The 210,539-nt window shown below is 40.2% G+C and carries 226 protein-coding genes, 1 tRNA gene and 5 pseudogenes; 99 read left to right on the top strand and 133 right to left on the bottom strand.

The window, feature by feature from the left end; all coding sequences use genetic code 11:
* Positions 1–122: 122 nt before the first annotated feature.
* Positions 123–1,085, top strand: a pseudogene (locus tag FTT78_RS04865) (MFS transporter); the annotation flags it as partial.
* 121 nt (positions 1,086–1,206) lie between these two features.
* Here the strand turns inward: FTT78_RS04865 and FTT78_RS04870 are convergent.
* The gene (locus FTT78_RS04870) at positions 1,207–2,265 is read right to left on the bottom strand and encodes a 3-deoxy-7-phosphoheptulonate synthase (RefSeq protein ID WP_104851962.1); all 1,059 of its coding nucleotides are present in this window, start codon (positions 2,263–2,265) and stop codon (positions 1,207–1,209) included.
* Between the two features lie 517 nt (positions 2,266–2,782).
* The gene (locus FTT78_RS04875) at positions 2,783–3,898 is read right to left on the bottom strand and encodes an S-(hydroxymethyl)glutathione dehydrogenase/class III alcohol dehydrogenase (protein WP_004973720.1); all 1,116 of its coding nucleotides are present in this window, start codon (positions 3,896–3,898) and stop codon (positions 2,783–2,785) included.
* A 237-nt stretch (positions 3,899–4,135) separates the two neighbouring features.
* On the opposite strand from FTT78_RS04875, the pseudogene FTT78_RS04880 reads away from it, so the two are divergent.
* Positions 4,136–5,659, top strand: a pseudogene (locus tag FTT78_RS04880) (phospholipase D family protein).
* Between the two features lie 77 nt (positions 5,660–5,736).
* On the opposite strand, the gene FTT78_RS04885 reads toward FTT78_RS04880, so the two are convergent.
* Positions 5,737–6,321: a uracil-DNA glycosylase family protein gene (locus FTT78_RS04885; RefSeq protein WP_180043776.1), complete on the bottom strand. Its 585-nt coding sequence runs from the start codon at positions 6,319–6,321 to the stop codon at positions 5,737–5,739.
* Between the two features lie 398 nt (positions 6,322–6,719).
* Positions 6,720–7,547, bottom strand: a complete 828-nt coding sequence (locus FTT78_RS04890) for a BRO family protein (protein ID WP_180043774.1) — start codon at positions 7,545–7,547, stop codon at positions 6,720–6,722.
* Between the two features lie 170 nt (positions 7,548–7,717).
* Between FTT78_RS04890 and FTT78_RS13550 the strand changes: the two are divergent.
* The 5 genes and pseudogenes from FTT78_RS13550 to FTT78_RS04915 all read left to right on the top strand — a co-directional run.
* A pseudogene (locus tag FTT78_RS13550) lies at positions 7,718–7,849 on the top strand (Arc family DNA-binding protein); the annotation flags it as partial.
* Positions 7,850–8,288: 439 nt separating this feature from the next.
* Positions 8,289–8,966 (top strand): hypothetical protein, encoded by a 678-nt coding sequence (locus tag FTT78_RS04900; protein ID WP_180043771.1) that lies wholly within the window; start codon positions 8,289–8,291, stop codon positions 8,964–8,966.
* Positions 8,967–8,968: 2 nt separating this feature from the next.
* Entirely contained in the window at positions 8,969–9,898 is a 930-nt protein-coding gene (locus FTT78_RS04905) for a hypothetical protein (protein ID WP_180043769.1), read from the top strand.
* Positions 9,899–10,099: 201 nt separating this feature from the next.
* Positions 10,100–10,354, top strand: a complete 255-nt coding sequence (locus FTT78_RS04910; protein ID WP_180043768.1) for a metal/formaldehyde-sensitive transcriptional repressor — start codon at positions 10,100–10,102, stop codon at positions 10,352–10,354.
* A 55-nt stretch (positions 10,355–10,409) separates the two neighbouring features.
* A complete protein-coding gene (locus tag FTT78_RS04915) occupies positions 10,410–10,844 on the top strand; it encodes a DNA breaking-rejoining protein (RefSeq protein ID WP_180043766.1) in 435 nt (144 codons plus the stop codon).
* A 91-nt stretch (positions 10,845–10,935) separates the two neighbouring features.
* Here the strand turns inward: FTT78_RS04915 and FTT78_RS04920 are convergent, their stop codons facing one another.
* The 13 genes from FTT78_RS04920 to FTT78_RS04980 form a co-directional block, all read right to left on the bottom strand.
* Positions 10,936–11,691, bottom strand: coding sequence for a TIGR02594 family protein (locus FTT78_RS04920; protein ID WP_180043764.1), 756 nt, complete (start codon positions 11,689–11,691; stop codon positions 10,936–10,938).
* A complete protein-coding gene (locus FTT78_RS04925) occupies positions 11,672–12,004 on the bottom strand; it encodes a hypothetical protein (RefSeq protein ID WP_180043762.1) in 333 nt (110 codons plus the stop codon). Before FTT78_RS04925 ends, FTT78_RS04920 begins: the two co-directional genes overlap by 20 nt.
* Positions 12,005–12,136: 132 nt before the next feature.
* Positions 12,137–12,931 (bottom strand): LamG-like jellyroll fold domain-containing protein, encoded by a 795-nt coding sequence (locus tag FTT78_RS04930; protein WP_180043760.1) that lies wholly within the window; start codon positions 12,929–12,931, stop codon positions 12,137–12,139.
* The gene (locus FTT78_RS04935) at positions 12,931–15,648 is read right to left on the bottom strand and encodes a hypothetical protein (protein ID WP_180043758.1); all 2,718 of its coding nucleotides are present in this window, start codon (positions 15,646–15,648) and stop codon (positions 12,931–12,933) included. Before FTT78_RS04935 ends, FTT78_RS04930 begins: the two co-directional genes overlap by 1 nt.
* The gene (locus FTT78_RS04940) at positions 15,635–15,811 is read right to left on the bottom strand and encodes a hypothetical protein (protein ID WP_257221883.1); all 177 of its coding nucleotides are present in this window, start codon (positions 15,809–15,811) and stop codon (positions 15,635–15,637) included. The genes FTT78_RS04935 and FTT78_RS04940 overlap by 14 nt, the downstream gene beginning before the upstream one ends.
* A gap of 8 nt (positions 15,812–15,819) precedes the next feature.
* Positions 15,820–16,068, bottom strand: coding sequence for a hypothetical protein (locus FTT78_RS04945; RefSeq protein ID WP_218946608.1), 249 nt, complete (start codon positions 16,066–16,068; stop codon positions 15,820–15,822).
* 8 nt (positions 16,069–16,076) lie between these two features.
* The gene (locus FTT78_RS04950) at positions 16,077–16,994 is read right to left on the bottom strand and encodes a phage BR0599 family protein (RefSeq protein WP_180043756.1); all 918 of its coding nucleotides are present in this window, start codon (positions 16,992–16,994) and stop codon (positions 16,077–16,079) included.
* A complete protein-coding gene (locus tag FTT78_RS04955) occupies positions 16,994–18,205 on the bottom strand; it encodes a hypothetical protein (protein ID WP_180043754.1) in 1,212 nt (403 codons plus the stop codon). The genes FTT78_RS04950 and FTT78_RS04955 overlap by 1 nt, the downstream gene beginning before the upstream one ends.
* A gap of 67 nt (positions 18,206–18,272) precedes the next feature.
* A complete protein-coding gene (locus FTT78_RS04960) occupies positions 18,273–18,623 on the bottom strand; it encodes a hypothetical protein (RefSeq protein ID WP_180043752.1) in 351 nt (116 codons plus the stop codon).
* A gap of 15 nt (positions 18,624–18,638) precedes the next feature.
* Positions 18,639–22,019 carry a tape measure protein gene (locus FTT78_RS13445; protein ID WP_257221882.1) on the bottom strand — a complete coding sequence of 1,127 codons (3,381 nt, stop codon included), beginning with the start codon at positions 22,017–22,019 and terminating at the stop codon, positions 18,639–18,641.
* 65 nt (positions 22,020–22,084) lie between these two features.
* Positions 22,085–22,870: a hypothetical protein gene (locus FTT78_RS04970; RefSeq protein WP_180043750.1), complete on the bottom strand. Its 786-nt coding sequence runs from the start codon at positions 22,868–22,870 to the stop codon at positions 22,085–22,087.
* A gap of 82 nt (positions 22,871–22,952) precedes the next feature.
* Positions 22,953–23,786, bottom strand: a complete 834-nt coding sequence (locus FTT78_RS04975) for a phage antirepressor N-terminal domain-containing protein (protein WP_180043748.1) — start codon at positions 23,784–23,786, stop codon at positions 22,953–22,955.
* A gap of 82 nt (positions 23,787–23,868) precedes the next feature.
* Positions 23,869–24,027 carry an Arc family DNA-binding protein gene (locus FTT78_RS04980; RefSeq protein ID WP_005103718.1) on the bottom strand — a complete coding sequence of 53 codons (159 nt, stop codon included), beginning with the start codon at positions 24,025–24,027 and terminating at the stop codon, positions 23,869–23,871.
* A 119-nt stretch (positions 24,028–24,146) separates the two neighbouring features.
* Between FTT78_RS04980 and FTT78_RS13450 the strand changes: the two genes are divergently transcribed.
* Entirely contained in the window at positions 24,147–24,440 is a 294-nt protein-coding gene (locus tag FTT78_RS13450; protein WP_257221880.1) for an Arc family DNA-binding protein, read from the top strand.
* Positions 24,441–24,490: 50 nt separating this feature from the next.
* Here FTT78_RS13450 and FTT78_RS04990 read toward each other — a convergent pair whose 3' ends face one another.
* The 19 genes from FTT78_RS04990 to FTT78_RS05080 form a co-directional block, all read right to left on the bottom strand.
* Positions 24,491–24,898 carry a hypothetical protein gene (locus tag FTT78_RS04990; protein WP_180043746.1) on the bottom strand — a complete coding sequence of 136 codons (408 nt, stop codon included), beginning with the start codon at positions 24,896–24,898 and terminating at the stop codon, positions 24,491–24,493.
* A gap of 11 nt (positions 24,899–24,909) precedes the next feature.
* Positions 24,910–25,611: a tetratricopeptide repeat protein gene (locus tag FTT78_RS04995; protein WP_180043744.1), complete on the bottom strand. Its 702-nt coding sequence runs from the start codon at positions 25,609–25,611 to the stop codon at positions 24,910–24,912.
* A 370-nt stretch (positions 25,612–25,981) separates the two neighbouring features.
* Positions 25,982–26,491 (bottom strand): hypothetical protein, encoded by a 510-nt coding sequence (locus tag FTT78_RS05000; RefSeq protein ID WP_180043742.1) that lies wholly within the window; start codon positions 26,489–26,491, stop codon positions 25,982–25,984.
* 43 nt (positions 26,492–26,534) lie between these two features.
* A complete protein-coding gene (locus FTT78_RS05005; protein WP_180043740.1) occupies positions 26,535–27,470 on the bottom strand; it encodes a phage tail tube protein in 936 nt (311 codons plus the stop codon).
* 81 nt (positions 27,471–27,551) lie between these two features.
* The gene (locus tag FTT78_RS05010; protein WP_180043738.1) at positions 27,552–28,082 is read right to left on the bottom strand and encodes an antA/AntB antirepressor family protein; all 531 of its coding nucleotides are present in this window, start codon (positions 28,080–28,082) and stop codon (positions 27,552–27,554) included.
* A 240-nt stretch (positions 28,083–28,322) separates the two neighbouring features.
* A complete protein-coding gene (locus FTT78_RS05015; RefSeq protein ID WP_180043736.1) occupies positions 28,323–28,733 on the bottom strand; it encodes a hypothetical protein in 411 nt (136 codons plus the stop codon).
* Positions 28,730–29,125: a hypothetical protein gene (locus tag FTT78_RS05020; RefSeq protein WP_180043734.1), complete on the bottom strand. Its 396-nt coding sequence runs from the start codon at positions 29,123–29,125 to the stop codon at positions 28,730–28,732. Before FTT78_RS05020 ends, FTT78_RS05015 begins: the two co-directional genes overlap by 4 nt.
* Before the next feature lie 5 nt (positions 29,126–29,130).
* Positions 29,131–29,976: a hypothetical protein gene (locus FTT78_RS05025; protein ID WP_180043732.1), complete on the bottom strand. Its 846-nt coding sequence runs from the start codon at positions 29,974–29,976 to the stop codon at positions 29,131–29,133.
* Positions 29,927–30,298, bottom strand: coding sequence for a glutamate 5-kinase (locus FTT78_RS05030; protein WP_218946606.1), 372 nt, complete (start codon positions 30,296–30,298; stop codon positions 29,927–29,929). The genes FTT78_RS05025 and FTT78_RS05030 overlap by 50 nt, the downstream gene beginning before the upstream one ends.
* Entirely contained in the window at positions 30,291–30,671 is a 381-nt protein-coding gene (locus tag FTT78_RS05035; RefSeq protein WP_180043730.1) for a hypothetical protein, read from the bottom strand. The genes FTT78_RS05030 and FTT78_RS05035 overlap by 8 nt, the downstream gene beginning before the upstream one ends.
* Positions 30,668–31,042, bottom strand: a complete 375-nt coding sequence (locus FTT78_RS05040; protein WP_180043728.1) for a hypothetical protein — start codon at positions 31,040–31,042, stop codon at positions 30,668–30,670. Before FTT78_RS05040 ends, FTT78_RS05035 begins: the two co-directional genes overlap by 4 nt.
* Positions 31,043–31,049: 7 nt before the next feature.
* Positions 31,050–31,280, bottom strand: a complete 231-nt coding sequence (locus FTT78_RS05045; RefSeq protein WP_180043726.1) for a hypothetical protein — start codon at positions 31,278–31,280, stop codon at positions 31,050–31,052.
* A gap of 49 nt (positions 31,281–31,329) precedes the next feature.
* On the bottom strand, positions 31,330–32,283 hold the full coding sequence (locus FTT78_RS05050) for a major capsid protein (protein ID WP_180043724.1): 954 nt from the start codon (positions 32,281–32,283) through the stop codon (positions 31,330–31,332).
* 14 nt (positions 32,284–32,297) lie between these two features.
* A complete protein-coding gene (locus FTT78_RS05055; protein ID WP_180043723.1) occupies positions 32,298–33,035 on the bottom strand; it encodes a DUF6651 domain-containing protein in 738 nt (245 codons plus the stop codon).
* Between the two features lie 113 nt (positions 33,036–33,148).
* A complete protein-coding gene (locus FTT78_RS05060; RefSeq protein WP_180043721.1) occupies positions 33,149–33,451 on the bottom strand; it encodes a hypothetical protein in 303 nt (100 codons plus the stop codon).
* Positions 33,452–33,499: 48 nt separating this feature from the next.
* On the bottom strand, positions 33,500–34,120 hold the full coding sequence (locus tag FTT78_RS05065; protein ID WP_180043719.1) for a super-infection exclusion protein B: 621 nt from the start codon (positions 34,118–34,120) through the stop codon (positions 33,500–33,502).
* A 90-nt stretch (positions 34,121–34,210) separates the two neighbouring features.
* Positions 34,211–35,332, bottom strand: a complete 1,122-nt coding sequence (locus FTT78_RS05070) for a minor capsid protein (protein ID WP_180043717.1) — start codon at positions 35,330–35,332, stop codon at positions 34,211–34,213.
* A 2-nt stretch (positions 35,333–35,334) separates the two neighbouring features.
* Positions 35,335–36,759 carry a DUF4055 domain-containing protein gene (locus FTT78_RS05075; protein ID WP_180043715.1) on the bottom strand — a complete coding sequence of 475 codons (1,425 nt, stop codon included), beginning with the start codon at positions 36,757–36,759 and terminating at the stop codon, positions 35,335–35,337.
* Positions 36,756–38,015, bottom strand: a complete 1,260-nt coding sequence (locus tag FTT78_RS05080) for a terminase large subunit domain-containing protein (RefSeq protein ID WP_180043787.1) — start codon at positions 38,013–38,015, stop codon at positions 36,756–36,758. The genes FTT78_RS05075 and FTT78_RS05080 overlap by 4 nt, the downstream gene beginning before the upstream one ends.
* A 74-nt stretch (positions 38,016–38,089) precedes the next feature.
* Between FTT78_RS05080 and FTT78_RS05085 the strand changes: the two genes are divergently transcribed.
* Entirely contained in the window at positions 38,090–38,920 is an 831-nt protein-coding gene (locus FTT78_RS05085; protein WP_180043713.1) for an HNH endonuclease, read from the top strand.
* A 77-nt stretch (positions 38,921–38,997) separates the two neighbouring features.
* Here the strand turns inward: FTT78_RS05085 and FTT78_RS05090 are convergent, their stop codons facing one another.
* The 13 genes from FTT78_RS05090 to FTT78_RS05150 form a co-directional block, all read right to left on the bottom strand.
* A complete protein-coding gene (locus FTT78_RS05090; protein ID WP_180043711.1) occupies positions 38,998–39,540 on the bottom strand; it encodes a DUF2280 domain-containing protein in 543 nt (180 codons plus the stop codon).
* A gap of 46 nt (positions 39,541–39,586) precedes the next feature.
* The gene (locus FTT78_RS05095; protein ID WP_257234746.1) at positions 39,587–40,216 is read right to left on the bottom strand and encodes a putative metallopeptidase; all 630 of its coding nucleotides are present in this window, start codon (positions 40,214–40,216) and stop codon (positions 39,587–39,589) included.
* 508 nt (positions 40,217–40,724) lie between these two features.
* Positions 40,725–40,801 (bottom strand) — tRNA-Arg (locus FTT78_RS05100).
* Between the two features lie 385 nt (positions 40,802–41,186).
* A complete protein-coding gene (locus tag FTT78_RS05105; protein WP_180043709.1) occupies positions 41,187–42,083 on the bottom strand; it encodes a hypothetical protein in 897 nt (298 codons plus the stop codon).
* 65 nt (positions 42,084–42,148) lie between these two features.
* Complete coding sequence (locus tag FTT78_RS05110; RefSeq protein ID WP_180043707.1) at positions 42,149–42,652, bottom strand: hypothetical protein; 504 nt, start codon at positions 42,650–42,652, stop codon at positions 42,149–42,151.
* A complete protein-coding gene (locus FTT78_RS05115) occupies positions 42,649–43,053 on the bottom strand; it encodes a DUF559 domain-containing protein (RefSeq protein ID WP_180043705.1) in 405 nt (134 codons plus the stop codon). The genes FTT78_RS05110 and FTT78_RS05115 overlap by 4 nt, the downstream gene beginning before the upstream one ends.
* On the bottom strand, positions 43,050–43,325 hold the full coding sequence (locus FTT78_RS05120; RefSeq protein WP_225543377.1) for a hypothetical protein: 276 nt from the start codon (positions 43,323–43,325) through the stop codon (positions 43,050–43,052). The genes FTT78_RS05115 and FTT78_RS05120 overlap by 4 nt, the downstream gene beginning before the upstream one ends.
* The gene (locus tag FTT78_RS05125; RefSeq protein WP_180043703.1) at positions 43,309–44,076 is read right to left on the bottom strand and encodes an ATP-binding protein; all 768 of its coding nucleotides are present in this window, start codon (positions 44,074–44,076) and stop codon (positions 43,309–43,311) included. Before FTT78_RS05125 ends, FTT78_RS05120 begins: the two co-directional genes overlap by 17 nt.
* Positions 44,073–44,966, bottom strand: coding sequence for a YdaU family protein (locus tag FTT78_RS05130; protein ID WP_180043701.1), 894 nt, complete (start codon positions 44,964–44,966; stop codon positions 44,073–44,075). Before FTT78_RS05130 ends, FTT78_RS05125 begins: the two co-directional genes overlap by 4 nt.
* Positions 44,963–45,286, bottom strand: a complete 324-nt coding sequence (locus FTT78_RS05135) for a hypothetical protein (RefSeq protein ID WP_180043699.1) — start codon at positions 45,284–45,286, stop codon at positions 44,963–44,965. The genes FTT78_RS05130 and FTT78_RS05135 overlap by 4 nt, the downstream gene beginning before the upstream one ends.
* Positions 45,283–45,549, bottom strand: a complete 267-nt coding sequence (locus FTT78_RS05140; RefSeq protein WP_180043697.1) for a hypothetical protein — start codon at positions 45,547–45,549, stop codon at positions 45,283–45,285. Before FTT78_RS05140 ends, FTT78_RS05135 begins: the two co-directional genes overlap by 4 nt.
* Before the next feature lie 56 nt (positions 45,550–45,605).
* Entirely contained in the window at positions 45,606–46,052 is a 447-nt protein-coding gene (locus tag FTT78_RS05145; RefSeq protein WP_180043695.1) for a phage regulatory CII family protein, read from the bottom strand.
* A 23-nt stretch (positions 46,053–46,075) separates the two neighbouring features.
* A complete protein-coding gene (locus FTT78_RS05150; protein ID WP_004973626.1) occupies positions 46,076–46,321 on the bottom strand; it encodes a helix-turn-helix domain-containing protein in 246 nt (81 codons plus the stop codon).
* A gap of 1 nt (position 46,322) precedes the next feature.
* Between FTT78_RS05150 and FTT78_RS05155 the strand changes: the two genes are divergently transcribed.
* The 4 genes from FTT78_RS05155 to FTT78_RS05170 are packed head-to-tail and all read left to right on the top strand — an operon-like array spanning position 46,323 to position 49,308.
* Complete coding sequence (locus tag FTT78_RS05155; RefSeq protein WP_180043693.1) at positions 46,323–47,102, top strand: LexA family transcriptional regulator; 780 nt, start codon at positions 46,323–46,325, stop codon at positions 47,100–47,102.
* A gap of 55 nt (positions 47,103–47,157) precedes the next feature.
* The gene (locus tag FTT78_RS05160; protein ID WP_180043691.1) at positions 47,158–48,210 is read left to right on the top strand and encodes a hypothetical protein; all 1,053 of its coding nucleotides are present in this window, start codon (positions 47,158–47,160) and stop codon (positions 48,208–48,210) included.
* Between the two features lie 17 nt (positions 48,211–48,227).
* Entirely contained in the window at positions 48,228–48,695 is a 468-nt protein-coding gene (locus FTT78_RS05165) for a hypothetical protein (protein ID WP_180043689.1), read from the top strand.
* Positions 48,688–49,308, top strand: coding sequence for a hypothetical protein (locus FTT78_RS05170; RefSeq protein WP_180043687.1), 621 nt, complete (start codon positions 48,688–48,690; stop codon positions 49,306–49,308). Before FTT78_RS05165 ends, FTT78_RS05170 begins: the two co-directional genes overlap by 8 nt.
* 193 nt (positions 49,309–49,501) lie before the next feature.
* Here FTT78_RS05170 and FTT78_RS05175 read toward each other — a convergent pair whose 3' ends face one another.
* Positions 49,502–50,077 (bottom strand): hypothetical protein, encoded by a 576-nt coding sequence (locus FTT78_RS05175; protein ID WP_253104503.1) that lies wholly within the window; start codon positions 50,075–50,077, stop codon positions 49,502–49,504.
* 249 nt (positions 50,078–50,326) lie between these two features.
* On the opposite strand from FTT78_RS05175, the gene FTT78_RS05180 reads away from it, so the two are divergent.
* Genes FTT78_RS05180 through FTT78_RS05210 form a run of 7 tightly spaced genes read left to right on the top strand, consistent with a single transcriptional unit; the run spans position 50,327 to position 54,611 of the window.
* On the top strand, positions 50,327–50,551 hold the full coding sequence (locus FTT78_RS05180; protein ID WP_004973600.1) for a hypothetical protein: 225 nt from the start codon (positions 50,327–50,329) through the stop codon (positions 50,549–50,551).
* The gene (locus FTT78_RS05185) at positions 50,551–51,528 is read left to right on the top strand and encodes a YqaJ viral recombinase family protein (protein WP_004973599.1); all 978 of its coding nucleotides are present in this window, start codon (positions 50,551–50,553) and stop codon (positions 51,526–51,528) included. The genes FTT78_RS05180 and FTT78_RS05185 overlap by 1 nt, the downstream gene beginning before the upstream one ends.
* A gap of 29 nt (positions 51,529–51,557) precedes the next feature.
* Positions 51,558–52,550: a recombinase RecT gene (locus FTT78_RS05190; protein WP_180043684.1), complete on the top strand. Its 993-nt coding sequence runs from the start codon at positions 51,558–51,560 to the stop codon at positions 52,548–52,550.
* A 45-nt stretch (positions 52,551–52,595) separates the two neighbouring features.
* The gene (locus FTT78_RS05195) at positions 52,596–52,937 is read left to right on the top strand and encodes a hypothetical protein (RefSeq protein ID WP_004973591.1); all 342 of its coding nucleotides are present in this window, start codon (positions 52,596–52,598) and stop codon (positions 52,935–52,937) included.
* Complete coding sequence (locus FTT78_RS05200; protein WP_180043683.1) at positions 52,937–53,263, top strand: hypothetical protein; 327 nt, start codon at positions 52,937–52,939, stop codon at positions 53,261–53,263. Before FTT78_RS05195 ends, FTT78_RS05200 begins: the two co-directional genes overlap by 1 nt.
* A 6-nt stretch (positions 53,264–53,269) precedes the next feature.
* Positions 53,270–53,476: a hypothetical protein gene (locus FTT78_RS05205; RefSeq protein WP_004973589.1), complete on the top strand. Its 207-nt coding sequence runs from the start codon at positions 53,270–53,272 to the stop codon at positions 53,474–53,476.
* Positions 53,477–53,480: 4 nt separating this feature from the next.
* Positions 53,481–54,611 (top strand): phage integrase Arm DNA-binding domain-containing protein, encoded by a 1,131-nt coding sequence (locus tag FTT78_RS05210; RefSeq protein WP_180043681.1) that lies wholly within the window; start codon positions 53,481–53,483, stop codon positions 54,609–54,611.
* Between the two features lie 136 nt (positions 54,612–54,747).
* Here FTT78_RS05210 and FTT78_RS05215 read toward each other — a convergent pair.
* The 8 genes and pseudogenes from FTT78_RS05215 to FTT78_RS05250 form a co-directional block, all read right to left on the bottom strand.
* Positions 54,748–54,882, bottom strand: a pseudogene (locus tag FTT78_RS05215) (uracil-DNA glycosylase family protein); the annotation flags it as partial.
* A gap of 32 nt (positions 54,883–54,914) precedes the next feature.
* The gene (locus FTT78_RS05220) at positions 54,915–55,367 is read right to left on the bottom strand and encodes an XRE family transcriptional regulator (RefSeq protein WP_154320746.1); all 453 of its coding nucleotides are present in this window, start codon (positions 55,365–55,367) and stop codon (positions 54,915–54,917) included.
* Positions 55,364–55,507, bottom strand: coding sequence for a hypothetical protein (locus tag FTT78_RS05225; RefSeq protein ID WP_179988972.1), 144 nt, complete (start codon positions 55,505–55,507; stop codon positions 55,364–55,366). The genes FTT78_RS05220 and FTT78_RS05225 overlap by 4 nt, the downstream gene beginning before the upstream one ends.
* Before the next feature lie 80 nt (positions 55,508–55,587).
* Positions 55,588–56,298 (bottom strand): SGNH/GDSL hydrolase family protein, encoded by a 711-nt coding sequence (locus FTT78_RS05230; protein ID WP_180043780.1) that lies wholly within the window; start codon positions 56,296–56,298, stop codon positions 55,588–55,590.
* Between the two features lie 162 nt (positions 56,299–56,460).
* Entirely contained in the window at positions 56,461–57,204 is a 744-nt protein-coding gene (locus tag FTT78_RS05235) for an SDR family oxidoreductase (RefSeq protein ID WP_004973576.1), read from the bottom strand.
* A 10-nt stretch (positions 57,205–57,214) separates the two neighbouring features.
* A complete protein-coding gene (locus tag FTT78_RS05240; RefSeq protein WP_004973573.1) occupies positions 57,215–57,913 on the bottom strand; it encodes a histidine phosphatase family protein in 699 nt (232 codons plus the stop codon).
* Positions 57,910–59,031 carry a phosphotransferase family protein gene (locus FTT78_RS05245; protein ID WP_136144165.1) on the bottom strand — a complete coding sequence of 374 codons (1,122 nt, stop codon included), beginning with the start codon at positions 59,029–59,031 and terminating at the stop codon, positions 57,910–57,912. Before FTT78_RS05245 ends, FTT78_RS05240 begins: the two co-directional genes overlap by 4 nt.
* A gap of 130 nt (positions 59,032–59,161) precedes the next feature.
* The gene (locus tag FTT78_RS05250) at positions 59,162–60,403 is read right to left on the bottom strand and encodes an acyl-CoA dehydrogenase family protein (RefSeq protein ID WP_004973568.1); all 1,242 of its coding nucleotides are present in this window, start codon (positions 60,401–60,403) and stop codon (positions 59,162–59,164) included.
* Positions 60,404–60,495: 92 nt separating this feature from the next.
* Here FTT78_RS05250 and FTT78_RS05255 point away from each other — a divergent pair, with 92 nt between their 5' ends.
* Positions 60,496–61,413, top strand: coding sequence for a LysR family transcriptional regulator (locus FTT78_RS05255; RefSeq protein ID WP_104851971.1), 918 nt, complete (start codon positions 60,496–60,498; stop codon positions 61,411–61,413).
* 104 nt (positions 61,414–61,517) lie between these two features.
* Here FTT78_RS05255 and FTT78_RS05260 read toward each other — a convergent pair whose 3' ends face one another.
* The 5 genes from FTT78_RS05260 to FTT78_RS05280 all read right to left on the bottom strand — a co-directional run bounded on the left by FTT78_RS05260 (position 61,518) and on the right by FTT78_RS05280 (position 65,664).
* A complete protein-coding gene (locus tag FTT78_RS05260) occupies positions 61,518–62,009 on the bottom strand; it encodes a hypothetical protein (RefSeq protein ID WP_004973565.1) in 492 nt (163 codons plus the stop codon).
* A 375-nt stretch (positions 62,010–62,384) separates the two neighbouring features.
* Positions 62,385–62,768, bottom strand: coding sequence for a type II toxin-antitoxin system HicB family antitoxin (locus FTT78_RS05265; RefSeq protein ID WP_004973564.1), 384 nt, complete (start codon positions 62,766–62,768; stop codon positions 62,385–62,387).
* A 2-nt stretch (positions 62,769–62,770) separates the two neighbouring features.
* Positions 62,771–62,959, bottom strand: a complete 189-nt coding sequence (locus FTT78_RS05270; RefSeq protein WP_004973562.1) for a type II toxin-antitoxin system HicA family toxin — start codon at positions 62,957–62,959, stop codon at positions 62,771–62,773.
* Between the two features lie 132 nt (positions 62,960–63,091).
* The gene (fumC, locus tag FTT78_RS05275) at positions 63,092–64,486 is read right to left on the bottom strand and encodes a class II fumarate hydratase (protein WP_179995488.1); all 1,395 of its coding nucleotides are present in this window, start codon (positions 64,484–64,486) and stop codon (positions 63,092–63,094) included.
* Positions 64,487–64,659: 173 nt separating this feature from the next.
* The gene (locus FTT78_RS05280; protein ID WP_096902815.1) at positions 64,660–65,664 is read right to left on the bottom strand and encodes an SDR family NAD(P)-dependent oxidoreductase; all 1,005 of its coding nucleotides are present in this window, start codon (positions 65,662–65,664) and stop codon (positions 64,660–64,662) included.
* Positions 65,665–65,725: 61 nt separating this feature from the next.
* Here FTT78_RS05280 and tusD point away from each other — a divergent pair, with 61 nt between their 5' ends.
* The 4 genes from tusD (at position 65,726) to FTT78_RS05300 (ending at position 67,208) form a co-directional block, all read left to right on the top strand.
* The gene (gene tusD, locus FTT78_RS05285) at positions 65,726–66,094 is read left to right on the top strand and encodes a sulfurtransferase complex subunit TusD (RefSeq protein ID WP_104851975.1); all 369 of its coding nucleotides are present in this window, start codon (positions 65,726–65,728) and stop codon (positions 66,092–66,094) included.
* A 43-nt stretch (positions 66,095–66,137) separates the two neighbouring features.
* A complete protein-coding gene (locus FTT78_RS05290) occupies positions 66,138–66,488 on the top strand; it encodes a hypothetical protein (protein ID WP_004973555.1) in 351 nt (116 codons plus the stop codon).
* Between the two features lie 65 nt (positions 66,489–66,553).
* The gene (locus FTT78_RS05295; protein ID WP_004973553.1) at positions 66,554–66,838 is read left to right on the top strand and encodes a DsrH/TusB family sulfur metabolism protein; all 285 of its coding nucleotides are present in this window, start codon (positions 66,554–66,556) and stop codon (positions 66,836–66,838) included.
* A 58-nt stretch (positions 66,839–66,896) separates the two neighbouring features.
* Positions 66,897–67,208, top strand: a complete 312-nt coding sequence (locus tag FTT78_RS05300; protein ID WP_026438386.1) for a TusE/DsrC/DsvC family sulfur relay protein — start codon at positions 66,897–66,899, stop codon at positions 67,206–67,208.
* A 31-nt stretch (positions 67,209–67,239) separates the two neighbouring features.
* On the opposite strand, the gene FTT78_RS05305 is transcribed toward FTT78_RS05300, so the two are convergent.
* From FTT78_RS05305 to FTT78_RS05325, 5 genes are all read right to left on the bottom strand, one after another.
* The gene (locus FTT78_RS05305; RefSeq protein WP_004973550.1) at positions 67,240–67,728 is read right to left on the bottom strand and encodes a helix-turn-helix domain-containing protein; all 489 of its coding nucleotides are present in this window, start codon (positions 67,726–67,728) and stop codon (positions 67,240–67,242) included.
* 197 nt (positions 67,729–67,925) lie between these two features.
* Entirely contained in the window at positions 67,926–68,384 is a 459-nt protein-coding gene (locus tag FTT78_RS05310; RefSeq protein WP_225530225.1) for a hypothetical protein, read from the bottom strand.
* Complete coding sequence (locus FTT78_RS05315) at positions 68,374–68,751, bottom strand: hypothetical protein (RefSeq protein WP_180043678.1); 378 nt, start codon at positions 68,749–68,751, stop codon at positions 68,374–68,376. Before FTT78_RS05315 ends, FTT78_RS05310 begins: the two co-directional genes overlap by 11 nt.
* Positions 68,752–68,892: 141 nt before the next feature.
* On the bottom strand, positions 68,893–69,780 hold the full coding sequence (locus FTT78_RS05320; RefSeq protein ID WP_167846019.1) for a DMT family transporter: 888 nt from the start codon (positions 69,778–69,780) through the stop codon (positions 68,893–68,895).
* Positions 69,781–69,967: 187 nt separating this feature from the next.
* The gene (locus FTT78_RS05325) at positions 69,968–70,117 is read right to left on the bottom strand and encodes a hypothetical protein (RefSeq protein ID WP_004973540.1); all 150 of its coding nucleotides are present in this window, start codon (positions 70,115–70,117) and stop codon (positions 69,968–69,970) included.
* Between the two features lie 207 nt (positions 70,118–70,324).
* Between FTT78_RS05325 and FTT78_RS05330 the strand changes: the two genes are divergently transcribed.
* Positions 70,325–71,749, top strand: coding sequence for a PLP-dependent aminotransferase family protein (locus tag FTT78_RS05330; protein WP_096901620.1), 1,425 nt, complete (start codon positions 70,325–70,327; stop codon positions 71,747–71,749).
* 76 nt (positions 71,750–71,825) lie between these two features.
* Here FTT78_RS05330 and FTT78_RS05335 read toward each other — a convergent pair whose 3' ends face one another.
* The 3 genes from FTT78_RS05335 to FTT78_RS05345 form a co-directional block, all read right to left on the bottom strand.
* Complete coding sequence (locus tag FTT78_RS05335; protein ID WP_225530761.1) at positions 71,826–73,175, bottom strand: DcaP family trimeric outer membrane transporter; 1,350 nt, start codon at positions 73,173–73,175, stop codon at positions 71,826–71,828.
* A 108-nt stretch (positions 73,176–73,283) separates the two neighbouring features.
* Positions 73,284–74,657 (bottom strand): MFS transporter, encoded by a 1,374-nt coding sequence (locus tag FTT78_RS05340; RefSeq protein ID WP_163145796.1) that lies wholly within the window; start codon positions 74,655–74,657, stop codon positions 73,284–73,286.
* 288 nt (positions 74,658–74,945) lie between these two features.
* Positions 74,946–75,860, bottom strand: a complete 915-nt coding sequence (locus tag FTT78_RS05345; protein WP_179988978.1) for a LysR family transcriptional regulator — start codon at positions 75,858–75,860, stop codon at positions 74,946–74,948.
* A 116-nt stretch (positions 75,861–75,976) separates the two neighbouring features.
* On the opposite strand from FTT78_RS05345, the gene FTT78_RS05350 reads away from it, so the two are divergent.
* The 12 genes from FTT78_RS05350 (at position 75,977) to pcaD (ending at position 87,209) form a co-directional block, all read left to right on the top strand.
* Positions 75,977–77,086: a muconate/chloromuconate family cycloisomerase gene (locus FTT78_RS05350; protein WP_004973532.1), complete on the top strand. Its 1,110-nt coding sequence runs from the start codon at positions 75,977–75,979 to the stop codon at positions 77,084–77,086.
* A gap of 13 nt (positions 77,087–77,099) precedes the next feature.
* Positions 77,100–77,390, top strand: a complete 291-nt coding sequence (gene catC, locus FTT78_RS05355) for a muconolactone Delta-isomerase (RefSeq protein ID WP_096901615.1) — start codon at positions 77,100–77,102, stop codon at positions 77,388–77,390.
* Between the two features lie 147 nt (positions 77,391–77,537).
* On the top strand, positions 77,538–78,458 hold the full coding sequence (catA, locus tag FTT78_RS05360; protein WP_004973528.1) for a catechol 1,2-dioxygenase: 921 nt from the start codon (positions 77,538–77,540) through the stop codon (positions 78,456–78,458).
* 73 nt (positions 78,459–78,531) lie between these two features.
* Entirely contained in the window at positions 78,532–79,920 is a 1,389-nt protein-coding gene (gene benA, locus FTT78_RS05365) for a benzoate 1,2-dioxygenase large subunit (protein ID WP_180009198.1), read from the top strand.
* Entirely contained in the window at positions 79,917–80,408 is a 492-nt protein-coding gene (gene benB, locus FTT78_RS05370) for a benzoate 1,2-dioxygenase small subunit (RefSeq protein WP_096901612.1), read from the top strand. Before benA ends, benB begins: the two co-directional genes overlap by 4 nt.
* Positions 80,409–80,503: 95 nt before the next feature.
* Positions 80,504–81,520 carry a benzoate 1,2-dioxygenase electron transfer component BenC gene (gene benC, locus FTT78_RS05375; RefSeq protein ID WP_180043676.1) on the top strand — a complete coding sequence of 339 codons (1,017 nt, stop codon included), beginning with the start codon at positions 80,504–80,506 and terminating at the stop codon, positions 81,518–81,520.
* Between the two features lie 38 nt (positions 81,521–81,558).
* Positions 81,559–82,344: a benzoate diol dehydrogenase BenD gene (gene benD, locus FTT78_RS05380; RefSeq protein ID WP_004973522.1), complete on the top strand. Its 786-nt coding sequence runs from the start codon at positions 81,559–81,561 to the stop codon at positions 82,342–82,344.
* Positions 82,345–82,403: 59 nt separating this feature from the next.
* The gene (benE, locus tag FTT78_RS05385) at positions 82,404–83,624 is read left to right on the top strand and encodes a benzoate/H(+) symporter BenE (protein ID WP_004973520.1); all 1,221 of its coding nucleotides are present in this window, start codon (positions 82,404–82,406) and stop codon (positions 83,622–83,624) included.
* A 27-nt stretch (positions 83,625–83,651) separates the two neighbouring features.
* Positions 83,652–84,338 (top strand): 3-oxoacid CoA-transferase subunit A, encoded by a 687-nt coding sequence (locus FTT78_RS05390; protein ID WP_104851986.1) that lies wholly within the window; start codon positions 83,652–83,654, stop codon positions 84,336–84,338.
* 22 nt (positions 84,339–84,360) lie between these two features.
* Complete coding sequence (locus tag FTT78_RS05395) at positions 84,361–85,014, top strand: 3-oxoacid CoA-transferase subunit B (RefSeq protein ID WP_104851987.1); 654 nt, start codon at positions 84,361–84,363, stop codon at positions 85,012–85,014.
* A gap of 138 nt (positions 85,015–85,152) precedes the next feature.
* Positions 85,153–86,358 carry a 3-oxoadipyl-CoA thiolase gene (gene pcaF, locus FTT78_RS05400; protein WP_070155120.1) on the top strand — a complete coding sequence of 402 codons (1,206 nt, stop codon included), beginning with the start codon at positions 85,153–85,155 and terminating at the stop codon, positions 86,356–86,358.
* 71 nt (positions 86,359–86,429) lie between these two features.
* The gene (gene pcaD / locus FTT78_RS05405) at positions 86,430–87,209 is read left to right on the top strand and encodes a 3-oxoadipate enol-lactonase (RefSeq protein ID WP_096901607.1); all 780 of its coding nucleotides are present in this window, start codon (positions 86,430–86,432) and stop codon (positions 87,207–87,209) included.
* A 99-nt stretch (positions 87,210–87,308) separates the two neighbouring features.
* On the opposite strand, the gene FTT78_RS05410 is transcribed toward pcaD, so the two are convergent.
* Positions 87,309–88,478: a thiolase family protein gene (locus tag FTT78_RS05410; protein WP_096901606.1), complete on the bottom strand. Its 1,170-nt coding sequence runs from the start codon at positions 88,476–88,478 to the stop codon at positions 87,309–87,311.
* 438 nt (positions 88,479–88,916) lie between these two features.
* Here FTT78_RS05410 and FTT78_RS05415 point away from each other — a divergent pair, with 438 nt between their 5' ends.
* A complete protein-coding gene (locus FTT78_RS05415) occupies positions 88,917–89,525 on the top strand; it encodes a TetR/AcrR family transcriptional regulator (protein ID WP_004973506.1) in 609 nt (202 codons plus the stop codon).
* 180 nt (positions 89,526–89,705) lie between these two features.
* On the opposite strand, the gene cysK is transcribed toward FTT78_RS05415, so the two are convergent.
* Positions 89,706–90,704, bottom strand: a complete 999-nt coding sequence (gene cysK / locus FTT78_RS05420) for a cysteine synthase A (protein ID WP_179988979.1) — start codon at positions 90,702–90,704, stop codon at positions 89,706–89,708.
* 242 nt (positions 90,705–90,946) lie between these two features.
* On the opposite strand from cysK, the gene plsB reads away from it, so the two are divergent.
* The 7 genes from plsB (at position 90,947) to FTT78_RS05455 (ending at position 100,027) form a co-directional block, all read left to right on the top strand.
* On the top strand, positions 90,947–93,451 hold the full coding sequence (plsB, locus tag FTT78_RS05425) for a glycerol-3-phosphate 1-O-acyltransferase PlsB (RefSeq protein WP_180043674.1): 2,505 nt from the start codon (positions 90,947–90,949) through the stop codon (positions 93,449–93,451).
* A gap of 191 nt (positions 93,452–93,642) precedes the next feature.
* On the top strand, positions 93,643–93,954 hold the full coding sequence (locus FTT78_RS05430; RefSeq protein WP_154320733.1) for a metalloregulator ArsR/SmtB family transcription factor: 312 nt from the start codon (positions 93,643–93,645) through the stop codon (positions 93,952–93,954).
* A 118-nt stretch (positions 93,955–94,072) separates the two neighbouring features.
* Positions 94,073–95,797 (top strand): SulP family inorganic anion transporter, encoded by a 1,725-nt coding sequence (locus tag FTT78_RS05435; protein ID WP_180043672.1) that lies wholly within the window; start codon positions 94,073–94,075, stop codon positions 95,795–95,797.
* Between the two features lie 212 nt (positions 95,798–96,009).
* Positions 96,010–97,206, top strand: coding sequence for a serine/threonine transporter SstT (gene sstT, locus FTT78_RS05440; RefSeq protein WP_179994194.1), 1,197 nt, complete (start codon positions 96,010–96,012; stop codon positions 97,204–97,206).
* Between the two features lie 37 nt (positions 97,207–97,243).
* Positions 97,244–97,918, top strand: coding sequence for a YoaK family protein (locus tag FTT78_RS05445; protein ID WP_004973496.1), 675 nt, complete (start codon positions 97,244–97,246; stop codon positions 97,916–97,918).
* 15 nt (positions 97,919–97,933) lie between these two features.
* A complete protein-coding gene (locus tag FTT78_RS05450; RefSeq protein ID WP_004973493.1) occupies positions 97,934–98,467 on the top strand; it encodes a DUF2058 domain-containing protein in 534 nt (177 codons plus the stop codon).
* Positions 98,468–98,740: 273 nt separating this feature from the next.
* Positions 98,741–100,027 carry a mechanosensitive ion channel family protein gene (locus FTT78_RS05455; protein ID WP_096901601.1) on the top strand — a complete coding sequence of 429 codons (1,287 nt, stop codon included), beginning with the start codon at positions 98,741–98,743 and terminating at the stop codon, positions 100,025–100,027.
* Between the two features lie 487 nt (positions 100,028–100,514).
* Here the strand turns inward: FTT78_RS05455 and FTT78_RS05460 are convergent, their stop codons facing one another.
* Positions 100,515–100,997 carry a hypothetical protein gene (locus FTT78_RS05460; RefSeq protein ID WP_004973490.1) on the bottom strand — a complete coding sequence of 161 codons (483 nt, stop codon included), beginning with the start codon at positions 100,995–100,997 and terminating at the stop codon, positions 100,515–100,517.
* Between the two features lie 230 nt (positions 100,998–101,227).
* Here FTT78_RS05460 and FTT78_RS05465 point away from each other — a divergent pair, with 230 nt between their 5' ends.
* Positions 101,228–102,661 (top strand): GGDEF domain-containing protein, encoded by a 1,434-nt coding sequence (locus tag FTT78_RS05465; RefSeq protein ID WP_207973578.1) that lies wholly within the window; start codon positions 101,228–101,230, stop codon positions 102,659–102,661.
* Between the two features lie 51 nt (positions 102,662–102,712).
* On the top strand, positions 102,713–104,203 hold the full coding sequence (locus FTT78_RS05470) for an amidase (RefSeq protein WP_180043670.1): 1,491 nt from the start codon (positions 102,713–102,715) through the stop codon (positions 104,201–104,203).
* Positions 104,204–104,290: 87 nt separating this feature from the next.
* Here FTT78_RS05470 and FTT78_RS05475 read toward each other — a convergent pair whose 3' ends face one another.
* The 3 genes and pseudogenes from FTT78_RS05475 to FTT78_RS05485 all read right to left on the bottom strand — a co-directional run bounded on the left by FTT78_RS05475 (position 104,291) and on the right by FTT78_RS05485 (position 106,404).
* Positions 104,291–105,472, bottom strand: coding sequence for an MFS transporter (locus tag FTT78_RS05475; protein WP_180005958.1), 1,182 nt, complete (start codon positions 105,470–105,472; stop codon positions 104,291–104,293).
* A 189-nt stretch (positions 105,473–105,661) separates the two neighbouring features.
* Positions 105,662–105,862: pseudogene (locus tag FTT78_RS05480) on the bottom strand (I78 family peptidase inhibitor); the annotation flags it as partial.
* Positions 105,863–106,098: 236 nt separating this feature from the next.
* Positions 106,099–106,404 carry a DUF4298 domain-containing protein gene (locus FTT78_RS05485; RefSeq protein WP_180043666.1) on the bottom strand — a complete coding sequence of 102 codons (306 nt, stop codon included), beginning with the start codon at positions 106,402–106,404 and terminating at the stop codon, positions 106,099–106,101.
* Positions 106,405–106,669: 265 nt separating this feature from the next.
* Here FTT78_RS05485 and FTT78_RS05490 point away from each other — a divergent pair, with 265 nt between their 5' ends.
* Together FTT78_RS05490 and FTT78_RS05495 are read left to right on the top strand one after the other, a co-directional pair.
* Positions 106,670–107,023: a hypothetical protein gene (locus tag FTT78_RS05490; RefSeq protein ID WP_180043664.1), complete on the top strand. Its 354-nt coding sequence runs from the start codon at positions 106,670–106,672 to the stop codon at positions 107,021–107,023.
* A gap of 117 nt (positions 107,024–107,140) precedes the next feature.
* Complete coding sequence (locus tag FTT78_RS05495; protein ID WP_104852498.1) at positions 107,141–108,073, top strand: IS5-like element IS17 family transposase; 933 nt, start codon at positions 107,141–107,143, stop codon at positions 108,071–108,073.
* A 478-nt stretch (positions 108,074–108,551) separates the two neighbouring features.
* Here FTT78_RS05495 and FTT78_RS05500 read toward each other — a convergent pair whose 3' ends face one another.
* Positions 108,552–108,782, bottom strand: a complete 231-nt coding sequence (locus tag FTT78_RS05500) for a hypothetical protein (protein WP_026438431.1) — start codon at positions 108,780–108,782, stop codon at positions 108,552–108,554.
* A 212-nt stretch (positions 108,783–108,994) separates the two neighbouring features.
* Between FTT78_RS05500 and FTT78_RS05505 the strand changes: the two genes are divergently transcribed.
* Positions 108,995–109,489, top strand: coding sequence for a CinA family protein (locus tag FTT78_RS05505; protein ID WP_096901591.1), 495 nt, complete (start codon positions 108,995–108,997; stop codon positions 109,487–109,489).
* A gap of 7 nt (positions 109,490–109,496) precedes the next feature.
* Here the strand turns inward: FTT78_RS05505 and FTT78_RS05510 are convergent, their stop codons facing one another.
* The 4 genes from FTT78_RS05510 to prpB all read right to left on the bottom strand — a co-directional run bounded on the left by FTT78_RS05510 (position 109,497) and on the right by prpB (position 112,323).
* The gene (locus FTT78_RS05510; protein WP_004973465.1) at positions 109,497–109,772 is read right to left on the bottom strand and encodes a type II toxin-antitoxin system RelE/ParE family toxin; all 276 of its coding nucleotides are present in this window, start codon (positions 109,770–109,772) and stop codon (positions 109,497–109,499) included.
* Between the two features lie 5 nt (positions 109,773–109,777).
* Complete coding sequence (locus FTT78_RS05515; RefSeq protein ID WP_004973462.1) at positions 109,778–109,999, bottom strand: hypothetical protein; 222 nt, start codon at positions 109,997–109,999, stop codon at positions 109,778–109,780.
* Positions 110,000–110,297: 298 nt separating this feature from the next.
* Complete coding sequence (prpC, locus tag FTT78_RS05520) at positions 110,298–111,434, bottom strand: 2-methylcitrate synthase (protein WP_004973461.1); 1,137 nt, start codon at positions 111,432–111,434, stop codon at positions 110,298–110,300.
* 4 nt (positions 111,435–111,438) lie between these two features.
* The gene (prpB, locus tag FTT78_RS05525; protein WP_180043662.1) at positions 111,439–112,323 is read right to left on the bottom strand and encodes a methylisocitrate lyase; all 885 of its coding nucleotides are present in this window, start codon (positions 112,321–112,323) and stop codon (positions 111,439–111,441) included.
* A gap of 336 nt (positions 112,324–112,659) precedes the next feature.
* Between prpB and FTT78_RS05530 the strand changes: the two genes are divergently transcribed.
* The 3 genes from FTT78_RS05530 (at position 112,660) to FTT78_RS05540 (ending at position 114,979) form a co-directional block, all read left to right on the top strand.
* Positions 112,660–113,310: a TetR/AcrR family transcriptional regulator gene (locus tag FTT78_RS05530; protein WP_180043660.1), complete on the top strand. Its 651-nt coding sequence runs from the start codon at positions 112,660–112,662 to the stop codon at positions 113,308–113,310.
* Between the two features lie 111 nt (positions 113,311–113,421).
* Positions 113,422–114,342: an ornithine carbamoyltransferase gene (argF, locus tag FTT78_RS05535; RefSeq protein WP_179989471.1), complete on the top strand. Its 921-nt coding sequence runs from the start codon at positions 113,422–113,424 to the stop codon at positions 114,340–114,342.
* A gap of 148 nt (positions 114,343–114,490) precedes the next feature.
* The gene (locus FTT78_RS05540) at positions 114,491–114,979 is read left to right on the top strand and encodes a hypothetical protein (RefSeq protein WP_004973445.1); all 489 of its coding nucleotides are present in this window, start codon (positions 114,491–114,493) and stop codon (positions 114,977–114,979) included.
* 75 nt (positions 114,980–115,054) lie between these two features.
* Here the strand turns inward: FTT78_RS05540 and FTT78_RS05545 are convergent, their stop codons facing one another.
* The 7 genes from FTT78_RS05545 to rpiA form a co-directional block, all read right to left on the bottom strand.
* Positions 115,055–115,408 carry a YnfA family protein gene (locus FTT78_RS05545; RefSeq protein ID WP_004973443.1) on the bottom strand — a complete coding sequence of 118 codons (354 nt, stop codon included), beginning with the start codon at positions 115,406–115,408 and terminating at the stop codon, positions 115,055–115,057.
* A 115-nt stretch (positions 115,409–115,523) separates the two neighbouring features.
* Positions 115,524–117,800: an ATP-dependent Clp protease ATP-binding subunit ClpA gene (gene clpA / locus FTT78_RS05550; RefSeq protein ID WP_180043658.1), complete on the bottom strand. Its 2,277-nt coding sequence runs from the start codon at positions 117,798–117,800 to the stop codon at positions 115,524–115,526.
* 9 nt (positions 117,801–117,809) lie between these two features.
* On the bottom strand, positions 117,810–118,226 hold the full coding sequence (gene clpS, locus FTT78_RS05555; RefSeq protein WP_180005665.1) for an ATP-dependent Clp protease adapter ClpS: 417 nt from the start codon (positions 118,224–118,226) through the stop codon (positions 117,810–117,812).
* A 19-nt stretch (positions 118,227–118,245) separates the two neighbouring features.
* Entirely contained in the window at positions 118,246–119,019 is a 774-nt protein-coding gene (locus FTT78_RS05560) for a DUF6776 family protein (protein ID WP_096901621.1), read from the bottom strand.
* Positions 119,020–119,098: 79 nt separating this feature from the next.
* Complete coding sequence (gene argC, locus FTT78_RS05565) at positions 119,099–120,154, bottom strand: N-acetyl-gamma-glutamyl-phosphate reductase (RefSeq protein ID WP_171287379.1); 1,056 nt, start codon at positions 120,152–120,154, stop codon at positions 119,099–119,101.
* A 187-nt stretch (positions 120,155–120,341) separates the two neighbouring features.
* On the bottom strand, positions 120,342–121,022 hold the full coding sequence (locus FTT78_RS05570) for a M48 family metallopeptidase (RefSeq protein ID WP_154320723.1): 681 nt from the start codon (positions 121,020–121,022) through the stop codon (positions 120,342–120,344).
* 91 nt (positions 121,023–121,113) lie between these two features.
* Complete coding sequence (gene rpiA / locus FTT78_RS05575; RefSeq protein ID WP_004973429.1) at positions 121,114–121,785, bottom strand: ribose-5-phosphate isomerase RpiA; 672 nt, start codon at positions 121,783–121,785, stop codon at positions 121,114–121,116.
* A 106-nt stretch (positions 121,786–121,891) separates the two neighbouring features.
* Between rpiA and ilvA the strand changes: the two genes are divergently transcribed.
* From ilvA to FTT78_RS05590, 3 genes are all read left to right on the top strand, one after another.
* Positions 121,892–123,430, top strand: coding sequence for a threonine ammonia-lyase, biosynthetic (ilvA, locus tag FTT78_RS05580; RefSeq protein ID WP_019837302.1), 1,539 nt, complete (start codon positions 121,892–121,894; stop codon positions 123,428–123,430).
* Positions 123,431–123,559: 129 nt separating this feature from the next.
* Positions 123,560–124,216 carry a TrkA family potassium uptake protein gene (locus tag FTT78_RS05585; RefSeq protein ID WP_004973425.1) on the top strand — a complete coding sequence of 219 codons (657 nt, stop codon included), beginning with the start codon at positions 123,560–123,562 and terminating at the stop codon, positions 124,214–124,216.
* Positions 124,213–125,553 (top strand): TrkH family potassium uptake protein, encoded by a 1,341-nt coding sequence (locus FTT78_RS05590; protein WP_004973423.1) that lies wholly within the window; start codon positions 124,213–124,215, stop codon positions 125,551–125,553. Before FTT78_RS05585 ends, FTT78_RS05590 begins: the two co-directional genes overlap by 4 nt.
* A 96-nt stretch (positions 125,554–125,649) precedes the next feature.
* On the opposite strand, the gene FTT78_RS05595 is transcribed toward FTT78_RS05590, so the two are convergent.
* From FTT78_RS05595 to FTT78_RS05605, 3 genes are all read right to left on the bottom strand, one after another.
* A complete protein-coding gene (locus FTT78_RS05595; RefSeq protein ID WP_180043656.1) occupies positions 125,650–126,798 on the bottom strand; it encodes a phospholipase A in 1,149 nt (382 codons plus the stop codon).
* A gap of 34 nt (positions 126,799–126,832) precedes the next feature.
* Positions 126,833–129,772 carry an insulinase family protein gene (locus FTT78_RS05600; protein WP_180043654.1) on the bottom strand — a complete coding sequence of 980 codons (2,940 nt, stop codon included), beginning with the start codon at positions 129,770–129,772 and terminating at the stop codon, positions 126,833–126,835.
* 149 nt (positions 129,773–129,921) lie between these two features.
* On the bottom strand, positions 129,922–130,371 hold the full coding sequence (locus FTT78_RS05605) for a GNAT family N-acetyltransferase (protein WP_004973417.1): 450 nt from the start codon (positions 130,369–130,371) through the stop codon (positions 129,922–129,924).
* 139 nt (positions 130,372–130,510) lie between these two features.
* Between FTT78_RS05605 and FTT78_RS05610 the strand changes: the two genes are divergently transcribed.
* From FTT78_RS05610 to FTT78_RS05645, 8 genes are all read left to right on the top strand, one after another.
* Positions 130,511–131,515 carry an adenosine kinase gene (locus tag FTT78_RS05610; RefSeq protein WP_004973415.1) on the top strand — a complete coding sequence of 335 codons (1,005 nt, stop codon included), beginning with the start codon at positions 130,511–130,513 and terminating at the stop codon, positions 131,513–131,515.
* Positions 131,516–131,529: 14 nt separating this feature from the next.
* Positions 131,530–131,841, top strand: a complete 312-nt coding sequence (locus FTT78_RS05615; RefSeq protein ID WP_179988655.1) for a Rieske 2Fe-2S domain-containing protein — start codon at positions 131,530–131,532, stop codon at positions 131,839–131,841.
* 153 nt (positions 131,842–131,994) lie between these two features.
* Positions 131,995–132,603: an OB-fold-containig protein gene (locus tag FTT78_RS05620; protein WP_096900848.1), complete on the top strand. Its 609-nt coding sequence runs from the start codon at positions 131,995–131,997 to the stop codon at positions 132,601–132,603.
* 551 nt (positions 132,604–133,154) lie between these two features.
* Positions 133,155–133,346, top strand: coding sequence for a cytochrome oxidase putative small subunit CydP (cydP, locus tag FTT78_RS05625; protein WP_070155611.1), 192 nt, complete (start codon positions 133,155–133,157; stop codon positions 133,344–133,346).
* On the top strand, positions 133,346–134,926 hold the full coding sequence (locus FTT78_RS05630; protein ID WP_096900849.1) for a cytochrome ubiquinol oxidase subunit I: 1,581 nt from the start codon (positions 133,346–133,348) through the stop codon (positions 134,924–134,926). The genes cydP and FTT78_RS05630 overlap by 1 nt, the downstream gene beginning before the upstream one ends.
* Positions 134,927–134,928: 2 nt before the next feature.
* Positions 134,929–136,074 carry a cytochrome d ubiquinol oxidase subunit II gene (cydB, locus tag FTT78_RS05635; RefSeq protein ID WP_004973405.1) on the top strand — a complete coding sequence of 382 codons (1,146 nt, stop codon included), beginning with the start codon at positions 134,929–134,931 and terminating at the stop codon, positions 136,072–136,074.
* A gap of 24 nt (positions 136,075–136,098) precedes the next feature.
* On the top strand, positions 136,099–136,200 hold the full coding sequence (gene cydX, locus FTT78_RS05640) for a cytochrome bd-I oxidase subunit CydX (RefSeq protein ID WP_180008827.1): 102 nt from the start codon (positions 136,099–136,101) through the stop codon (positions 136,198–136,200).
* A 4-nt stretch (positions 136,201–136,204) separates the two neighbouring features.
* On the top strand, positions 136,205–136,504 hold the full coding sequence (locus FTT78_RS05645) for a cyd operon YbgE family protein (RefSeq protein WP_004973403.1): 300 nt from the start codon (positions 136,205–136,207) through the stop codon (positions 136,502–136,504).
* Positions 136,505–136,756: 252 nt separating this feature from the next.
* Here the strand turns inward: FTT78_RS05645 and aroC are convergent, their stop codons facing one another.
* From aroC to FTT78_RS05660, 3 genes are all read right to left on the bottom strand, one after another.
* A complete protein-coding gene (aroC, locus tag FTT78_RS05650; protein ID WP_004973401.1) occupies positions 136,757–137,851 on the bottom strand; it encodes a chorismate synthase in 1,095 nt (364 codons plus the stop codon).
* A gap of 13 nt (positions 137,852–137,864) precedes the next feature.
* Positions 137,865–138,875: a 50S ribosomal protein L3 N(5)-glutamine methyltransferase gene (gene prmB, locus FTT78_RS05655; protein ID WP_004973398.1), complete on the bottom strand. Its 1,011-nt coding sequence runs from the start codon at positions 138,873–138,875 to the stop codon at positions 137,865–137,867.
* Positions 138,876–138,981: 106 nt separating this feature from the next.
* Positions 138,982–139,362, bottom strand: coding sequence for a DUF1311 domain-containing protein (locus tag FTT78_RS05660; protein ID WP_180008829.1), 381 nt, complete (start codon positions 139,360–139,362; stop codon positions 138,982–138,984).
* A gap of 230 nt (positions 139,363–139,592) precedes the next feature.
* On the opposite strand from FTT78_RS05660, the gene FTT78_RS05665 reads away from it, so the two are divergent.
* The 4 genes from FTT78_RS05665 to FTT78_RS05680 all read left to right on the top strand — a co-directional run bounded on the left by FTT78_RS05665 (position 139,593) and on the right by FTT78_RS05680 (position 144,246).
* Positions 139,593–139,898, top strand: coding sequence for a hypothetical protein (locus FTT78_RS05665; RefSeq protein ID WP_154320717.1), 306 nt, complete (start codon positions 139,593–139,595; stop codon positions 139,896–139,898).
* A gap of 143 nt (positions 139,899–140,041) precedes the next feature.
* On the top strand, positions 140,042–141,415 hold the full coding sequence (locus FTT78_RS05670) for an AarF/ABC1/UbiB kinase family protein (RefSeq protein WP_004973390.1): 1,374 nt from the start codon (positions 140,042–140,044) through the stop codon (positions 141,413–141,415).
* 269 nt (positions 141,416–141,684) lie between these two features.
* Positions 141,685–142,995 carry an acyl-CoA dehydrogenase family protein gene (locus FTT78_RS05675; RefSeq protein ID WP_004973388.1) on the top strand — a complete coding sequence of 437 codons (1,311 nt, stop codon included), beginning with the start codon at positions 141,685–141,687 and terminating at the stop codon, positions 142,993–142,995.
* Between the two features lie 51 nt (positions 142,996–143,046).
* Positions 143,047–144,246, top strand: coding sequence for an acyl-CoA dehydrogenase family protein (locus tag FTT78_RS05680; RefSeq protein ID WP_179991099.1), 1,200 nt, complete (start codon positions 143,047–143,049; stop codon positions 144,244–144,246).
* An 89-nt stretch (positions 144,247–144,335) separates the two neighbouring features.
* Here FTT78_RS05680 and FTT78_RS05685 read toward each other — a convergent pair whose 3' ends face one another.
* The 3 genes from FTT78_RS05685 to FTT78_RS05695 all read right to left on the bottom strand — a co-directional run bounded on the left by FTT78_RS05685 (position 144,336) and on the right by FTT78_RS05695 (position 146,301).
* A complete protein-coding gene (locus FTT78_RS05685; RefSeq protein ID WP_096900853.1) occupies positions 144,336–144,671 on the bottom strand; it encodes a type II toxin-antitoxin system PemK/MazF family toxin in 336 nt (111 codons plus the stop codon).
* Positions 144,671–144,919 carry an AbrB/MazE/SpoVT family DNA-binding domain-containing protein gene (locus tag FTT78_RS05690; protein ID WP_004973383.1) on the bottom strand — a complete coding sequence of 83 codons (249 nt, stop codon included), beginning with the start codon at positions 144,917–144,919 and terminating at the stop codon, positions 144,671–144,673. The genes FTT78_RS05685 and FTT78_RS05690 overlap by 1 nt, the downstream gene beginning before the upstream one ends.
* Positions 144,920–145,095: 176 nt before the next feature.
* The gene (locus FTT78_RS05695; RefSeq protein WP_004973378.1) at positions 145,096–146,301 is read right to left on the bottom strand and encodes an alkane 1-monooxygenase; all 1,206 of its coding nucleotides are present in this window, start codon (positions 146,299–146,301) and stop codon (positions 145,096–145,098) included.
* A 166-nt stretch (positions 146,302–146,467) separates the two neighbouring features.
* On the opposite strand from FTT78_RS05695, the gene FTT78_RS05700 reads away from it, so the two are divergent.
* Positions 146,468–147,421: an AraC family transcriptional regulator gene (locus FTT78_RS05700; protein WP_096900855.1), complete on the top strand. Its 954-nt coding sequence runs from the start codon at positions 146,468–146,470 to the stop codon at positions 147,419–147,421.
* 5 nt (positions 147,422–147,426) lie between these two features.
* Here the strand turns inward: FTT78_RS05700 and lpxB are convergent, their stop codons facing one another.
* Positions 147,427–148,602, bottom strand: a complete 1,176-nt coding sequence (gene lpxB / locus FTT78_RS05705; protein ID WP_004973375.1) for a lipid-A-disaccharide synthase — start codon at positions 148,600–148,602, stop codon at positions 147,427–147,429.
* A 226-nt stretch (positions 148,603–148,828) separates the two neighbouring features.
* Between lpxB and FTT78_RS05710 the strand changes: the two genes are divergently transcribed.
* The 3 genes from FTT78_RS05710 to FTT78_RS05720 all read left to right on the top strand — a co-directional run bounded on the left by FTT78_RS05710 (position 148,829) and on the right by FTT78_RS05720 (position 151,561).
* Positions 148,829–149,716 carry a sulfite exporter TauE/SafE family protein gene (locus tag FTT78_RS05710; RefSeq protein WP_004973373.1) on the top strand — a complete coding sequence of 296 codons (888 nt, stop codon included), beginning with the start codon at positions 148,829–148,831 and terminating at the stop codon, positions 149,714–149,716.
* 170 nt (positions 149,717–149,886) lie between these two features.
* On the top strand, positions 149,887–150,978 hold the full coding sequence (locus FTT78_RS05715) for a 3-deoxy-7-phosphoheptulonate synthase (RefSeq protein ID WP_042068745.1): 1,092 nt from the start codon (positions 149,887–149,889) through the stop codon (positions 150,976–150,978).
* Between the two features lie 61 nt (positions 150,979–151,039).
* On the top strand, positions 151,040–151,561 hold the full coding sequence (locus FTT78_RS05720; protein ID WP_004973370.1) for a protein tyrosine phosphatase family protein: 522 nt from the start codon (positions 151,040–151,042) through the stop codon (positions 151,559–151,561).
* Between the two features lie 34 nt (positions 151,562–151,595).
* Here the strand turns inward: FTT78_RS05720 and ispF are convergent, their stop codons facing one another.
* Positions 151,596–152,084 carry a 2-C-methyl-D-erythritol 2,4-cyclodiphosphate synthase gene (gene ispF, locus FTT78_RS05725; RefSeq protein WP_004973369.1) on the bottom strand — a complete coding sequence of 163 codons (489 nt, stop codon included), beginning with the start codon at positions 152,082–152,084 and terminating at the stop codon, positions 151,596–151,598.
* Positions 152,085–152,182: 98 nt separating this feature from the next.
* Here ispF and FTT78_RS05730 point away from each other — a divergent pair, with 98 nt between their 5' ends.
* Positions 152,183–152,833, top strand: coding sequence for a hypothetical protein (locus tag FTT78_RS05730; protein ID WP_004973366.1), 651 nt, complete (start codon positions 152,183–152,185; stop codon positions 152,831–152,833).
* 28 nt (positions 152,834–152,861) lie between these two features.
* Here FTT78_RS05730 and FTT78_RS05735 read toward each other — a convergent pair whose 3' ends face one another.
* The 7 genes from FTT78_RS05735 to FTT78_RS05765 form a co-directional block, all read right to left on the bottom strand.
* On the bottom strand, positions 152,862–153,770 hold the full coding sequence (locus tag FTT78_RS05735; protein WP_180043652.1) for an AEC family transporter: 909 nt from the start codon (positions 153,768–153,770) through the stop codon (positions 152,862–152,864).
* Positions 153,771–153,963: 193 nt separating this feature from the next.
* Complete coding sequence (rodA, locus tag FTT78_RS05740; protein WP_167846041.1) at positions 153,964–155,100, bottom strand: rod shape-determining protein RodA; 1,137 nt, start codon at positions 155,098–155,100, stop codon at positions 153,964–153,966.
* Between the two features lie 127 nt (positions 155,101–155,227).
* On the bottom strand, positions 155,228–155,959 hold the full coding sequence (gene ispD / locus FTT78_RS05745; RefSeq protein WP_167846042.1) for a 2-C-methyl-D-erythritol 4-phosphate cytidylyltransferase: 732 nt from the start codon (positions 155,957–155,959) through the stop codon (positions 155,228–155,230).
* Positions 155,916–156,320 (bottom strand): septum formation initiator family protein, encoded by a 405-nt coding sequence (locus tag FTT78_RS05750; protein WP_167846043.1) that lies wholly within the window; start codon positions 156,318–156,320, stop codon positions 155,916–155,918. The genes ispD and FTT78_RS05750 overlap by 44 nt, the downstream gene beginning before the upstream one ends.
* A gap of 13 nt (positions 156,321–156,333) precedes the next feature.
* Positions 156,334–157,623 carry a phosphopyruvate hydratase gene (gene eno / locus FTT78_RS05755; RefSeq protein ID WP_004973347.1) on the bottom strand — a complete coding sequence of 430 codons (1,290 nt, stop codon included), beginning with the start codon at positions 157,621–157,623 and terminating at the stop codon, positions 156,334–156,336.
* Between the two features lie 73 nt (positions 157,624–157,696).
* Positions 157,697–158,554 (bottom strand): 3-deoxy-8-phosphooctulonate synthase, encoded by an 858-nt coding sequence (kdsA, locus tag FTT78_RS05760; protein WP_004973345.1) that lies wholly within the window; start codon positions 158,552–158,554, stop codon positions 157,697–157,699.
* 31 nt (positions 158,555–158,585) lie between these two features.
* Entirely contained in the window at positions 158,586–160,226 is a 1,641-nt protein-coding gene (locus FTT78_RS05765) for a CTP synthase (RefSeq protein WP_004973343.1), read from the bottom strand.
* Positions 160,227–160,452: 226 nt separating this feature from the next.
* Here FTT78_RS05765 and FTT78_RS05770 point away from each other — a divergent pair, with 226 nt between their 5' ends.
* Positions 160,453–160,872: an internalin gene (locus tag FTT78_RS05770; RefSeq protein ID WP_096900861.1), complete on the top strand. Its 420-nt coding sequence runs from the start codon at positions 160,453–160,455 to the stop codon at positions 160,870–160,872.
* A gap of 197 nt (positions 160,873–161,069) precedes the next feature.
* On the opposite strand, the gene FTT78_RS05775 is transcribed toward FTT78_RS05770, so the two are convergent.
* The 3 genes from FTT78_RS05775 to FTT78_RS05785 all read right to left on the bottom strand — a co-directional run bounded on the left by FTT78_RS05775 (position 161,070) and on the right by FTT78_RS05785 (position 164,845).
* Positions 161,070–162,176 (bottom strand): YheT family hydrolase, encoded by a 1,107-nt coding sequence (locus FTT78_RS05775; protein ID WP_026438425.1) that lies wholly within the window; start codon positions 162,174–162,176, stop codon positions 161,070–161,072.
* A 90-nt stretch (positions 162,177–162,266) separates the two neighbouring features.
* Positions 162,267–162,680, bottom strand: coding sequence for a nuclear transport factor 2 family protein (locus tag FTT78_RS05780; protein WP_004973337.1), 414 nt, complete (start codon positions 162,678–162,680; stop codon positions 162,267–162,269).
* A gap of 140 nt (positions 162,681–162,820) precedes the next feature.
* A complete protein-coding gene (locus FTT78_RS05785) occupies positions 162,821–164,845 on the bottom strand; it encodes an NADPH-dependent 2,4-dienoyl-CoA reductase (protein ID WP_004973335.1) in 2,025 nt (674 codons plus the stop codon).
* A gap of 134 nt (positions 164,846–164,979) precedes the next feature.
* On the opposite strand from FTT78_RS05785, the gene FTT78_RS05790 reads away from it, so the two are divergent.
* Both FTT78_RS05790 and FTT78_RS05795 read left to right on the top strand, forming a co-directional pair.
* The gene (locus tag FTT78_RS05790) at positions 164,980–165,531 is read left to right on the top strand and encodes a PadR family transcriptional regulator (RefSeq protein ID WP_180043650.1); all 552 of its coding nucleotides are present in this window, start codon (positions 164,980–164,982) and stop codon (positions 165,529–165,531) included.
* Between the two features lie 125 nt (positions 165,532–165,656).
* Positions 165,657–166,565 (top strand): alpha/beta fold hydrolase, encoded by a 909-nt coding sequence (locus tag FTT78_RS05795; RefSeq protein WP_096900864.1) that lies wholly within the window; start codon positions 165,657–165,659, stop codon positions 166,563–166,565.
* Between the two features lie 78 nt (positions 166,566–166,643).
* On the opposite strand, the gene FTT78_RS05800 is transcribed toward FTT78_RS05795, so the two are convergent.
* Entirely contained in the window at positions 166,644–167,885 is a 1,242-nt protein-coding gene (locus tag FTT78_RS05800; protein WP_096900865.1) for an acyl-CoA dehydrogenase, read from the bottom strand.
* A gap of 264 nt (positions 167,886–168,149) precedes the next feature.
* Between FTT78_RS05800 and FTT78_RS05805 the strand changes: the two genes are divergently transcribed.
* The 4 genes from FTT78_RS05805 (at position 168,150) to FTT78_RS05820 (ending at position 171,035) form a co-directional block, all read left to right on the top strand.
* Complete coding sequence (locus FTT78_RS05805) at positions 168,150–168,851, top strand: NAD-dependent deacylase (protein ID WP_004973326.1); 702 nt, start codon at positions 168,150–168,152, stop codon at positions 168,849–168,851.
* Between the two features lie 162 nt (positions 168,852–169,013).
* Positions 169,014–170,096 carry a tRNA (uridine(54)-C5)-methyltransferase TrmA gene (gene trmA / locus FTT78_RS05810; RefSeq protein ID WP_180043648.1) on the top strand — a complete coding sequence of 361 codons (1,083 nt, stop codon included), beginning with the start codon at positions 169,014–169,016 and terminating at the stop codon, positions 170,094–170,096.
* A 241-nt stretch (positions 170,097–170,337) separates the two neighbouring features.
* Entirely contained in the window at positions 170,338–170,562 is a 225-nt protein-coding gene (locus tag FTT78_RS05815; RefSeq protein WP_004973321.1) for a hypothetical protein, read from the top strand.
* A gap of 224 nt (positions 170,563–170,786) precedes the next feature.
* Entirely contained in the window at positions 170,787–171,035 is a 249-nt protein-coding gene (locus FTT78_RS05820; RefSeq protein WP_004973320.1) for a hypothetical protein, read from the top strand.
* Between the two features lie 30 nt (positions 171,036–171,065).
* Here the strand turns inward: FTT78_RS05820 and FTT78_RS05825 are convergent, their stop codons facing one another.
* Complete coding sequence (locus FTT78_RS05825) at positions 171,066–171,818, bottom strand: phosphodiester glycosidase family protein (protein ID WP_225530198.1); 753 nt, start codon at positions 171,816–171,818, stop codon at positions 171,066–171,068.
* A 135-nt stretch (positions 171,819–171,953) separates the two neighbouring features.
* Here FTT78_RS05825 and FTT78_RS05830 point away from each other — a divergent pair, with 135 nt between their 5' ends.
* Complete coding sequence (locus FTT78_RS05830) at positions 171,954–172,487, top strand: lecithin retinol acyltransferase family protein (protein WP_096900868.1); 534 nt, start codon at positions 171,954–171,956, stop codon at positions 172,485–172,487.
* Positions 172,488–172,617: 130 nt separating this feature from the next.
* Here FTT78_RS05830 and FTT78_RS05835 read toward each other — a convergent pair whose 3' ends face one another.
* Entirely contained in the window at positions 172,618–174,342 is a 1,725-nt protein-coding gene (locus tag FTT78_RS05835; RefSeq protein WP_154320707.1) for a glutamine--tRNA ligase/YqeY domain fusion protein, read from the bottom strand.
* 206 nt (positions 174,343–174,548) lie between these two features.
* Here FTT78_RS05835 and FTT78_RS05840 point away from each other — a divergent pair, with 206 nt between their 5' ends.
* A complete protein-coding gene (locus FTT78_RS05840; protein ID WP_004973310.1) occupies positions 174,549–175,058 on the top strand; it encodes a peptidylprolyl isomerase in 510 nt (169 codons plus the stop codon).
* A gap of 117 nt (positions 175,059–175,175) precedes the next feature.
* Positions 175,176–175,895, top strand: a complete 720-nt coding sequence (locus FTT78_RS05845; protein ID WP_180043646.1) for a UDP-2,3-diacylglucosamine diphosphatase — start codon at positions 175,176–175,178, stop codon at positions 175,893–175,895.
* Between the two features lie 102 nt (positions 175,896–175,997).
* Here the strand turns inward: FTT78_RS05845 and hpaI are convergent, their stop codons facing one another.
* The gene (gene hpaI, locus FTT78_RS05850; RefSeq protein ID WP_096900940.1) at positions 175,998–176,792 is read right to left on the bottom strand and encodes a 4-hydroxy-2-oxoheptanedioate aldolase; all 795 of its coding nucleotides are present in this window, start codon (positions 176,790–176,792) and stop codon (positions 175,998–176,000) included.
* 241 nt (positions 176,793–177,033) lie between these two features.
* Between hpaI and nfsB the strand changes: the two genes are divergently transcribed.
* Complete coding sequence (gene nfsB / locus FTT78_RS05855) at positions 177,034–177,687, top strand: oxygen-insensitive NAD(P)H nitroreductase (RefSeq protein ID WP_004973304.1); 654 nt, start codon at positions 177,034–177,036, stop codon at positions 177,685–177,687.
* A 115-nt stretch (positions 177,688–177,802) separates the two neighbouring features.
* On the top strand, positions 177,803–178,024 hold the full coding sequence (locus FTT78_RS05860; RefSeq protein WP_180043644.1) for a hypothetical protein: 222 nt from the start codon (positions 177,803–177,805) through the stop codon (positions 178,022–178,024).
* On the opposite strand, the gene FTT78_RS05865 is transcribed toward FTT78_RS05860, so the two are convergent.
* From FTT78_RS05865 to FTT78_RS05880, 4 genes are all read right to left on the bottom strand, one after another.
* Positions 177,987–178,847 (bottom strand): DMT family transporter, encoded by an 861-nt coding sequence (locus tag FTT78_RS05865; RefSeq protein ID WP_154320705.1) that lies wholly within the window; start codon positions 178,845–178,847, stop codon positions 177,987–177,989. The two genes, FTT78_RS05860 and FTT78_RS05865, sit on opposite strands and share 38 nt — an antisense overlap.
* A 103-nt stretch (positions 178,848–178,950) precedes the next feature.
* Positions 178,951–179,988 carry a class II fructose-bisphosphate aldolase gene (gene fba, locus FTT78_RS05870; RefSeq protein ID WP_004973298.1) on the bottom strand — a complete coding sequence of 346 codons (1,038 nt, stop codon included), beginning with the start codon at positions 179,986–179,988 and terminating at the stop codon, positions 178,951–178,953.
* Between the two features lie 138 nt (positions 179,989–180,126).
* Positions 180,127–180,399, bottom strand: coding sequence for a hypothetical protein (locus FTT78_RS05875; RefSeq protein WP_131260911.1), 273 nt, complete (start codon positions 180,397–180,399; stop codon positions 180,127–180,129).
* A gap of 140 nt (positions 180,400–180,539) precedes the next feature.
* Positions 180,540–181,727, bottom strand: a complete 1,188-nt coding sequence (locus FTT78_RS05880) for a phosphoglycerate kinase (protein ID WP_004973295.1) — start codon at positions 181,725–181,727, stop codon at positions 180,540–180,542.
* Between the two features lie 139 nt (positions 181,728–181,866).
* Between FTT78_RS05880 and FTT78_RS05885 the strand changes: the two genes are divergently transcribed.
* The 3 genes from FTT78_RS05885 to FTT78_RS05895 all read left to right on the top strand — a co-directional run bounded on the left by FTT78_RS05885 (position 181,867) and on the right by FTT78_RS05895 (position 184,138).
* A complete protein-coding gene (locus FTT78_RS05885; protein WP_004973294.1) occupies positions 181,867–182,250 on the top strand; it encodes a DUF2237 family protein in 384 nt (127 codons plus the stop codon).
* Positions 182,251–182,257: 7 nt separating this feature from the next.
* Positions 182,258–182,851: a nucleoside triphosphate pyrophosphatase gene (locus FTT78_RS05890; RefSeq protein ID WP_026438423.1), complete on the top strand. Its 594-nt coding sequence runs from the start codon at positions 182,258–182,260 to the stop codon at positions 182,849–182,851.
* Positions 182,852–182,971: 120 nt separating this feature from the next.
* On the top strand, positions 182,972–184,138 hold the full coding sequence (locus FTT78_RS05895) for a cupin domain-containing protein (RefSeq protein WP_178865734.1): 1,167 nt from the start codon (positions 182,972–182,974) through the stop codon (positions 184,136–184,138).
* A gap of 33 nt (positions 184,139–184,171) precedes the next feature.
* Here FTT78_RS05895 and FTT78_RS05900 read toward each other — a convergent pair whose 3' ends face one another.
* The 6 genes from FTT78_RS05900 to FTT78_RS05925 form a co-directional block, all read right to left on the bottom strand.
* Complete coding sequence (locus FTT78_RS05900; protein WP_167846047.1) at positions 184,172–186,082, bottom strand: ATP-binding protein; 1,911 nt, start codon at positions 186,080–186,082, stop codon at positions 184,172–184,174.
* A complete protein-coding gene (locus tag FTT78_RS05905; protein WP_004973283.1) occupies positions 186,079–186,783 on the bottom strand; it encodes a response regulator transcription factor in 705 nt (234 codons plus the stop codon). Before FTT78_RS05905 ends, FTT78_RS05900 begins: the two co-directional genes overlap by 4 nt.
* 276 nt (positions 186,784–187,059) lie before the next feature.
* Positions 187,060–188,103: an alpha/beta hydrolase gene (locus FTT78_RS05910; protein WP_096900878.1), complete on the bottom strand. Its 1,044-nt coding sequence runs from the start codon at positions 188,101–188,103 to the stop codon at positions 187,060–187,062.
* Positions 188,103–189,230: a YdcF family protein gene (locus FTT78_RS05915; RefSeq protein ID WP_180043642.1), complete on the bottom strand. Its 1,128-nt coding sequence runs from the start codon at positions 189,228–189,230 to the stop codon at positions 188,103–188,105. Before FTT78_RS05915 ends, FTT78_RS05910 begins: the two co-directional genes overlap by 1 nt.
* Positions 189,231–189,236: 6 nt before the next feature.
* Positions 189,237–190,277, bottom strand: a complete 1,041-nt coding sequence (murB, locus tag FTT78_RS05920) for a UDP-N-acetylmuramate dehydrogenase (RefSeq protein WP_180043640.1) — start codon at positions 190,275–190,277, stop codon at positions 189,237–189,239.
* 3 nt (positions 190,278–190,280) lie between these two features.
* Positions 190,281–190,790, bottom strand: a complete 510-nt coding sequence (locus tag FTT78_RS05925) for a low molecular weight protein-tyrosine-phosphatase (protein WP_004973278.1) — start codon at positions 190,788–190,790, stop codon at positions 190,281–190,283.
* 119 nt (positions 190,791–190,909) lie between these two features.
* Between FTT78_RS05925 and FTT78_RS05930 the strand changes: the two genes are divergently transcribed.
* Entirely contained in the window at positions 190,910–192,070 is a 1,161-nt protein-coding gene (locus FTT78_RS05930) for an iron-containing alcohol dehydrogenase (protein ID WP_004973276.1), read from the top strand.
* Between the two features lie 101 nt (positions 192,071–192,171).
* Positions 192,172–192,621, top strand: a complete 450-nt coding sequence (locus FTT78_RS05935; protein ID WP_004973275.1) for a thioesterase family protein — start codon at positions 192,172–192,174, stop codon at positions 192,619–192,621.
* Between the two features lie 60 nt (positions 192,622–192,681).
* Here FTT78_RS05935 and dnaX read toward each other — a convergent pair whose 3' ends face one another.
* From dnaX to FTT78_RS05955, 4 genes are all read right to left on the bottom strand, one after another.
* Positions 192,682–194,937, bottom strand: coding sequence for a DNA polymerase III subunit gamma/tau (gene dnaX, locus FTT78_RS05940; RefSeq protein ID WP_004973273.1), 2,256 nt, complete (start codon positions 194,935–194,937; stop codon positions 192,682–192,684).
* Positions 194,938–195,002: 65 nt separating this feature from the next.
* Entirely contained in the window at positions 195,003–196,289 is a 1,287-nt protein-coding gene (locus FTT78_RS05945; RefSeq protein ID WP_180043638.1) for a serine hydrolase, read from the bottom strand.
* Positions 196,290–196,378: 89 nt separating this feature from the next.
* The gene (locus FTT78_RS05950; protein WP_179988634.1) at positions 196,379–197,233 is read right to left on the bottom strand and encodes a MaoC/PaaZ C-terminal domain-containing protein; all 855 of its coding nucleotides are present in this window, start codon (positions 197,231–197,233) and stop codon (positions 196,379–196,381) included.
* Between the two features lie 142 nt (positions 197,234–197,375).
* Entirely contained in the window at positions 197,376–198,767 is a 1,392-nt protein-coding gene (locus FTT78_RS05955) for a 3-oxoacyl-ACP reductase (protein ID WP_096900884.1), read from the bottom strand.
* A 239-nt stretch (positions 198,768–199,006) separates the two neighbouring features.
* On the opposite strand from FTT78_RS05955, the gene FTT78_RS05960 reads away from it, so the two are divergent.
* Complete coding sequence (locus FTT78_RS05960; RefSeq protein ID WP_104852102.1) at positions 199,007–200,518, top strand: acetyl-CoA C-acetyltransferase; 1,512 nt, start codon at positions 199,007–199,009, stop codon at positions 200,516–200,518.
* 109 nt (positions 200,519–200,627) lie between these two features.
* Here the strand turns inward: FTT78_RS05960 and aceI are convergent, their stop codons facing one another.
* Entirely contained in the window at positions 200,628–201,059 is a 432-nt protein-coding gene (gene aceI, locus FTT78_RS05965; protein WP_179988635.1) for a chlorhexidine efflux PACE transporter AceI, read from the bottom strand.
* A 107-nt stretch (positions 201,060–201,166) separates the two neighbouring features.
* Between aceI and FTT78_RS05970 the strand changes: the two genes are divergently transcribed.
* The 4 genes from FTT78_RS05970 (at position 201,167) to FTT78_RS05985 (ending at position 205,151) form a co-directional block, all read left to right on the top strand.
* Positions 201,167–202,057 carry a LysR family transcriptional regulator gene (locus FTT78_RS05970; RefSeq protein WP_180043637.1) on the top strand — a complete coding sequence of 297 codons (891 nt, stop codon included), beginning with the start codon at positions 201,167–201,169 and terminating at the stop codon, positions 202,055–202,057.
* Positions 202,058–202,146: 89 nt separating this feature from the next.
* Positions 202,147–203,133: a transaldolase gene (gene tal / locus FTT78_RS05975; protein WP_136144603.1), complete on the top strand. Its 987-nt coding sequence runs from the start codon at positions 202,147–202,149 to the stop codon at positions 203,131–203,133.
* 96 nt (positions 203,134–203,229) lie between these two features.
* Positions 203,230–203,892, top strand: coding sequence for a leucine efflux protein LeuE (gene leuE, locus FTT78_RS05980; RefSeq protein ID WP_004973255.1), 663 nt, complete (start codon positions 203,230–203,232; stop codon positions 203,890–203,892).
* 83 nt (positions 203,893–203,975) lie between these two features.
* A complete protein-coding gene (locus tag FTT78_RS05985; protein ID WP_180043636.1) occupies positions 203,976–205,151 on the top strand; it encodes a benzoate/H(+) symporter BenE family transporter in 1,176 nt (391 codons plus the stop codon).
* Positions 205,152–205,195: 44 nt separating this feature from the next.
* Here FTT78_RS05985 and FTT78_RS05990 read toward each other — a convergent pair whose 3' ends face one another.
* Entirely contained in the window at positions 205,196–206,164 is a 969-nt protein-coding gene (locus tag FTT78_RS05990; RefSeq protein WP_180043778.1) for an alpha/beta hydrolase, read from the bottom strand.
* Positions 206,165–206,479: 315 nt separating this feature from the next.
* Here FTT78_RS05990 and FTT78_RS05995 point away from each other — a divergent pair, with 315 nt between their 5' ends.
* Together FTT78_RS05995 and FTT78_RS06000 are read left to right on the top strand one after the other, a co-directional pair.
* Positions 206,480–206,929, top strand: a complete 450-nt coding sequence (locus FTT78_RS05995) for a universal stress protein (protein ID WP_004973248.1) — start codon at positions 206,480–206,482, stop codon at positions 206,927–206,929.
* Positions 206,930–206,979: 50 nt separating this feature from the next.
* Entirely contained in the window at positions 206,980–207,426 is a 447-nt protein-coding gene (locus FTT78_RS06000) for a universal stress protein (RefSeq protein ID WP_004973247.1), read from the top strand.
* Positions 207,427–207,585: 159 nt separating this feature from the next.
* On the opposite strand, the gene FTT78_RS06005 is transcribed toward FTT78_RS06000, so the two are convergent.
* Both FTT78_RS06005 and gorA read right to left on the bottom strand, forming a co-directional pair.
* Entirely contained in the window at positions 207,586–207,804 is a 219-nt protein-coding gene (locus tag FTT78_RS06005) for a hypothetical protein (protein WP_004973244.1), read from the bottom strand.
* Positions 207,805–208,294: 490 nt separating this feature from the next.
* On the bottom strand, positions 208,295–209,647 hold the full coding sequence (gene gorA / locus FTT78_RS06010; protein ID WP_096900890.1) for a glutathione-disulfide reductase: 1,353 nt from the start codon (positions 209,645–209,647) through the stop codon (positions 208,295–208,297).
* Between the two features lie 329 nt (positions 209,648–209,976).
* Here gorA and FTT78_RS06015 point away from each other — a divergent pair, with 329 nt between their 5' ends.
* Positions 209,977–210,231 carry a hypothetical protein gene (locus FTT78_RS06015; RefSeq protein WP_004973239.1) on the top strand — a complete coding sequence of 85 codons (255 nt, stop codon included), beginning with the start codon at positions 209,977–209,979 and terminating at the stop codon, positions 210,229–210,231.
* Positions 210,232–210,242: 11 nt separating this feature from the next.
* Here the strand turns inward: FTT78_RS06015 and FTT78_RS06020 are convergent.
* Positions 210,243–210,539 (bottom strand): transposase (locus tag FTT78_RS06020; RefSeq protein WP_306669875.1); only part of this gene is annotated, 297 nt, incomplete at its 5' end.

Here is a 210,539-nt window from a genome sequence, read left to right on the forward strand (position 1 = left end):
TTGTTCCATTTTAGAGATTTGTTTAAGATAAGATATAACTCATTGAGATGTGTCATAGTATTCGTCGTTAGAAAACAATTATTGTGACATTATTTCAATGAGTTATCTATTTTTGTCGTGTACAGAGGAAAACCTTATATGTTTCTGAAATCATGTTTTGTCTGTGTAGCGTGGCATACATTTTTGTAGATAGTTTACTGTTTCTACTCGTACTGCGTTTTTTACATGGGATTTGGTTCAGCATTGTCACCACAGTTACCGTCCCTATTGCCAATAACTTTATTCCAGACAGTCGCAAAGGTGAAGGTATGGGCTATTTTTTGGTGTCAGTAAATTTAGGGATTGTATTGGGACCTTTAATTGGTTTAAGTCTGATTCAAAGTGTTTCTTATGCCAGTATTTCTACCTTACTATCCGTCAGTGTTTGGGTAGGTTTCGCCTTCTGTTTAATGATTCCAATTGCGACCCAAAAAGTAAAAACTGAAACAACACCTAAACGTAAATTAGGGCTTCAAGATTTTGTAGAGAAAAAAGCAATTCCTGTATCACTCATGGCGATGATGGTTTCTTTCGCGTATGCCAGTATTATGTCATTTATTTCCACCTTTGCAGAATCACGCAATATGCTGTCTTATGCGAGTTTATTCTTCGTGATATTTGCAGTTTCGATGATGATTTTGCGCCCAATTACAGGCAAAATTTATGATCGTAAAGGGGCGAGTTATGTGATTTATCCTGCAATTATATTATTTGCTTTAGGATTAATTGTCTTGAGTCAGGTACACAGTGTATTCGGTTTTATGTTGGCTGCTGCATTAATTGGTGTAGGGTTCGGGTCTGCCCAACCTTGCCTGCAAACCATTTCAATTCAACGCTCCCCTAAAGATCGTATTGGTCATGCCACATCTACGTATTTTTGTTGTTACGATATTGGTATCGCCTTAGGCGCGTTAATTCTAGGTTGGATTATTGCGGGTTATGACTATACCGCAGCGTATTTGCTCTGTGCTGTTGTGACCTTAATCAGTTTAATTTTCTATAAATTTGTTGTGGCTAAACAACCTAATGCAGATATTCAGGCTTAGTTTTTAATAGCAGCAAAAGAATTGTTATTTTAAAAACTAATCTAAGAAGATTAGATTTTTAAATACTCTCCCACCCAAAAAACCTGAAATTTCAGGTTTTTTGGTTTATGGAGTTTTATTTTTATGCAGTTTTAGCCAAAACCTGACGATTTAAGCTTTCAGCGACCTCAATGAGCAGTTGCTCAGTCTTATCCCAACCTAAGCAGCCATCGGTAACAGATTGACCATAGGTCATCTCGCAAGAAATCTTTTGATTCCCATCCACTAAATGACTTTCTAACATAATGCCACGGACTTGCGTCTGTTCACGTTCTGCCACAATGGTACGCAAGACTTGCGGTTGTTGTTGTGGGTCTTTATGGCTGTTACCGTGACTACAGTCAATAATCAATGCAGGCAACTGCCCTTTGGCTTTGTGCTGAATTTTCTCAATTTCTGCCAATTGATAATTTGGCCCTGAATTTGCGCCACGTAAAATTAAATGCGCGTGTGGATTACCTTGTGATGACAAAATAGCAGGTAAACCCGACTGGCTCATTCCCATGAATTGATGTGGATGACTTGCCGATTGAATTGCATCTAATGCAATTTGAATTGAGCCATCAGTTCCGTTTTTGAAACCAATGCTATACGGCATGGCGCTAGAAATTTCACGGTGAATTTGTGATTCACTGGTACGTGCGCCAATTGCACCCCAAGCCAGTACATCATCAAAATATCCCGTTGCCATTGGGCTTAAAATTTCAGAAGCAATTGGTAAACCCATTTCTATAATTTGTAGATACAGTTCACGTGATTTTTCTAAGCCTAATTGCATGTTTGCAGAGCCATCTAAGTCTGGGTCATACAAAAAGCCTTTCCAGCCTACCGTAGTACGTGGCTTTTCGATATAGGCGCGCATCACCAAGAAAATTTGATCTGAAACTTGGCTTTGTAATTGTTTTAATTTTTCTGCGTATTCGAGTGCTGCTTGCGGATCATGAATTGAACAAGGTCCTGTAATGACCAATAAGCGAGGGTCTGTGCCCGCTAAAATGTTCTGAATAATCTGTCGATGTTGTGCGATTTGTTGTTTTAGCGCAGATGAAAGTGGGAGTTGCGCTTTGAGTTGATGCGGTAAACTTAAACTAATTTCAGTATTGTTGGTCTGTTGTTGTAAAGCAGTATTTAAAGCATTCATTGGTCTGTTCCTTTGGACTGTTTCTCTTTTTTACAGTCCGATCATTTATTTCAGCGTTATGGGTCTAATGGATTGCAAGGTTTGAGTCATAGATTGACTAAAGTAAAACCAATAAAAGTTGCTAAAGTATGAATAATTAACGTTGTACATGATTAAATCTCCGAAAAACCTATAAAATTCAAAACACCAGACATAAAAAAACCTGATCAGGGTTGCCGATCAGGTATCAACTGGTGGGCAACCTTTTGCCCGAACGCGACTCAGGCAATCATTGAAACTGCCAAAAGTAATAGTAAGCGTTTGCGATTAAAGGTTGCTTTAACATCTTGTTTTCATCAAAAAATGAGCTGTTAAAATTAAAATACGCTGTATTGTTCCGTTTGGCAATCCTTTTTGTAAAATAATTTTTATTGGATGTATTTATTAAAATTAAGCTGCTGTTTTAGCGAATCCAGGGGTTAAAAAAACCAAGCCGAAGCTTGGTTTTTGTTGGGTCTTTATTTAAGCGCGTTACTCATCATTGATCAAAATGAATCACACTACGAATAGATTTACCCTCATGCATTAAATCAAAGGCTTCATTAATTTGGTCTAGCCCCATGGTGTGCGTTACAAATGGTTCGAGTTGAATATCACCCTTCATGGCTTCTTCAACCATGCCTGGCAATTGCGAACGACCTTTTACACCACCAAACGCAGTTCCTTTCCAAGTACGACCTGTCACCAATTGGAATGGACGAGTTGAAATTTCCTGACCTGCACCTGCAACACCAATAATAATGGATTGTCCCCAACCACGATGCGCACATTCCAAAGCGGAACGCATCACATTGGTATTTCCAATACATTCAAAAGAATGATCTACGCCCCAACCTGTTTTTTCCACAATGACTTCCTGAATTGGGCGGTCATAATCTTTTGGATTTAAGAATTCGGTTGCACCAAATTGTTCTGCCAATTTGAATTTCTCTGGGTTGGTATCAATGGCGATAATACGGCTGGCTTTGGCTTTATGCGCACCTTGCACAACTGCTAAACCAATACCACCTAAGCCAAATACCGCAACGGTATCGCCTTCTTGGACTTTTGCAGTATTTTTAACTGCACCTAAACCAGTTGTAACACCGCAACCTAATAAGCAAACTTGCTCATGATTGGCTTCAGGATTAATTTTTGCTAAAGATACTTCAGCAACTACCGTATATTCACTAAAGGTTGAACAGCCCATGTAGTGATAAATCGGTTGTCCATTATAAGAAAAACGTGTCGTGCCATCAGGCATTAAACCTTTACCTTGTGTCGCACGTACGGAAACGCATAGGTTGGTTTTACCAGATTTACAGAATAAACATTCGCCACATTCTGCTGTGTAAAGCGGAATCACATGATCGCCTGGTTGAACACTGGTCACACCCTCACCAACTTCAACCACAATACCTGCACCTTCATGGCCAAGAACTGCAGGGAAAACACCTTCAGGATCTTCACCCGATAAGGTAAATGCATCGGTATGGCATACCCCTGTGTGGGTAATTTTGACCAAGACTTCTCCAGCCTGCGGCGGTGCAACATCAATTTCAACAATTTCAAGCGGCTGACCTGGGCCGAATGCGACGGCTGCACGTGATTTCATGAGCAAATTATCCCTAAAAAATACATTAACAGATGATAAGGGGCTGCTGACAATTCGTCTATGTTTGCGATGTGAGAGAGATATCTCGCAAGCTATTTATAAAATATCAACAGACTCTCACAATACCCTCTTTCTATTCAGAGTTTCAAGCATTAACATGAGGATAATCTCCATGTATAAATACAGAATGACTTAAGAATAATCATGAAGATCCAAAGACCTTGTTACTGGCTTGGAATGTTGGCTTTTTTCGCTATTTTACTGACAGGATGCAGTTTACCGATGAATCAAGCGAGCAAAGATAGCCCTGTTGAGCATTATGTAGATCATTGGCTGAATGGTCAGGAAATTGATGCACATTTATCCCAAAATTTAACAGCGTATCTTTCTCTAAATGATGCCTTTAGTAGCATCGCCTCGCGTTTATATTTGATTCAAAAAGCACAGCACCATTTAGATTTACAATATTACATTTGGGAAGATGATTTAATTGGTCAGTTGATGTTGGCTGAACTGCTCAAAGCAGCAGATCGTGGTGTAAAAGTTCGTTTATTAATTGATGATCAAAATGGTACGCAACTTGTTCCAACCTTAAAACGGCTTGCTCAGCATCCTAATTTTGAAATAAAAATTTTCAATCCGTACAAATATCGGCATTTTCGTGTGATGGATTATTTGTTTCGTTTTAAACAAATCAATCGCCGTATGCACAATAAACTAATTATTGCCGATGGGGCGATTGCCGTGACAGGTGGGCGTAATATTAGCCGTGAATATTTTGATGCCAGTGAAAATTTTCAATTTACTGATATGGATATTCTATTCTATGGCAGTGCTGTCCCCCAAGCCAATGCCGTGTTTTTAGAGTTTTGGAATGACGAACTAAGCTATTCAGTAAAGCAATTATTAGGCACAGGCAACGCGTTGCAATTGAGAGAATTGCGTAATCGCTATGAATTAAATGCCAAATATAAAGATAAAATTCGTGAACGTGTGGCTAACGCGCAAGAAGAAGTCAGCATCAAATTAGAACAACATCCTGTACAGTGGGTATGTGCGCATTTTGTGGCAGATTCTCCGAATAAAATTCGGGGTACAGCTCAAGGCGAGCAACTGATTTACAAACAAATGTTAAAGTTAATGGGTGAGCCCAAACAACATTTAGAACTGGTTTCTGCCTATTTTGTCCCAACAGAAGATGGTCTTAAAACACTCACTCAACTGGCTGAAAAAGGAATACAGATACGTGTATTGACCAATTCATTTTTAGCCAATGATGTGCCTTTGGTACATGCATTTTATCAGCAGTATCGCGTAGATTTACTTAAATCAGGTATTCGTTTATATGAATTTAAGCCTTATATTGAACGAAAAAAGCGTACTTGGTATGAAGTTGCAACGGGTAACGTAATTCCTGCCAAAGGCAAAAACGCCTCGAGTTTACATGCCAAATTCTTTGATATAGATGGCATGGTCTTTGTAGGTTCTTTTAACCTTGATCCTCGTTCTGCAAAATTAAATACCGAAGTTGGCTTGGTGTTAGAGTCTGAACAATTGCAAAACGATGTTTCTCAATCTTTAGACCGCTATTTGCCACAAATTGCGTATGAACTGCAATTAGACGAAAACGGTCAAATTATTTAGTTAGATCATCAGGCAGATGGCAGTATTCAAACGTATCATCATGATCCTGAAACCACACAGTTTCAGCGTTTTATGATGAAAACAGTTTCATTATTCCCTATTGAATGGATGATGTAATGACAATAGATAGACATTAATTATGGAAGCGTATTTTTCTTTCTCTGCCATCACTGTCTACAATTATTTAAAGTTACTTATAGTAAGCCTATTTCTTTAAATAAGTTAAAATACGCTTCTGCCTTTTTCTCTAAAGCTAAAGGATAGGCTCGTGAAGATGAAGGCATCCGATATAAATGCAGCTCACGCTTGGCAAAATAGCAATGTGTCGCCTGCCCAATTTGAGGTTTTTCGGCAGATTCAGGCATAGATAACATGAGTGTATCAGTCGCTTTATCGCCTGTGGTCATAATGCTTTGACATAAAGGTATCTTGCTTAAAAGTGCTGCAATATCCATTGGTTTTTCAATCTGTAAAAATTTGTCTGATGCATTGCCTTTTAAGCGAATCACCTGCTGCGCCGTATCTGAAATAGCAATGCCAGTGGTGTTTAAAAAATCAATAATTTTATGAAGATGATAATTTTTAGCTTCTAAATCTAAAAAGTAGTTTTTATCTTGAAAAAAGCATAAGCCCAAAATTCGCCACATATCATTTTGATAATTCGGATAATAAAAATCCATTTTCCAACGGCTTTTAGGTGGTGGAAAACTCCCAAGAATTAACAGCTTGGCATTGGCTGGTAAAAAGGGTTCGAGTGGATGGGTTTCTATTTCTGACATTGTTTAAAATCAATAAGTTATAATGCGATTTAAAAAATAATTTTGACTAAATATCAAAAGACTGTTTCTTAAATTTTAGCATAATTACAGTTTTTTCAACGATACAATCCATTCCATTAAATGCTTTTTTAATTAATGCCTGCAAAATTCCTGCAAAACTTTTGCAAAACCATTATGGAAAATATAGAACGCATTGACCATTATGACAAAATAAAATTATAAAAATTTGGTACTAAAATGGGTGAATTTTCATAAAAAAATAGCGAAAAGTAAGTCACTACTGACTTAAAAACATCGTCTAATACGCTGTTCTCTGGAATGAAAAAGGCACCACAAGATTAATGCCAATCAATCTCTTAACTGACTGGCATTAACCCAAAGGTGGCTAATAAATGTAACTAAATGACAGGGGTTAAACTGCGGCATTCTGACAGTGCTTTGTAGCCTATCCCGCCCTTATGCCAATCATGTCTTTGCGCCAACTCATAAATCGGCATATAGATTTCCCTACCTACAATTTGCCGTGCATCTTCTGCAGCAAATTTAAAATGGTCATGGATGCCATGTCCCATTGTCGGGCTGATCTTACGGATCACGTCTCCAAACTCTGTCCACCAGTGACTGAGCCATAGCGCATGCAGTGCCATTGAACGTGAGCAATCTGAAACAGCAGTATGGCTTTTCTCTGCTTGAGAAAATAACGCTATTAAGTGATGCACGTATTCTACTGCCACTGGTATAGCTTCGTATGGGATGTCTTCTATGTGCTCTACATTGAAGCGTTGATGCACAAGTTTATAGGCTTCTGAGTAATTTAAGTGTTTGGTTTTAGCCACAAGCATATTCACAGCATTGGTTAGTGGTTCACGCTCTGATTTGTGGGTTTTGGCTACTGGTGCATCTACCTCTTTGTCCAAAATATCTAAAACCCATTTTCGGAATTGCTTAGCGATAACTGTTTTGGAAAACATAGCAATTAGGTGAGCACCACGAAGCGAGAAAATACGGTTTTCCATTTCCACTTTACCCGTCTTTCTAACGACACTCATTTTGAGGGTCGTTGTCATTGATGCAGTAAACTCATCTTTATTACGCTCATACACCTGAGTAACTGCATCAGATTTTACATAACCTAGTGCCCCAGCCAATTCGCTCGCAGTTAACCAAACTTGCCCATCTTGCTGCATGGGATTAAATTTAACTTCATTAAATGTTAGACTAATCATGTCTTTTCTCCTGGTAGAGAATTAGATAGAGCCCCTTGTTTGATGTGAGAGTCGCAAGGGGTTTTTTTATCCCCATTGGGGATGCATTAAACTGTATTCTTCAAAATATATGTTGTCAATCCCCATTGGGGATATTATTATGAAAATAATTTGGACAGAACTAACTAAAAATGGCTAGAAATTTAGACGTCGAATACAAAATGCGTATGACGCAAGAGCTAAAAGACAAAATTGTCGAATCGGCTAAAGAACTAAATCGCTCAATGAATGCGGATATTGTGGCTCGACTTGAAGAAAGCTTTTTGAGAAATGAGAGTTCTGCTCCTGCCAGTTCTGATGTAAAAATCATTCATTTAAAAAATGGAAAAAAACGTGTGGTTTATGGAAAGTTGCTCAATACGCTTGATTTAGACTACACACAAGAACTCTCTGACCTACAAAATGACATTCACCTTTCTCTTGAAGTATTAAGTGGCTCTTCTTTTTGGAATTCATTAAAGTTTTTCAATAAAGATGTTTTAGTTTTTAAGGGCGACAATCATATTGATGTTGTAGATAACGGTAAAAGAAGTCTTGGTTGGTTGGTTGTAGAAGATCATTGTCTCTAATGACAAATAAGTTTATAAATCTTAGTATTTTGATCTTTATTAGGATTGAAATTCTATGCCAAATCTAGTTAAAGTAACTCACTCTCTTTTCTTACTACTAGTTTGTAAAAGTCTTTAAAGTATGGAACACAAAATGACCATTTCAGATCTGCAATTTGCCTTTTTTTTTGCAAATCCACCTGTAAACCTTAAATTTGATGAGTTTTCAGTTTCCTTAAGAAAAAATACAGTTTTCTCAACTAACAATTTAGACTTACAAACTTTCATATTTCCAATTCCGAATGATGTGCCAGCAGAAATTCCGCGATGCCAAATTTCTTCATCAGACCAAAGCTTCAACTTAAATATATCAGGTGCTAGATGCGATGTTAATTTCAAATACGGTCATCAAAATTCAGTACAGATATTCAATGATATATTAAAAGCAACTATGGAGATTTTTCAGCAGGAAAGAATAGAAATAATTCGTGTTGGCTATGTAACTAGACATATACTTAAGCACCCAAATCCTGATGTGATAATTAGAGAGAAGTTCTTAAAATTTGATGAAACAAATTTATGTGAACCGCTAATTCGCTTTGTTATTAAAACTGAACTTGGACAAAGTATATATAATGATGTTTACCAAATAGAAGTTGCTAAACAAAGAAATTTCGTTACAGGAAATGAAGATAATATTATTTTAATTACTCAAGATTTCAATACTTTACCTGAAGAAACTGATGTTATAACGCTTAGTGATTTGAAGAGCTTTGTGCAGAATATTCCTAATAGCAATATTCAACATTACATTAAATTACTTAGTGAATAATAATGTCTGATAAAGAATCAAAAAAATTAGAAGATGGAGAGGTTATATATCCTTCTCCTAAATCTTCAATTACTTCAATAGGCTCTAACAATACAATCACGTTCTCAAGCACGGCGATTGAAAAGTTAAATAGTGAAAAAAATTCCACAAAAACAACCGAACAACAATCTATACCTCAAACTATTTCTACTGCCAGAGTACAAGGCTCCTTATTTACAGGAGCAATTAAAAATAATACAAAATCGTCTACAGTAAACTCACAAAAAGCCTCAGAAATACCAATAAGACATTTTGATTTTCAAAATAATGAGTTTGAAAAACTAAAAAATTTAGAATTAATTCTAGAAAGCAAGGCTGATGGGATAGAGAAAGCCCTGCTAGAAAAGCAAAATACAGCTCTGAAGTCACTCAATACATCTTTAAATAAAGCCTTAAAAGATATTGATGCGCATAAAATTGAAACTAAAGAAGAATTAAAAGAAACTCGGAACTCAGTTCTAGGCACTATTGCGTTGTTTGCTGCTTTTTTTACGTTTGTTTCAGTGAATGTTAATATTTTTACCAAAGCTGAAAATGTTATGCAGTCTATTATTTTTATGCTCTCATTTTGGCTATGCATAATTGGTTTTATATCTTTATTTTTTCTATTTTTAAATAAAAGTAAAGATATAGCCATGCATAAAACGATTGAGTTTGGAACAACTTTAGGTTGTATTCTACTCTCAGTAATTCTGATGTTTTTATTATTCAATCACACCGATTCGGAGTCTTATAAAAAAATTAACGATAAGTTAGCAGAAATTCAAAAAGAAAATGATAATTTAAAGAAAGAAAACACCGCATTAAATGAAAAAATACATAAAAATCTAAAAGTACTTGATGAGCAGATTATTGAATTGCGTAAGAATCAATATCAATTGAATCATCAATGATCCTAAAAATGAAGTGCCTCCAGAGTATTAATTTTTCACTTAGTTCTGAATTTATCTCACTATTCTCCTTAAGTCATATACATTGTAATTTATATATATTTAAAATCACTCAACACAAATTGAACAAATTTCAATATTTCTTTTAGGTATTTTTATATATCTTAAAGGTTGGTTTATTGAAACTTAAGTTTATAAATTAGGATGAAATCTAAAAGCACTTTAACCAGAGTGAGAAGAATTGAGGGGCAAATTAATGCGATTCAAAGTCGCCTAGCGGATAGTGATGCTACTTGTACTGAAATTCTACAGCAGGTTGCAGCGGTTGACGGCGCAGTAAATGGGCTTATGCGCCATTTGATTGAGAGCTATCTGAAAGAGCGTGTATTCGCAAATACGGAAGAATCTGACCCTGAAAAGTTGGAAGAGTTTCTGACTCTATGTAAGCGGTATTTATAAATTACTCATTAAACCGATCTAGAAGTTGATATCTTTAAATATACTGGACATTGTTATGAAAAAAATATTGAAAGTTGCTGTGTTGGTGTTGGTTGCCTGTTCCTTTGGTGCAATTCATGCATTTGCAAAACCTGTTGAAACGCCTGTGGTCTTTAAAAAAGGCACTTATGGCACAGAAGTTAAGGGAAATTTTAAAGGGTATGATGATGCACGATACACTGTACGTGCCCAGCGTGGACAAATTTTAAAATTTAATATTTTGAGCACAAGGGATTTGGCTTACGTTAATGTCTATGCACCCGGAGATAAACCAGGTAAAGCAGAAGCAATCTATATTGGTTCAACATCACCAGACTCTACAGGTGAAATTATTTTGCCTGAAACTGGTGTTTATACTATTCAAATTTATCAAATGAGAAATTCTGCACGCTTAGGTAAAGCAGTAAACTTCAAATTAGATTTAAAAATTTTAAACAATATTAAAAAGTAAGCGGTTTAATTCAGAAAGAAAAGCCCCTTTAGTTGGTCTAAATAATGTCCAACTTTCGGGGGCAGTTCACTTAGCGGGCTTTTTTATACGCTTAAGCTTCTGATACCTGTGTTGCTGTCACACCTTGCATAATTGGCAAGTTATAGCGATGAGATGCTGGCTGTGAAGTCATTCCATACCAGCGGAATTCCTGAAATTCAGATTCAGCATACAGTGCATACGACACAGCATTACCTTGGTTTCCACCTAAACACACCAATTTACCAGTTTTGCTATCTCGACCCACCACAAAACAAACATGACCACCGCCCTTGCGTGTTTTGATCGCTACACAACCATAAGCGGGCTTTGTTAGCTTAGTACCATAATTCACATAGTCCAATGCTCGATACCAGTGTTTTGGATACTTTACACCTGCAATCCGCAGGCAATGCGCCGCAAATACACCACACCATGGTGTTTCATCTTCTGCCCACCATGCACCCAATGATTTAAGCCATTTCAAAATAACAGGGTTATGTGCTGTTTTACTGGTGTTTTCACGCAAACCAATATGCTTCTTGGCTTCCACCATCCACGCCAAATCATTTGTTGGTATTTTTGCCAAAGGTTGAATGGAGAATTCATCAAGCAATGGCTCGTGTAATTCAGGCTGAGGAATGCGTTTACCGATCTCTCGCAAAACTGGCAGAACCAGAGACAAGATCAGCGCATGATATTCGATTGGGATCCATTGTTTATCCAATCCTAATTGAATCAAAATTGGCAATGCCCCTAATAAAAAAAGCCCCCATGTTGGGAGCTTGACCTGAAGAAAGTTCCAGGGATTAATTCGATTTTGTTCCACTTTTCATATCCTCTCGCTGACTTTTAACAATAGCTACATCTTGTTTGAGTTGATTAATTGAATTGATTGTCCAGCTGCCGCCTGAAATGGCGATACTGATAACAATCCCTAAGCCCCACTTAAGCATTGAAATAGCACCCTGATCTCTGTGATTTTGCACTTCTAATGCTTCCACTTTGATCCGTTGTTGTTCCAAGGCTTGGTGGTAACTTCTATTAATTGCGTTTGCTTCAATCAGTTGTTCAGATACTCGCTGTAGCTTATCTGTAACTTCATTCAATTTTTTCCAAAGTGATGCACTTGGTTCATTCACTTGCGCCCCCTATTTTTTCGCAATAAAAAACGCCCTTTTGGGCGCTTGCTTCAATTTAAATTTTTACACTTCAATCTGTACTACATCACCGCCAACCCCTAAATTTTGGTAATAAAAAGCACCCGAAGGTACTTATACATAAATTCCTTTGTACACATTGACTTTGTGAACACGCCCCCTATACCCAGCCGTCCCTGACCAGTTGATGCCAAATAAGCGACCGCCACCGACATTCAAGTTGACATTTTTACCTGCAATGTTAATTGTGCCCGCAACAACATTGTTCACTCTAAAACTAAGCACATCACCGTTTCTTGATAACTTGATGTTATACAGAGTATTAACTACAAAAACATGCGGGCAGTTAAGCGACACACCATTGTACTGATCGTTGAAATATAACTGACTACCATTAAAGCCGTACTGTACATATGGTGTATGTTGCTTTGCGCCAAACAGCATACGATAAGATGTTAAATTTGTTGGATATATCTCCATTTCAAGCGTAAAGTCCTTGCTACCGAAATTCAACGCATCGCTAAGTGTATCAACATACTGAGAACCATCGAATATCGCATAATCATTCTCGAATGTTGGCAGTGTTGCACTCCATGTCCAGACTGGTTGTGTAATACCATTATCCTCAAACACTGAATCAAAAGATAATGCAATCACACGACGTGCAAGCAACGGATCTGCATACATTGACTGGCTCTGTGAAAATGCTAATTCAGCGCCACGAACAGCAGCAAATGCATAGTAGTAAGTATTGCCGTCTACTACAGTTGTGTCTGTATAATCACACGCTAAAAGTCCTGTTGCGATTGGTGTAGGTGGATTTTGTGGGTCGATAGCCACAGTGTCACGGTATAGATTAAAACTATCTGCACCACCATCATGCAATGCAGTTGCTCGTATACTTGGCATTATAAATACTCCAATTTTAAGTCGTATGGCGCTGTCACATCAGGCGTGTATTTAAGTTTGAGGTTGTACGGAGCTTCAAGCGCTGCTGTGCTGAAAATGTGCTCAAATTTCTGCAAGCTTTCATAGCCATCTCGAACAGAAAACAGTTCGATCCTTGTTCTTGGCGCTAAAAATTGCGCATCAATCACCATATTATTTGCTGTAATTTCAGAAACTTCATGAATAGTCAGATCTGTCTCATCATCAAAGATTTTAACCTTATATGTAACACCCGTTTCAGAAGTCACATCCTCATTAAACCAACTAAGAACCTCACCACCTGTTTGTTGCAGTCTATTACGATGTGCCCACGTCAACGCTAAATGATCATCAATAAATGATGGCCAATACTCACCGTTAATTTTTACATTAGCTGGTGGATAAGGTCGAATTGCACGCGCTTGAATTTCAACCGCTGTTCCTGTTGTTGAAAGCTCTTGAATCCCGCTCGGCGTTGTTGTTAAAACTTGCGCTTCAACAATTTCGCTCTGTGTGTATTGGGTTGAATCAAAAGCCACATCAGGTAAATCGAAAACAAATAAATTGCCAGAATTGTGTTTTTTCGGAATAGTATCTAGAACACCGCGCTTCACTGTTAAAACTTTTGTTTCACTATTAAAGCTCACAAATCCCATTAACTCATCATTCAACAAAATAAAGTTATTTGAATTTGCTGTTTGGGTTAGAGATCCTGTGACCACAAAAGCAGACGCAGTTTCATTTATCGACTGGTCCAGCTGCAAAATATCGCAGTAATCAAGTCGAGAAACCTGTTCAAATTCACCCATACCACCATCTGTAGATAGCAGCGCATTAAGTGAGTTATTTTGCGGCTTTGCTGCAATTGCTGCGACATAGCCAATATTAGGGTTGTTAGATAATTCCAAATCTGCATTTGTTTGGCCTGCGCGGAGCACAGTTAAATAATACGGAGCTTCAAATACTGCGTTCATGCTTGGCTGCGGCGGCTGCGGTGCCGCATTGATCGGAGCATCAACCACAATACTGGTGTTCATTTCGCCTGAATACGGGATCACTTCTTCAAAATCAATGGTCACAGTGTTGTCAGTACCGTTGCCTAAATTGATTTTCATAATTCGAACTAAAATTGAGCCATTCCATTTTTTAGACCATGGCAAACGAATCAAATCGTACCGATTCCATTTACGCGCTTCTTTCCAACCAGTCGTAAGGCTTCCTGACCAGGCTGGGGTGGAGAACTGTTTTAATTTCCAGTTCGCCACAATTTCAGCATTTCGCATATTCATAAAATATGGAAAATCAATAGATTCGGCATTTGCCTTGCCCATCGTTAAAATTGAGCCATTTTCATAAACTGAGAAAGTTGAGTTCTTGATGCGCTTGCGATCGTAATATGTAACATTGAGTTGATTTACAATGTCATCACTATTCATGACTTCAAGTGATAAATCCTTAATCTTGTTTTCAGCAATAGTATGAATTTCATCTTCAGCAAACCAGTCATCACGAAATAAGACCATTTCATACAAGCCAGTTTGGCGATTTACACGGATTCCAGCTTCAATGTGATAGCAAAGCTCCTCGATAGCATCAATACATGATTTTTCATCAATTGCCCAGGATATGCCTAAACATTCATCGTAAATTCTATTTGCAGCTTCAATAAAGTTTGCATCATTAATATCAGACTCAGGCTTGCCCATCGCTGTGTCGTCAGTCAGGATTTCTCGTATTTTATGTATCGGGTTAATGTCACCCCCATCCCCTGGTATTCCTGAGTATGTTGCAATGACATCTGCTTGAAATGAAATACTACAAGGTGAATACCCCCCTGGATTAGCATTCCAATATGTATTTTCTGCAATTATCGTTAGAATATCTCCACCCCCAAATACTGATACATCTAGATCAATGTGTTCTTTGCTACCAGCACCATATTTATTAATCGAGTGAATAATTGTGTTTTCCGCTTCGAATGAGAAATAACATTCATTATCAGCAGAGATTTTAATTAAATAGCGCACCATTCCTGGTAAAGCTACCTTCGCCTTATATTGTCCAGGTGCAACACCAACTCCACCCCAGCTCATACCACCAAAAAAGGGGAAATTTGGCGCTAATATTGCTGTGCTAGTATTGTCCACTGACGGAAACGTATATGTGTTGGCATTCGCTTCAATTTTTCCAGTTGATAAACCTAGAGTTTCATCTACCTTATAAGTGGGTATCTCTGCTTTTTCGTCATACCACTGCACATCCCCATTGTTTTTCACATGAATGCGCTTCACCCAGAGCAGCATCTCTTTCATGTAGCCTGAGTTGCCGAGGTAGAAACCTGGTGTTGTAAATGTGCGGCCTAAAAATGGATCTTGAAAGCTATAGCCGCGAAACAATAAATAAGACTGATATGGATAGCCTGAGACTAGTGGTAAATATTGTTGGTAGACTTCGTTTGGTTCTTGATCTGGTGTGCCGAAGTGAATGTCAATATTCCCAGATACACCACCCTCATTTTCACCAAAAAGATTTCCCTCCAATACAGGTAGTAAATTTGGCGGATGCTTTAATGGGTCATGAACAACCCACTTTCGGTTATCGAAATTAACAGCTATTAATTTCTCAATACGGTTTCCAATAAACGCAGCAAACTTCGCATAGTAACGATACCCAACTACCTGAGAACTACTTCCGCCCATTTCTAGCCACCTCAACTACTTGCAAGGCCATTGCATCTTTCGTGTTTATAAAATCCTGAGCATCACGACCATTTTTAAGAAAATCTTGCCAATCCCAACCTTGACGCAAAAAAAATGCCCGTGTTCCGCCCGAACACATTTTTGCTTTTCGAATGTCCGACATATAAATTCTCATTTCTTGCCGCCTTTCTGCTTGATTGTTGATGTGGTCTTATCCCAAATATCCGTGATGTTGGCATGCATGTGTGGACTGCCAGCAATGTCGCAAAAAGAAGTGCCTTCATCCGCAATCGTGCCATCTAGCTGATTTGGCTTAGGTCGGTTTTTCTTCTGCATTTTGCGCATTTGCAGAAATGTATAAACAGCCATTGCTGCTGTGATAGCTAGAAATGCATAAATAAGCCATGGTGCAATAACCATATAAACCTCTATTTAATTAATTGCGTTTCCAATGGATTCTCAGTCGGCATATTTGGATGCCCGCCATAGCGCAAATGATTATTAAATTTCTCGTGACAAGTTTTGTGTGACTGATCACAACCAGGTGCGACTCGCACCACGTCACCGACTTTCAATCCGATATGCTGACGATAGAGTCGAGAGCTGTTGCTCCCACTATTAATGATGAATGTATAGACACCATCTTTTTGCAGCACACCGCGATTGAGCCATCCTGCAGGATAGGTTTTAACTTCCATTACTGGATCGCCATCTGTATAGGTTGGATTACCTTGCCCGTCTAAAACAGGCTCGCCAAATTCATCCAACACAGGTACTTGCTCAAAAACAGGATCACCGCTTTCATCCACAACTTGAGTTGGATTTACTGTGTAAGAAACATTTAAGCCGTCGATTGCAGTTACAGTCACTTCAAACGACCACTCGTTAAAATCCAAACCACAAAACTTGTCGTAAATGTTATTCATGCACGTGCGCTGATATTTTCGAGTCAAAATCTTGCGACGCATAAAGCTTTCAGCAGTTGAGCAGACTAGCGTCATAGTGTTGTCGCGATCGCTAAATTTAGGCTGCGTTACACGCCCCTTGAACAACACAAGCGACTCACCTGCATCTAGCTCAATCAATGTGAAATACACCGATTCAAGATAAATCTTGTTTAAAAAAACTTGAGCAAAGCTCTGTTCTTGCTCGTTGTTTAATAAGTCAGGATGTGGAAAGGTTAGCTCGACTTCGCACTTATCAATGTCTGCATCTTCAATGTTGCCGCGACTCAAGCCGCGCACAGGGTAATAAGTCACATTGTTATGCGTCACTGCTTTACGTGCGCTAGTGAAGCGCCATTGCTTCGCACCATGTGCAAATTGATAAAGTTCTACACGTGCCATTAGTGCTCAATCTCCACGATTGGTACGGTGACTTGTGATTTGCCACCGCCTAAAAATTGGAATTCAATATGGTCAGCATCGAAGCGATAAAGGCCCAAATAATAGATAGATTCAATGTCTTTTTGCTGGGCATTAATTGCAGGCGATACTGTTATGCTGTTTGCGGTCTTAGCGGTAATTGCGTGTGCCGACCATGTGCCGTTTTTACGTTTCACAGCAATGTGTTTTCGATCCGCCTCAAGCAAATACTTTGTGTTTGTACTGAGTGAGGTTGTGATATTTGCAGTATTCAAAACATTCAAATGCTGCTCATAAAGCGGCATCCAAAATTCACGGAAACGCCCTGCTCTGCGATATAGAAAATGCTTATATGCTTGGTATTCAGACCAACTACGCAACAATGATCGAAAAGGTTTTGTGTAACGTGGCTTTGCATGATGTGAATACCACTGAAAGCCACCGACATCACCATCAATAATGTTTTGATGTTGGGTTAGCATCATTTCCAATGAATCACTATCTAGCAGTAATGGCTTCCAGTAGATGTCCTGATTTTTATATTGCTCTGGTGCTTCAGCTTCAAATTCGGGTAAATCTTCAGCCAACACTCGGAAAACCATTGATGTGTTAGACCAAAAGCCGCCTGTGTTAATCGAAGCATCACCTTCAATAATGCAGATACGCATCGGCATAATGACCGCATTGGTTGCTGTGATATTTTCAGCAAGCCTAAAGCCATCTTGGTATTCGGTAATTAACTCTTGAATAACTTCATCGGTTTCAGGATCGCGTACCTCTTCTTGCACAATGATGTAGCGACCACGTTCGGTAATCTCGACTGCTCGACCACCTTCGTTGCTCTCAATAAAAGCAAAACCGACTCTAAGGTCGGCTATGGTGTCTGTTGCATCGAGAATGATGTAGTCATCATCGGTCATATCAGGGATGCTTCGTTTTACTTGTCGAAGCGGAATACCCCACTGCTTACGCAAATTTGCATAGAGCATGTGAAACATATCGCCCATAGCTTTACGCATCTGCACATAATTAAAGCTTAAAACTTGGCGAGGTGCATCACGAAGTGGATAGCGCAATTCAGTGCCATCAAACGATTCATGCACTTCTGTCATCCACTCAAGGCGTTCAGTCGAATCAAGCAGAGGGCAATTTGCTAATACATGCACCTCACCATATTTGGTTTGTATTTTCATGTTGTCCTCATAAAATAAAACCCACCGAAGTGGGCTTATGCAAATCCTAATTCCTAACTATGTTGTCTTATGAGAAGTTCAACTCACAGAATCGCTCTAATTCACGAATATAGGTACTTTTCACCAAGTTCATTGTATGTACATGGATTCGCTCAAGTGTCTTACTTAAGACATCTTTCCACTCTTTATGTAATGGGTTTTCATCACTATCACTAATTACAGGAAATTCTAAAGGCCCAATAAATAATGCTTCAAAAATTGGCTTAAACTCGCCTTTGAATTGATTTGCGTAAGACTCAAACCCAGTGCCACGAAAGTCTTGATCAATGACATTACACATGGCTTCCCAAGCTTTTATTCCAACACTATCGATTTCTATATCGGATTCAGCCTTAATAAATTTAACTATATTACCCAAAACATTCTCCAAAATTTAAAACTTACTACGATTGCGCTTCATATGGTATAGAAAGGCTTTCTCACCTTCAGGACCATATAGCCAATCCTTCGCCTCATTCTCATCCTTAACCATAATCACGCGCAGGTTATTATCGATAGTCTGAGGCTTGCCACTACTCGCCTTTGCATTCGCCTGAGCTTGTTTCTCTGCCTGAATAGTGCTGCCATTATTAATGGCATTAAGTGTATTCACACCGACACGTTTGGTTGCTTCAGCGTTTAATACATATTCTTGACCATGCACCACACCTGCAACTTGGTTTGTACCATAGTTGCCTGTGTAGCCACCAGATTTGAATCCCGTCATATTGGTAGATTTAATGCTTGCTGCTTGGGCAACCTGTAAAGCCGCTGCTGCTGCACCCATAGCAGGTGCGATATATGGGCCAATTAAAGGAATAGCCGAAACAGCATTGACTGTATTTGAGTATGTTGCAGGAATATTCATTAATGCCTGAGCCACTGCAAAAGCTTTCTGAGCGGCAAACATTGCGGCATAAGCACTAGAGTTCTCATCAACAAGCGACATAAAACCACCAAGCATAGACTGCATATAGGACGCTGAATATTTGGTTTGCAGCATCAGTTTATCTTGCTGATATTTTTCCTCGCTAATTAAATCAAGCTCACGCATTTTGTCCAAAACTTCAAATTGCTTAACCAGTGGACTTTCTTCAAAACCCATCACGCCACGGTAATCGCTGATTGTTCGGTCACGCACTCCTGACTCATCTTTCGATTGGCTGGCAAAAGACCCGTTTAGCAGCTCCGCACGCTCGTTAGGGTCATTGACCGTCCTTGCGATTTCTTGGCGCTCCAACTCATACCGTCTTTTGATCAGCTCCATCTCGGAGTAAAGTGCTTGTTGTGCTTGAAAGATACGTTGCTCTTTAGCCAACTCCAGTAGACCAAGTTCGTGTTGATGTTGTTGGTACAGAGCTTTTGACCTGTCCGTCAGCTCTTTTGCGGAAAATTGCTCATTAAGATTTAAGCTCAATTGGTCTATTTTGTGTTTTTGCTCAAGCTTCTGTCTTTCAGTCCACTTGAATTCGTTGAGTTCATACTCAAGCTGTGCTCTATACACTTGCTTCTCAATATCAGCACGATGAATTGCTCTATCTTGGTAGTTTTTATCCACACCACCTTTGCGCATCTCCGCTAATTCTTTTTGAAGATTAAGCTCAATCTGCTTTTCATGGTCAGCATAGCGATAAGCGACATCTTCTTGAATATGTCCTATTTCTTCCGCCAAGCGCTCAGCATCACGCGCTTGTTTTCGTTCAGCCGCTGCAGCCGATCTCGAACTTGATGAGCTACCACTAGATTTCCGTGATGCTTTTGTGGAAGCGGTGTATTTTTGAGTGCTTTTATTTAGTTTTTCCTGCTGCTGATTCTTGTAGATAATCGCAGCTGCCTCTTCTCGCGTAACCTTTCCATTCTTTGCGGCAACATCAGCTAGATCACGTGCTACACCTAAGCTATAACCTTTCGATAGTAGCGTATTTGTGATCTGCGCTTGCTTCCCAGACTGTAATGCTTGCGCTGTGTACTCAGACATAGCGTTTGCAGCGCCGCGAGCCGCAGACTCAACATTATTTAATGAGTTGGCATTATCATTGTGCTTACCTGCTGCATTACTTGAAGCATTACCAGCTAGAGTTACTTCGACACCTAAAACCCTTTGCGCGTCTGCATTTTCCTGTGCTTTACGTCGCGCATCGTCGTAAATATTAAGAAAGTCTAAGCCTTGAGATTTCTGCTCGGGTGTTAGTAAGTTCAACCTGTTCAGTCTTTCAATAGCCTCCTCTTGGGATATCAACCCTTGACGCACTTGATCATAGATTTCTTTGGCTTCTATGCTTGATTGCTTGCTTTTAGCAATAGTTGCAATAAAACCATTAAACGCAATATTAGCTTTGTGCAATGCTTCGTTTTGCGCTTCAAATGAAGCTTTTAAGTCATCTTTTGCAACATCCAGTTGCACCCCGCGCAGGGCTAGAAGTTCCTCTTTTGTCTTATTGGCAACTTTCCCCTGTTCTTCAAGTTTTGCATTAGCCTCTGCTGTGCGTTTTTGCAGGTACATATAACCAGCGGTTAATGCCGCCACACCAATTGTGATTGCGCCGATTGGGCCGCCAATTAAACTGTATAAAGCTGCTGCTCGTGAGCGAGCTTTATTATTTGCCTCTTGGGCAAGAGTATCCGCAGCTGTAGCAGCTGCGTGCGCTGTAGTTGCTTGTGTTGCCTTTGCTTCTAATGGGATAACGGTTGATTGAATGTATGAGAGTCGTTGCATACCCGTCATACGCGCAGCTGTTGCTTTAGCATCCGCTAATTGCATTGTGGTGTATTGAGCAATAGCACCAGTTTTCCGCGCTTCTGAAGCTGTTAATGCGGCATTGGTGCTAATTTCACTTAAATTTGCTGCATTCTTTTTAAGCGATTCAGTAATTGATCCACGAATAGCCACAGTTTGAGTAAGAATGGTCTTGGTTAGCATTGCAACGCCACCAATCATTGCAACACCTGCAATAGCATCAAGATTATTAGCCAATACTTGAATACTACTAGCTAACATGGTTGCAGCACCCGAAGCCTTGCCTGCTTCCCCTGTAAACTTGGTGACTTCGTTGCTTAATAGCTGAATAGATTGCCCGATGGTTATATCGGTTTTAGAAAATAACTCATCTACTGATTGCTTTGACTTTGTTAAGGCATCAACAAGGACTTCACCAGTAATTTTACCCTCCGCAGCCACAGAGCGAAGTTGACCAACCGTAATACCCATACCTTGTGCAATGGCTTTTGCGAGTGCTGGCGTTTGCTCCATGACTGAGTTAAGCTCTTCACCACGTAGCACACCAGACGCCAATGCTTGACCAAATTGTGTTAATGCCGCCTCTGCTGCTTGAGTTGATGCGCCACTAATCGCCACAGCTTTTGATACTGTTTCAGTAAGCTCGGCTGTCTTAGCCATATCAATTCTGAGTGTTTTCGCATTATCACTAAAGCGCTGATACACCTGAATTACAGAATCCCAAGACTGATAAGATTTTTGCGCAATACTAAAGGTGTCACTCATTGCTAGGTTTAACTGTTCTTGCGACTCAGTGACAAGCTTTAAGCGGTTTTGCATCCCTGTATAGGCATCCATTTTGGATATAGCCGCACCAACAGTCACAACACCCGCCATGTATCCCGCAAGTTGACGAGTTGCCACAGACATCGAATCCATAGACTTACTAGCAAAATCACCCTTCTTTTCGATGCTGTCTAGTTCATTCGCCAAGGCACGCGCATTTCTCTCAGCATTTCTTGAGTCAATTACGATTCTCAATACAGATTCTTGAGCCATTTTTACTCTCCTTTAGGCATTAAAAAACCCCGCTTTTAGCGAGGTTCTGTGTGTTTATTTGTGGCTTATAAGTCAGCCCAGTTGCAAGAATTTACCTGCTCTCTCATTCCGTGCCTTAAGTCTTTCACACTAAATTCTTGCGCAGTAAACCCGCCATCTATTGTTTTGAATGCAAAAGAGACCTTATTTGCGGTTTTAATAGCTTTTGTGAGCTGCTTATTAGCTCCAAATTCTTGGTACTCTTCACGACCATCAAAAGGGATTAGATTCATCTCCCCATCATCCACATCAAGCCCAATCATCCCATTCATTTCGTAAGAAACCCTGTGCATAGAGTAAAGAGCAAAACTTGTTTCCCCTTGTTTACAGTGAACTTGAAGAACTGGGTAGATATAAATTCCATCTTTCATAACTAATTTCGATGGCGTTGCGGTTGCCCCATCGTTTTTAAAATGATATTTCGGTTGGTCGTAACTTGGTTCTGGCAACTCAAATTTTGGCGGAATGACTTTGTTGTCCTTAAAATCAAATGGTTGGTTGCAAATGCTATCCCACGCTTTTGGGAACTGTTTTGTACTAAAGTTTCTCTCATTTTCAAATATCACACTTTTTGGGCTGAGCACTATAAATCGACTAAAACCAACATATCCGCCCATTTTGTTTTTAGAATTAACTTCTCCACAAAAGCCTTTTTGATTTTTAAATTGAGCTGAGGCTGGGTCAATTAGTTCATTTTTAACAACCTCTTGTGCATAGCTATAACCAATCTCATTTAATCTTTGCAGTTTTTCTTCTTTGCTCTCACATCCAATTAAAGCTGCAATTACACCCAATACAAGTAATTTTTTCACACCCCACCCCAATATTTGTTATGGGAACAAGATACTAATTAATCAGGCAAAAAGAAACCACCCGAGGGTGGTTTTGATTTAATTAAGCATTTCTCTCTTTTAGAAAATGCCGCCCAACTCGCAGCGTATCAGTACCATAAAGAAGATCTAGTACACTATCAAAGCGTTTCGTAAACTCGGCAATATCCATTGTTGGGTAAAAGCCGTGTGGTAAAGGCCTCGCAGTTAATACACCACCTCTGGCACTCACATGCCAAGAATCATACTTAGAGTTATTGAACTCGTTACTGATCTGCTGGGCGACCTGAATAACTTCTTGAGGGTAAGGTAAAGCTTTAACTTCCTGCTTTTCCACTTTTGCTTTTAGATCCATTGTTTCCAGATAATGCACCGCCTCTGGAAAGTGGATTGCCAGTAACTCTGCATAACGCGGTATTTTGAAGTGTCGGTTATGACGCGCCCACATTTCAGCAAAGATTCTACGTTCACCTTGAGAGCGACGCGCCACAATCTCATGAAGTAATGCTTGCTGTTCTGGTGAGATAGCCTTGCGTTGGTTAATTGCCTGCCCTTTGGTCCAGTAGTCCCACAAAACATCATCACATTCATTTTGGTACGTAATGACCGTTTCACGAAGTTCAGGTTTTACCTTGTTGGGGCTGATTGATGTAAACCAGCCGAATAGCTTACGAAGTGGAATGCAGAGCATTTCTTGAATACCACTTAAAGTAGGCGTTTCGATAATCGAAACACCCCAACGAGCTTTGTTACTATTGAACTTAACTGTTTGTGATGCCCAAGTTAATCCCATACCTTCAACGACTGGCCGCATAGGGACATAAGGTTGCCCATTGTGTTCCACTAAATACAATTCAGTATTATGGAAAGGTACTGTCATTTGAGTTAAACTATTCATTGTTGATATTCCTGTAGTTTGTCGACATTCAAAGCCCCTTCGTCCGCCAAGATTGCTAGGGGTTTTTTATTGCCTATAAGTTTCATGCTTTCGCACTCTTTTGGTTTTGTTTAAGCCATTCTTCAACAATAGTATTCAACTGTGCTGTCAAAGAACGGCGGTTTTCTGCTGCTGCCTTTTTCAGCCCATCTATATTTTCATGAGCCATTCGGACATTTAGCTGCTTGTCATGTCTCGTCATTATTACTCCTTTTAAAGTGTTTTGCTTTATAGCGTTTTAATTTATAGCAAAACACTTTATTGAAGTAAAGCGTTTTGCTATATATCATTAAAATAATTTTCACACCTCACTGAACTGCTATGGCTCAAGAATATTCACAAGTAAACTTCAGAATACCCTCGAAGCTAAAAGAAGATATAGAAAAGGCAGCTTTCGCCAATAACCGTTCAATTACATCTGAACTTGTGTCTCGGCTTGAAGAAAGCTTCGAGCAAGATCAAAATAGTTTTGACCAAGGATATGAAGCCGCTCTAAATCACGCAGCACTTGCTATTGCTAAAGTTTTAAGTAAAAAAAACGTAGAGTGGCCTGAGATTCAGAAGACCGCACTCTTTATGCTTGAAGAAGCTAAGAATATAAAAAAAGCACCCTAAGGTGCTTTTCTTTTGGCATGAAAAAACCATCCCGAAGGTGGTTTGGTTTACTAAGTCAATTTTTCAATTGAATCAAATATTCTATTTGAAAGCTGAATAGATAATTCCGCTTCACCTTTACGAACAGCTTTATTGAGTTCGTAATCTGATACTCTTCTAAGGCCTCTTAAACGCTTAAAATCATTAATTATGGTCTCTAGGTTCTCAAAATCAATATGGTCTGATGTTAGAGCATCTTGCTTATTTATACAGGCATCCAGATAAGCCTTGTGTACGCTTACATTTTTGGTTTGGGCATCAACTGAATAAAATAATCTATTCTCAACTTCATTGGTTAGTTGATTAAAAGATGCATAATAAGATTGATGCATTACACTTCTATAGGTTGCTTCATTTTGTTCGCACTTACCAAGAATATCTTTAGCGCTTAACAGCCTGTCAAATGGTTTGAACTTCACTACATATACCCTTAACAAACAGTAAGCGGCATTAAAACAATGGTAACTTTACGAGCTATATGTCTTAAACCCAGGTCATTAGCGAGCTTGTCAAACTCATCCATAATTTCCATGGATTCAGCTGCCGTTCCAACAAAATCGTAATAAACGAATAAATCGCCATCTTCTATTATCCAGCTAATTGATGGAACGATGCCAAATCTAACTTTCTTTTGATACATAAGGTTATTGAAAAGAGATATATAAATCTTTACGTCTTCAAGTTCTAAATTTAAATCTTGAATAATTTGTTCAATCTTAGAAGCATAATTAATATCTACTTCTTTTAGCAACTCAAGCTCAAGTGTTGAAAGAAGGGCACGAAGAAAAGCATGTATTTGAATTGGGCTTGCAACATCTACCTTGTTGTTGAGCATCTTTTTCATTTCTTCAAAACGCCCAAAATTACCCATTGAAGCAATGAAGTTGTTTCGAATTAACTCATCTCCCGGGGCTAGTCGAAGAGCGATTTGGAAGTTCTCATACATTTTATCAAAATCATTCGAAAGGGCGTACACGACAGCTTTGCACATATAACCCTCCGCTGGATCTACGCGAATTGCTTTATCGCATTCAAACAGATATCTGCGCTGTTTAAATTCCGATAAAAGAATACTTTGATCAAAGCCGGTAAGCTCATCAAGTAATTCTGTAGTTAAAGGCTGTGCTTTCATAATTTAGATACCGTTTATCACTCTGGACAACTCATCATTAGAATTTGCTATTCAATTTATTATATCAATTACATATTCTTTTGTATTGTAAATTTGTGGTATATGGTCAGAAGCAAGAAACCAACCTAAGTCGATTTCTTTTTCATCTTCCTATAAGCCTCATCAATAAACTGGTTATCCAGATCAAAGATGACCGCATTAAAAATATAACGCTCCACTGGCAACTCATACTGCTCACAATAGGCATTCAAATCAGCAATGCTTAAAGCTAATGGTGTGCCTTGCTCATATCGACGTGACCGGGCAATAGTGTTGTAGGCTTCAATTAAGGCATTGGCTGTATATGAGTACTCTGGTGGATGTGGTACCTCTAAGCCGAGCGCCTGCCTTTGCTTTTTTTGGTGTGTGCTGAGTCCAGCGTATCGGCTAAGGTAGGTGTAGAGTTCTCGGACTTTCCCAAGGCTTCATCTCGATAGCTGTTTGCTTCAGATTGGATTTGATCGGCTTGTGCTTTTACGAATGCCCAAATTGCCACACCAATATCACCCATATTGAAAAGCTTGGTTGCATTCTCAGGTGAACATTCCGGTTCAAACTCTTTGCCATTTTCAACAAAGATAACGCCTTTCCAATCTGCTAGTAAATGACATGCGGCAGCTTCAAGTAAAAGCTCGTGATAAAGCTTATCTTCACTGCCCGCAGTCGCCACATCAAAGCCTTTTGCTGATAATTGGTTTTGCGCACGCTCAATCGCTACACGATATGCTTTGTAATCAGAACCGCGAATCTTAAATTCAGCTAAAACACTCCCTTCGCCATCCTTGTATTCCTTCCAAAGCGTAACTTCTTTGCTTTGTTGAATTGCTACTTTTAAAGCCATGTTTTGATCTTCCAAAATAAATACCGCCCGAAGGCGGCTAGATTTAAACAAGTGTACGTGTGATAGTTGGTGATACCTTAATGTGAGCAAAGTTCACATCAAGCGTGATGTCATCTTCGCCACCACCATCAGGGTGATTCGCTTCTGCAACTTCAAGTTGAGGGAAATTGAAGTCATACTTATTGCCCGCCGCATCCTCAATAGCAAACTCAAGCGGAATTGTTGCACGTGTTTTTACAAGTGGAATATAGGCTTTAGATTGGCTTGTAAACATAAACTGAGTGTTCAGCGTAATATCCACCATACCCTCATTGTATCCTTGCGCTGAGGTTTTACCTGAGCCTAAGCAGCGATATGGGTTCATGTTATTGTTAATCGCAAGTTCAAGCGATTGAACACATGCAGTCCCCACTGTTGTTGCGCCATCTACCGACATTTTGTTGACGTTTAATGCAGACACTAGGACCGCATCATCCGCAGGTGCAATGCTTGTTGCTGGATTAACTGTGACTGATTCAAAGCCTGTACCAACTAAGCCAAAGGTTGCTGTAATTTTCCCCGTTGTTGCGAGACTAAAACTCAACTCAGCAATGCGCACCCCTGTATATACGTGGTATGTGCCAATGTCTGAGAAGTGTTTTACAAAGGTGAAGGTTTTTTTGGTTTCACCACCAAACTGTAATGTGTGTTTTGTTGGGTCGACTGAATCCTCCACCCAATCATTCATTGCTACGGCTGAAATAAATTGATCAAACGTACCAATTGAAAGCTCAACCTCAAGCGAGCCTGTAATTTCCGATTCATCTACGGTTGAGCCTTGACGAAATCGAGAATCTAAAACACTGCTTGATGTGGATGTGGTGACATTTTCAGTCAAGCCATCAGTGACACGACGAACGGTAAACCATCCGCTTGTTGGCACTGTGCCGACCACCGTTTCAGGTGCGGCATATAATTTAATAGCACTGCCTTTAGACACAGCTTTCTCCTATTCTAGGCAATAAAAAACCACCTTTCGGTGGCATTGGTTTGGAAATAATTAACCCCGCATTTAGCGGGGTTATTCGTTTTCATCTTCTTTAAAATCTAAGCTTGGCTGGGCTTCTCTAACCAGCTCATCCAATTCTTTAAGCATGGCTGGCTTGGTCTGCTTGCCTTCTACTGATAAAAACCGCCCCGCTTCAGACAAGCATTGTGTAATCAGTTCAATTTGCGCTGAAAGTTTACCAATGCGTACCTGCAGCCCATCTTTAAGCTGACGAGCTAATTCTTCTTGCTCGATATAGTATTTACGGATTTCGTGACCTTTTTTATTGCGCTCCATCATTCCAAGGTGCTTCGTCATATCCACCGAGATAATGTATTCAATTAGGGTGGCGTTATTGGCTTCCATTTTTTGGTGGAGGCGAACGTAATCAAAACCCTCTTCAAATCCGCACTGGGAGATTCTGCGCTTAATCCATGTTGAAAAGTCCTGCTTGCTCTCTAGCATTTTGTGCAGGTCACGCGCATTCACACCGAGCTGAACTTTTCCATTTAATTCGACTTCGATAAATGGAGTTTGATTTTCAATTTTCACAATTGCATTCATATCGTTTACCTCGTTACCAAATAAAAAAGCCACACAGACATGCGGTAACGAGACACACCTGTATGGCAAAACGGTTAATCCAAGTTTGGATTTATCTTTAAAATTAGATATTTGAAGAAAAAACTGGCAGGCACACCGAACATGAAAAGTGCGCTTTTCGGGGATCAGCCTAGCCAGTGGTTTGCCTGAAAACAGGCAAAAAAAACCGCCCATAAAGGACGGTTTGATTAAGTGTTTAAGTTAGTTCACTCGGAACTCAGCTCTAATTATTTTTGCGTAAAAATCTTGGTCATCCATGCTTTGTGGTGCGTGGACTTTGTAGACTTCAAGATGAGATGCGCTAAAGGATTGCAGAAATGAGCGCCATGCGTCACACAGTGCGGTCATAGCAAGTGTTCCGCTGTTCTTTGGCGTGAAGCACTGGATTGAAATAATGCCGTAATCTCGGATACATGGACTATTGCCAATTGATGCCACCTGACTGTCTGCGTACTGTATAAAAACTTTACACCACGCTTTATTTGTTGGCGCTTTGAAGTGTTGCCCCTTGTCCAGTGGCTGGCTTTCAATGCGGAGATTGGCTTTCTCTACACCAGTGAATTGACCTATTTTTTTATAAATTTCAGTTTCAGCTTGGGTGAGTGTCATCATTTGTATTTGCTCGCAACTGAAAGGAATGTGAGTGAGTAAATTCCAAGTGGTGCTTGCTGTTGTGAATGTCCATTCTCAAGCCTTAGGGCGTATGGAAGATTGTTTTGTATATAGACACTATCTCCAAGCTTGGCTTGTAAAATTTGCCCCGCTCCTTCCGCAAACACTTCTTGATCTAGCGTACCTTTTGGTGATTTATTCCCATTGCCTGGTACCGTTTCATTTGTGGTTTTATTGACTGTGACTCTATGGTTGGATCGGAATGCACCATCCATGACAGGGCTGGCCATAATCACACCTTGAAGCATATCTGCACTCACTTTTCGCAAATGCTCGTCACCAGCCATCTCTACCTCAAGCGCAAAATTAGTTGGTTTGTTTTTCCATCCCATCAGCTCTACCTTAGTTTAAATTTACCAGTATCCATTAAGTACTTACCGCGCACAAAAGACTGCATCAAAGATGGTATTTCTAAAAAATCTACATAAGGAATTATTAGTCCGAATGTCTTATTGCTTAAAAACCCTTTTTTCTTTATCAGTGCGTAATTTGGTTTTTTAAAATAAATCTCAACCAACCACCCCTCAAAAAGCATTTCATAAACAATATTATTATGAGTTTTGTACATATATGGGGCAATAATGATCTTCTGCAGCCCTTGCATATCTATTATTCCCGCATTATCCCTCACTGCTCTTATGCGGACATTGTATATTTTAGGACTGATTTCCTGGTCGTTAAGAAACAGGTTTTTAAAATATTCACTAACCTCTGGGCAAATCTCTATGCCCGAATAGGCGGGATGATTTGATTCAGCAGCTCGCCACATTATTGATAAAAAATAATGCTTAACTTTTAATTGATCTATATTTGAAAAAAACACCCCATTAGTAAGAATGATCTTGGGGATTGTTGGATATTTACCTCTTAGAGCATTAAGGGAGTAATTTTCATAGTTATTATTAAACTGCTTCTCACAACCTCCACATAATTGATATGTATCCCATTGATCACTTGTATATTCAATCTTTTCCAACCTTGGAGATATGTTCAAAACTAAATTGTTTTTTGCTGGCCTCAAAACCCTACTAAATACACTTCTTCCAATTGAGTGAGATTTTTGCAACTCTCTCTCTTGGTCACACAACTTGCAGATACCTATCATAAATCCCCCTAAATTTAGAGGGATATTACTACACCTTTCTAAGCTGGCAAGTCCAGATGCTTGATGTTGGGTCTGCACCAATATTCACGACTTTGAAATCTCCTTTACTGGTTGCCCAAACATCATCAATCTGAGGCACAGCGGTTACTTCATTTTGCAGAACAATTGCCTTTGCATCTTCGGCTTGATAATCCGCAGGCTTTACTAGGTCTTTTAAATATGAGCCAAACAGGACGCCACGCCCTGAATAAGATTCACTGCCTACAATTGGATAGGTTTGTGTTTCAAAATCAAATACGCCTGAATAAATTGGCTTTTGACAAGTGAAAGTATCAACAGCATCAGCAAGTTTTTTATCAAAAGCTTTGGCAACCTTGGATTGAATTTTATTCTTAATCATCTGTTTCACTCGCCTCAAACATTGCAAAAAGATCCTGAGCAATGCGCTGTATTGAATAGGCTTCAAATTCAGTGCTAGGCTTTTTCTCACCCATCAGCTTTTTGATCCGCTGCCAGATATGAACAGCTTCATGTAATAAAAGCCCATGCACTTCAATCAGTGTTCTTTCGCTGCAATCACCCAACTGAACAATGCAATGCTTGCCACCATCGTAATAATCGACCTGAGCACCCGCACCTAAATGCATGAACTCTTGTGTGTCGTTCACATCATCAAATAGCAAATCGAATTGATCTTGGTTGCGGACTAAAGTGTATTTTGAGTGTTCAAAGGGTGATATATGCCATTCAGGCACATAACTGTTACTAATCATCTGCGATACACCTGAAATGCAAAACCTGCAGGTTTTAAGCCCACGGAATCAATCAGAGCCTTGGCGATCTGCTCAAACTCGGATAACTCCCGACTATGCTCTGAAAAGGTTTCACTTACCTGTACCGTGTCAGCCTTTACACTTTCGCTTGTAGTCTGACGTGCAACACCTGCGTAGATAACTTTGGCCAAAATGCCTTTAATGATTTCACACGATGCAGTTTTTAATTCATCTGCAACCACTTCTGGTACATAGCCGACTTCATTTTTCATCCATGTATTGGCCAAAAGAATGAGGCGAGCTTTATCACCAGCTGGCGCAAAGTCTGCCCCTAAAATTTGCTCAGCTTCTTCAAGGGAAATAAAGCTCATAAATCACCTATTCGGTTGGTTGTGTGGTTTTACGTGCAGTAGGCTTTTTCTGCTCTTGCACTTTATCTTGTGGATACCAATCAGGCACTTCACCACCGTATTCGTCAGCATCTTCAACAAAGTCACCTTTATGTGTTGCTGCACGGTTTCGCAAAATCCAACCATCAGCCTGAAGCTTTTCTACGTTTTCAGCAGAAAAGTCGGATGTGAAATACAGTTTTTTAACTTTCTTGGTCATGTGTTTTCATCCAATATTGAAAAGCCCCAATTAAGGGGCTTTTCTTTGATTACGCTGACTTAATCAAGACACCTGCTGTATCTTTGATTGAAGTTGCAATTAAGTCCCAGTTGGTGCCAGTACCGATTGCAGCATCGGTTGGTGACTTACCACCTGTAGCCATATCCCATGCATAACCTTTCACACCTACACCATAGGTCCATTCAGCTTGGTATTGGTACTGAATGTTTTCATTGCCAGTGATGGTTTCGAGTTCAGCGTTAAAGTCGTTGTTGTCATTCACGACAATACCACCTTCAACCAAGCCCAGAGTGTTATAGATCGTGCCAGTAGTTGTCACTGCTAATGCGGGCGCATCAGTTACAACGAATAAGCGGCCAAACGGATCACGAATGACGTTTACACCATCGTAACGGAATAGGTTTTCTGCGTTGGCCAAGGCGTTATCAAACAAGTTGTGCATAGTGGTTGAATGCAGCACCCAAGCACGAATTGCGCTTGAGCGGTCACCCATACGCGAAGCACCTTTGTTCAATAAGCGGAATGTTGCCGCATCGGTACCATCACCTTCAACTGCGGCAGCATTACCGCCAATAGCAGAAGAACCACCCAAAATCGCAGCATTCAGCATGTCAGCAATTTTGGCCTTACCAAGCTGCTCACCAATCGTTAAGGCAGCTAATTCAGGATTTTGCTTAATCCATAAGTATTGCTGCTTTTCGTACTGAATCGGTGGTGTACCCGCTGCAACCTTTACTGCCACGTCAAGCATCTGTTGTAGGCGTTTTGCGGCTACAGTGCCAGAACCATAAGCATTACGACGACGCACCAAACCATCAATCGCTTTGAATGAAGCTTCGATATTAAAATCACCTTCAAATGGATCAGCGATTAACTGGATTGCGCCTTGTGACGCTTCGTTAAACTTCACAATGTCCTGAGCAACATGCTCAGTCATCACCAAGTGGGTTTGTTTATTAAAAACCTGTAAATCAAAAGCCATGGGGCTTCTCCTAATTATTTAACTGTTTTGAGAAATTCAGCTTTTTCTTCACGTGTTTTGCAGTCAGACAGCGTCTTTTTGACACCACCTTGACCACCACCTTGGAATCCACCACCTGAACCTTGACCGCCTTTTAAAATGTGGTCCTTGTATTGGTATCCACCAACCAAAGTTTCCAAAGCTTCGTCAAAGTCAGCGACTTCACCTGGGCGTGTACGTGAATAGATTTTTTGACCATCTGTACCGTAGGCAACAACCTTGCCTTCTTCGATCTTAAAGCTCTGACCGAAAGTGGCTTGAATCATGTCTACTGGTACAGCAATGTTTTCTTGAATGAACTTAGAACGAGCAAATCCACCACCAATTAACTCTTTGTGTAATTGCTGCTGAACGGCATCACGCTCTTGTGTGAGTTGCTGAAGCTGTGGCTCATAGGTCTGTTTTAGTGCTTCAGTAACTTCAGCTTTCACCTTGTCTACTTCACCTGCATCCACAAGCTTTTTAGCATCCAGGTTTTGAACAATGTTTAACGCCTCTTTCACCTTTACAGGGTCTAACCCCTCAAAGGCTTTGGCTTGTGCTTCAAACTGTTCCTTTGCTTCGCGGTGCGCTTTTGCCTCACCATTTAAGCGGCTGATTGTGGCAATTGTTTGCGGTGCATCAAAAGCCACCTCTTTGCCATCCTCATGCACATAAACAGGTTTGCCATCTTGAACCACTACATGACCGTTTTCGTCTAATTTCAATTTCATAAGTCATCCGACCCTATTTCTAAAATGAGCATCCGCTCGTTACGCTGTCTGCATCCGCTTTCAGCAGGCAATAAAAAAGCACCCGTTTGGGTGCTTAAATTAATCATGGTTATTTAAAAGCTTGTTGGCTGAGCTACTGCGCGGACAAGATACATAAGTCCAGTTTGAAAATCTGTCTTAGCCATTGCAGCGAAACGCTCAGGGGTAGCAGCCTCAAGACGCTCCCATTCATCCAAATTATGGACCTGTTGCCCTGCGTCACATTTACAGTTGTAGCGTTGAGTGGAAATGTGCTTTTGAACCTTTTCAATCACCGCTTGAACTTGCGGACCGATAGTCTTGATCTCATTCATCAAGTCAATTTCTTCTTGAGATAAATCACGATAACCTTTGATTTTTTGGTGTTGGTTTTCCATTTTCTTTCTCGCATAAAAAAGACCCTTTCGGGTCGTGGATTGTCTTAATTAATAATTAAATAATTGCCTATTTTTATTTACTTCACGAATGCTATTTGGCGTAAATTTATGTAATAACTCTTGCACCAACCTTTGATCACAATCTTTTGAATAGACTTCAGGATACAGGCTGCTAAGCCTTTGCATAAGTATCATCGGTAATTTCAACATCACAGCTTGGCCTGCTATAGTAGCTCTGGCAGTATTACTAGCAAGCATCAAAATATGTGCGTTGCAAAGCTCTACTACCTCTTGACCAGTTACAGGCAACCAAATTGTTTCAGAATTTTGAATAAAATATTGAAGTAAAACCGCTTTTTCAGGATTTGTGAGACTATTCAGTTTTTGCTCAATCAATCTTTCTTTTTCCTGATTGTATTTTCTTTCAGCAATAAGTTGTCTCAAATAAGCAACTATTGATTTTATACAAAGCACCAAAATTGTGATTAGTGAAAAAAGGAATACAAGGCCAACATAGTTTTTATAATCAGGCTTGATAGCATCAAAACCTGTCAATTCCGCCAAATTAAAAACATTATATGAAAGTAAACCTGATGCAATACAAACAACATATAGCAAAATATTATGCGTTCTAAAGATATCCAGAAACGCTTTGATTAAATTTTCCACTGATCATTTTCCATTTATTTAATTTGAAACAGATTATGCAACAGAGATATTTTTAATCAAGAAAAATCGTGTGTATACAAATAGTTGAAGTTATAATATGTTTTCAAACGTCTTCTCATCCAAAGCCTTCAACTCCTCCAATGTATAACCACGCTTATTCAGCGGATCAGCAAACTTATCAATGCTGTACTCACCTTTTTTATAAAGCTCATACTTAGATTTACCCAGCCAAGTCTTTTTGAAGAACTCGTCTGATTGCTCAAAGAACTCTTTAAATGAAGTGTTGGCATCAAGTTGACCTATCAGTTGATCACGCTCATCTTTTGGAATGTCTTTAACTTTACGCTCATCCATTACAAAGGGGCGCTTACCTAAAACCTTACCATCCTTATCACAACCAACATACGTGGTGCGATTATTTGGATGTACTGGGAATCTTGGTCGCTTTGGGTCATCAATCGAATAAACATCCCCGTCTATTGAGGCGCAGTATTTACAGGTGCGACCATCAAGTGTGGCCACAACTTTTACATACTCATAGCCGAGAGCTTTGTAAGTATCAATATAGGTTGCTGTGCTGATATGGCTTCTTGCGGTACGAACATCGCGCTCAATCTCGGAAGTGGTTTTACTTAGAATCCCATCACTGTAATTTAACGACTTTCGACCTTTAATCTTTTGAATGATCTGCTGATTACTTAAGCCTTGTGAAACACCATCACGAATAGCATATTCAACTTTTTTTCGCAGCGATGAGGCAATATCACTAAAAAGATAATCCATCAGCTGACCACCCGCATAAGGGGTTTTCTTGATGGTTTTATACATCTTTTCAGCATCAATAACGGCAGCAGTACCAGCAACTAAGCTTGCTGTGTAAGTTGCCTCGTATATCGCAAGTTGCAAAGCCGACTTTTCAAAATCAAGGCTCAATTCAGTATCAATGGATTTAAACCACTCACTCAGAATTACTTTGATTTCTTCAAGGCTTCTACTGGCTTTGCTTTTGCTTGAAAAGTTAAGTCCCTGCAGTGCTTTTCGCTCTGTATCTGACAAATCATTTAACACCTCTCCAAGTCGCATTAACTGCTTGTTTGAGAGTTTGTTAAACAAGGTTGTCAGCTCATTCACGCTTTGCGATGATGCTCTGAATAAATAAGCTTGGTGCTGTGATAGTGCATCTATCAAAGCTTTATGCACTGCATTATTCATACTCATTCACCCATATTGAAAGCACCATCACGCTGACGTTCTAGTAGTACTTCAATTTCTTCCCATTTTTCTTCAGTGAACATGCCTGTTTGCTCATACTTGTACCAAACAGACCAAGGCAAATTGCCACCAGTACAAGCTTCATATAATCGCTTCGCACGTTCTTCACTGAATTTCGGCTTGTTGAAGTCTTGTGAAATGACATAGCTCAATTCATCAGTGCTTAACTCATGATTCGGTAAAGCAAACTTTGCACACCAGCGTAAAGCCATTTGTAGGGCTTCACTGATATTCGACACAGCCAACGACACCACAGAGTGTTGAATCGAATCCTCATTGTCTGCTTGTGTTGCTGTCTTATTTGCCGAACCAACCTCAATCAAGCGAGCGCCCATTTCTTTCATATGCTCCCACTTATCCGTCATGAGTTGTTTTGCTAGGTTATTTTCACTCGCTTGGGTAATTTCAACCTTAGTCGGGAATCCTGATCGACCACCGATTGCCAAGCCATCACGCTGAATAAGTTCATACTGCTGTTCTGTAATTTCAGGCATTGAAATAACGGGTTGCCCAACGATAAAACCTGATTCTTCAACATCTGCTGAGTTTCGGTAGTGCGCCAAATTTAGTTCAGCCAATTCAAGCAGTGGTGCATTATCCATTTCGTCCGTGTTGTCTACAGCACCACAGAAAGTGAATGGAATATATGACCAATGATTGCCGTGGTAGTCGGTTGGAGTATATTTCTGCCCTTCTACCCAGTTGCCTTTTGCATCCTGCTCATACACTTGAACCGAGTAAACAAATTCATTAGACCCCACATCTTCTAAACGCAAAACTCGGTATTGTTCTTTGGTTGAGCGCTCAAAGCCATCTGGACTTCGATTTGATACAGATTCACTAATTTTGACGAAGGATAACTTCTTTTGATTTCCAACAATGATGTGATCCCAGTCTTTAATGGCTGAAGCCTTGAGAACATGAATCATCGGAAATGCATTTTTAAGCTTATCCTCAGCGCGATTACGGCTTGGTTGTACTTGCGGATAATCCACATAAACACCACAGCGGTAATGCTTTAACAAATAGCGCAACATACGCTGAGAGCACTGGTAAATAGAACGTCCTGCACCATCTGCATTTCGATCAAGGTACTCTAGCTCGTCAGGACGCTTAAACTCAGGCAACTTATTAAATGCCGAACCAACATGGCTGTTTAGTGTTCTGCCTGTTACACCATAAAAGACAGCTCGATCTAGGTACTCGTCATAACGATTATCATCGCCATCACCAAAGGTATTCGGTACAGGCAAGTACGTTTTTTTAGCAGCCTTAATGGCTTTCTGCCCCTTGCATACATCGTCAACCATTTTCCATAGTGGTGCATGCTCATCATAATCTGCGTGTGTGCTTGTAATACCTGTCATTTTCTTTTTCCATAAATTGGGATGTTTAGATGTGTGACTGGCTTAATAATCGGGAACCGCTTGGCAATTGGATAACCGCCCGCATCACCAACGTGATCAAGTCCAGATTTCTTATCTGGCATACCAAAGTCGTCATAAACCTGTTGCTCAAGCGTTTCTGTAAAACGTGGGCATTTATTGGTGTTTACCCGCAATGTGCGCTCACCATCACCGTTCAAGATCAATGCATTTACTGCATTAATACGATCTTTGATTGCAGGGTTTGTCCCATCCACTTCAACCCGAAAACCTTTGTCCCTTAGAATTTGATGATCTGACTCACTGCTGTTTTTTGAGGATTTGGCTTGACCTGCAGCATCGGGTATTACTGTCATCTCATGAAGCGGGAAACGCTCAATTAAAAGTTGTGCCATAGTTGGTGTATCTCTCACTCCAACCATTTCATCCAATGCCAACGGCTTACCATCTCGAATCACATAAACCACTGCTGCCATTTTCAATACGTTAAAGTCCATACCAATAATTAATGGCTCAAGCGGCTCTATTTCTTCATCCGTATGATTTAACTTTCGGTCGAAGTCAGGATACACAGCCCCGCTAGTCAGGTTTACAAACTGGCCGCGCAAATAAGCTGAAATTAATTGTGGTGGATATGACTCATATAACGAAGAAATATAGTCATCAGGCAAGTTAGCTTCATTGTCATAAGTTGAAGCTTGAATCATCCCGTATAAAGCACGTTTTGCAGGTGTTGAATTCGCTTCTTTTACAAACTGCTCATAAGTAAACTTAAAGCCCTCTGGTGTTGTTGCAACATCAATACCATTCAACAAACCAGCTTGTTTAAAACGCATACGTGCGATAATTTTCCGCCATGCCTGCCGTGCTTTAACAGTCGGCATGACATCCAACTCATCAATCAGCGCATGACCAATCTTAAAACCAACAATCGTTTGAGGTTTTTCCATGGATCGGCAAATAATCGTGCTTCGATACTGGCGGCCATAGTAAATATCGACCTCTTTGTTTGATTCGTAAATCTTGGTTTTTAAACCCCAATCAAACGCAACTTCATCAATAGTTGGAAAGAAAATGTCTCTAATTTGCGGGTAAGTTGGTGCGAAATAACCGAGCGGAACTTTTGGAAACTCCCAAGATTTATCGCATAAGCTCGAACACCCTACCCATGTCTTACCGCTGTTGTGATGGATTGCGCCATCAATTGTCACATAGTTGTTATTATCCAAAACCTGCATATCGTAGTAAGTCTCAACTCGATCAAGTTGTGTTATACTCAATATGTCGCAGGCTTTGATTAAGGAACAATTATATGACTGATCTTGAGAAGAAAATTTGCAGTCTTGCATCACCCGATTTAACGGTTGCTCAGATTGTGAAGCTTGTTGGTTGTGAGCGAACTGCGGTGTATCGCTGCATACAAAAGTATGATTTGACTGTGAAACAACGAAAGAAGCCAACTCCTCGTACTGACACACAAACCCATCAAATTCTTTCAATGAATCATCTTGGGATGACTTCAAAAGAGATTGCAAGTGAGATTGGCTGCTCTGCAAAGCATGTGCAAAACATTCTTCGCGTAAACAATTTAGATCGCTTAAATCGTGGCGCCATGCACGGTGATTTAAATCACTCATGGCGTGGCGGTCGAATTGTTGATAATGATGGATATGTAAGCATTCCTGCCCCACCAAACCACCCAAACCCGCGCTTGGATGGTCGTATTGCTGAGCACCGCCATGTAATGGAGACGCATCTTGGGCGATACCTGAGCCAGCTAGAAGTTGTTGACCATATTGACGGGCTGCGTCTGCATAACGACCCATCAAACTTGCGTGTCTTTGAAAAGAACGCTGATCATTTGCGTGAGACGATAACGGGAATTCGCCCAAATTGGTCTGCTGAAGGTTTTGCGAAGATGCAAATACCTTCTCACCAACGGAAAGGCTTTCCACTGATCGATACGTACCGTCAGCGCAAAGCAAACGGTGATGTCCGCTTGCAACAAATTCTCCTTGCTTTGTTGAAACTCGGTAAAGACTCGCCTCACCTTTCGGGAACGCTCCACCACTTAGAGCAAGCTCAAATCGACTACTCTTGTGAGACCAAGATAAAACAAGCGTTGGAGATGTTATCTCTTTAATTTTCTTAAAGCCAAAAGCCGTAGCAACTAAAGTATCTCCGTGCATGCAGCCAAAACCCGCGACAAATGCCCTAAACTTATTCTTCAGTTGTAGAAAGTTCGCCTGAGGAACATTCAGTGTCGGATTGATGTTCGGCATCTTTCTTACTCGCATCTACAACTTGAATTGTGACTTTCACAGGGGTTGGGTCATCACCTGCACCATCCTCGCCATCACGAATACGCTGTATTTCTAATTTCTTAAGCTCAAGATCGAGTAACTGTGCATCATGGCCCTGCATCTCATCTTTAATTTGTTTGATGATGCCTTGCTTAATGATTCTGTTTTTACCCCAACTGTCATACATCTTCTGAAGTTCGTTCAAACGAACAGCTTTATTTGCTAGCGGAATGTCATAAACATTGGATTTAAATTCAGCTCTCGTTTTCTCAAAAAGGTCTTTTAGTTTCTTGCTTAGATTTCGACCTGAATATTTCGTTGGGTCATATAGAGCCACCTGTTGGCGGCTAATTTCTATTTTAAATTCCTGCTTTACAGTGTCTGCTACTTGTTGAGGCGTTTCAAAGCAAGCAAGAGACTGAACTATAAATATTTTTACAGGCTCTTTTAGTGCTGCCACAACCACCTCTCTGTAAAGCTACGTAAAGCAAAGCAGGCAAAAAAATTTAAGCCAACTTCAATAAACACGTACCACATGCATGAGCAATTTTTGCCTTGCCGATTGTTGGGCCATCATTTGCAAGCTCTACCATTTTTTGAACGTCTGGTGATGCACCATAACGCTGAACAACCCCGTGGAATTCCTCAACATCATGTGGCCTTAGGTAATACTTGTACTCACCAGTGGATTGACTCACCAAATAATTGCCATCCTCATCGCGCTTGGCACCAATGTGATAAAGCTCATGTTCAATCAACGCACAAAAGTCAGTATCACTGGCATTATGTGCAAACCAAGCATCAATTGTGATGATGAAATTCGGTACACAACCAAACCAGTCAATCATCTGTTTTTCTTGGCGCATCTTCCGCCAGCCGCCCGCCATCGGCGCAAACTTTTCAGTCTGACCCAAAACAATTTTTTCAGACTTTTTAAACCCACTTGATGCCCATAGCACCATGAATAAATCATCATCCCACGGCGATATATGCATGTGATCAGGGTTGTGTAGCTCACCACCTTCATCAATGAATGTTTTTAAAATCCATTCTTTTAGTTCGTGTGCAGGCTCAAATCCCACTGGTTCTTCAGGGTCAAGATCAAGCAGGCTTTGAGGCGGCATTGGTCGTTTCACAGCAATACATTCCGTAAGTTTCTAATGCGATCTTTCAAGCGGCGCATGATGCCGTCAATCGCTAGCATCTCTGCCCGCGTCAATCCCGATCTACTGAGATTTTGATACTTAGACAGCTCAGCACTGCAAAATTCTAAGTCTTGTTTCGCTTGTACTTTGTCTGTCATGTAATCACCAATAGAAAAAGAAAAACCCCGCCAATAATGCATATTGAGCGGAGTTTATGTGCCGTAATACGTTCGGCAAAATGCCACTGGAGTGGCGAGGGTTTATTCAACTTCTTTCAAACAAACACGGTATACTTTGATTTCTTCATCATCAATCGTGTAATCAATCTCAGTCGCACCATGCAGGCCGAATAAGCACATTAACAATCGGAGCATGTTTTTCTCCACGCATAAAAAAACCCACATTTGGGGAAATGCGGGTATAAAACTAAGAACTACAGAACGCTCTAAATAAAGTGTATGACACTGTTTAACCAAAATATATGCCGTTCATCGGAATATGGCACGCCATGCAGGACTCGAACCCGCAACCAATGCAATAGAAGTGCAATGCTCTATCCAGTTGAGCTAATGGCGCTTAAATAAGGATGCGGCGATCTGCCACACCCTGCCTTAGATTACGATATTGACCAGCTCGGCAACTGATCTACCGCTACTCACAATCACACACACCTAACATGCACGGTCTGCTTTACTTGCTTTCAATCCTCTTTAGGTCGGGGCGCCAATCCCTAGTCTGGATTCCCGAAGGAAGTTTACTCAAGGCATGTTCCACTGGTCGGCACTCCAGCAGGAATGAGTTGCCTTTTTACAGACAACAAAAAAGCCCACATTTCTGTGAGCCTTTACGGTAATTATCAGTCTTTCCTGATCGTCATTTGCTTTTCAGGTGGCTAAGTGCGTATACATAACTTCGACCACATACCATAAATATGGCACATGCCCTGATCAGGGTCAAGAGCTTAAGTAAAACTATTTGCATATTTCTCAATAATTTTTTGCTCATGTGGTTTTGTAAACAATACAGCGAATTGAATTAAGTTTTCGGGAGTGAATAAGCGATTACCTCTTTTGACATAATCCTCTAACTCCCGCAAATTTTGGTCGTGCTGCCTTAACTTTTTGGAAAGCGTCTTGATTGCCTGACCGTCCAACTGGTTAGGGTTTTTGATTTCTCTATACACACGATCAAAGTAATCCTTTAATTTATCTGCATTATGCCAGTTAGCAATCACATCATATTCAGCAATATTTCCAACTAAAACTCGCTTAATATCCGTTACATTCTTTCTGCCACTTAGAATTTCTGCATTGATTTCATCTACTGTTTTGAAATCATCAATATATATTGCACCGGTACTTGATACTTCTTGCCCAATTTTCCTACGCATCCAGTAATCCAAAGCATTTTCTTTAAAGCTCTTAAGTGATATCTTGATTTGAAAAAATGTCATTCTGCCTGTGTGATTTAATATCCGATCAAGGTTTTCTTTTAATGATGGCAGCTTTTCAAACATTTCTTTAATTTGTAGATATTGATTGGCATTATCTCTTAAATGTTTAAATTGTTTTGCTTTTTCATCAAAACTAATACCGAAGTGCTTTTTACCACAATTATGTCCAATGATAATCTCATTACCATCATGAAGTTGTGCGACATAACCTTTTTGATGTTTCTTTCCACAACTTGAAATCCCACAACTAACAAAATCCCTTAATACATAAAAACCCGCTAAATCAGAAATCGTGTTTTGAACATCCTCCCCCCTGGCAATCATCACCTTTTCAACAAAATTAGGTCTAGATGTGATTTCTTCAAAATTCGTTATTAAATTAAAATGTTGTGGATTTTCTATCATTATTACTCACCATTGCTTGATCTTTATACAATTATCTGAATTGCTTATAAAAATCAATAGTTAGATCATACTGAGCCATTTTTATATTTAATAAACTGGTACCGATTATGCAAAGCAGCTAGCCCGCAACGAACATCGTATTTTGCATCCATGGCAGTGCGTTCTGAACTAACCAACTGAGTCCATGATTTTTGATTAAAATATCTCTCTATGATTGCATCCATCCAATCAAGCATAGCCTCTGATGTGCAGCCGTCTAAAATATCAATAATCAAGCGCTGTACTGCTCTCGCCTCATCATCTGTAATTAAGCATACTTTCTGTTTTTTTGAATGTTTATCAATGAAGTTTTCATCACATAAATAATAAGCAATAATTTTTTCTCTATCACCCTTCTTGAGTCTAAGTTTTGCTTTCCTAATTGCTCCCACTAAAGGGTTTTCTGCAGATCTATCAAACCGAATCATTGCACCCTGCCAATAACCAAATTGACGCAACCATTCTGGTAAATCGTATTTAGACCAATCAACCGCCTGCAAAATATGTTTCTGTTTAACTGCTGCATTCATCTTTTCACCAACCCTTCAATCTGTTTAATTGCAAATCCGCTTGTCACTTGCTCTGTGCTGAACCGTAAAACCTGAAATCCCATCATTGTTGCTGTGTTATATTTTTCCATATCCCCTATGTAACCCTTGCCCCGTGTATGCCTGCCACCTGACCAGATGCCGCCTTCAACTTCGATCAGCAGCTTCGTATTTTTGATATGAAAATCTGCCCGCCATTTTCGTGATGTGTGAAATTGAAACTCCTGCACAAATTCGATTTTTAACGCTCTGAGCTGTTGGATCAGTGCTGCTTCTCCCTTGCTCACAATCTTTTCACCTTTGACTTTGCTCTTGCGCTTGCTCGTACTCTTACGATCACCGCAGTAGAGTTTTTTGTATTCAGCAAGTGAAATGCTTGTCATTCAGCCCCGACTCCAAACAGCTCTTTAGTTTTGTTAGTCGCCGTATATGTGTAAATTGAGGTCTTGGCCATATAGCCACTGCACACCAAATCCTTCAAGCAATTCCGAATAGTCATACGTGAACAACTCAACACACACTGCGCAATGTCCGTCACCGTGATTTCTCTTTTCGCATGTACTGCAAAAATCAAAATATCCATACGCTTTTCAAACGAACTGCAAGCACGTCCACCAACCCAATCGACAGTTTTATCATCATTCTGATCTTTCACACCCATCTCCCATACGCGCATCAGACCAATTACACTCAACCACGGTCAGACCATCATGCTGGAAGCGTGACCAGAGTCGATCACCTAAATTTTTTCTCAGTTCGTCTGTGGTGAAATTTGAAATCACGATCGTAGGTTTTTTTGCGTCATAGCGTGAATACAAAACCTTGTGGACCAACTTCAAGCGATTCTCGTGCTGGTCATGCAAACCGTATTCGTCAACGATCAATAAATCATATTCGGTGAATCGATAAATCTCAGATGCCTCACTGCAGTCTTGTCGTGTCCATGCATTTGCGATGCTATTGGCCATATCCTCACTGGTGATGTACCGGGCAAATCCGCCTAGGTGCAAGATATTCCGAATCATGGCGCATGCAAGATGGGTTTTCCCCGTGCCTGTGCGTCCAGTCATGATCATGTTGCCAGCTTGCCCTTTCACAAAATCTCCAGAGAATTTTTTGCATTGAGCAACGGCGTACTGCTGCGCTTGTGTACTCGCTGCATAATTTTTAAAACCACAGCTTGCATGCCGAGCAGGAATCATGGCTGCGTTGACTCGCTTCTTACGGGTGCTCGCAAGTAATTCTTGGGCGTGTTCAGCTTCAGATTTTTGCAGCAACTCTTGAGCACAGGATCTGCAGGTATCACGGCCTAAAACTTTCACCATCTGCTCGTTGTGAATCTGGCAAAACATCTCGGATAACTCAGAATGAATTCCTGCTGCTAGGTTGTTTGAAAATGCGTTCATACCCAATTCTCATCCCAATCTTGTTGACTCACACCTGGTGGTGGTTCGTTTGGATCGTAATCTTCTGACACGGGCTCCTGCTTTGGGATTTCACCCCATGCGTCGTTGACGTTTCGAGACACCGTCTTTTGCTGTGATTTCCCCGATTTGGTGGGTCTAGGAATTTTTTGTTTGTTGAATTCCTGAATCAACCACGTAGCAAACTTTCGAGTTTTTTGGTTTTCAGTGAGTGTGGTTTTGTTTTCCCAATGTGCATTGAAATTCCCAAGTTGAAATTCATAATCAGGTAATTCAAGAACTGATTCGGCTTGCTCACCGACACTGGTCCGTATCACGGTAAGTAAAAACTCTCGGTCTGGATTCCAAGCTTCAGGTTCCGAAAATTTTTCCTGCGCGTTAGTGTGTGTATTAATTATTGGTTCTTGGTTATTGGTTAATGGTTTATGGTTGGTTGAAGGGTCGTTTAACGGCTGTTCAACGTCCGTTGAACAGCCGTTAGATTCCTCTTGAACAGGCGTATTATTTTCCTTATTCGGACTCTTAACAGGTGATGCTTTTCTGTTGGAACGCTTTTCAGCAGATGCACGACCTGCCTTGGACTGTTGTTCCTTTTTCGCATGATATTCAGCTATTTCACGCTCACAACGTGATTGAACGTATGTGTTGTCCACTAATTCAAAGAATTCACTTAATACAAACCGCAAAGCAGTCTTTTCTTCGTCAGTGCGACACAATAAACGGCGTGCCAATCGCTCAAAATCACTCGCATCAATGGCTTTTTCGCTATCGTAGTACATCTCAATTAAGTCACGGTACAACGCCCGTTCAACGAGCGTTAAATAGCGTGTAGCATTATTGAAGTCACCAATGTGGTGTTGGTAATAGTTCATTTCATCACCTGTTCCCCAAACACGCTTAAGTGTTCAGTTAATATTGGCTTCACGTATCCACCAAATGCTTCAACTTTTTCAGCCTTCACCAAGCTCGCTACAATATCTGCAGCCAACCACTGTGTAATGCGAAAATGTCTCGCCATAGCCTCACCAAATTCATTCTTGGTGATTGCAGCGTTGTTTTCGTCATAACCTTTTGAGCGTAAGTTTTTCTGATTGCGCTCATATAGCTCCTGCAGAACTTTTAGGCTTGGTTCGTAAAATGACTGCACTTGCTGCAGCTGCTTATAATCAGGTGGATTATTAAAGTGACTCATGGCACTTCTCCCTGGGCATTCAATGCACGTGCATAATGTATTTCCACATCACTCACAAACAACGCCACGGTATGTTCTTGTTTGTCTTCCCAATAACAGTCAGCACAAATAAAACCATCATTGTTGTCTGTACGGCTGACCATGCTGTCCGATCCGCAGTAATCACATTGCGGCACTAAGATTAAGCAGCTGCTGCACTGCTCTTCTTTAAATTCCGTGCATTTGCCCTGACATGGGTGTTTTGGTAAAGTATTTGTGTTCATAAAGAATTTCCCTCTGAATTGAACGCAAAAGCCTGATTCCTAACAATCAGGCTTTTTTATTCCTCAATACATTTGTGTACCTGAGCATTTAGCTCAGCCAATATTTCGTGCAATTTATGGATGACTTTGGATAAATCGACTGCTTCACCACGTGTGATGCGTCCGTCAGCCATCATTGTTTTAAATAGCGTGTAAACATCCCCGCCCTGCATTCCAAAGCTCAGCACAAGATCAGTGAGCGCCGTATCTCGACACTCAGGGATTTGTGGCAGATCAATCGCAACCTTGCCTAGGTGCGCATTCATACTTTGCAAAATGCGGTAATCATTGGTGATGGCCATCATTTTTGTGGCTTCTAAAAGTGATAGGTGGTGTGTATCCGTATTTGGATTCACTTTGCTGTTGAGCACGGCTGGGCTTTTAATGCCGAGTCTAGGTGCTAACGCCGTTGCGCCACCTGGATAATCGTGGACAGTGTGATAAGCCGCATCGATGATGTTCATTGAAAGTCCTTTTGAACGTGTTATTAGATAACGGCTTCTTTACTATTTTGAGTAGAACGTACATACGCCCAATTAATGTCAGGACGTAGTTGCTCAGCTCGAACTTTTCCTTTCGTAAATTTCTCAATTGGAAGACAGCGATCTTCTGGGATTTTATCGAAATTCCATTTACTTAAAGCCCAAGGCGTTATATCCAAATTTCGAGCTAAAGCAGATTTACTGCCTGCGATTTTGATTGCTTTTTCAAAAGCGTCTTTTGGAGATGACATAATGCTACCAATAAAACTACTTAAAGTAGAAGATAATATACTACCAAAAATAGAATTGGTGCAACCTAAAATACGGGTTAATATTCTACCTAGCGTAGAAAATGAGAAGGTTTGTAAGGTGCAAACAGCCAAATACCAAGAATTTGCTTCACGGCTTAATGGCCTTATGCAAAAAGAAGGCTCACCAATAAAAAACGTAAACCAATTAAAAGATGCTATTCATGTCACTTATGAAATGGCACGACGCTATACGCTTGGAATTGCAAAACCTCGTGAAGAGAAAATGCAAATACTGGCTAAAAAATTTAATGTAGATATTAGTTATTTGGATCATGGCTCAGGTATCGAACCCAACGTCACTGCTCCCTTTCCCATTGCTGGTCGATTGGTACCCGTTATCTCATGGGTACAAGCTGGATCGTGGACCACAGTTGAATCTGTACCTGCAGGTACGCAGTTTGAAGAATGGCTGCCGCCTAACCCGAAATGCGGCAAAAACGGATACGGGTTGACCGTAGTTGGTGAGTCGATGCTTCCAGACTTCCGCCCTGCAGACAAAATTTATGTAAATCCTGACTTTCAAACAAATGATTTAAAAACAGGTGATTTAGTCATCGTCTCTTGTGAAGGTGATTTAGAGGCAACTTTTAAAAAGCTGATTGTTGAAAGCGGCAATATGTATTTGCAACCGCTTAACCCAGACTGGCCTGAAAAAACGATTCCATTGATAGATGGATGTAAGTTGGTGGGCAAGGTCGTTGGGTTGTATCGGGATGTTTGATTTTAAGTCTAAAACACAGTGAATAGAACTGTTATAAAAACTCAAGGGGGTATAAATGTCATTTACATTTGAAGAAAAGAAACTTTTTATTCAAAATACTATTAAATTCTATAAAAATAGAGGCTATACACTTAGAGGTAGTATAAATAGTATTTTAAAAAGTAATGGGTTTATTAATACAAAATCTTCATGGGAGGATACAGAAAAGCAGGTTACAGATTTCCCTGAATCAGTTATAAGTAATGATATTTTTGATAAAGTTATACAGGGATTCCAAAAAGATCTTTTGAAAACAATTTTATTTAGAGATAAGTTTATATCAATTTATGAAGAGCCTAAAAATTTTGATTTGATTTTTTCTAAACTTGATGAAATATCTTCGCTATTTGATGAAGATTATTATCCAGTTTTTGAAAATTCAACAGCTTTTGAATTTATTAAAACAGAACATCAGAACCTAGTATTCTTTACATTTAAATCTATTCGCTCCTTGTCTACTAAGGTTGATCTCGGGGTCTATGCTTTAAAACAAGATTATCATAATGAAGAATATGATAAGGTTTATGCATATAAAACAGTGGATTTAGCGTGTTTTAATTCAATTATTTTTGATTTAAATAATAAAAATATTATTTTGTCATCTGACTTAGCTAATCAATTTCAAGATGAACACCTTCGTGCCGAAATCGCCCGCCTTGTAAACTTAATTCGTCAGACAACAGGTTTAGGTCATACAATTGAAGATACGGGTATCAACCTTTTCCCTTGTATTGAAAAATTTTATAAAGAAGAAGAAGGTGTTATTAAAGAGTTAGCCTTCAAAACAGACGATGGGGTGGCCCATCGAGAAATTGCTCGAAGTGGCATTGATGATGTCCGAGAAGGCGAATATCATGTCGGCGGAACAGCTTCAACGAATATTGAACCATACGATATTAAAAAAATTTATGGTGGAAACAAACTTAATGAAAAGAAAGACTTGCTGCTGAAAGGTAGTTGGTATATTTTAAACACAACTGAACCAAAACTTACAAATGTAACCATAACAGTCAACTCAGAAAAGGACTTGTATGACATGATTAATAAAATAATTGCCTTCTCTAAGTGAAGATAGAATAAATTAAAATGAATACTATTGAGAGTGATATTGCTGAAAAGTACCTATCTAGACTCAAAGAAAGGTGCATGGTAAATACTTATGAGTCTGATTTAAATCAGACTTACGAGTATTCAAAAAATATTTTATTTTTCATTTTAGAATATAAAAAACCAGAGAGTTTAAAACATCTAACTTTCGCACGCCTTAAAAGCATATCGAGCTTTGATGATAATTCTAACATTGGAAAATTTAAGCTAACACTTTCCATCCTAACCGATGAGCGTGTTAATATATTACTTGAATTCTTTGAAGCGCATGATATTAACTCAGATGAAAGTGTCGTATTTAATTTTGAAGAAATCTCTGATTTTATAATTAATAAAAAGTTTATTAACCCATTTACAGAGGAAGAAATTAGTGAGTTTGAATTTTCAAAAATGATAACTACTTTTTTTTCTGTATCGGATGAGCTTTTGGGAGATCTCAATGTTTAGCGATAGTGAGAGTTATTGTTTTGATGATCCTTTAGTTAGAAGTATTATAATTCGAAAAAAAGCGCGTCTTACCCGGGATTATGAACTATACATCAAGCAATTCTATCAAGACTTTGAGGATCAAATACAAATGATGGAATTGCAATCTGCCCAATTCCATAATAAGGGTGAAGATTTAATTACTACTTTTATCGTCAATGGTTTACAGAATAGAGGTTACCCTGTAACTCATGATGGGAACTGTAACGGTCATGTTGATATAAATTTAGTGGACTCTCCATTTTCATGGTTTGGAGAGTGTAAACTGCAAAATGGTAATGAATACACTTTAGGTGGATTTCAACAATTAACTACAAGATACAGTAGAGGTAGCGATTATGGGTATCATGGTGGTGTGATTATTTACCATCAAAATACCACTAAAACAGCCTTGACTTCACTTACAGATTGGAAAGTGTTTTTGTCAAATGATCCAGAGCAGATTAACATTAATTGTGAAGATATTCCTAATAGGAAATTATATTTTAATAGTTCACATGTACATCAAGATTCTGGTTATCCTTACTTCATAAGGCACTTTTGGGTTAAATTAACCTATAATCCAAAGCAGTAATAATATTTAATTTAAACCCACCCCAGCGGTGGGCTTATTTTTTAACTATTGAAAAGATATTCCAATGCTTCTAATTTATTTTCAGCCCCTGTAAACCCAGGTAGTGCCTATGTTTTCAGTATTGGGATAGCCAATCCAATCTTTTCATTCTTGATCTCTTATGTACTCAGGTTCAATTCAGAACTCTTACTGACTATTTGTTCTGTTCTAGTAAAACTTGATTAGTTACTTGCCACCCCTCGCCCATAATCATTTTTACAGTGTATTTAAACTTATTTGCAGGGAAATTATTACCACCATCCTTTCCACCATATTTTTCGTCTGCATAATTCCAAGAGATGATTTCAAAATGATCTGGACTGATCTGCTTAACGCTATCTATAAACCGAAAATTAATATCGATGTTGTCGCCAAAAGCGTTATCAGTTTGAACAACAAATGGTCTTGAACTGGAGTATTTGCTTACTTCCGACATGAAAAAGGACATGGTACCACTGCCGCCATTACATCCTTTGTCACCACCCCACAAAACAAAATATTCTGAAAAGCCAATTTCTTTATCGGAGTTTATTAAATACACATCCTTAAGCGTCGTTTTGAGAAATTCGCTACTCTTATCAAACGAATGCCAACAAGATGTAGCTTCAACATACTTTTTCATTACATCAAAAACTTGCTTTTTTTCATATTCAACTGTTGCGCCAGTAGTTAAACAACTCGCGCCTACTAAAACTAAGCCAGCCAAGACACTTTTCAAACCGTTTTTCAATTTAAGACCCTCTAATTAATAAGTTTTTTTCAATTTTATATCTATTCAGAATCAATACAAGCAATTATCAAACTTATCAGAAATTAAATTTTCATGTGTTAGCACGACGCCGCAAAAGCAACTTTAAGTAGAAATATTTTCAACAATCTATTGACATTATTTCTACTTAAAGTAGTATTTATTTCACTAGGCACAAAAAAGCACCCCGACATTCGACCTTCTGGGTGCTCTGCATATAGCGAGATAAGTATGAAACAAAACACATCCCATAGCAAGTTAGTCGCAATGCTGATACAGCGCCAAAACAAAAAGCGACTATCACTTCGCTTTAAAAAAATCCTTTCCGATGCTGCGGCATCTGCAGTATTAGCTGCATGCATTTTCGGTTTTATGGCCATGAGTTTAAAGGCTTGTGACGCTGAATACGAAAATCAGATCAATGCAACCAAGGCACATTTGGAGGCTACACGATAATGAACGCAATCAATTTACAAAGCGCTGAAAACGCTCGCCAAGAATGGCTTGAGTCTCGTCGTTTAGGCATTGGTGGTTCTGATGTGGCGGCAATCCTTGGTTTGAGCAAATACAAATCACCGTACCAATTATGGCTTGATAAAACTTCACGGTCTGAACTTGAAGATTCTCAGTCTGAGGCTGCCTACTGGGGCAATACTTTAGAAGACATTGTTGCCAAGGAATATGCAAAACGCCACGGTGTAAAGGTTCAACGTGTCAATAAAACACTTGAGCATGAGGTTCATCACTGGGCACGCGCCAATATCGACCGCGCAATCATTAATCCTGAAATTGCAGGCAATGTACGCATCAAAAATGGAAAGCTAACCACAGACCGAATTCTTGAGTGCAAGACTGCAAACCAATACTTGGCAAAACTTTGGGGTGATGAGCAAACCGAGTCGGTACCTGATTATTACCTGACTCAATGCCAGTGGTACATGGGCATTACTGGTGCATCGTTGTGTGATCTAGGTGTGCTGATCGGTGGTCAAAAGTTCCGTACCTACCAAATTGCTTTCGACCCTGAATTGTTTGAAATGCTTATCGAGCAATGTTCTGAGTTTTGGCATGAGCATGTACTGGCAGACGTACCGCCTGCACCAACCACATTTGATGATGTCTTGCACCGCTGGTCAAAACATAATCCTGATCAGGCTGTGGAAGCTGATAGCGAGTTGGCGCAGATCATCACTGAATACAAAGAACTCAACAGCACTATCAAAGAAGCAAGTGGCGAACTTGATGCATTAAAGCTGCAGATCTGCACACGAATGGAAGATGCAGAAATGATTATTGCTGAAGAAAAGCGTTTGGCCACATTCAAATATCAGGAACGCAACACGTTGGACAGCAAAGCTTTAAAGGCTGCACATCCTGAGATTTATGAACAATTTTTAAAGACCTCTAGCACTCGTGTGCTGCGCGTGTCTTAAACCAATAACTAAAGTATAGGAATTTAAATATGACCAACATCACCACAACTCAAAATACTGCAGTGAACTTTTTAACGCCTACAACACTGCAAGAAGCAATGCAGATTGCTGACCTTTTAGCGGGTTCTGACATTGTTCCAAAGGATTATCAGCGCAAGCCAGGCAACATTCTTGTTGCTATGCAATGGGGTGCTGAAATTGGATTGCAGCCACTTCAAGCAATGCAAAACATTGCTGTAATTAATGGTCGCCCTTCTATCTGGGGTGATGCAATGCTTGCCTTGGTGCGTGGCTCAGGCTTACTTGACTTCATTCGTGAAGAACTTTCAGAAGATGGTACCAAGGCAATTTGCACAGTAAAGCGCAAAGGCGAAGAGCCAACCGTTTCTGAGTTCAGCATGGAAGATGCTAAAAAAGCAGGCTTATCAGGTAAGCAAGGACCTTGGACACAGTATCCAAAGCGCATGATGAAGTTACGCGCACGCTCTTATGCTTTGCGTGATGTCTTCCCTGACGTGCTTAAGGGTATGGCAATTGCTGAGGAAGAAAAGGACAAGGAAATTGATATTACCCCTGCTGCGGTTACACCTGAAACAAGCACAGCAAAAGCCAATAGTGGTTCGTCAGCATTAAAAGCACGCATGGCTAAGAAGCAGGCGGTTGAGTCTGTTGCTACTGAAATTGACTTAACACCATATTACCAGCGCATTGATAACGCAACGTCACTTGATGATTTGAAGCAGGTCGGTGCTGATATTGCGGCACTTAATTTGGGTGAGCCAGCCAAATCTGAAATTGGTGAGGCATACAAAGCCAAGCACAAAGAGCTTAAAGAAGCTCAGATGTTCCCTGCCGAATCTGTGAGTGCTGTCATTGATGAAATTAACAACGCAAGCGACTTGGATGCATTGAATACAGTCATGGCGACCCGTTTTGAACCATTTACAGCGAAAATGACTGAACAGCAAATTGCTCAAATTAATTCAGCGTATGAAGCGCAAGAGGCTGCTCTCACGCCTTAACCACGGGTACATGCACCCTTCGGGGTGCAGATGGAGAGCGTAAGCATGAAAATTAAATCGTTTATAAAAATGGGTGACGACATGATGACCCGAATACCACACCAATTCACCAATTTATTTTCATACTGGCTGTACTGCGATGGGTACAGACCACAACTTAAGAAAGATGCATTGGTAATGCGTCGTGGTGACAGTGTACTCAAAATCTTCTGTCACAAGGCAAAAGCACAGCAAGACTATTTAATGAATGAAGCGTGTCAGCGCAAATTTAGACAGTTTTGCAGATGCTATTTAAATGAAGCAGCTGGTTTTTTAAGTCGCTTAGAACGTGAAGCAAATGTAGAAGTCAGTCGTGCTAAAAACTTTAATTATTTGATGGTGGCGTGATGGATTTGCAGAAAGAAAGAGAAGCGTTTGAGTGCCACAAATTTAAAGATCAGTATGACGAACTCAAGGCTTACTATGATGAGCATGAGCGCGAGCATGGCTATCGATACCCGTCATATACTTATGATGACGAATGGGAGGCTTGGTTGGCAGCCAAAGCCCAAGCCGAAAAAGCCCTACTCGAACAATTTGAAATCAACAATAAACTTGTTGAACAGATTGAAAAACTGAAAGCAGATGTGCCTGGGCAAATAACTATTACCCACGAACGCCTTCAAGAGCTGATTACGATCGCTGTTAAAACTGTGCTTGAGGCTAAGGAGTAACGAGCTATGACCTGTTTAATTAAAGTTTCTGAATTTATTAAGCGCGTTTATGGTACCGAAGGTGCAACTCCACCAACGCGCCAAACTATTGCACGTCACTGTAGATTGGGCCTAATTCCTGCTGAGCAAAAAGGCAAACATTGGTATATACAGTGGCATATTTACCAGCAACAAACTGGTGATGATTTAGTGGATAAGGTGTTGCGAGGCTAAAAATATGGCTCGACCACGCAATAAAGGAAATAAGGATATTCCTGCTAATTTATATCGGGGTGATGGTAACGCTTGGCGTTACCGCCACCCCATTACGGGAAAGTTTCACTCAATGGGAACTGACAAAAATAAAGCCTTTCAAGCAGCTCGAAAATTAAATGAGATGTTAATGATTGAGACAGACTTAGTGTCTAGGGTTCTTGGTGGTGGCGTCTTATTTGGAAGCTTTGCTGATGAGTATTTACTTAATAAGCGTCGGAAAGATGGCCGACCAATATCTGAAAATACTCGGCAGACTTATCAGGTTCAGCTAAACAGACTGTGTAAGGTCTGGGGAAATAAAGAACTTGAATCGATTACTCTAAAAATGGTCAATGAATACCTTGATAGTCTCACGCCTTCAAATAGTAAATCTGTACGCAGTTTGCTGTGCAACATTTTTGATGTGGCGTTGAGTAAAGGGTTATGTCCAGATAACCCAGCACGAATTACACTTAGCCGCTATGTGCCCAAGCAAAGAAAAAGACATACCGTTGAGGGACTGCAGATTATTCGTAATCATTCCCCTTTATGGCTGCAAAATGCAATTGATCTATCGCTGTTAACAACCCAACGCCGATCGGACATTGTCAACATTCGTTGGACTGATATTCATGATGGATATATTCATATTGCCCAGCAAAAAACGACTGATGATCCAGTGGATGATTTTGAAGTTCTAGATGGCTCAGGTTATATCCGAATAAAGATTGATGATGAATTACAACAGGTACTGGATCGTTGCAAATCGGACAATGTCCCTAGCCCTTTTGTGATTCATTATGTGCCAAAACGCAAGGTAAAAAACTCAAAGAAAGAACACTGGACTCAAATCTTGCCTTTGTATTTGTCAGAGGAATTTTTACGGATCGTCAAACTTTCAAATGCCTATCCAAAATTAGAGGGTAGACAAATTCCGACCTTCCACGAAATACGTGCATTGGCTATTTTCTTGCATAAAAAAGCAGGTCGAAGCGCCCAGGCATTGGCAGGTCATAGCTCAGTTAAAATGACCGAACACTACGAGTCTGGTCATGAAATTATTTGGAACGATGTGGATGTTGGGATTAAGCTGCCATTTGCAGAAGTGACATAAAAGTTTTTTGCAAAACGTATTGCTAAGTTATTGTTTTCATTATGTTCCATTTAGTGTATTTTGCCCATTTTTTAGGGCAAAAATATACTATAAAACTATTTATATACAGTAACTTAGCATTTTATTAGTAGCTAACATTTTGATAATTCGGATAATAAAAATCCATTTTCCAACGGCTTTTAGGTGGTGGAAAACTCCCAAGCATTAACAGCTTGGCATTGGCTGGTAAAAAGGGTTCGAGTGGATGGGTTTCTATTTTAGAATCAGACATTTATAGATTGAACCTTTGGTCTTTAAATTAAGCTAAGACATTGCAGTACGAGCAACTTCATAATGATTTTTATGTAACTTCCCTTGATTGAATAACCATGTCGCAACTTCTGGCCAAAAATACATTGCAGATCTAGATGCAAGTCCATACATCGGACGTGGAAAGTTTCCGTCACCACGTTTATTTTGCGCATATAAAGATAATGCTTGACGAGTCATTCCAGCACGTTCAGCCATTACTGCCAAAGTTGAATAACCTTGCTCTTCTACTATCAGATCATGAAATCCTAATGAGCGAATATTGTCTAATGCTGAGTGAATCGCTTGTTCTGCATTTTCAGCTTCACGGTCAAACTCAAGATAAATTGTATCGTTATAACTGCAAACTAATGCATCATCACAACCCGCTTCAAAGAACTTATCTTCTAGCACAGACAGATCAGAACGTGCGTCACGTACCACAACAGTAAAGTGATAGTTATTCATAGTTCATCTCCATGACATTGCTTTACTTTACGCAAGATTTGTTTTGCATGTGCTGATTTACCTGAATCGATAACATCCCAGCCGTTTTCAATCGCATATTCAATTGCTTCGCGAATATGTTTATTGGGATGTTTCTTCATATTTTCATTCTGCTTGATGATTTAATTATAATTTAGTGTTGACGATTGTTAACACTATACCATTATTTAAGTTAATTTACCTAAAACCACTCCAAAATCCTATCCGCAACTTCTTTTCCCCAAATTTGGTAAATTTCTTTACTTGGATGAAAACCATCTTTTGCCATTTCTAAATTCATGGATTGATATTTTTGAATATCATATTCAATCCATTGCATATCTTCTTGTTGTGCAATCATTTTTTCTAATTGTAAGTTCATTTGTTTGGCGTATTGTCCAAATAGCCAAGACAATGGATTGGGCAATGCAGGAAATAAATGCATTGGTGGAACGCTCGTAGCAATGATTAATTCAGGTTGGAATTTTGCTTGAATAAGTTGATAAAAATGTTGCTGTTGTTTAATCCAAGTCTGTGCCGACATTAAGCGTGTTACATCGTTGACACCAACAGAAGTAACCACAACATCATATTTTTGATTTACCAGTTTTTTCGTTTTTTGAATGACTTGTGAGGTAGTATCTCCAGACTGCGCCTCTAAACGCCAATGTACTTGGTACTGATGCTGCAAAGCAGAAATCACCGCACCTAAAAGCGCATCATTTTGATGTGCTACCCCAACGCCTGCAGCGGCAGAATCGCCTAAAATCAATAATGACAGCGTTTGCCCTTGCCCTGTAATACCTTCTCGTGCGCCTTCGGCTTCAGGCAATCGGATCGTGTTCTTTTTAACACGACTTCCCTGAATCACCAAAGCGGGAATTAAGGCAAGGGTTGCTGTTCTAAGCCACATCACATTTCACTCTTAAATACGAAAACCGAAAATACAAATTTTAAACCCAAACAAAAGTAGAGACTCAAATATAAAAATAGCATCGTGTCATTTAAAGTGATTGCATTCATCATCAGCTTTAAATTTCAGGATGCTATTCAAATACTATGATATCGCTGCTATTTAGCCGAGTTTATTGACCAATTTTAATGGTAAAACTTTCATAGCTAAGCCCAATGGCAACCATGGCCATTTAGGTACATAGGCTTTAATTGGCGCTTTTTCAATTTCTGCAGCAAGTAAGCGTGAACCTGTTTTTTCATCAACTTCAAAAGGCAGTTTTTTTGCACCTTCGTTGATTTCGGTACGAATATAACCAGGGAAAATAGTCGTAACTTGAATAGGTGTATCAATTAATTCTGCACGAATTCCTTCTGCTAAATGTGCTACTGCAGCTTTACTTGCACCGTAAGCAGTAAGATGTTTTGGCATACCACGAATGGCACTCATAGATGAAATCATCACCAAATGCCCTGAGTTTTGCTCACGGAAAATTTCAACCGCGGCTTCACACTGCGCCAAAGCTGAAATAAAGTTGGTTTCTACTGTGGCTTTGTTGATGGCAAAATTACCTTTACCAATGCGACGTCCTTCGCCCACGCCTGCATTGACAATAATGCGGTCAATTTGTCCAAAATCTTGTTTAAATTCACGAAACACCTGAAACACCTGATCATAATTGGTGACATCCAGCGTTTTTGCAATAACACGAATACCAAACTGGCTTTCCAGTTCTTGTTTCAGCGTTTCCAAACGCTCTAAACGTCGGGCGCAAATTGCAAGGTTATAACCCATTTGAGCAAATTCACGTGCCATACCCGCACCAATACCTGAACTTGCACCTGTAATTAGAATTGTTTTTGTCATGGTTTGATCCTTAAATCCAAGTCAATAAATTTGAGTTTTCAGCTTTAATAAAATGATGTTCATTCAAGCTTAACAGTTGTGGTTCACTGCCGACCAAACGTAAAGTGGTGATACTTGAGTTAGTAATTGCCCAGTTCAATGCAAAGGTTTTATTGGGCGTTAAGCCTAAAATTTTACCTGCAGCCACAGAAATCACACCACCAGAAGTAAATACCACAGCATATCGTGGTTGTTTTTGGGCTAAGTCATCACATAAATGCTGCAATGCATCTTCGACACGCTGTTTAAAATGCGGCCAAGATTCTTCATATTCATGGTGATATTCACCGCCCGTCCAGCGTTCTATCGCACCTTCAAAAATTTTTGCCAAATATGCACGAGGATTGACCTCTTTGGCGACATCTTCTTTCATCAATTCAGGTTGATTAAAACGCGGTTCATACTGCGCGAAAACCTGTTGATGATTAAACTCGTTCCATGCACTGTCGGTATGAATTTCGACCTCAGGAAAACATTCTGCCAAAGCCAGTTGTGCAGTTTGCTGATGGCGCTGCATTGAACCAGCCACCACATAGGGTGCTTCTTTTAAAATGCGATCAAAATAACGTCCGAGCAATTTGGCTTGTAACTCACCATTAGGCGAAAGTTGATCATAACTTTCTGCCCCAAAAGATGCTTGCCCATGACGAATTAAATAAATGGTGGTCATTTCGGCATCAATTCCTTAAATTTGGCGATATATTTTTGTGCTAGTTCATTTGCTTCCAGTCTTTGTAAACCAATTAACTTTAAGGCACGAATATGCAAAGCATGAATGACAATCCAGAAATCCTTAAATGCAGGATTATTGGTTTGCTTGTGGAAATAACGATAATAAATTTGCTGGGCGATCACCGCTAAACGGAAAATTCCAAACACTTCATAGAATGTCCAGTTATCGGTGCTCAAGCCTGTTTTTTGCAAATAATAGTCCACCACTTGCTGACGTGTGAACATGCCTTTTAAGTGCGTTGGTTGACGACGGGTGGCTTTAAAAATTTGATTATCGGTATCTTCAACCCAATATGCCAAAGCCGAGCCTAAATCCATGAGTGGATCGCCCAGTGTTGCCATTTCCCAGTCCAAAACGCCAATCACTTGAGTCGGATGTTTCGGGTCTAAAATCACATTATCAAAACGCCAGTCGTTATGAATAATGCAGGTTTTTGAATCTGCAGGAATATGGTCTAACAACCATTTACGCACATATTTAAAAGATGGCACGTTGATGGTATGTGCTTTGGCATAGCGTGCATCCCAACCTTCTACCTGACGTCGGCAATAACCATCACCTTTCCCTAATTTTTCTAGCTCAGTTCCTGCATAAGGTACTTGATGCAGCTCAATCAGTTTATCAATGACATTTACACAAAGTTCATGTACTTGAGTTTCGCTAAAATCAAGCTCTGGTGGCAATTTTGCACGTGGGATAATGCCTTCAATACGTTGCATCACGTAAAAATCGCAGCCAATTACAGCTTCATCCTGACACAACGCCACCATTTCAGGTAACACAGGATAAAACGGGGCTAAATTCTTTTGCACATGATATTCACGCGCCATGTCATGTGCAGATTTAGCTTTAGTACCTTTGGGCGGACGACGCAAAATTAAATCAGCATTGCTGTACTTAAGGCGATATGTCCAGTTCGATGCACCGCCTGAATATTGTGTGACTTCTACAGGTTCTACGACATCGACATTTTGTTGTTTTAACCATGCTGTCACTGCCTGAATATCGAGTTCTTCGCCTTCGCGTACTGTGCCGCCTACATCAATAACTGACATTATTTTTCCCTAATTTTCCAATTTTTTTAATCTAACATAGATTTTCTGTGTTCTCTTGAGATGTTTCGGCAATATCAGAAATATTGCCGAATACACTACCAAGCGACACAATAAAAAATTCGCAACTGACTTATTTTTTGCGGCTGCTACGATAACCACGTTTAGCCAACTCAAGTTTGGCAATCATGCCTTTGTGTACTTCGTCTGGTCCATCGGCAAGACGTAAACTACGCGCTTGGGCAAAGAAACCTGTCAACGGTGTATCTCTAGATACGCCTGCACCACCATGAATCTGCATCGCCATATCAACTACTTTTTCCAAGACACTTGGTGCAACCACTTTAATGGCAGAAATTTCGGTAAGTGCTGCCATATTGCCTAAAGTATCCATTTTATAGGCTGCATAGAGAGTTAATAAACGTGCTTGGTCAATCGCCACACGTGCTTCCGCTACACGCTCCAAATTGCCACCGAGTTTCAGAATTTCCTTGCCAAATGCGGTACGACTCATGCCACGGTCAATCATCAACTCCAAAGATTTTTCGGCTGCACCAATACAACGCATACAATGGTGAATACGCCCCGGACCTAAACGACCTTGTGCAATTTCAAAACCTTGTCCTGCACCGCCAATAAAGTTGGCAACAGGCACACGCACGTTATCAAAACTGACTTCGCCATGACCGTGTGGCGCGTCGTAATCACCAAATACAGGTAACATGCGTTGAATTTTAACGCCCGCAGTATCCACAGGGACTAAAACCATAGAGTGTTGATGATGACGGTCTTTGGTTTCATCGGGTGTATGCGCCATAAAAATAATAATTTTGGCATTTGGATCGCCCAAACCTGAAGACCACCATTTACGACCATTCAAGACAATTTCATCGCCGTCTACGACTGCTGTTGCCTGCATATTGGTCGCATCACTTGAAGCCACTGCAGGTTCAGTCATACAAAACACAGAACGAATTTTACCTTCAAGCAGCGGTGTCAGCCATTCTGCCTTTTGTGCTTCAGAACCATAGCGCCATAAAACTTCCATGTTGCCGCTGTCGGGTGCATTACAGTTAAATACGGTTGGCGCAATCAAACTGCGTCCACTCAACTCTGCAATGTGTGCATATTCTTGTACCGACAAACCTTGTCCTAATTCTGGACAAGGTAAAAACATATTCCATAAACCTGCAGCTTTGGCTTTGGCTTTTAATTGTTCTAATTGTGCTGGCCATTGCCATTTAGTCCAGTCACCACCCTGATTTAATTCGTGAACTTCTGCCCAGAATTCAGCTTCAATCGGCTCAATTTCTTTGGCAATAAAGGCTTTGGTACGTTCTATATAGTCTTTGGCGCGTGCAGATAGCTCAAACATGGTTCAAATCCCTTAAAATTTGTATTCATTGCTTTACAACACCTTAACTTGAAAAGTAATATGAACAAAATGATTTAATTCAATAAAACACTATGAATCATGTTCATAACAATGCAAAAGTTGATCTTACCGTTTTTCATCGTTTAGACATCAATTTATACCCGATGTTTGTTGCAATTTATGAGCAGCGCAGTATTTCCAAAGCTGCACAAATTTTGTGTATTAGCCAATCTGCCGCCAGTCATGCTTTGCAGCGTTTAAGACAACATTTACAAGATGATTTACTGGTGCGAAGTGGCAATAAAATGCTGCCTACGCCTTTTGCCGAGCAAATTTATCCGACTATTAAAAATGCCTTGTTGGCGATTCAAAGTATTGCAATACAGAAACAGCAATTTGAGCCGAATATGTTGCAATCGCTCAAAATTGCTATCCATGATGAAATTGAACCGATTATTTTTCCTAAATTGGTGGCACATTTTCAAAAGTTGAACTTGGATATTCAATTTCTGAGCCACAAATTAGACCGCAAAACGGTTTTGGCAGATTTAGCAACACAACAAATTGATTTTGTAATTGATTTAGAACAAAACTTTGGCGATAAAATTCAGTTTCAATCCTTAGTTCAAGACCAATTTGTGGTCTGTAGTTCACAACAAGAAATGAATACTGCACTTTATTTATCTTCTGCACATATTGGGGTTTCATCACGGCGTACAGGTATGTTGCTAGAAGATATTTATTTGCATCAAAAGCAATTATCACGGCAGGTTTTTTTACGTTGTCAGCACTATTCTACGGCGTTACAGATTTTACAGCAGCATCCTCAAGCCATACTAACTATTCCTAAAATGATTTTAAAGCATTTGAATATGAGCCAAAAATTGAATATTTTTGATGTGCCTGTAGACTTGCCTGTAATTAATATGGGGATGTATTGGCATAAAGATTTACAGGAAAATTCAAGGCATTATTTCTTAAGAGAGGAAATTTCTAAAATCTTTGCTTAGGCTATTTTGAATTAATCTTGAATTTGCAAGTGGTTGCTAATCGTCTTGTATGATTCTATAAAAAATAAAAGCCGCCGAGACAGCTTTTTAATATGGGTTTGTTCTTAAAACTTCGCTTCCAATACTTTTGTAGATACTTTGCCTTTCCATAAATCACGCAAAATTGGCAAATAGAACTTTTCACCTACTTCTACCAATTCAGCATCAATTAAGGCATGTGTTTCATGCATAAATAAGTAATCTAGCTCCACAGTTTGTAATTGTTGTTGTGCTTTGGCGAAATCTTTACGTTTTTGTTGGGCTTGTTTCACTAACTGATCTGCAAATGTCTTGCCCTTGAACTGACTGAGCGCATTTAAACGTAATTCAATCACGCCCCACCCACTGAGCAGCAATTTAAATAACTCTAAATCTGCAGTGGTTGATTCCCACGTCATTTCTTCCAGATTTTCATTTTCAGGCAATACAGGTAGTAAAAGCTCCATTACACTTGGAAAAATCTTTTTAAAATTCAAGATAAATTTAACAGGCTGCTCACCCGGGTAATCTTTAAATTGCACGTGTTGCTGAACATCTGTTAAATAAATTGAGAGCATTGAAAATTTCCGTAGTTAAGATATTGAGTTGCTTATAAAAAAATTAAATTTTGCAAAATAAATGCAAAACTTTAGCAAAACAGTATTTTGAAGTATTGCGTATTCTAGCAATTATGGCAGCTTAATCAATGTAAGTTGAATAAGGAACGGACATAAAAGAAAGCATCTAAAAGTGGTTAATGCGACTAAATGACGGGTTTTGAACTATTACATTTAGATAGCACCTTGTAGCAGCCTATTCTGCCGTTATGCAAATTATGTCTTTACACCAACACATAAATTTAAAATCGTATTAGGATGAATTACCCCTCTACATTCAAATTAGGTGCAATAGAAAACCCAGCATTTAGGCTGGGTTTAGTATATTTTACTTGATTAATGCAACGCCATTTCCGCGCTTTTAGCTAAGAATGCCGAACGGCTTAAATGTTGTTTTTTTGCAACAGCATCAATACGTTTCACTAAAGCTTCTGGCATGCTGATATTAATACGAATAGACTTTGTATTTACTTTTGTTGTATCAATATCAACTAACAACCAAAACCCCCCCTCAAATCGCTCATCACCTAACCATTGCTCTGGGCTTGATGGTTCTGGTAACGGAATATCTTCACCATCAAAGTGAACTTCAACCGCTTCCTGTGCCATGCGCTGAATATCTTGCATCTCATCTGCTGCGCTAAAGCATCCATCAAAGTCAGGAAAGGTTAAACCGTATGCGCTATCTTCATCTTTGTGAACATATACTGGATATAACATTTTTACCTCCACTCCCAACCAGCCTGTTTATATATATTGCGTAGAGTTCCTATTGGCATATCTTTACGTGGATGTGGTACCACAACATGTCCAGGCTTTTCAGGATGCTTATACTTTTCATGGTCGCCTTTACCACCCACTTTGTACCAGCCTTCCTGCTCAAGACGCTTAATAATGTCTTTGCTGTTCATTGTGTAATTATACACAACATAATTTTAATAAGGAAGGATGCCCAAAATTTTCCCTGATTTTCATAAACAAAGTCTGTGTCTACCTCGCATCATGTGCAGACAAACACAGACCTTGAATTTGTTTAAAACTGATTACTTGGTATTCGGTGCAATCATTTGTTCAGGACGTACCACTTCATCAAACTGCTCTGCTGTGACCAAATTCAGCTCTACTGCAACTTGCTTTAAGGTTTTATTTTCCTTATAAGCTGTTTTAGCCACCTTCGCTGCATTCTCATAACCAATTACAGGATTCAAAGCGGTCACTAACATGAGTGAATCATGCAAAAAGTGATCTATTTTTTCACGGTTTGCTTGAATGCCAACGGCACAATGCTCATTAAAGCTATTGCAGGCATCACCCAAGAGTTGAATAGATTGCAATAAGTTATATGCGATCACTGGCATAAATACATTCAGCTCAAAATTGCCCGATGCACCTGCCACGTTAATCGTGGTGTCATTGCCCAATACCTGTGCAACTACCATGGTCATCGCTTCGCTTTGTGTTGGATTAACCTTACCCGGCATAATACTTGAACCAGGTTCATTTTCTGGAATACGCAACTCACCAAAACCACAACGCGGGCCACTGGCTAACCAGCGAATATCATTGGCAATTTTATTTAAACTCACCGCCAAAGTTTTTAATGCACCCGAAGCAAATACTGCAGCATCACGCCCTGCCAAAGCCTCAAACTTATTTGGTGCAGTCACAAAAGCTAAGCCTGTAAGCTGTGCCAATTGCTCCGCTGCCTGTACCGCATAATCAGGATGTGCATTTAAGCCTGTACCGACTGCTGTACCACCAAGCGGCAACTCATACAAGCCTGTTAAAGCCTGTTCCAAACGCTTTAAACTATGATCTAATTGAGATACATAGCCACTAAATTCCTGCCCTAAAGTTAATGGCGTTGCATCTTGTAAATGTGTACGTCCAATTTTGACAATTTCAGAAAATTCTTCACTTTTGGCATGCAACGTATCACGCAAACCCTTTACTGCAGGAATGAGCAGTTCATTAATTTGCAAACTCGCTGCTACATGAATTGCAGTTGGAAAAGAATCATTGGTCGATTGGGCGCGGTTGACATGATCATTCGGATGTACAGGCTTTTGTGCACCTAAAGGATTCCCCAGTTTTTGATTGGCGATATTGGCAATCACTTCATTGCAGTTCATGTTACTTTGCGTACCCGAACCTGTTTGCCACACCACCAAAGGAAATTGACTGTCCCACTGCCCTGCAATGACTTCATCTGCTGCACCGACAATGTACTGCGCCAACTCTTGCGGGATTTGCCCTAAGTTTGCATTGGTGATTGCCGCAGCTTTTTTAACCAAACCCATAGCGCGAATCATGGCGCGTGGTAAACGCTCATTGCCAATTTTGAAATTTTGTAAGCTGCGCTGAGTTTGTGCGCCCCAAAGCGCGTCATTCGGAACTTCAACCTCACCCATGGTGTCATGTTCAATACGTGTTTGCATGTTCAGCCTCATTCCTTCGTGATTTCAATGATGTCATGTGCTCTTATCTCGATCTTATAAAAAACAGACAGCCTAGTAAATGATAATTATTATCAATAATTCCGTTGCATTGTATCTGTTTCAGCTATGAGGCTTCGTGAATCGCATCTCAACGAATTTTATAGCGCTTACTTTTAATGCTTAAGCGTATTTTGATAAAAACGCCATTCATCCTCTAGCATTTTTTCCAGACTACGTTTTGGCTGCCAGTGTAAATATTGTTGTGCCTTATCTACGACTGCACCTAACTGATCTAACTCAGGATATTCATAATGAATTGCAGGAACTGTAGCAATTTCAGTGTCAGTGACTTCACTAATACGTGCAAGTAATTGTTGAATTGAAACCACTTCTCCCGCAATATTAAAAGCTTCACAGCTATGCGTTTGCTCAAATAACCAATGCAGGCTTGCAATCACAGCATCACAGGCATCGAGTACGTGCACAAAGCTACGTTCTACAGTTTGATCTGCAGTATTAGCTTGCTGACGTAATTCAATCGCTTCACGCTGCTGTACTGCGACTTGCATCGCCAAAGGAATAATATTTTTAGGTAACGGAGCAACGACTTCACCTAAAATGCCGTGTTCAAATGCACCTGCTATATTACTCAAGCGCAAAATAGCAATATTCCATTCATTATCCGTTCTAAAAGTATCGCGGATGATTTCTTCAACCATCTGCTGAGATTTCACATACGGATTGGCATAGGTGTAATTAAAACTCTGGCTTTCTTCCAGATTCAATCCTGACTTGCCATAGACCGCTATACTTGAAAGATGCACTAAACGACGCACACCTGTACGTTGCATGGAACGCAATAAACTCATAATACAACTGACGTTATCGTTATAATATTCCAGTGGTTTAAGCACCGATTCTTCTAAAGATTTAAACCCTGCACAATGCACCACCGCAATAATCGAATATTGTTCAAAAACTTTGTTCAGCGCAGGCGTATTTCTTACATCCAGTTTGGCAAAAGGCACATAACGCCCTGCAATATATTCAAGTCGCTCTAAAGTCTGCATACTTGCATTGGATAAATTATCTACAATAATGACCTCTTGCCCTTGAGCCATTAGGCTTAATGCAATGTGTGAGCCTATAAAGCCTAAACCACCAGTCACTAAAATCATTTATACTACCTTTTTTTATAAAGTCTGAATGCGCCTTGGCACATTGCATTAGTGAATTTTGATGAGCACCTTATTACTAATAACCTCCGCACCAACCTCTATTCATGCATGGCATGCACTCGGTCTTGCTCAAGCCTTACAACAGAAAAATGAGGCTTTTCGTGTGTTTTTTTATCAAGATGGCGTTGCTGTAGCGAATGAGTTGCAATGGGTACCCGATGATCAACGCAACCTCAAAACAGAATGGCAAAAATTGTCTATTCGTTTACCCGTATGTGTAAGTGCCGCACTGGCACGTGGTATTAGCGATGCAGACAATGCCAAACGCCATCAACTGAGCCAACACAATTTAGCCGCAGGCTTTGAATTGGTTGGCTTGGGCGAACTGGCCGATGCAGTGCAAAGCACAAAACGCCTGATTCAATTTTAAGCGATTCATTTTGTAAATCTGTTGCATTTAAAAGGTAAATTGTGTGAAAACTGTACTCGTGGTTTTACGTCAGGCCAATTTAAACAGCTTACAAGTGCATGAAAGCTTGTCTGCAACAATGGTACTGGCAACTTTTGGTTGTGAAGTCAAAGTGTTATTACAAGATGCGGCATTAAGCCTATTACAGTCGGAACTGGCATTTGATTCACTAAAACATGCTTTTAAAGTGGCATCCAATTTGGTCGATAGCTTTGAGTTTTATGACCTCAGCCCAATTTTGATTGAAAATAAACATGCTAACTCGCCGTTTATCAAAAATACGGTACATGAAATTGAATGGGTGGAACTGAATCGGGAGCTGATTCAAACCTTTGATCGAGTTTTATATTGGTAGGTTGATCGGTGGTTTAACAATCTGATTGATCATTTGACCATATCTAAACATCTAAAGAGAAAAGCATGTCTGACGCAAATTTATATTTAATCCAAGCGAGCTTTGATAGCACCGCAACAATTTTAGCAGAGCTAAATGCCTTGTATGCTCCGCAAGACAGCGTTGTACTTATGGGTGATGCGGTATTGCATCAGCAACATCCACTCTGTGCCCAGCTAGACAAAATATATGTACTGGAAAATGATGCAGAAATATTGAATGGTCATTTGGCGGAAAATGTACAGCCGATTAATTATGCAGCTTTTGCAACGCTGTGTTTAGCACATCAGCGCTGTATCAGCTTAAAATAGCAAGCCGTAATGATATGAAACCAATGCAAAGCATTTTTAAGGGTGAATGAAACAAGAGATGACACTAGAATTAGATCAAGATGGACATTTGCTGGATTACACTGTCTGGAATGAACAAGTGGCGCAAGAATTGGCGCAAAGTTTAGAGCTTGAACTCACAGCTTGGCATTTTGAAGTTTTGCACGCTGTACGCCAATTTTATCAGCAATTTGGACACTCACCTGCAACCCGTCCTTTAATCAAATTTTTAATGAAAACTGTAAGCCCAGAGATTAACAACGCTGTTTTGCAGGAAAAATTTAATACAGGTTTGGTGGCACGGCATTTAAGTCGTTTAGCGGGTATTCCTAAACCAGCCAACTGCTTATAGACAAACTGTTGCTGATTAATACAGCACTGATTTAGGCTTGTTTTAAATTCTGCTGTGCTTGGATGTACTGATAATACACTGGGGTAAAATGTGGTTTTACTTGCTTGGCATGCAGTTCTTCACCACATTCCGAACATACCACGACAGGTTGAAACGTCTTAGCACAATTTTTATGGATGTATTCCACAGGCTTACCTAAACCTTGATCCATCCATTTATCTGCCCAATTTGCCATAGACAGCATTAAGGGATAAAGCTCCAAGCCCTTCTCTGTCAATTTATATTCAAAACGTTCTTGGCGCTCTACATAAGGCACTTTGACTAAAATTTCATGTTCCACCAAACGCTTTAAACGATCTGACAATACATGCCGCGTTACGCCCAAATGTTGTTGAAAATCATCAAAGCGACGCATGCCCATAAAGGCATTACGAATAATCAGCATCGTCCAACGGTCACCAATCACCGACAAGGTTCGTGCAATCGAACAAGGCTGCTCGCCAATTTCATCCCATTTCATCTATGTCGCCTATCCCTCAGTTCACTACCTGCAAGTTAAAAGATTCTACAGTCTTTGCAAAGTCAGTTTTGCATGAAAATTGATAAAAAATGAAGTATGACTTCACAATCTGCTTAAAAGGGATCCCCAGTTTTGGGGTTTTATATGTCTGCATCTTCAATCTTCAGATTTGCTATTCACTTATAAGGCAGATCACACTATTTAGATGTAGCTCCTGCACAAAAAACTTGTTCAGTCATACCTGAAGCCGTGAAACTGTTGTGCTGCTGCTCTAAATAACGCCTTGCCACCATTAACATCACAGGTGCAGGATACAAGTTTGGATTGTGCTCGGAAATTTCAGCAATATTTTTATAGGCGTGATAGCGTGCACAAAATGCCTGTTTTTGTTGTTCTGCCGTTGCTTGGCTAGCTGGGTCATCCAGTATTTTTTTGCTGTCATTCACAATTTGCGTGTATTGATTTAACAAATATTGATATTGCGTTTGGGTCAATCCATCGACTGCGTGTTGGATTGTAATAGGCATCGATGATGCTTCAAGTGCCAACTGCTGCGCTTGAATACCTTGTGCCATTACGCTCAGACTTTGCAGTCCAAGCATAATGCTCACCGATATTTTTGCCATGTTCGACATGCGCATAGGCTTAAGACTCATCGCCTTCTTTCCAGACATCTTCATAGTCATCAGCATCAATCATAAAGCGGTAGCCTTGTTCTAAAGCCAAGTATGGAAGCACATCGGGCAAAATATCTTGTAGCTCGCGTACAGGCATGGTTTCAAAGTTCACGTCATCTTCACCCAATTCACCGCCATAAATGTACCACGCGACTTTTTCTTCACCTTCTGGCGCTTTACGCAAGCCCACAATTGGGTCTTTATTTAAGGTCTGGACTGCAACTGCGACAACATCATCGCCACTCACTGCAATATAGGCTGAACCAAATTCTTCACAGAGCAGTTTTTGTTCTTCTATCAATTCTGCCAAGGCTGAGTTTTTTTGCTTTTGCTGTGGTTTAGACATGACAATTCTCTAAGATAAGCTGTGAGTATTCTAACGAGATTGTACGGATAGAGAATCTTTATTTTTATATTTCTGAGATGCTCAAATGAAGTGCAACGGATATGACATGAATTTGAAATTACTTAGCTTTGAAATATGATGCTACGCCCAAATAACCAACATTGCTGCAAGCACGACCAATCCCAATCCCCAATGATCGGTACGGGCAAGTTTTTCTTTAAAGAAATACGCTGAAATAAGTAAGCTGAATAATATTTCAATTTGTCCGAGTGTTTTCACAATCGCCACAGTTTGCATACTCATGGCACTAAACCAGCCCAGTGATGCTAAAAAACTGCAGACGCTCACTTTAAAAGTTAATCCAACCCGCTGCCACATGGCATATAAGGTATGTCGTTTAAATATACCTAAAAAAGCCAATAAGATAAAACATTGTAAGCCAATGACCCACACCAAAACCCATGCAGCACGGTGAATAAACGGTAAGAAATCCAGCTCTAGACTGGCTTCACGCACCAATAAAGAAGTCACCGCAAAGCTGAGTCCACTACCGATTCCAATGGCTAAAGTCGTGAATGAAAAATCACTGCGTTGATTGCCTTTACTGAGTAGAAATACCGCAATACCGCCTATCGCAACACCTAACCAAGCCAATGCGCTTAAATGTTCTTGTAGGAAAATCACGCCTACAATTGCGGCTAAAACTGCTTCACTTTTGGCAAGTCCGACACCCACCGCATAATTTTTCTGTTGAAACAGTTTTACCATTAAAGCTGTGGCTAAAATCTGACACACTGCTGCAATAATGATATACAGCCAAAACATCGAACTAAAATGCAGTTTTGCTTGTACAGGCTGCTGCCATTGTAAAATGCTTAAATACGCCAGTGCAAAAGGCAAGGCAAAAATAAAACGTGCCAAAGTCACGCCATAAACATCTACACTTGTGCTGAGTTGTTTTTGAAAGGCATTGCGCCATGCCTGCATAAATGCAGCCATTAAGGTAAAGAGCACCCAACTCGAAATCATTGCAACCACAAATGCTTTACTGATAAAGTTATAATTTACGCCTATTCCGTTATTTTTGCGATCTTTATTGCTTTTGAGTTATGCGCTTACGATCTCTTTTATAAACAAAAAAAACATTCATTAAAATTCAAATGAATGTTTTTCATATCTTGAAGCGATTATAGGTGTGCTGTTATTCAAAAACTGTTTAGAACTTATCTAAATTCACCACAACAGCCACGCCGATACAAAATAAAGCTACATACACGGTAAACCAAATAATCATGTGCTTAAATGCTTTGTCTGAAATACTGCTATCGGCATATTTCTGTGGTTTGCGTGAGTTATCTTCTTGCATATCGACTCCAATCTAGCCAGATTATGGGGATATACAGATTATGTAAAATTCTAAAGCATTGCTGTAGATACAAAATATTCATTAAAAACTATAACAGTTGATTTTAGATACATGCCAATCTGTTATAAAAAAAGAAATTATTTAATGTTTTAAACCTAAAAATAGATCAAAATAAGTAACAGCTGCAAAAAATGCTTGAGTCATACCATGTATAAATCTGAACAATTGGCGTTGAACATTCGGCAACTCATTGAAAATGGTGCATGGAAAGCACATAGCAAATTACCTTCGTTAAGAGAACAATCACAAATCAGTGGTTATAGCTTAATGACCGTGCTAAACGCTTATCAAGAACTTGAAGCTCAGGGATTGGTTTACGCTAAACAAAAGTCGGGGTTTTATGTCGCAGAACGTCTCAATCAAACTGAACGACCTGTACCAAGCAGTTTGAGTTTAAATGCACATATTCAAATGAACTCTTTGGTCTTTGGCTATTTAAAATCAATTCAGTCTGCAGATGTCAGTCCTTTAGGCTCTGCCTTTCCCAATGCAGAATTACTGTTTAACCCAAAGTTAATGCAAATTTTAGCGCAGCACGCCAAGCGAAAAAGCAGTTATTTTAGCCACGACCACATGCCACCGGGCAATTATGAATTAAGAACTATAATTGCAAATCGCTACTGTTTACAAGGCATACCCACCCATGCAAATGACATTGTCATTACATCTGGCGCATTAGATGCGCTCAATTTGTCATTACAAGCTTTGACCAAACCTGGAGATTTTATTCTATTACAAGAAACTATTTTTTATGGTGCATGGCAAGCGGCTGAACGTCTTGGTTTACAGGTGATTACCATTCCAGAACACCCTGTTTCAGGTTTCGATTTAGACTCATTTGAACAAGCCTTAAAACAATACCCAATTAAAGTCTGCTGGTTGATGTTGAATATTCATAACCCTATTGGCTTTAGTGTCAGAGATGAAATTAAGCAACGTATTGCGAGTTTGCTTGAAGAATATCAAGTGTATTTAATTGAAGATGATGTCTATCAAGAATTGTATTACGGTACGCAAAAACCACTGCCCATGAAGTATTTTGACCGACAACAACGCGTACTGCATTGCGCTTCTTTTTCTAAAACTTTGGGTTCTGCTGTGCGGGTCGGTTGGGTTTATGCAGGTCAATTTTCCAATGCTATTCAGCATTTGCAACTCATGAGCACGGTTTCTGCAAGTCCCTTACTGCAAAATACTTTGGTGGATTTTCTTTCGCATCATCATTATGAAAAACATTTGCGTCAATTACGCAAACAATTGGAAAAACATAAAAAAGTGTTTTATCAGCAATTGAAACAGCGCTTAAACCCAGCTTGTAAAATTCACTACTATTCTAGTGGTTACTTTTTATGGATTGAACTGCCTGCATATATAGATGGCTATACGATTTATCAGCAATTGATTCAAAATAAGATTGGCATTGCGCCAAGTCAGTTGTTCCGTTCTGAACAGGTCAGCCAGAACTTTATTCGTTTAAACTGTTCTTTTGCTTGGAACAGTGATATTGCGACTGCACTGGATGTTTTGTCTGCGGTAATACAGCAACACATCACCCAATATACTCATGCCTAAAATTACAGAGCCGATCACCCGACAATAAAAAAGAGCTGAGTTTTGGCTCAGCTCTTTTGTGATTGACAGGGCTATTTTAGAAGTTATAAATTGCGACTGCATTGATTCGGTTATCTTCACCTGTTTTACTACCATTAACAGCTTCTAAAGCAGTACGTTCACCATAGACATACTCTAGACCAAAGCTTAATGGTTTACGCGGGCTATAGAAAATATTTGCCCAGCCTTGCCATAATTCTTTGTTAGCACGAGTCGCATCAGATTGCGTTGAATCTTTTGGAAAAGAGTTTTTCAAAATATTAGTATAACTTTGATTTTCATCAAAACTCATATAACCATAGCCAAGTGTGCCGTGTATTTTATCGCTGAATTTTTGAGTTATACCCACCATAATTGAATCAAATTCACTTTGAATAAGATCACCATTTGCTTGAGCAACTACGCCTCTGTTTGTAAATGACACAAAGCTGCTATCACCTTTAACATGGTAATAATCTGCTTTAAGGGTTGTGCCAGGGACAACTTCATATTTTACACCTACGCCCACACCCCATGCCATTTCTTCTTCAGAATTAACACGTTTTTCATGGCCCATAGCACGAACACTAACATTTAAATTATCTGCAAATTGATGATTTAAACGTGCTGTTAATGCAGGTAAACGCTGGCTAATTGTGGCATCTTTAGGGTCTTCAGCAGCCACCACCAAATTAGTTTGTGGACTAAATTTTGTAGTATGACGTACCTGAGGTGTACGTTTTACTGCACCACCTACAAATGCCAAAGCATCAATGGTTTCTGGCATATAGTCTGGAATGGCAAAGTTTGACCAAGTTTGACCAATTAACCAGTTGCCATAATTTAAGTAAGCATGACGAATACGTAAATTATCAAAATTTGAACCGCCCAAGAAATCGACTTCAATTTTACCTTTTACGTCTCGATCGCCCACTGGGCTTTTAAAATCCAAACCTAAACGTGTAGCAGAAAGCGTTGATCTTAAACGATCACTACTTTCATTATTGCCTTCTAACGCCACTGCATTAATGTGGTTATATGGCAAATCTCGGCTACTGCCCTCAACCTGATAAGACGCATCTAAACGCACATTACCATATAAGTTGAACTCAGCACCTTTGGCTGTTTTCAGAATTGGACTCGGGCTTGCTGAACTGCGTTGTACATTGGCAATTGCACTTGCTGTTTGCGCATTTTGTACTTTTTGCTGTTCTATCAGACCACGTAAAGCTTGAACTTCCTGTCTTAGTTGCTCAATTTCCGTTTGCTGTTGGGTCTGCGCCTGAGCTGCAACACTCATACCACCCATACTCAATGCAATCATGCTCATCATGAGCGTGCGCTGCATTGTTGGTCGAACCGTTGTAGATTGAAAATTAAAAGATTGGGTTAATGTTTTCGCGTTCATCCTAAACTCGCTTGTTATTGTGCCATCAAATTCTAGCAACAGATCACCATCGCTTACGATGGCGATCTATATCATTGATGACTGTAGATTAATGGAAAGGTAAAGAAATTATTGGGTTGCTTTTTGTGCGACTGGATTGCTTTCTACAGCAGGCTCCGCAGCGGCTTTAGCTTCTACAGACGTTTTTAAATTCACCATGAAGATTGCTAAGGCAGCAATTACACCTGGAATCGCAATAGCAAAGAAGTTCATTTGGTGCGGTAAATTCATGGTTAATAGTGCACCTGTGAGTACTGGCCCAACGATTGCACCGATGCGACCAATACCTGACGCCCAGCCCATACCTGTAGAACGTACAGTAGATGGGTAATATTGTGCGACGAAAGTATAAAGTAAGATTTGTGAACCAATGGTTGCTGCCCCAGCAACTGCAATTAAGGTGTACAACACAATTTGTGGACTGTTAAAGCCAAGCAGAATTAATGCTGCTGCACCACAGATAAACATAATGGTGAGTACTTTTTTGATATGGAAGCGGTCAGCCAATGCACCACCACCAATTGCGCCAATCATGCCACCAATATTCAGTGCGAATAAGAAGATCATACTTGCACCCAATGAATAACCCGCTTGGATCATTAATTTTGGTAACCAGCTGCCCAAAGCATAAACCATTAACAAGCACATGAAGAATGCGATCCAGAACATGAACGTACTGAACATACGGCCTTGCTGGAACAATGCTTTTACAGGTGCTTCATCGCCTTTAGTCACTTCATTCAGTACAAACTCAGTGTCACCATTTAATTGTTGGCTTGGTGAAATTTTTTGCACAATACTACGGGTTTGCTCAATTTCTTTCTTGTTGGTCAAATACATGAGTGACTCAGGCAAGAATTTCCAAATTAATGGTAAAGCCACCAATGGAATAATTGCGATGTAAAACATGATTTTCCAACCAAACTCTGGCACTAACCATGCACCCAACAATGCTGATGTCATACCACCAATCGCATAACCACTGAACATAAGTGCAACTAAAGTACTACGAATACGCTTTGGCGCATATTCAGTCATTAATGCCACTACGTTTGGCATTACACCGCCAATACCTAAGCCTGCAAGGAAACGTAAAATACCAAATTCAACAGGGTTAGTCGCAAATGCGCCAAAGAAGGTAAAGCCACTAAAAATAGCCACACAGATCATAATGGTTTTTTTACGACCCAACTTGTCCGATAACGTACCGAAGGTCATGGCACCAAACATCATGCCAAACAATGCCGTACTGGCCAGTAAACCTGCTTGTACCGCACTGAGCGCCCACTCTTGCATAAGTAATGGTAATGCAACCCCATAAATGACCAAATCGTAACCGTCAAAAATAATGATCATCAAACACCAAAACAATACGCCCCAATGGAATGGCGTGAACTTGGCCTCGTCAATCAAGGTATTAATATTAATTTTATTGCTTTGCATCTTGCTTCACCTCCTAATTGTGAAGTCCGTTACTCCAACTCAGATGCACACAATGAATAATAAGTTAAAATTTGTCCAAAACTGAATAGGCATGGATACATACCTAAAAAGTCTATAATTTGTAAGATATTGATTTTAAAATAGATAAAAATAACAAGGCGAAAAAAATACTGTAATGTGATGCTTAAAAAAGTTTTTTCAGGCAATTCACATAACAGTATTTTGTTAAAAATATCTGTGCTTTTATATAAAAAATATAGTTATAAATATTTGTTTTATATGGCTTTACTAGAATACATTGCGATCATAAGTAAATGCTTCCAAATCATAAACTTGATAAATGCAGTCAAACAAAGATCGAATGTCTTCACTTTCATCCATATTACGAATTGCCATAAACACAGGACTTACAGCCGAGTCATCTAATAAAGGTATAAAGTGCAAATGTGCCAAATGAATACTTTGTGCGCTTTCTGGCACGATACACAAGCCCTCACCTGCAGCAACAAAACCCAACGCCAATTGTAATTCACGCACTTCACGAATTTTGCGAGGTTCTAAACCATACTCAGAAAACACGCCACGAATTTGGGTAGAGAAGTTTGGCTTGTTGTGATTTGGATATAAAAATACTTGTTGATCAACAACATCCGCCAAATATACACCTTCTTTTTGTGCCGCAAATGGGTGGCTCGAATGTACTGCAACCATCAAGCGTTCTTCACGTAATAAGATACGTTTAACTGCAGGATCAGAAATTCTTAAGCGTCCAAATCCAACATCTATGCGCCCTTCTTTAAGTGCCTGAATTTGGTCATTGGTGGTCATTTCCACCATTTCTATTTTTAAATGCGGATGCTGCTGCTTAAACAAATACACAATTCTTGACAATAATCCGAACAATAAAGAACCAACGAAGCCAATAGTCACAGTACGACCAGCAATACCGACACGTTTTGTCATCGACTTGATTTCTTCCGCATTAGACAAAAGTTTAACGGCATGTTGGTAAAAGAATTGGCCTGCTTCGGTGGTCTTAAGCGGTCTACTTCCACGCTCAAATAGTTGAATTCCAAGCTCTTGTTCTAAATTTTGGATCTGTCTGCTCAAAGGTGGTTGAGCAATAAAGAGTTTTTCTGCTGCCTTGGTGAAACTTTGCTCTTCTACAACAGCAACAAAATAACGTAAATGTCTGAGTTCCATAGCTCAAAATACCTTTTAAGTATAAAAAAATGCATATTTGATCTTCGACCAATGCAATTTATTCTTTTAAGGTATATCACATAACTGTAATAAAGCAATGATATGAAGGGCAAACCATGTATAAGTCAGTAGAAACTTTGCTGGTGGAAATACCAACCATCCGTCCACACAAGATGGCGGTTGCAACCATGCAAACCCAAACCCTTGTATTAGTCAAAATCACCACTGAAGATGGTTTTGTTGGCTGGGGCGAAGCAACCACGATTGGCGGCTTGGGCTATGGTGAAGAAAGCCCAGAAAGCGTAAAAACCAATATCGAAACATATTTCGCATCATTGCTAAAAACTTTAGCTGGCTTGAATGTTGCGCAAACTTTACAGGTCATTAAAAAGAATATCAATGGCAACCGTTTCGCGAAATGTGCCATTCAAACTGCTTTATTAGATATTCAAGCGCAGCGCTTAAACCAACCTTTAAGTGAAATTTTAGGTGGTCGCCTACGCAACTCGGTTCCTGTGTTATGGGTACTTGCATCTGGCGATACAGAAAAAGACATCGCTGAAGCACAAAAAATGATTGCGGCTAAACGCCACAACACATTCAAGCTCAAAATCGGTTCACGCCCAGTAGAGCAAGATGTAGAACACGTATTGGCAATCAAACAAGCATTGGGTAAAGACGTTTCTATTCGTGTAGACGTAAACCGTGCTTGGTCAGAACTTGAAGCAATTAAAGGCATCCAGCTTTTACAAGATGGTGGTGTCGATTTAATTGAACAACCATGTGCAATTGACAACATTGATGCCATGGAGCGTTTAACACGTAAATTTGATATTGCCATCATGGCAGATGAATCATTGATGGGCCCACAAAGCGCTTATCAATTGGCAAAACGTAATGCTGCATCTGTATTTGCAGTTAAAGTTGCCCAATCTGCGGGTCTAATCGAAGGTTGTGAAGTTGCAACAATTGCACAGTTGGCAGGCATCGACCTATATGGCGGCACAATGCTTGAAGGCCCTGTCGGCACGATTGCATCTGCGCATGTGTTCTCGACCTTCCAGAATTTAGCTTATGGCACAGAATTATTTGGTCCGTTATTGCTGACCGAAGAAATTTTAAAAACTCCACTTCAGTACCAAGACTTTGAATTACACCTTCCAACAGGTGCAGGTTTAGGTATTGAGTTGGATGAAGACAAAATTGACAACTTGCGTCGTCAGTAATTAGGAGAAACCCATGCTTTTCCACGTACGTATGGATGTAAACATTCCATTGGATATGCCAGCAGAAACTGCTAACGAAATTAAAGCCGTTGAAAAAGCATATTCGCAGGAATTACAGCGTCAAGGTAAATGGCGTCATATTTGGCGTATTACTGGCCAGTATTCAAACATCAGTATTTTTGATGTTGAGAGCAATGAAGAACTGCACAACATTCTGCAAGGTCTTCCGCTCTACCCTTACATGAATATTGAAGTGATGGCATTGAACCGCCACCCTTCATCAATTCGTGAAGATGACACCTGATTTAATTCGGAAACTGGAGTAAGCACCTTACTCCAGCACCAAAGTAAACATTTAGCAAACCAAGTAAACAAGGAAAGTGGCAGCCAATTATCTCGTTTTTAGTCCAGAGATATTCGCCACCAAAGCACACCTCCAAGGAGAATGAAAATGAATCGCCAAGAAATTGATGCATTAGTTAAGCAAATGAACGTTGATACAGCGACAGGCCCTGTAGATGAACGTGTACAACAAGTTGTTGTGCGTTTATTGGGTGACCTTTTCCAAGCGATCGAAGATCTTGATATTTCTCAGTCAGAACTGTGGAAAGGTCTGGAATACTTTACTGATGCCGGTCAAGCGAACGAATTAGGTTTATTGGCTGCAGGTTTGGGTCTGGAACACTACCTAGACTTACGTGCTGATGAAGCGGATGCTAAAGCAGGCATTACTGGCGGTACGCCACGTACGATTGAAGGTCCACTTTATGTCTCTGGCGCACCTGAAACAGTAAGCTTTGCGCGTATGGACGATGGTTCTGAAGAAGGCAAAATCCCGACGCTGATCATTGAAGGTACAGTGACTGATACTGACGGCAACCGTGTTGAAGGTGCTAAAGTTGAAATCTGGCATGCCAACAGCCTGGGCAACTACTCATTCTTTGACAAGTCACAGTCTGACTTTAACCTGCGTCGCAGCATCATTACCGCTGCCGATGGTCAATATACTGCATTGACGACAATGCCAGTGGGTTATGGCTGCCCTCCAGAAGGTACAACTCAGTTTGTACTGGACAAGCTAGGCCGTCACGGTAACCGTCCATCGCACGTACATTACTTCGTATCTGCACCGGGTTACCGCAAGCTGACTACTCAATTCAATATTGAAGGCGACCAATACCTGTGGGATGACTTTGCATTCGCGACTCGTGAAGGTCTGGTGGCAACTGCGGTTGACGTGACTGATGAAGCTGAAATTGCAAAACGTGGTCTGAAAGGTCCTTTCAAACACATCCAGTTCAACATTGTTCTTCAGAAAGATCAAGCTGGCGTTCCTTCTACTGAAGTTGAACGTCGCCGCGCAAGCGCATAATTTGAAATGGAATCGGGATGTGGTCGTTGCCCCATCCCGATGACTGCCCTCCTTGGAAAGTCGGAGAAAGGACATGCCTCGTATTCCTGTTATCAATACTAGCCACTTAGACCGTATTGACGAATTATTGGTTGATGATTTTGAATCTGGTGAATTTAAATTACACCGTTCAGTATTCACAGACCAAGCCCTGTTTGACCTAGAAATGAAATACATTTTTGAAGGCAACTGGGTTTATTTGGCACATGAAAGCCAAATTCCAAACAACAATGACTACTACACCACTTACATTGGTCGTCAGCCAATCATCATTGCGCGTAACCGCAATGGCGAATTGAATGCCATGATCAACTCGTGTTCACACCGTGGTGCACAATTATGTCGTTACAAGCGTGGTAACAAAGCAACTTATACTTGCCCATTCCACGGTTGGACTTTCAACAACTCTGGTAAGTTGTTAAAAGTTAAAGACCCAGCAGATGCAGGTTATTCAGATTGCTTTAACAAAGACGGTTCACACGACTTGAAAAAAGTTGCCCGCTTTGAAAGCTATAAAGGTTTCTTGTTTGGTAGCTTAAACCCAGATGTTCCTTCTTTAGAAGAATACCTAGGCGAAGCGACTAAAATCATTGACATGATTGTGGGTCAATCTCAACAAGGTCTTGAAGTTTTACGTGGTTCTTCGACTTACACCTATGAAGGTAACTGGAAGTTAACTGCTGAAAACGGTGCCGATGGTTACCACGTGTCTGCAGTACACTGGAACTACGCTGCAACAACTCAGCAACGTAAAGAAAAAGAAGCTGGCGATAACATCCGTGCAATGAGCGCAGGTTCATGGGGCAAACAAGGCGGTGGTTCTTACGGCTTTAAAAATGGTCACATGCTCCTTTGGACTCAATGGGCTAACCCAGAAGACCGTCCTAACTTTGCCAAGAAAGATGAATACACCGAGCAATTCGGTGAAGCAATGGCGAAATGGATGATCGAGCGTTCACGTAACTTGTGTATCTATCCAAACGTGTACTTCATGGATCAGTTCGGTTCACAAATTCGTGTGTTACGTCCTCTTTCTGTCGATAAGACTGAAGTGACGATTTACTGTATCGCACCTGTAGGTGAAGAGCCAGAAGCACGCGCACGCCGTATTCGTCAGTACGAAGACTTCTTTAACGCATCAGGTATGGCTACACCAGACGATCTTGAAGAATTCCGTGCATGTCAAGTTGGCTACGCAGGTATCGCACTTGAGTGGAACGATATGTGCCGTGGTTCTAAGCATTGGATCCAAGGTCCAGACGATGCTGCAAACGAAATCGGTTTAAAACCAAAACTTTCAGGTATTAAAACTGAAGACGAAGGTTTATATCTTTCACAGCACCAACATTGGTTAGATCTAATCAAAAAAGGTATTGCGACTGAAAAAGAAATTGCTGCATCTACTGAAGGAGAAAACGCATGAGCGCGATTACTTTAGAAAATATTGCTCAATTCCTTTATCAAGAAGCTCGCTTCTTAGATGATGAGCAATGGGATGAGTGGTTACAGTGCTACGCTCCTACTGCTTCTTTCTGGATGCCAGCTTGGGATGACGATGACCGTTTAACTCAAGATCCACAGTCTGAAATCTCTTTGATTTACTATCCAGACCGTCAAGGTTTAGAAGACCGTGTGTTCCGTATCAAAACTGAGCGTTCATCTGCAACCATGCCAGATACACGCACAAGCCACAACATCAGCAACATTGAAATTGTTGAACGTGATGGCGATAAAGTCACTGTACGTTTTAACTGGAACACTTTAAGTTTCCGTTACAAAACTAACTACAGCTACTTTGGTATGTCGCGCTATGAAATTGATTTTTCTGGCGACAAACCGCAAATTTTAAGCAAGTACGTGGTGCTGAAAAACGATTACATCAACCAAGTAATCGATATCTACCACCTCTAAGACTGTATTCATTTACAGCAAGGTAAAAACCTTTCAGCCAGATGGAATCTTGGCTGAAAGGTCTAGTTTCAAAGATTTATATAGGATATTCAGCCATGTCAAACCACAATGTTGCACTTCAATTTGAAGATGGCGTTACACGTTTTATTTCTGTTACAGATGGTGAAACACTGTCAGACGCAGCTTACCGTCAAAAGATCAATATTCCTTTGGACTGCCGTGACGGTGCATGTGGAACGTGCCGTGCGTTTTGTGAATCAGGTTCGTATGACATGCCTGAAGAAACTTATATTGAAGATGCATTGACACCAGAAGAAGCTGAACAAGGCTACATTCTTGCATGCCAATGTAAACCAACTTCTGACGCAGTATTCCAAATTCAAGCAACTTCTGATGTATGTAAAACTGAAATTCATGCATTTGAAGGTACTTTGGCTCGTGTAGAAAACTTATCTGACTCGACCATTACTTTTGACATTCAGTTAGATGAAGGTCAACCAGACATTCACTTCCTTGCAGGTCAATACGTGAATGTGGGTATTCCTGGTACAACAGAAACCCGTTCATATTCTTTCAGCTCTAAACCAGGCAACCGCTTAACGAGCTTTGTTGTACGTAACGTACCAAACGGCAAAATGAGCGAATTCTTAAGCCAAAATGCCAAAGCGGGCGACAAAATGACCTTTACGGGTCCATTTGGTAGCTTCTACTTACGTAATGTAGCACGCCCTGTAGTGATGTTAGCAGGTGGTACAGGTATCGCACCATTTATGTCTATGCTGCAAGTACTTGAAGAAAAAGGTTCTGAGCACCCTGTACGTTTAGTTTTTGGTGTGACCAATGACTTTGACTTGGTTGCAATTGAAAAATTAAACGAACTACAAGAAAAATTCTCTTGGTTCGAGTACCGCACTGTAGTGGCAAATCCAGAATCTGCACACGAGCGTAAAGGTTACGTGACTGGCCATATCGAAAACGAATGGCTCAACGGTGGTGATGTAGACATCTACCTATGTGGTCCAGTACCAATGGTAGAAGCGGTACGCGGTTGGTTAGATGCTGAAGGCGTTAAACCTGCTAGCTTCTTATTTGAAAAATTCTCTGCCAACTAAGTTTGTTAGACATTCAATAAACGCAGTCGGAGAATAAAATGAATCGCACAAAAAGATTTGAAAACAAAGTTGTAATCGTGACTGGTGCCGCTCAAGGCATTGGTCGCGGTGTGGCTTTACAAGTGGCGAGTGAAGGTGCCCAAGTGGTTATGGCAGACCTTTCTCCCTATGTAGAAGAAGTGTTGGCCGAAATTGAAGAACACGGTGGCGATGCAGTAACCGTAAAAGCCAACCTTGAAACTTTTGCAGGTGCAGAATCTGTGGTTGCTAAAGCACTTGAAACCTATGGTCGTGTTGATGTGCTCATCAACAACGTAGGCGGTGCAATTTGGATGAAACCTTTTGAAGAATTTTCTGAAGAAGAAATTATCAAAGAAGTGAATCGTTCATTGTTCCCTACTATGTGGTGCTGCCGCGCAGTATTGCCTGAAATGGTGAAAAACCAGAAAGGTACCATTGTAAACGTATCTTCAATTGCAACACGTGGTATTAACCGCGTGCCATATTCGGCGTCTAAAGGTGGTGTAAACGGTTTAACCGCTTCCCTCGCCTTTGAACATGCCAAAGATGGTATTCGTGTGAATGCTATTGCAACTGGCGGTACAGAAGCGCCACCACGTAAAGTGCCACGTAATGCCAACCCACTTTCAGAATCTGAAAAAGAGTGGATGCAACAAGTGGTCGATCAAACCATTGATCGTACCTTCTTGGGTCGCTATGGCACCATTCAGGAACAAGTGAATGCGATTCTGTTCCTTGCTTCTGATGAGTCATCGTACATGACAGGTACCGTTGTACCTGTAGGTGGTGGTGATCAGGGCTAAGCCAAGATCATGACCAACTTCAACAGGATCATTGCTTGACGCAAGGAGGCAAATCGTCAATGAGTCACCTGTTCCAAACTTTAAAAAATGACTGGTCAATTTCAGCCACTGTTGCAGGATTCTTAGCAGTGCTGATCTCCTATTCAGGGCCATTGATCATCTTTTTCCAAGCGGCACAGCAAGCCCAAGTTTCCCCAGACATGATGATTTCATGGATTTGGGGAATTTCTATTGGTGCTGCTGTCGCAGGTATCTTTTTGTCCATTAAATACAAAGTGCCTGTGGTCACCGCTTGGTCTGCACCCGGTACCGCATTGCTGGTCACACTGTTTCCCGATATTACCCTGAATGAAGCAGTTGCAGCCTACATCACCTCTGCTGTGGTGATTTTTTTGATTGGAATCACAGGTTATTTTGACAAACTCCTGTCTTGGATTCCGCAAGAAGTCGCAGCAGGCATGATGGCAGGTATTTTGGTTCAATTTGGCTTAGGCTTATTTACTGCAACCGATACCCTGCCATACATTGTATTTGGGATGCTAGCGGTATTTTTATTGGCAAAGCGTTTTAGTCCACGTTATGCCATGATTTGGGTGCTTGCTGCAGGCATTATACTCAGCTTAATGCTCGGTAAAATTAACCCTGTCACCACCAATTTTAGTTTGGCAATTCCACAGTTTATTGCACCTGAATGGACGTGGAATTCAACCTTAAACTTGGCATTACCTTTAATTTTAGTCAGCTTGTCTGGGCAGTTTTTACCGGGTATGGCAATTATTAAAATTAGCGGTTATGACATGCCTGCTAAGCCTATTATTAGTGCGACCAGTATCGCTTCTCTTGCCGTTGCGTGTGTGGGAGGAATTACCATTGTACTTGCCTCTATTACTGCAGCATTATGCTTAGGTAAAGATGCGCACGAACTGAAAGAAAAGCGATATATTGCAGGTGTTGCAAACGGTATTTTCTATATTTTAGGTGGGTTATTTGCGGGTAGCATCGTCATGCTATTTAGCCTATTGCCCAAAGAACTGATTGCAGCTTTGGCTGGACTTGCACTTTTGGGTGCAATTGCCACCAATATTTCAGTTGCAATGAGTAAAGAATCACAGCGTGATGCAGCCCTCATCACCTTTTTAGCAACTGCCTCTGGCATGCAGTTTTTAGGGCTAAGTTCTGTATTTTGGGGCATCTGTATTGGTTTGATCGCACATTGGGTATTAACCAAACGCGACAACTCAGCAGCACCCCTACCTTCAACTCAAAGTTCCAAAAGTTAATGGACAGGCAATTGTCTAGGACACATTATGATTGATAAAAGTCAAACTTCTTTAACAGAAGTCCTTTCGCAAATTAAAGATGGTTCAACCATCATGATTGGTGGTTTTGGTACCGCAGGTCAGCCAGCGGAACTCATTGATGGTTTGATTGAACTTGGCATCAAAGATTTAATTATTGTAAACAACAACGCAGGTAATGGTGACTACGGTTTAGCGAAACTGCTAAAAGCTGGCGCGGTACGTAAAATTATCTGTTCATTCCCACGTCAGTCTGACTCTTGGGTATTTGATGAACTTTACCGCGCAGGCAAAATCGAGCTTGAACTGGTGCCGCAAGGTAACTTGGCATGCCGTATTCAGGCTGCAGGTATGGGTCTAGGTCCAATCTATACCCCTACAGGTTTTGGTACTTTACTTGCAGAAGGCAAACCAACCTTAAATTATGAAGGTAAAGACTACGTACTAGAAAACCCAATCCGCGCAGACTTTGCTTTAATTAAAGCACAGCAAGGCGACCGTTGGGGTAACTTGGTGTACCGTAAATCTGCACGTAACTTTGGCCCAATCATGGCGATGGCTGCCGATGTGACAATTGCACAGGTTTCTGAAGTGGTTGAGTTAGGCGCGTTAGATCCTGAACACATCATCACTCCGGGTATTTTCGTTCAGCACGTTGTTGCCGTTGGCGCAAAACAACCTGAACAATCTGCATAACTGTCACGTGAAGGAGAACATCATGAGCTATACCAAATTAACACGTGATCAAATCGCTGAACGTGTGGCACAAGACATTCCAGACGGTGCTTATGTCAACCTCGGCATTGGCTTACCAACTAAAATTTCAAACTACCTGCCTTCAGACAAAGACGTATTCTTACACTCTGAAAACGGTTTATTGGCTTTCGGTCCACCACCTCCTGCAGGTGAAGAAGACCCTGAGTTAATCAACGCAGGTAAAGAATTCGTGACCATGCTAACAGGCGGCTCATTCTTCCATCATGGTGACTCTTTTGCCATGATGCGTGGCGGTCACTTAGACATCGCAGTATTGGGTGCATTCCAAGTGGCTGAAAATGGCGACTTGGCAAACTGGCACACAGGTGCGCCAGATGCGATTCCTGCTGTTGGTGGCGCAATGGACTTAGCCGTTGGTGCGAAAAAAGTCTTTATCACAACCGATCACGTCACCAAAAAAGGTGAACCAAAAATCGTGGCTGAATTGACTTACCCAGCAACTGGCTTGAAATGTGTAGACCGCATTTACACTGACTTATGTGTGATTGACGTAACTCCTGAAGGCATGAAAGTTCTTGAAAAAGTTGAAGGCTTGAGCTTTGAAGAATTACAGTCATTGACTGGTGCAAAGCTGATTGATGCGACTCAGGCTTAATCGTCTTTAAATATAATTTTTAATCCCCCTAAATCCCCCTTTTTCAAAGGGGGACTTCCATCAAGTAATTTTAGGTGGGAATCTCCTCCCTTTTTTAAAGGGAGGTTGGGAGAGATTAAGATATTTGGAAAATAAAATATGAAAAACGCATATATCGTCGATGCCATCCGTACCCCATTTGGTCGTTATGCAGGTGGTTTAGCTCCAGTCCGTGCTGATGACTTAGGCGCATTACCGATCAAAGCACTTATGCAACGCAATCCATCTGTAAACTGGGAACAAGTTGATGACGTGATTTACGGCTGTGCCAACCAAGCAGGTGAAGACAACCGTAACGTGGGTCGTATGTCTGCACTTTTAGCAGGTTTACCGTACCAAGTGCCAGCAACCACTGTAAACCGTTTATGTGGTTCATCGCTAGACGCAATTGCAATGGCCGCACGTGCAATTAAAGCAGGTGAAGCAAACCTGATTATTGCAGGTGGTGTTGAATCAATGAGCCGCGCTCCATTTGTGATGGGTAAATCAGAATCTGCTTATGGTCGTAGTCAAAAAATTGAAGACACCACAATGGGCTGGCGTTTCATTAACCCGAAACTCAAAGAAATGTACGGCGTAGAAACTATGCCGCAAACTGCTGAAAATGTAGCGGAACAGTTCAATATTAACCGTGCCGATCAAGACTTGTTTGCTCTAACCAGCCAACAACGTACTGCTGCTGCACAAGCACGCGGTTTCTTTGACAAAGAAATTATTGCAGTGGAAATTCCACAACGTAAAGGCGAGCCTGTCGTTGTTGCTGCAGACGAACATCCACGTGCATCAACCACAGCAGAAGCATTGGCAAAATTAAAGCCAGTGGTAAAAGCAGACGGTACTGTGACTGCAGGTAACGCGTCAGGTATTAACGATGGTGCGGCTGCCCTACTGATTGCTTCTGAAGAAGCGGTTGCACAACACGGCTTAAAACCACGTGCCAAAATCATTGCTTCAACTGTTGTTGGTGTTGAACCACGTATTATGGGCTTTGGTCCTGCGCCTGCAATCAAAAAATTGTTGGCACAAACAGGTTTGACCATTGAACAAATGGACGTGATTGAACTGAACGAAGCCTTTGCTGCACAAGCATTAGCATGTACTCGTGACTTAGGCATTGAAGATGGTTCAGAGAAAGTCAATCCAAACGGTGGTGCAATTGCTTTAGGTCACCCACTTGGTGCATCTGGTGCGCGTTTAGTCACTACAGCACTGAACCAACTTGAACAAACTGGCGGTAAATACGGTTTATGTTCAATGTGTATTGGTGTTGGTCAAGGTATTGCTTTGATCATTGAACGTGTTTAATCCTCATTAAAAGTCCCCCTTTCATAAAGGGGGATTTAGGGGGATTTATAAGATTAAGGATTTAAAAAAAAATGCCAACTTTTACCTCAAATGATGCGCAAATCAATTACCAAACTTTTGGTGATGCTACAAAACCTGCACTGATTTTTTCAAACTCGCTGGGTACAAACTTCAAAATGTGGCAAGCACAGATTGATTTTTTCCAGCAAGACTTTTTTGTAATTTGCTACGACACACGTGGTCACGGTGCATCATCAGCTCCGCAAGGTCCATATAGCATTGATCAATTGGGTCAAGATGTTGTAAATCTACTCGATCACTTAAATGTTGAAAAAGCGGCATTCTGTGGTATTTCTATGGGCGGTTTAACAGGTCAATGGTTAGCGATTCATCGCCCTGAACGTTTTAATCAGGTGGTGGTGTGTAATACTGCGGCAAAAATTGGTCAAGAACAGGCTTGGAATGACCGTGCCGCATTGGTACGTGAACAAGGTTTACAACCGATTGCTTCGACTGCAGCATCACGCTGGTTTACTGAACCCTTTATCCAAAGCAACGCGACAGTGGTCAACAATCTTCAAAACGACTTGGCAGCTGGCAGCGCCGAAGGTTATGCGAGCTGTTGCGAAGCTTTGGCTAAAGCGGATGTACGTGAACAACTTAAAGACATCACTGTGCCTGTTTTAGTGGTTGCAGGTCAGCAAGACCCTGTGACAACAGTTGTCGATGGTCAATTTATGGTTGAACGTATTGCCAATAGCCAATTGTTTGAAATCAATGCATCGCACATTTCTAACGTAGAATTGCCAAATGAATTTAACCAAGCAGTGAAGCAGTTTATCCAAGCATAAAACTTCATTGTTATTGTTAATAAGTTAAAAGTTAAAAAAATAGAGTTCTTTCGAGAACTCTATTTTTTATAGATGAATCTGCAGTTAGACGAGCTGGACTTAAACTAACTCCACCGCAATCGCTGTGGCTTCACCACCGCCAATACATAAAGATGCCACGCCTTTTTTCGCGCCTATACGTTGCAATGCATGAATGAGCGTCACAATAATACGTGAACCTGAAGAACCTAGAGGATGCCCCAAAGCACATGCACCACCCTGAATATTCACTTTGGCAGGGTCTAAATCAAAAGCATCTATCGCAAGCATGGTTACCATGGCAAAGGCTTCATTAATTTCCCACAAATCTACATCGGCAACCGACCACCCTGCTTTATCTAGCACTTTTTGAATCGCCCCTACAGGAGCAAGAGTAAACTCAGAAGGATGTTGTGAATGTGTCGCGTATGCCACAACTTTTGCAAGCGGTTTTAAGCCACGCTCTGCCGCAACCACATCTGATGTAATCACCAGAGCAGATGCGCCATCTGAAATAGAGCTGGCATTGGCGGCTGTAATCGTGCCATCTTTTTTAAATGCGGGACGCAAACTGCTAATTTTATCGACTTTGGCATTTAACGGTTGTTCATCCTGATCGACAATCACATCACCTTTACGTGAATGAACAGTGACAGGCACGATTTCATTTTTAAAATAACCGTTTTGAATGGCTTCTACCGCGCGGTTTAAAGAGCGAATTGCGTATTCATCCTGCTGCTCACGGGTATAGTTTTTCTTGTCTGCCATGTCTTGCGCCAGCACGCCCATCGACAAGCCTGTTTCAGCATCTTCTAAACCTTCCTGAAACATGTGGTCTGTGACTTTGCCGTGTCCCATACGGAAACCTGCACGTGCTTTATCTAGCAAATACGGCGCATTCGACATAGATTCCATACCGCCAGCGACCACAATCTGCGCTGAACCTGCCTGAATAGCATCGGCTGCCTGCATAACAGCTTTCATGCCAGAGCCACAAATTTTATTGATGGTGGTTGCACCTGTACTATCGGGTAAACCCGCTTGACGCATCGCCTGACGTGCAGGGCCTTGCTTCAAACCTGCAGGCAATACACAACCAAAAATTACTTCATCAATGTCAGTCCCACTTAAACCTGCACGTGCAACTGCGTGTTGAATTGCAACCGCGCCTAAATCGGGTGCTGTACAACTTGCCAGTGAACCTTGAAAGCCGCCCATTGCGGTACGTACAGCATCTACAATTACAATCATTTTTAGTCCCTTATTACCGTCTTTTTAAAGTGATTACCGTAAAAGCCATGCTTTTTAAAATTACAAATAACATCCCTGTGAGTTAGCAAGTAATTCACGTTAAATGTAAATCAAAAGATGAGCATTGCAATCTCGCAAAGTGCTGAATTGCTATGCTTGATTGATCTTAGACTTTTAGGCCTTGCTTATGAAAAATAGAATAAAAGTTTTAGAAATCCAATTTTATTTCACTAAAATGACCTGTTTGGTTCAGTTTTATTGACAACCGATTTGGCTTATGGATTGTGCTATTTTTCACATGATATTTTTTAAATTCATTGGTTCACTGATGAACATACGTTAAAACTTACCTTTTCAAGACCTTGGTGCTATTTTCAAGTTGCTCAAACTGCACTAGACTCCAACATGCTTAATTGGTTGTAATTGGAATATTGATTGATGACGACTCTACGCCAAGAAAATTTCCGACGTCGTAAAGAGAAAATTTTGGCAATGGCTGAGGTTTTATTACTGGAAAATCATAATGATATTACATTAAGTGAGTTGGCTGCAGAGTTAGATATTGCCAAAGGCACAATTTATAAATATTTCAAAAGTAAAAATCAGCTCTATTTAGAGTTAATTATTTTAAATGAACAGCGTTTATTGGATATTTCCAAACAGTATCACCATAACTTTCAAACTTATGTTTCGCAGTACATGCTGTATAACATGCTTAATTCCAACCGTACGATTTTGCTGCACTCGATTGAAGAACGCTTAACCAATAATGAACGTAAACTAAATGAATTGTTTGAACAGTTATACGATATTCGTGAGCAGCGTATTTTAGAAATTAAGGACATCACCCAAGCCTATTTAGAGTCCTTTAACAGCGCGATGTCGATCCGTGATTATCTGTCTTATATTTGGACAGTAACTTATGGTGCGTCGTTATTACTCAATTCTACCCATTATCAAAAAGCTATTGGGTCACGTGAACGCTTAATCAAGCTATATATTAATCAAGCACTGATGACGCCAGATAAAGTATCTGCGATTGTTTGATTTTTACATAGTTAGCTTCGTTGGATTCATTGCTGATCCCGCTAAATATTAGCGTCTAAGTAGAAAGAAATTTGCTTTTCAGAACGTATTAACTCACCTCATAAATTTATTCTCTAAATAAAAAATCCCAAAGTTCAAACTTTGGGATTTTTCAAATTCTTTTGACTGTCTAAAGACACATCATTCTGCACTAATATCTTCAAATAATACTGAAGATAAATAACGCTCACCACTGTCAGGTAAAATCACCACAATATTTTTATCTGCATTTTCAGGACGTGCCGCCAATTTTGCAGCAGCAGCCATTGCTGCACCACTTGAAATACCGACTAAAATACCTTCTTGGGTTGCTGTTTTACGCGCCCAGTCAATTGCTTCAGCACTTTCAATCGCAATCACTTCATCCACCAAATCTAAATCTAGGTTTTTTGGAATAAAGTTAGCGCCAATCCCCTGAATTTTATGTGGTGCAGGCGTAATGGCTTCACCACGCTTGGCCTGAGCGATAATTGGAGATTCAGCAGGCTCGACTGCAACAGTATGCAATGCCTGACCTTTTACCTTTTTGAAATAACGCGAAATACCAGAAATCGTACCGCCTGTACCTACACCTGCAACAAGAATATCGACCTTGCCGCCTGTTGCTGCCCAAATTTCTGGGCCTGTGGTTTCTTCATGAATTTGCGGATTGGCAGGGTTATTAAACTGCTGCGGCAAATAATAAGTTTCAGGATGTTCGGTTGCCAAACGCTCTGCTTCATCCACCGCGCCTTTCATACCTTTTGCAGGCTCAGTCAGCACCAAATTTGCACCCAACGCTTTCAACACCTTACGGCGCTCAATACTCATGCTTGCAGGCATCGTTAGTGTAATCTCATAACCTTTTGCTGCAGCTACAAATGCCAAAGCGATTCCTGTATTACCACTGGTCGGTTCTACAATATGCATACCTGCTTTTAACACGCCACGTTTTTCAGCATCGGCAATTAAAGCAGCACCAATACGGCATTTCACAGAAAATGCAGGGTTACGGCTTTCCACTTTGGCTAAAACCGTTGCATCGCCAGAAATTAAACGGTTAATGCGTACCAATGGCGTGTTACCAATCGCTTCTGCATTATTGCTATATACGGCAATCCCTAAATTTGCTGGTGTTGAAAAAGCTGCATCTGTGGTCATGATTATTCCCTAAGTTATATCTATATAAACAAAATTTAAATTATCATACCTTTTTATAAAATTTTTGCCGATGTTTCACGAAAATTGTTTTATACAAAAATATGATTAGCTTTCAACAAAATGCGAATTAGAATAAAGAGATGACGACCTCAGTTTAATTGTCGATTTTCTCGGCACTTGGGTTTGAAATTTGCTATTTATTTTTTGACAATAGCAACACATAACAAAATGTAGGGAATGCAATGTCTAATAAACGTTACAGTCAGCTTTATCGTAATTTCACTAAAAAAATCTTAGATAAGATTGTGACGCCACAAGTATTAGGCACGACTGCAGAATTAGAACATCGTGTTGCACAAAGCTCTGAAAAAACACAATTTTGTTATGTGCTGCAAGATGCCTCTCTCAGCAATACCGTATTGATTGATCAGCAGACGCAATCTCGTGGTTTACCTTCTGTGTATGCGCCTTTAAACATTGCCGAGCATCAGGAAGACGATTCCATTTTGGTCTTGCGTGAGAAAAACCCACAGCACAGTGCTTATCACTACTCTGCTAAATTGATTCGACTCATTGAAACCTTAGAGCAACATCCTGAACATGATGTGTTGTTAGTTCCCGTAACTGTACTTTGGGGACGTTCACCCGAATACGAAGACTCTTGGTTTAAAGCATTATTTGCCGATGCATGGTCTACGCCAAACAAGCTTAAACAAACCATTAATATTTCGCTCTATTCACGTGATAACTACATCGAGTTTCATAAAGCAATTTCCTTACGTCAGCTTATTGAACAAGCCACACAACAACAACCACACTTATCGCCTGCGCACTTTATTGAGCAACATCTGGAACACAATTTTAATCAACACAAAGAAGCGATTTTAGGCCCAGACTTATCTGACCGCCGTAATTTGATTCATGCGTTGATGAAAAGTGAAGCAGTACAACAAGCTATTCGTAAAGAAAGTATCGAACAAAAAGTCAGTATGTTTGAAGCAGAAAACCGTGCTAAAAGCTATTTAACTGAAATTGTATCGGACTTTTCTTATTCGACTTTGCGTTTTGCTGAACTGGCACTGACCAAGCTTTGGACACAGCTCTATGATGGCATTGAAGTGCATCACTTTGACACGGTACGCGAACTCGCCAAAGACTATGAAATCGTCTATACCCCTTGTCATCGTAGCCACATCGACTATTTGTTGCTGTCTTATGTGATTTTTAATCGTGGCTTGATGGTGCCGCATATTGCAGCAGGTATTAATTTAAATTTACCAATTGTGGGTCAATTAGTGCGTGGTGCAGGTGCGTATTTTATTCGCCGTACTTTCAGCGGCAATGAATTATACACCTCGGTATTTAAAGAATATTTACACAGTTTATTGTCACGCAACACCCCACTCGAATACTTCATTGAAGGTGGACGCTCACGTACAGGTTTATTGTTACCGCCGAAAAAAGGCATGTTGTCGATGACCATTCAAAGCCATTTACGCGGAGCAACCAAACCAATTGCATTTATTCCAACGTATTTTGGTTATGAAAAACTGATTGAAGGCACATCTTATTTAAATGAATTAAACGGCAAACCGAAAGAAGCCGAATCTTTATGGGGTATTTTAAACTCTGCCCGTAAAATTGAAAAAGTCTTTGGTCAGGTCTATGTCAACTTTGGCGAACCTGTATTTTTAGATGATGTTTTAACTGCCAACCAAGCACGCGATGTAAAACTGAACATAAATGATGAACTACCGACCTCTGTGATTCACACGGTAGATCATACTGCGCATGCAATCTTGGAAAATATCAATAAAGCGGTGGTGATTAACCCAATCGCCCTCATCTCTCTGATTTTATTAAATGCCGATCAGCATGCATTGAAACAAGATGAGCTGCTCGCCCGAATTGAACAATATCGACGTTTGCTCAAACAATTGTGCTACGACCCACGTATGATTATTACGGGTTTAAATCCACAAGAAATTATTGAATATGCGCTAAAACTTAAACAAGTTGAGCGTTATAACCAAGATGGTGTAGAACAGATTCGAGTCGCAGAAAGCCAAAAAATCTTATTGAGCTATTTTAGCAATAATATTTTGCACTGCTTTATTTTGCCTGCGTGTGTAGCATTAATTGTGCAGCAGTTTAATGAACAAAATTTAGCATTATCATGCGCAGATTTAATGCAAAAACTGCAGGCGATTTATCCATATTTGAAGCAAGAGTTTTTCTTGGCATGGACGGCGCAAGAACTTTCTCAAGAAATCGAAAAAATTGTGGCGTACTTTATTCAGCAAAATTGGGTTACAGAAGCAAATCTGCAATTACAGCCGAACCCAGCTACACAGCATGAACTCTATGCCTTAGCTGAACTGGCAAAACCAAGTTTAAATAATTTCGTATTGATTCAAGGGCTTTTGCAGCGTTATAGCGCACACATCCCTTTAAATCTGAAAGTTTTGGAAAAAATGACCAAAACCGTATTACAACGCGCTGCAGATTCTGCACAATTTAAGTCTGCATATTATTTTGATAGTGCCACCTTAAAAAGTTTTATCAGCAGTTTAGATCAGCAAGCCTTGTTGCAACACAATGCTGCGCAGATAAGCCTAGATGATACTTTTAGTGCCAAAATGTCTGAATACTTTGCTTGGTATAACCCAGAAATTCACGAGTTATTAGCTGCATCGAGTGAATTTAGTGAGAAAGAATTAAAAAGTTTTGAACAGGTGAAAAAATAGGTTTTATTGTAACTCAGCCACTTTTTTATCAATTTTTTGATTAGAATATCAGGCCATTATTTATGATTGGCTGATATCTTTTCTTAAATGATACTTGTTCTCATATATAAATAATGATTTATGTTATATAATTTATCTTCCACTCCCGCCTAATATATATTGGGTTAGCTGTAAATTAAGAGAATAAAACAATGAACGATGGTCTTGAAATCACATCAATGCGTGAATCTGCGGATACCGTTGTTGGAATTTTAAAATCTTTGGCGAATAGTGACCGTCTTTTAATTCTTTGTCATTTATCTCAACAAGAATTAAACGTATCGCAAATTGAAGAAATAACTCAAATTCATCAGCCTACTTTATCGCAACAATTAATGATGCTGCGTAAAAGTGATGTGGTGAATACCCGCCGTGATGGCAAGCAAATTTTTTATTCAATTAAAGATGAAAAAATGGTGCAGGTACTTAATACCCTATATGCACTTTATTGCCCGCAGGACTAAATGATAATGCCTGTATTATCAGGCATCACCATAAAACTTGAATACTCTCCTGCTATTTCAAAGACTTCTTAGCATTTTTTGTTCATAATATATCTAAATTTATGATTTAGATTTCAGTATGTCAGATTTCAATTCACGTTTGGCTCGTGTACTGCCTGCTTGGCAATGGCTGCGAAAATACAATGCAGAAACATTGAAATCTGATCTGCTGTCTGCGTTTATCGTCATTGCCATGCTTGTACCTCAAGGGATGGCTTATGCCATGCTTGCAGGTTTACCTCCTGTCATGGGTTTATATGCCAGCGTGATCCCCATGATCATGTACGCCTTGGTTGGTGGCAGTCCAACCTTGTCCATTGGCCCAGTCGCCATTATTTCCATGATGACCTTTGCGACGCTCAATCCATTATTTGAAGTCGGCTCGGCAGCTTATATTCAAGCAGCCTGTTTACTTGCTGTGATGGTCGGCATTATTTCGCTACTTTTAGGGATTTTTCGCTTCGGTTTTTTAATTCAACTCATTAGCCATCCTGTTATTAAAAGCTTCATTATTGCCTCTGCATTAATGATTGCGATTGGACAGCTTAAATTTGTGTTAGACATCCCCCTTAAAGCCAATAACTTACCCGAGTTCTTATACAGCTTTTGGCAATATGTGGGACAAACCCATCTTTATAGCGTGCTCTTGGGTGTTGCTGCCATTTTATTTCTAATTTACGCCCCTAAAATCATCAACAGTAATGCCATTCGTGAACGTGTTCGAGGGAATGGTTTTATCTTAAAAGCCTTGCCATTGGTATTGGTGATCGGTTCGATTGCTTTGGTTTATTCATTGCATTTGCAACAAGTCGGAATTAAAACTGTGGGAGAAATTCCTTCAGGATTCCCGCCTATTCATCTCCCTAAATGGAATACACAACTCGTTCTGCAGCTTCTTCCGGGCGCAGCCATGATTGCCATGATCAGTTTTGTAGAATCATTGTCTATTGCACAAGCCACCGCCTTACAACAGCGCAGTCACTTAAATAGCAATCAGGAACTCATTGCACTCGGTTTAGCCAATTTTGGCGCAGGTGTCAGCTCTTCTTTTCCCGTCACAGGCAGTTTGTCGCGTACCGTCGTGAATGCCGATGCAGGTGCAAAAACACCCATGGCAGGTGTGTTTACCTCCATTGTGATTGTTATTGTCAGTTTATACTTCACGGGATTTTTCCAAGATTTACCTCTGGCTGTTTTGGCTGCAACCATTATTGTTTCAATTTGGAAACTAGTCGAGTTTCAGTCTTTTAAAGAAACTTGGCGTTATTCCAAAGCCGATGGTCTAGCCATGTGGGTGACGTTCTTTGGCGTCATATTGATTGATATTTCGACAGGTTTAATTATTGGAATTGTGTCCACCTTTATTCTAATGTTGTGGCGTATTAGCCGACCACATATTGCGGTAATTGGTTTACTTGAAGGCACACAACATTTTCGTAATATTCAGCGGCATCAAGTGCGTACCGCGCCACACGTGCTATCCATGCGAATTGATGAAAATCTAACCTTTTTAAATGCCAATACTTTAAAAGGCTTTTTTATTAATCAAGTCAGCCAAAACCCTCAGTTAAAGCATGTAGTGGTGAATTGTTCGAGTATTAGCAGTATTGATTTAAGCGCACTCGAAATGCTGGAAGATTTAAATCTTGAACTAAAAAAATTGAATATTTGTCTGCATTTTTCTGAAATTAAAGGCCCGGTAATGGACAAATTACAACACTCAAAACTTTTGCAGCATTTAAATGGAAAAGTTTTTTTTTCACATTATTTAGCCATGCAAGAGCTTGCGCCTGAACTGACTTAAAGATCAAGAAATTGATCTTTAATTTTATCTTTAAAACTGGATGTTCAACACACATACTTTTTGATCAATGAGTACTTTTATCTTGCTGAAATTTAAACAGTTTAATAAATATCACTTTTAAAAATATAGACTTAACTTTTATATCAAAATTATTTTTAAGCACATGGACATTTCAGTATAAAATAGCCGCTTTTCTTTTACCTTATTTTCGTATGTTTTCAGCTTTTTTGCGTTTGAGTTTAGTCTCCCGAATTATGATTGCAATTGTACTCGGTGTGGCTGTTGCAATTTTATTTCCAGAATCTGCGCCCTATTTAAGCCTTTTGGGTGATATATTTATTAAAGCCCTGAAGTCTGTTGCGCCAATTTTAGTCTTTATTTTGGTCATGGCATCGATTGCCAATTTTAAAATTGGAAGCAGCAATGCCTATATCAAACCGATTATGCTGATGTATGCGATTGGTATGTTCTTGGCTGCGCTCAGTGCAGTTATTGCAAGTACGCTTTTCCCAAGTACATTATTTTTAGATGTTGCAACACAGTCAGAATTAACCCCGCCGGGCAGTCTTGCTGAAATTTTGAAAAATCTTTTACTTAGTTTTGTTGCTAACCCTGTAGTTGCCATTGCCGAAGCCAACTTTATTGGTATTTTGGCTTGGGCTGTGGCTTTAGGGATTGCCTTCCGCCATGCTACAGAGTCCACCAAAGCATTGTTGAATGATGCAGCCAATGCAGTCAATCGCGTTATTCGCTTGGTGATTAACTTTGCGCCTTTCGGTATTTTTGGCTTGGTTGCCGTGACATTTGCCGATGCAGGCTTGAGCACCTTAGCCAGTTATGCTCAATTATTGGCAGTCTTGTTAGGTACGATGTTCTTTGTCGCGTTGGTCATCAACCCAATCATGGTGGCATTTGTGACCCGCAGCAATCCTTATCCTTTAGTTTTTCAATGCTTACGCGAAAGTGGCATTACTGCTTTCTTTACCCGTAGTTCTGCAGCCAATATCCCTGTCAATTTAGACTTAGCCAAGCGTTTAGGCGTACAGGAATCAACCGCGAGTGTTGCAATTCCGTTAGGTGCAGTAATTAACATGGCAGGCGCATCAGTCACCATTACCGTTTTGACCTTAGCTGCAGTAAATACCTTAGGGATTTCTGTCGATTTTAGCACCATGCTGATTTTATCTGTGGTTGCAACGGTGTCGGCCTGTGGTGCTTCAGGCGTTGCGGGCGGCTCGTTACTGCTGATTCCTGTAGCGTGTGGCTTATTTGGTATTTCTTCAGATATTGCCATGCAAGTTGTTGCAATTGGTATGGTCATTAGCGTATTGCAAGATTCAACCGAAACTGCACTTAACTCATCTACCGATGTGCTATTTACTACTGCGGTTGACCGTGGTTTGAGTTAAGATACAATGCGTTAGGAAACTTACGCAATCACTCATTATGCCTTTTCAAACTTTACCCCTTTGGGTGCAATTTGGTGCTTTTTTTCTAGCCGTCAATGCTGGAATTATTAACGTACTCGGATTGGTGACCGTATTGCACCAGTCCGTTTCGCACATGACTGGTAACGTTAGTATCTTGGCGATGGCGCTAATCGACTGGAAACCAGAAGCCATGATTTTCTTGTTTCTGGTGATTTTGTGCTATGTGATTGGCTCATTTTATAGCGGCGTCATTTTAGGAAATAGCAATTTTCGCTTAGGGCGTCGCTATGGTTTTCCCATGAGTTTGGTGGCTTTTTTTATTTTAATCTGCTGGGTATTATTGCCTTATTTCCCACGTTATGCCCTGCTTTGGGCGTCAGTTGCCATGGGCATACAAAATGCCATGATCAGCTACTATAAAGGCACCATCATCCGCACCACACATTTATCTGGGGTATTGACCGATTTAGGCTTAGCCCTCGGTTATCGAGTGCGGGGCTTACAAGTTGAAAAAAGACGTATTGTTTTACACCTACTGATTTTAATTGGTTTCTTTGTGGGTGGATTACTCGCTGCAGCCATTTATCCTACATTTAAACTGAATTCTTTTCTGGTACCTGCAGGACTCAGCCTAAGTTTGAGTTTGGTGTATTGGATTATTTATTTTCGCTATCGACATCTTCAACATTAAGTTTCGGAAATTATCATGGTTAAAAATGCACTACAGGCACAATTGCTCAAAGCGGGTTTAGTCGATAATAAAAAGGCAAAAAAACTGTCTAAACAAACCTTACACGAACAGCGCACAGGTGAAAGTAAAGATGCTGAAGTGAAAGCCAAAATTGCACAGGCACAGCAAGAAAAACTCGCCAAAGACCAAGCTATTGAGCAAGAAAAGAAAGCCGCTTTACAGGAAAAAGAACTGAAAGCAGCAATTATGCAAATGATTCAGCAGCATAAAATTCGTGATACCGATGGTGAAGTGGCTTATCAGTTTTTAGATGGCAAGATTAAAAAAGTGTATATCAATCAACAAATTTACAATGCACTCGTGGCAGGTAGTTTGGTGATTGCCAAAGAAAATGACAGTTATGCGTTCCTGCCTAAAGCTTTAGCTGAACGTATTAATAGCAAAATGGAAGGCTTTATTATTGTCAATAATGCCGAGAAAAATGAAGCCACGACAGATGAAGAAGATCCATACGCAGCCTATGTGATTCCAGATGATTTAATGTGGTAGATCACGCAAGTATTTATGCAAATATTTATGCTAGGTATCTATTCAAAGCCAGTATCTGTACTGGCTTTTTTATTATGACTGCAACTTGATTGAAAACTTTCAGTAAAAACAAATAATTGAAATGTAGCAAAAAGTTACTCAGCCTTCAAATTTAAACTTTAGTCGATACACTATCTAACAATTTCATACATCAATGAAGAATTAAGGTGAATTGCAGGCCAAAATTCTAAGTGCCGTGCAGACGAAAATCAGCAACCTTAAAGCGAGGACCTTTTGCAAGAATTTAATTTTATTCAAAATATTCAGGAATGGTATAACCAATACCCTTGGTTAGAAATGCTGACCTCACTCAGTATTGTGATTCTACTGGCAATTTTAGCCAACTTTATTGCCAAGCAAATTGTAGTGCGCGGGATTCGCAAACTGATTTCTAAAATGACCTTTGCCAATAGTGAAATTATTTCACAGCATAGTGTCATCCGACGTATTGCCAACATTGTCCCAGCTGTCGTGATTATGAACGGCATCACCACCGTACCGCATTTGTCAGATAAAGTAGAAAGCTTTGTGCAAATGGGTGCGCAAGCCTTTATATTCCTGACCATTGCATTGGCAATTTCTGAATTTTTAAATATTTTTAACCTGTTCTATCAACGCAACCCTAAGTCACGCAACAAGCCAATTAAGGGCTATTTGCAGTTAGTTAAACTCATTATTTATGTGGTCTGTGCCCTCATGATTTTAGGCACTTTCCTGAAAAAAGATGTGTTTACCTTACTCGCAGGTTTTGGTGCGATGGCTGCTGTTTTGATGTTGGTTTTCCAAAATACCATTTTATCTCTAGTGGCTTCGGTACAAATTTCTTCCTACGATATGGTACGGATTGGTGACTGGATTGAAATGCCTTCTTTAAATGCCGATGGTGATGTCATTGATATGTCATTACATACAGTCACCGTGCAAAACTGGGATAAAACCCTGACCACTATTCCAACCAATAAACTCATTACCGATACCTTTAAAAACTGGCGTGGCATGCAGGAAGCTGGTGCCCGACGTATTAAACGTGCCATTTTAATTGATCAAAGTTCTGTGCACTTTATGACTGAACATGAACAAAGCAAACTTAAAGAGTTTTTGTTATTGGATCAATATTTACATAGCAAAAATGAAGAAATTGAGCAGTTTAATCAGCAGTTAGCAAATCAATCACAATACAACCAACGCCGTTTAACCAATTTAGGGACTTTCCGCGCCTATGTTGAGTTTTATCTGAAACAACATCCAGGTATTAATCAATCTCAGTCATTGATTATTCGTCAACTACAGCCAAGCAGTGAAGGTTTACCACTAGAAATTTATGCCTTTACCAAAACCACTGCATGGAAAGAATATGAAAGTATTCAATCCGATATTTTTGATCATTTGCTGGCAATTATTCCGGAGTTTGGCTTAAAAGTGTATCAAGCCCCATCGGGTTCAGATTTAAAGCAAATTGCTGCACCATTTAAAGCAAGTTCTGTCCAAAGTCTAAATCCTTTAGAAATTGACGAGGCATAATTATGGATTTATTGCTGAGCCATGTGTCGCAAAATGCTTGCATGGCTCAGTAGCCGTTTTTATTTTCAGCAAGACGATAAAATTTTCATTAAATTAAAATGCACTCGTACACTCGTATATGAATAAGAGAAAATAAAGTCTTATTTGTAAGAGCTTTGTTGAAACAAATATCTAACACTATGTTTTAATTATATTTAAATTTCCTCAAACCTTTAAATCACAGCTTGCTCCAAATTTATGTAATAAGGTCATTGCTGGTTGAAAAAGTCTAATGATTCTAAGAATTCACCTAACTTTTCAACTCACTAAAATGTGTCGCTCTTGTTAATTGATTCTGGATTCGAAAAATGATCATCAATAATTCGTCTAATGAAAGATTGAAATTCACTACTTTTGTGCTTTAGCGCTCTAGATGATCAATACACGCGCTACAGGATGAGGGGTACGAGTTTATAAAAGATCTCTAATAGACCAAATAATGAAAAGTTTAAGGCAGGACGCGGTACAACGTCGCAAAACATTGTTCTGCTTTTTCATTACTACAGAAATTAATGGTGTGCGCATTTTTCCATTTTACAAAATATTGTGAAATATCGCCTGTTTGGTCTTCCTGATAACCAGAACAATCCACTTCATTATTGTCATATTTAACTTGCAAAATTAAAGCCGGTAACGAATTTGCAGGGTCTTGTGAAGGTTGATAATCATATACACCTGCAGACCATTCTTGACCGCTTTTAATCACCACATCGCTATTACTTTTAAAGTTGTAATATTCAATACATTTACGATTATTTGGGATTTGCATGCCCCACAGCCCCACAATTTCTGGACGGGTCACCACACGAAATTTATTGGTCGTTTCTGCTGCTACTGGCGTTAACTTGGCTGAATCTATTGTTGTATTTTCATTCGCAATCGCGCAGACAGAACATAAGCTTAAAACTGTGGTTAGATATATTTTTTTCATACATTTATTTAAAGATATAAACCGTTTAGACAACTTAGCATATTTTTAATCCAAATCTGCAAGCATAAACATAAGACAACAATTTTATTTAACGAAAATGTGACTTAGTTTACATTTAATCGACTTTGTAGGTAATGGTTATTTGATATGATCGCCTTTCTGTTGTGAACGTCACACTCATTCAAGTTTTTTTCTTAATTATCAACCCATTGCAAAAGTGAGTTTAGTACTTGCAAAACTTTAGCATACCGCAAACTATATCTTCGACTCAAAAGCAAATATTTGCCTTTGGACTGCTAGCCGTTGTGGTATTTTTTTCTTGTTTATTGGGTATTTTTACTCGCCCACTTAGCTACTTTTCTTTTTTTTGGCCAAGCAACGCCCTCTTGTTGGGGCTACTCATTCGCTTTCCATCTTTAAAAAGTTTTGGTGGAATTTTGGGTGCTTTTTTTGGCTATATGGGCGCCGATTTGGTCACAGACAATACTTTCCTGATGACGCTAGGTTTAACGCTTTCCAACTTTGTAGCTGTTTTTAGTGGGTTGTTTTTCTTTAATTTTGCCCGCGCTAAACTTCCAGCGAGCAATAATAATGTGTCAGAGCTATATCCACATATTATTGCTGTAACTTTAGGCTGTTTCTTTGGGGCTTTATTTGCCATTCTTCTGCTGCCAAATTTGCCGCACACCTTTATGTTAAAAGAAAATCGTTGGATTGATTTTTTTACTTGGTGGTCTGGTGAAATTTTAAATGCGGTAATTGTCTTACCTTTAATTTTGGCTGCCCCAGGCTGGTCTAAATTCAAAAAACTTATAAATAATCAATATGCTAAAGAAACTCAAATTCAGGATATCTTGCCCTTTTTTGCATTACTGATCTCTATCGCCTGCACCCATATTTTCTATGGGCCAGGCGCACTATTATATCCATTGGCTGCGTTAATTTGGGCAGCTGCCAGCTATCAACTTTTCAATTTGGCACTGATTAATAGCTTGGTCTGTTTAACTCTGTATCACAGCGTCACAGGCTTGTTTATAGATCAAGTGAATTCGAGTTATTTAACCACCATTATTTCTATTCGTGTGGGTTTAATTATTTTAGGTCTTGCCACGTTAATTTTATGTGTGATTAGCCAAAACCGAAATCAGTTGTATAGAGAAGTATTGTATTTGGCAAATCATGACAGTTTAACCGAAACACTGAACCGCCGTAGTTTTACTCAGTTAAGTGAAAAAGCTTTAAAGCATAAAAACAATCATTCATTGTCTTTAATTATGTTAGATATCGACGATTTTAAAAAAATGAATGATCAATATGGGCATTATGTCGGTGACCGTGCTTTGCAACATCTCTCTAACATCGTTAAAAGCAATTTACGTGATCACGATTTATTTTGTCGCATTGGTGGTGAAGAGTTCATTATTTTGCTGAACAATAATAACTTAAATAAAACTCAACGCATTGCAGAACGTATTCGTATGTGTATTGAACATCAAGCGTTAAATTTAGAAAACCTTGAACCCATTCATTTTACAGTAAGCATGGGCGTGTCACATACACACTTACCCACCAATCTCCCTTTACAAGATTTAATTATTCAGGCAGATCAGGCGCTATATCAGGCAAAAATGCAAGGTCGTAATCGGGTCATTCTTGCTTCTTAAACAAAAATAGCATACAACATCAATTTGACAATACAGATTTTCAGGATTGAAATGAAACTTGCAGAATACCTCCAATATGATGCTTTAGGCTTGGCAGAGCTCGTTGCCAAAAAGGATGTTCAGGCCTCAGAATTATTAGATATTGCGTTACAACGTGCTGAACAAACCAATCCACAATTAAATGCCATTATTATTCCTATGCATGAACATGCACGGCAGCGCACACAAACAAAATTAACAGGCCCATTTGCAGGTGTGCCCTTTTTAGTCAAAGACTTATTTCAACAATATGCAGGCTATCCGACTTCATTTGGTTGTCAGGGTTTAAAACGTGCGCATCATCTTGCAGAACAAAATGCAGAAATTGTAAATCGTTGGGAAAATAGCGGAATCGTTACCTTTGGACGTACCAACACGCCTGAATTTGGGATTAAAGGGATAACCGAGCCAGATGCTTGGGGTACATGTAAAAATCCATGGAATTTGAAACACAATAGTGGTGGTTCTTCTGGTGGTTCTGCGTCTGCAGTTGCGGCAGGTATTGTGCCGATTGCAGGGGCAAGTGATGGCGGTGGTTCAATTCGTATTCCTGCGTCTTACTGTGGTTTGTTTGGTTTAAAACCAAGTCGTGGACGCACCCCGTGGGGGCCACAACTCAGTGAAGCCATGCATGGTGCAGCGATGCAACATATTTTAAGTAAAAGTGTACGTGACAATGCGGCAATGCTCGATGCAACGCATGGCGCAGATGGTCATTCACTTTTCAAAATTGAAGCTCCTGAACGCAGTTATTTAGATGCAATTCAGCAAGCGCCAAAAAAATTAAGAATCGCATATTCGACCCAATCTCCGATTGGTACAGCTGTTTCACAAGATGCCATCAATGCCATTCAAAAAACCGTACAGCTTTTAGAATCTTTAGGGCATGAAGTGGTTGAAGACCGTCCTGCTATTGATGGCATGCAATTGGCCAAAGATTTCATTACCACATGGTTTAGCCAATTTGCTTATTTAATTGCTGAAATTCAAACTCGCCTGCCAAATCATTCCGATAATTTTGAGCTCGACTCTTTGGCTTTGGCTGCCTTTGGCACAAAAACCACGTCAGTAGATTACATTCGCAATTTGAATAATTGGGGGGTATATGTCGCACAAATGAATCAATTCTTTGAGCGTTATGATTTATACCTTATTCCTGCAACAGCTTCAGTTGCACCGAAAAATGGCGAAGTGAAAACCCCTGCATGGCAAAAACCAATTTTAAAAACACTATTACATGCAGGTAAAGCACATTGGTTAGCGCAAGGTAAATTGGTCGATCGCATTGTCAAAGAAAACCTAAAATGGGTGCCATTTACTCAACTTGCCAATATTACAGGGCTGCCTGCAATGTCTGTGCCTTTGTATTGGAATAAAGATAACTTACCATTGGGTTCGCAGTTTATTGCGCCTTTTGCACGTGAAGATGTGCTTTTACAACTGGCTGCACAACTCGAAGCAGCTCAACCGTGGTGGCAGCAGTACGCTAAAATCCGTATTTAATGTAGCAATCAATTAGTAAGAAGCAAGCAAACTATACCCATCCAACTTTGCTTGCTTCTATTTTTGATAAAAGAACGCTATTACCAACTAGGCTTTGGTATCGCTCGACATTAACTGCGATTCTAATTGCTTTGGCAATCCCCAAATAAAACACAGACCAATCAGTGTAGATAATCCTGCAAAAATAAAAATCCATTCGCCTGAAACAATATCCCAATAATGCCCTGCCAAAATACTCCCCAGTGCAACCCCTAACCCCCACATGGTACTGTAAAGTGCTTGCCCGCGACCTTGTTGCCCTGCAGAAAAGTTTTGAAAAATCACCCGCATGGCAATGATATGAAATAAGCCAAAACTAAAGGCATGAACACTTTGTGCAAAAAATTGCGCAAAAAATATGGATGGAAATAAACCGACAATTACCCAGCGTAAGCCTGTCAAAATTAAACATACAGCAACCAGTGAACGCCAAGACCAACGCTTTAAAAACAAACTTGCGTAGGCAAACATAATAATTTCAGCAATCACTCCGACAGACCACAAGAAACCGATCTGACTTGTGCTAAAGCCTGCCTGACTTAAAAAATTACTGTAGAAACTATAAAATGGCGCATGCGAAAACAGTAAAATCAATTCAATTATAAAAAATGAATAGACTACTGGGCGCTTTAAAATAGGCAATAAGGGTTCAAGTTGTTTTTGTGCAATGGGTGCGGAGCTTGGTTCTTGAATACTGAATGACCATAGAAATGCCAGTAAAGAAATACTGAGTAGCAACATCGGTAACATGGAGATTGGTATAATTTCCAAAATAGCACCTATGCCAAAAACCCCGACAATAAAACCTATAGAGCCCCATTTACGCACTTTGCCATAGAGTTCCGCACGTTTCTCGCCCAACCAAAACAAAGTCACGCCTTCAAATTGTGCCAAAATTGCGTTTTGGAAAAAGCTAAAAATTAGCATGAGTAATGCAACAGACTGAAAGCTATTCGGAACAATAAAAATCAGTAACCAAATACTGGCTTCCATCCAAGTTGCGATGCGCACCAAAAGCATCCGTTTGCCTGATTTATCGGCAATCCATCCCCAAATAAAAGGCGCGAAAAAGCGCGTTAAAATGGCAATAGAAGATAAAACACCAATTTCCTGATAATTAAAGCCCTGATCTTCTAAATACAGGCTCCAAAAAGGCAAAAACGTCCCAACAATTGCGTAGTAAAAAAAGTAGAATCCACCTAAGCGTGTCGATATATTCAAGGCTTGCATCAATGTGTATTTCCTTGATTTTTCAAACACATAAATAAGTGCATTATCTGACCTGATCTAAAATTTTATGACAACCGATATATTAACACTGTAGTCCTTTAATTTTGAGTGATTGGCTGATTAAAACGCAAAACCCTGAAAATCAGAGCAAATTTTCAGGGTAATATTGAGAAAATTTCTTAAAATTGTTTAGCCGCAAGAAGCTTGTAGAATAATTTTAGTTTTCGGATCGACCACCACAGTGACGCGATTCATACGATAATCCATTGTTACAGGCTGACCCGGTGCAACCATTCTCACAATTTCAGCTCGGGTAAGCGCTTTAATTTGTGTTTCAGTCAAACCTGTTTTACCAACTAACTGCGCAGCAGATTCTGGGACACAATTTTGCATGGTCTGTGGCACCTGAGTTTGTTCATTTATAGGCTGATTACTACACGCCGCTAAAGTTGCCACATTTAAAACAGCCAAAACACTATATAACTTTTTCATGTTGATACTCATTTTTAATTTTTTCAAACCAACTCAAAATAACATAACTGATTCAATGCACAGTGAATTTACTGAATAAAACTGTGATGATAATTTTATTGATCAAAATAAATTAGATGTAAGTTCGGATTAAGTTAATTCTCTATCGCACTTATACTCAGTTTCATCCAATCAATTGCCTGCTGGCGACGTTCTTCCGAAGCATTCCATAGCGTATCTTGCGATAATATAGAATATTCCCCTTCGCGGCAGCTAAGTTCAGGCGCATTTTCATAGTCCTCAAGCCATTGTTCACTTTGATAATAGGCCTGTAATTCTTGCCAGAGCTTTTCTGCAGCTTGCCATTTTTGCTGCGCTTCTCGCATCTGTCGATGTAAATCATGCCATTGCTCATATTGTTGCTGTAAAACCTGAGCATCGTACATTTTATTTTTACTCATAGCTGAAATTCAAAAATTAAGATGACATGAGCGTACAATAATTCAAGATCAAGGAATGTGAGTGTATGTAGGTTTTATTTAAAGAAACATATATTGCTATATTTTTTTGCATTAATTTTTAAAGAAGACAATTCCTGATTGATTTAGTCAACTTTAGCTTCATTACTTTCAGTAAAATTTAGTATAAAAGTGTAATTCCATCTTTTTATCAAAAGTTAAAGTCATTAGTATAAGTTTGCTTCAATTTTTTAGAAAAGGTACAAAAATGAAATATATTTTAGGGGCAACATTACTTGCATTCGGTTTAATGGGATGTAACTCAAATTCAAATAATGAAGTGAGCCAAGAAAAAGTACAAAGTAATGCACCTGCAGAAACACAAGTTATTTATTTTAATGGCCCACAAGATTTAACCATTGAATTAAAATCTTCAGATAATTTTGAAACTGCAGAAATGGTAGATAATTCAGACACAGTTTATCATTTAAAACGTGCTGTATCTGGTAGCGGTATTTTACTGAGCAATGATGATGGTGTATCTATTCACTTTAAAGGTGGTGAAGGAGTACTTGAGTTAGTCAAAGATCAGCCTATTAATATTACTGAATTTAAAAAATAGATTTTTTGCTGATTTTAGGCATACATAAGGACGAAAGTAATAATACTATTGGTAATTACATAGGGCTTTGTTGCACAAACCTATCTGTAAAGGCTTTTTCAGCGATATAATTTTCAAATGAAGAAGCCTACACACAAAATCTACCGCACAACCAATTGGCCCGCATATAACCGAGCACTCATGAGTCGCGGAAATATTGTCATTTGGTTTGATCCTGCTACGCAATGGTATGCTCCATCAAAAGGCAAACAAGGGCGAAATCAAACCTACTCCGACGCAGCTATCCAATGCTGCTTAATGATTAAATCCTTATTCCGTCTATCTTTACGTATGGTCACTGGCTTTGTGCAAAGTCTGATTGAACTTTGCGGATTAAATTGGACCGCACCAGATTACAGTACGCTTTGTAGAAGACAAAAGCATATTGATATTGCAATCAGCTACCAAAAAAGTAGCGATGGGCTGCATCTACTCGTAGACTCTACAGGCATGAAGTTTCTAGGTGAGGGCGAATGGAAACGCAAGAAACATGGAGCTGAATATCGTCGCCAATGGCGTAAACTACATATTGGTATAGATGCCAAAACCCTACAAATACGCGCTATTCAGCTCACAACCAATAATGTCAGTGATTCACAGGTGCTTGGTGATTTACTTAATCAGATTCCACAAGATGAGCAGATTGACTCTGTTTATACCGATGGAGCTTATGACACCAAGCAATGCCGTCAGGTCATTGCAGATCGGCAAGCACATGCGGTGATTCCACCTAGAAAAAATGCGAAACCATGGAAAGATACAAAGATCAGCTCGCTAGAGCGAAATGAATTACTTCGAACAGTTAAACGTTTAGGCAGGACGTTATGGAAAAAATGGTCAGGCTATCATCGCCGCAGTTTGGTGGAAACCAAGATGCATTGCATCAAATTATTAGGCGATAAATTAATGGCAAGAAGCTTTCCTAGTCAGGTGAATGAAATTCATGCACGTGTAGCAGTCCTCAACAGATTTACGGAATTAGGTCGACCACTTACCCAAGTTACGCCTTAAATTTGGCTCAATTAGGGGCGCTTTGCATTTCAAATCTTTGTGCAACAAAGCCATTTTATCTAAGAAAAACACTTTATTATTTAACAATATAATAAAAACCAAAATGTAACACGCATTCAAAAAATACGTTAAAATTCAATTATATTTTGTTCTATCTGTCATGATTATATTTTTAAGATATTTTAATTAATTTTCTCTCTATCTCAATTATCAGTCTGTTTAAATAAAAATTGATCTAAAAAACATAAGCTTATTTAAGCCATTACAGCCCGTTTGAAAAATGCTAATCTACAAAAATACCAACACAAATATGTGACGTAGTTAGCATTTTTAATCAATTCTTCAATTTTTTCTTGTGATGTGAAATACAATTTTTTGCATCCAGTGACTAAAAAAACACCAACTTCGATACGCTCCACTGATGCTCAATCATTCTGCTGTTATATTGAAGCTCTGACTAATCTAGATTGAAATGACTTTAAATCACCAAAACTCTGACAATGATGGTTTGATGTTCTTCATTTTCCTCAATCAACTGTAAACGCTTTTGTTCTTTACTCACCACTTTAAAGCGCAAGTTTTGATATTCAATAATGCTTGGAATTTGGTCAAAATATTGTGCATCAGCATCAATTTCATCCTCAAATAATGATGTACCAAGTTGATAGTCCAAACTTTTTAAAACGATATATTTCACCGTTGTTTTCATCACAGCATCCTTTTTATTACTTTTTGCTTTACTTTTATTTGTATCACCGTTCATGCCACGATTAAACCTATAATTGTAAATTTTACTGTATTTATAGGCAGTTATATCGTGAACATTCTTATTTTAGCATTTCACTTTTTGATGTTTTTTCGCACAAGTCGACAAAATTCAGTACACTTGAGCAACTTATTCTATTCACTTGCAGATTTATCATGCTCAAACAATGCTGTGCCATACTTGAACAACGCCAACAGACTGTGGCTTTTATTGAAAGTGCCAGCTCAGGTTACTTATGTAGTCAGTTTTCTATTTATAAAAATAGCGGTGCCAATATTTTACTTGGTGGATTAGTCAGTTACGACCCAAGCATTAAACGTGAGATTTTGCATGTGAATAGTGACTTAATTGCCACCTATACCGCTGAATCCGCAGAAGTCACACAAGCCATGGCAGTTCAAGGCAAAAAACTATTTCAACATGCAGATTTTATTGTGGCATGCACAGGGTTACTGAAACCAGGCGGCAGTGCCACACCAGAAAAACCTGTAGGGACATTTTTTATCGCCATTCATTATCAGCAGCAAACTTTTCAGTACAAATATTTTTTAGATGGCAATCCATTACAACGACTAGAACAGCTCACTCTGTTAGTCGCTCAAGACCTGATTGATCTAATGCAAGATACAAACACTTGTACTGCACCCTGAAGTAAACCTATCTTTTTAAGTCTCTATAAAAATTCTCATGACTGCCCAATTTTAAAAGATAGAGTGTCATGATTTCGTCATCACTCACAGAGTAAGCCAGTAGCACAAGCTGTTTGTCCATTTTAAATTTATAAACAAATACTCCTGCTAAATCCCCCACTTTAGCTTCTCCGATATCAGGATTATTCCAAACGGTTATTACGGCATTATCAACATCTTTTTTCTGCTGCTTGGTTAGTTTTTTCACTGTCCGTTCAAATAAGGGAGTTTGTTGTATATTCATTGAACTCAACCAAAGCTATATGGTGTTGTATTCCCTGCTTTGACATGCGCCATACTAAGCAACAAATCTGCTATATCTTGAAAAGTTAAATCGGGATTGTCTTGTGCGATTTTTCCAATTTTAGCCCAGTACTCAATTTGTTTAGTTGCACTTCTACTTTCAGCCATCCCGTAAATCTTTGCTGATTCAACAATATCGCTGTCGATTTTAACTGCTACATGTGACATTGCTTTTTCCTCATATTAATTATGGAATAAATTTTAGCCAATCATGCAACCATTTACAACCTTAAGAAACAAAATACAACAACCTTCTTTTATGATCAAATATTTAAAAATGCGCTATCGTACGCCCGATCTTTTTTAATTCTCTAACGCTTCAATAATTACTCATTGTATTTTTGACTACCCTCATCCAAACCTCAAAAAAAATAAGGTTCCATTGCTTAACAATGAAACCTTATCTTCAGCCTAAACTGCTGCATCACATGATGTTCATGCACGGTACAGCTTTTTAGACAACCAATTAAGCAGCCGAACGCTCTGCAATTGGTACAACTTTACGCAATTCTGGGCCTGTATAATCTGCACTTGGGCGGATAATACGGTTATCTGCACGCTGTTCCATCACGTGTGCTGCCCAACCTGTTACACGGCTCATCACAAAGATTGGTGTAAATAGTTTGGTCGCAATACCCATAAAGTGATACGCAGACGCATGGAAGAAGTCAGCATTACAGAATAATTTCTTCTCACGCCACATCACTTCTTCACAACGCACCGATACAGGATAAAGTACTGTATCACCTACATCTTGCGCTAAACGCTCAGACCAGATTTTGATGATGCCGTTACGTGGATCATTGTCTTTATAAATCGCATGACCAAAGCCCATGATCTTTTCTTTACGTTCCAACTTGCCTAGCATTTCACGTTCAGCTTCTTCTGGCGATGTCCAATTTTCAATCATTTCCATCGCTGCTTCATTCGCGCCACCGTGTAATGGGCCACGTAATGAACCAATCGCGCCTGTAATACATGAATGCATGTCAGACAAAGTTGATGCGCAAACACGTGCTGTAAATGTTGATGCGTTGAACTCATGCTCTGCATACAAAATTAATGACACATTCATGACTTGTTCATGCAATTCATTTGGTTTTTCACCACGTAATAAATGCAGGAATTGTGCGCCAATTGAATCATCATCCGTATTTTCTTCAATACGCACGCCATCGTGGCTATAACGATACCAGTAGCAAATAATAGCTGGCAAAGTCGCCAAGATGCGGTCTGCTACATCTTGTTGCTGTTCAAATGACTGTTCGGTTTCTAAGTTACCTAGCATTGAAACACCTGTACGCATCACATCCATTGGGTGTGAATCTGCAGGAATACGCTCAAGCACTTCTTTGAGTGCTTGAGGCAATGCACGTAAAGATTTCAATTTTGCTTTATAGGCAGCCAATTGCTCTGAAGTCGGCAATTCACCAAAGAAAATCAAGTATGCAACTTCTTCAAACTGACAGTTTTCTGCCAAGTCTTGCACATCATAACCACGGTAAGTTAAGCCTGCGCCACTTTTACCAACAGTTGAGAGTGAGGTTTTACCTGCCACTTGTCCACGCAATCCTGCGCCTGTGAGTACTTTTCCTTCAGCCATTTTTTTAATTCTCCTGTTTGAACAGCTTGTCTAATGTATTTTCAAAAGTATGATAATCAAGGAATTCGTATAATTCTTTACGTTGTTGCATTTTGTCTAAGACATTCACTTGCGTGCCATCTTTACGAATGGATTGCATCACTTCAAGTGCTGCTTTTTGCATAGCACGAGTTGGTGAAAGTGGATACAACACCATACGAATACCCTGCTCCGCCAATTCTTCTGTGGTGTAGTATGGGGTATCACCAAATTCAGTAATGTTTGCAAGTACTGGTACACCAACTGCATCACATACTGTTTTATACATGGTAATGTCTGTCATCGCTTCAGCAAAAATTGCATCTGCACCCGCTTCCACACATGCACAAGCACGGTCAATCACCGCTTGCAAACCTTCTTTTTGCAAGGCATCTGTACGTGCCATGACTACAAAGTTTGAATCAGTTTTTGCATCAACCGCAGCTTTAATTCGATCGACCATTTCTTGCTGAGTTACAATTTCTTTGTTTGGACGATGTCCGCAACGCTTTTGTGCAACCTGATCTTCAATGTGTACTGCAGCAGCACCTGCAGCAATCATTTGCTTAATACTGCGGGCAATATTAAATGCACCACCCCAACCTGTATCAATATCCACCAATAATGGAGTATCTACACGCTCAGTAATACGACGCACATCTTCCAAGACGTTGTCTAAACTGGTCATGCCCAAGTCAGGTAAACCGTAAGAGTAATTGGCGACACCTGCGCCAGATAAATAAATGGCTTTATAGCCAACCTGCTTTGCCATCATTGCAGCATAAGCATTTACCGTGCCGATAATTTGTAATGGCTTTTCCACTTCTAAAGCTTTTCTGAATCTTAAGCCCGCAGATGTTTGTTCTATCATCTTCCTTTCCGCTTTTCTTACTATATTTTTCGAGGTTTGAGTATATCGGGAATGCAACGCTGCGCCATGACTTTTTAGAATCTATGCTCTAAAACTTTAGTCAAATAATTCGAAATTTTATTGCACAATAAATTTTCGTGATATTGCTTATTATTTAAATTTAATAAACATAGCTTTTTTGCATACTAAATAAGCAAAATTTAGCTTATTTTGAGTGTATTTCTATTTTTTCTAAATTCAAGCACGCTGCCCGTACACTTCAACACAGCACGCTGTGCATAAATTTGCTATAATAACAATCTCTCCCTTTGATCATTTGCTGAAATATTATCCAATATGCAAGATATCGCTCATTTAACCCCTTTCGGTAAAGATGTCCCTCCTACAAAGCGTGGACATGAGCGATGTGTGGCGCTGCTCGTCAGTGCAACTGATCTGTTTTTAGAACGTGGCTACGATGCAGTATCTTTAGATGATATTGTGCAGCATGCTGGCGGTTCTAAAGCTTCTATTTATAAATACTTTGGTAATAAAGAAGGCTTGTTTAAGGCGATTTGTGATTATCGCCGTGACAAGTTTTTTCAGGATATTCACATCCCTTTTGAACAAATAGATTCTAATTTACGTGGTTATTTGGTTCAAACCTTGCTGAATTTTTATCATCATATTCTAGCGCCTGAAAATGCAGCTTTTATGCGTTTAGTTTTAGAGCAAAGTCAGCGCAACCCCGACATTGCCTTGCATATTCATGAGCGTGGCCCTCTGCACGTGCAATTGTGCATTGCCAAAGTGCTAGAGCATGCCAGCCAACAAGGGCTCATTCGCTGCGAACACCCTGTTTATTCGGCACAATTGTATTTTGGAATTTTAAGAAATTTAGAATGGCGCATTATTATGGGCATTCCAAAACAAGAAGCTGAACAAGAAACAATCAATTATGTAAGTTATTGTGTAGATCGCTTTCTAGACGCCCATCAAAAAGTCTAGTTTTTTTGCAATTTCTTCATCCTATAGTATATTAGCCGATTCCCTTTTTCACTTAACCAACCAACAACTAATTGTTGTTTTTCTCATTCAGCAATTATTGTGGAGTAACGAATGGCTCTACGTCACTTTCTAACATTACGCGATTTATCGACTTTAGAACTGAATCAAATTTTGCAACGCGCCATTGAGCTTAAGCGTAAACAGCATAACAATGAAGTTTTCCAACCCTTTGTGGGCAAAGTCTTGGGAATGATTTTTGAAAAATCTAGTACCCGAACTCGTGTATCGTTTGAAGCAGGTATGAGTCAGTTTGGTGGCAGCGCAATTTTCCTATCATCACGTGACACACAGTTAGGCCGTGGTGAACCGATTGAAGATTCTGCACGTGTCATTTCAAGCATGCTTGACATTGTGATGATTCGTACCTTTGGTCACGACATTGTAGAACGCTTTGCTTCTTACTCTAAAGTTCCTGTGATCAATGCCTTAACTGACGATCATCACCCATGCCAACTCCTTGCAGACATGCAAACCTATGTTGAACACCGTGGTTCAATTGAAGGTAAAACTGTGGCGTGGATTGGTGATGGCAACAATATGTGTAACTCATATATTGAAGCAGCACACATGTGGGGCTTTAATTTAAAAATTGCGACACCGAAAGGTTATGAGCCAGAACAGCGTTTCCTGTCTGAATTTGCACACTGCGTAGAATTGGTCGATTCTGCTGAAGATGCAGCAGTGAATGCTGACCTAATTGTGACCGATGTATGGGCAAGCATGGGACAGGAAGAAGAACAAAAAATTCGTGAAAAAGCGTTTGCAGACTATCAAGTGAATGAACGCTTGATGGATTTAGCACACCCTGATTGTTTATTTATGCACTGCTTACCTGCGCACCGTGGTGAAGAAATTTCTGAAAATATGCTCGATCACAAAAATGCTGTAGTGTGGGATGAAGCAGAAAATCGCTTACATGCTCAAAAAGCATTGGTTGAGTTTTTATTGAATGAAAATCTTAAAAAAGACTAAGCTTTAAAACCCGTCTTAAATATTCGCAAAACTTTGATGAGTTTTGTTACAAACAGCACCAAAAGGTGCTGTTTTTTTATTTGGCTCGCTATAATCTTGAGTTATGGTCTATTTTTCTAAAATTTCTAAAAGAGCCTAGATAAACAATATGATTGATAAAACACTTGCCACAATTACGCTGTGCACTACTACACTGATCGCGAGTGCTTCACTCTATGCCAAAGCCAGTGAATTAGATCAATATTTAGTCCAACAAAAGATTCTAAGTGCAGATTATAAAATTCAAAATATCGTCGCTTTAAATGAAATTTTAGATGTCATTAGTGATGAAGATTCTCGTACTATGCCTTATCAGGTCGATCAAAATACAGTGATTGAACAAAGTACGGCGACAGACAAACAAATCAATATTCGTGGCATGATTATTTCACCTGACTTCACGCAGTTTGTAGAAAGTACGGGTTATAACAATGTCAAAAATATGATTAAACAAAACTTAATTCATAATTGTGAATCTATTTTTGAGCATCAGTTCCAACGGGTAAATCCCTATGTATTGAATTTAAAACTCAGTGCAGAAAAAACCCAGTTTAATGTGCAATTGGCAAATAGCGAGTGCCAATTTAAAGCAGACTAAACTGTATTTAAAACTAAAACAACCTCAGCTTTAAGATTTAATGCCTAAGGTTTAATGCGTAAACCCAAATATAACCTAACGTATTAAACCTTGCGGTTGTAAAATAATGATCAATGCGCCTAAAACTACTATCATTCCACCGAACATATCCCAACGTGTTAAATTGACTTGATCTACATACTTTAACCAAATCAAGGCTGTACAAATATAAATACCACCATAAGCCGCATAAATTCGCCCCGATGCCGCAGGATGTAGAGTCAATAACCACACAAAAGCCGCTAAGGCTAAAATTGTTGGCAGCCATAACCACTGTGATTTCCCCTGATTTAAAATCAAATAAGGAAAATAACAGCCTAATATTTCCATAACTGCCGTAACAAAAAACAAGAACGTTGTGCTGGCAATTTTAGTGATCTGAAAATCCATAAATCCTGTGTGGTCTCTCTTTTAGCAGTAACGATTCAAGTTCACGCATCTGCGAATTCATAAAAAATAACCCATGTTCAACATGGGTTATTTTCAAAATTCAAATAAGGATTGATTAGGCTGGTTCAGCCGTTTGATCTTCAAAGACTTCAAGTTTCAAACCGACTGCCTTACCGTTCTCTTTCTTCACAGAAACAGCCACATTACCGCCCTGTTCTGCAAGTTCACCAAACAGAATCATTTCTGCTAATGGTTTCTTCAAGTGTTCCTGAATCAGGCGTTGCATTGGGCGCGCGCCCATCAAGCGATCATATCCATGCTCAGCCATCCATTCACGTGCATCTTGATCGACCTCAAGAATGACTTTTTTATCATCCAATTGAGCTTGTAATTCAGTCAAGAATTTATCTACTACATTTTCAATCACGGTAGTTGGTAGCGCCTTAAATTGAATCACACCATCTAAACGGTTACGGAATTCTGGCGAGAAGGCTTTTTTCATTGCTTCTTGGTTGTCATTACTGTTGTCTTGATCCATGAAACCAATGCTCACGCGGGAAATACTTTCTGCACCAATATTGGTAGTCAGTACTAAAATCACATTACGGAAATCTGACTTACGACCATTATTGTCGGTCAATGAGCCGTGATCCATAATTTGCAGCAATAAGTTAAATACATCAGGATGTGCTTTTTCAATCTCATCTAGCAACAACACACAATGCGGGTTTTTATGAATCGCATCAGTGAGTAAGCCACCCTGATCAAAGCCTACATAACCCGGAGGCGCACCAATTAAACGTGAAACCGCATGACGCTCCATATATTCAGACATATCAAAGCGTACTAATTCCACACCTAACAATTTGGCCAACTGCTTGGTCACTTCAGTTTTACCCACGCCTGTAGGGCCTGCAAAAACGAAGCTGCCGACTGGTTTGTCTGGTGTTTTTAAGCCAGCGCGTGACAGTTTAATTGCAGATGCCAAAGCTTCAATGGCTTCATCTTGCCCAAATACCACACGTTTTAAATCACGTTCTAAATGTTCAAGTACGCTCTTGTCATCTTTAGATACAGTTTTAGGTGGGATACGTGCAATTTTCGACACGATATCTTCAATGTTTTCAACTGTGATTAAGGTGTCATCCTGCTCGGCTCTTAAACGGCGCTGTGCACCCGCTTCATCAATCACATCAATGGCTTTGTCTGGCAAGAAACGGTCATTGATAAATTTAGCCGATAGCTCTACCGCAGACACCAAGGCTTTATCGTCATATTTTACATGGTGAAATTCTTCAAATTTCGATTTTAAACCACGTAAAATATCAACCGTTTCTGAAATTGAAGGTTCATTGACATCAATTTTTTGGAAACGGCGTGACAGCGCATGATCTTTTTCAAATACCTGACGATATTCTTGGAATGTAGTCGAGCCAATACAGCGTAGAGTGCCATTTGCCAACGCAGGTTTGATTAAGTTTGACGCATCCATAGTGCTGCCCATACTCGAGCCTGCACCAATAATCATGTGAATTTCATCAATAAACAAAATTGCATCAGGTTTCTTTTTCAAGGCATTTAATAGCTGTTTTAAACGCTTTTCAAAATCACCACGGTATTTCGTTCCTGCAACCAAAGCACCAATATCTAAGCTATATACTTCTGCATTGGCCAATGGTGCTGGTGCTTTACCATTCACAATTAACCAAGCCAAACCTTCGGCAATGGAAGTTTTACCCACGCCTGAGTCACCTACCAATAATGGGTTATTTTTACGACGACGGCATAGAATTTGTGCAGCACGCTCAATTTCTTTTTCACGCCCAATTAACGGATCGGTTTTACCCTTTTGCGCTTCAGTATTCAAATTTAGCGTGTAAAGCTCTAACGGGCCAGCATTGGCAGAGCTTGAACTTTCGCTATCTAATTCTTCAACCTCTTCTTCCGCTTGCGTTTCGTCTTTACGTGTACCGTGCGATAAGTATTGCGTTAAGGTCAAACGGTTAATTTGATGACGCTTGAGTAGATACACGGCAAATGAATCACGTTCAGAGTACATTGCCACTAAAATATCTGCGCCTTCAACCGTACGGTCACCACCGCTAGATTGCACATGGAAAATACCACGCTGCAAAATGCGGTCAAAACTTTCGGTCGGGTGCGGCGCCTGATCGTTATTTTCAGCAAGTTTAGGGGTATGTTGTTCTACATATTCTTCGAGTTCTTTACGCAGCACAATAACATCTGCACCACACGCCTTGAGTGCATTGACTGCCGAATCATTGTCTAATAAAGCCAATAATAAATGTTCAACCGTTAGAAACTCGTGTCTCTTTTGACGAGCCATGCTAACAGCCAAACGTAGTGATACTTCTAATTGACGACTGAGCATGTAACCCCCTTAATCTTTAGGCTCAATCTGACAAAGTAATGGATGACCTTGTGATCGAGCGTAATTATTGACTTGGTTCGCTTTCGTTTCCGCAATATCCCGCGGATAGACCCCTGCGACACCTTTTCCTTCATAGTGTACAGTTAGCATTACTTGAGTCGCTTGGTCAAGATTCATTGCAAAGTATTGTTGTAAAATTTCAATTACAAAGTCCATTGGGGTGTAATCATCGTTCATTAAAACGACAGCATACAAAGGTGGACGCTTTAATTGTGGCGGCGCAGTTTGTACCGCAATATCACCATCATCTTCATGTCCTGCATCATCCACACTTAAACGCGGGGTTAAATGCCAATCGACATAGCCAGATTGATGAAAAGTGGTTTTAATTTCATTTAAACAGATGGATCTTTTTTGGGTTCGCATAAGTTTTACATATCACACATTATTGAGCGCTAGCTTCTGCTTGTGGAATTTCAGAAATAAAGGCAGAATCTGCCTCCACGGCTTTGCCTTTGCTCCAACTGAAGCGTTTAATCACAGGAGTTGCGCCATTTAAACGGACTTCAATAAAGTCTGGATTAAAGCCTTTAGGCATGCTCCAGCGCCCTGTTAAACGCTCATAATTATCAAAATTAAAATTGCTGTCTTCCATCGGAACAACCAGCACTTCTGTGCCTTGAATTAAACGCAGTTCTACCGTACCACTTGCACGTCGCTTGTTTGGACTCACTTGTACCAAATCGACCTGATATTCATAAGCATTGTCTGGTAATGGTTTCACCCCAAGATTTTGCACGGTCAGGCTTAAACCACCACGTTGACGCAAAACTTCACGATAAATCGCACTCATGCCTTCAGTACGTTGCTTATCTTCAGTTGCTTGAGTGAAAGCTTGATACAAATCATTGGAGTTACTGACCGCAACATCGCGTTCTTGAACCGCAGCATTTAAGCTCTTATTCAGACTTTCCAAACGCGTTTTTTGTTCTTGCACCACTTCAACCAGTTGTTCTGCATCGGCATCGTAACCAACCACAGTTAAGCCCTGACGATGCCCGACTGAATAGCCCAAAAAGCCACTACCTAAAATTAAAATGGCAGCACCAATTGCCAAAGGCGCATTGCTTTCAAGAAATGGCTTTTTTTCTGGCGGTGTAGATGAGGGTGTCATGCTTGAATTCGACTGTGACGTGGTTTCTGTATCGGTGTTATGCATCGTCATCTCTTGTTTTGATTCATTCAAAACACACATTTAAATCGAAATCTAAATGTGTGTGAAGTTGAAAAACGTGTTCTTATGGTAATAAACCAATCACCTCAAGTCCTGCATGTTCTGCAAAACCAAACATGAGGTTCATATTTTGTACTGCTTGCCCTGCTGCACCTTTCACCAAGTTATCTTGTGCCACCAAAAGTACTAATTTTTTCGGTTGTGGCTTATACAATGCGATACGCAACTGGTTAGCGCCACGTACTGAGCGTGTTTCTGGTGAACTGTTGGCTGGCATGACATCTACAAACTGTTCATTGGCATAAAACTGCTCATACAGGCTTTGTAAATCTGCTGCATCACCTGCATCAGTTAAATCTACATAAATGGTGCTGAGCATACCGCGAATCATAGGTACTAAATGCGGTACAAACACAATGTGATTAAACACATCTTTTTGACCCGAAATATTTTCCAATGCTTCTACAATTTCTGGATGATGACGATGCCCCGCAACGCCATAAGCCTTAAAGTTGTCGGCATTTTCAGAGTAAATCATGCCCAAACTGGCTTTACGCCCTGCACCAGATACACCCGATTTTGCATCAATAATAATACTTTCAGGTTTCACTAAAGCTTCAGCTTGTTTAAATAATGGCGCTAAACCAAGTTGCACTGTGGTTGGATAACACCCTGGGTTACCAATCACCTGTGCTTGTTTAATTTGCTCACGGTTGAGTTCAGACAAGCCATAAACTGAATCTTTTAAAATGTCTGGGCAAGCATGTTGCATGCCATACCATTTTTCAAACTGTGCTAAATCTTGCAAACGGAAGTCTGCTGCTAAATCGACCACTTTGGTGTTGGCTGCAACAAGCTCCGCAGCATGTTGCATTGCAACGCCGTGCGGTGTAGCAAAGAACACCACATCACACTGTTTTAATTCTTCGATGTTTAAATCTGAGTAGCACAGGTCTGTGTGTCCACGCAGGCTTGGGAACATATCATCTACACGGCGACCCGCTTCTGTACGTGAAGTCAGTACATTTACTTTCACATTTGGGTGTCGTAGCAAAAGACGCAATAATTCAACGCCTGTATAACCTGTACCACCGACAATACCAACTGAAATCACGTGCATTACCTCAATTCAAAAGCATGTTTAAGCTAACGCTATAGTATGACAGGAAGTTTTGGTTTTCTGAACTGTTTTACTAGGGTTTTGGGGCTTTTCTTTATTCTGTTGATTTTATAAAAGATGATTTGGATTGTAGTCAATACGTGCAACACCTTTGCATTGTAGTCTTATCATGTGGGTGTTGGCTTTTTTATTGATACCACCACCAAGGCAAAGACGTTGTTTTTAACTGCTTGCGATGCTGCAAATAGTGCGCATCATGCCGTTGTACTTCAACCCAAAATGCAGGACTATGATCAAAATGTCGTGTATGCGCCAACTCATGCACAGCAACATATCGCACAATTTGTTCAGGAAACAACACCAAGGCGCTATTGAGCATAATATGCTGTTGCGTACTGCAACTGCCCCAACGGGTTTTCGGTTGACGAATTGCGCACTGTTTAAATGGCAAAGCAATTTCATGACTGACTGTTTGCAAATATATCGGCAACATTTGTTTGGCATAAGCAATAACAAAGGCTTTTAAATATGCCGCAGGTTGGCGGTCACTAACCCATAGGCAATGCTGTTTTAAATCTAAAATAAAACTGTGTTTTTGTGTTTGATAATGAATATTTAAAGGCTCAGGCAAATTAAAAAGTGATAACTGATTTGGCAATTCACGCTGCACAAGTCCTTGCTGCGCCTGCTGTTTATGCCAAGTTTCAATCATCCACTGTTCAGATTGCTGCAAAAAATCCTGAATTTGTCGCTGAGTACAATATTTCGGTACAGTTAAGCGAATTTGATGCGGCTCGACACGCAAACGTAAACGTGTTGCTTTTGCATGTGGTGTGATTTGAATTTCAGGTAAGTCGGATAATGTCATTGTTGTTCTTTTATTAAATCCTCCCCGACCTCTCCTTTAATAAAGGAGGAAGAAAAGCCCCCCATTAAAAACAAGGGACTTGGGAGACGAATTAAACCGCAGTACGTTCTTCAATGCCGTTATTGGTCGCTACAATTGCAATATCTGCTTTATTGATGGCAAAAATACCATTGGTCACAACACCCGGAATATCATTCAAGGTTTTTTCTAATTCCAACGCATTTAAAATATTTAAATTATAAATATCTAAAATCACGTTACCGTTATCAGTTACCACACCTTCACGGTAAGCAGGATCGCCACCTAAAGCCACAATTTTACGTGCTACCGCAGAACGAGCCATTGGAATCACCTCAATTGGCAATGGAAACTCACGTCCTAATTGCTCTACCCATTTTGAATCATCGACAATACAGATAAACTTACGTGCAATAGAAGCCACAATTTTTTCACGGGTCAACGCTGCGCCGCCGCCTTTAATCATGTGCATGTGACGGTCAATTTCATCTGCACCATCAACATAAGCATCTAAACTGCCCACAGAGTTCATATCGACCACTTCAATACCAAGTTTCTTTAAGCGCTCCGCAGTCGCTTCAGAACTTGCCACAGCTGCTTCTAATTGTAATTCAGGCAATAAATCAATCAGGAAATTCACTGTACTGCCTGTACCTACCCCCAAAATCCCGCCTTTAGGCAAATGTTTTAATGCTGCTTTGGCAGCCGCTTGCTTCTTTTCATCTTGGGTAGCATACAGACTCATGACTTCACTCAACTATTTTTGACATTTGTTGCCGATTTTACAGCGCAAATGTGCAGGGGTTTGTTACAATAACCCCCTATTTTAAACTGTTAGATGGAAGATTAACATGCTGTCTCGTTTGGTTCGACAAATTTTACAAGCAACGGTCTACGATGTTGCAATCGAAACCCCACTCGACGCAGCGCCACGAATTAGTGAAAAACTGAACAATAACATTCGCTTTAAACGTGAAGACTTACAACCTGTATTCTCTTTTAAATTGCGTGGTGCGTATAACCGTATTAGCCAATTACCCAAAGACCAACTTGAACGTGGTGTAATTACTGCCTCTGCAGGCAACCATGCGCAAGGTGTAGCATTGTCTGGGCAAAAACTGGGCATTCGCGCCATTATCGTTATGCCTAAAACCACGCCAGATATTAAAGTACAAGCGGTAAAACGCTTGGGTGGCGAAGTGGTATTACATGGTGACTCATTTGATGTTGCCAACAAATATGCAATTCAACGTGCCCAAGATGAAGGCATGACTTTTATTCCACCGTATGACGATGAATTGGTCATGGCAGGTCAAGGTACGATTGCCAACGAAATTTTGCGTCAATGGCGCGATGTCGAATATGTTTTCGTTGCTGTTGGTGGTGGCGGTTTAATTGCAGGTGTTGCAGCCTACTTGGGCGATGTCGCACCGCATGTCAAAGTCATTCCTGTAGAATATGATGAATCGGCTTGCTTAAAAGCGGCTTTTGAAGCCAATGAACGGGTTATTTTGCCGCAAGTGGGTTTATTTGCCGATGGTACTGCTGTCGCACAAATTGGTGAGAAACCGTTTGAAGTTTTACAACTACAAAAATCAGATCAATCAGGCCCAATTGTTGAGCGCGATGTAGTTTTGGTGAATACCGATGAAATCTGTGCGGCAATTAAAGACACCTTTGATGAAAACCGCAGCATTGTAGAACCTTCAGGTGCAATGGCTTTGGCAGGCATCAAAAAATATGTCGAGCAACACCAATTGCAAAATAAAAATATTGTGTCAATTGTCTGTGGCGCAAACATGAACTTTGACCGTTTACGCTATATTGCGGAACGTACTGAACTCGGTGAACATAAAGAAGCAATTTTTGCCGTGACCATTCCAGAAGAAAAAGGTGCGTTCCTTAACTTCTGCCGTGCGCTGCAAGGTCGTAATATCACCGAGTTTAACTACCGCGCCAGCGATGCTACTGCTGCACAAGTCTTTGTCGGCATCAGCTTAAAATCTGGTGAAAAAGAACGCCACGATATTTATGAGTTACTCAAAACCCAGTACGATGTTGATGATTTGTCGGATGATGAAGTAGCAAAACTACACATTCGTTATTTGGTCGGTGGTCATGCCGATATTGAAAATGAACGTCTATTCCGTGTGGAATTTCCAGAGCGTCCGGGTGCATTACTGACTTTCTTGGAGCGCTTAGGCCCAACCCATAACATCACCCTGTTCCATTACCGTAACCACGGTGCAGCGGAAGGTCGTGTATTGGTCGGTTTAGAAGCTTCGGATGCCAAACAGAACCCAGATGGTTTAATTGAAACTTTGGAAAAGATCACTTATCCATACCAAGAGATTACTAATAACTTGGGTTATCAGCGTTTCTTAAAATAACCGATCACACATCTCAATAAGTGCAAAAAACCGCTGATTTCAGCGGTTTTTTAGTCATATTGCTACAGTATAGAGCCCTAAAATATTTTAGAATATTGGAAGAATAATATAATTTTTCAGGATGATGCTATGGCACAATTTGCTGTCATTGGTTTAGGTAGCTTTGGTGCAACTGTGGCGACACAATTGGTCAAACTCAACCATGATGTCATTGGGATTGATAGCAATAAAAAGTTTGTAGAAAACATTGCCGATCAAATTACCCATGCGGTGATTGCCGATGCAACCGATGAACACGTTTTGGAAGAACTGAATATTCAAAATTGTGATGCAGTGGTGGTCGCCATTGGTGAAGATATTGAAGCCAGTATTTTGTGTGTCTTAAATTTAAAGAATTTGGGTATTTCTAAAATTTACGTTAAAGCCAAAAGTAAAGCGCATACCATGATTTTGACCCATTTGGGCGTAAGTAAAATTATTCACCCTGAAGAAGATATGGGCGTTCGCATCGCGCAATCGCTGAGTTATCCGATGGTGAGTCGTTATATGAGCCTAAACGACAACCACTATATTGTAAAAGTAAAAATTAAAGACAACTTGCATGGCACGCGCATTCATAGTCTGATGTCACATGCACCCGAAGTTAAACTTTTACTGTTTAAACGTGCCGAAACGATTTTTTATACGCTTGAATCCAATTTAATGCTACAAACAGATGATATTTTGGTGGTTGAAGGACAACTTGAACCATTAAAACGCTTATCTAAACAATTTAAGTCAGAATGAAAAAAACAGCGAAACAACCAATCAAAACTGTCAATTTAAGCCCACCCAGTCTTTTGGCACTGGGCTTTTTAAGCTTTATTAGCATTGGCACAATCTTGCTGAAACTGCCCATTTCCCATCATGGCGAGATGAGTTGGATTAATGCCTTATTTACTGCTACATCTGCAGTGACGATCACTGGATTGTCTGTAGTGAATATTGGCGATGCTTATACCGTATTTGGGCAAATGGTCATTATGTTGTTGTTACAATGTGGTGGCTTAGGTTTTATGACTTTTGCGATTTTAGCGGTTTTAAGTTTGTCATCCAAAATTGGTTTAAAACAACAAATCATGGCGCAAGACACCATTGGGCAAACCAACCTGTCTAAAGTGTCGATGACCATTAAAAGCGTGTTGCTCTACTCATTGTTTTTTGAAGGGATTGGCACGGTTATTTTAACCTTGGCATGGATGCAGGATTATCCATTTAGCGATGCATTTTTCTATGCGGCTTTCTATAGTGTTTCAGCCTTTAACAATGGTGGATTTTCATTATTTCCCAATAGCTTAATGAGTTTTGCAGATCAATACCTGATTACCTTAACTATTAGTATGCTGTATATCATTGGCGGTATTGGTTTTGTGGTACTCATGGATATTAAACGTGCCAAACGCTGGAAAAAACTCTCACCCAATAGCAAGCTGATTTTATCGACCATTGCTGGTCTAAACTTTGTGGCCTTTCTGCTGATTTGGGCGATTGAAGCCAATAATCCACATACCCTTGCAGCCATGAGTATTGGCGATCAAGCCCTCAATGCATGGTTTCACGCTACCGTTCCTCGCTCATCAGGCTTTAATAGTCTAGATGTCGCAAGTATGCAAAATAGCTCGACCTTGCTCACCATGCTTCTGATGTTTATTGGTGGTGGTTCGCTCAGTACCGCAGGCGGTATTAAAGTTGGCACATTTATTATTGTCATTTTAAGTGTGATCAGTTTTTTAAGACGTTCAGATGAGGTGCGTGTGTTTAATCATGCTGTACCTGAACGTACCACCTTTAAAGCTTTGGCGGTGATCAGCATCACAGGTATGTTAATTTGCCTCGGTTTGTTTAGCTTACTTGCCCTTGAACCGAAACTGAATTTTTTAGACCTGTTGTTTGAGGCTGTATCTGCAGCGTGCACGGTGGGTTTATCCCGTGGTGTTACAGGTGAATTACAACCTGCCAGCTTAATTATTTTAATGTTGTTGATGTTTGCAGGTCGTTTAGGGCCGCTGACTTTGGCTTATTTAATCGCCACACCACAAAAAAGCCGACTTAAACATCCAACCGCAGATATTCAAGTTGGATAAAAGCTGGATACGATCCGACTTCAAAAACAAACGCCAATCTTCAAAATTGGCGTTTTATATTCAGCGAGCAATAATGAGAAATCAATCTTAATCTACTTAAAACCAATTCATTAAAGACACACCCAAACCAACATAGGTGGCGCGGTGGTTATAATCAATCAGGCTTTCACCATAACCATCAAACAATTGGAAATGACCGCGTAATTTTCCACTGATTGGGAAAACCCAGTCAAACTGTGCTGCACCGTGCGCGTCATCACCGCCTTTTAAGCTATGACGAAGCATCAAAGAAAAGTCATGCTCTTTCCAACGATAAAATGCCAACATGTCACCACGCCCGATATAGTTTTTAATATCTGGGTTGTTGTCATCAGCGCGGTCTTCTTCAATGCGATACCAAGGACGCAACATCAAAGCAAAATTGTCTTTTTCAAAACCAAGATTGAAAATTACTCGATTCCAGCTACGTGACAAAGGGTCTGAACGACCATTGGACTGGTGATTCAGCGTCAGCCCCATCAAACGCCCATGTAAACCAAAAAGCTGATAATTGGTACGGAACATTAAACTGGCTTCAGGCTCATAATTGGTTTCACGAAATGGGCGTGACTCATCACCATTGTAAACTTGCCAGCGAGAAGACTGGGTATATCCTAACCAGACATCACCATTATTCCCTAGCAAGTTCTCAACCGCTTTGGTTTTTAAAGAAAGCTGAAATTTACTTTCCATTGAAGTAAGATTCTGCTCCTCACCCAATTGAACTGTATTTTGCTCATTCAAGCTTTGTGGACGTTCATTTTTATCGGACGTCCAAAAAGTAGGCATCAAATACACAGGTTGATAAGCACGTAAATTCCATGTGCCTAATTTGCTATCGGGTGAAAGCTCCCAGCGCTTATCCAGTAAAGATACATTCGGATCAAGCTTTGGTACATCAAATGAAAATAAATTACTCACACCCACTGCAATTTTTTCTTTCACAGTTTCAGGTGCAGGAGCAAGTGCCTGAGCGGCTTGACGTTCGCTAATCAGCGCTGTTTTTTCTGCTTCAGGAATTTTAAACAGAGCATCGTAACACACCAAACGATCAGCATTTGACTCTAAAGCCACACAGGCTTCAGGTGTTGCAGGTGCAACTAAGCTAGCTGGGTCTTGTGCATAGGTTTTCGCCACAAACACAGTGCTGAGTGCGGCAACACTCAGCGACAGTCCTGTGCGTTCAAACAGTTTGAACGCGCTCATAAATCCCCCTAAGTTTTCGTTGTTATTTCACGTATCAGTTCACTTGTTTAATTTCAAAACCAAGTTCGAGCAATGCTTCACGTTTTGACACAGGTGCGACTACGGCTTTAGATGCTTGCTGCTGACGCAAATATTGCTCCGCAACACGTTTTAAATCGTCTAAAGTCACCGCCAATAAACGCTCACGTAATACTGTGCGGAATGAGGGTGTACGCGCGTGCAATAATGCATAACATGCAGTAATCGCTTCACCTGCAGGCGAACCTGGTTTATCCATACTAGCAATTAAACCTAAAATCGCTTCTTCTAGTTGATGCGGCAATTGCTCTGCATTAAATAACCAATCAATACTCGCTTCAAAGTCTGCGAAAGTTTCTGCCAAGCGTGGATCACGATAACTGTAAAAACGGAATGAACATGCATTGCCATCGTAGCTTGCACCGCCACCGTAAGCACCGCCTTTTTCACGGATTGCGCTGTGTAAGAAACCATTGCGCAAATATGCAGCCAATACCATCAAAGGTGCAGCATCAGGATGCGACACTTCCACCGCAGGATACGCAGCCGCACAGAATTGCACATTGGCTTGAATCAACCATGCTTGATCTTGCGTTGAATGATCTACAGGAACTTGAGTTAAAGCAGCAGGATTTTCTGCAACAATAAGTTTATCCCAAACTTCTTGAACTTCTTCGACCAAACGGTCAGATTGATGTTCTTCACATACTAACAAAAATTGCTTAGGTGCTTGCAGTAATTTATGGTGAATCAATTGCAATTCAGCAATCAATTTCTCGTATTCCGCTGCATCTTTTTCAATTTTAGCAACCAAGTCTGCCAACCAATTTAATGCGCCCAAACCTGTGTTGTTGTAATCACGCTGCGCCAAAGCACTGTGATGACGCCCTGCAATTTGCATGGCATAACTGTGCCCCGAACCCGACAAACGTGACTGCCAACGGGTTTTTCGTTGTTGTAACAGCTCAATAATGCGGTCTTTTTCATCAAAACGTAATTGCTCAAATGCTAATTTCAGCAAGCGGATGGCTTCAAGATTATTCACCAAAGACTTAGTGGTTAATGTGAGCCATGCACTGATCTGATTTTTGTCATCGACTTTAGAACGTAAAGATGCACCCATGCCCAAACCACCGCTAACTGCGGTTTGTAGCTGTTGCAATTCTAAATAGCCGTATTCACCTGCACCCACTTCGCCCATTAAAATGGACAGCAAATTAAAGTATGGCGATTGTACAATTTCATCTGGAATTTGAATCAACACTTGCTGATAGTAAATTCCATTGGTTCCTGCATGATATAAATTTAAAGGATAATCAATGCGGTTACTGATAATTTCACGCAACTCACCCTGCACAATATGCAAAGCTGCAGGCACATCTTCCAAACCAACTTTTGGCAATAAGTTCAAATCATCGGGCGTATCTTGACGGACTTTTAAAGCTTCCGTTTGCGCGACGATTTCTGCTTTTTGCTCATCTGTGAGTTGTGCGCCTATCTCAGCCAGACGTGCTTTTTCAAGTGCAGCATCTTTGGCCGATTTTTCTGCATCTGGCACCAACGTCATTTGTACCCGATGCGGGTTATCAATTAAATGCGTTTGAATTAACTGTGACAACCACATTGGGTCTTTGAGTTCTTCTTTAACCTGTTCAATTGCAGAATCTACATCCCAAACTTGAATTGGGTCATTGTGGTGAATGGCACTGCTCAAGCCATTTAAAATCAAGCTCAAACCGTACGGCATGCCATCGCCATTAATTTCACGCTGATGCAATTCAATCTGATGTAAAATTGCATCGACCAAAGCAGTATCTACAGGTTTTGCAGCAACGTCTTGTAAAACCTTTAATACACCTGCCTGAAATTCGGCTGCATGTTCAGGGTTTGAACCTTGCACACCACAGAAGAATGTCATTTCAAAATTGGAGTCATCCACACCCATCAACGGGCCTGTCGATTGTGCATGCGCCCAAGTTTCTAAATAATGACGCAGTGGTGATGCAGAATTTTCAAGTAAAACACCTTCAACCAAACGCATACCTAAGCGTAATTTAATATCGCTTGCTTCAGGCAATAACCACGCCAAAACATGATAAGTTTTATCTTTGAGTTCTTCTGCATCGACTGCATAACTTTCAGTCACTGCCACTGGCGCAGCTAAACGACGCTCAGGCTTCGAATACAACGTTTCGCCCTGTTCAAATTTCGCCAAAGCCAACTGTTCAAACTGTTCTTGTAAATCGTATGCAGGCGTATTGCCAAAAGTCATAAATACCGCATTACTTGGGTGATAATGTGACTTATAAAAATCTACCAATTCTTGATAGGTTAAATCTGGAATATCTTTCGGGTCGCCACCTGAATTGTAGTGGTAAGTTGTTTCAGGGAATAAATGATAAGCCAATTGGTGATAAAGCTGATCGGATGGCGAACTCATCGCACCTTTCATTTCATTAAATACCACGCCTTTATAAACAGGCTCGCCATTTTCCAGCTCAATACGAATACCTTCCTGAGCAAAATCGAGAGGATTTAAATTGGCTGCAAAAGCCGCATCCATATACACCGCAAGCAGGTTTTGGAAATCTTTTTTGTTTTGTGTTGCAAATGGATAAGCTGTCCAATCTGCCGCGGTAAATGCGTTCATAAAAGTATTCAATGAACGACGAATCATTAAAAAGAACGGGTCACGGACAGGGAATTTTTCAGAACCACACAACGCAGTATGTTCTAAAATATGTGCCTCACCTTTGGAGTCCATCGGCTGAGTGCGAAATGCGACTAAAAATACATTTTCATCATGTTCTGTCGCTAAGTGATAATGCACCGCACCTGTAACTTTATGTTTATATTCAGACACTAAAATGTCTAAGGCTTCAACATGGTGTTGACGTACCAACTGAAACGCAGGATGTACAGTCTGGGAAATGGTTTCAGTGACATCTACAGTCATGTGATCTCCTAAAAATAAGCAAATAAAAAACTAAAGCCATTATAGCTTTAGTTCTTTAGATAATTCACGTTGAAAACCCGACTAAATTGATTGAAATTTGCAAAGTATCAACAAAATGCTGCGCTGCACTGGCTGTAGCATGAGCAAAACTAGATCAGGTATTTAAAATAACTATAGTTTGGATGATTTTCGACATACACATAATTCTGTTTTTGATAAAAATGCGCTGCCGATTTGGTATCAGTGTTTAAACACAACGCCGAAAAATTAGCACGTGCTTTTTTCTCTAAATGTTGCAAGAGCTGTTTACCTACGCCATGTTTACGATAATTTGGCAAAACATAAAAACGACGTACACGTCCAATACGACTTTCAATATCTTGCTCATTCCATTGCTGGTTTAAGCCACCACATGCAACCAATTGATCACCATCGTAAACAAACAATAAAAACTCACCAGGCTGATTAAAGCGGTTTTTACCACTTTCCCATTCTTCAATTAAACGATGGACAAAATCAAAGCCTTCTTGAGCAGCATGTTTGGCCAAAGTCTGAATTTGCGTTGGTAACTCTTGTGCTTCTTTAATTTCGATGTTCATCTAACCTTCCTGATAACTCTGCTAAACCCCTATTTTTCATCAATAACATTCATTCAGCTGAATTTTATTCATGAAACTACAGCAATCCTGAGCATTGGTGTAAACTTAGCGTTTTTAATTTTGACTGTGATTTAAAGACATGGCAACTGTTGACCTTTTTGCAATTGGTAATGCATTAATTGACCAAGAATTTCAAGTCTCGGATGACTTTCTCATTCAACATAGCTTGCAAAAAGGTACTATGCAATTAACCGATGGTGAAACACAAGCAAATTTATACAACAACTTAATTAAAACACAAAGACATAAAGGCCAAGCTTCGGGTGGTTCTGCCGCAAATACCACCGTTGCATTTAGTGCTTTAGGTGGTCAAGCCTTCTATGCCTGCCGTGTTGGTAACGATGAATTGGGTGATATTTACCTCAAAGGCTTAAATGAAGCAGGTATTCACACCACAACCAAATCGGTCAGTGAAGGCGTTACAGGGACTTGTATGGTACTTGTGAGTGATGACTCTGAACGTACCATGCACACTTACTTGGGCATTACCGCAGAACTTTCTGCTACACAAATTGATTTTGAGCCACTTAAAACAGCAAAATGGCTTTATATCGAAGGTTATTTATCTACTAGTGATACTGCACGTGCTGCGGTAAAACAAGCGCGTGAAATTGCCAAAGCCAATCAGGTTAAAATTGCACTGACTTTATCTGATCCTGCCATGGTGCAATATGCGCGTGAAGGTTTGGATGAGTTACTAGATGATGGTGTGGATTTGATCTTCTGTAACCAGCAAGAAGCCATGATGTACACAGGAACGGAAACGGCTGAAGCGGCATTAGAACAACTAAAACAAAAAAGCAAATACATTGTCATTACATTGAGCGCACAAGGTGCCCTAATTTATGATGGCAACAACGCTTTTTCTGTACCAGGTCGTCAAGTCACTGCTGTTGATGCCAACGGTGCGGGTGATGCCTTTGCAGGTTCATTCCTGTATGCACTCAATGCAGGCTTAGGTTTCCAAACTGCAGCTCAACTTGCCATTCTGATTTCAAGTGAAGTGGTTTCTCAATTCGGCCCTCGTCTTGCGGTAGAAGATTACGCTAAACTTTTGCATAGCATTCAAAAGGAATCTGCATAATGAATAAAATTTGTATGATGGAAGACATTCCTGAGCGTGAAGCACGTGCCTACGAAACGCCAAATGGTGACACAATTTTTATCACCCAACGTGATGGCATGTATTACGCTTACCAAAACGTCTGCCCACACCTACAAGTGGAATTAGAATTTTTAGAAAACCAGTTCTTAGACCGCGACCAAGAATATATCGAATGCTCAACGCATGGTGCATTGTTTATGGTTGAAACAGGTGAATGTATTTCTGGCCCTTGTTTAGGTCAATCACTTGAAAAAGTCGAGATCAGCGTTCATTCAGATGGTGGGATTTACTTGATCAACGACTAACTTTTTTGCAACTTTCAGAAAGAAGCGAAAAGTTCCAAATCTTAGCTCTATACAAAACTAGATCATTTATCTATGCTCTCTAAGCAGAGCTAGATCAATGATCTGTGTCTAAATAGCATCACCTATAAATATTTCAACACGTGAGTTTAGCGCATGCATGAGTTTTTATCTGATTTGAACTTAATGCCCTTTCACCTCAGCCTAGTTGTTTTATTGCTACTCAGCACTGTCGAAACGATTGGTTATTACTTTAATTTTCGTCCAAGTCAGTTGCTCAAACGTGCATTTTCACAACGAATTACAGAATCGCCACTTTTAGATGTTAAATTTTCTAAAGTACTGATTTTTGTTTTTTTACTGATGAATTTCAGTGTTGCAGGATATTTTTTACAGTTTTTGATTTACTCACAACAACAACATTTCGTTCCTGCTTATTACATTATTATTCCAGCGTTTATTATTGCCATCTTTTTTACAGTCTTCATGATTCACTGTTTAGACCAAGTGATTAAGCCCAAATATAGCGTGCGCCAAGTCGATTTACTCGGACGTTTAGCCACAATTTCCAGTGGTAATGCCCGTCCTGGTTTTTCTGCACAAGCACGTGTACGTGATGAGTTTGGGCAACTGCATTATGTGCAGGTTGAACCTGAATTTGGTGAGCTTGAATTTCAAGCTCAAATTATTATTGTGCGCAAAAAAAGATCTCACTATCTTGCCAAAAAAATTTCGGCATCAAATAACCTATTTAGCAATCAATAAGTTATTTTTTAAGATTTAAAACCAATCTTGCTGACCTAAGAAAGTTAAAATTTTTCACTCAAACTCAACACAATCTGTTTGTTTATAAACGATACATTTCATGTGATCTGAACAATATTTACACAAAATCATTATGAAAAAATGCTGTTTACCCTAGACTAAGCCAAAGACAAAGCACCACTACATTGTAGGGAAATAAAAAAATATGCGGAATCGTCATTAAACTTTAACAAAAGAATGAGAATAATTATTAGCTGATAATATCTCTAATTTATTGCTATTTTTAGATTGATTTTTATTCATAGCAATTTAGTCTGATTTGCTTTTTTAAAATATAAGTATTTTAGTCAGATTTGGAATTATTAATTACAAGTGTTTCTGTCAAGTTTAAAAAATATTACTTTCCTCCATTTACTCTGCAACACCCAAAAACAAACTATTGATTTATAATAAGTTAACAATATATTTGCATTTTAACTGTGCCAGCTATTTTTTTTTGTATGTTTTTGTTTAATAATATAAAACACAGTTTAAAAAATAGGCTTATAAAAGTGAGCTTAGTTCCTAAAGATTTAAATAGAAAAGTAGTTCGTGAACTCACGATCATTTTAATAATTAAGGTCGTGCTGTTAATGGTCATCAAAAATATTTGGTTTGATGCCCCAACTATTCCTCAAAATTTTGATTCACAAGTTGCTGAGCGTATTGCTGGCAGTCCTTCCTCAATCAAGGAGACACGTTGATGATTTCTGAAAGCGTGGTCGATCTCTCGCGGTTCCAATTCGCAATGACCGCGATGTATCACTTTATTTTTGTTCCACTGACTTTAGGTCTGGCTTTTATTCTTGCCATTATGGAAACCACGTATGTGATTTCTGGTAAAGAAATTTATAAAGACATGACCAAATTCTGGGGAAAACTCTTCGGTATTAACTTTGCCTTAGGGGTAACCACTGGTTTAACCATGGAGTTCCAGTTTGGTACAAACTGGGCGTATTACTCACACTACGTGGGTGATATCTTTGGTGCACCACTCGCAATTGAAGGTTTAATGGCCTTCTTCTTAGAATCGACCTTCATTGGTTTATTCTTCTTTGGATGGGATCGCCTCTCCAAAGTGCAGCACTTATGTGTAACGTGGCTGGTTGCGCTTGGTTCTAATATGTCCGCTCTCTGGATTTTAGTTGCCAACGGCTGGATGCAGAACCCAGTGGGTTCTACCTTTAACTACGAAACCATGCGTATGGAATTGGTTGACTTCGGGGCGTTAATTTTTAACCCTGTTGCGCAAGTTAAATTCGTACACACTGTTTCTGCAGGTTATGTAACGGGTGCTATTTTCGTTTTAGCGATTTCAAGTTATTACTTATTGAAAAAGCAAGACTTGCCATTTGCGCGTCGTTCATTCGCTATTGCAGCAATTTTCGGTTTAGCTTCTACTTTATCTGTAATTCTACTTGGTGATGAATCAGGTTATGAATTAGGTGATGTTCAAAAAACCAAACTCGCAGCAATTGAAGCAGAATGGGATACTCACCCTGCTCCTGCAGCGTTCACTTTATTTGGTATTCCAAACGAAGAAACGCAAACGACAGATTACGCAGTTAAAATTCCTTATGTCATGGGGATTATTGCAACGCGTTCTATCACCGAAGAAGTGACTGGTATTAAAGACCTGATCGCAAACCACGAAGTTCGTATTCGTAACGGTATGGTTGCTTATCAACAACTTGAGCAATTACGTGCGGGCGACCAATCTCCTGAACTTAAAGCTGCATTTGAGCAAACTCAAACCGATTTGGGTTATGGTTTATTGTTGAAAAAATACACGCCAAACGTAGTAGATGCGACTGACGAACAAATTAAAATGGCTGCTGCGGATACTATTCCACACGTACCAAGTTTGTTCTGGGCATTCCGTGCCATGGTAGCTTCTGGTTTCTTAATGCTGTTGTTATTCGCACTTGCAACTTTTGCAGTGGCTAAACGCAACGCAGAAAGCAAACCTTGGTTATTAAAATTTGCGTTATTCTCATTACCATTACCTTGGATTGCAGCGCAAACAGGTTGGTATGTAGCAGAAGTTGGTCGTCAACCATGGACAATTGGTGAAGTACTTCCAACACACTTGTCTGCATCTTCACTCAGCACTGGCGACGTATGGGGCTCAATCATTGCATTGGCAGCGTTCTATACCGTTTTGCTGATTATTGAAATGTACTTGATGATCAAATTCTCACGTCTAGGCCCAAGCTCGCTTCATACTGGTAAATACCACTTCGAGAAAATTGAAGCTGCGAAAAAAGCCAATGAGGAGGCTTAAGCATGATCGAATATGAATTACTCAAAATCATTTGGTGGGTGTTAGTGGGTGTATTACTCATTGGCTTTGCCCTCACCGATGGCTTCGACATGGGCTCAATGGCGATCATGCCATTTGTAGGTAAAAATGACGAAGAACGCCGTGCTGCAATCAACACGATTGCACCGCACTGGGATGGTAACCAGGTTTGGTTCATTACAGCGGGTGGCGCGTTATTTGCTGCTTGGCCAATGGTATATGCAACAGCATTCTCAGGCATGTATTGGGCACTACTCTTAGTTCTGTTTGCCCTATTCCTGCGCCCAGTTGGTTTTGACTACCGCTCAAAACTTGAAAACACCAAATGGCGTACATCTTGGGACTGGGGTTTGGCTGTAGGTGGTGCAGTTCCTGCATTAGTGTTCGGTGTTGCGTTTGGTAATATGTTCCTTGGCGTACCATTTACCCTAGACGAAACTGTACGTTCAACATATACAGGCAGCTTCTTTGCATTATTAAACCCATTCGCTTTAGTGTGTGGTTTAGTCAGCTTGTCTATGCTTTGCGCGCATGGTGGTGCATGGTTAATGCTGCGTACCGATGGTGACTTACGTGCACGCTCTGCAAAAGCAACGCAAATCATGGGCATTGTGTTCCTTGTGTGTTTCTTGGGTGCAGGCGCATGGCTATACTTCGGTGGTATCGAAGGTTATACCCTAGTCACTCCATACGACACGAACGGCGTAGCAAACCCATTGGCTAAAGAAGTTTTAACCAATGCAAACCCAGGTTGGATGAACAACTACTCAGCGTACCCTATTACCATGATTGCACCAATTATGGGCATCTTGGGCGGTATTTTGATTATTCTTGCAGCAGGTAAAAACAAAGCTGGTTTAAGTTTCACAGGTTCATCTTTAGCGGTGATCGGTGCGATTTTAACTGCAGGTTTTGCATTGTTCCCATTCTTAATGCCATCAAGCCTCAACCCAGTTGCAAGCTTGACCATGTGGGATGCGGTATCAAGTAAAAACACATTAACTGTAATGACTGTTGCAGCATGTATCTTCGTACCAATTATTTTGCTATACACCACTTGGTGTTACTACAAAATGTGGGGCGTTATCACCAACAAGCACATTAAAGAGAATTCACACAGCCTTTACTAAGGCTGTGTCTAAGGAGAATAAATTATGTGGTACTTTGCATGGATTCTCGGTATTCTGATGGCATGCTTTGCAGGTGTCTTGAGTGCCCTGTATATTGAATCTCATCAAGACCTTGACGCGGAATAATTAGATGACAGACACTGCAGTGAACGCTGAAACAACAGTTCAAAAACCGAACAAGATTGCGATGGTTATTTCATGTTTATTGGCATTCCCACTCGCAGCTGTACTGCTTCTTCATCCAGCAGCAATGCTGGATGCCAACGGTGAATATAGCCACCGTGCCATGATGTTTATTATGATTGGTATTTCAGGTGGCTTTGTACACGGTGTTGGTTTTATTCCACGCTTTTGGTTTTGGAAATGGTTATTTAGCCCATTTGTGGCTTGGCCATTGATGATTTGGGGTTATTACACTTGGTTTCTTTAATGAGGTGTAAATAAATTCCTTGAAAAGAGCGCAATATGCGCTCTTTTTTATTGGCTTAATATTTAGGAGCCGCAGATCATTCCTCTGCATCTTCACCATATAAAACAGCGTATAAAATTTTGAAACTTACAATCTAAAAGAAGAACTAAGCTCAAAACTCAGGCAGAAAAAAGCCAAACACTACGGTTTGGCTTTTTTCACAACATATTTTCGCACTTGGCAATGATTATGCACCTTGCTTAAAGCATATTGTTATTTCGGCTCAATGGGTGCAAACGGTGCAACCACATCGGCATTCTGCGCACGATGACGCATGAAATGATCCATCAATACAATCGCAAGCATAGCTTCTGCAATTGGCGTTGCACGCACACCTACGCAAGGATCATGGCGTCCTTTGGTCAGTACATCCGTATCTTCACGGTTTAAATTAATGGTTTTACCAGGTGTAGTAATACTGGCTGTTGGTTTTAAAGCAATCGCAACACGAATATCTTGACCACTAGAAATACCGCCTAAAATACCGCCTGCATGGTTCGCCAAAAAGCCGTCAGTGGTCAGTTCGTCACGGGTTTCATGCCCAAACTGCGCTGCCACTGCAAAACCATCTCCAATTTCAACGCCTTTCACAGCATTGATAGACATCATGGCATGGGCAATATCGGCATCTAAACGATCAAAAACAGGTTCCCCCCAACCCACAGGAACTTTTTCAGCCACAATTTCCAGTTTTGCACCACAGCTTGTACCCTGTTCACGCAAAGACGTTACCAAAGCTTCAAAACGTGGTACAGCATCGGCATCGCCACAGAAAAATGGATTGTTTGGTACTTCGTTCCAATCTAGCTTTTCAGCTTTTTCTGTACCAATTTGAGTGACGTGACCACGAATCACAATTCCAAATTTTTCGAACAGGTATTTTTTTGCAATTGCACCTGCTGCAACGCGCATTGCTGTTTCACGTGCGCTTGAACGTCCACCACCACGATAATCGCGGAAACCATACTTTTGCGTATAGGTATAATCTGCATGCCCAGGGCGGAAAGTCTGTGCAATATTACCGTAGTCTTTCGATTTTTGGTCAGTATTACGAATCAGTAAACCAATTGAAGTTCCAGTGGTTTTACCTTCAAAGACACCTGAAATAATTTCAACTTCATCGGGTTCTTTACGCTGTGTCGCAAACTTAGACGTACCCGGTTTACGGCGATCCAAATCTTTTTGTAAATCTTCTGCAGACAGTTCAATCCCCGGTGGCACGCCATCGACAATCGCCATCAGACCTACGCCATGAGATTCACCACAAGTCGTTACACGGAAAAGTTGCCCTATACTATTACCTGCCACGTCCAACGACTCCTTATGCTTGAACAGATTGAATAAATAAATCGCGATATTGACGGCATTGTGCTGCAGTCAATGCAAAAATACCTGAACCACCTTTTTGGAATTTTAACCAGTGCAAATCAACCGTGTTGAAATTCTGTTTCATCGCCCATTCAGAATTACCTACTTCAATCACAATCAGACCATCTTCAGTTAAGTAATCTGCCGCCTGCGCCAACATTTTACGGACTAAATCTAAGCCGTCTTGCCCTGCTGCCAATGCCAATTCTGGCTCATGATGGAATTCTTCAGGTAAATCTGCCATATCTTCCGCATCAACATACGGCGGGTTAGATACGATTAAATCATACTGATTTTCGGCTGGGATTTTGGCGAATAAATCAGACTCAAGCAACGCCACTTGGTATTGTTTGTTGTGATGTTCACAGTTAATTTGTGCGACTTCCAAAGCATCTTTTGAAATGTCAGTTGCATCGACTTCAGCATCTGGAAAAGCATAAGCCAAAGCAATCGCAATACAACCTGAACCCGTGCACATATCCAAAATACGTTGTGGGGTTTTAGGCGCAGCATTGGCTGGTAAATTGTTATCTGCTTCGCGCATTTGACCTTCTTCATCTAGGCAATATGGCGCAAAACGATTTTCAATTAGCTCGGCAATAGGTGAACGTGGAATTAGAACACGCTCATCGACATAAAATGGTTTTCCGAAGAAATACGCCAAGTTTAATAAGTAAGAAGTTGGTACTTTTTCATTGATACGACGTTCGAGCAAGCTTAAAAATTCAGCTGCTTCGCTCGGCAATAATTTTGCATCTAAAATTTCAGCGTCTGCATTCCAGTCTAAAGACAAAGTTTGTAACACCAATGCAGAACTTTCTGCAAAATAATCTTCTGTACCTTGACCTAAATGTGCATCGTATTGACGTAGTGCTGTAACCCCAAAGCGAATAAAATCACGAATGGTTGATAGGTTTTCAGCAGCTTCCTGCAAATGTTCAGGGCTAATTGTCGGTCGATCCACTTAAGGCGCTCCAAGGTCAAATTTTAAAACGCCTTATGATACCTTGTTTTGCTCGGTTTTATAATGTTTAAGCAGTTTCCAAGTAATTTATTTACTATGGTTTTACTTATTTGATTCCCACAAACTGACCTTGATAATAATCAGCGCGCTCTGCTGTTTGCAGCAAAACACATTGTGCACGTTGTAATGCGGCAAAATCGCTTTGAGTCGATAAATAACAGCGTTGTTTTACATGGTTTTCCCAAAGTTGATGCTGTTGTTGAATATTACTGGCATTGCCTGCGCTGCGTTTTACATAGGCTTTATAGTGTTTTTTGAGTCGTTTGGTTTGTGCTTTTTGCTCAGTTTTAATACATTTTTGCGATTGGGAAATTTTGCCATAACTATTGTTCATACATTGCGTATAGCCTTGTGAAACGCCATTCGCCCAAACTTGAGCTGTACCCAAAGTCAGCATCCCCAATAGTGTAAATATCCAAACTTTCATATTTTCCCCTGAGCGCAGTCTGTTTTTAAAGCGCGGTAAATTTTCAATATTTTATAATTTTACAAAACCCAAATTGCTGCATTGATGCTACAAGATTCAGGTTAAAAAGCATATAGTCAATCCCCTGCTTTTTATGATTCAGTCTATGATAAATGCACAACAATCATTGAAAAATGTGACAATATCCCAATAATTGAATTACTCATTTTATAGATGAAACTTTCAGCCTTATGAGCTACAAACACAATAATTTGATGGCCATGCGCCAAAGCTATTGGAACGACAACCACTCCGAAGCAGTCTTGATTGAAAAACAATTTTTTCAGCAAATTTTGATTGAAAACGGCATTTTTGAAAATTCGTCATTAGATGATGCCAAATATCTATTTTTTAGTTTGCCCAGCGTGATTATTGTTAAGGGATATGCGCATGGTTTTTTACACGATTCTGTAAAATTGATGATTCTCAAATTTATCCAAGACAACAAAGCGCAATTGATGAAAAAAGCCGAAACCAAAGTGCAATATCGGATGTAAAAGTACTTTTAAGCCGTTTTTCATACTTTTTTCACGAGGAAACTCGTCGTTCAGCAAGTTGAACTTTTTTAATACGTTAAGACGCGCTAATATCCGTTACAATCTAATTTTCCTGCGTATTGCTGATTTAAGGATTGATTTTAATGTCAGATCAGAACGATAAGCTTAAACAACTCAAGACTTCCTCTATGGATCGACGCTTATCCATCGCAAAGGCATCTTTACTTGCAGGAACACGATGGGCAGCCTCGAATGCCACCTCTATGTTTTCAAGCGAAGAAGAAAAAGAACGTAAACGAAAAAAAGCCATGAAAGAACAAGCCGATTACTTGGTGGCTGAAATTGGCAAACTCAAAGGCTCTATCGTGAAGATTGGGCAAATGATGGCGCTGTACGGCGAACATTTTTTACCTGAAGAAATTACGCAAGCACTCAACACGCTGAATAACCAGACTGTCGCATTGGCATGGCCTGCAATTAAACAGCAATTACAGGCACAGTTAGGTGCCAAACTTGATGATCTCACCATTGATCATGAGCCATTAGGTACAGCCTCTTTGGCTCAAGTTCACCGCGCGACCCGCAAGTCGGATGGTTTGGAGTTGGTATTAAAAATCCAATATCCAGGCGTAGCAGATGCGATTGACTCAGACATGAGCCTATTTAGAAATATGCTCAAATTGACACGCATGGTGCCGCAAACCCGTGAATTTGATCAGTGGTTTGATGAAGTGCGTGAAATGATGCATCGTGAAGTCAACTATCAAATTGAAGCGGAAACGACACGTCGTTTTGCTGCCCGTTTAAAAGATGATCCGCGCTACATTGTGCCGCAAATTGTGGATGAATACTGTAGCGACCAAGTGCTGTGTATGACCTTTGAACGTGGCGTACCGATTAACAGCCCTGTCATGCTCTCATTACCTCAAGAACGCCGTAACCAATTAGGCGAAGCCTCTTTAGAAATTGCTGTGCGTGAAGTATTTGAATGGGGCGAAATGCAGACTGACCCGAACTTTGGCAACTACTTAGTTCGCTTAGGTAATGGTGAAGATATTCACGATAAAATTGTACTGCTCGACTTTGGTGCTATTCGTCAATTTGATCAACACTTGCTGACTGTGGCGCGTAATTTGATCAAGGCGGGTTATTACCACGACCCACAAATGATGGTGAATGCCATGACGGGTTATGAGTTTTTTGACAGCATCCCTGAAAGCATTAAACCTGACATGGCAAAAGTGTTTCTATTGGCAACCGAAGCCTTTAGTCACTTAGATAATAACCGCGATTTACCTGCAGGCGTGATGGATGAACAATCGCGCTATGACTGGAAAAAAAGTCAGCTGCATAGCCGTGTCATGCAACAAGCATCTAAATCGATGGCTTCGCGTTACTTTAGTGTGCCGCCTAAAGAATTTATGTTTATTAGCCGTAAATTTATTGGTGCCTACACCTTTATGACCGTGATTGATGCGAAAACCAATGTCCGCAAAATGATTCAAAAGTTTATTTAAGTCCCAACTTTTATTTCTTTGATCAAAGCTGTTATATAGACCTAAATGATTGTTGCCCACTCGATGCAATTGTCATTTAGGTCAATTTATTTTAAAAGCGTAGATTTCTATAAAATTAATAATCTATAAAAATCCACATATTAGTCCAGTTATAAGAAAATTTTTACCGTTTATCTTTGACAATTCTGCATGTCAGCAATGACATAGTTTTTTTATAGTCTGCATGTCAGCATAAAAAACAAGCATTCTCTGTGTAGGACAACACAATCATGAGTCAAATGATAAACAAAGCCCAAGGATTCGGCTTAGCGCTACTCACTAAAATGGCATCGAGTGATCTGCTCGATCAATTCAAATTACGCAAATGGGTTGAACAATCTCTATATCACTCAGCCAAAGCAGGTTTTAAAACCTTTGAAACCACTCAAAAAAATTTTAAAAGCACACAAAAATTACCGCAACAACGACTGACACGTCAATCCAAAGATTTATTTGATTTGTCATTGAGTGAAGAACAGCAAATGCTGGTCGATGCCATGCAGCAATTTGCTACAGAAGTGATCTATCCATTGGCACATCAGGCAGATCATGATGCGAAATTCCCACAAGTATTATGGCAATACAGCACAGATTTAGGTTTGAACACCTATGCTCTGCCCGAAGCTTTAGGCGGTGTTGCCACTGAACAAAATATTGTCAGCCATATTTTAATTGCCGAACAATTGGCACGTGGCGACTTTGGCTTAACCGCAGGATTACTTTCCACATTTGGCGTAATGAATGCCATAACTCGCTGGGGTTCAGAACAGGTTCAAAATCAGTATTTATCTGCGTTTTCCGAAACAGACGCGAACCATCCAACGCCACTTCAAGCCACTTTTGCGATTCAGGAAAATACTGCTGCGTTTAATCCGTATCAGCTAAAAACCAAAGCGACTTTGCAAAATGGACAGTACCTAATTACAGGTGAAAAAACGCTGGTGATTTTGGCCGAAACAGCAGATTTATTTTTGGTTAGTGCAGAGCTAAATGGTCAAGCCGATGTGTTCATTGTGCAACGTGATGCTTCTATTCAATTTAAAGCAGCGCCTGCAATGGGCTTAAAAGCCTGCGAAACGGCGACTTTAAAGTTTAATCAAACCCCTGCGGAGCGTTTAGGCACAGATGATTTCGATTACAGCGCATTTTTAGATTTAGGCAATCTCATGTGGTGCGCCATGGCAGTTGGTTGCTGTGAAGCAGTGAAAAGTTATTGTATTCGCTATGCCAATGAGCGCACTGCATTTGGCGAACCAATTTCACATCGTCAAAGTGTGGCTTTTATGATTGCAGATATGGCCATTGAAATTGAAGCCATGCGCATGCTGTTGCTGAATGCAGCGAGTCTTGCCGAATCGGGTAAAAACTTTCATCGAGAAGCATATTTAGCACGTCTGCTCTGTGCAGAAAAATCTATGCAAATTGCCACCAATGGCGTGCAAATTTTAGGTGGTCATGGCTTTACCAAAGAACATCCTGTAGAGCGTTGGTATCGTGATTTACGTGCGACTGCAATTATGCATTCAGGCTTGCATGCTTAATCTCACACCATCAATAAACGATAGCCAGCTAGAAAAATAAGGAATACATCCATGAATTTACAAAATCCAAAAAAATTCAAAATGTTGGTCGATCAGGCACATGAAGTTGCTTTAAATGTATTACGTCCCATTTCAAGGAAATATGATAAAGCCGAACACGCCTACCCGAAAGAATTAGACATGCTTGCAGCCTTGGTTGATGGCATGAACCAAGCAGGCGATGGCATGAATGCAGGTGCAGCAGTCAACAAACGTGGTGACACATCTACAGGTAACAAAAATGGCGTAAATATGTCTACCGCACTGAGTATTGTCGAAATGTGTTATGGCGATACAGGTTTATTACTCAGTATGCCACGCCAAGGTTTAGGTAATTCTGCGATTGCTGCGGTGGCCAATGAAGAACAATTACAACGCTTTAATGGTGTTTGGGCAGCCATGGCAATTACCGAACCCAACTGTGGTTCTGACTCTGCGGCTATTCGTACCACTGCCACCAAAGTAGACAATGAATATATTTTAAATGGTGAAAAGATTTTTGTGACCTCTGGTGACCGCGCCGATGCCGTTGTTGTGTGGGCAACCTTAGACAAAAAACTGGGACGTGCTGCGATCAAATCCTTTGTTGTGACTAAGGGCACACCTGGCATGACTGTGGAACGCTTAGAACATAAATTAGGGATTAAAGCCTCGGACACAGCAACAATTCGATTTGAAAATTGCCGTGTTCCTGCGAGCAACCTTTTAGGCAATGCAGAAATTGATGTTGCCAAAGGGTTTGCAGGTGTGATGGAAACCTTTGATAACACTCGCCCTTTGGTGGCAGCTATGGCCGTTGGTTGTGCCAAAGCCGCTTTAGAGCGGATTAAGGAAATTTTTAAAGACCAATTAGATGCAAATTATGCCACGCCCTATTTACAGTGTTCACATATCGCAGCACAGACTTATCGGATGGAAGCAGAATGGGAAGCCGCACGTTTATTGATGCTCAAAGCAGCATGGATGGCAGACAATAAACAGCCTAACTCACGCGAAGCTTCTATTTCCAAAGCCAAAGCTGGTCGCGTGTGTAATGAAATCACGCTCAGGTGTGTCGAGTTAGCTGCATCGGTGGGTTATAACGAAGATGAGTTATTGGAAAAATGGGCACGTGATTCGAAAATTTTAGATATTTTTGAAGGTACGCAACAGATTCAGCTATTGATTATTGCCCGTCGTGAATTAGGTAAAAGTTCGAGTGAGCTCAAGTGATTTTATGATTTAAGGCATATAGTAAAGTAAGATAAAAGACAGATTTTCATAGAAATATTGCTATAAATTTCTGTCTTTTTCTATATAAATTAATCTTCAGGTGAAAAAATTGCGATATATCTTGCTAAAACCTCATCCAAAACATCTGCGTGCGAGGATTCTAAAAACCGCGCGTGTCTAGCTTCAAAATCTAAAGCTCTAGATTGATCACAACGCACAATACCTGTAGTTTTCCCACCAATAAGCTCTACAGCGAAACCCATATTTCGTGCAAAGTTTCCACCAGAAGTAATAGGCAAAACAATCGGCATTTTAGTAATAAGATTAAATGACTTAGGTGAAATAACAAATACAGGTCGCTTACCTTGTTGTTCATGTCCAAGTGTTGGATCTAATGAAATCAAATAAATATCGCCTTGATTCATTAGATTTCTTCTCGCCCAACTGCTTTTACATCATGCCACGCATCTTGCTCTAATGCTAAAGCTTGATGCTCTTGCAGCAAGTCAGCCAATTTATAAGATGGCTTCGCTTTAGGTTCGACCACTAACTTACCATTCACAATGCTCAGAGAAACTTCCTTTCCCGCATCTAAACCTAAACTTTTTAATAATGTAGGCGGTACGGCAAGCATGACCGAACCACCTACTTTTCTCAAGTTTGTATGAATCATACCCACCTCAATATTATATAAATATATAACTTTATTATGCGCCAAAATGAGATGAAGTCAATTCATAGTAAGATGAGTGAAAATAGACATCTGGTATACATCTCAATCTTTCCTTTGAAAGATATATACAAAAGAAATATCAAAATGAATATTAAAAAATAATCTTAATAATTCAATCAATTATCCACCACACCAAATTTCTTAAAAATTCGTGCACGGCGTTTAGGCTGAATATTGGCTTTGTTTAAATTGCCTTGATAATGTTCAAATACACGTTTATCCATAATTTTAAACCACAAAGGTGGAATCATGGCAGGCAGCAACATGCTGGCATAACCGCTTGGTAATTCAGGCGCTTCATCAAAATGTCGCAAAGCCTGAAATGGTCGGGTTGGATAAGCATGATGATCGGAATGACGTTGTAATTGATACAAAAACAAATTGGTCACAATATTGTTATTATTCCAGCTGTGTTCAGGCATAGTGCGCTCATATTTGCCATGCGCATCTTTTTGTCTAAGCAAGCCATAATGTTCTATATAATTAATTATTTCAAACAGGCTAATGCCATAAAAAGCCTGTGTCGCCAAATACGGAATGATCCCAGTACCAAAACGCGCCAACAATGCAGCATGAAATGCCGCACTCATGCCCCAGCCTTGTAATAATTCATTGTCTTTCGACCAAAAACTTTTGCCTTTACGTTTTAAACGCTGAGTTTCAATTTGCAGTGCAGACTTAAACGAACCTTTTACCGTGCGGGGCCAAAACTCATAAAATGTTTCTCCCATACGTGAAGATGCAGGGTCTTCAGGTGTCGCAGCACGTTTATGATGCCCATACGGATGCTCAACCCGAAAATGGTTATATCCTGTTGGTGCTAAAGCCAAATGTGACAGTAAGTGATCTATTTTTGAAGATTTATGGCTGAGTTCATGCGCAGTATTGACAGCAATACCATTCACCATCCCCATGGAAATACCCAGAAAAATTTTATCGACTAACGAGGTTTGTGGCCGTCCAACCAAATAAGCTGCATAAATATTGGCGGCATATTGCAAAGGAATAAAACTTTTCACCAAACGCGAATAATACCGATCTTCCTCAAGTCGTTTCACATCTTCATTGCTTGGGTTATTGGCATCTTGACCAATTAAAGTATCAATTGTTGGAATAATCACATGCAATAATAAAGGGCCACCTAGAGCAAAAACTTTTTTCGCAGGCTTCGGAGCGAATTGATAACCCGCCAAAATCCCCATCCCCAATACAGGTAAAAATGGGCTGATCAACCATAAATAACGCTTTTTATCGAGTTGAGCCGCGCTTTTATAAGGAACATCCTGTTCCATCTCTTTAAGCAAATGAAGTGGTGCGTTCATCTTATTTTCTTCCTTCTACGCTGTTCTACCTATATATTTGAGGAAAGACACGAGAATGAACAGTTGCAGACGTCCAAAAAAGCTATGCAAAAGTCTTTGGCGCAAAAATGCGCTATATTGTCCTGAAATCACAGGTTTATTTTTTATAATGATTTATGCTTAAAATATGGATGCTTTAAGTAAAATTTTTGATGATATACATCTGCACCAATCAGAATATATCTATTTAAATCCTCAAGGAGATTGGTCATTTCAATATCGTGACCAAGGGGCAATGCTGGCTTATGTAGTACTACAAGGCTCGCTGCATATCCATTTATCTGCACAGACACACCTTCACATTGATGCAGGTGATATTGTCCTGATTCCATCGGGTTGCAGTCATTACGCAAGTGCAACTGCAGACACTCACTGGACAGAACACTTTGATATTTCGGATTTATTTCAAATTCAGTCACAGCAGTCAATAAATTTTGGCACGATAAATCACACACAAGCTGAAGACGCATTTATTTTGGTGATTCAATGCCACATGGACACCACCATGGCAAAACCGCTTTTAAGTGCCCTACCCGAATATCTGCATATTCCGCATATCATGTGCAGCACAGCGCCCGAGTGGTTACAAATTGGCTTGCAATTTTTAGCGGTGGAAAGTCATCAAATCCGACCGGGACGGGATAAAATATTAGATCACTTGGTCAGTATTTTACTGATTGAATGTGTGCGTGATTATATTTTTCAGCTTGATGACTCAAATAACTGGCTCGGCGCTTTGGCACATCCTGAACTTTCCAATGCGCTCGCAGCTATTCATGGTCAACCCGAAAAAGCATGGACGGTAGAAAGTTTGGCAGAACAATGTTGCATGTCACGTTCTAAATTTGCCAATTTGTTTAATCAGGTGATTGGTGAGCCGCCTTTGGCATACTTACAACAACATCGGCTACGCTTGGCATCGCATTATTTACAGCAAGGACAATTGTCGATTCAACAAATTGCCCATCGTGTCGGTTATTCTTCCGAAACCGCCTTTAGCCAAACTTTTAAAAAGCAATTCGAGCTAACACCTAGCCAGTATCGGCAGCAGTTTCAAAACAACAATGCAATCACGAAATGAACAGTTTAACGATCTAAAATCGCCAAAATTGCTTGTGCAGGGTCTTCGCTGTTATCGGACAATAATTGCTTATGCATAGTGATATGTTGCATCACTTGAATTTGTGCAGTTTCGATATAAATTAACTTTTCAATTTCTGCTGCCAAACGCTCTGGTGTTGCATCATCCTGAATTAATTCCTGAATCACCTTTTTACCTGCAATAATATTTGGCAATGAATAATAAGGAATTTTCACCAACAGTTTCGCAATCCAGTACGTAATGCGATTGAGCTTATAAAACGTAACCATTGGACGATGTAATAGCATCGCTTCTAACGTCGCCGTGCCTGAAGCCAGTGCAATCATATCGGACGCATTCATTACCTGACGACCAATTTTGGATTCTGTGCCACGATTTTCCATCAATTGCACTTTGTCTTGTAATGCACTCGGATAAGACTGCAGTAACGCTTCAATTTGTTGTTTACGTGCATCATTAATTGCAGGAATTAAAAACTTAAACTGCGGATATTTTTGCGTCAAAATATAAGCCGCATCTAAAACTAACGGCCCTAAACGCTCAATTTCACCACGTCGGCTACCAGGCAATAACGCAATATGTTGTTGCTGTTGGTCTAAACCCAATTCTTGTTTTGCTGCAGCAATTGGATTTTCCAACGGCAACTGACTCGCCAAAGGATGTCCGACAAAGGCTGCAGGCACATCCCATTTTTTAAAAAAGGCTTTTTCAAACGGAAATAAACACAGTACCAAATCTATACTGGCTTTAATGCCATGTACCCGACCTTGTCGCCATGCCCATACCGAAGGACTGACATATTGCACGGTTTTAATCGGCAAGTTTTTCTGTTTTAAACTTTTGGCAAGACGTAAATTAAAATCAGGCGCATCAACTCCGACAAAGACATCGACGGGATGTTGAGTCCACTTTTCGACCAAACCATCCCGTACTGCAAAGAGTTTTTTCAAATCTTTCAGCACTTCAACAATGCCCATTACCGATAAAATATCCATCGGATAATAACTTTTAAAACCTTCCGCAATCATTTGTGGGCCACCAATGCCTTCAAACTCTGCATCAATGCCTTGCTCACGAAAACGTCGCATGAGTTGTGCCCCTAAAGTATCACCCGATACTTCTCCCACAACGATACCTATTTTAAGTTTCCGATTTTGCAAGCGTTTTGTCCTCTAAATTTTAATGGATATGAATTTTCGCATTTTAGCATAGCCACTGTATTTTGTAAGAAACAGAAAGTAAGCCGTGGCTTGAATCTGCGATCTTTTGCACTGATTTTCCACATTGACTATATCTGTTTTAAGAATAAGTAAATCATTAATCAAGACAACAGCTTATTGCCAAAAGTCATAATATATTCACGATTTTTGACTTCGGCATATCTTCATGGTTGGTCCTTTAGAGTTTATTTTGGCAGGTGTATTGGTCGGCTTCTGCGTGGGTGTGACTGGCGTAGGTGGCGGTTCACTGATGACTCCCATTCTGATCAGCTTGTTTAAAATTGAACCGCATATCGCAATTGGAACAGACCTACTTTATGCCGCCATTTCAAAATTCTGCGGCTCATTGGTTCATGCCAAAAAAATGAATATTGTATGGCCCATTGTCATTTGGCTTGCGGTGGGCAGTATCCCTGCTTCATTTGCGACCCACTGGGTTTTAGAGAATTATTTAAGCCAATCTACCCATTACAAAATGGTACTGACCGTGGTACTGGGCTTTATGTTGACCTTAACTGGCATCTCAATTGTGTTTCGCAGTCAAATTGAAACGTTTTTTAATAAATACCATAAACAAGAATTGCCCGATATGACCCAAGACCTTGAAAAGGTCAAACTACAGGCTGCAGATAAGCGTGCCCTCATTGTAATTATGGGAGTTGTACTGGGTGTATTTGTCACACTTTCTTCAGTGGGTGCAGGTGCTTTTGGCATCATGGCATTGGTGCTGATGTTCCCGAATCTACCGATGATTCGTATTATCGGTTCAGATGTCGTGCATGCCGTCTTACTTACCCTAGTTGCAGGCTTAGGTCACATGAGTTCAGGCAATGTCGACTTTCACCTATTGGTTTGGTTGTTGGTTGGCTCGATTCCTGCAATTGTGGTGGGAACTTTAGTCAGTTCACGTTTACCTGAAAAAGTGATTCGTAAAGTTTTAGGTATTACCTTATTTATTATCGGGATTAACTTTATGGTCAATCCTGTGAAATCAAAACCTATCAGCACACCAGAAACTGCAACAGCAGTTTCTGAGGCACAAGCCAGCCAATAATGAATGCTTTATCTGACAGGATTTTGCTAAAACAGACCGTTTAATTTATCTACCCGATTCATCACTTATTTTTTAAAGAAGTATTCATCTTTTTATAACAAAATACAGTGAAATTCATGTTATATTCAGACTATTAAACAATCTTTTGTATGATCAAACCAGTGACGGCAATGAATACTTTACAGTCTAATCCTCTTACACAATCAGACATCGATGACGTGAATATTGAAAGTATTCAGCCACTCGTGACTCCTGCAGAATTAAAAACTGAGTTACCTTTGACTGAAAATGCTTATCAAACCGTTCTTCGTGGTCGTGAAACAATCCGCAATATTTTAGATGGTAAAGACAAGCGTCTATTTGTGGTGATTGGTCCATGTTCTATTCATGACCCTGCTGCTGCACATGAATATGCAGATCGTTTAAAAGTATTAAGCGAAAAAGTAAAAGATTCTCTTTATATTGTGATGCGTGTTTATTTTGAAAAACCACGTACTACAGTGGGCTGGAAAGGCTTAATTAACGATCCAGACATGAATGACTCTTTTAACATTGAAAAAGGCTTGCGTCTTGGTCGTAAACTTTTACTTGAGTTAAATGAAAAAGGTTTGCCATGTGCGACTGAAGCACTTGATCCAAACTCTCCGCAATATTATCAAGATTTAATTTCTTGGTCTGCAATTGGTGCACGCACTACAGAAAGCCAAACGCACCGTGAAATGTCATCTGGTCTTTCTTCTCCAGTCGGCTTTAAAAATGGTACAGATGGCGGCTTAACAGTTGCTACCAATGCCATGCAGTCGGTAAAACACGGTCACAGCTTCTTGGGTCTTAATGATCAAGGTCAGGTTTCAGTAATTCGTACTAGCGGCAACCCGTATGCACACGTGGTTTTACGTGGTGGTAATGGCAAGCCTAACTACGATGCAGGCTCTGTTGCAGATGCTGAAAATGCATTAAACAAAGCCAAAGTCAGCACCAAAATCATGATTGACACCAGCCATGCTAACTCAAACAAAGACCCATTCTTACAGCCATTGGTATTAAAAAATATCACTGAGCAAATTTTAGATGGCAATAAGTCTATTGTTGGGATTATGGTCGAAAGTCACCTGAAAGGTGGTCGTCAAGATATTCCTGAAAACTTATGCGATTTAGAGTATGGTAAGTCTGTGACTGACGGTTGTATCGACTGGGATACCACTGAAAAAGCATTGCTTGAAATGCATGAAGCATTAAAAGACGTTTTAGTGAATCGTTAAGATTTAAAAACGCCATCTTCATGATGGCGTTTCTATTTGTAGCATAGGAAATTCTGCGCGCATGAATGACATTGAAACCCAACTTAGCCAAATTAAAAATTTCCAGTTCATTCATGAGCGTTTGTTTTCTTCAGGTCAGCCTACGGCTGAAGAATTAAAACAAATTAAAGAATATGGTATTGGCACTGTCATTAATTTGGCTGAAAGTGATGCGGAACACGCCCTTCCCCATGAAGACAAAATTTGTCTGGATGTTGGACTAAACTATATTCAACTGCCAATTTCATGGGAAACACCATCCTCTGATCAATGTTTATTATTGCTCGATTTGGTCAATCATTTATTAGAAAGCCAAATGGTGTGGGTACATTGCAGCAATAACAACCACGTCAGTAGTTTAATGTATTTGTATCGTCAATATTTTATGGATGTGGATATTGCAACGGCTCAAGACTTTTTACATGATATCTGGAAACCCAATGAAACTTGGACAGGCTTAATTCACGCCGTTTCTTTGCAATTACAAGGTCGTAAAGCCACGCAAGATTTACAACAAGCTTTAGAATCTGCTGAACTTTCTTAATTCAGCAGATTGTATAGATAAAATTCTAACGCGATTATTTTGTATGAGAAATCAATACAATCGCTGTTGCTAAAATACCTTCCTGACGCCCAGTAAAACCTAATTTTTCAGTGGTTGTCGCTTTGATACTGATTTGTGTGACCTCTACATCCAATACATCAGCGACACTTTGGCGCATTTCTAGCGTATGCGGTGCAAGTTTAGGACGTTCGCACGCCACAGTAATATCGGCGTTATTCAGTTTATAGCCACGGTCTAAAATGAGTTGATAAACCTGTTTAAGCAATACCCGACTATCTGCACCTTTATAATTTGGATCGGTATCTGGAAAATGCTGCCCAATATCCCCCAGCGCCAAAGCACCTAATAATGCATCGCATAGTGCATGCAGCACTACATCACCATCTGAGTGTGCTTTTAAACCTTGTGTATGAGGAATTTGAACACCTGCAAGCGTCACAAAATCTCCCGCTTCAAAGGCATGAACATCTAATCCTTGTCCAATACGAATCTGTGCAACCATGTTCAACTCCTGTAGAAATAAATCATTGAAATCTTGTATTCATACTTTCGATTTCGCTATATTAGACCTAGCGCAACATAGTGAAAGTATAAGCGATCATGCTGTTGAAATCTGAGATTCATCTTATCAAAAACTTAAGTACACTGCTGTTATTTGGCTGTTTATATTCATCTTTCTCTTATGCACAAGGGATTGATTGTAGATCTACACCCAATAAAAAGTTGGCGCAGGTGTGCACAGAAAATTTCTCAGAATTGCGTGAAAAATTAAGTGATCAACATTTAACAGCTTATTTGATGAGTGATGCGCCTATTCGCTTGTTAGAAGATACTCAGCAATTGTGGATCCAACGCTTACAGCAATGCAAAAGCTTAAATTGTTATACTCAGCAATTTGATTTTAGAATTGATCAACTGAATTTTTTCACTTCAATGAATCAAAGCATGACTCAACATTATTTAAAATATGAAAATGGTCAATTTGCTGCACAACCCGTACATTTACAAATTCATCAACTCAATAAAAACAGCATTAAAATTGAAGGTATTGCTTATCGCAATCCAAATAACCGCCTTGAAAGCCAAAGTATTGCCTTTTTAGCTTATACAACACCTGATCAAAAAAACAAAATCATCGACAATGAGCACGATTGCAGTTATGAGTTTAATTATTCTAAAGCAATCTTAAAAATTCAAACCAAACAAAAAGGTTGTGAACGCTTTGCGGGCATCTATCGTTTATACGATTAATGCTGAACAATAGATTGTATTAGACAGATTAAATGAGCAACCACAACACAATTGGCAAAGTTAATGCGGCGAATACGGTTTGCAAGCTAATAATTGAAGCCATTAAACGACTATCTCCCCCTAAAACTTGTGTAAGTACATAAGCTGCCGATGCAGTAGGTAAAGCAAAAAACAAGACTAAAATTTGCGACTCCAACACTGGAACATTTAAGCTCTGACAAATTAGCCAAGCCAAAGCAGGCATAAATAACAAACGCCCGAACACATTCAATGCCAATGCGAATACATCTCGTTGCAAGCCATTAAATTGTAATGCTGCGCCCACACACATTAATCCCAAAGGCAAACTGCATAACGCTATTTGACGAATAAAATGCGCTGCACCTTCCCACAAGCTCAAACCTGATAAATTAAATAGACCGCCAACAATACACCCTAAAATTAATGGATTTTTCATTAATGACCATAAGATTTGCTTTGCCTGTAAAGTCTTAGTATCGCTTAAAGCCAGCACAGATAAAACATTCACCAATGGAATGCAGAACACCAAAATAATCGCAAACAGCGCCATGCCCTGCACCTGAAACAATGCTGCGACCAAAGCCAAACCGATATACGTATTAAAACGTACCATGCTTTGCATATACACCCCAAAACGGACTGCGGGTGTTTTGAAATAGCCGCGCAAGGCATATAACAGACAACCAACCAAAGCCACAACAATCCCTACGACCGACAAAATCTGTGCAATTGATTTCGCTTCAATATTTGCTGTGGCGAGGTTTAAAAACAACATGCTAGGAAACAAAATATAGTAATTTAACTTTTCTGCACCCTTCCAAAATGGCTCATCCAACATACGTGATTGCTTAAGCAGATAACCCATTGCAATTAAGGCAATCAAAGGGAAAAGTGCAATAAAAATTAAATGGGTCATAGGGTGCTCTGTATGTGTTACTGCTACGCTGTTCTTTTTGAATTATTGCTTAATAAATAAAGTAAATTTACTGGATATTATAGAGATTTTTTTTGTGCTTATCCTGTTTTGCTTAGGCTTTTTAAAACCACAAAAAGAGAAAAAGATGATAATAGCAAAACTCACCTACATCATCTTTGAGATGGATTCTGTATTAACGATGAGTATGGATAGACATCACAATCCCCATACTCGCCAACATGGAAATAACAGCCGTTCCACCATAACTCATCAGCGGCAATGGGTCACCCGTTACAGGTAAAATACCACTCACCATCCCTGAGTTTAGAAATACAAAGAAAAAGAAAGTCAGACCAACCGTGCCTGCATACAAACGTCCAAAATTATGGAAACAATTCATCCCAATCATCAAACAACGTAAAATAATGGCAGCAAACAAACTGAACAGTAAAAATACGCCAATAAAACCAAATTCTTCGGCATAGGTCGACATAATAAAGTCAGTATGATGTTCAGGCAGATAACCCAAATGTGATTGCGTTCCTTCTAAATAACCTTTACCTGTAAAGCCGCCTGAACCAATGGCAATTTTAGATTGAATAATATTCCAGCCTGCCCCCAAGGCATCCGACTCTGGGTCAAATAAGGTTCGTACCCTTTTCTTTTGGTACTCCTGCAAAAAGAACATCCAAAGCAATGGTGCTGCGAGCGCCAATGCAGTGATTGCTCCTAAGATTAATCGCCATGACATGCCACTTAAAAATAGCGCAAAGACACCAGGAATAATCAAACCAATGTTTAAATCGGGTTGCAATGCCACCAAGACAAAAGGAATCATCATAATCACTAAAGCGACAATGATATGGATCAATTTAGGCGGGAAAGCACGACGCGAAAAATACCACGCCATCATCAATGGCATGGCAAATTTCATAAATTCACTGGGTTGCATACTGCCAATACCCGGCAAGCTGATCCAGCGTTTTGCCCCCATACGGGTTTCACCAATGACCAAAACCAAAGCCAGCATGATGACTGCAAAGATATAAAAATATGGACTGGCAGCTTGATATACCTTAGGCGGAATTTGCGCCAAAATAATCATGGCGATAAAACCAATGCCAAAACTGGTTGCTTGACGCAGCACCATCCCCATATCTTGCGCGGTGGCACTATATACCACCATTAAACCCAGAATCGCATTTAAAATCAGAAAACACAGCAACCATGGATCTAAATGTAATTTAGTCCAGCGTGAGGAATCATTTTTAATGCTTCTACCATCACGTAATGAGTGACGTAAAAAACGATACTGCTGCGATGGATTCATGCGACTCAAAGGTATTTAAAATAGACAGGATGGACAATTATAGAAGCAAAGCGGCACAGAGTGAATCATTAAAGCTTAATCGTTGAAGATTCAAGTTTAACGCGGTGTTAATTACACTAGATTTTTATCATCCATGTTGTTGTGAGGCTAAAATTAAACGTGCCAGCTCTAAATCATCGGGATAGGTGATTTTAATATTATCCGAACGACCGTGCACAACATTTACAATTTGCCCTGCTGCTTCTAAAGCACTGGCCTCATCGGTAATCGTCAATTGCTGTTTTAATGCAGATTCAATGGCTGTTTTAAGCACATCAAGTTTAGCAATTTGCGGAGTTTGCGCTTGCCAAAGTTGGTCACGGCTTACCGTGGTTTCAATTTTTGTGCCTTGGCTTACCTTTTTTAAAGTATCACGCACTGGAATAGCCAAAATTGCACTTTGATCTGTTGCCAGTGCAGTCTGATACAACTGTTCAAGGCAAGCAGCTGTCACACAAGGACGCGCTGCATCATGCACCAAAACCCAGTCATCTACATGGGCGATTTCAGATAAATAATGCAGTGCATTCAAGACTGAATCCACTCGCTCTGCACCACCTACGCAAAAATGTGCTTTTTCTTTTTCTGCCAAGTTTAGGTTTTGCGCCACATCATCTGCTTGACCAATCGCCAAAACATAACCCGCTAAAGGCAAGTGATTTAAACGTGCGATGCTGTGCGCTAAGACTGTTTGATCTTGAATATACTGATATTGTTTAAGTTCAGTTCTAGAAAAACGACTACCAGAACCCGCTGCGGGAATAACCGCCCAAAGTTTAGGGTGTCGGGGCGGTTGCTGCTGCAGGTTGTTGTGATTCATTGGTGCGTAAATCTACTGTGGAATTTGGTTGAATATAAATTGGTTTATATTGTGTGCTGATGGTGCTCATTTGCACAAAGGTTTCATGTGGCTTAATTAAGCCTAAATCTAAACGGGCATGCTCTTCAATGGCTTCTACCCCATTTTTTAAATCATAAACTTCTGCTGCAAGTACACGATTGCGCTCCTTCAGCTCTGTATTTAATTCTATTTGTTGTTGGATTTTTTCTGTCAGTGCAGCATGGTCACGATAACCACCTTCACCAAACCAGTGTAAATATTGAAACCCTGCGATCAAAAAGATCGCAAGGCCCAACAATGCTTTACTCGCTTTGGAGTCAAATACATTTAATAATGACATCTACTGATTTCGCTTAGTTCAAACCTTTGAACTCAGCTTTACCGCGATATGCAGCATTCGTCAATTCTTCAATACGAAGTAATTGGTTATATTTTGCTACACGGTCAGAACGGCACAGTGAACCAGTCTTGATTTGACCTGCTGCTGTACCTACTGCAAGATCCGCAATTGTAGAATCTTCAGTTTCACCTGAACGGTGTGAAATAACAGTTGTGTAACCATTGGCTTTCGCAAGGTAAATTGCATCAAGCGTTTCAGTCAAAGTACCAATTTGGTTGTACTTGATCAGGATTGAGTTACCTACTTTTTCATCGATACCGCGTTGTAAGATTTTCGGGTTAGTAACGAACAAGTCATCACCGACCAATTGAATCTTGTCACCTAAGATCGAAGTGAGGTAAGACCAACCTTCCCAATCAGACTCATCTAAACCATCTTCAATTGAGATAATTGGATATTGATTTACAAGACCAGCTAAATAGTCAGAGAATTGGTTGCTTGTGAATGCTTTGTTGCCTTCACCTGCAAGAATGTACTGACCATTTTTGTAGAATTCTGAAGATGCACAGTCAAGCGCCAACATGATGTCAGAACCCGCTTTGTAGCCAGTCTTCTCAATAGCTTCAAGAATAACTGTGATTGCTTCTTCGTTAGAACGTAAGTTTGGCGCAAAACCACCTTCATCACCCACTGCTGTGTTTAAACCTTTTTGATTCAATACAGATTTTAATGAGTGGAAAATTTCTGCACCAGCACGTAATGCTTCAGAGAATGAAGTAAAGCCCACTGGCTCAATCATGAACTCTTGAATATCAACGTTGTTGTCTGCGTGTGAACCACCATTTAAGATGTTCATCATTGGTACAGGCATGGTTAAAATGCTGTTGTTACGAAGGTCTGCGATGTATTGGAAAAGAGGAATTTTCTTTTCATCAGCAGCAGCGCGCGCAGCAGCCAAAGACACGGCTAAAGTTGCGTTAGCACCTAATTTTTCTTTGTTTTCAGTACCATCAAGCGCAATCATGGTGTTGTCGATGTCTTTTTGTTCAAACACAGACTTACCAAGTAAAGCATCACGAATTAAAGTATTGACGTTATTTACCGCAGTTTTAACGCCTTTACCCAAGTAACGTGCTTTATCGCCATCACGAAGTTCTAGAGCTTCACGAGAACCAGTTGAAGCACCTGATGGTGCACATGCACGGCCAACTACGCCAGATGCTAAGATTACGTCTGCTTCGATGGTTGGGTTACCACGAGAGTCCAAAATTTCACGTGCACGAATGTCAACGATTTGGCTCATGAACAATTCCTCAGTTGATTAATAACGTGATGCTTTAGGCATCAATGAGTCTATAATTTAATATGGATCTAATTTAGTGTGTATCTAGCTTTTGGAAACCTTTTACCAAGGTATCCAATTCTTTAAGCTGTGCCAAGAACGGCTCAAGTTGTGATAGACGCAATGCACATGGGCCATCACACTTTGCCTGCTCTGGTTCAGGATGTGCTTCTAGGAATAAACCTGCCAAGCCAGTTGCCATACCTGCACGTGCCAAGGTGGTAATTTGTGCACGACGACCACCTGCCGAATCTGCACGACCACCCGGAGTTTGCAAAGCATGGGTTACATCAAAGAACACAGGTACATTCATTTCTTTCATGATGTCAAAGCCCAGCATATCGACAACCAAGTTGTTGTAACCAAATGCTGAACCACGCTCACAAAGAATCAATTTGTCATTCCCTGCTTCTAAACACTTATGCAAAATATGACGCATTTCGTGCGGCGCAAGGAATTGTGCTTTTTTGATGTTGATAATGGCTTGAGTTTTTGCCATCGCTTCAACCAAATCGGTTTGGCGACTTAAAAACGCAGGAAGCTGAATAATATCTGCCACTTCTGCCACAGGCGCAGCCTGATACGGCTCATGCACATCGGTAATAATTGGCACATTAAAATGCTTTTTAATGTCAGCCAGCCATTCAATACCTTTTTCTAAACCGGGACCACGAAATGAGTTCAGGCTAGAACGGTTGGCTTTGTCAAAACTGGCTTTGAATACATACGGGATATTTAAGCGTGTGCAAATATCCACATAAGTTTCAGCAATTTCAAATGCAAGGTCTTTAGACTCAAGTACATTCATGCCGCCAAACAATACAAATGGCAAATGATTCGCCATTTGTATATCACCCAAACGTACAATTTCTTGTGGTTTTAATTGTGACATTTCAACTTCCTAGTTTATCCCTAAAGCCATCTTATTTGGTTTTTTGATGCTGTTGTTTTGCCGCACCGATAAAGCCAGCAAACAATGGATGTCCATCACGTGGCGAGCTGGTAAATTCTGGGTGGAATTGTACCGCAATAAACCAAGGATGTTGCGGAATTTCAACAGTTTCAACCAAGTGCTGAATTGGTGAATAACCCGAAATTTTAAGACCTGCTTCTTCAAGCACAGGAATATAACGGTTATTCATTTCATAGCGATGGCGATGGCGCTCTACAATTTCTGCAGAACCATACACTTCACGAGTTTTGGTACCTTCAACCAATTCAGATTTTTGTGCACCTAAACGCATAGTGCCGCCCAAGTCAGAATCGACAGAACGCTGTTGAACTTCGCCGCGCTCATCTAACCATTCAGTAATCAAACCAATAAGTGGCGACTTAGTCGAACGGTTAAACTCTGTTGAACTTGCATCGGCAATACCTGCCACATTACGTGCATATTCAATCACAGCCAATTGCATACCCAAACAGATTCCCAAGAATGGGACACCGTTTTCACGTGCATATTTGATGGCTTGCATTTTACCTTCGGTACCGCGCTCACCAAAGCCGCCCGGAACTAAAATTGCATCGGCATCTTTAAGTACAGTATTAACGTCTTGGCTTTCAAGGTCTTCTGCATTGACATAGTCAATTTCAACTTTGACGCGGTTTTGAATACCCGCATGCAATAATGCTTCGTTTACAGATTTATAGGCATCTGGCAGTTCAACATATTTACCCACCATCGCCACACGAACGCTGTATTCAGGGTTCAATAATGCATCAACTACGTTATCCCAATCAGATAAATCTGCTTCTGGAAGATCATTGAAGCCAAAACGCTCACAAATTAAATCATCAACGTCTTGTTCATAGAATGTACGCGGAATTTGGTAGATGGTTTTGGCATCTTTACATACCACAACCGCACGTGCTTCTACGTTGGTAAATAACGCAATTTTACGGGTAGTGTCAGCATCAACATCATGTTCAGTACGGCAGATGAGAATATCTGGCTGAATACCGATAGATAACAATTCTTTAACTGAGTGTTGAGTTGGCTTGGTTTTTAACTCTGCCGCAGATTTGATATATGGCAATAAAGTTAAGTGCATGAGCATAGTACGCTTATGCCCTAATTCCACCATCAATTGACGTACAGATTCCATGAATGGGAGAGATTCAATGTCGCCTACTGTACCGCCAATTTCTACGATTGCGACATCGTAGCCTTCGCCAGCGCGAAGTACACGTTCTTTAATATTATCGGTAATGTGTGGAATCACCTGAACAGTACCGCCCAAGTAATCACCACGGCGCTCTTTGTTTAGAACGTCTTGATACACGCGACCAGATGTAAAGTTATTTAACTTGGTCATTTTCGCACGACGCAAGAAACGTTCGTAATAACCCAAATCTAAGTCAGTTTCGGCACCATCCTCTGTGACAAAAACTTCACCATGTTGGAAAGGACTCATTGTCCCTGGATCGACATTAATGTATGGATCCATTTTGACCATGGTTACTTTTAAACCACGGGCTTCTAAAAGTGCAGCAACTGAAGCAGCTGAAATACCTTTACCTAGTGATGAAACTACACCACCAGTCACGAAAATAAAATGGGTCATTGGGTTTCTCGTACAATCGAGCCTAAATCGGCCTGCAATGTTGCGCAATTTTACTTTACTCTGCACCAATAAAGCAAAGTCATTCCGCATCAATTCATAGAACAATAAACAATTGGTTATTCTATCAGCATTTCCTATAAAAAATTAGAACTTCTTGAGAGGATTTTCATCTGTCATTTTATTGCTATAATACGTCCGTCTATCCGATCTTTTATTTTGTGCAATTATGAATAAGAAACTTTTAATTTGTGGTGCAATTGCAACGGCGTTGTTATTAACTGCATGTGTAAAAAAAGAACAGCCAAAGCAAGATGAGCAAGAACAAGTAGAGGTTCAAACTGAACAAACTACTGAAACTGCTCAATTTGAACCACTAGAACCTGTTGAAAACATTCAAGATGCTGAACCAGAAGCGCCTGCACAGGTAGAAGTGGAGCGCACTGAAACAGTGAACACCACAACTGAAATCCGTCGTGAAACACCTGCACAACCTGCTGCTGCACCTGCGCCTGCGCCGAAAGCGGCAGCTCCTGTAGCAGAAGATAAACCAACTCAAGCACGTCCAAGCAATAACACAGGTGCTCAATCTGAAGATGATGCTGTTGCCGCTGCGATTGCTGCTGCAACCCCAGCACTTGAGAACTAAGTGCTCACTTAAAACTAAGCTTTAAGTTAAAGTCAGTTTTAAGGTGTAAGTTCTTATCTTAGATTTGAATTGACGTTAAAAAACCCAGTCATTGTGTACTGGGTTTTTTATTCATTTGGATGAGTCTTCGCTGAGATAACTCGTGAATACATTTGCAATACAGCTACCTATTTCTATATAGGTTTGTGCGCTTCACTTTAACTTGCCTGCAGCAACTGCGATTGCACTTTAAAATAATTAGAAATTAAACGCGATGCCCAAGATTTAGTAAAACCGACACCTTCATAAAAACCACAATGACTGCCTTTACGGGTCGTCACTACCATAATATTTGGCATTTTCCGTATGGTTTCTTTATAAGGGTCAAAGTTTTTGATGTGGCACACTGGGTCATCTTCTGCATTTAAAACCATAAGCGGAATTTTGACATTCTCAAACACATAAATTGGGTTAATGGCTTGTGTGTAGCTGTCATAATCTTCAAAACCCGCCAATTCAAAATACGCCTTTTCAAACTCTGCCAATGTAGTCGCACTTAACACTTGCGATAAAGATTTTACGTTTTGCCAAATGTCCTGATGGGGCTGAATAAAAAACTGGAATAATTTTTTGGTCATCACTTTACTGTAAAAAGGATGCACATGCTGAAAGCCTAGTTCAGTGTTATATCCTGGGCACAGTGCAAACGCGGCTTTAATTGGGGTTTGCTCGCCTTCTTCGCCCAAATAGCGCACCAATAATCCTGTCCCTGCGGAAGAACCAACAGCATATAATTCAGATTGTGGAAATTGTTGCTGAATAAACACTATTTGTTCACGCAAATCATGCGTCGAACCAAACAGATTCATTTGTGGTACAGGCATAGGTAAATTGCCATGCCCACGACGTAAACATAAGGCAATACGCCACTGTGTCTGCTGATGTAAATCGCGCACCAACTCACGCATACTTTCCAAAGAACCTGTAATGGTATGCATTAAAACAATTGTGGGAGTATCTGCAGGTAAGTCATAACCCACCCAAGCAACTGCGGTGATACCGCCATCTTGCATAGTGAGTTGATCAACCCGATCATACTGCTGACGAATGGTTTTCTTTTTAATTAAATCAAAATATAAAAGATGCGCATGTGTATTGGACAGCCACGGTGTTGGACGGTATTTTTCTTTGAGCTGTGGTAAATAATCCAATACCCGACGGATTTCTCCATGTGGATGATAATACAACGTCGGTAAATCTGCGCCTGTGACCTGATCTAAAACCGCTTGTGTAATTTTCGCTATTTTTTGTAATGTAGACATCATTTTACTCCCAAGCAATACATGCACTTTCAAGCATGCCAACCCGAAACCGATTTCTATAAAACAACTTCATTGCCATACACACGCGGTATTTTATTTTTCGGTTGGCATAAAGGCAGCCATACGTTGTCCCATTTGCACAGCCAATGCCTCTAAACCACTTTTCGGGCGAATCATCACTTCAAAGTCCACAATTTGTCCTTGTGTATTGAATTGAATCATATCAATTCCTTTAAGTTTTTTATCTCCCACATTGGCGGAAAATTCAAGTACAACATTGCAACCATCTTCAGTATAAAACTCACGGTGATAAGTAAAGTTTTCAAAGACCTGAATTACATTGGTCAAAATAAAAAATACCACTTGTTTACCCGCATAAGGTTGGTACGCTACAGGTGAACGAAACACCACATCATCTGCCAGCAATTCACTCAAAATAGACATATCATGGTTTTGCAGCATTGTATGCCAACGCTGTACCGCTAATTTTGTTGTTTCCAAAGTCATGTTAAGTTCCTTTTTTTTGTTTTGATATTTCATTTCTATGCAGAGTCCCTGAGTGAGACTGAAGCACTGCTGCACTGGGCAGAAGCGATTATTAACTCTCTCCCCAGCCCCCTCCCAAAGGAGAGGGAGAAGGAATTACATTAAATTTTCGCTGCCAATTCAGCACCCTGACGAATTGCACGTTTGGCATCTAACTCGCCTGCTTCTTTCGCCCCACCAATTAAATGCACATTTTTGCCTGCTGCCTGTAATTGCTCATACATGGCGGTGTAAGACTCTTGCCCTGCACAAATCACCACATGATCAACTTCGAGCACTGTACTTTGACCATTGACGGTGATGTGCAAGCCTTGATCATCAATCAGGTCATAACTTGCCCCTGCAATCATTTTAACGTCACGGTTTTTTAAACCTGTACGATGAATCCAGCCTGTTGTTTTACCCAAGCCAGCACCCACGGATGATGCTTTACGTTGCAATAAATAAATTTCACGTGGCGATTCTTCAACTTTTGCTGCTTTTAAACCACCGACATGCGCATAATTGGTATCAATTCCCCATTCATCGTAGAATTTTTCAGGATTTAGACTACCACTTTCACCTTCATGGCTTAAATATTCTGCAGTATCAAAACCAATACCACCAGCGCCAATAATCGCAACACGTTGACCTACAGGCTTACGCTCTTTTAATACCTCAATATAGCTCAGCACTTTAGGGTGATTAATACCTGCGATATCCAATTGACGCGGGGTTACACCTGTTGCCACAACCACATCATCGAAGTCAGCATTGAGCAATTGTTCAAAACTAGCCGTATGATTCAATACCAATTTAATATTCGGTTGCAGCTCAATTTGGCGTTTGAAATAGCGCAAAGTTTCGTAAAACTCTTCTTTACCAGGAATGGTTTTAGCAATATTAAACTGCCCACCAATTTGATTCGATGCTTCAAAAATCGTCACCTGATGCCCACGTTCTGCAGCATAGGTTGCAAAGCTCAAACCTGCAGGCCCTGCACCAATCACCGCAATTTTTTTAGTCTGTGTTGCTTCTTTAAAAATGAGTTCTGTTTCATGGCAAGCACGTGGATTGACCAAACATGAAGCAATCTTCATTGAGAAAATATGGTCTAAACAAGCTTGGTTACAACCAATACATGTGTTGATTTCATCACTGCGACCTTGCTCTGCTTTTTGCACAAAGAAAGCATCTGCCAACATTGGACGTGCCATCGATACCATATCGGCATGTCCTGCAGCCAAAACATGCTCAGCCATTTCAGGGGTGTTAATACGGTTTGAAGTGATCAGTGGCACTTTAACCAAACCTTTTAATTTCTCTGTCACCCATGTAAAAGCTGCGCGAGGGACTTTGGTAGCAATGGTTGGGATACGTGCTTCATGCCAGCCAATCCCTGTATTGATAATGGTTGCACCTGCTTTTTCAATCGCTTGTGCCAATTGCACCACTTCTTCAAAACTCGAACCGCCTTCGACTAAATCCAACATCGACAAGCGGTAAATAATAATAAAGTTTTCACCCACTTCTGCACGGGTACGTTTAACAATTTCAATTGGGAAACGAATACGGTTTTCATAACTGCCGCCCCATTCATCATCACGATGGTTGGTACGCGCAACAATAAACTCATTAATTAAATAGCCTTCCGAACCCATGATTTCGACACCATCATAGCCTGCGTATTGTGCCAATTTGGCACAATTCACAAAGTCGGCAATGGTTTGCTGTACTTCTGCCGATGTTAGTGCATGTGGTTTACTTGGGTTAATCGGTGCCTGAATTGCTGACGGTGCGACAATATCGGGCTGATAGGAATAACGTCCCGTATGTAAAATCTGTAAAGCAATTTTGCCGCCTGCATCATGCACAGCCTGAGTCACCACTTTATGTTTTTCTGCTTCTTGACGAGTATCAAGTTTATTGCCGCCCGCAAAGGTTAAGCCTGCATCATTCGGTGAAATACCACCTGTTACAATCAGCCCAACGCCACCTTTGGCACGCTCTGCATAAAAAGCCGCCATACGTTCGTACCCACCCGGTGCTTCTTCTAGTCCAACGTGCATTGAACCCATTAAGACCCGATTTTTTAAAGTGGTAAAGCCTAAATCTAAAGGCGCAAGTAAATGTGGATAGTCAGACATAGAATCTCCCTGCTGGCAAAAATGCTGGCTGTTTTATGCTTAATGCAACTTGTTGCATACTTTTATATTCTAGATTTAATTTTTATGCAACATGTTGCATAATTAAAGCTGAAAAAAATAAAGTTGCTCTGTTTATGTCGCTCGCTCACGTTTTATTGACCAGTTTAATTGAAAAACCCAGTAACGGTATTGAATTGGCACGCCGTTTTGACCGCTCTATGGGGTTTTTCTGGAATGCGACCCATCAACAAATTTATCGCGAACTAAATACAATGCTGAAAAAAGGTTGGATTTCAACCTTAGAAGATGAAGATTCTAGCAGTCGTAGCAAAACCTATCAGGTAGAAGCTTTGGGGCGGCATGAACTGGCAAACTGGATGGTCGAGCAAAGCCCGCCTGCACAATTACGCGAAGAACTTATGGTACGTTTACGTGCCGAAGCCCAACTTGGCGGCAACAGCGTCTTACCCGAACTAGAACGACATTTGCTGCTTCACAAAGCCAAGTTGCACACCTATCAACAGATTTTTGCCAAAGACTTTAGCCAAGCACCTGCGAACAACCGTACCCTGTATATTCATAAAGTGATTTTGCAGCTAGGGATAGATCAGGAAATTGGCTGGATTGAATGGCTAGAAAATGTGATTCCTGAACTGAAAAAGTTTGATGCCGAAGCCTCATCTTAAAAGTATATTTTTAAGTAATAGCAACCACATCAATGTGAAATCAGGGTTGCTCACCATACAGAAATGATCAGGCTATGCTATAAAGAATAACGCATCTTTAATTACAACCATGCAAGGAAATGCTGATGCCTTTTTACCGCATGCCCGATGGCGAAGCTCTATTTGTACGTGAATTTGGTCAAGGTGAGCCTGTGGTTGTGCTTTCAGGTTTAGGCATGCACAGTTGGCAATGGTTGCCATTTCTGTATCAACATAAAAAGCAGTATCGTTTTATTATTCCAGACTGGCGTGGTTTTGGGGGTTCAAACCTGTGTGCCGTTCCAGAACTGGATGCTATTTCGAGCCATTGGCAAGATTTAAACAGTCTGCTTCAACAACAGAACCTGCAACAATTTAAACTGATTGGCTATTCCATGGGGGCAACCACTGCCATGCATGGCATGCAATATGGACAATTGGCTGCGCATTTAAGCAGTTATTTACAAATTGACCAAGCACCAAAAATTGGGGTAGATGAAAACTGGCCTTATGGCTTATTTGGCAATCAACATCAACAATTTAAACAGTTATTGATTCATCTGTCCGAGTTTTTACATGATCACGCGCAATATACTGATATTCAACAAATGGATGTGTTGCAGCGTAAAAACTTAGTCGAACTTTGGCTAGAATTTATAGAATTACAAGCCAGCAATAAAATCAGTCCGTTTTTATTTAAACTGGCCGTCAAACGTCCTGTTTTACAACGCTATATTTTACCTACACAGCGTTTAGATTATTTACGCTGGTATATCGACAATTATTTACACCATCAGGAAGATTATCGTGAGGCTTTAACTCAACTGGGTTGTCCGACAGTCTTTTTTACAGGCGCACAATCGACCTTGTATGCGGCAGAAGGACAACGTCAAGTGGTAGAAGCTATGCCGAATGCGAAACAAGTCATATTTCACCAATCTGGGCATACCCCTTTACTGACCGAACCGTTGAAATTTAATCAGGAAATTAGCCAATTTTTAAAACTAAACAGCTAAAGTAAAACGGTGGAAAATGTGGTTTGCAATATTTTCCACCGTAGCATCATTAGACCTAGATTTAGTTTAGATCTAGATTTAATTGGCAAAAGCCGCGATACCCGTTTGCGCACGACCTAAAATTAGCGCATGCACATCGTGCGTCCCTTCATAGGTATTCACGACTTCCAAATTGACCAAATGCCGCGCCACGCCATATTCATCACTGATACCATTCCCACCAAGCATATCGCGCGCCATACGAGCAATTTCTAAGGCCTTGCCACAGTTGTTGCGTTTAATCAGCGAAGTACCTTCGAGTGAAGCAATACCCTCATCTTTCATACGACCAAAACGTAAAGCAATTTGTAAACCCAGCGCGATTTCGGTTTGCATATCGGCAAGTTTCTTTTGAATGAGCTGATTGGTCGCCAAAGGACGTCCGAACTGAATCCGATCCATCGTATATTGATGCGCAGTATGCCAACAAAACTCAGCCGCACCCATAGCACCCCAAGCAATGCCATAACGTGCACTATTTAAACAAGTGAACGGCCCTTTTAAACCACGCACTTCAGGTAACATATTTTCTTCAGGCACAAAAACATTGTCCATGACAATTTCACCTGTGATTGAAGCGCGTAAACCAACCTTGCCTTGAATGATTGGTGCAGAAAGTCCATCCCAACCTTTTTCTAAAATAAAACCGCGAATATCACCCACTTGCCCATCTGCTGAAACTTCTTTTGCCCACACCACAAATACATCGGCAATTGGACTATTGGTAATCCACATTTTCGCACCGTGTAAACGATAACCGCCTGCAACTTTATGTGCTCTGCTGTTCATACTGCCAGGGTCGGAGCCAAAATCAGGTTCAGTCAGACCAAAACATCCGATCCATTCACCCGAAGCGAGTTTGGGTAAATATTTTTGTTTTTGTGCTTCACTGCCAAACTCATAAATTGGCACCATCACCAATGAACTTTGCACACTTGCCATTGAACGATAACCTGAATCGACCCGTTCAATTTCACGTGAAATTAGCCCATAACTCACATAATTTAAACCTGCACCGCCATATTGTTCAGGTATGGTTGAGCCTAACAAACCAAGCTCACCCATTTCACGGAAGATGCTGCGATCTACCGTTTCATGTCTAAACTGATCACGTACCCGCGGCAGTAATTTTTCCTGACAATAAGCATAGGCACTATCACGAATCATACGTTCGGTTTCAGTCAATTGCTGTTCAAGCAAAAAAGGATCTTTCCAATCAAATTTCACTTTTTCACTGTGAGTTGCAGGCGTGTGATTTGGCGATGGATTGTGTTGTGACATGGCATCCTCTGCACATTATTATAGGTTCTGGTTCATCAATATTTGATTTTGTAGCGTCATACTACTTTACTTTATGTTCTATCATTAAAATGAAATAACAAGCAATAAAAAGTGAACTTTGATTCAATTATTCAGCAAAGTTATAGACAGCACTAAACTTTCACATATTTAGATACTTAAAATTCTGAAAAAATGAGCTGTAGATTTGTGTTTCTATTTTCGGCACTTATACTCAAATCTAACCATCCATCAAGAGAATAAAACATGCGTAAATTAGTAGTTTTTTCGGGTGCAGGTATGAGCGCAGAAAGTGGAATCAACACCTTTAGAGATGGTGATGGCTTATGGGAAAAACATCGCGTGGAGGATGTCGCAAGTCCTGAAGCATGGGCAAGGAATCCTGAATTAGTCCAACGCTTTTATAATGAACGTCGTAAAAACATTCTTAATGCGCAGCCTAACTTGGCGCATCGCTTAATTGCTGAACTTGAAGATGATTTTGATGTACAAGTGATCACCCAAAATATTGATGATTTGCATGAACGTGCAGGCAGTTCAGAAGTTTTGCATTTACACGGCAATATTCGTTTAGCCAAAAGCTCAGGGCCTCATGCACAATACACGACAGAATTTTTTCCAATTGAAGGTGACTCGCTGAACTTGCAACAGGATCTTTGCCCACAAGGCTATCCTTTACGTCCGCATGTGGTCTGGTTTGGCGAAGCAGTTCCTGCCTATGAAGAAGCACTGGATTTGATTCAAGATGCCGATATTTTTATTGTGATTGGTACAAGTTTGGTGGTGTACCCTGTTGCTGGATTAGTACACGAAATTCCTGCAAATTGTCAGGCTTATTATATTGACCCAAAAGCCATGCAAGCCCAACTTCCTGCTCAATTTCAACGGATTTCCAAAACTGCCACTGAGGGCATGCAGCAATTGTTCGATCAATTACATCAAGTTTAAAGTAATTACAGTATCTAAATTTTTCCACTTGTAAGATGTCATCAACATGCTTAGGCTATTTTGACATCTTGCAGGATTGCATCATTTTCATAATAGTTTTAGGTATCTCTTTAAAACTTTGTTACCATCGCTCTTTCTCTGTGTTTGTGATGTTTACTGCATATGACCTCATCTTATCAGCAACAACTTGATGCAAAAGTTGCCCGTATTTCTGCCCAATTTGCCGAATATAACCCGCCTGCCTTGCAAGTATTTGCCTCACCAGAACACAACTACCGTATACGGGCAGAGTTCCGAATTTGGCATATTGAAGATGATCTGTTTTATGCCATGTTTGAACGCAGTGAAGATAAGCAGAAAAAAGTTATTCGTGTAGATGAGTTTCCGATTGCAGACCGCAGCATTAACTTATTAATGCCAAAGCTGTTAGCCGCCCTGAAAGCCGATCCCGTATTATCGGCTCGTTTATTTGAAGTGCATTTTTTAGCGACTTTAAGTGGCGAAATGTTGGTTTCACTGCTTTATCACCGCAAACTTGAATCTGATTGGGAGCCTGCAGCCCAAGCTTTGAGCAAAGCATTAAACATTAAACTGATTGGACGCAGCCGTGGGCAAAAATTCGTGCTATCCGATGAGTATGTAGTTGAACAATTACAGGTTTTTGAGCGCACTTATACCTATAAGCAAATTGAAAGCAGCTTTACCCAGCCAAACGCGCAAGTTTGCCAAAAAATGCTGGAATGGGCATGTACGGTTGCCGAACATTCTGAGCAAGATTTATTAGAACTTTATTGTGGTAATGGTAACTTTACCCTGCCGCTATCGACTCGTTTCCGTCGTGTACTTGCCACAGAACTGGCTAAATCTTCGGTATATGCAGCGCAGTGGAATATTGAACAAAACCAGATTGAGAATATTCAAGTGGCACGCTTATCGGCTGAAGAGTTTACTCAAGCCTATAACGGTGAGCGTGAATTCCGCCGCTTGCAAGAAGCGAACATTGATCTTGCAAGTTATGATTTTGATACGGTCTTTGTCGATCCGCCACGCGCAGGAATTGATGATGCAACCTTAAAACTCCTACAGCGTTTTAAGCGTATTATTTATATTTCGTGCAACCCAGACACATTGCATGACAATTTAAAAACCTTGTGTCAAAACCATAAAGTGACGCAATTTGCACTGTTTGATCAATTCCCATACACCCATCATGTTGAGTCGGGTGTTTTACTGGAAAAGATTTAAACAATTTGTTGCATTATTCTTCAATATTTACAAGTTCTCCTTTTTAGCACTTGTAAATATTATGATGTAAATGAATCAGTTAAAGCATTACAAGCCCTTTAACTGTCATAATTTCGTTAAAAAAATGCAATATCATCGAAAATTCTGCAACTCGATTGCTGCTTTTATCACTTAGGTCGACTTGATTTATTTTTTATATTGGCTATATTTCGATCTATGTTAGGTTGTGAATGAAGGCTCTATGAGTTTTTGGCAAAAGTTGTTCTCTACAGAACAGCAAAACGAGCATAAAAATCAAATTGCTTGTGTTGAAAATGATTGCTCTTGCAAGACAAATGAACAACTTCTCGAAGCTTTAACCAAAGCCACAGATGAAGATGTCATTATCGGGATTAAGAAGGTTCTCGCTTCGCGAGGTTATAGCCGCAAAGAGTTGAATGAACTCCAGCATCTACCATTCCAGTAATGGAATATGATAAAAAAGGCATTTAGTTGAACTAAGTGCCTTTTTTAATGGCTGCATATATATTAGAACGATAAATTTTATAAATCGCGACACGTGCTTGAACTTGCACAAAAACGCTAATCTTTTCAAACGCAGTCAATCATATCTTCATAATCATGCGCTAATATTTCTACACATAATCATTACACCAATAAATTCGAATTATTCAAACAGAGAAAATGACAATGAAAAAAACTAGCCTTAGCTGTCTTGCCCTACTCAGCCTAAGTTTAACAGCCTGTAGCCCAATGCCGAAAGAATGTGCCGAAACTTGGGAGAAAATGGAAAGTTTTGCTAAAAACATGGGTATTTCAGATGAGCAACTTAAACAACAAAAAAAGCAATTTGAAAATGAAGTCAAACAAATGAAAAGCGAAGAAGCAGTCAAAATCTGCAGGATGCAAGGCACAGCCTTAGGTTTTATTGGACAATAAATTCAGCCAAGCCAAAACCAAATTCCAATGTTAGGGTTTACAGCCTTGATGATCTATATAAGCTAAAATTGGACCTAAATTGCGATGTGGATGAGTATGACGTTGTAATTGCGGAATATACGCTGTAGAAATCGAACCATCTAAATACAAGGCATTTGGCGTTTGCAGCTCATCTTTAAAAAAGGTGGCAAATTGATGAAAAGTTACGGGCGTCTTGCTAATCACAAAGTACAGGCTTTGGTCTTTTAACCCAACCCCATTTCTAATTTTATAAGAAGTACTGTCTGCCAAAAAACGTGAATTTAACTGGCGATTAATAACTAACATTGGGCCAGACTGTGTCGCATACTGCGCTTTGAACGCTTGATTGGCATATTGTTGGGTTGTTCCTAAAAACACCCGTTGATGATTCCACGCCAGTACACCATTGGGCTGAATTAAAAAATTCCCCCATCCCTGTTGCTGTCGGTTCAGCTTTTTAAGTTGTCGTCCTTGTTCCACATACAAACCCACAGGCGAATAATCTGGATGAAACATGCCTGCATTCATGGCAAATTGCATGTTTTCACAAGACTGTAGATTTTTTTGTAGTTGTGAAATTTGCAGATATGGTTTCCCTTGCCGATCTTTCAGATATAAGCCTAACTGTGACAACTGTGTCACTTCCACCACATCTGCATTGATTTTACTGTTGTTAACCGTCCATGCGCGAATTTCCGCTTGTGCAGTAGGCGTGCAGAATAAATAACAGAGCAATAAGCACTTCCACCGAGAACAAAACATTATCATCTCCATACCTGCTATGTTACAAATTGTGCATATAACTGAATGGGTTATCGCATATTTGCTTCAGACGCAGTACACTATAAAACCTGATTTCTTTTCTCTACTCATGTTACTTTATTGGTCAAGCGTACGATGCTCAAGCAGAAAACACGATTTCCTTTAGGGGCACATTTAATTGTGAAACACTTCGGCTATAGCCATCATGGTATCTATGCCGGGCGTGGTCGCGTGATTCACTATTCGGGTTTTGCACATCTTTTTAAAAAACACCCGATTGAAATGACCAGTATTGAAAAGTTTAGTCACGGCAAAAATATTATTGTGCAGTCGTATCATGCGCCCAAGTATAAAGGCCGCAAAGTGGTACGCCGTATGCGCTCCAGAATGCATGAAAACAATTATCATCTGATTATGAATAACTGTGAACATTTATGCACTTGGGCAATTACAGGTGTGGAAAGCAGCCCGCAAGTATTTAAGATGATGGATCGTTTAACCACCATTGGTTATGTCAGTTCATTGATGAGTTATATGAACAGTATGATGCTGACCCTGACCACCACTTGCTTTGCTTTAGTGCTCTATATTAAGAAGAAACTACGCGATAAAGCCAAAATGCAGTTACCGCAAATCCTGATGAAGCAGGAACAGCATAAAAACCGCTAATCGCAGTCATTTTAGCGACACTGTATATCTCACAAAATATTCTATAAACCTCAAATAGATAAAACCAAAAGCCCAACCTGAATTGATCAAGTTGGGCTTTCAAGTTGCAAGCTAAAACTTAAATAAGGTGTTACTTGCCAGGTTTGAAGCTGTCTTTTAAGTCTAAAATGCGGTTAAACACTGGTTTTTCCGCACTGTGATCATACTGATCTGCAACAAAATAACCTTCACGTTCAAATTGGAAACGATCTTCTGGTTGTGCTGTTGCCAATGCAGGTTCAACAATGGCTTGTACCACAGTCAACGATTCGGGGTTTAAATTCGCCAAGAAATCATCACCCACTTCTGGATCAGACTCAGTAAATAAGCGATCATATAAACGAACTTCTGCCGCAACGCCTTTACTTGCAGATACCCAGTGAATCACGCCTTTGACTTTACGACCTTCTGGGTTTTTGCCCAAAGTTTCAGGGTCAATTGAACATTTCAGCTCAATGACTTCGCCGTTAGCATCTTTAATCACTTCATCACACTTGATTACATAAGCATGGCGTAGACGCACCTCACCTTCTGGCACTAAACGCTTGAAACCTTTAGGCGGCACTTCTTCAAAGTCTTTACGGTCAATATAAATTTCAGAAGTCAGTGGAATGCTACGCTCGCCCATATCTACATTTGGATGACGTGCATGGACTAAATCCAGTGCTTCAGGCAAATTGGTCAAAGTCACTTTAAGTGGATTCAACACCGCCATGCCACGCGCTGCAGTATTTTCTAAAGATTGACGGATGCAATATTCAAGCATTGCCACATCCACAATACCATCCGACTTTGACACACCTACACGCTTACAGAAATCACGCAAACCTTCTGGTGTAAAGCCACGACGACGCATACCTACCACTGTTGGCATACGTGGGTCATCCCAACCATTCACAAAACCGCCTTCAACCAATTTACGCAATTTACGCTTAGATGTGATGGTGTAATCAATATTCAAACGGCTAGATTCATACTGACGCGGCACAGCCTCGGATTTCACCTTTTCCACCACCCAATCATAGAATGGACGATGGTCTTGGAATTCTAAAGTACATAGTGAATGAGTAATGCCTTCAATGGCATCTGATAATGGATGCGCATAATCATACATTGGGTACATTTTCCATTTATCGCCCGTTTGGTGATGCGATGAATGTAAAACACGATACAAAATCGGATCACGCATGTGTACGTTTGGTGAAGCCATATCAATTTTGGCACGGAGTACTGCCTGACCTTCGCCTAATTCACCATTGCGCATTTTTTCAAATAAAGCCAAGTTTTCTGCTACTGGCGTATCACGATATGGCGAATTTTTACCCGGCTCTACAAAAGAACCACGATTGAGCTTAATCTCATCAGGGGTTTGCAAATCGACATAAGCATCGCCTTGTTCGATCAGCTGAATTGCCCATGTATATAATTGATCGAAATAGCTTGATGCATAGCGTGGTTCGCCATTCCACTCAAAACCCAGCCATTTCACGTCATTGGCAATACCATCAACATATTCTTGTTCTTCTGCATCTGGGTTGGTGTCATCAAAACGTAAGTTACACACCCCTTGATATTCTTGTGCGATGCCAAAGTTCAAGCAAATTGCTTTCACGTGACCAATATGCAAATAACCATTCGGCTCAGGTGGAAAACGTGTCACCACCTGCTGAGTGCGACCCGCCGCAATATCATCGGTAATGACTTGACGTATAAAGTCTAAGCCCGGCTGTTGTTCTTGCTGCACAGCATCGACAGAGGCATTTGAACTTGGTGTCGGGGTGTTTGGCAGAGATGCAACAACATCATTTGGCTTCATAGCAATAAAATCACTTCTAAAATAAAATTGGATAAACTAGGTTACAGAAACTTCAGTAGTGAAGCATACATCACCCATTAGAACGCTTTTCCTTGTTTTTAACAAAGAAAATAACGTTTTTACTTGCCTTGTAGTTTACAGTTTGCTTATGCTTCTCTCAACCAAAAAACCCATGGCATTCGTGTCCATGTTTAGGAGATTACACAATGAGTTTTCCTCAAGTCGAATTAAACACCAATAAAGGTCGTATTGTTTTAGAATTGAACGCTGAAAAAGCACCAATTACAGTTGCTAACTTCTTAGAATACGTTCGTGATGGTTTTTATGACGGCGTAATTTTCCACCGTGTTATTGATGGTTTCATGATCCAAGGCGGTGGCATGGATGAAAACTTCAAAGAAAAAGCAACACGTGATGCGATTGAAAACGAAGCTGACAACGGCTTAAGCAACGATGTTGGTACAATTGCAATGGCTCGTACCCAAGCACCTCACTCTGCTTCTGCACAGTTCTTCATTAACGTAAAAAATAACTCTTTCTTAAACCACACAGGCAAAACTGCACAAGGTTGGGGTTATGCCGTGTTTGGTAAAGTTGTTGAAGGTATGGACGTTGTAGATGCAATTAAAGGCGTGCGTACTGGCAACCGTGGTTATCACGCAGATGTTCCACTAGAAAATGTGGTGATTGAATCTGCAAAAATCATTGCTGAATAAGAATCTTACCCGACCTCGCTTACGCACATCATTTTAAAGTACTGCTTTAAAATTCGTTTAGGGAGGAGAAATCCCTCTTTTAAAAGAGGGATTTCGGGAGATTCCAAGGAATAATTCGTGACCTATCTGTTTATCGCAGATTTACACTTGTCACCAAATCACCCTCGACTTGTTCGGGGGTTTTTAGATTTGCTAGACGCTTATCAAAATAAAAACACCCAACTGTATATTTTAGGCGACTGGTTTAATGCATGGATTGGCGATGATTACACCGCAGCGTGGCTCGATGAAGTTGTTGCACGTTTAAAGCAATTTAGCCAAGCAGGTAATCAAATTTACTTTATTGTCGGCAATCGTGATTTCGCTTTGGGTCAGAAATTTTTAGATCAGTTTTCAGGACAACTCCTGCCCGATGTGTACACGCTGCATATTGGTTCTCAACAGGTACGTTTAGAACATGGCGATGCACTGTGTACCGATGATGTGTCCTATCAAAAATTCCGTAAAATCATTCGCAATCCCATCATTTTAGGGATTTTAAAGAAAACACCTTTGGCTTTTCGGCAAAAACTTGCACAAGGTTTCCGCAAAAAAAGTCAGCAAGCCAATCAAGTCAAAAGTTATGACGTCATGGACGTAAATGCAGATGCTGTGTCACAAGCCTTGCAGCATGCAGATGTGTTAATTCATGGGCATACGCATCGTCCAAATATTCACAATGAACACGGCAAACCTAGAATTGTATTAGGCGATTGGCGCACAGATGCTGCACAAATTTTAGTAGTTGAACCAAATCAAGTCTTAGCAACTTGGCAACTGAGTCATTGGAACTATTAAGCGCAACATCTTTACATAAAAATAATAGATACAACACTAAAGGTACTTAGCTAAACATAGCTAACTAAAACCTCTTTAGCCAAAATCTCTTCAGCTAGCAGATTAATACCCACCTTCCGTTTTAATCACTTCGGCATCAGCTTTATATTTAGCCAACAACTCACGCAGCGAAGTCATCAACACACTGGTATCTACCCCAACTGCCACAAATTCTGTGCCTAAATCCAAATACTTTTGTGTCACTTCATGTTGGGTCGATAAAATCCCTGCTGCTTTGCCTGCTGCACGAATCCGTTGAATCGCATCGACCACAGCGGCTTGTACTTCTGGATGGTTCGGATTGCCTTCATAACCCATCGTGGCAGATAAATCCACCGCACCAATAAACACCCCATCAATCCCATCGACTTGTAAAATAGCATCCAGATTTTCTAAACCTGTGACCGATTCAATTTGAATGAGCAAACAAATATTTTCATGCGCTGTCGCGTAATAATTTGGAATACTGTTCCAGCGAGTTGCACGTGCTAAAGCTGCGCCTACGCCGCGAATACCTTCAGGTGGATAACGTACCGCTTTGACCATCAACTCAGCGTGTTCAACGCTTTCAACCATAGGAATCAGCAAAGTTTGTACGCCAATATCCAACAGTTGTTTAATGAGTTGCACACTGCCAATCGGCGGGCGCACCACCGCTTGAGAGGGATAAGCCGCAATACTTTGTAATTGTGACAAAGTGGTTCTTAAATCACTCGGTGCATGTTCCCCATCAATTAAAAGCCAGTCATAGCCTGCATTGGCAGCAATTTCAGTACCATACGCATCTGCTAAACCTACCCATAAGCCAATTTGCTGCTGAGTTTTTAATTTACGCTTAAAATAATTGATATATTCCATCCATACACCTTTGGGATGCACCATGCTCAAGTTTATATTTAACGCCTATTTGCTATAAACAACCAATAGTGAAAACGTCTTGCATGATTGAATTTAACACTAAGTTTAAAGATGTTTATGTCGTGCTCATCTCATCTTAACCGCATAAATAGCACATGGATTCATTCCGTTAGCATAGCGAGGCATGTTAAGCTTTTGGCGCACACCTGCCCCAAATATAGTCTTTAAATGGAGATGATTCATGGATTTGCTCAACGTTGCACAAACTCGTTATACGACCAAAGCCTATGATGCGAGTCGCACTATTCCTGCAGAACAATTTGAGCGTTTATTAGAAATTCTGCGTTTAGCACCATCTTCCATTAATATTCAGCCGTGGCATTTTTTTATTGCAGATCGCCCTGAAGCCAAACAACGTATTGCTAAAGCTTTAGTTGGAAAGTACGCCTATAACGCCCCTAAAGTTTTAGATGCTTCGCATACCATTTTATTTTGCACCAAAGCTGACATTAGCGAATTACATTTAGAAAACCTGCTTAATCAGGATGCTGCTAGTGGACGCTTTAAAGATGAAGCCGCTAAACAAGGTCAGAAAGACAGCCGCACAGGTTATGTCGATTACTACCGCAATGAAAAAGGCGATATTCAGCGTTGGGCAGAAAATCAAACCTTTATTGCACTCGGACAAATGCTTTTGGCTGCAGGCATTGAAGGAATTGACGCAACGCCAATTGGTGGTTTTGATGAAGCAATTTTAACTCAAGAACTGCAACTAACTGAGCAAGGACTGATTCCTTCGGTTTTATTGTGTTTAGGCTATCGTAGTGAACAAGATTTTAATGCCAAACTGCCAAAATCACGCCTTGATAAACGTGAGATTTTCACGCAACTGTAAAACAAACATGCGATAACACTAGGGACAAAATTTGTCCCTATTTTTTGGTCTGAATTTTGCTTTATCTATATTTGCAATCTGTACTCAATCTCTATCAAAAATAAAAATGAGGTGTATGATGCTCAATTTAATGCCGCTAAAACTAGAATGCCGACGTTGTAAAAAACTGTATTTATATCAAGCCAAACCAAGCTATCCAACCCTGCGCTGCCCGATCTGCGATAGAACCACAATGCTGCATGGTCTTGCAGAAACTGCAGATTTATTGCGACATCCTTTTCGCTTTATGTCGAGTTATCTTAAACCGTCATGGCATAAGCGAGGCAAAGCACACTAAGCAATGCCAAGCCTAGCCCAATAGTGGTCGTGCTTTTCAGCTTTTCTTTAAAGAACAATACACCACTGATCACGCCAAATAGCACCACTAAAATATTCATCCCTGCAAATACCACTGCAGGGCTGTCTTTGAGCAGCATGTGAGCTTTGACATACAAGGCAATATTGGCAAAATTCAGTGCACCCAAAATTAAACCTGCACTGATATTTTGCATACTGCCCATGCTTTTATCGCGGATTAAGATATAAGCCATCGCCAAAACAAAAGCACATACAAACATCAAATTCAGTGCAACTGCAAATTGCAGTCCTAAACCTGTGGTGTATTTAAGCAAAACATCAATCAGTGCATAACCCAACCAAACACAGCTCAAATATAAGATGCCTTGTTGCGCTTTAGCAGACTGCACTGCAGCACGATGCGAATACAAAATGCATAAGACCGCGATAATCCCAAGCGCGATTCCCACAATTTTCAGTTGGCTAAAATTTTCCTGAAAAATAAAATAAGCGGCTGCTAAAGACAAAACCACTGACAAACGCTGTGCAATTTCAGTTTTTAAAATACCTGCGCTGTCCAACGATTTTGCTAATGCTAAAAAGACACTGGGCAACAACACACCCAAACTAATAATGAGCCACCACGGCGTATGTTGGATTGAGATCGTGCCCAAGTTGGGTTTAAACCAGTAAAAACACAACACACTGGCACTGACATAATTCCATGTAATCATCTGCATGGGGTTAAAACCCTGCGTTTTGCAGACTTTTAATAAAATAGAGACCAGTACACTACAAAAGGCTGCGGCTACAATCAGTTCCATGACACGCTCGAGGATTGTTTTTGTTCTTGATTGGAAATTGTGGACTCATCAGTAAAAAGCCCACAAGGACTGTGGGCTTTCGAGTTCTTAATTAAATTAAGAATTATTTGTAACGTTCAACCATTTTCTCTAAAGAAATTGGGCGAATTTTGTCTGCATTACCTGCAGTACCAAATGCTTCATAACGGTCTATACAAATTTGTTTCATTGCATCTACAGTTTTTGCGAAGAATTTACGTGGGTCAAATTCGCTTGGTTGTTCTGCCATCATACGGCGCATTGCACCAGTAGAAGCTAAACGTAAATCTGTATCGATGTTGATTTTACGCACACCATGCTTAATTGCTTCAACCAATTGCTCAACAGGTACACCATAAGTTTCTTTGATGTCACCGCCGTATTGGTTAATCACCGCCAACCATTCTTGTGGTACAGAGCTAGAGCCGTGCATTACAAGGTGTGTATTTGGCAACGCAGCATGAATTTCTTTAATACGGTCAATTGCAAGAATATCGCCTGTAGGTGGACGAGTAAACTTGTATGCACCGTGCGAAGTACCAACAGCAATCGCTAAAGCATCCACATTAGTATCTGCAACGAAGCTACGTGCTTCTTCAACAGATGTTAACAATTGAGAGTGGTCAAGTACGCCTTCTGCGCCCACGCCATCTTCTTCACCTGCCATACCTGTTTCAAGACTACCTAAACAGCCAATCTCACCTTCAACCGATACACCACACGCATGCGCCATTTGCACAGTACGACGCGTCACTTCGACGTTGTATTCATACGACGTTGGTGTTTTACCATCTTCACCCAAAGAACCATCCATCATTACTGATGAAAAGCCTAGTTGGATCGAACGCTGACATACATCAGGGCTTGTACCATGGTCTTGGTGCATAACCACTGGAATATGTGGCCACTCTTCAATTGCAGCCAAAATCAGGTGACGCAAGAATGGCGCACCTGCATATTTACGCGCACCTGCCGAAGCTTGAACAATTACAGGTGAATTGGTTGCATCTGCGGCTAACATAATTGCGCGCATTTGTTCTAAGTTGTTGACGTTAAACGCTGGAACGCCGTAAGCATGTTCACCGGCATGATCCAAGAGCTGGCGCAATGAAATAAGAGCCATAATATCCTCCCAAATAATGTTGGTTATTCTACCCTGTGATTTGTTTCAATTCAGCAACAAATCGCCTTTTTCAAAAAAAAGTCCCTGCAAAAGCAGGGACTTTTAAACAAATTACTACAATTTGTCGTTTTTCAGCACTTATTGCGCTTCAGAAGCAGCAACTTCTGTGTCTGCAGTCGCAACGTCAGCAGGTGCATTTGCAACGTCTTCAGGAATATCGGTGTTGCCTTCATCCAAGATTGGTTGGTCAATTGCGTCGATTGCAGCTTGTTGTTCTGGTGTAACTTGAGCGTTATCTACAACTGCAGAAGATGCATCAGTTTCAGTCGCAGGTGCGCTTTCTTTTTTTGCACAAGCAGTCAAGGCTAAAGATGCAGCAATTAAAGCAGCAAGTGTTAGTTTTTGAATCATCGTCATTTCCTACAGTTAGGTCATTCATTTACTACAGTTTATTGCATATTTATGACATTTTGATGACTACGGCATGACATAAATATAAAAAAGTTGACCGAAGTCAACCTTTTTAAAAATTATTGATAAATTTTCTAGATTTAAGCGCGTTCTAATAATACCGCAACTGCAGGTAAGGTTTTACCTTCTACAAATTCAAGGAATGCACCTCCACCTGTAGAGATATAGCCGATTTTGTCTGCAACTTCATACTTGTCAATTGCAGCTAAAGTGTCACCACCGCCTGCAATAGAGAAACCTGCAGATTCTGCAATCGCCAATGAAAGTGCTTTCGTACCTTCACCAAATTGATCAACTTCAAATACACCCACTGGGCCATTCCAAAGAATTGTTTTTGAAGTTTTTAAAATTTCAGCAAATGCTTTTGCAGTTTCTGGGCCTACGTCTAAAATCATATCGTTGTCTGCAACATCTTCAACTTTTTTCACAGTTGCTTTCGCTGCTGCCAATGAACCCAAGAAATCTTCAAAATTAATTTCAGCGGCATCTGCAACTACAACATCGGTTGGCAGTGGTACAGAAACTTTTGCGGCAATTGCTTTGGCAGTGTCAATCAAATCATTTTCACATAATGATTTGCCCACGTTATAGCCTGCTGCAGCAAGGAAAGTATTGGCAATACCACCGCCTACAATTAATTGATCGCAAATATCAGACAATGAAGTCAATACATCTAACTTAGTCGATACTTTAGAACCTGCAACAATCGCCACCATTGGTTTTTCAGGTGTTTTTAAGGCACGACCCAAAGCATCTAATTCCGCAGCCAATAATGGGCCTGCTGCTGCCACTGGTGCTAAACGTGCAACGCCTTCAGTAGAGGCTTCTGCACGGTGCGCGGTACCAAATGCATCCATCACAAATACATCACACAATGCTGCATATTTAGCGGCAAGTTCTGGGTTGTTTTTCTTTTCACCGTGGTTAAAACGGCAGTTTTCCAATAAAACGACTTGACCAGGAGCAACGTCTACACCATCTAAATAGTCAGTGATCAGTTGAACATCTTGACCTAATGCTTGGGTTAAATACGCAGCTACAGGTGCTAAAGATTGTTCAGCTTTTGGCTCACCTTCAACAGGACGACCTAAGTGAGAATACACCATCACTGCTGCACCTTTGGCAACAGCAGCTTGAATCGTTGGCAATGCCGCACGTAAACGTGCATCGCTGGTGATCACACCATTTTTAACAGGTACGTTTAAATCTTCACGAATAAGGACACGCTTACCTGCTAAATCGAGGTCAGTCATACGCTGAAAGTTCATGTATAGCTCACTTTATTGATATCAAAACGCCACGATTTTAAATGATTATGCAGAAAAAGGTTAGCAACTTTTGTAGAATTGCTGTTTAAAGCAAAAGTTTTGATTATGATAGAGAAAAGCCACCATCTTTCTCGCACTTATGTCTATTCATCCTGATCCAAATATCAATCGTTTAAATGTTTTGGGCGAATCTCTCGCCAGTTGTTGCTTTGATCCTATTACTGGATATTTTCGTAACGGTTTTTGTCATACCGCCCCAACCGATTTAGGTCAGCACACCGTTTGTGCACAAATGACCTCTGATTTTTTAAATTTCTCGCAAAAAATTGGCAATGATTTAATCACGCCAGTACCAGAAGTTGGTTTTAACGGCTTACAACCGGGTGATTTCTGGTGTATTTGCGTCACCCGTTGGGTTGAAGCCTATCAGGCAGGTCAAGCACCACCAATTAAAATTCAAGCCTGTCATCAGTCAGTATTGTCTTATGTGCCTTTAGATATTTTGATGGATTATGCGGTGTGATGATCTGATGCAACATCCTGAAATTATTTTAGCGTCTGGCAGTCAAACTCGTCAGCAATTGATGAATCGTCTGCATTTGGCGTATAAGTCAATTTCACCTGATATTGATGAATCTGCACAGGGTGAATTGCATGCAGATAATTTGGCGCGACGCTTGGCTTTTGAAAAAGCACACTGTATTGCGCAGCAATATCCTGATGCAATTGTGATTGGTTCAGATCAAGTGGCATGGCGTGAACAGCAGCCAGATATTTTTATAGGTAAACCGCTCACTTCAGAAAAAGCTATACAACAATTACAAGCCAATTCAGGTCAAACGGTTTATTTCAGCACTGCGCTGAGTGTGCAGCAGCAATCTACAGGCTTTGAACAAACGGTTGTAGAACACTACACAGTTAAATTCCGCAGCTTAACTGACAATGAAATTGCACGATATGTTGCAAAGGAACAACCGCTACACTGTGCAGGTAGTTTTATGTGCGAAGGTTTAGGTATTAGTCTGTTTGAAGCCATGCAAGGCAATGACCAAACTACCTTGATGGGTCTGCCGATGATTCAGTTATGCCGCATGTTAAGAATGCTGAATATTCAGGTTCCTTAAGTTTAAAACTGTGTAATTTAACAGCCGTGAATATTTATAAAGACTATAAATCACCTTGCCCTTTGCAGCGACAAATCAGACAATATTGAGATTATTGATAAAACTTGCTTAGGCTATTTTATGTCGCAACCTTTAGATGTTTTGGGCGGAATTACCGCAGAACAATTCCTAAGTGAATATTGGCAAAAAAAACCACTTTTGGTACGCAATGCACTCCCAGAAATTGCCAACCTACTTGAACCTAGTGACGTGATGGAACTGGCTCTCGAAGAAGATGTGACTGCCCGTTTAATCAAACAAAAAGATCGTGATCCAAATCAATGGACTGTGAAATCATCACCGCTCATTAAGGCTGATTTTCAAAAAATGCCAAAGTTGTGGACGCTATTGGTACAAGCCGTTGATCATTACTCTTTTGATCTCGCTGAACTTTGGAAAAAATTTCCTTTTATTCCGCAATGGCGACGTGATGACATAATGGTGTCTTATGCCCCTAAAGGCGGCTCTGTAGGTCAGCATTTTGATTTCTACGATGTGTTTTTGCTACAAGGCTATGGATATCGTCGTTGGCAACTTGGGCAAATGTGTGATGCTGAAACTGAATTTGTCGCAGGACAACCGTTAAAATTATTGCCTGAAATGCAGGTCAATTTTGATGAAGTTCTTGCACCTGGCGATTTACTCTATGTGCCACCGGGTTTGGCACATTATGGCGTGGCGGAAGATGATTGTCTGACGTTCTCGTTCGGTTTCCGCATGCCGAATATTAGTGAAATGATGGATCGAGTGAGCGATAAATTCTCTGCCGATGAAATGTTACGCACGCCACTACAAGACCTTGTTCGTAAAAAAAGTACCCAAATTGGCGAAATGACTGCGACAGAATTGGATTATCTGAAAGCAGAATTGTGGGCGCGTTTACAAAACTCATCGGTGTTGGATGATGCGATTTTAAGCTTAATGTCTGAACCGAAATATCCTGAAAATATTCCTGAAGTAGATGAAATAGGTGTAGGCGATTTAGAAGATGCGCTAGATCAGGGTTATCAAATCATGTTGGAACCCGCCTCTCGCCTACTTTATGCAAATCAGCTAGATGAAGTTTTATTTTGGGCGAATGGTGAAGCGATTTGTGTCGCAGAAGCATCTATCCCTACGCTGCAAAAAATTGCCAATGGTGAACGCGTGCTGCTCGATGAAAACCTTTACGACGCAAATATTTTGGAAGATTTGGTACAACTGCTCAATGAATCCATTTTAATGTTGTTACCTGCTGAAGACGCTTAAAATATTCGTTTCAGCCCCCTCAAGATGATCAATTCATCTTGGGGAATTTAGATAAGCGGGATCTAAAGTTAAAACTGCCTGAATTAACGTATAGCCAGGTGTCGAATTTAATTTTAATTGCCCTCCAACCCGTTCTAAACGCATTTTCATACTGCGCATCCCAATACTCATGCCATGTTCAAGCACGCTATTGGCTTCAAAACCTACACCATCATCCTGAATTTTAAGTACCAATTGCTTAGGCGGTACAAATTGCATACTGACGGATACATGCTTGGCTTGGCTGTGTTTAATCACATTGGTTAAACTTTCTTCTAATACCCGCATCAAAGTTAAGCACTGTAACGAATTCGGCTCAATCACCCATTCATTTGGAAAATCCCACTTGGAATGAATATCCATTTCATCCATCAATTGACTAAAACGATGACGTACTGGCGCAACCCAAATTTTAGGATTTTCAGGCACTTTAGAACCAATGGAAGAACCACTATCAATAATTTGACGTAAATCATCACGCAGTAATTTCAGCATAGATAAGAACTGCTGATTACTCATGTTCTGTTCGCTTTGGTCGACCATAATCATGGAACGTACCAAAGATGCACCCAAACCATCATGCAAATCATGCGATAGATGAATCCGCTCTTGCAAACGCACATTTTCCAATTCTAAATAATGCTTTTCTGACATACTGCGTTTTAAATCATCACTGACTTCAAAAACTTTAAGCTCTAAATCTTGATTAAATTTCTCAATTTTTTGAATATTTCTTTTTAGGCGTATGCCTAAAATAATCGCAATAAATAAAGTAATTACTGGCGAGGTATACGGTGATAATGGCTGATATAAACTTGCCGTTGCCGCATTACTTAAACGAAATACATCTACACCCGCAAAAAAGCCAATCAAGGTTAAACAAAATAGCAGCAGATATACTTCTGTTTTTGGGGATTTATACGCTAAATACGCCAAATAAAAATAAACCACGACTAGTAAGCTGGCATAACTTAAAAAGACAATCCCAAATACCAGTTTGACATAATCTAAGGGTGTTAAAAACACACAAACGATTACCGCTAAACTCAGAATAAAAATACTTTCTTCCAATATTGGCAAGCGTTGATTGACAAACCTAATTAAATACAGACTAAAAGCTAAAACATAGAGGATAAAAAAGCTTAAATTGGCTTGAGATGCCACCAATACACTTGGGTATGGAAAGGTTTCTGTGGTTAAAAAATGAGAAATAAATAATAACCAGAACATGCAACTCAACGCGAACCAACCAAAACTCTGATCACGGCGTAAAAACAGCCAAATAACCAAACATAAAATGCCTAAAGTGGCAGATAAAATCGCATTAATTTCAAATAAAGTACGTTTATTCCATATACTTTGCTGGTGCTGTTCAATATTGTTATGCACATTATTAAAACTTATTTTTCCTATACCCGCATTTTGAAATGCATATCCATTTACATAGACCAATATTTGATTTTTACCTTGTTTTAAGCCTGAAATAGGTAAAATCCAGTAACGTGGCATATTCCAGTTTTTTGACAAAGGCTCTTCTAAATGTTGACTTGCCCAAAGTAAATCTTGATTCAGATAAACTGCCCCTGCACTATTTAAAAAATTCAGTGCAAAAACGATGGGTTGATTTAAACGATGATCACGCTCACAAAACCACTCCCACTCTATTTTGTACCACGCCCCACCATTATAATTTTTCCAGCGATCATCCCAAACGTCGGGCAGTTGAACATTTTCCCAACCCGTTTCAGGTTTTTTATTATGTGATGCTGTTTTGGCAGAGCTGATTGAAAGTACATGCACATTGCAGTACTGATTAATTGGGTACACCACTTGCTGCGCATAGCTTTGCCACGCACAGAACAATAACAACACGCCCAAACCACACTGCCAAAGCCTTTGAATCATAAAAGACCTAAAGTTCTAGCGGTACTGACAGCCTTAGTGCGTTTAGTGACCGACAACTTCCGATAGATATGTTTAATATGACTTTCAACGGTATAACGCGACACAAATAATTGCTCAGCAATTTCACGGTTACTTAAGCCCTGCGCCACCAGATTTAAAATTTCTAATTCACGATTGGTGAGCTGTTCATAATGTGAGTTGAATGCTTGAGCATCGGCGCGATCTGATAAATCTTCGGTCAGCACGGGTACTTTTTGATGTGAAATTTGCGATAAAATTTCACGGGCGATAAATGGGTCTATCGGTGCACCACCTCTTAAAATGCTGCGTATTGCGATAATAATTTCAGCATCATCACGTTCTTTAAGCACATAGCCTGTTGCACCTGCTTGAATTGCAGAAAATAAGCTGTCTTGGGTGCTCCATGCAGAAATCACCAAAATTAATGCGCTTGGATCTCTAAAATGTAATTGTTCGATTAGTTCTTTACCATTGCCATCGGGCAAGCCTAAATCGACTAAAGCTAAAGCAATCGGATGATCTTCTATACACGTCATTGCAGCTTTAAGATGACTCACGAAAAATAGCATGTCATCTTGATAGCCAATATCATGCAAAATTTTTCTAAGACGTGACTGAATAATAGGCTCATCTTCAACAATTAAAACCGGTACGGGTAATATCGCTTCCATTTCTGCCATCATTCATCCCCTTGATTATGTTTGTAAATATATCAATCGTTTTGATGTAAACACTATCCCTAGAATTAAGGAGTTTTTCAAATTTAGCTTATTTTATAAACATGAGCATAGCACTGAAACATGAAACTCGAGCATGAAATAAAAAATAAATGTGAAGTACTATTTTATTTTAGAAATCGCTTCACATTTTAATGAGCAGCGCAGCATAAATATGCTTTGATGCCGAGAACAGCATCAAAGCAAATGTAGAGCCGTATTTAAAAGATGGTTGATAAATTAATAATAAGTCTTAGAGCTATGTGCATGTAAAAATGCAGGAATCAGCCCTGTTAAAGCCGCACGAATATCCGCACGTTCATTGATTAATTGATGCGAGCCTTCTTCTAACATGAGTAAGGTTTGCAGGCGGAATTTACGCCGAATAAACTCAATGTTGTAGCGCCAATCTACGGTTTGATCTTGCGCCCCTTGTGCCAACCAAACAGGAATACGGCAAGCTGGACGTTCTTCCATCTCCAACATCCATTTAGACATGGCTAAAATCCAATCCATGCCCATCATTCTAGGTTGCAGCGGGTCTTTTAAACGCACAAAGCGTAAAAATTCAGGATTATGATTATTGCGTCGGAAATGTCGCGGCACTTCACGCTTAATCCGACGGATAATGCCCAAACCAACAGAGTTATGCCACCATGCCGATTTTGCAGGACGAATCAAAGGCGATAACAACAACACACGCTCTACAAATGGATTTTCACGGCGCTGAGCAAATTCCAACAAGTGATGCATCCAAATTGCACCACCTGTACTTTGCCCAATGCCCAACCACGGTTTTGGCAATTGATCGGCATTTTTTACATATTGATAAACCGCATGTAATACTTGCTGATAATGATCAAAATTTTTGATGTTGGCAGGATAACCATCACTCAATCCATGTCCGGGCAAATCATAAGTCAAAACACTAAAGCCCTGCTCTAATAATTCTTTGACGATAGGTTGATAAATCCCGCTATGTTCCAAATAGCCATGCAGTAGAAATACCGTGCCCTGCACCTGATCAAATTTGGTTTTGCTTAAATCGGGTTGAAAAATTTGCACATGCAATTTAAACAACGGCATTTGCACATAGCCTTGCCAATGTTCACAGTCCAACAAATGAAAACCATATAGCTGTCGATAGGCTTGTAACTCAACACTCGGTTCAAAACCACGATTCAAATTTAAAGGTTGTAGAATTTGTGGTGTGGTTTCCCTACTCGGCACTGGCAAATCTAATTGCTTCAACACGCTTGGGTTTAAAAATGGAATATCAGGCATTATGGCACCTCGCGACATGCGCTAGAACCAATCAAGACATCCCGAATGGCGGCAAGCATTTCATAATTGGCACGGCGGCTGTGATCATAGTTTTGTTCACTTGGACGCCATGCGGTCAGTTGAGTCGGCATTGGAGCTTCGACAGGAATCGTTTCAATTCCATTTAAAGCAAATAAACGGCGGGTGCGTGGCATGTGATAACGGTCTGTAATCAAAATCACTGTCGGCGCCCCCCCTTTTTTTTGTAATAATAAAGAACTAAAACGTGAATTTTCACAAGTATTCATGCTGCGATCTTCTAATAATTTTGCTTCGACATCATATTTTTTTAACCAACGCTGCATATAAGGTGCTTCTACACCACTCAGTACAATCGGCAATTGATATTGTTTTACCACCGCTAGGGTCGTTTCTAAACGTAAACGTGTGTAGTCATTGACCACAATATCTTTGCCATTATCATCTAAAGTTAAGCCACCACCTAAAACCACAATCGCATAAGGTTTAGAGTTTGCAGGTATTTTTGGAATATTTTGTTGCTGAATTAAAGCAATATCTTTAAAGATTTCTTCATCTACAGGCTCACTTTCGGTTTCGGCAATTTTATGAGTGCTTAAAAACTCCAAGTATTGTTCCATGAGTACCTGATTTTCATGACTATCCAAATTGAGCAAGGCTTTTACATTTTCGGATGGGTCTTCTACAACTGCTTCAGAAGCTGCATTAGACACCAACAATGGGACTTGCGGCAACTCTTGCTCAGATGCTAATTTTTTTTGCGTTTGTTCTTCTAAAATAAGCGCTTGTAAGGCTTTATAACGAGCCTGAATTAAAGTTAAATTTTTCGAATTTTCAGATTGAATCTCTTGCTCCATCAGCTTCAAATAAGCTTGTCGGGCAATCCATAAATCTGAACCGGGCTCCAAACTGTCTTGATCACTAAAAGCCGCCATTTGCTGACTTTTTGCTGCCACTTGATTCACTTCTACAGGCACCAAAGTGTTCAGCGTTTTGACCACCAAAGTAGAATAAAAAGGTGAATAAATAAAAATCATGAATGCTGCAAACAATACAAAGAGCACGGCAGCAATTTGTACCAATCTGAGCATCCAACGATTCTGTTTCATCTTCACTTAACCTACCGGTTGATATGCACTAATCAAACCTGTTTCATCAAATAACACAGGTTCAGGTTCTAGTGAAATACCAAAACGACTCAAAACATCTTGCTGCACAGCACGATAGGTGTGTTGCACATCTGCCAAAGTGGCATCGGCATAATTGACTAAAACCAACGCTTGTTTATGAAACATACCCACCACACCCAGTTGTTTTCCCTTCCAGCCAGCTTGATCAATCAACCAGCCTGCTGCAATTTTAACTTGCGCATTCGGCTGTGGGTAATGGGGTAAATTTGGAAATTGTGCTGCAATTTGGTCAAATTGCTGAGTCGAAATCACAGGATTTTTAAAGAAACTACCTACATTTGGATATTCTGCAGGATTAGGCAGCTTACTTTGGCGAATTTGAATGACTTGTTGCTGCAGATTTTCAGCAGTTTGCTCATCGCCTACAGCAGCTTTTAAGTCGCCATAATTTAATTTTAACGCAGCCTGTTTTAACAGTTTAAAAGTCACATGGGTAATGATGTAACGGTTGGGATGATCTTTAAAAATACTGTGTCGATAGGCAAACTGACAATCTGCAGCAACAATTGAGCTGAATTGTTGGCATTCACGATCATAGACCTGCACAGATTCAATAAACTCACCGACTTCAACGCCATAAGCACCAATATTTTGCACAGGTGAAGCGCCGACCAAACCTGGAATTAAAGCCAGATTTTGCAGACCATATAACTTTTGTTCCGTACTCCACAACACAAACTCATGCCAGACTTGTCCTGCCCCAACTTTTAGGGTGACACTTGCATCATCTTCAGCGCATTTTTCGATGCCCTGAATATCCATGTGCATGACCAAGGCATGAATATGTTCAGGCAATAACATATTGCTACCACCCGATAAAATCAGCACATTTAATTGTTCTTTCTGGGCAAATGCCAAAGCATCCTGTACATCTTGAATATTTTCAATTTTGACATAATGCGACGCAGTTGCATCTAAATTGAGCGTATTGAAAGGTTTGAGTTGCATGTTGTAGTGAATGTGCATGACTTAAACCTTCAATTCAAATTGTTGTTGTAAAACTTTCACCCATGCGCGACTACTCGACTCGCATTGATCGAGCACCCGCTCAAAACCATCGGCTTCGCCATAATATGGATCGGGTAATTCTTGCTGCGTATAATGCGGATCGTGTTCGCTCATTAAGGCTATTTCAGCGCGCAAACTGCCCAGTTCAGCTTCAGCACGGCGCATTAAAGATTGAATATTGCTTAAGTTTTCAAAATCCATCGCCAAAATCAAATCAAACTCGACAAAGTCTTGTATACGTAACTGACGCGCGCGCAATGTAGATAAGTCATAACCACGTTTGAACGCATGTTTTTGGCTGCGTAAATCTGGGGCTTTGCCTGGATGATAATTACTGGTTCCAGCAGAATCTACCAACACATTGAGTTGTTGTTCATCACAAAAATGTCGAAGTACAATTTCTGCCGTTGGAGAGCGGCAAATATTTCCCAAACAAACACATAACACCTTATATGGCGTTTTGGATGACATAAACAACCTCAAAGCTACTTTATTTTTAAGAGTCTTATGTTAAGTTATTTATGATATGAATCCTATATCGTGACCCTACAATAATGTTGAATTAAGTATAAAAATTAGGAATAAAGACGATGCAGCATTTTCAATTTCAAACAGTTGGCAACATTATTTCTGGATTGGGTTCAATTTCTGAACTAAAAACGGTTTTAACCGAAAAAAATTATAAGCGTTTGTTATTGGTCACCGATGCTGGCATTTTACAACAACAATTACATCAACCTATTTTAGAAATTTTAAAGCAACTGCAACTGGACTATGCCATTTACTCGAATGTGCAAGCCGACCCCGCAGAACAGATTGTGTTAGAAGCAGTTGATTTTGCCAAACAGCAAAATATTGATGTTGTATTAGGTTTTGGTGGGGGTAGTGCGATGGATGTCGCCAAAATTATTGCCGTGCTGAGTCATCCTGCACAAACTCAACAACTGTCAGACTTGTACGGTGTCGGCAATGCGAAAGCACCACGTTTACCGCTCATTCTAGTTTCCACTACAGCAGGCACAGGTTCAGAAGTCACACCTATTTCCATTGTCACCACAGGTGCAACCAGTAAAACAGGCATTGTTTCTCCTATTTTATATGCCGATGTTGCCATTTTAGATGCCAATTTTACCCGTCATCTACCTGCACAGATTACCGCAGCCACAGGTATAGATGCGATGGTACATGCCATTGAAGCCTATACTTCTAAAATCAAAAAAAATGCGTATTCAGATTTTCTGGCAAAACATGCGCTGCGTTTACTTGATCAAAACTTAAAATTAGTGCTTGAAGATGGCAGCAATATGCAAGCACGGCAAAACATGCTGTTTGGTTCAATGCTGGCAGGACAAGCCTTTGCCAATGCTCCTGTGGCTGCGGTACATGCGCTTGCCTATCCTTTAGGCGGACATTTCCATATTTCACATGGGCATAGCAATGCATTGGTACTAACCGAAGTTTTAAAATTTAATGCGCCTGCAGCCAAACAGTATTATGCAGAACTGATGTGTTGGTTAGACCCACGCAGTAAAGGCTGCACAGATGGATTATGTGATTTGTTTATTGATCATTTACAAAATCATTTAGATCAAAGTGGCTTGGTGTTAAAACTCAATGCCCTAGGCATAGCAGAAAACATGCTGCCACAACTGGCAGAAGATGCGATGCTGCAAAGCCGTTTATTGCAAAACAACCCGAGAGCAATGCAAATGCAGGATGCGTTACAGATTTACCAAGCCATTTATGCCTAACATTTACGCTTAACGTTCTGTATTTAACTTTCTACATTTATTTGGGATGATTTCCACCCATTAAAGCATGACACCACGTCGATAAAAATATAGGTAAACTTGTGAAACCTGACACCAAAACCCGTGAGCAATACGCTTTTTTCTTTCCCATCCAAACTCGCTGGGCAGACAACGATATGTATGGACATGTCAATAATGTCACTTATTACAGCTATTTTGACAGCGCAGCCAATGCCCTACTGATGCAAAAAGCAGGCTTTGAACCCAAACGATCACCCTGTATTGGTTTAGTGGTCAATTCCACCTGTCATTTTTTGCAGGAATTGTCCTATCCTGAAATGATTGAAGTAGGTGTTGCTATTCAAAAAATTGGAAACTCATCCTTAATTTATGATTTGGCAATTTTTAAAAACAATCAAAATCTTGCCGCTGCACAAGGACAAGTGGTGCATGTATTTGTAGATCGAATTACACGCCAAAACTGCCCGATTCCTGACTCCATCCGCGAAGCATTACAGCCATATAAAAGCACAGATTCAGCTTGCGCTTAGCAAAAAATAAGGCTGGTTTGACCCAGCCTTAAAATTCTGCAAACAAAAGCTAACAACAGGTTATTTCAACTGAATGTTATGTAATTCGCCATCAAAGTTTTGCAAAATATCTTTCACAATCGGTTCTTGATGCAATAAATTTTCAGCCCGTTGATAAGCGCGTTGTTTGCGCTGTTGCTGCAAAATGTACGGTGTCGTGTCATCCACATTTTCATATTGCACTTTAAACAGAGTTTTACTCCACTGTTCTTTTAAAGCACTTTCTAAAGCATGTTGCAGTTGAGTCAATAACTGCTGATATTGCTCAGGAATATGAAAAACCGATTCAGCATTAATCTGCCCCGTCATTACGCCATGCTGCGCCAATTCTTGCACGGCAGGTGACAACTCGCTGTGTCTAAACCAATATTCCCACTTGTCTAAAGTCCACTCACCTTCTAAAACTTGCGGCTGTAAACGCAGAATATCCTGCGGCATTAATTGATCATCGGCATTAGATGCTATGGTTTGCTGCGGTTGTGCTGTCGCACTGGCAACATTCGGTTCGACTTCAGTCGCTGCTAAATCAAATAAAGCGGTTTCTGCATTACTTACATTTTGTGTAATTGACGGTGAAGCATTATTCGATTGTAGTGTAGATGAAACTAGCGATGTTTCGGCTGATGCAGCAAGATCACCTAACGGTGCAACGGCATCAAAACTTTCCAGTAAAAAATCATCATGACTTTGCACATCAGATGTAGTGCTTACCGATGAGGCATCTTCATCTAAACCAAACAATTGTGCATCTGCATTTGGATCAAACACGATAGATTCAGATTGCTTATCCTCAGCCTGTATTGCAGTTTCTTCATTCACTGCAGGTTCTGACATAGATTCTGGTGAAATCGCAGCTGTTGAGTGTAGCGCTTGCGGAGTCGGTTGTTGCGCTTGAATCGACTGTTGATCTTGATGTGTTAAAGCTTCAGGCTCATCCTCATCTAAAAAATCATCTGAAGAAGGTTCTGCAACACTGGTTTGTGTCGTGGTGTGATCTGAATAATCGTCATCCTCATAGTCAAATCCATCAAGATCAGGTGTTGCAACCGCATCTAATTCAGTTACATGCTGTTCCGCTTGTGCTGTATTTTGAGTTGCCACAGCTTGTGGAGTTTGCTCCATTTGAGCAACTGGCTGGGAAGCCGCTGTTTGTGCAGTATTTTGTGGCGCAGCAACCAACACTTCATTGGCTTGCAAAGGTCGAAATGCCAGTAAACGCAGTACACACATTTCAAAGCCTTGTTCTTGGGTTACGGCAATTTGTAAATCGGCGCGTCCTTTACAAGCAATTTGATAATACAACTGTAAATCTTGTGCAGAGATCAGACCCGCAAGCTGCTGAATTTTTTGATTAATTTCAGCACTGTATTTTAGGTTTAAATCTGGCAGATATTGCATGATTGCCAATTCATGCAGTGTCGAAATTAACTGATCCAACACCAAAGACACATCTAAAGCTTGCTGTCTAAATTGTAATAACAACTGACTCACACGCTGCTGTTGGTTTTGATGAATCGCTAAAATCAAATCATAGATAATGGTGCGATCAATCAAGCCCAGCATGTCTTTGACATCTTGATGATGAATTTCACCCTGACCATAAGCAATGGCTTGGTCTGTCAAAGACATCGCATCACGCAAAGAACCTTGCGCAGATTCAGCAATCTGCCAAATTGCATCTTGCTCTGCAACAATCTGTTCTTTGGCTAAAATATCCGTTAAATGACTGGTAATTTCATCGACCTGCAATGGACGCAAAGTAAATTGCAAACAGCGCGAAATCACAGTAATAGGGAGTTTTTGTGGGTCTGTGGTCGCAAACAGAAACTTCACATGCTCAGGCGGTTCTTCCAAAGTTTTTAGCAAAGCATTGAACGAATGCGTAGACAGCATGTGCACTTCGTCAATCAGATAAACCTTAAAACGTCCCTGAGTCGGTGCATAAGGTACGTTATCGAGCAACTCACGTGTGTCTTCAACCTTAGTACGTGACGCCGCATCAATTTCGATTAAATCAATAAAACGACCTTCATTGACCGCAGTACAGGTCGGACACACTTCACATGGGGTAGATGTCACGCCTGTTTCACAGTTCAGGCATTTGGCCAAAATACGCGCAATGGTAGTTTTACCTACACCACGTGTTCCCGTAAAAAGATAAGCATGGTGCAAACGCCCACGTTCCAAAGCACTGGTCAATGCCCGTGATACATGGTTTTGTCCCACCAATTCATTAAAATTACGAGGACGATATTTACGCGCAAGTACCTGATACATGAATGCTCCTTTTTACAGGTCTAAGCATACTGTTTTTTTGGCAAAGAGTGAACGTACAATCACGCCTAAAACCAGCCTTTACGCCCTTGCAATTGCCGATCTGCACAGCGAATGGCTTCCTGACTCAGTCCCCAAAGTCGATAATCACCAATTAAAGAACCTGCAGCAAAATTATGGGTATAGGCAAAACTGAGTTGACGGTCAGGATCACACCACGCGCCTGAACCATTAAAACCCATGTGTCCAAAACCGTGAGAGCGCTTACCCAAACTTAATACACGGTGATAGCCTAATCGCCAATGCATCGGGATAGGCATGACCCGATCACGCTGTACATATTGTACTTGGCTCAATTGCTGAAAAACTTCAGGCTGAATCAATTGCTGACCTTGCCATGATCCACCCTGCGCCAACATGGCATAAATACGTGCCAAACTTTGGGCAGTAAATACACCATTGGCAGCAGGAATCACGGCTTGTAAGCCTGTATCACTAAAAAAACTAAAATTTTTCATGCCTTTGGGAATCATGCCATCCTGAAAGTCTTGCGGATTTTGCCCACTCCATGCAATGACTTTATCGAATATTGATACAGGACGTTTGCTCGATTTAGCTTGGTTTTTAACTTTAGCTGTCTGTTTATTTGTAGATGATGCATCTGTTTGCGCTGATGTCACAGCAGTTTTAAATGGTCGTGCGACACGGGAAAGCTCAGACGCAGGCACACCAAAATACGCCCCATCCAAAGCCAAAGATTCAACCAAGTATTGCTGCATCAATTCAGCCAATTTTTGACCTGTAGCTTTTTCTAAAATCCCACCGACCAGCCAGCCAAAAGTTAAAGGTTGATACGCTGCCTCACTTGCTACATCAAAACGTGGCTTGGCTTGAGCCAACACATCCAGCATGTGCGACCAATCTGCCATTTCAGTCGCATCGGCAATGATATTACGGATGTCATATAAACCACTTTGATGACTCAGCACATGCCTTAAGGTCATCAATGCTTTGCCATTTTGGGCGAATTCAGGCCAGTATATATAAATGGGAGTATCGTAATCGACCAGTCCTTGACTGACCAAAATATGTGCCAGTGTCGCTAATACACCTTTGCCTGTGGAATAACATACAGATAAGGTATCGGCTTGCCAGTCTTCATCTGGCGACTTTTTGCCTGTGTAAATATCGACGACTTTCTGACCTTGAAAGTACACCGCTAAAGCAGCCCCGCCCTGTTGGCTACGTGCATTTTGCAAACGGCTAAATTGCATCGCTAAATCATGAAATTCAGGCGCAACCCATCCACGATAATTTTCAGTTTCAGCAAAAATATAATCCTTTAAATGTTGCATCGTCCTGTTTATCTCGTTTTTCTTGTTAATAAAAGTTTAGCGCAAATAAAAAGCCCAAATTTAAATAATCTGGGCTTTCGATCACTGAATTAAAGCGCGGTGACAACACCTGTCACATGCGGTTTTTGGTTTTTACTGTTACGAATTAAAAAATCTGTATTTTTAGCGTCCGTTGCAGTTAAAAACTCAACTTTAGATGGCAAATACATAGGTAACTTAAACCAGACATCGGCTTCATAGGCATCTGGCAAAGTCAAACTCGATAAGGCTTTGGCTTTGCTCCACATGCCGTGCGCAATCGCTTGTTTAAAGCCAAATGCTTTTGCAGTAATCGCGTGGATATGAATTAAGTTAAAATCGCCAGACGTTAAGGCATAACGGCGACCCGTATTTTCAGAAATATCCCATTCAGCTTGAACGGCATAGTTTGGCGCTTTGCTTTCTGCAGATTTTGCAGCTGCTTTAGTGGTGGTTTTTTGACGTGCTAAATACGTGGTTAAACCTTCAATCACCACCTCATTGCCTACTTTAACAGTGGTAATAAAATCAAACTGTACGCCTTTATCATGTGGTTGCAATTCACCAAATTTACACGACAAGGTCAGTTGTTCATTCAATCCAACTTTACGGCTTTGTTTGACTTGGTTGCGAATATGCACCAAGCCCAAAATTGCAAATGGAAATGCTTCTTGGGTCATCATGTGCATTTGCAGACTTTGTGACAATACAGCCAAATAAATTGCAGGAATATAGCCGTTATTTTTAAAACCTGTCACTGCATTATAGGCTTTTAAGTGCTTTTGATCGACCTTGAATGAATCCACCACATATTCAACTTGCGGCAGAACTTTTTCACCTTTTGGCTTTTTAAAAATTAAGCCCTGAATCACTTTTGGATAGGCTAAATAGGGTTTTGGAAGTTGACTAAAATGGCGAGTATTCATACTGAACCTTTGAGAAGTTTTTCTAATTTATTTAATGGAGTTCTTTCTCCCGCTGGGAGAAAGCTAGAGAGAAGGGTTAATAATCTATCCCCTTATCTCCCTCTCCTAAATCCCCTCACCAAGGGAGAGAACTTTGAAGGTGTTAAGCCCCTAACAAGCTTTGACCACAAACACGTACCACGTTACCATTAATACCTGTCGATGCCGATGAAGCAAAGTAAGCAATGGTTTCTGCAACGTCTACAGGTAAACCACCTTGACTCATAGAGTTCATACGACGACCTGCTTCACGAATGGCAAAAGGAATTGCAGCAGTCATTTGCGTTTCAATAAAGCCAGGTGCAACGGCATTAATCGTGATCCCGTTGTTTAAAACAGGTGCGGTAAATTTCACGACACCAATCACGCCAGCTTTAGATGCTGCATAGTTGGTTTGACCCAAGTTGCCTGCAATACCTGAAATTGAAGATACGCAAACGATACGACCATTGGCATTTAAACCATCATTTGCCAATAAGTAATCGTTCACACGCTCAATTGCAGACAAGTTGATGTTAATGACTAAATCCCAAAGCTCTGGTTTCATATTTGCCAAAGTTTTGTCACGGGTAATCCCCGCATTATGCACAATAATATCCAAACCACCTTGTGCAGCGGCAGCTGTTTTAATTTGCTCGCCTGCATCTGCAGCAGTAATGTCAATTGCTAGCGTTGAACCACCAATTTCAGCAGCAACACGGTCTAAATCTGCTTGTTGTTGTGGAACGTCTAGGCAAATAACGTGTGCACCATCACGTGCCAACACATGCGCAATCGCTTCACCAATACCACGGCTTGCACCTGTCACCACTGCAGTTTTACCTGCCAATGGTTTTGCCCAATCTACATCTACAGTTGCAGCACTCGACACACGAATCACCTGACCTGACACATAAGCAGAACGTGGTGAAATTGCAAAACGTAACGTAGATTCTAAGTTTGCTGCAGCACCTTGATCGACATAAATTAAGTTAGCCGCAATGCCTTTTTTAAATTCTTTGCCTACCGATTTTACAAAACCTTCCAAAGCGCGTTGTGCAATGGCTTTTTTCACACTGCCTGCAGTTTCTGGTGTAGTACCAATCACCACCACGCGACCAGAAGCCTGAATTTGGCGTGAGATTGGGTTAAAGAACTCATAAAGCGCTTTTAATTGTTCAGAGTTTTCAATACCTGAAGCATCAAACACCACCACTTTAAATTTAGATTCTTTATCGCCTGGATTGAATGCACCTAAATTTAAGCCCACTTTTGCCGCAGCTTGTTGCAATTCTGCATTGTTACCTGCATAACTGTTGGCATGTACATTAGCTAAAACTTGTGCAATTGATGCAGACAAATCACTTGCAGGGGCTGCACCTAAAAGTACTGCACCTTTTACCACTGGTGTTGCAGACTCAAAACGATCTAAAAAAGTTGGGGATGGTAAACCCAAATTTTTAATGACAAATTTACCAATAGGAGATTTTGCAAATGTTTGATATTGATCAGTCATGATTATTATCTCTCATAAATTCATTTTTTGATGGATTACACGATATCTTTTAACATCAATATGATGCCAAATGCCCACATTTCAATAGCGTTACCCGTTTGTGCTAAATCATACTTGAGTTAATTATGAGATGTCTTGACCTGAATGCATTCTGCAATGTCATTGTAGTCAATTCAGCTGTCATACTATTGTGCTAATGTACGCATCAAGTAGACCCTTAACATGCTTGGAAAAGCCTTATGAGCAAAACAACTCAAGAAAATCCAGCAGTGGAAAATTCTGCAACGGATTCTGTGTCAAATACATCAACTGCTAAACGTACAAGCAAAAGTAGCAACACTGCAACCCGTTCCAACACGAGTACGACAAAAACTACACGTACCCGCACGACTAGCCGTGCTAAAACAACTGCTTCAACGCAAACAAAAGCACCATCTAATACCAATACCTCTGTTCAACAGGATAAAATTATGAGCCAAAACACTGTTCGCCGCGTTGCTATTATCGGTGGTAACCGTATTCCATTCGCACGTTCTAATGGCGCTTACTTTACTGCATCTAATACAGATATGTTTACAGCAGCATTAAATGGTCTTGTTGAACGATTCAACTTACAAGGTCAGCGTTTGGGTGAAGTTGTTGCAGGTGCAGTGCTCAAACACAGCCGTGACTTTAACATGACTCGTGAGTGCGTACTCAATACTGCCCTTGCTCCTGAAACACCTGCTTACGATATACAACAAGCATGTGGTACTGGCTTGCAGGCTGCTTTTTTAGTTGCGAATAAAATTGCACTGGGTCAAATCGAGGTTGGTGTTGCAGGCGGTGTAGATACGACTTCTGACGCGCCAATCGCATTTGGCGATGGTTTGCGTAAAGCATTGCTTGAATTGAACATTGCAAAAACAGGTAAAGACCGCTTAAAAGCATTAACCAAAATCAACATTAAAGATTTAATGGATGCGCCACGTAACGGTGAACCACGCACAGGTTTATCAATGGGCGACCACCAAGCCATTACTACGTTGGAATGGGGCATCTCTCGTGAAGCGCAGGATGAGTTAGCAGCTTCATCTCACCAAAAAATGGCAGCTGCCTATGACGAAGGTTTCTTTGATGATCTCATCACGCCATTTTTAGGTTTAGAACGTGACAATAACTTACGTGCAGATTCTACTGTAGAAAAACTAGCGAAGTTAAAACCTGCTTTTGGTAAAGGCGACGCGCGCACTATGACTGCAGGTAACTCTACCCCACTGACTGATGGTGCATCTTGCGTATTACTTGCCTCTGAAGAATGGGCAAAAGCCAATGGTCATGAAGTCTTGGCATATTTGACTTTCCAAGAAACTGCCGCAGTTGATTTTGTAGGTAAAAAAGAAGGTTTGTTGATGGCGCCTGCATACGCTGTCCCACGTATGCTTGAACGTGCTGGCTTAACCTTACAAGACTTCGACTATTACGAAATTCACGAAGCATTTGCTTCACAAGTCTTGTCGACCTTAAAAGCATGGGAAGATCCGAACTTCTGTAAAGAGCGTTTAGGTTTAGATGCACCTTTAGGATCAATTGATCGCAGCAAACTGAACGTTAAAGGTTCATCTTTAGCGGCAGGTCACCCATTTGCAGCAACAGGTGGTCGTATTATTGCAACTGCAGCCAAACTTCTGAATCAAAAAGGTTCTGGTCGTGTATTGGTGTCAATTTGTGCTGCAGGCGGTCAAGGTGTAACAGCAATTATTGAAAAATAATTCTGCCTAGTTCTAATTTAGATAGAGATAAAAGCCACTTGATTCATTCAGGTGGCTTTTTTATAACCCTAAATTTATAGCAGCCAACTTTTAATTAGCTACTAGCGCTTTATCTGACTGAATGTTGCGGGGCATAACCCAGTTTCGCTTCAATATGGTCATAACAATATTGAAAAATAAAGGTATAGAGCAAAATGCTGAGCGTCATCAGCAAATCAATCAAAATTGCCTGCAGCAGGGATATTTCTAAGGCATACGCCACCATGGGAATAGTGGCGAGCATTAAGCCACCTTCAAAACCAATTGCGTGTAAAACGCGTATTTTAAAAGTTCTGTGTAGCTGGTGTTGCGCTTCAAACTTTTCAAAATAGTGATTGAAAAACATATTCCACAGCACCGATGTCACCGCCATCGCAATGCCTAGACCACCTGTCACTTGCATTGGCATTTCAAACACATAACTTAATGCCAAAGCAATGATGACCAATAAAATCACTTCATAACTCAGGGCATGTACCCATCTTCTTTTGGAAATCAACATCTGCTTACTCAAATACTTATCCTTCCCCGCTTATTTTATTTTCATTTAATTGACCAATCGAGTTAGAATCCATCAATAATATTGAAAGATAAAAGCCAACCTCTGTCATGAATATCAATCAAGATCAGCTGATTATTTTTATCACCGTCATGGAAACGGGTTCTTTTTCTGCAGCTGCACGCCAATTGGGCAAGGTGCCTTCGGCAATTAGTATGTCCATTGCTAATTTAGAAATTGATTTAGACCTAAAACTGTTTGAACGGATTGGGCGTGAACCTTTGCCTACCCCACTAGCGCAGAGTCTTTACGAAAAAAGCAAACAACTGCTCATAGAAATGAAGCAATGGAAACAACATGCTTTTGCGCTCAGTTCTGGGCTGGAAGCACACTTAAATATTGTGGTGGTGTCTGAATTACTACACACTCGCTGGACAGATTATATTGTGTTACTAGAACAGCAATTTCCTGAATTGCAGATCAATATTTTCTCTGCGCCACAAGAAGATGCACTGCATTTACTCATGACTCAAGCAGCGGACTTGGCCTTTATGTTTGAACGCGAACAATTACAAAGCAGTGAACAATTTGTGGAATTAAAACGTGAAATTTTAGTGCCTGTCGCTGCCCGACATTCACCGCTGGCTGAATCTGATCAAGTCAGTTTTGAACAGATTTTACAAAATCGGCAAATTGTAGTGGCGAGCCGTGATCGGCAGATTAAACCCGAGTTGTTATTTTCTAAGCACTATTGGCGTACCGATAATCATCATTCTGCCTGCAGTATGATTAAGCAGGGTTTAGGCTGGGGTGTCTTGCCCTTGGAAATGCTGAATGAACATCCTGAACTACAACACGAATTAAAAATTTTACAGCTGCTAGATTTCACCCCAAAATTTGAATATTTTGTCGATTTGGTCTGGAGCCGAGAACATCAATTGGGCGCTGCTGCTCATTTTTTGATTAATCACGTCCGAAATCTGAGAAAAACTGGTAAATAATCCACAAACCCTCTTACTTGGTACTTGGGTTAAAAGCTGTTTGTGATATAACTGAATGTATAAGCAATAACCTAAGAACTAGATCTCGAATGACACAGACAGCCTTAAATCAACTAAAAAACTTAACCACCATTGTTGCAGATAGTAGTGACTTGGCTGCGATTGAAAAGTTTCGTCCTTTGGATGCGACCACCAACCCATCACTCATTACGGCGGCTGCAAATCAACCTGAAAATAAAGCGTTGATTGAAGCTGCATTTGAGCAAGCCAAAGCTGAAGGTTATACAAATGATCTATTGGTTGAGCGCAGCATTGATATTTTAACGGTCAAATTTGGTGTAGAAATTTTAAAGCTGATTGAAGGTCGTGTTTCGACTGAGGTGGATGCTTCTTTGTCTTATGACACTGATGCGACCATTGCCAAAGCCAAAGAACTTTTAGCACTGTACCAAGCTTATGGTGTTCATTCAGACCGCATTTTGATTAAGATTGCATCGACATGGGAAGGCATTCAAGCGGCGAAAGTGTTGGAAGCCGAAGGCATTCACACCAATTTAACCTTATTGTTTGGTTTACATCAGGCACATGCTTGTGCAGATGCCAAAGTGACGTTGATTTCACCATTTGTGGGTCGTATTTTAGATTGGTATAAAAAAGCTGAAAATGTCATGTACTACCCTATTGAAAAAGATCCGGGTGTACTTTCGGTGAAGAAAATTTATCAATTCTATAAACAGCATCAAGTACAAACTGAAATTATGGGCGCGAGTTTCCGTAGTATAGATCAGGTTTTGGCTTTAGCTGGTTGTGATTTATTGACCGTTGCACCAAATTTATTGGCAGAACTTGAAGCTGATGAACGAGAAGTCGCTGCAGCGTTATCGACCAATGGCATTCAAGTTCAAGCTGAACCACTGGCAGCAATTGAAAAGGAACAATTCAAAGCGCAACTTGAGGCAGATTTGATGGCGTTCCAATTGTTACAAGGCGGCATTGATGGCTTTATTAAAGCGCGTGAGCAACTTGCCACCCTATTACGCCAGTCTTTCGGCTTAGATGCAGAGATTAAAGCTTAAGCTTTAACCTATCCCAGTAAAATTCCAAAATTTTTACTAAGCCACAAAACCGATGTTGTTATACTGCAACATCGGTTTTTATTTAGGTGAGTTTGCGTGTTTGGTATTAGTGACCTCAGCACTTTTATAATTGGCACAACCTTAATTGTGCTCTTGCCTGGCCCAAACTCACTCTATGTCATGTCAGTGGCTTCACGCTTTGGGATACGCACAGGCTATGCAGCTGCTTTCGGTGTATTTACGGGTGATCTGATTTTAATTGTGTGCACCATTTTAGGGGCAGCCTCATTATTGCATGCTTTTCCATGGCTATTCACCTTATTAAAAGTAGTTGGTGCGCTCTACTTAGGCTATTTAGGTATTAAACTACTGATTGCAGCCTATAAAACATGGTTTCCACAAACCAGAACTTCGCACGCCAATCTTTCTACAACAGCAACGAGCAATACAACTGAACGGGTTCATCCCTACCGAACTGCTTTAATGATTAGCGTTATTAACCCAAAAGCAATTTTGTTTTATTTGTCTTTTTTTGTGCAATTCGTCAATCCTGATTACACCTACCCGATGCTGAGCTTTGCTGTTTTAGCCATCGTCCTACAAATCATTAGCATGGGTTATTTATCTATCTTGATTTTTTCAGGAGTCAAATTAGCCAGTTATTTCAATCAACGCTATAAAATTGCAGCCATTTGCGTTGCAAGCATTGGTATTTTGTTCTGCGGTTTTGGCTTTAGACTGGCAAGCTCAACGCTATAAAAAAAGTATAAAAAACACTTTTGACTATTTGTTCAAATGTGTATGATCTGTTCATAAATTATAGAAAATATGTCTAAGAAAGCATGCAAAAACTTTTAAATGACTTCTCTGTGCCTGCAGTATTTGCAGGTTTTATTACCTTCTTGGTCGGTATTAGTGTTTCCGCGGTTTTAGTCATTCAGGCAGCACAAATTTTAGGCGCAAGTGCTGAGCAAATCAGCTCTTGGTTTTGCGCGTTGGGTTTAGGTATTGGTCTAAGCGGGCTGATTTTATCTTGGAAATTTAAATATCCTGTGGCGACCTCATGGTCTACCGCAGGCTTGGCACTGATTATCGCCACGGGCAGCGGTTATAGCTTACACGAAGCAATTGGCGCATTTTTGTTTTGTGGCGTACTCACAGCAGTTCTTGGCTTTTTGGGTATTTTTGAAAAGGTACTGACTTATATTCCACAGAGTTTAACCAGCGCCATGTTGGCAGGTGTGCTGCTTAAATTTGGAATTGCCCTATTTACCAGTCTGCAAGAAGCATGGGCATTTATTTTGTCTTTATTGGCAGCCTATGTATTGGCAAAACGATTTAGCCCGCGTTATAGCATTGTTTTAACTGTATTGATTGGGGTCGCGTTATGCCCAATCTTCTTACAATTTCAAATGCCCAGTGTGCAATGGAGTATTGCGCAACCTGTTTGGATGCAACCCGAATTAAGTTGGTCTGCCATTTTAGGTTTAGCCCTGCCTTTGTTTGTCATTAATATGGCATCGCAATATTTGCCCGGTCTTGCCATGATCAAAAGCTATGGCTTTAACCCAAATGTACGTCACTTAATTGGTTGGACAGGCACAGCACAAGCGATTTTCGCGCCATTTGGATGTTTTAGTGTCAATATCGCATCCATCAGTGCTGCTATTAGCTTAGATGATCAATCGCATCCCGATGCAAGTAAACGCTATATTGCGGGGATTAGCTGCGGTTTGTTTTATATCTTGATGGGGATATTTGCGGCAACGCTTACCAGTTTACTGATGTCATTCCCTGCTGTTTTTATTACAGCTTTGGCAGGAATTGCACTGCTCGGTACTATTGGACACAACATTGCCCTCGCCTTTCAGCACGTTTCAGAACGTGAAGCCGCTTTATTGACCTTTTTATTTAGTGCTTCTGGGGTGCAGTTTTTTGGTATTGGTTCTGCATTCTGGGGACTGATTTTTGGTTGTGTGGTTTTGGCAGTTTCAAAGTTTAAACAAAGCAAAAGCTAAATAACTAAGCGATTAAAACACTTTTTCAGAAGCATCGTATTGATTTATTGTATGCGCGATACATTAGGGTCTGCTGTGCGGATAAATTCTACTGTTTTAGCAAAAGTTTGCTGGCTTTCTTTTTGGTGCATAAAAAATTGATATTCGTGAATTAACCATGCTTTTGTATCTGGATAAAATGCTGTCGTCACAGGAATCTGCTGTTGCTGTAAAGCATGCAGCATCGGCATAGATTGAGTTTCTGTTAAAAAGTCTTTGTTACCACCACTGATAAATACCGCAGGATAGTTTGCCGTTAAATGTTGAATAGGCGAAATATTCTTCAGAAATTCACTGTCCTGTTTCCGATCTCCCGTGTAAGCCTGCACCAAATTATAAACACCCCACTCTACGATATTCATTTCATCTGGCGCAGTTTCAACAAACGCTTTTAGATCATAAATCCCGCAGTGCAAAATCAGCCCTTTAAGTTGTTTGTGCTGAATAGTCGGTTGTAAATTAGACTGCTGTGCAAATGCAGGATTACTCAATAATGCGGCATAATGGCTAGCTAAATTCGCCCCTGCAGAATCACCTGCCAAATATAATTGTTGTGGATTAAGCTGATACTTTTCTGCATGTTGCGTGATGTAATTTAAAGCCTGATCAATTTGTTGCAACTGAGTAGGATAAGTTGCATGCGGGGCGAATTGATATTGTACTGCAATTACATTAAAGCCCTGCGCGGCTAATAATTTAAAATAGCCACGTGCATGTGCTTTTGAGCCCGCAATCCAGCCACCACCATGAATCCAGACAATTGTCGGGCGTGCGGCTAAATCTTGCAATTGACTGTTTTGATACAAGTCAAAACTCAAATTAGGCTGCGTTGCATACACAATATCATGTTGCACTTGTATATTTTTGGGTGCATAGCGATCCATGATTTTCTGCTGCAAGCCTGTGGTGAGATTAAATGCACTAGCAATGATTCGATTGTTCTGCTGCGTGGTTTGACAAGCACTTAACAACATAAAACACAGCAACATCCAAATTATTTTCAAACCACATTTCCCTCAAGATTCATACGCCCAATTCAAACCCAAGTAATTTAAAATTAAATTATGAAGGTCTATTTATTTTTGCAAATTTAGCAGCTTATTTTATCGTATAGCCTTGCCGTTGAGTTGAGCAATTTCATCATCTTCAGCTTATCTTTTCTTTCAGCAAATTTGGCGGGTAATTAAATGAATTATCAATCTTTTTTCAGATTTTAAATTGAACCTGTATAGACTATATGCTATCAATAAAGTGTAAGGCACATAATCATAATTTCTGGAGTTACCCGCATGTCGTACCAAAATATTTTAGTCCCTGTAGATGGTTCACAAATTTCTTTTTCAGCGGTCAAACATGCAGCTGAAATTGCCAAAGTATTTAACAGTAAACTCACCTTAATTAGCCTTGTTGCGGAAGACCCATTTACTGATTCTGACTTTTACTATAATTATTCATCTGCCATTATGAAAGAATACTTTGTGCAAGCGACAGCCAATGCACAAAAGGCATTAAAAGAAGCAGATGAAATTGCGAAAGCAGTGGGTGTAAATGCAGAAACTCGCGTGGTTGAGGGTTTGGTATCTGCTGAAGGTGTAATCAAAACTGCGAAAGACTTAAATGCCGATGTGATTGTGATGGGTTCACATGGTCGTAAAGGTTTCCAAAAATTATTATTGGGTAGCTTTGCCACAGACGTATTACGTCATACAGAATTACCTGTGCTTGTAGTTAAAGCTTAATCACTATTTTAAGCCATATTTTCATCATAAATTTTTAATAAGGATTTGCCATGACCACTTATAAACACTTACTTGTTCCAGTAGATGAGTCACCTATGTCTTATGCTGCAGCCGAACAAGCACTTTCATTGGCAAAAGATCTAAATTGCCCTGTTACTATTATGAGTGTAATTGCAGTTGATCCTTTTGTAGGCGTGGACTTCTACAAAGTTGCACCAGCAATTACCGATTATTTCATGCAGGCTGAACAAAATGCACAAAATCGTTTGGCTGAAATTCAGCAATCCTTTAGCCGTGAAGGTATTTCGGTAGATACCAAAATTATCCGCGGTGTTGCAGCCTCTGAAGGGATTGTACAAATTGCCAATGAAATTGGTGCTGACCTGATTATTATGGGTTCGCATGGCCGTACTGGAGTGAAAAAGATGATGCTCGGTAGCGTTGCCCAAAACGTACTGACTCAGTCTCCTGTTCCTGTTTTGATTGTTAAGGTTTAATTCATTACCAACTGTGCTCTGCCACAGTAAAAGATAAAATAAAAAAATCCCGTTCGCCAATGAACGGGATTTTTCTGGATAAAACTTTTAAAAGCTTTTCTAAATTACATATTATGCAATCCAGTTTAGCTAGGTTGAATATTCATTTCAGACCAAAACTTAATTAACCCGATGCGGTAAACGGAACATTTCATGCGTATCGGTATAAAAACTGCGACCATCTAAATTCAGTTCAATTTCCTGACCACATTCCAACAACACATGTTTTCCGACTTCGACCCATTTAAAACCATCACGGGTATTTTGCTTTTTCTTTGATGCCACCAAAGACACCATAATTTCGCGACCATTCACTGCTTTCGCAAGCATTGTTTGCATTTTTTTCAATATTTACACCAATTCATTTATAACTTACAAATCAAGCTCAAATTAAAATTTTGAGCATAGTTTTTAATACAACAACATTCATCACACTTAATTTGCAGTGCATAGAAAATAAATGCAGCACAGCATGATGATGAATAACTACGAGAGAATAGAGATATTTTTATTGTACAAGTTATATTATAACATAGATTTAAAGTCTTTGCAGCATGGACTACAAAGTTGTAAAGATAAACTTAATAAAACAAAAATTTCTTAATCAAACCTTAATCATTTTCGTGAGATAATCTACCCCAAACACAATGGATGGTGTTTGATCGCACAAGCCCACTTCGGTGGGTTTCTTATTAGGCTAACTAAATAACGATAACAAACTTTATCTTTCTGACGTTTATCTTCTGATTTTTTATCTACAAATTTCAAAAATAAAAAAGAGTATGGATTTTTTTAACCCATACTCTTTGTGTGCGACTACGCTACTCCATTAGCGCATAGTCACAAATTCTTCTGCAGCAGTTGGATGAATTGCGACAGTATTGTCAAAATCTTGCTTGGTCGCGCCCATTTTGACCGCGACTGCAAAACCTTGCAAAATTTCATCCATGCCATAGCCAATACCATGCACGCCCACGACTTTCTGTTCATCACCAACGCAGACCAATTTCATTTTAGACACTTGACGATGCTGAGTTACAGCCGTGTACATTGAGGTAAAAGAAGATTGATAGACTTTGACCTGATCTTGCCCAAACTGTTCAATGGCTTGCGCTTCACTTAAACCCACCGTACCAATAGGCGGATGACTAAAGACCACCGTGGCAACATTTTGATAATCTAAATATTCATTTGGTTTGTGATTGAATAAACGTTCAGACAATTTACGTCCTGCGGCAACAGCAACGGGTGTCAGCTCAATTTTTCCAATAATATCGCCCACCGCATAAATACCTGCTTGGCTGGTATTTTGGAATTGATCTACTGCGATATATCCTTTTTCATCAATCTGCACATTTGCAGCAGCCAAGTTCAATGCTTGTGTATTTGGTTTACGTCCAACTGCCCAAATCAGACAATCGACCTCATGCTGTGAACCATCTTCAAGATGTAATAACAAAGACTGATCCGCTTGGCGAGTGACTTTCTTTGGAATGGCTTGCGTATGCACTTGGATATGTTCATCACGCATACATTCAAGTAATGTTTCACCTAAAAATTGATCTAAACTACGCAGCGGCAATTGTTTACGAATAAACAATCCAACTTCTGAACCCAACCCATTTAAAACACCTGCTAACTCTACGGCAATATAACCCGAACCGACAATTGCCGTGCGTTTTGGTAATTGTTGCAATTCAAAGAAACCGTTTGAATCAATTCCTAGCTCTGCCCCTTCAATATCTGGACGTGTTGGCTCAGTTCCTGTGGCTATTAAAATGTGATCTGCAGTGTATTGCTGCTGATTTACTTCAACTGTTTTTTCATTTACAAAACGAGCAAAGCCCTGAATCACATCAACATTGTTTTTAGCTAAACCTGATTGATACGATGCATGGATACGCTGAATATAAGCTTGACGATTTTGAATTAACGTATTCCAATCATGCGATTTTAATTCAGTATTAAAACCATAATCTGGGCCGTATTTTTGAATAGCATCGGCGATTTGCGCAGAATACCACATCACTTTTTTAGGCACACACCCCACATTGACACAAGTCCCGCCCAAATCTGCAACTTCAATTAATGCACATTTTTTACCATATTGCGCCGCGCGATTGGCCGAAGCAATACCACCACTTCCTGCCCCAATTACCAAATAGTCATAATGTTTAGCCATTTCATGCCTCAATTTTTCGTGATTTTTTAGATACTCATCTGCAGAAATTCAGCGCAGAAAAACATTCATTTTCATCAAAACTAACACATAAAACTGCATTTCCCAAGTCAGCCATATTGTCTAAATACACAAAATCGACACACTGTCATTCAATTGATTTCACTGCCAATAAAACTGACTATTCACTTAAATTTTACGCTTTTAAGGCTATAATATAACTTTGATTTTTTATCATTGGGGTCAATGTGAAGCAGTGGGTTTACGTTCTGATATGTAGCTTTATCACTTTCGGCTGTTCCCCATCCCAACCCTCAGATCAAGCCCCAAGCATGTTTGATGAACTCGATCTCATCAATACCAAAATGAATGAAATCTTGCTTCGCGATTTAGATAACTATTCTGCAGATGAGCGCAAACATATTATTTGTGAAGAATATACGCAGATTTACAAACATGAATATATGCCAATTGTACTTAAAAATTCTAAACCTGAAGATCGGCAATATAACGAGAAAAAATTACTTGCTGAATTAAATGAAACTTATACCAACTATAAAAATGAATATCAAATTCGCTGTGACTAAGCTAACCCCAGTTACGGATAAGCCAAAGATTTAATCACATGAATTTTAGGCTTATTCTTTTGGCAAAGTTGATACGCACATAGTGAAGAAAATACGCTTGCTAAAAAACCAGCAATCGAACGATGTTTACTCGTAACTAAGTGATATTTTTCTTTCAATAATCCTATCAATGTTTCAATTCTTTTACGTTGTCGTAGATGAAATTCATCAGAAAATGGCAATAAGGTCACTCTCATATTTTTTCTTGGATAAGTAATTAAATCAATGCCTTGCTCTTTAAGTGTTTCTTTCAATGGTTGGCTAATGTA

The organism is Acinetobacter sp. YH01011 (assembly GCF_013420785.1).
Lineage (GTDB): Bacteria > Pseudomonadota > Gammaproteobacteria > Pseudomonadales > Moraxellaceae > Acinetobacter > Acinetobacter towneri.

Coding starts and splice junctions, on each gene's coding strand:
- FTT78_RS05340 (WP_163145796.1), bottom strand. CDS start 74,657: ATGCAAAGCAATAAAATTAATATTAATACCTTGATTGACGAGGCCAAG.
- FTT78_RS05315 (WP_180043678.1), bottom strand. CDS start 68,751: ATGTCTAAACCACAGCAAAAGCAAAAAAACTCAGCCTTGGCAGAATTG.
- ilvA (WP_019837302.1), top strand. CDS start 121,892: ATGCTGTCTCGTTTGGTTCGACAAATTTTACAAGCAACGGTCTACGAT.
- FTT78_RS05080 (WP_180043787.1), bottom strand. CDS start 38,015: ATGCAGGTTTTGGATAATAACAACTATGTGACAATTGATGGCGCAATC.
- rpiA (WP_004973429.1), bottom strand. CDS start 121,785: ATGAGTCTGTATGCTACCCAAGATGAAAAGAAGCAAGCGGCTGCCAAA.
- FTT78_RS05185 (WP_004973599.1), top strand. CDS start 50,551: ATGAACGCAATCAATTTACAAAGCGCTGAAAACGCTCGCCAAGAATGG.
- FTT78_RS05260 (WP_004973565.1), bottom strand. CDS start 62,009: ATGCTCTCAATTTATTTAACAGATGTTCAGCAACACGTGCAATTTAAA.
- FTT78_RS06005 (WP_004973244.1), bottom strand. CDS start 207,804: ATGCAAACAATGCTTGCGAAAGCAGTGAATGGTCGCGAAATTATGGTG.
- FTT78_RS05695 (WP_004973378.1), bottom strand. CDS start 146,301: ATGAACGCACCACTTCATTTGCTTAAAGAGATGGAACAGGATGTTCCT.
- FTT78_RS05015 (WP_180043736.1), bottom strand. CDS start 28,733: ATGATGACACTCACCCAAGCTGAAACTGAAATTTATAAAAAAATAGGT.
- FTT78_RS05665 (WP_154320717.1), top strand. CDS start 139,593: ATGAGCTACAAACACAATAATTTGATGGCCATGCGCCAAAGCTATTGG.
- FTT78_RS05820 (WP_004973320.1), top strand. CDS start 170,787: ATGAAAAAAACTAGCCTTAGCTGTCTTGCCCTACTCAGCCTAAGTTTA.
- FTT78_RS05645 (WP_004973403.1), top strand. CDS start 136,205: ATGACAGACACTGCAGTGAACGCTGAAACAACAGTTCAAAAACCGAAC.
- pcaF (WP_070155120.1), top strand. CDS start 85,153: ATGAAAAACGCATATATCGTCGATGCCATCCGTACCCCATTTGGTCGT.
- FTT78_RS05160 (WP_180043691.1), top strand. CDS start 47,158: ATGTCATTTACATTTGAAGAAAAGAAACTTTTTATTCAAAATACTATT.
- catA (WP_004973528.1), top strand. CDS start 77,538: ATGAATCGCCAAGAAATTGATGCATTAGTTAAGCAAATGAACGTTGAT.
- FTT78_RS05055 (WP_180043723.1), bottom strand. CDS start 33,035: ATGAAATTGAAATTAGACGAAAACGGTCATGTAGTGGTTCAAGATGGC.
- FTT78_RS05890 (WP_026438423.1), top strand. CDS start 182,258: ATGCAACATCCTGAAATTATTTTAGCGTCTGGCAGTCAAACTCGTCAG.
- FTT78_RS05710 (WP_004973373.1), top strand. CDS start 148,829: ATGGTTGGTCCTTTAGAGTTTATTTTGGCAGGTGTATTGGTCGGCTTC.
- FTT78_RS05585 (WP_004973425.1), top strand. CDS start 123,560: ATGGCACAATTTGCTGTCATTGGTTTAGGTAGCTTTGGTGCAACTGTG.
- FTT78_RS05035 (WP_180043730.1), bottom strand. CDS start 30,671: ATGATTAGTAACAGTTATGTGCCTGAATGGCATATATCACCCTTTGAA.
- FTT78_RS05670 (WP_004973390.1), top strand. CDS start 140,042: ATGTCAGATCAGAACGATAAGCTTAAACAACTCAAGACTTCCTCTATG.
- FTT78_RS05960 (WP_104852102.1), top strand. CDS start 199,007: ATGAGCAAAACAACTCAAGAAAATCCAGCAGTGGAAAATTCTGCAACG.
- nfsB (WP_004973304.1), top strand. CDS start 177,034: ATGGATTTGCTCAACGTTGCACAAACTCGTTATACGACCAAAGCCTAT.
- FTT78_RS05865 (WP_154320705.1), bottom strand. CDS start 178,847: ATGGAACTGATTGTAGCCGCAGCCTTTTGTAGTGTACTGGTCTCTATT.
- FTT78_RS05800 (WP_096900865.1), bottom strand. CDS start 167,885: ATGTCACAACACAATCCATCGCCAAATCACACGCCTGCAACTCACAGT.
- FTT78_RS05930 (WP_004973276.1), top strand. CDS start 190,910: ATGCAGCATTTTCAATTTCAAACAGTTGGCAACATTATTTCTGGATTG.
- FTT78_RS05330 (WP_096901620.1), top strand. CDS start 70,325: ATGTATAAATCTGAACAATTGGCGTTGAACATTCGGCAACTCATTGAA.
- FTT78_RS05270 (WP_004973562.1), bottom strand. CDS start 62,959: ATGAACAGCAAAGACATTATTAAGCGTCTTGAGCAGGAAGGCTGGTAC.
- FTT78_RS05955 (WP_096900884.1), bottom strand. CDS start 198,767: ATGACTGATCAATATCAAACATTTGCAAAATCTCCTATTGGTAAATTT.
- FTT78_RS05115 (WP_180043705.1), bottom strand. CDS start 43,053: ATGACAAGCATTTCACTTGCTGAATACAAAAAACTCTACTGCGGTGAT.
- FTT78_RS05255 (WP_104851971.1), top strand. CDS start 60,496: ATGAATCATGTTCATAACAATGCAAAAGTTGATCTTACCGTTTTTCAT.
- prpB (WP_180043662.1), bottom strand. CDS start 112,323: ATGATAGAACAAACATCTGCGGGCTTAAGATTCAGAAAAGCTTTAGAA.
- FTT78_RS05835 (WP_154320707.1), bottom strand. CDS start 174,342: ATGAAGCCAAATGATGTTGTTGCATCTCTGCCAAACACCCCGACACCA.
- catC (WP_096901615.1), top strand. CDS start 77,100: ATGCTTTTCCACGTACGTATGGATGTAAACATTCCATTGGATATGCCA.
- benC (WP_180043676.1), top strand. CDS start 80,504: ATGTCAAACCACAATGTTGCACTTCAATTTGAAGATGGCGTTACACGT.
- hpaI (WP_096900940.1), bottom strand. CDS start 176,792: ATGGAATATATCAATTATTTTAAGCGTAAATTAAAAACTCAGCAGCAA.
- FTT78_RS05995 (WP_004973248.1), top strand. CDS start 206,480: ATGTCGTACCAAAATATTTTAGTCCCTGTAGATGGTTCACAAATTTCT.
- FTT78_RS05540 (WP_004973445.1), top strand. CDS start 114,491: ATGATTGATAAAACACTTGCCACAATTACGCTGTGCACTACTACACTG.
- sstT (WP_179994194.1), top strand. CDS start 96,010: ATGTTTTCAGCTTTTTTGCGTTTGAGTTTAGTCTCCCGAATTATGATT.
- FTT78_RS05195 (WP_004973591.1), top strand. CDS start 52,596: ATGAAAATTAAATCGTTTATAAAAATGGGTGACGACATGATGACCCGA.
- tusD (WP_104851975.1), top strand. CDS start 65,726: ATGAGCACCTTATTACTAATAACCTCCGCACCAACCTCTATTCATGCA.
- FTT78_RS04975 (WP_180043748.1), bottom strand. CDS start 23,786: ATGAATAGTTTAACTCAAATGACAGTACCTTTCCATAATACTGAATTG.
- FTT78_RS05700 (WP_096900855.1), top strand. CDS start 146,468: ATGGATGCTTTAAGTAAAATTTTTGATGATATACATCTGCACCAATCA.
- FTT78_RS04955 (WP_180043754.1), bottom strand. CDS start 18,205: ATGAAAATACAAACCAAATATGGTGAGGTGCATGTATTAGCAAATTGC.
- FTT78_RS05900 (WP_167846047.1), bottom strand. CDS start 186,082: ATGATTCAAAGGCTTTGGCAGTGTGGTTTGGGCGTGTTGTTATTGTTC.
- FTT78_RS05785 (WP_004973335.1), bottom strand. CDS start 164,845: ATGTCTGACTATCCACATTTACTTGCGCCTTTAGATTTAGGCTTTACC.
- FTT78_RS06015 (WP_004973239.1), top strand. CDS start 209,977: ATGTTTGATGAACTCGATCTCATCAATACCAAAATGAATGAAATCTTG.
- FTT78_RS05910 (WP_096900878.1), bottom strand. CDS start 188,103: ATGCCTGATATTCCATTTTTAAACCCAAGCGTGTTGAAGCAATTAGAT.
- prpC (WP_004973461.1), bottom strand. CDS start 111,434: ATGGCTGAAGGAAAAGTACTCACAGGCGCAGGATTGCGTGGACAAGTG.
- FTT78_RS05045 (WP_180043726.1), bottom strand. CDS start 31,280: ATGACCAAGAAAGTTAAAAAACTGTATTTCACATCCGACTTTTCTGCT.
- FTT78_RS04905 (WP_180043769.1), top strand. CDS start 8,969: ATGTCTGATAAAGAATCAAAAAAATTAGAAGATGGAGAGGTTATATAT.
- FTT78_RS05020 (WP_180043734.1), bottom strand. CDS start 29,125: ATGGGATGGAAAAACAAACCAACTAATTTTGCGCTTGAGGTAGAGATG.
- FTT78_RS04995 (WP_180043744.1), bottom strand. CDS start 25,611: ATGAAAGCACAGCCTTTAACTACAGAATTACTTGATGAGCTTACCGGC.
- FTT78_RS05430 (WP_154320733.1), top strand. CDS start 93,643: ATGAACGATGGTCTTGAAATCACATCAATGCGTGAATCTGCGGATACC.
- FTT78_RS05985 (WP_180043636.1), top strand. CDS start 203,976: ATGCAAAAACTTTTAAATGACTTCTCTGTGCCTGCAGTATTTGCAGGT.
- FTT78_RS05180 (WP_004973600.1), top strand. CDS start 50,327: ATGAAACAAAACACATCCCATAGCAAGTTAGTCGCAATGCTGATACAG.
- FTT78_RS04980 (WP_005103718.1), bottom strand. CDS start 24,027: ATGACGAGACATGACAAGCAGCTAAATGTCCGAATGGCTCATGAAAAT.
- rodA (WP_167846041.1), bottom strand. CDS start 155,100: ATGAATCCATCGCAGCAGTATCGTTTTTTACGTCACTCATTACGTGAT.
- kdsA (WP_004973345.1), bottom strand. CDS start 158,554: ATGTCACAATTAAAACCACAAGAAATTGTACGTTTGGGTGATATACAA.
- FTT78_RS05240 (WP_004973573.1), bottom strand. CDS start 57,913: ATGACCACCATTTATTTAATTCGTCATGGGCAAGCATCTTTTGGGGCA.
- FTT78_RS05505 (WP_096901591.1), top strand. CDS start 108,995: ATGCTCAAACAATGCTGTGCCATACTTGAACAACGCCAACAGACTGTG.
- pcaD (WP_096901607.1), top strand. CDS start 86,430: ATGCCAACTTTTACCTCAAATGATGCGCAAATCAATTACCAAACTTTT.
- FTT78_RS05310 (WP_225530225.1), bottom strand. CDS start 68,384: ATGAGTCTTAAGCCTATGCGCATGTCGAACATGGCAAAAATATCGGTG.
- FTT78_RS05040 (WP_180043728.1), bottom strand. CDS start 31,042: ATGAGCTTTATTTCCCTTGAAGAAGCTGAGCAAATTTTAGGGGCAGAC.
- FTT78_RS05110 (WP_180043707.1), bottom strand. CDS start 42,652: ATGAATGCAGCAGTTAAACAGAAACATATTTTGCAGGCGGTTGATTGG.
- FTT78_RS05830 (WP_096900868.1), top strand. CDS start 171,954: ATGCTCAAGCAGAAAACACGATTTCCTTTAGGGGCACATTTAATTGTG.
- FTT78_RS05155 (WP_180043693.1), top strand. CDS start 46,323: ATGCTACCAATAAAACTACTTAAAGTAGAAGATAATATACTACCAAAA.
- FTT78_RS05305 (WP_004973550.1), bottom strand. CDS start 67,728: ATGAAATGGGATGAAATTGGCGAGCAGCCTTGTTCGATTGCACGAACC.
- FTT78_RS04900 (WP_180043771.1), top strand. CDS start 8,289: ATGACCATTTCAGATCTGCAATTTGCCTTTTTTTTTGCAAATCCACCT.
- FTT78_RS05840 (WP_004973310.1), top strand. CDS start 174,549: ATGAGTTTTCCTCAAGTCGAATTAAACACCAATAAAGGTCGTATTGTT.
- FTT78_RS05135 (WP_180043699.1), bottom strand. CDS start 45,286: ATGAGTCACTTTAATAATCCACCTGATTATAAGCAGCTGCAGCAAGTG.
- FTT78_RS05245 (WP_136144165.1), bottom strand. CDS start 59,031: ATGTCAGTTATTGATGTAGGCGGCACAGTACGCGAAGGCGAAGAACTC.
- FTT78_RS05775 (WP_026438425.1), bottom strand. CDS start 162,176: ATGATGTCTACATTACAAAAAATAGCGAAAATTACACAAGCGGTTTTA.
- FTT78_RS05320 (WP_167846019.1), bottom strand. CDS start 69,780: ATGATTTCGAGTTGGGTGCTCTTTACCTTAATGGCTGCATTTATGCAG.
- FTT78_RS05170 (WP_180043687.1), top strand. CDS start 48,688: ATGTTTAGCGATAGTGAGAGTTATTGTTTTGATGATCCTTTAGTTAGA.
- FTT78_RS05615 (WP_179988655.1), top strand. CDS start 131,530: ATGATGGAAGACATTCCTGAGCGTGAAGCACGTGCCTACGAAACGCCA.
- FTT78_RS05815 (WP_004973321.1), top strand. CDS start 170,338: ATGAGTTTTTGGCAAAAGTTGTTCTCTACAGAACAGCAAAACGAGCAT.
- murB (WP_180043640.1), bottom strand. CDS start 190,277: ATGCACATTCACTACAACATGCAACTCAAACCTTTCAATACGCTCAAT.
- FTT78_RS05905 (WP_004973283.1), bottom strand. CDS start 186,783: ATGGCAGAAATGGAAGCGATATTACCCGTACCGGTTTTAATTGTTGAA.
- FTT78_RS05530 (WP_180043660.1), top strand. CDS start 112,660: ATGCAAGATATCGCTCATTTAACCCCTTTCGGTAAAGATGTCCCTCCT.
- clpA (WP_180043658.1), bottom strand. CDS start 117,800: ATGCTCAGTCGTCAATTAGAAGTATCACTACGTTTGGCTGTTAGCATG.
- FTT78_RS05235 (WP_004973576.1), bottom strand. CDS start 57,204: ATGACAAAAACAATTCTAATTACAGGTGCAAGTTCAGGTATTGGTGCG.
- FTT78_RS05230 (WP_180043780.1), bottom strand. CDS start 56,298: ATGTGGCTTAGAACAGCAACCCTTGCCTTAATTCCCGCTTTGGTGATT.
- argC (WP_171287379.1), bottom strand. CDS start 120,154: ATGCACGTGATTTCAGTTGGTATTGTCGGTGGTACAGGTTATACAGGC.
- FTT78_RS05720 (WP_004973370.1), top strand. CDS start 151,040: ATGAATGACATTGAAACCCAACTTAGCCAAATTAAAAATTTCCAGTTC.
- FTT78_RS05250 (WP_004973568.1), bottom strand. CDS start 60,403: ATGTTTGAGCTATCTGCACGCGCCAAAGACTATATAGAACGTACCAAA.
- FTT78_RS05225 (WP_179988972.1), bottom strand. CDS start 55,507: ATGAAGAAACATCCCAATAAACATATTCGCGAAGCAATTGAATATGCG.
- FTT78_RS05210 (WP_180043681.1), top strand. CDS start 53,481: ATGGCTCGACCACGCAATAAAGGAAATAAGGATATTCCTGCTAATTTA.
- FTT78_RS05735 (WP_180043652.1), bottom strand. CDS start 153,770: ATGACCCATTTAATTTTTATTGCACTTTTCCCTTTGATTGCCTTAATT.
- FTT78_RS05945 (WP_180043638.1), bottom strand. CDS start 196,289: ATGCAACATTTAAAGGATTATATTTTTGCTGAAACTGAAAATTATCGT.
- FTT78_RS04890 (WP_180043774.1), bottom strand. CDS start 7,547: ATGATTAGTCTAACATTTAATGAAGTTAAATTTAATCCCATGCAGCAA.
- FTT78_RS05070 (WP_180043717.1), bottom strand. CDS start 35,332: ATGAATAATGCAGTGCATAAAGCTTTGATAGATGCACTATCACAGCAC.
- FTT78_RS05140 (WP_180043697.1), bottom strand. CDS start 45,549: ATGAACACAAATACTTTACCAAAACACCCATGTCAGGGCAAATGCACG.
- FTT78_RS05075 (WP_180043715.1), bottom strand. CDS start 36,759: ATGACAGGTATTACAAGCACACACGCAGATTATGATGAGCATGCACCA.
- FTT78_RS05085 (WP_180043713.1), top strand. CDS start 38,090: ATGACTGATCTTGAGAAGAAAATTTGCAGTCTTGCATCACCCGATTTA.
- FTT78_RS05605 (WP_004973417.1), bottom strand. CDS start 130,371: ATGAACATCGAAATTAAAGAAGCACAAGAGTTACCAACGCAAATTCAG.
- FTT78_RS05825 (WP_225530198.1), bottom strand. CDS start 171,818: ATGTTTTGTTCTCGGTGGAAGTGCTTATTGCTCTGTTATTTATTCTGC.
- FTT78_RS05350 (WP_004973532.1), top strand. CDS start 75,977: ATGTATAAGTCAGTAGAAACTTTGCTGGTGGAAATACCAACCATCCGT.
- FTT78_RS04875 (WP_004973720.1), bottom strand. CDS start 3,898: ATGAAATCACGTGCAGCCGTCGCATTCGGCCCAGGTCAGCCGCTTGAA.
- FTT78_RS04935 (WP_180043758.1), bottom strand. CDS start 15,648: ATGGGCGGAAGTAGTTCTCAGGTAGTTGGGTATCGTTACTATGCGAAG.
- FTT78_RS05205 (WP_004973589.1), top strand. CDS start 53,270: ATGACCTGTTTAATTAAAGTTTCTGAATTTATTAAGCGCGTTTATGGT.
- FTT78_RS05925 (WP_004973278.1), bottom strand. CDS start 190,790: ATGTCATCCAAAACGCCATATAAGGTGTTATGTGTTTGTTTGGGAAAT.
- FTT78_RS05510 (WP_004973465.1), bottom strand. CDS start 109,772: ATGAATATACAACAAACTCCCTTATTTGAACGGACAGTGAAAAAACTA.
- FTT78_RS05345 (WP_179988978.1), bottom strand. CDS start 75,860: ATGGAACTCAGACATTTACGTTATTTTGTTGCTGTTGTAGAAGAGCAA.
- FTT78_RS05105 (WP_180043709.1), bottom strand. CDS start 42,083: ATGATAGAAAATCCACAACATTTTAATTTAATAACGAATTTTGAAGAA.
- FTT78_RS05560 (WP_096901621.1), bottom strand. CDS start 119,019: ATGCATAACACCGATACAGAAACCACGTCACAGTCGAATTCAAGCATG.
- FTT78_RS05490 (WP_180043664.1), top strand. CDS start 106,670: ATGAAATATATTTTAGGGGCAACATTACTTGCATTCGGTTTAATGGGA.
- FTT78_RS05495 (WP_104852498.1), top strand. CDS start 107,141: ATGAAGAAGCCTACACACAAAATCTACCGCACAACCAATTGGCCCGCA.
- FTT78_RS05990 (WP_180043778.1), bottom strand. CDS start 206,164: ATGTTGTTAAGTGCTTGTCAAACCACGCAGCAGAACAATCGAATCATT.
- FTT78_RS05265 (WP_004973564.1), bottom strand. CDS start 62,768: ATGTTATATCCAGTATATGTTCACAAAGATGAAGATAGCGCATACGGT.
- FTT78_RS05770 (WP_096900861.1), top strand. CDS start 160,453: ATGAATAAGAAACTTTTAATTTGTGGTGCAATTGCAACGGCGTTGTTA.
- FTT78_RS04945 (WP_218946608.1), bottom strand. CDS start 16,068: ATGGTTATTGCACCATGGCTTATTTATGCATTTCTAGCTATCACAGCA.
- aceI (WP_179988635.1), bottom strand. CDS start 201,059: ATGTTGATTTCCAAAAGAAGATGGGTACATGCCCTGAGTTATGAAGTG.
- FTT78_RS04930 (WP_180043760.1), bottom strand. CDS start 12,931: ATGCCAAGTATACGAGCAACTGCATTGCATGATGGTGGTGCAGATAGT.
- eno (WP_004973347.1), bottom strand. CDS start 157,623: ATGAGCCAAATCGTTGACATTCGTGCACGTGAAATTTTGGACTCTCGT.
- fumC (WP_179995488.1), bottom strand. CDS start 64,486: ATGCAAACACGTATTGAACATGACACCATGGGTGAGGTTGAAGTTCCG.
- FTT78_RS05570 (WP_154320723.1), bottom strand. CDS start 121,022: ATGACATTATCCGACTTACCTGAAATTCAAATCACACCACATGCAAAA.
- FTT78_RS04910 (WP_180043768.1), top strand. CDS start 10,100: ATGAAATCTAAAAGCACTTTAACCAGAGTGAGAAGAATTGAGGGGCAA.
- FTT78_RS05415 (WP_004973506.1), top strand. CDS start 88,917: ATGACGACTCTACGCCAAGAAAATTTCCGACGTCGTAAAGAGAAAATT.
- FTT78_RS05660 (WP_180008829.1), bottom strand. CDS start 139,362: ATGAAAGTTTGGATATTTACACTATTGGGGATGCTGACTTTGGGTACA.
- FTT78_RS05410 (WP_096901606.1), bottom strand. CDS start 88,478: ATGATTGTAATTGTAGATGCTGTACGTACCGCAATGGGCGGCTTTCAA.
- FTT78_RS05130 (WP_180043701.1), bottom strand. CDS start 44,966: ATGAACTATTACCAACACCACATTGGTGACTTCAATAATGCTACACGC.
- FTT78_RS05485 (WP_180043666.1), bottom strand. CDS start 106,404: ATGAGTAAAAATAAAATGTACGATGCTCAGGTTTTACAGCAACAATAT.
- FTT78_RS04950 (WP_180043756.1), bottom strand. CDS start 16,994: ATGGCACGTGTAGAACTTTATCAATTTGCACATGGTGCGAAGCAATGG.
- FTT78_RS05010 (WP_180043738.1), bottom strand. CDS start 28,082: ATGAATGCAATTGTGAAAATTGAAAATCAAACTCCATTTATCGAAGTC.
- FTT78_RS05780 (WP_004973337.1), bottom strand. CDS start 162,680: ATGACTTTGGAAACAACAAAATTAGCGGTACAGCGTTGGCATACAATG.
- FTT78_RS05470 (WP_180043670.1), top strand. CDS start 102,713: ATGAAACTTGCAGAATACCTCCAATATGATGCTTTAGGCTTGGCAGAG.
- FTT78_RS04940 (WP_257221883.1), bottom strand. CDS start 15,811: ATGTCGGACATTCGAAAAGCAAAAATGTGTTCGGGCGGAACACGGGCA.
- FTT78_RS05460 (WP_004973490.1), bottom strand. CDS start 100,997: ATGAAAAAAATATATCTAACCACAGTTTTAAGCTTATGTTCTGTCTGC.
- FTT78_RS04870 (WP_104851962.1), bottom strand. CDS start 2,265: ATGAATGCTTTAAATACTGCTTTACAACAACAGACCAACAATACTGAA.
- trmA (WP_180043648.1), top strand. CDS start 169,014: ATGACCTCATCTTATCAGCAACAACTTGATGCAAAAGTTGCCCGTATT.
- FTT78_RS05395 (WP_104851987.1), top strand. CDS start 84,361: ATGAGCTATACCAAATTAACACGTGATCAAATCGCTGAACGTGTGGCA.
- FTT78_RS05165 (WP_180043689.1), top strand. CDS start 48,228: ATGAATACTATTGAGAGTGATATTGCTGAAAAGTACCTATCTAGACTC.
- plsB (WP_180043674.1), top strand. CDS start 90,947: ATGTCTAATAAACGTTACAGTCAGCTTTATCGTAATTTCACTAAAAAA.
- FTT78_RS05060 (WP_180043721.1), bottom strand. CDS start 33,451: ATGGAAAACCAACACCAAAAAATCAAAGGTTATCGTGATTTATCTCAA.
- FTT78_RS05145 (WP_180043695.1), bottom strand. CDS start 46,052: ATGAACATCATCGATGCGGCTTATCACACTGTCCACGATTATCCAGGT.
- FTT78_RS05765 (WP_004973343.1), bottom strand. CDS start 160,226: ATGACCCATTTTATTTTCGTGACTGGTGGTGTAGTTTCATCACTAGGT.
- cysK (WP_179988979.1), bottom strand. CDS start 90,704: ATGACCACAGATGCAGCTTTTTCAACACCAGCAAATTTAGGGATTGCC.
- tal (WP_136144603.1), top strand. CDS start 202,147: ATGACACAGACAGCCTTAAATCAACTAAAAAACTTAACCACCATTGTT.
- benB (WP_096901612.1), top strand. CDS start 79,917: ATGAGCGCGATTACTTTAGAAAATATTGCTCAATTCCTTTATCAAGAA.
- FTT78_RS05860 (WP_180043644.1), top strand. CDS start 177,803: ATGATGCTCAATTTAATGCCGCTAAAACTAGAATGCCGACGTTGTAAA.
- FTT78_RS05970 (WP_180043637.1), top strand. CDS start 201,167: ATGAATATCAATCAAGATCAGCTGATTATTTTTATCACCGTCATGGAA.
- FTT78_RS13445 (WP_257221882.1), bottom strand. CDS start 22,019: ATGGCTCAAGAATCTGTATTGAGAATCGTAATTGACTCAAGAAATGCT.
- FTT78_RS04885 (WP_180043776.1), bottom strand. CDS start 6,321: ATGTCAGAAATAGAAACCCATCCACTCGAACCCTTTTTACCAGCCAAT.
- FTT78_RS13450 (WP_257221880.1), top strand. CDS start 24,147: ATGGCTCAAGAATATTCACAAGTAAACTTCAGAATACCCTCGAAGCTA.
- FTT78_RS04915 (WP_180043766.1), top strand. CDS start 10,410: ATGAAAAAAATATTGAAAGTTGCTGTGTTGGTGTTGGTTGCCTGTTCC.
- FTT78_RS05590 (WP_004973423.1), top strand. CDS start 124,213: ATGAAAAAAACAGCGAAACAACCAATCAAAACTGTCAATTTAAGCCCA.
- FTT78_RS05895 (WP_178865734.1), top strand. CDS start 182,972: ATGTCGCAACCTTTAGATGTTTTGGGCGGAATTACCGCAGAACAATTC.
- FTT78_RS05220 (WP_154320746.1), bottom strand. CDS start 55,367: ATGAATAACTATCACTTTACTGTTGTGGTACGTGACGCACGTTCTGAT.
- FTT78_RS05675 (WP_004973388.1), top strand. CDS start 141,685: ATGAGTCAAATGATAAACAAAGCCCAAGGATTCGGCTTAGCGCTACTC.
- cydX (WP_180008827.1), top strand. CDS start 136,099: ATGTGGTACTTTGCATGGATTCTCGGTATTCTGATGGCATGCTTTGCA.
- FTT78_RS05500 (WP_026438431.1), bottom strand. CDS start 108,782: ATGAAAACAACGGTGAAATATATCGTTTTAAAAAGTTTGGACTATCAA.
- FTT78_RS05325 (WP_004973540.1), bottom strand. CDS start 70,117: ATGCAAGAAGATAACTCACGCAAACCACAGAAATATGCCGATAGCAGT.
- FTT78_RS05150 (WP_004973626.1), bottom strand. CDS start 46,321: ATGTCATCTCCAAAAGACGCTTTTGAAAAAGCAATCAAAATCGCAGGC.
- FTT78_RS05680 (WP_179991099.1), top strand. CDS start 143,047: ATGAATTTACAAAATCCAAAAAAATTCAAAATGTTGGTCGATCAGGCA.
- FTT78_RS05475 (WP_180005958.1), bottom strand. CDS start 105,472: ATGCAAGCCTTGAATATATCGACACGCTTAGGTGGATTCTACTTTTTT.
- FTT78_RS05950 (WP_179988634.1), bottom strand. CDS start 197,233: ATGAATACTCGCCATTTTAGTCAACTTCCAAAACCCTATTTAGCCTAT.
- FTT78_RS05300 (WP_026438386.1), top strand. CDS start 66,897: ATGACACTAGAATTAGATCAAGATGGACATTTGCTGGATTACACTGTC.
- FTT78_RS05030 (WP_218946606.1), bottom strand. CDS start 30,298: ATGATTAAGAATAAAATTCAATCCAAGGTTGCCAAAGCTTTTGATAAA.
- FTT78_RS05750 (WP_167846043.1), bottom strand. CDS start 156,320: ATGTCATTATTAAATGTATTTGACTCCAAAGCGAGTAAAGCATTGTTG.
- FTT78_RS05435 (WP_180043672.1), top strand. CDS start 94,073: ATGTCAGATTTCAATTCACGTTTGGCTCGTGTACTGCCTGCTTGGCAA.
- FTT78_RS05445 (WP_004973496.1), top strand. CDS start 97,244: ATGCCTTTTCAAACTTTACCCCTTTGGGTGCAATTTGGTGCTTTTTTT.
- FTT78_RS05690 (WP_004973383.1), bottom strand. CDS start 144,919: ATGATTCATACAAACTTGAGAAAAGTAGGTGGTTCGGTCATGCTTGCC.
- FTT78_RS05125 (WP_180043703.1), bottom strand. CDS start 44,076: ATGAACGCATTTTCAAACAACCTAGCAGCAGGAATTCATTCTGAGTTA.
- FTT78_RS05730 (WP_004973366.1), top strand. CDS start 152,183: ATGCTGTTGAAATCTGAGATTCATCTTATCAAAAACTTAAGTACACTG.
- dnaX (WP_004973273.1), bottom strand. CDS start 194,937: ATGTATCAGGTACTTGCGCGTAAATATCGTCCTCGTAATTTTAATGAA.
- FTT78_RS05885 (WP_004973294.1), top strand. CDS start 181,867: ATGTCTATTCATCCTGATCCAAATATCAATCGTTTAAATGTTTTGGGC.
- FTT78_RS05630 (WP_096900849.1), top strand. CDS start 133,346: ATGATTTCTGAAAGCGTGGTCGATCTCTCGCGGTTCCAATTCGCAATG.
- FTT78_RS05450 (WP_004973493.1), top strand. CDS start 97,934: ATGGTTAAAAATGCACTACAGGCACAATTGCTCAAAGCGGGTTTAGTC.
- FTT78_RS05685 (WP_096900853.1), bottom strand. CDS start 144,671: ATGAATCAAGGCGATATTTATTTGATTTCATTAGATCCAACACTTGGA.
- FTT78_RS05620 (WP_096900848.1), top strand. CDS start 131,995: ATGCATGAGTTTTTATCTGATTTGAACTTAATGCCCTTTCACCTCAGC.
- FTT78_RS05390 (WP_104851986.1), top strand. CDS start 83,652: ATGATTGATAAAAGTCAAACTTCTTTAACAGAAGTCCTTTCGCAAATT.
- FTT78_RS05000 (WP_180043742.1), bottom strand. CDS start 26,491: ATGGCTTTAAAAGTAGCAATTCAACAAAGCAAAGAAGTTACGCTTTGG.
- FTT78_RS05200 (WP_180043683.1), top strand. CDS start 52,937: ATGGATTTGCAGAAAGAAAGAGAAGCGTTTGAGTGCCACAAATTTAAA.
- FTT78_RS05915 (WP_180043642.1), bottom strand. CDS start 189,230: ATGAAACAGAATCGTTGGATGCTCAGATTGGTACAAATTGCTGCCGTG.
- FTT78_RS05805 (WP_004973326.1), top strand. CDS start 168,150: ATGCGTAAATTAGTAGTTTTTTCGGGTGCAGGTATGAGCGCAGAAAGT.
- FTT78_RS05795 (WP_096900864.1), top strand. CDS start 165,657: ATGCCTTTTTACCGCATGCCCGATGGCGAAGCTCTATTTGTACGTGAA.
- FTT78_RS05875 (WP_131260911.1), bottom strand. CDS start 180,399: ATGATTCAAAAACTAACACTTGCTGCTTTAATTGCTGCATCTTTAGCC.
- FTT78_RS05790 (WP_180043650.1), top strand. CDS start 164,980: ATGTCGCTCGCTCACGTTTTATTGACCAGTTTAATTGAAAAACCCAGT.
- FTT78_RS06000 (WP_004973247.1), top strand. CDS start 206,980: ATGACCACTTATAAACACTTACTTGTTCCAGTAGATGAGTCACCTATG.
- FTT78_RS05280 (WP_096902815.1), bottom strand. CDS start 65,664: ATGATTTTAGTGACTGGTGGTTTAGGCTTTATAGGCTCACACATTGCA.
- FTT78_RS05295 (WP_004973553.1), top strand. CDS start 66,554: ATGTCTGACGCAAATTTATATTTAATCCAAGCGAGCTTTGATAGCACC.
- argF (WP_179989471.1), top strand. CDS start 113,422: ATGGCTCTACGTCACTTTCTAACATTACGCGATTTATCGACTTTAGAA.
- ispF (WP_004973369.1), bottom strand. CDS start 152,084: ATGGTTGCACAGATTCGTATTGGACAAGGATTAGATGTTCATGCCTTT.
- FTT78_RS05515 (WP_004973462.1), bottom strand. CDS start 109,999: ATGTCACATGTAGCAGTTAAAATCGACAGCGATATTGTTGAATCAGCA.
- benD (WP_004973522.1), top strand. CDS start 81,559: ATGAATCGCACAAAAAGATTTGAAAACAAAGTTGTAATCGTGACTGGT.
- fba (WP_004973298.1), bottom strand. CDS start 179,988: ATGGCTCTTATTTCATTGCGCCAGCTCTTGGATCATGCCGGTGAACAT.
- FTT78_RS05335 (WP_225530761.1), bottom strand. CDS start 73,175: ATGAACGCGAAAACATTAACCCAATCTTTTAATTTTCAATCTACAACG.
- FTT78_RS05050 (WP_180043724.1), bottom strand. CDS start 32,283: ATGGCTTTTGATTTACAGGTTTTTAATAAACAAACCCACTTGGTGATG.
- ispD (WP_167846042.1), bottom strand. CDS start 155,959: ATGAATCACAACAACCTGCAGCAGCAACCGCCCCGACACCCTAAACTT.
- FTT78_RS05595 (WP_180043656.1), bottom strand. CDS start 126,798: ATGAGCGCGTTCAAACTGTTTGAACGCACAGGACTGTCGCTGAGTGTT.
- FTT78_RS05190 (WP_180043684.1), top strand. CDS start 51,558: ATGACCAACATCACCACAACTCAAAATACTGCAGTGAACTTTTTAACG.
- cydB (WP_004973405.1), top strand. CDS start 134,929: ATGATCGAATATGAATTACTCAAAATCATTTGGTGGGTGTTAGTGGGT.
- gorA (WP_096900890.1), bottom strand. CDS start 209,647: ATGGCTAAACATTATGACTATTTGGTAATTGGGGCAGGAAGTGGTGGT.
- FTT78_RS05610 (WP_004973415.1), top strand. CDS start 130,511: ATGGCAACTGTTGACCTTTTTGCAATTGGTAATGCATTAATTGACCAA.
- FTT78_RS05715 (WP_042068745.1), top strand. CDS start 149,887: ATGAATACTTTACAGTCTAATCCTCTTACACAATCAGACATCGATGAC.
- benA (WP_180009198.1), top strand. CDS start 78,532: ATGCCTCGTATTCCTGTTATCAATACTAGCCACTTAGACCGTATTGAC.
- FTT78_RS05880 (WP_004973295.1), bottom strand. CDS start 181,727: ATGAACTTTCAGCGTATGACTGACCTCGATTTAGCAGGTAAGCGTGTC.
- clpS (WP_180005665.1), bottom strand. CDS start 118,226: ATGCGAACCCAAAAAAGATCCATCTGTTTAAATGAAATTAAAACCACT.
- FTT78_RS05545 (WP_004973443.1), bottom strand. CDS start 115,408: ATGGATTTTCAGATCACTAAAATTGCCAGCACAACGTTCTTGTTTTTT.
- benE (WP_004973520.1), top strand. CDS start 82,404: ATGAGTCACCTGTTCCAAACTTTAAAAAATGACTGGTCAATTTCAGCC.
- FTT78_RS05600 (WP_180043654.1), bottom strand. CDS start 129,772: ATGACTGTAGATGTCACTGAAACCATTTCCCAGACTGTACATCCTGCG.